A 189,509-nucleotide genomic window follows, 5' to 3' on the forward strand; every position below is an offset into this window, starting at 1 on the left:
GCCCCGAGCACAACCTGGCCGACGTGCTGCTGCGCGACGCGCTGGCGCGGACGCCCGGGGCGACGGCGATCGTGCAGGGCAAGCGGACGCTGCGCTTCTCCGAGCTGGACGCGGGGGCGGCTGAGGTGGCCGCCCGTCTGCGGGCCCTCGGCGTCGCGCGCGGCGACCGCGTCGGGCTGCTGTACCCGAACGAGATCGGCTACCTGGTCGCCCTGCTCGGCGTCCTGCGGGCCGGCGCGGTGGCGGTGCCGTTGAGCGCCCGCTCCGGCCGCGCCGCGCTGACCCACGCGGTCGCCGACGCGGCCCCGCGGCTGTTGCTCGCCCATCCGCAGCTGGACGACCTCGCCCGCGAGCTGCGGGAGGACGCGCTGGTCGTCACCGACGACGGGCTCTGGCTCGACGCGGCCGGGCAGACGCTGCCCGCCCCCGGCGCGGAGGCCGACCGCTCGATGGCCGCCGTCGGCCCCGACGACGTCTGCCTCCAGCCCTACACCTCGGGCTCGACGGGGACCCCGAAGGGCTGCCTGCTCAGCCACCGCGGCCAGGCCTGGAACGCGCGCGCCAGCCGCGAGGCGTGGGGCATCGGGCCGGACGATCGCGGGCTCGCCGCCGCGCCGCTCTACCACGCCAACGCGATGATCTGCGTGGTCGAGCCGTGCCTGCTCGGGGGCGGCACGATCGTCCTGGCGGAGGACCCCGCCCCGTCGGCGATCCCGGCCACGATCGCCCGGAACCACTGCACCTACACGACCGGCGTGCCGGCGACCTACGAGATGTTGCTGCGAGCGAGCGACGGCAGCGGCGCGTCCGCCGCCGACCTCGGCTCGCTGCGGTTCGTCGTCTGCGGCTCGGCCCCGCTGAGCCCTGAGCTGACGGCCCGGATCACCGGCGCGCTCGGCGTGCCCGTCGTCGAGGCCTACGGCCTCACCGAGGGCGGCCCCCAGGTGCTGGTGAACACCCCGGAGGACCCCGGCGTGCCCGGCAGCGCCGGCCGCCCGCTCGGCGGCGGCGAGGTCGCGCTCGCGCCGCTCGACACGCCGGCCGACGCGACCGACCCCGAGGAGGTCCCGATCGGCGAGGTCGGCGAGCTGTGGGTCCGCAACCCCGGCGTCCTGATCGCCTACCACGGCCTGCCGGAGCAGACCGCGGCGAAGCGGACCGCGAGCGGCTGGCTGCGGACCGGCGACCTCGCCCGCCGCGACGCCGACGGCCGCTACTTCATCGCCGGCCGTCGCGACGAGGCGATGAGCGTCGGCGGCGAGACCGTCCACCCGCTCGAGGTCGAGACGCTGCTGCGGCGCGCGCCCGGGGTGCACACCGCGGCCGTCGTCGGCGTTCCCCACCCGATCAAGGGCGAGGTACCGGTCGCGTTCGTCGTCCCGCGCGAGGGCGAGGAGCCGCCGACGCCGGACGCGCTGCGCGACTTCAGCCTCCGCGAGGGCGCCCCCTACGCGCACCCGCGCCGGATCTGGATCGTCGAGGACCTGCCGTTGAGCGGTCCCGGCAAGGTCGACAAGACCACGCTCGCCGCCGAGGCGCAGCGCCGTACCGAAGAGGAGACCGCGTGAGCACAGAGCGCGAGATGACGCTGGAGCTCGACGAGCTGCGACGGATCGTGGAGACCCCGCCGCTGCACGCCTGGCTGGGCATCAAGCTGGTCTCGGCCAGCGCCGGGCAGGTCGCGATCGAGCTGCCGTACCGCCAGGAACTGCTGGCCACGCCCGACCCCGAGGGCGGCTACGTCCACGGCGGGATCCTGGCCACGATGCTCGACCTGGCGGGCGACTTCGCGCTCGCCACGCTCGTCGGCCGCGGGATCCCGACGATCGACCTGCGGGTCGACTACCTGCGGCCGGCGCTGCCGGGCCGGGGCCTGGTGGCGACCGGGACCGTCGTCCGCGCCGGTCGCCGGCTCGGGGTCGCCGACGCGCGGGTCGTGGACGCCGAGGACGGTCGCGAGCTGGCGATCGCCCGCGGCGCCTGGGCGACGGGCTGAGTCACGGTCCGAGGCCCTCCGGGACGACCGGTGCCGTGGGCTCTCGGACGCCGGCCGGGTGCTCGGCGCGCGTCGCTCAGCCGCGGGCCGCGAGCCGGCTCACGAACCGGTCCTGGAAGGTGCGGGCGCTCGACGCGTTGACGCCGTTCTGGAGGATCGCGAACGAGACGTCGCGGCCGCGGGCCGTGCGGCAGTACCCGGCCAGGGCCGAGACGCCGTTGATGGTGCCGGTCTTCGCCTGGCAGCGACCGACGGCGGCGGTGCCGCGCATCCGGCTGGCGAGGGTCCCGCTGCGCCCGGCCTGCGGCAACGCGGCCCGTAGGACCGGCGCGACCGTGGTGTCGGCGTTGAGACGGACCAGCAGCCGGCTCACCTGGGCCGGGGTGACGCGGTTGCGACGGGTCAGGCCCGAGCCGTCGTGGATCTGCGGGCTGGTCCCGAGCAGCGGCTGGAGCGTGCTGCGGAGCACCCGGCTCGCGGCCACGGTCGTGGCCGGCGCGGCGGTCAGGCCCTGGCTCGCGCAGGCGAGGTCGGTCGGCGTGCCGGACCCGAGGTCGGTCCGGACGACCGGCAGCTGGGCGGCGACCCGGCAGGCGGCCTCGGCCCCGTCGCGCGCGACCAGGTCCTTCAGCAGCGTCTCGGCGTAGAAGTTGTCGGAGTGCAGCAGGATGCTCGACGAGAGCTGGGCGAGCGTCGGGCCGGCGGCGTCGACGATCGGGGTCGTGGCGTCCGGCGCGGCGCCGTAGGTGATCGCTCCGCTGACCTTGAGGCCGGCGGACTGGAGCCCGGACCGGAACAGCGAACCGGCGCGGGTCGCCGGCGTGGTCGTGTCGCGGCTGCGGTCGACGGTCAGGGCCCCGAGCCGTCCGCCCATGTCCCCGTCCGCTGCCCGACGGGTGCGGTCGCCGCCGAGCCAGTCGTCGAAGGCGGTCGTGTCGACGACGAGCTGGCCGCCGAGGCGGTCGACATCGAGGGCGGCCGCGGCCTGGCGGGCGATCGAGCCCAGCGAGGCACGGGTCAGCGTCGGATCGCCGCCGCCGACGAGGTAGAGGTCGCCGACCCAGACACGATCGACGGCCTGGCCGGTCGCGACCACGCGGGTCCGCGGGGCCCACGCGGGGCCGAGCCGCTGAAGCGCGGCGCCGACCGTGAAGAGCTTGGTCACCGACGCCGGGATCCGGCGGACGCTGCCTGAGCGATCGAGGAGGACCTTGCCCGTCCGCAGGTCCTGGACGACGACCCCGCCGCGGGCGCCGATCCCGGAGGTCGACGGCATCGCGGCGCCAGCGGAGCCGGCGCCGAGCAGCAGGGGCGCGGAGACGGCCAGGGCCGCGACTGCGGCGAACGACGACGAGAGACGGCGCAACACGCTGTCGCACGCTACCGATCCCGTTCCGGCCGGGCGGCGGTCCGGCCGCTCGGCGCAGGGGAGCCGGGGCGGCGATCCTCGGCCAGGCTGCCCGCCCGCCCGCCCGCCCGCCCGCCCGCCCGCCAGCGGCGGACCACCCGTGCGGTCGCGGTCGGCTCAGTCGTCGGCGCTGTGGACGCCGGTCCGCCAGCGCCCGTCGTCCCCGCTGCGGGCGCGATGCAGCAGGACCCGCCCCACGCCCTTCAACCGGACCCGCCCGATCGTCGTCCAGTCGAGTCCGGCGTCGCCGATCCGCTGGCGGGTCGCGTCGTCGACCAGGACCGTCTCGGGTCGTGCGGTCGCGCAGACCCGGGCGGCGAGGTTGACCGGCGGCCCGAACCAGTCACCGGCCCGCGGGACCGCGTCACCGGTGGCCACGCCGGCCCGGATCCGCGGGAAGTCGTCGTCCTCGGCCACCCGCTCCTGGAGCGCCAGCATCGCGGCGACGACCGGCAGCGGCCGCGGACCGGCCAGCATCACCGCATCGCCGATCGTCTTGACGACGCGAGCCCGGCCGTCGGTGACCTCGGCGGCGAGGGTCCCGAGCCGCGCCGCGACGTCCTGGAGCCGCTGGGCCCCGAGCTGCTCGCCCATCTTGGTGAAGCCGACGACGTCGGCGAACCCGATCGTGATGGGCGTCGCCCCGGCGATCCGGCCGTCGGCGATCTGGCGGCTGTCGAGCTCGACGCTCGCGAGCTGGTCGACCACCGCGCTGCGGACGAGCAGCCCGATCGCGTCGCCGAGGTGGGCGTTGACGGGGCCGGTCGCGTGGGCGATCCGGGCGGCGAGGTCGTACTCGGTGTCGCCGCTGCGGGTCAGGCCCGCGCCGAGCCCGATGATCGCGGCCGCGCCGATCCGGGCCGAGGACTCGCCGAGGGTCTGCGCCAGCTCGACGATCGCGTCGTCGGCGATCCCCGCCCGGGCGAGGCCGTCGATCAGCCCGGCGAGGGCGATGTCGCGTTCCTGCCAGGCGGGCTCGTGGTGCTCGGGGATCGGGACTCCGGCCGACTGCAGGACCCGCTCGAACAGCTCGGGGGCGACGCCGGTCCGGGCGACCAGGTCGTGGGTCGAGAGGGTCGGCGTCCCGCGCAGGATCGCCTCGACGTGCAGCAGCGGCAGCCGCCCCCGGCGGGTGGCGGCCCGGATCTCCTCGATCGGGATGCCCTGCTCCCGCAGCTCGCCGATCAGCGAGATCCGGGCGTGGAGGGCGTCGCCCTGGAGGTCGGCCACCAGGTCGGCGGGGACCGTCGGGAGCGACGGTGGGGTCGGGCCTCCCGTCGGCGCCGGCAGGGCGTCGTCCGCGGGAGGACCGTCGTCCGGCGTCAGGAGCCGGTCTCCAGCGCTCGCACGATCCGGCGGGTGGCGGCGGCGTCGCGGACGGTGATCCGGATGTGGTCGGCGTCGCCGACGGCGCCGCCGGTCTGGACGAGGACGCCGCCGTGCTCGAGCTGCTCGGCGAGCGCTCCGCCGCTGCGGTCGGGGGACCGGGCCCAGAGCGTGCAGCTCTGCGACGCGCTGACGAGCAGCCCGAGCCGTTCGAGCTGCTCCGCGAGCGCCTCGCGCTCCGCCGCGTTGGTCCGCGACCGCCGCTCGATCAGGTTGCCGGTGTTGCGGACGGCGGCGAGCGCGCCGGCGAGCGAGAGGTCGGCGGCCCCGAGGCGGGGCGCCAGCAACCGCAGCAGCTCGAGCGCTTCGGGGTGACCGACGGCGTAGCCGAGGCGGAGCCCGGCGAGGCCCCAGGCCTTGCTGAACGAGCGGACGACCAGCAGCCGCGGGAAGCGGTCGGTCATCCGCAGCGTCGCGTCGACGGGCTCGTCGGTGACGAACTCGCGCAGGGCCTCGTCGAGCACGACGACGACCCGCTCGGGCAGTTGCTGGAGCAGCTCGGCCAGGACCGTCGCCGGCAGCAGCGCGCCGGTCGGGTCGTTGGGGCTCCCCAGGACCATCAGCCGCGTGCGGGGCGTGACCGCCGCCAGCAGCCGTTCCGGGTCGAGCCCGGTGACGGGGACCGGGGTCGCGTGGGCGTCGCGGGCGACCAGCGGGTAGAGCGGGTAGGACGGCCACGGCAGGACGACCTCGTCGCCCTTCGAGAGCAGCTCGTTGGCCGCACGCTGGAGCAGGCCGGAGGCGCCCTCGCCGATCACGATCCGCTCGGCGCCGACGGCGTGGCGGGCGGCGAGTGCGTCGCGCAGCTCGACCTCGCGGCCCTCGGCGTAGCGGTGCATGCCGCGGCGGGCGTGGTAGGTGATCGCGCTGACGATCTCGGCCGGCGGGAGCTCGTGCCAGGTGGTCCGGCTGCAGTCGACGGGCTCGATCCGGGCCAGCTCGCGGGAGCGGCGCTCCTTCGCCTCCTCGCGCAGACCGACGTTGGTCTCCTCGTGGGTCTGGCCCTCGAACTGCCGGTAGTAGTCGAAGAGTCCCATCGCGCTCGCCTACGCCCCGCCCATGGTCGGACGGAGCCCGCCGAGGAAGACGAACCAGACCATGAACACGGGGACGACGATCAGGGTCGTGATCAGGAACAGGCGGCCGAGGATCCCGGTCCGCTGGTCGACGCCGGCCGCGCGGCGGACGAGGATCCAGACCTGGTCGAGCCGCCGCAACAGCATCAGCGCGCCGAACACGAAGCCGATCACGAGCGCCAGCGCGACGATCAACCAGAGGCCGGCGTTGGACGACGCGATCTGCGACGAGATCCACATCGCGGCGACCGGCAGCGGTCCCCAGACCGCGGCCGTCAGCAGCGCCATCGCGACGAGCAGGGCGCCCGCCAGGATCGCGTCGATCGTCCGGCGCGCGGGCGACCCCCGTTTCGGCAGACGGCCGTAACGGACGGGCGCCGTGCCCGGACGGCGACCCAGGAACAGCCCTCCGTTTTCGGTTGGATCGTTGCGCACAGGCTGATCGTACTCCGCGTCAGATCGAGAGACGAGACCGTCCGGTCATCCGTCCGTCATGCCTGACCGTAGAGGGCATCGAAGCGGTCCTTGAAGCGCTCGTTGACGACGTTGCGCTTGACCTTCAGCGTCGGCGTCAGCTCGCCGGTCTCCTGCGTCAGGTCGCGGTCGAGGAGCAGGACCTTCTTGACCTGCTCGACCGGCGCGAGCCGGGCGTTGGCCTGGTCGACCTCGGCCTGGATCAGGGCGACGACGTCCGGGTGCCGCGACAGCTCGGCGAGGTCGGTCGGCAGCCCGCGCGCCTCCGCCCAGGGGACGATCGTCTCGGCGTCGAGCGTGACCAGCACGACCGGGTACGGCCGGCGGTCGCCGTGCATCACCGCCTGGCTGATCCACGGCGAGCGCTTGAGGTCGTTCTCGAGGTTGGCCGGCGTCAGGTTCTTGCCGCCCGCCGTGATGATGATGTCCTTCTTGCGGCCGACGATCGAGATGTAGCCGTCCTCGTCGATCGCGCCGAGGTCGCCGGTGTGGAGCCAGCCGTCCTCGATCGCCCCGAACGAGGCGTCCTCCATCTTGTAGTAGCCCTGGAAGATGTGGCCGCCGCGGAGCAGCAGCTCGCCGTCCTCGGCGATCCGCGCCTCGGCCCCCGGCAGCAGCTGCCCGACGGTCCCGAAGCGGTGGTTCTCGGGGGTGTTGACGGACGAGCCGGTCGACGTCTCGGTCATCCCGTAGCCCTCCATCACCGGAACGCCGCAGCCGTAGAAGAACTCGAGGATCTCCTTGGCGATCGGGGCCGCGCCGGTGACGGCGCGGGTCAGGCGGCCACCGAAGAGGCTGCGGACGTTCTTGAAGAGCGCCTCCTCGGCCGCGTCGAACGGCTCCTGGAGCGCGGCGGGAACCGGCTCGCCGCGCTGCTGGAGCTCGCGGACCTGGACCCCGACCCGGGCGGCGGCCAGCAGCTGCTCCTGCTCCTCCGGGGGCTTGGAGCCGACCGCGAGCGTGTAGATCTTCTCGAACAGCCGCGGGACCGACGGCAGCACCGTCGGGTGGACCTGCATCAGCTCGGGAACGATCTTGGTCGCGTCGCCGCCCCAGTAGGCGATCGTCCCGCCGCCGTCGATCGCGCAGAGCTGGAAGAGCAGCGCGAACGCGTGCGCCAGCGGGAGGAAGAGGTAGAGGACGCCGTCGTCCTCCATCGGCGCGAGGCCGTTGGAGGCCCGGACGATCCAGCGGTAGTTGCCGTGCGAGAGCACGCAGCCCTTCGGCGGGCCGGTCGTGCCCGACGTGTACATGAACACGTACGGGTCCTCGGGCCGGACGGCGGCGGCCCGGTCCCGCAGCTCCTGCGGGTCGCGCTGCGCGGCGTGCTGGTGGAGCTCGTCGAGCGTCACCGCGCCTTCCGCGTCGCCCTCGAGCACGACGATCCACTCGAGCGCGGGCAGCTGGTCGCGGACCGCGACGATCTTGGCGACCTGCTCGGCGTTCTCACAGACGATCCCGCGGGACTCCGAGTTGCCGACGACCCAGGCGCATTCGTCGGGCGCGTTGGTCGGGTAGACCGAGACGTGGACCGCGCCGGTGGCGACGATCCCGAAGTGGGCGATGCTCCAGAGCGGACGGGTGCTGCCGAGCACGGCGACGCGGTCGCCCGGGTCGAGCCCGAGTCCGAGCAGTCCGAGCCCGAAGTCCGCGGAGCGGTCGGCCAGCTCCCGGTAGCTGATGTCCCGCCACTCGCCGGGGCTCTCCTGGTACCGGGCCGCGGCCTTGTCGCCGAAGGCCTCGCCGGCGCGGAAGGCCAGGTCGGCGATCGTGCGGTCGGCAATCGTCGTGGTCGTGGGCATCGGGGCTCGCTCTCAGGTGGTGGGACGGACTCGCGCCACCGACGGCGGCGAGACCCTGAGGCCGATCCTATGCGGCTCGACGCCTGCGGCGGGAGCTTTTCCGACCCGCGGTCAGATCGGGTTCGCCGTGTCGACGAAGCGGTGCGTGACCCCGAACCGCTCGGCGAGCCGCGACCCCAGTGCCTGGACCCCGAGCGTCTCGGTGGCGTGGTGGCCAGCGCAGATCGCGTGGACCCCGAGCTCCGCGGCGAGGCCACGGGTCGGCTCGCGCGGCTCGCCCGTCAGCAGCCCGTCGAGGCCGTCGGCGGCGACGTCGGGGAGCATCCCGGCGGCCGCGCCGGAGACGATCGCCAGCCGCGAGACCGCCGCCGGACCGCCGGGGAAGGTCGCCGGGGCACGGCCGGTGACCTCGGCGATCCGCTCGTGCAGGTGGGTGATCCGCAGCGGTTCGGCGAAGTGGGCGACGACCCCGATCGGCGGGGTCCCGGAACCGGCCCACAGCTCGCTGGTGGCACCGAGGGCGGCGGCGAGCAGGGCGTTGTTGCCGACCTCCGGGTGCCCGTCGAGGGGCAGGTGGTAGCCGGCGAGCGCGATGCCGTGGCCGAGCAGGATCCGCAGTCGGCCGGCCATCGCCGGGTCGAGCGCGCGCGGCGCCCCGTCCCAGAACAGGCCGTGGTGGACGAGGACGAGGTCGGCGCTGTGCTCGACGGCGGCCTCGAGCGTGGCGGCGTCGGCGCTGACCGCCGTGACCACCGTCGTGATCTCGGCGTCGAGCCCGTCCGGCGGGGGGACCTGGAGCCCGTTCGGGCAGTAGTCCCGGAAGCGGGACGGGTCGAGGAGGGCGTCGAGGTCGGTCAGCAGATCGCCGAGGCGGGCCATCGCCGGATCCTGCCAGAGCGTGGCCCGGCCGCGCGGGGCGCGGGACGGGCGGGCGACAGGTGTTCATCCGTCCTCACGTTTCGGGTTCTCCGTGACAGGGGCGAGCGGCGGGACTATGATCGCGTTTTCTCGTCGTCACCCCCACGTCACGTCGAGCCGGCCTGTCCCATGCCGACCTCCGCCCCCCATCGCACGTCCCTGCCGTCGCCTCCGCGTGGGACGCCCGCCGTGGCGGCCGGCTCCCGCCCCGGTGAGCCGACCGACGACGCCGGCGTCCACGACGCCAGCTTCGAGCTGCTCTTCCAGAACCATCGGGACGGCATCTACGTCTACGCCCTGCGGATGCTGCGCGACCATGCGCGCGCCGAGGACGTCGTCCAGGAGGTCTTCGTCAGCGCGATGCGGGCGATGCGCGACGGCCAGCGGCCGCGCCACGTCCGGGCCTGGCTGCACGAGATCGCCCGTCGGGCCTGCATCGATCAGTGGCGGGGGGTCACCCGCCGCGGCGAGGTCAGCTACGACGCTCCCGAGGCGCTCTCGCCCGCCGACTCCGGCCGGCTGACGCTCGGCGAGGACAGCGTGCTGCGCGCAGCGGAGGACCGCGAGTCGTTGGACACGCTGCGGTCGGCCTTCACCGATCTCCCGCCGCTCCAGCACAGCGTGCTCGTGCAACGCGAGCTGGAGGGGCGCTCCCCCGGCGAGATCGCCGAACGGCTGGGGATCAGCCGGACGGCGGTCGAGGGGCAGCTCGCACGCGGACGCCGCCAGCTGACGCGGACCTACCGCGAGCTCCAGAGCGGCGAGCGCTGCGCGGCGACCCAGGAGCTCTCCGCGGCGACCCTCGAGCGGACGCTCGGGATCCGCGAGCGGCAGCGGCTGGCCAGCCACCTGCGGTCGTGCGAGCGCTGCCAGCGGCACGCGCGGGCGCTGGGGCTCGACCCGCGGACGCTCGAGCGCCGGATCTTCACGCAGGCGCTGCTGCTCCTGCCGCTGCCGCTGTTCCGGCGGCTGCCGCTGCCAGAGCCGTCGCTCGCGAGCGAGGCGGCCGGCGGGATGCTGCTCGGCAAGGTCGCGGTCGGTGCGGCGGTGCTGGCGGCCAGCGGGGGCAGCGCACTGGTGGCCAACGACGTGGCGCCGATCGTCGACGGCTCGCACGGCGGGGCGTCGTCGGCGGAGACACGGGTCGTGCCCCCGACGCGCCAGGCCGGCGTCATGGCGTACGTGAACGGGGCTCCCCGGGTGATCGGGTCGACGCTGCGCTTCACGGGCACGACGCCGATGACGATCGTGGTCGGCGAGGACGGGCGCCTGATCGCGGTCGAGCAACGGATCGAGGACGGTTCTGGCGGCCACGGGCGATCGTCATCCCCCGCCGAGGCCGACCACGACGTCCCGGTCGGCGGGGCTCGCCCGAGCGCCCTGCCCGCCCGGCCGGTCGCTCCGCCGGCAGTCGGTGGCGGTCCGGCCGCCGTCGCGCCGTCGCCTTCGACCGATCCCGCGGGCACGCCCAAGCCCGGACCGGGCTCGTCGTCGCCCGCGGCGGGCTCGGGGCCGACCCCGGGACCGAAGCCCGCGGTGACGCCGACCGTGGACGACCCCCAGCCCGGGAAGCCCGGGAGCGGGACGACGACGCCGCCCGGCCCCGGCCCGGGGGAGACCGCCCCGGGGGGTCCGGCGACGACGCCGATCGCGAACGTCGACGATCCGGCGACGGGCACGCCGCCCGTGCCGCCGGTACCGGAGACGGCTCCCGTCCCCGGGACCGGAGCTCCCGCGCCGGCCACCGGGGGCGCTGGCCCGCTCATGACGATGGCCGGTGACACGGCCCGCGAGGGGGCCGACGGCGGGACGGCCGGCGAAGCCGAGACGGCCCCCGCCGAGCAGGCCGGCGGCGTCGACGAGGCGGCGACCGACGCCGCGGGGGGCGACGGGGCGACGGATGGCCGCTGACCGCGACGGGTTGATCGACGTCGCGTCGCACTCCACGATGTACGCGATCGGCGCCTACTTCTGCGACCGCCACCCCGAGCTGGTCGACGACGTGCTGGCCGATGCCGACGCGATCGAGCGCGACGGCCTCCGCAGCTGGTCCGGGGCCGAGGAGCTCCCGATCCAGGACGCCTTCGAGACGTTGGTGACGGGTCTGGCGATCCGCTTCTACACCGCACTGGCGGGCGAGGCGGTCGATATGGCGGCGCTCTCCAGCCCTCCCGGTGGGTCGCATGGGGCCGTCGGGGACGGCTAGTCGCGGCCGCCGGGGGGAGGCGCGGGTCGCGTTTGGCTCCGGCCTGGCATACTTCCGGATCGCAGCGGGGCGTGGCGCAGCCTGGTAGCGCGCGCCGTTCGGGTCGGCGAGGTCCCCGGTTCGAATCCGGGCGCCCCGATTGCTGTGACTGAGGCTCGTCGTTCTTCGGAACGGCGGGCCTCAGCGCTTTTCCGGGCCGGTCTCCCGGCGAGCCCTGGTGGGCGGCGGAGCCGCCCGACCGCCTCAGGGGGCGGTCGTCGTGCCGGCGGAGGAGCTGCCCGCCGGACGCGTGCCGAGCGTGACGCTGGCCGTTCCGGACTTGCCGTCGCGCTGGTAGCTGACGGTCACCTTGGCGCCCGGCTTGTGGGCGTCGACCGCGGTGCCGAGCGCGTCGCTGTTGGTCACGGCGGCGTCGTCGATCGCCGTGATCACGTCGCCGACGCGGAGCCCACCGTCAGCCGCCGGCCCGCCCTGGGTGACCGAGGCGACGGTCGCCCCGGCGGCGCTGGTGGTGCCGCTGCCGCTGGTCGAGCCCGTGGTGGCGACCCCGAGATAGGCGTGGGTGGCGTGGCCGGACGTCCGCAGCTGCTCGACGATCCGGGAGACGGTGTCGGACGGGACGGCGAAGCCGACGCCGACGTTGCCGCCGCTGCCGCCCGACTGGCTCGACGACCCGGTCGCGATCTGGGAGTTGACGCCGATCACGCGTCCGCGGGCATCGATCAGCGGCCCACCGGAGTTGCCGGGGTTGAGGGCGGCGTCGGTCTGGAGCACGCCGTTGATCGCGTACCCGTTGGGCGACTCGATGCTGCGGTTGAGGGCGGAGACGACCCCGGTGGTGAGGGTCAGGTCGAGGCCGTACGGGCTCCCGATCGCGTAGGTCGGGTCGCCGACCTGGACCGCGGCCGAGTCGGCCAGCGGGAGCGCGGTCAGGCGGCTGCCGTCGACCTTCAGCAGCGCGATGTCGGTCGACTGGTCGGTGCCGACGACCTTGGCCGTCTGCGTCTTGCCGTTGGCCCCGAGCTTGACGAGGACCTTGTCGGCGCCGTCGATCACGTGCGCGTTGGTCACGATGTACCCGTCGCTGGAGATCACGAAGCCGCTGCCGGTCGCCGCTCCCGAGGAGCCGTTGCCGGGCAGCTGTCCGGCGGCGGCGCCCGACGACTCGGCGGTGATGAAGGCGACCGAGGGCGCGCTCTGGGCGTAGATCTGGCGGGCCGAGAGCGCCCCGCTGGTGGTGTTGGAGACCGGCTGGCCGCTGGCGATCGACTCGGTCCGGGTGACGGTGTCGCCGCCCCCGCCGATGGCCTCGGTGGCGATCACGGCGCCGCCTGTCCCGCCGACCAGCGCGGCGGTGCACATGACGATCAGGGAACGGTTCGGCGGCTTCATGCTCATTACCCTCGCGGGTCGCGCTGACCGGTCCCCCAACCGGGCCGAAGAACTCCCGCAACGTTGCTGAAGGCGCGCCCCAAGGCAACCGAAGAGGAACCGAAACGCGACGCGCCGGCCCCCGGCCTTGGTCGCCTCCGCAGGCGACGGGCACGGCCGGCCGGCCGCGGCACGGGGCGCGGGGACCCAGCCGCCGGCCGCGGAGTCCCCGCCGGCGTCAGGCCCCGGACCGCCGGCCGCGGAGCCCCCGCCGGCGTCAGGCCCCGGGCGCGGACGCGAGGATGGCCCCGGCGGTCCGCAGCGCGTCGAGCGCCCGGTCCCCGTCGCCGGTCGCGACGTCGACCGCGGCGACGGCGTCGGTCACGACCACCGTCGGGAAGCCCGCCTCCAGGGCGTCGAGCGCCGTCGCCCGGACGCAGTAGTCGGTGGCGAGCCCGCAGACGACGACCCGCTCGACGCCGGCCGCCCGCAGGCGCTCCGCGAGGCCGGTGCGATCGAAGGCGGAGTAGGCGTCCTCGTCGGGATCGTCGCCCTTGTCGACGACGCTGACCCCGGACAGGTCGAGCGCGGGCGAGAGCTCGGCCCCGGCGGTTCCGCCGACGCAGTGCGGGGGCCAGGGGCCGCCGCGGGCGACGAACGAGGCGTGGTCGGCCGGGTGCCAGTCGCGGGAGGCCACGATCGTCGTCCCGGCCGCCCGGGCCGCGTCGAGCAGGCGGCCGATCGGGGGCAGCACCTGGTCGCCACCGGGGACCCCGAGCGCGCCGCCGGGGAGGAAGTCGTGCTGGACGTCGACGACGATCAGCGCGTCGCTCGAGGTCAGCCCGACGGGGTGCGAGAGGCGATCGCGCAGGGCCAGCAGCTGGGCCGAGCGGGTCGGTGGCAGGAGCACGCCGTCGGCGGGCAGCTCGGCGAGCTCGGCGGCGGCGTGGAGTCGGCCGGCGGCGAGGTCGGTGGCCTCGGCGACGACCGCACCGCGACGCATGACCGGCCGCAGCAGCGGGATCCCGGGCACCGCCTCGTGGGCGAGGTGGATCTGGTGGCCGACCCCGTCGGCGTCGCGAACGCGGGTGACCTGGTGGACGCCGGGATCGGTCTCCTTCCCGAGCGACCGCTTCATCACGAACCGCTGCTCGCGGTCGACCTCGTCGTGCTGGGCGCTGAGCTTGTAGACCCCGCCCAGCGGCTCCCCGGAGCGCAGCCGGGTTCCGACGCCGAAGCTGTCGACGGGGACCGCGTCGGCGACCATCCGCCCGATCGAGATCGCGTCGAGATCCCCGGTCAGCATGATCTGGGTGGTCGTCAGCCCGGCCTCGTCGAGCAGTGCCCGCGCGCGACGGGCCTCACTGGCCAGGTCGCCCGAGTCGATCCGGATCCCGTGCAGCGGGACCCCGGTCTGGCGGTGGGCGGCGATCGCCCGCCGGACCCCGCGCTCGGTGTCGTAGGTGTCGACGAGGACCGCGGTGCCCGCAGGATGGTCACGCAGCGCCTCGGCGAAGGCGTCCTGCTCGTGGGCCTCGCCGTGGGCCATCACCGCGTGGTGGGCCATCGTGCCGACCGTCGGGATCCCGTAGCGGGCGCCGGCCGCCGGATAGGCCGTTCCGGCGAAGCCGGCGAGCCAGGCGGAGCGGGCGGTGGTCAGTCCCGCCTCGGGGCCGTCGAGCCGCCGCAGCGAGAAGTCGAAGACCGGTCGGCCCCCCGCGGCCTCGACGATCACGGCGGCGGTGGTGGCGATCCGGGTCGCGTAGTTCAGGGACGACAGCAGGGTCGGCTCGACCAGGGCGGCCTCGACCCGCGGCGCGGTCACCCGCACGATCGGGACCCCGGCCGGGACGCAGGTGCCCTCGGGGATCGCCCAGACGGTGCCGGTGAACCGCAGCGGCTCGAGCCGGTCGAGCAGCGCGGGGGAGAACCGGCCGTCGGCGCGCAGCCAGGCGAGCTCGTCGGGGGTCGCCCGCAATCGCCGGAGCCCCTCGACGATCTCCGCGATCCCCGCGATCATCGCCCACGAGCGGCCGGGCGGCAGCCGTCGGAAGCTGGCCTCGAACGAGACGAGGTGGTCGCGGCCGTGGCGGACGAACGAGTCGGCCATGGTCAGGGTGTAGAGGTCGGTCTCGAGGACGCTCACGAGGGTTCCCGGGTCGGCACGGCTCTGGGCGGCGGGTTGCCTTCCGCTAGGGTACGCGGGAGAAGGGCAGTATCCCCGAAGTTACGTCGCCGTCAGTACGGTCGCCCATCGGCCCGGTGCGTACGCCTTGCGGCGGGAGAGACCTTCGACCCTTGTCCTCTTCGTCAGGTCGGAGCTTTTCACGTGTCACTGTCCTTCGCGACCGCCTCCTCGGCTGCCACCGATGCGGCCACCACCCATCCGGTCTGGATCTGGGTGGCCTTCACGGCGTTCATCGTCGCGATGCTGGTCGTCGACCTCGTCGTCCACTCCAAGAGCGAGGGCACGCCGGAGAGCCCGCACGTCCCGTCGTTCCGGTCGAGCGTGATCTGGAGCATCTTCTGGACGCTCCTGGCGCTGGCCTTCGCGATCGTCCTGCTGCCGTGGATGGGGAGCAAGCACGCCAGCGAGTACCTGACCGGCTACGTGATCGAGCGGAGCCTCTCGCTCGACAACCTGTTCGTCTTCACGATCCTGTTCTCGTTCTTCGCGGTCCCGATCGCGTCGCAGCGGAAGGTCCTCTTCTACGGGATCATCGGCGCGATCGTCCTGCGGGCGATCTTCATCCTCGTCGGTGGCACGCTGCTCGAGACGTTCCACTGGATGATCTACGTCTTCGGCGCCTTCCTGGTCTTCACCGGGATCCGGATGGCGACGCACGACGCCGACGACGTCGACCCGGAGAAGAACCCGGTCCTCAAGCTGCTCCGCAAGTTCGTGCCGCTGTCGGAGGACTACGACGGCGACAAGATCTTCACCCGGGTCAACGGCAAGCGGCTGGCGACGCCGATGTTCGCGGCGCTGGCGATGGTCGCGACCTTCGACGTCATCTTCGCGATCGACTCGATCCCGGCGATCTTCGCGGTCACGCGCGACACGTTCATCGTCTTCGCCGCCAACGCCTTCGCGCTGCTCGGCCTGACGTCGCTGTTCTTCCTGGTGGCGGGGCTGCTCGACCGCTTCCACTACCTGAACTACGGCCTGGCGTTCATCCTCACCTTCGTCGGCGCGAAGATGCTGCTCACCGACCTCTGGCACATGCCGATCTGGCTCTCGCTGGTGGTCATCATCGGGACGCTGCTCGTGGCCGCCTGGGCCTCGAAGCGGTGGCCCAAGCAGGAGGACGACGACGCGTCGTCCTCCGGCACGCCGCCGACGGCGGCCCCGGCGGCCTAGGGCCGGCGCGCCCCGCGCTCACGACCGGTCGATGCCGTCGCCGGTCGCCGAGCGGGCGTGCGCGGCGACGGCTCGGAGGATCTCCGCGGCGGCGATCGCGTGGCCCCGCGCGTTGGCGTGGATCCGGTCGGCGGCGAAGATCGCCGGATCGGCGGCCCGCGGATGGTGGTGGGTGTCGACGTGGACGACGCCCAGCTCGCGGCCGAGCTCGATCGTGAGCGCGTCGAGGGCGTCGAACCGCTCGGCCATGGTCGCGGCCTGGGGCGCGGGCAGCAGGCCGGTTCGCGGCAGGTCGTAGAGGCCGATCGTCACGGTCAGGGCGCCGCTGGCGACGAGCGGGGTCAGCAGCGCACGCAACTCGTCGCGGAGGGCGTCGGCGTCGAAGCGGCGACCGAGCGCGTCGTTCCCGCCGGCGCTGACGACGACCAGGTCGGGCCGGGCGGCCAGGGCGTGCGCCAGCTGCTGCTCGCGGATCTCGCGCGCCCGCAGGTGCGGCTCGCCGAGGTTCACGAGCGGGGTCCGGCGGTCGTCGTCGGGCAGCGCGTCGGCGATCCGGTCGGCGAAGCTGCGGTCGCGGTAGCCGGGCGTGGCCTCCCGCACGCCAGCGGCGACGCTGTCGCCGACGACGGCCAGGCGCCGCCAGGGCGCGTCGGCCAGCAGCGCGCGGGCGGCAGCGGGCGACAGGCAGTCCGGGTCGTGGTCCTCGAGCAGGGTCGTGGTCGTCGTGCTCATCGGTGGCTCCTGGGTTGACTGGGTGGGGTCGGGGTCACGCCGCGCGTCCGACGAGCGGCGTACCGGCCTCGTCGGCGGCGGCGAGCGGGCCGGGGGCGGCGACGGGCGTCGGCGGCAGTACGAGGCCGCGGGCGGCGATCAGGGTGAGGAGGCATGCGGCGGCGCTGAGGCCGTAGATCGGGAGGAACGGCGCCACCTCGCTGGTGTCCCGGCCGTCGAGCAGGGCGGCGAGGACGGCGACGCCGATCGCGCCGCCGACCTGGCGGACCGCGATGTTGAGACCGGTCGCGGTCGCGAATCGCGGTGGTGCGACCGAGAGCGCGGCGGCACTCGAGACGCCGACGCTGATCACGCCGATCGCGGCGCCCGAGAGGGCGCCGACGGGGATCCACCAGGTCAGGAAGTGGGGCGTGGCCGGCAACCAGGCCAGGCCGGCCAGGCCGGCGATCCCGAGCGCGATCGACCCCGAGGCGACCAGGACGCGGGGCGCGAGGCTCGCTCGTCCGGCGAGCATCCCGGCGGCCATCGCCACGACCGCGCCCGGGGTCATGGCGAGACCGGCATCGAGCGCCGAGTAGCCCCACACGCCGGTGAGGAAGAGGACGCCGACCAGCAGCCAGGCGTAGAGCGAGAAGCCGAACAGCAGCGAGACGATGTTCGCGGTCCGGTAGCTCCGGAGCTCCCAGAGGTCGACGGGGATCGCCGGGGCGGGGTGGTGTCGCGAGCGGCGCACGGCGACGACCACCGCGAGCGCGGCGACCGCCAGGCACGCGAGCGTGGGGGCTGCGCTCCAGCCCCAGTCCGCCCCCTCGGTGACCCCGAGCACCAGCAGCCCGACGCCGAAGGCGATCAACCCCGTGCCGAGCGGGTCGGGCAGCGCGGCCGAGCGGCGTCCGTCGTCGGCGGCCCGGCGCGCGAGCACCAGCAGGGCCACGCCCGCCGGCAGGTTGATGCAGAACAGGGCGCGCCAGCCGACCAGGTCGACGAGCACCCCGCCGAGCGCGGGCCCGACGACGGCGGCGAGCGAGGCCGAGGCGCTCCAGACGGCGATCGCCATCGGCCGGCGGGCGGGCGGGGTGTCGGTCAGGACGAACGCGAGCGATGCGGGGATCATCGCGGCGGCGCCGACGCCCTGGACGGCGCGAGCCAGCAGCAGGACGGCGAGGCTCGGCGCGGCGGCGGCCAGCAGCGAGGCGGCGGTGAAGAGCGCGACCCCGGCGGCGAACAGGCGACGGCGACCGACGACGTCCGCGATCCGTCCCGCCGGCACCAGCAGCCCGGCGAACAGGACGGTGTAGAGCGTCACGACCCAGGCGAGGGTGCTGACGTCGCCCGCCAGGTCGCCTTGGAGATCGGGCACCGCGAGGTTGGTGATCGTGACGTCGAGGAACGCGAGGAAGGAGCCGCCGCAGGCGAGCGCGAGGGGCAGGCGGGAGGCGGGAGGGGGGACGGTCATCGGTCCTCCCCGGGGAGCGGTGGGGTGCACATGGCGACGAATATAGATACCAGCCGGATGGTTGTCAAAAAAGAGACCGTCCGGTTGCTAAGGTTGCTCCGTGCTTGGTCGACGCTCCGATGCCGACGCCCGCCGGACCCGCGAGGCGATCCTCGAGCGGGCCGCCGACGTCGCCTCCGTCGAGGGGCTCGAGGGGCTCCGGATCGCCGGGATCGCGGCCGACGTCGGTCTCAGCAAGGGCGGGGTCCTCGGGCACTTCCCGACCAAGCAGGCACTCCAGCTCGCCGCGCTCGAGCACGCGATCGAGATCTTCCGCTCGCGCGTCTGGGACCCGGTCGAGGGCGAGCGGCCCGGACTCCCGCGGCTGACCGCGATCTGCGCGTCGTGGACCGCCTACGCCGCTTCGCCGCCGTTCGCCGGGGGCTGCTTCATCGCCGCGGCGTCGTTCGAGTTCGACGACCGCTCCGGCCCGGTCCACGAGGCGCTCGCGCGGGCCCTGCGCGCCTGGCGTCGGCGTCTCGTCCACGAGGTCGCCGTCGCGATCGAGCAAGGCGACCTCCCGTCCGGCACCGATCCGACCGTCGTCGCCTTCACGCTCGAGGCGCTCGCCGACCACGCCGGCCCGCAGCGCTCCCTGCACGACGACGGCGACGCCCCGGTGATCCTGCTCCGCGCGATGCGGCGGGCGCTCGGGCTGGAGACGGAGCCGGCCGAGGCTCCGCGCTAGGGTCCGCGGATGCCCGACGGCCCGGACCCGCAGCTCGCCAGCCGAGGCATCGTGCTCGTGCGGGCCGACAACCCGGGGCCGAAGACGCTGGAGGGCACCAACACCTGGGTGCTCGAGCACGACGGCGGTGCCTGGGTGGTCGACCCCGGTCCCGCCCTCGACGAGCACCTCGACGCGGTCGCCGCCGTCGTCGCGGCACGGGGTGGGCTGCGCGGGATCGCCCTCACGCATCGCCACGACGACCACGCCGACGGGGTCGCCGGGCTGCTGCGGCGGAGCGGCGCGGTGCCACTGGCCTCGCGCTCGGGCTGGGTGCCCGACGACGCGCCCGCGGGGGTCACGGCGGTCGCGGTCGACGAGGGCGACCGGATCGGGCCGTTCGCGGTCGTCGCGACCCCCGGGCATGCCGCCGACCACGTCGCCTTCCTGGCCGGCGACGCCGCGTTCGTCGGCGACACCGTGCTCGGCCACGGCAGCGTGCTGCTGGTGCCGCATGCCGGGGCGCTGGTCGGCTACCTGGCGGCGCTCGAGGCCCTGCGGGAGCGGCGGCTCGGGCTGCTGCTGCCCGGGCACGGCCCGGTCGTCGAAGACCCAGACGCGAAGCTCGCCGAGTACATCGCGCACCGGCTCGACCGCGAGCGGCGCCTGGTGGCCGCGCTCGACGGTGGCGCCCGGACGGTCGACGAGCTGCTCGACGCGGTCTGGGACGACGCGCCGGGGATCCTGCGGCTGGCGGCGGCGGTCACGCTCCAGGCGCACCTCGACAAGCTCGAGGCCGAGGGTCGGCTGCCCGAGGGCGTCGAACGGCAGCAGTTCGGCGACTTCGACGGGTTGTAGGGCGGCGGGGCGCGGGGCGGCGGCTCGCGGGGCCCGGCCGGGCGGGGGCTTCTCGATGCGTTTGCCACCGCTGCGGTGGCACATCAGTGCTCCTCGGGGCCGGCGGTCGGCGTCCGCCCGCTCAGCGCGCGGCGAGCGTGTCGAGGCCCGCGATCTGGACGGTCACCACCTGGTCGAACGAGCGGTCGAGGTCGACCGGCAGGCCGAAGCCGCCGCCGGTCTCGAGGGTCGCGAAGCCGTGGAGCGCGCTGCGGATCGCGCGGGTCGCGTGGATCAGGTCCTCGTCGCCGAGCGGCCAGTGGCGGAGGACGGCGAAGAGCACCTCGGTCGTGCGGCGCTGGGCCTCGCGAAACTCGTCGTCGGCGTCGGCGGAGGCGCGCTGGGTGGCGGCGTAGGCCCCGGGATGCGCGGTGGCGTAGGCGCGGTAGGCGTGGGCCGCGGCGGTCAGGGCCTCCGGACCGGAGCGCCCGACCGCAGCCGCCATCAGCGCCTCGCCGAGCTCGCGCAGGCCGCGCAGGGCGACCCCGCGGAGGACGCCGTCGAGGCCGGTGACGTGGTTGTAGAGCGACGGGGCTCGGACCCCGAGGGCGGCGCTGATCCGGGCCAGCGTGATCGCACCGAGCCCGTCGGCGTCGGCGATCTCGACCGCGACGGCGACGATCCGCTCGGGGTCGAGGGCGACCCGGGGCGACTTCGGCGGCACCTCAGCAGCCCCGGGCGACGGCGGCGTCGATCGCGGCGCCCGGATCGGGCACGATCGGGCCGTGGCCGGGAGCCAGTCGCTGGGGGCGGAGCGCACCCAGCCGGCGGGCGGACTCGAGCGCGGTCGGCCGGTGCCAGGTCGCCATCGCCGGGAGCGGGAACCGCCAGTAGGGGCGCGCGGAGGTGGCCACGCGGCCCACCGTCGAGAACGCGTCGCCGCAGAGCAGGGTGCCGTCGCGCTCGTCGAGCAAGGCGACCTGACCGGGGGTGTGGCCGGGTGCGGCGACGACCAGCAGCGAGCCGACGTGATCGCCGGGCTCGAGGGTCGTGGTGGGGCGGGTGCGGGCGCCCTTGAGGCCGCCGCGGAGCTTGGTCTGCGGCTCGTCCGGATCGAGCGTGTGGTCCCCGGCCAGCAGGCGGGCGTCGCGGGTCGAGATCAGGACCTCGACACCGGGCGCGGCGGCGACGAGCGCGTCGAGCGAGCCGACGTGGTCTTCGTGGGCGTGGGTCAGCACGATCCGCTTGATCGGCTGGTCGAGCGCGGCGGCCGCGGCCTGCAGCTTGCCGGCGCTGCCGCTCAGCATCGTGTCGACGAGGGTCAGGCCGTCGTCCTCGGGGACCAGGTAAGCGTTGACCAGGCCGAAGCGGGTCACCCGGACGATGCCCGCCGGGGTCGTGTCCGTCGTGTCCTTGCTATTGCTCATAGGGAAGAAACTAATGCCATTAGTTAGATCTGTCAAGCCCGACGCTGGGGACGGGATCCGCAGGCGGCCCGCTAGCCTCCCCGCTCTGGGACCCGCTCCGGGTCTCGTGGCGCGTCCGCGCCGCAATCCGTCCTCGGAACCGCAGGAGTCTTCAATGACCGGTGTCGTCATCGCTTCGACCGCTCGCACCGCGATCGGCAGCTACGGGAAGTCGCTCAAGGATGTGCCGGCCGCCGAGCTGGGTGTGACCGCCGTCAAGGCCGCGATCGAGCGGTCCGGCCTGCAGCCGGAGCAGATCGAGCACGTCGTGTTCGGCAACGTCATCCACTCCAGCACCGACGACATGTACATGGCGCGGGTCGTGGGCATCAACTCCGGGATCCCGCAGGAGACCCCGGCCCTGACCGTCAACCGCCTCTGCGGCTCCGGCGTGCAGTCGATCATCACCGCGACGATGCACATCCAGACCGGTGACGTCGACGTCGCGATCGCCGGCGGCGCCGAGTCGATGTCGCAGGCGCCGTACTGGCTGCCGGGCGCGCGCTGGGGCGCCAAGATGGGGCCCTCGCCGATGGTCGACCCGGTCGTCGGCGGCCTGACCGATCCGTTCCGCAAGATCCACATGGGCGTGACGGCGGAGAACCTGTCCGTCCGCGACACGATCTCGCGCGAGGACCAGGACGCCTTCGCCTTCCGCAGCCACCAGAAGGCCGCCGCCGCCCGCGAGGCCGGCAAGTTCGTCGACGAGATCGCGCCGGTCGTGATCAAGACCCGCAAGGGCGAGGTCGTCTTCGACACCGACGAGCACATCCGTCCCGACATCTCGATCGAGGGCCTGGCCAAGCTCAAGCCCGCCTTCAAGCGCGAGGACGGCACGGTCACCGCCGGCAACGCCTCCGGGCTCAACGACGCCGGCGCCGCCGTCACGCTGCTCAGCGAGGCCAAGGCCGCCGAGCTCGGCACCCCGGTGCTGGCCAAGGTCCTCGGCTACGCCGTCACCGGCGTCGACCCGAACATCATGGGCATCGGCCCCGTCACCGCGATCCGCAAGGTCCTCGACCGGACCGGCGTCGCGCTCGACGACGTCAAGGTGATCGAGCTCAACGAGGCCTTCGCCGCCCAGTCGCTCGCCGTGACCCGCGAGCTCGGCCTGGCCGACGACGACCCGCGCGTCAACCCCAACGGCGGCGCGATCGCGCTCGGCCACCCGATCGGCGCCTCCGGCACCGCGATCACGGTCAAGGCGATCAGCGAGCTGCAGCGGACGGGCGAGCGCTACGCCCTGATCTCGCTCTGCATCGGTGGTGGGCAGGGCATCGCCCTCCTGCTCGAGCGGGCGTAGCCCCGACCGATGTCCCGGTGGTGCGGCCCTGCCCGTTGTGCAGGCCCGCCCACCCCTCGCCCTCCTGCTCGAGCGGGCGTAGCCCCGACCGGTGGCATCCGCGCGCGGGCCGCACGGCCCGCGCGATCGCGTTAGGGTGGCGACCCTGAGGGTTTTCCGCTCCTCCCCTGAAGGTCGAAGGTCTGAGTTCCGTGCTCTTCTCCACCGCAGACGACGTCCATGAGATCCTCGGCCGGCTCATCCAGGAGCTGGCCGTCGACCCCGAGCTGGGTCCGCGCCTCTCCGCGCTGGACACCGTCGTCGAGCTGAACTGCCGGCACCCGGACGCCAAGCTCACGCTCGTCGCGAAGGCGACGGAGGCACCGAGCGTCAGCCTCGGCGAGCCGGTCGAGGGGCAGCCCGCCGCGGAGCTGGTCCTGACGATGGACGCCGACGTCGCTCACGCGCTCTGGCTCGGCCAGCAGAACGTGGCGATCGGGATCGCGCGCGGCGCGATCCAGGCCAAGGGCGACTCGCGCAAGATCATCGATCTGCTCGGGATGTCCGACCAGATCGCCCCGCGCTACACGAGCCTGCTGCGCGCCGTCGGTCGCGAGGACCTCGCGACCACCGAGACCGTCAGCGCCTGAGCGGCGGCCGCCGCGGCGGCCATCGCTCACCGGTCGGCGGCGGGGCCCGAGGGCCGAGACGACGCCGCCGCGACGCCGGCGACCGCCCCGCGGCGGTGACCGGCGGGGCCCCGGGCCGACTCAGCCTGGATCCACCGATCCTCGGGTCGCCTCGCCGCGGATGACCGTCGCGTGGATCGATCCGACACCATCGAAGGGGATCACCCGTCCTCAGGTGTCGGCTCGCCCCACGCTCGGTCCTCCACGCCGACGCTCAACCGACTAGCAGTGGATCCAGGCTCAGTCGGCGTTCGGGTTCCGCTCGACCTCGCCCCGGTGCAGCTCGCCCGCACGGAAGCTGCGCATCTGCCCGTCGGTCCCGGGGATCACCAGCACGGGCCCGTCGGGATCGTCCTCGACGTGCGGGGTGACCGGCTCGAGGGTGTTTCCCGCGCAGGCCGTGAACGCCTCTGCGACGGTCGACCAGGCGACGAGCTTCTCCAGCTGGCGGAGGGTCGGGAACGAGAGCACCGCGGTCTGGGCCGCCGAGGCCTCCAGCAGTCGGAGCGGCGTGTCCCAGCGGCTGTCGACGATCTCCTCGCCGTCGATCGTGACGGGCTCCTCGGGGTCGACCGCGCCGAGGTAGAAGACGGTGTCGAACCGGCGCGGCAGCGGCTCCGGCGTGATCCAGCGGTCGAACGGCACCAGAGCGTCGGGGGAGACCGTCAGACCGGCCTCCTCCCGCAGCTCGCGGGCGGCGGCGCGGCGGTAGCCCGCGTCGTCCGGCCCGTCGTCCGGCTCGACGCGGCCTCCGGGGAAGACCCAGAAGCCGCCCATGAACCGGGCCTTCGTGGTCCGCTGCCCGACCAGGACCTCGAGACCGTCGGGACCGTCCCGGATCGGGACGACGGCGGCCGCCATCAGGGGAACCGCGGGGTGGTCGGGAGTGGCCTTGTCGGGGGAGGACATGCTGGCCGCTACTGCTTGCCGGCGTTGCCGGCGCCGAGCGCGGCGAAGGCGCCGTAGTCGACCTTCCAGACCCCGTCGACCCTGCGCATCGGCATCGGCCCCTGGCGGGTGACGAGCGTGGCGCGGTCGCCCTTGATCGTCACCTTGCCGCTAGCGATCGAGGCGAGCTCGTCCTTCGTCGGGGCGGCGGACGCGTTGCTGCTGGCCTTGAACATCGACTCGCAGGTGGCGTTCTTCTGGCCCGACTGGGACAGCAGCTCCTCGATGCCGACCGTCTGGCTGCAGATCTTCTTCGCGTCGCGCGAGGCGATCGCGTCGCCGAAGGAGCGCATCGCGCTGCGGACCGCGACGGTCTCCGCCTCCGAGGCCGGCTTGCCGCCCTTGGTCAGCTCCTTGAGCTTGTCCATCGGGTTCTCGGCCGGCTTGCCGCTGTCGGCCTTGGTGCTGGGCTTGGCCTCGGTGGTGGTCGGGGTCGTGGCCGTCGTGGTCGGCGTCGTGGCGGTGGTCGTGGTGGGCGCCGTCGTCGTCGCCGGTGTCGTGGGTGCGGTCTGGACCGCGGTGGTCGGGGCCGCGGCCGAGGTCGTCGCCGGCTTGTCGTCACTGCCACAGCCCGCCACGGCCAGACAGGCGGTGGCGGCGAGCAGCAGCGGAATCGAACGGGAACGGGACATTGGACCTTCTGGGTCGGGTGGCAGACGGGCGCCGGCGGCGCCCGCGGATCACCGCAGACTAGTCGAGCACGGGACTTGGGGTTGAACTTGTGTACGTACGCTCACGTCCCGGGCTGAAGAGGCCGACCAGGGCGCCGAGGGCGAGCACCGCGGCGCCGACCGGGACTGCCGCCTGCAGCCCCTCGGTGAACGCCTCGGGGGAGACGTACGACCCCGAGGAGGAGAAGACGGTCGCCAGGATCGCCACGCCGAAGACGCCGCCGGCCTCGCGAATGGTGTTCGTCGCCCCCGACGCCTTGCCCGCGAGTGCGGCCGGGGCCGAGGCCAGCACGGCGCCCGTGACGGGGGCGAAGACCAGGCCCATGCCGGCCCCGGCGAGCAGGAATGGCACGATCATCTCGCCGTAGGGCGTCGTCGGCGTCGAGATCTGGCTGAGCCAGTAGAGGCCGATCGACTGCAACGCCATGCCGCTCACCAGCAGCGGCCGGGCGCCGATCCGGTCGCTCAGGATCCCGGCGATCGGCGCCACGATCACCGGCATGCCCGTCCACGGCAGGGTCCGCAGGCCCGCCTCGAGCGGCCCCATCCCCTGGGCGATCTGGAAGAACTGGCTGAGCAGGAAGATCGCCCCGAACATCCCGAAGAACATCGCGAACGCGAGCAGGTTGGTGGCCGTGAACGGCAGCGACCGGAACAGCGAGAGCGGCAGCATCGGCGCCCGCTGGCGCCGCTCCCAGACCACGAACCCGACGAGCAGGGCGAGGCCGATGGCGATCGAGCCGATCACCGTCGCGCTGTCCCAGCCGAGGATCTGACTGCGGACGATCCCGAACGTCAGGCCGAACAGTCCGCCGCTGACCAGGACCAGGCCACCGCGGTCGATCGGGGTCATGGCGCCGCCCTCGCCGTGGGACTCGCGCAGGCCGCGCCAGGCGATCGGGATCAGGATCAGGCCGACGGGGACGTTGAGCCAGAAGATCCACGACCAGTGCAGGCCCTCGACGACGGCACCGCCGACCGCCGGACCGAGCGCGACGCCGAGCCCGCCGATGCCGCCCCACAGGCCGACGGCGGCTCCGCGCTTGTCGGCCGGGACCGCGTCGGCGAGGATCGCCAGCGACAGCGGGGTGATGATCGCGGCGCCGAGGCCCTGGAGGGCGCGCGCGGCGACCAGCATGTCGACCGACGTCGAGACGGCGGCCAGGGCGCTGGAGGCGGTGAAGATCCCCAGGCCGATCAGGAACATCCGCTTGCGTCCGAAGCGGTCCCCGAGGGCGGCGCCCGTGAGCAGGAAGACCGCGAAGGCCAGGGTGTAGGCGTTGACGGTCCACTCCAGCGACTCGAGCGAGCCGCCGAGGTGGTCCTTGATCGAGGGCAGGGCGACGCCGACGACGAGGTTGTCCAGCGACGTCATGAAGACCGCGACGGCGACGATCATCACGACGCGGAACGGATGGGCGATGGGCGGTGGGGTGGGCATGGTGGCTCTCGGGTGCGGTGGCGGGTGGTGCGGGTGCTGCGGTGCGATGTGGTGCGTGAGCGCTCACTCACTCGTGGTCCGCAGGGAACGGCCGGGTGGCCGTCGGCTGCGGGGTAGAGCGGGCGGCGGTGCTACGGGGCGGGCAGGTCGTCGGCCCAGCAGGTGAGCGAGGTCGCCCACCGCTCGCCGACGGTGTCGAAGTCGAGGGCGGCGGCGACGTTCATCAGCATCCCGTGGGCGAAGAACCGCCGGAGGTCTTCGGAGGGGGCGCCGGTCGCCTGCTCGACGAGCTCGTAGAGGGCACGGAACGACTGCTGCATCGCGGCCCGGATCTCGGGGTGGGTCGGCGAGGCGGCGTGGGCGTGCAGCTGGAGCAGCAGCGTGTCGCGGTCGGCGACGACGTCCCCGTAGGCGAGGGCCATCGCGTCCATCGGGTCGACATCGGTGCCGCGGGCCTGCTCGATCGCGTGCGCGAAGCGGTCGTAGACCACCCGGTTGCAGCGTTCGACCAGGGCGACGGCGAGGTCCTGCTTGGAGGGGAACAGGCGGAAGAGGTAGGCGTGGGAGATGCCGGCCGCCTCGGCGATCGCCGAGGTCGGCGTCGCCTCGAAGCCCCGCGCGGCGAACAGCGGGGCGGCGGCGGCGAGCACCTCGACGCGGCGCTCTTCGGCGGACATGCGGGGAGCCGGCATCGCTGGTGAGTGTGCACTCACTTCCTACGGATGTCAAGCCCGGTCGGCGCCGCCGGACGCCGGCCGGGCGGTGCCGTCACCGCGTCGTCGTCGCCGACCCGGGATCCTGTCCGGCGTGGACGATCTGACCGCGCGCAGCGGGTCGCGCCCCGTTGCCGGGGTGCTCGAGGAGGCTCTCGGGGCCGAATGGCTGCTCGCGCTGCGCGAAGCGGTGCGGGCGTTCGCGCTCTCGCGGCTGGTGGTCTGGGTCGCCGGCCTGGTCGCGATCGCCGTCTTCGGCTGGGCCGAGTCCCGCGGGGCCCGGCTCGACCCGCTCTGGGCCTGCCGGCCGACCGGTACGGCCGGTCTCGACGCCCTGATCGCGCCCGGCTGCCGCTGGGACAGCACCTGGTACCTCGAGATCGCCCAGGGCGGCTACACCCCGACCGATCCCGCACGCTCGGCGTTCTTCCCGCTCTATCCGCTGCTGGTGAGCGTGGTCTCGGCGCCGCTCGGCGGAGCGCTGGTGCCGGCGGCGCTGCTGGTCTCGTGGACCTGTGCGCTGGGCTTCCTGACCGTTCTCCACCGGGTCGTCGCCGCCGCCCGCGACGTCGCGACCGCGACCACCGTGGTCCGGGTGGCGGCCTACGTCCCGCCGGCGATCTTCCTCTCGGCGATCTACACCGAGTCGCTGTTCCTGATCCTCTCGCTGGGCGCGCTGGTCGCCGCCCGCCGCGACCGCTGGGTGATCGCCGGCCTGCTCGGGGCGGTCGCCGCGTCCTGTCGCAGCATCGGCGTGCTGCTCGTGATCCCGCTCGCCGTCGAGTACCTGTGGGGGCGCCGCAGTGGTGGCGATGTCCGTCCGGTCGACCGCTGGTACAGCTTCCGCCACCGGCTGCGATCGGACTTCCTGTGGATCGGCCTGGTCCCGCTCGGCGTGGTGGTCTACGCGGCCTACCTCGGGATCGCGACCGGTGACCCGATGGGGGTCGTGCGGGCGCAGAGCGACTGGGAGCGGACCTTCCTGACGCCAATCGGCGGGCTGATCGCGGGCGCCGGGGTGATCGTCGGCCGGATCGGGGACCTCGCCGGCCTCTGGTACATGGCGCCGCTTGCCCCCGGGCAGGTCCCGGGCCTGGCGCTCGCGCGGGACATCGTCCTGCTGCTGTTCGTCGCGGCCGCGATCGCGACCCTCTGGTGGGCCCGGCGCCGGCTGCCCGTCAGCTGGGTCGCGTGGGGCGTGATCTCGCTCGCCTACCCGCTGTCCGTGCCGTCGATGCAGCAGCCGCTGATGTCGTTGCCGCGGTTCACGATGGCCTGCTTCCCGATCGTGGTGGCGCTCGGCCTCTGGGCCCACCAGGGGCGGCGGATGCGCTGGCTGGCGCCGCTGCTGCTGGTCCTCCAGGCCTGCTGGGCGGTCCTGTTCGTGACCTGGACCTGGGCGCCGTAGGGCGGCGCGCGGCCGGCTCGGCCTGGACCAGGCTCAGGCCGGATCCGCGAGGTCGATCAGCAGCGGCACGTGGTCGGAGGGCTTCTCGCCCTTGCGGTAGTCGCGGGCGATCCCGACCGCGGTGACGCGGGCGGCGGTCTGCTCGTCGAGCAGCGCGTGGTCGATCCGCAGGCCCCAGTTCTTGTGGAAGGCCCCGGCGCGGTAGTCCCACCAGGTGTACTGGCGGGCGCCCGAGGCGTCGAGGGCGCCGTTGAACGCGACGTGCACGTCGACCAGCGGCCCGGCCTCGAGGACCCCGCGGAGGGCGGCCCGCTCCGGCTCGGAGGTGTGGGTGTGGCCGACGAACTGGGCCGGATCCCAGCAGTCCTCGTCGGTCGGGCAGACGTTCATGTCCCCGAGCACGGCGACCGGTCGCCCGGCGGCCGACAGCTCTCGGACGCGGTCGGCCATCGCCCGGAAGAACCGCAGCTTGGCCTCGTAGTCGGGGTGGTCGAGGGCCTTGCCGTTGACCACGTAGACGGAGGCGACGGTGATCCCGCGGACGGTCGTCTCGACCCAGCGGGCCTGCTCCGGATCGTGCTCGCCCGGCAGTCCGGCGACGGTGTGGCGGCTCGCCTCCAACGCGGGGTCACCGTCGTCGGGGTCGGCGTCCTCGATCTTGGTCAGGACCGCGACGCCGTTCCAGCGTCCCGCCGAGTGGTCGTCGATCCGGTAGCCGTAGGAGGCGAGCGCCTCGCGCGGGAGCTGGTCGGGCGCGCACTTCGTCTCCTGCAGGCAGAGCGCGTCGGGCTCCAGCTCCTCCAGCAGCTCCAGCACCCGCGGCAGGCGGGCCCGGAGCGAGGCGACGTTCCACGAGATCAGGCGCACGGCTGCATCCTGCCGTATCGCCGGCCCGCTAGCGGCCGCGCCAGACCGGCCGGCGCTTCTCGCCGAAGGCGGTCACGGCCTCGAGCAGGTCGTCGCTGGCCAGCGAGGCCTCGCGCAGGGCCAGCAGCTCGGCGCCGACGGTCGCGTCCAGCTCGCCCTCGGCGGCCAGCAGCGCGCGCAGCACCTGCTTGTTGCCCCGCACCGACAACGGCGCGTTGGCGGCCAGCTCGGTGGCGAGCGCGACGACCTCGTGCTGGAGGTCGTCGGCGTCGGCGGTGCCGTTGATCAGCCCCCAGGCCAGCGCGGTCGCGGCGTCGATGCTGCTGCCGAGCAGGAACAGCTCGCGCGTGCGGGGCTCGCCGATCGCGTTCAGGAACCGTCGCAGGCCGGTGTGCGGGTAGACCAGGCCGAGCTTGGCCGGCGGCATCGCCAGCTCGATGTGGTCGGCGGCGACCCGCAGGTCGCAGGCCAGGGCGAGCTCGAGTCCGCCGCCGATCGTCGCCCCGGGGAGCGCGGCGACGGTCGGCAGGTCGGTCGCCTCCAGCGCCTCGATCGCAGCAGTGAAGGGGTGCGCGATCAGGCAGGAGGCGTTGCGGACGAACTCGTCCCGGGGCAGCTGGCCGAGGCCACCGAGGTCGTAGCCGGACGAGAACCGGGCGCCGGCGCCGGTCAGGATCAGCGCCCGTACGCCCGACTCCGGGCGGCTCAGCTCGGGGACGGTGGCGGCGATCGCGTCGAGGATCGGGTGGTCGAGCGCGCCCTGCTTCTCCGGGTTGGAGATCGTCAGGCGGACGACCCCGTCGGTGGGGTCGTCACGGAGCAGTTCGCCGGCCATGGGGCGCGGACGATAGCCACCGGCCGTGGCCTTGCGACCAGCGGTAGGACGTTCGGCCACGCGCGCCGGCACCCGCTGCGGGGCCGATGCCGACCCGGCGACGGGGACCGCCAGCGGGCTGATTCGCCCGTCGTCAGCGGGCCGAGCGGGCGCCGTCGCCGTGACGGGCGTTCGGCTCCACCGCGATCGCCGGCAACCCGCACGAGACCGGTTCGAGCACTGGCTCGTCCGGCGGTAGGCTGGCCGGCATGGATCCGGAGGCCGACGACGCAGGACCCGTGGTGCGCATCTACGGGCCCGCGAGTCACGAGACGACGCGGCTGGCGAGCCGGATGCGGCGGCTGTGGCTGCCGATCGCCCGCGGCTGGCGGATGACCCCGCGCGGGATCCGGATGCTCCAGCGGATCGTCGACCCGACCGAGCGCGTGCCGATCCTGCACGGGACCACGGTCGAGCGGGTCACACTGGCCGGCGTGCCCGCCGAGTGGGTGCGGGCCCCGCGGGCCGAGCAGCTTCGCGCGCCGGACCAGCCGATCATCCTCTACCTCCACGGCGGCGGCTACGTCTTCGGGTCGCCGCGGACGCACCGCAACCTCGTCTCGCGGCTCTCCCACGTGACCGGCCTGCCGGCGATCTCGGTCGACTACCGGCTGCCGCCGCAGTGGACGATGCCGGCCCCGATCGAGGACGCGCTGGCCGTCTACCGCGCGCTGCTCGACGACCACGACCCCGCCCGGATCATCGTCGCGGGGGACTCGGCCGGCGGCAACCTCGCCCACGAGCTGCTGCTGCACGTGGTCGAGGCGGGCCTGCCGAGCCCCGCCGGGCTGGTGCTGCTCTCGCCGTGGAGCGACCTGTCGACGTCCGGCGAGTCGCTGCGGGCGAACGCGACCCGTGATCCCTTCATCCCCGAGGCCGGCCTCCGCCGCTGCGCCCGGGTCGCCGCCGGCGACCGTCCGCTCGACGACTGGCGGCTCTCACCCCTGTTCGGGCCCGACGAGCTCCAGCGACAGCTGCCGCCGACGCTGGTCCAGGTCGGGGAGGACGAGGTCCTGCGGGACGACGGCGAGCGGGTCGCGCGGCGGCTGGCCGCACTCGGCGTCCGCGCCGAGCTGGAGCTCTACGAGGGCACGTTGCACGTGGTCCCGGCCTGGGTCGGGACTCCCGAGGCGCGCGACGCGCTCCACCGGATCGCGACCTTCGCCAACAGCGTGCTGCCGAGCACGGCGGTCGCCGAACCGAGCGCCCGGGCCGAGGAGGAGGCTGCGGAGCTCGGCGAGAGAGAGACGGTGCCCGAGGGGGTCGGGACGATCCCCGATGCGACCTTGATCGACGAGGACGCCGGGGATGCGGTGGCCGGCGGGGCCACCCCCGGCGACGAGGGGGCGGCATCGTGATCCTGGCGATCGACCAGGGCACGACCGGCACCACCTGCTGCGTCGTCGACCGCGACGGCGAGCTGATCGGGCGCGGCTACCGCGAGTTCGCGCAGCACTTCCCGCGACCAGGCTGGGTCGAGCACGACGCGGCCGAGATCTGGGCGGTGACCCGTGCCGTGGCGCTCGCCGCCTGCGACGACGCCGGGATCGACCCCGCCGAGCTGATCACGATCGGGATCACCAACCAGCGCGAGACGATCTGCGTCTGGGATCCGGCGACCGGAGAGCCCCTGCACCGGGCGATCGTCTGGCAGGACCGGCGGACGTCGGGGCTCTGCGACCGCCTGCGCGCCGCCGGCCACGAGCCGCTGGTGCGGGAACGGACCGGGCTGGTGCTCGACCCGTACTTCTCGGCGACCAAGATCGCCTGGCTGCTCGAGGACGCCCCCGAGCTGCGCGAGCGCGCCCAGCGGGGGACGGCGGTCTTCGGGACGATCGACTCCTGGCTGCTGTTCCAGCTGACCGGCGAGCACGTGACCGAGCCGTCGAACGCCTCGCGGACGATGCTCTTCGACATCGAGCGGGGGATCTGGGACGAGCAGCTCTGCGAGCTGTTCGGGGTCCCGATCCGGTCGCTGCCCGAGGTCCGACCGTCGATCGGCGGGTTCGGCAACGTCCGTCCCGGCGCGCTCGGCGGCGCGACCTGCCCCGTCGGCGGCGTCGCCGGCGACCAGCAGGCGGCCCTCTACGGCCAGGCCTGCCTCGATCGGGGCGAGGGCAAGAACACCTACGGCACCGGCTCGTTCGTGTTGCTCAATACCGGCGACCAGCGGCCGGGCGTCCACGAGGGGCTGATCGCGACCGTCGCCTGGCAGATCGGGCAGCGCACGGTCTACGCGCTGGAGGCGTCGGTCTTCGCGACCGGGGCGGCGGTCCAGTGGCTGCGGGACGGGCTGCGGATCATCGACAGCGCGGGGGAGACCGAGCCGCTCGCCGCCTCGCTGCGCTCCAACGACGGCGTCTACCTGGTGCCGGCCTTCGCGGGGCTCGGCTCGCCGCACTGGGATCCCTACGCACGCGGCACGATCGTCGGGCTCACGCGCGGGTCGGGTCGCGCCCACTTCGCTCGGGCGACGCTGGAGGCGATCGCCTACCAGACGCTCGACGCCGTCCGGGCGATGGAGACGGCCGCGGGCGAGCCGCTGCGGGTGCTGAAGGCCGACGGCGGGGCGACCGCCAACCGCTGGCTGATGCAGTTCCAGGCCGACATGCTCGGCGTGCCGGTGGTGGTCCCCGCGAACCACGAGACGACCGCGCTCGGCGCCGCCTACCTGGCCGGGGTCGGCGTCGGCCTCTGGAACCAGCGCGACGTCACCCGCAGCTGGCGCGAGGCGGCGCGCTTCGAGCCGACGATGTCCCGCGACCAGGCGGCCACGCTGCACGCGGGCTGGACCGACGCGGTCTCGCGCTCGCTGCGCCAGGTGGTGCCCGACTGACGACCGGACCCGCCCGCCCGCCCGGCCGGGCATCGGACGGACGCCGCCGTCCCCGGTTAGGCTGCAGGTCATGGCGGACGATCTGGTCAAGATCAAGGAGCAGATCTACCTCGACGAGCGGCCGGCGGAGCTGTTCGACCGCTACCACGCGCGGACCCGGGCGAAGGAGCCCGGTCCGGTCTACGACATCGTGCGCGCCGTGACGACCCTGGTCGGGATCGGGCTGTACCGCACGCGGGCCTACGGGACCGAGCGGATCCCGCGCTCGGGCCCGCTGGTGATCGCGCCGAACCACTTCTCCAACTTCGACCACTTCTTCATGGGCCTCGGGACCCGTCGGAAGATCCACTTCATGGCGAAGTCGCAGATGTTCACGTCGCCGATGGACAAGGTCTACGCCAACGGCGGGACCTTCCCCGTCCGCCGTGGGGCCCGCGACGCCGAGGCGTTCAAGACCGTCGACGCGATCCTCGGTCGTGGTGGCTGCATGGCGATGTACTGCGAGGGCGGTCGCTCGCGGACGGGCAAGCTCGCCGAGCATGCGAAGCCGGGCATCGGCCGGATCGCCCTCGAGAGCGGCGCGGTCGTGCTGCCGGTCGCGATCCACGGCAGCTCGCACGTGCGCAACCTCCGCCGCGGGCACTTCCCGCAGGTGACCGTCCTGTTCGGCGAGCCGATCCGGTACCAGCAGCAGGACGCCGCAGCCGTCGTCTCGCGCGAGGACTCGCAGGCGGTCGCCGACGAGATCTTCGGGGAGATCAAGCGGCTCTACGGCGTGATGGAGGACGGCGGCCGCGCGGCTGCGGCCGCCTACCGTCCTCCCGCCGCCGGCTGAGGCCGCGGGCTTGAGGGCGCGGGCTGAGGCGGCGGGCTTGAGGGCCGCCGGCTGAGGGCCGCAGCCCGACACGCCGGTGGGGAGACCGGTCGGGGGCGGCCACCGACCGCCCCTCGGACCGTCAGTGGATCCTCCGCTCGCAGCTGTCGTCGACGACGACGTCGTCGAGGTCGAGCACGACCGTGTCGTTGCCCGGCCCGCAGGTGATCCGGTCGACCTCGTTGTCGACGGCCTCGATCCGGTCGTCGCCTTCGCCGCCGATCAGGACGTCGCGGCCGTTGCTGCCGATCACCGTGTCGTTGCCGGCCCCACCGTCGACGGTGTCGTTGCCGGCGGCCCCGGTCACCCGGTCGTCGCCCTCGTTGCCGTAGAGCAGGTCGTTGCCGTTGCGGCCGTGGACGTCGTCGTTGCCGGGTCCGCCGTGGACCTCGTCGTCGCCGTTCTCGCCGTCGACGTAGTCGTCGCCGCCCTGGCCCCAGATCTTGTCGTTGCCGTCGGCGGTGATGATCGTGTCGACCCCGTCGGTCCCGACGATCGTGTCGTTGCCGGGGCCGCCGGAGAGCACGTTCGAGGCTCGCCCGGAGTCGTGGCCGGCCTCGGGCGGGACCTGCAGGACCGTCTCGCAGCTGCGCAGCGCGTCGCGCTTGGGGGCGGTGTTCTCGACCAGCACGACATCCTTGCCGGGACCGCAGTCGACCCGGTCGGCGTTGTTGTCGGCGGCGCGGATCACGTCGTCCCCGGGCCCGGCCACGATCCGATCGTTGCCGGGTCCGCCGACGATCGCGTCGTTGCCGTTGCCGCCGTCGATCCGGTCGTCGCCGCTGTTGCCGTCGAGCTGGTCGTTGCCGTCGCCGCCGATGATCCGGTTCTTGCCGATGTCGCCGATCACGATGTCGTCGTCCGGGCCGGCGTCGACCCGGTCGTTGCCGGTCCCGGTCAGGATCCGGTCGTTGCCGGCCCCACCCTCGAGGATGTCGTTGGCGTTGCCGCCGTCGAGCTGGTCGTCGCCGTTGCCGCCGACGAGCCGGTCTGTCCCGCGATTGCCGACGATCACGTCGTTGCCGTCGCCGCCGTCGAGCAGCGGGTCGTTGCCGAGCCCGCTCTCGATGATCCGGTCGTCGCCGGGCCCGCCGTTGACGGTGTCGTCGCCGTCGCCGGGATCGACGGCGTCGTTGCCCGGGCCGAGGTCGATCTGGTCGTTGCCCTGCCCGGTCTCCACGAAGTCGTTGCCGTCCCCGGCGACGACCCGGTCACTGCCGTCGCCGCCGAGGATCCGGTCGTTGCCGTTGCCCCCGTCGAGCACGTCCTGGCCGGCGCCGCCGTCGACCCGGTCGTCGCCGTCGCCGCCGAACAGCTCGTCGCGGTCGCGGTTGCCGCGCAGGTCGTCGTTGCCGCCGAGGCCGATCAGGCGGTCCTGCCCGCGGGTGCCCGTGAAGCGGTCGGGGCCCTCGGTGCCGATCCGGATCGCGAGCCCCGGCTGGGCGACGACCGCGGTCGGCGCCCGCTCGCCGAGCCGCACGGCCCGGGTCCGCCGCATGCTGGAGAACGGGACCAGCGAGAGCGAGCGCGAGCCGGCGTCACCGACGAGGACCTGGGTGCCGCCGTCGGTGACGGCAGGCAGTCCGGGGCCCCGGCCGACGCTGATGGTGCGGACCCGGCGCCCGCGAACGACGTCGACGATCGCGATCCGGTTGCCGCCCTTGGCCGCACCGACGACCGTGCGGCGGGCGTCGTCGGGGGCCGAGACCCCGCCGCCGACCCCGGCCGGCAGGCCGATCGTGCTGCGAACGGCGCCGGTCGCCGTGTTGAGCACGGTCAGCGTGCCGCGGCGGCGGCCGCTGCCCGGGGTCGCGACCAGCGCGGTCTCGCCGTCGGGCCGCACGGCGACGCCGCCCGCGGTGCCGAGCCGCAGCCGGCGGATGATCTGGCCCCGTGAGAGGTCGACCACGGCGACGCCCTGCTTGCCGAGCGCGACGATCGCCCGGGTGCCGGCGTCGTCGACGGCGAGCCCGGAGACGCTGGTCTTGGCGTCGAGTCGGATCCGGCTGACGGTCGCGAGGCTGCTGGCGTCGAGCACGGCGAGCGTGCGGCCACTGCCGACGAGGACGCGGGAGGCGGTCGAGGCGACGGCCAGCGCCTGCGGGGTCAGACCCGCGTTCGCGCGCGCGACGATCTGGCCGTTCGACGGGTCGACGGCGACGACCTCGCGCCCGGCGGCCGAGAACAGTCGCGATCCGTCACGGGCGAAGCCGACGGCCCGGGCGCCGCCGGGCAGGCGGACGGTGATCGTCGTGCGCATCGTGCGTAGGTCCCGCAGCTGCAGGCGCGCCGAGCCGTCGGCGACGGCAACGACCCGGGCGTCGGCCGCGGGCGCCGTGGCGAGCAGGGTGCTGGCGAGGGCGATCGTGGCGACGGCCAGCGACCGCAGCGAGGGGAGGGGAGCAGGGGGCCGCATCGCCTGTCGTAACCCGGCGAACGGCCGGTCGTTGCGGTGGGACGGACGAACGTCACGGTGCCGCTGCAAGGTTGCTTTCGCGGCAGAGGTCCCGGTGGAGGCGGAACGAATCCCGGGCCATGCGTCCCACCGTCCCCCTCGCCGGCGTCGCGGTCGTCGGCGTGCTCGTCGTGGCCTCGTCCGCCGGTGCCGTCGCCGGTCGCGACCTCTTGGAGACCGCGGCGAGCAACGAGACGAGCGCGACCGCCCTGCCGATCGTGCTCGGGGCGACCGTCGCCCAGCAGGTCGTGCTCGGCCCGCCGTCGGTGCGGGACGAGGACTGGTTCGTGGCGCGCGGCCGGCCCGGCTCGCTGGTGACCGTCTCGATCGTCCACGCGGGCGACGTCGCCCGTCGCGGCCTGGTCCTGGAGCTGTCGCGGGTGACGAGCACGGCGCCGCGCTGGTGGAAGGTCGGCAGCGGCGGCTCGGCGGTCGCTCGCGCCCGGCTCGGCGTCGACGGCCGACTGGTGCTGCACATCCGCTGCGCCGGCAGCGAGACCGTCGGCCCGTGCGCCACGCTGGGCGCGATCCCCTACCGCCTGCGGGTGGTGGCGGGGCGCCGCGCGGCCCGGCCCGCGGCGTCGGCGATCCGCCCGTCGAGCGCCGCGCCTGCTCCGCCGGCGGCGACCCCGGCCGCTCCGGCCACCACCCCGGTGGCCCCGGCCGCCCCGACCCCCGTGGCCCCGCTGACGCCGCCCGCCTCGGGTGGCATCAGCCTCGGCGGCCCCTGACCGTTCCCCCGACGCATCGTCCGGCGTCGCGGCCTGTCCGCGACGCCGGCCGCGTCTGATCGTCAGGTCCGACCGTCTGCCCGCGGACCGCCCGCGGACAGGCCGGCCGCGCCCGAACCGCCCTCAGCCGGTCATCCCGCCGAACTGCCCGCCGGTCACGTGCAGGGTCTGGCCGTGGACGTAGTTCGCCCACGGCGTGCAGAGCAGGAAGATCCCGCCGGCCGCCTCCTCGACGGTTCCCGGCCGGCCGAGCGGCACCATCATCGGGGCCAGCTCCCGCATCCCGTCGGGGATCCCCAGCTGGACCTGCTGCCCGTCGATCTCGGTCACGTTGGCGGCGTCCTTGCTCGCGGTCAGGCGGGTCTCGATCCAACCGAAGGCGACCGCGTTGACGTTGACCTTGAACTGGCCCCACTCCTTGGCCAGCGTCCGCGTCAGGCCGACGACCGCCGACTTGCCCGCCGAGTAGTTGGCCTGGCCGGCGTTGCCCATCGTGCCGCTGATCGAGCTGACGTTGACGATCTTGCGGAAGACCTCGATGCCCTCCGCGCGTTCCTTCTTGGCCGGCTCGCGCAGGTGCGGGGCGGCGGCACGGATCGTGCGGAAGGGCGCGACGACGTGGATGTCGAGCATCCGCTGGAACCAGTCGTCGCTCATCTTGTGGACGGGTGCGTCGAGCGTGTAGCCGGCGTTGTTGACGAGGATGTCGAGCTGGCCCCAGCTGTCGATCGCGTGCTGGACGAGCTTCTCGGGCGCGCCGTCCTTGGTCAGATCGCCGGCGAACACGGTCGTCTCACCGTCGAGCTCGTCGGCGGTCGCCCGGGCGAGGTCGGCGTCGAGGTCGTTGACGACGACCTTCGCGCCCTGCTCGAGCAGCAGCGCGGCGGTCGCGCGCCCGATCCCGCGCGCCGATCCGGTGACGATCGCCACCTTGCCGTCCAGAACTCCCATGCTGCCTCCTGCGTCGCGGTCGCTGACGGCCACCCTACCCGGCGTGCAGCAGCCGGATCCAGCGACGCGAGTCGGCGGGATCGATCACGTCGTCGATCTCCCAGTGGGCGGCGACGTTGAGGCCCTGGCCGTGCTCGTAGGCGGCAGCGACCGCGGCATCGTAGGCCTGCTGACGCTCGTCCGGGTCCGCGATCGCCTCCAGCTCGCGGCGGAGCCCGAGCCGGACGGCGCCCTCGAGACCCATCGCCCCGAACTCGGAGGTCGGCCAGCCGACGGCGAACAGGGGCGCCTTCATGCTGCCGCCCGCCATCGCCTGGGCGCCGAGGCCGTAGGCCTTGCGGAGCACGATCGTCCCGGTCGGGACGGTCAGGTTGGCGCCGGTCGTGAACAGCTTCGCCGCGCGGCGGACCATCGCCTGCTCCTCGGAGCCCGGTCCGACCATGAAGCCGGGGGTGTCGCAGAGGAACAGGACCGGCAGTCCGTGGGCCTCGCAGAGCTGGAGGAAGGCCGCGGCCTTGTCGGTCGCCTCGGCGTCGATCGCCCCGCCGAGGTGGCCGGGGTCGTTGGCGACCAGCCCGAGCGGTCGGCCCTCGACCCGGACCAGTGCCGTGAGCATGCCGGGCGCGAAGCCACGCCGCAGCTCGAGGACGGAGCCGACGTCGCAGAGCGTCTCGATCACCCCACGCACGTCGTAGATCCGCTTGCGGCGCTCGGGGATCAGGTCGCGCAGGCGCTCCTGGTCGGGGGCGATCCAGCCGTCGGTAGCGCCCTGGAAGTAGCCGAGGTAGCGCTGGGCGGCGGCCACCGCGGCCGCGTCGTCGGCGACCCGCAGGTCGACGACGCCGTTCTCGGCCTGGACGTCGATCGGGCCGATCTGCTCCGGGGTGACGGTGCCGAGGCCACCGCCTTCGATCATCGCCGGGCCGCCCATCCCGATGTTGGCGTCCTCGGTCGCGATCACCACGTCGCAGCAGCCGAGCAGCGCGGCGTTGCCGGCGAAGCAGCGGCCGGACGCGATCCCGATGGTCGGGACGCTGCCGCTGAGCTTGGCGAAGAGGTGGAAGGCCATGCAGTCGAGGCCGGCGACGAGCGGCAGGTCGACGTCGCCGGGGCGCCCGCCGCCGCCTTCGGCGAAGAGCACTACCGGCAGTCGCTGGCGGGCGGCGATCTCGAACAGCCGGTCCTTCTTGAGGTGGCCACGCATGCCCTGCGTGCCGGCCAGGACGGTGTAGTCGTAGCTCATCACCACGCAGCGCCCGCCGCCGTCGGCGCGGCTGCCGTTGACGGTCGCGACGCCGCCGATGATCCCGTCGGCGGGGGTCCGGGCGATCAGGTCCTCGCGGCTGCGGCGGCGCTCCTGGGCGGCGAACACCAGCGGCCCGTACTCGACGAAGCTGCCGGGGTCGACGAGGTCGTCGAGGTTCTCCCGCGCCGTCCGGCGGCCGAGCGCATGGCGCTTGGCGACCGCCTCGGGGCGCGCGGCGTCCTGGCCGAGCGCGTGGCGGGCGAGGACCGCCGCGAGGTCCGGGCGGGCGCCGTCCTGGTCCGGCGCGGTGGGGCCCGACGGAGCGGCGGGGCCCGGGGGGACGGTAGAGCCCGGCGGGACGGTGGGGCCCGACGGAGCGGCGGGGTCCGAGGGAACGGCGGGGGCCGGCGGAGTGGTCGCTGGTGCGGCGGCCGTGGTCCCGAGGCCGTGCTGGCGGCTGCCGTCGGCGGTCGCCTCCGGGGCGGGCGCCGCCTCGCTGCGCAGCACCGCCAGCGGCTGGCCTTCGACGACGCCGTCGCCGGCCTCGACCAGCAGCCGTACGAGGGTCCCGTCGGCCTCCGCCGCGACGACGTGCTCCATCTTCATGACCTCGAGGATCAGCAGCGGATCGCCGGCCGCGACGGTCATCCCTGGTTGTTGCTCGACGGTCGCGACGGCGCCGGTCAGCGGTGAGACGACGAGCACCTCGTCCGCGCCGATCGTGGGGGTGCGGCGGGCGTCCGGGCGGGCCATCGAGCGACCCTATCGGGCGTCGGGCCGGGGCTGGCGGCGACCGCCACGCCCGGCCCGAGGCCAACGCTGCTCAGACGCCCATCAGGCGCCCGATCACGTCCTTCATGATCTCGTCGGTGCCGCCGCCGATCGGTCCGAGCCGGGCGTCCCGGAGGGCCCGCTCGATCCCGTACTCCTTCATGTAGCCGGCACCGCCGTGCAGCTGGAGGCAGCGGTCGGTGATGTCGACCAACGCCCGCTGCGTCATCAGCTTGGTCATCGAGACCTCCTTGATCGCGGGGACCCCGGCGACGTGCTTGCGCAGCGTCTCGTAGGTCAGCGACCGGCAGGCCTCGATCGTCGTGCCCATCTCGGCGAGCGCCCAGCGGGTGCCCTGGAAGTCGGCGATCCGGCGCCCGAACGCCTGCCGCTGCTGCACGAACGCCATCGTCTGCTCGAGGGCGGCCTCCATCCCGGCGACGGCACCGAGCGACATCGACAGCCGCTCCCACTGGAAGTTGGCCATGATCAGCTTGAAGCCGCCGTCCAGCTCCCCGAGCAGGTGGTCCTCGGGAACGAAGACGTCGTCGAACGTGATCAGGGCGGTGTCGGACGCGTGCCAGCCGAGCTTCTCCAGCGGGCTGGCGGTGATCCCGTCGCCGCGGTCGGCCCCCAGCGCGCGCATGTCGTCCTCCGCATCACGGGATTCCCGCCCACCCAGGGGCGGACGCTCGATGACCAGGAACGAGATCCCGCCATGCCCGCCTTCACTGGTGGTCTTGACCGCGGTGACCATGTGCCGGGCGCGGATCCCGCCGGTGATGAAGCACTTCTCGCCGGAGACGACGAAGCCGCCGTCGACCTTGCGGGCGGTGGTCTGGATCCCGGCGACGTCGCTGCCGGTGCCCGGTTCGGTGATCGCCAGCGCGGCGATCCGCTCGCCGCGCAGGACCGGCCCGACCCACCGCTCCTGCTGCTCGGGGGTGCCGAACTTGACGATCGGGGGCGTGGCGATCGTCATCGGGGCTCCGAGCGCGGCGGAGACACCACCGGATCCGCAGCGCGCCAGCTCCTGCTGGAAGACGGCCTCATGGACGTGGCTGCCACCCTGGCCGCCGAGCTCGGTCGGGTAGGCGAGTCCGAGGAAGCCCAGCTCGCCGGCCCGCCGGAAGACCGACGAGGGCACCCACTTGGCGTCCTCCCAGGCCTGGACGTTGGGCGTGATCTCGGTCTCCGCCCAGCGCCGGATCGTGGCCCGCAGCTCCTCGTGCTCGGGCGTGAAGAGGTGGCCCCAACCGGTCCCGCCGTGGCCGAGACTGGCGGGATCGAGTCGGGGGGTGGTCGCCGACACGGGCGCCTACAGCCCGTAGGAGCGGCCGATGTACTCCAGCAGGGTCTCGTCGGTGCCGGCGCCGATCCGGTTCAGACGCAGGTCGCGCCAGGCCCGTTCGATCCCGTACTCCTTCATGTAGCCGGCGCCGCCGTGGATCTGGAGGCACTCGTCGGCGATCTCGCAGGCCATCCGGCTCGTGTAGAGCTTGGCCATCGAGATCTCGCGGACGGGATAGTCGCCCTGCATCACGCGCCAGGCGGTGTTGTAGGTCATCTGGCGGCCGGCTTCGAGCTTCGTCTCCATCTCGGCGAACTTCCAGCGGATCCCCTGGAACTTGCCGATCGGGCGGCCGAAGGCCTGGCGCTCCTTGGCGAACTGGAGGGTCCGCTCGATCAGGCGCTCGGCGGCGGCGACGGCCCCGGCGGCGGCGATCAGGCGCTCGCCCTGGAGCTCCCACATGATGTGGTAGAAGCCCTTGCCCTCCTCGCCGAGCAGGTTCTCGGCGGGCACGCGAACGTCCTGGAACGCCAGCAGCGCGGTGTCGGAGGCGTGCATGCCGAGCTTCTCGAGCCGCTTCTCGCGGACGACGCCGGGCGCGTCCATGTCGACGATCAGCAGGCTGAAGCCGCCGTAGCCGGCGTCCGGGTCGGTCTTGACGACGAGGACGATGTAGTCGGCGCGGTGGCCGTTGGTGATGTAGAGCTTCGAGCCGTTGACGACCCATTCGTCGCCGTCGCGCACGGCCGTCGTCTGGATCCCGGCGACGTCGCTGCCGGCGCCCGGCTCGGTGATGCCGAGGCAGGCGATCTTCTCGCCCTTCAGCGCGGGGACGAGGTACTGGAGCTTCTGCTCGTGGGTGCCCAGCAGCTTGATGACCGGGTTGGCCATGTCGGTGTGGACGGCGACACCCATCACGAGGCCGCCGGAGTGGCTGCGTGACATCTCCTCGGCGAGGACGATCTGGGTCGCGTAGTCGCCGCCCTGCCCGCCGTACTCCTCGGGGTAGTGGAGGCCGAGGAAGCCCAGCTCTCCCATCCGCTTGAAGACCGAGTCGGGGAAGGTCGTCTCCTCCCACTCGTCGGCGTGGGGGGCCAGCTCGCGCTCGACGAACTGCCGGATCGACCCGCGCAGCTCCTCGTGCTCGTCGGTGAAGATCGGGTGCCGAGCGGCGCTGGCGTGATCGGGCTTCGGAACGCTCTCCGTGGACATGCGCCAAAAGTAGCAGGTGGCACGTTCTACTTGTGTCGTTTTCGTGGTTTTCGCTACGGAGGCGTAGGAAGTGTCCGCGGATGGTCGGTGGATGCGAGGCGCCCGGCGGTGGCCGGCGAGACCCGGCTGGCGGCGCGCGGGCTGGCTGGCGGGTGCCTGGCGCGGGTGATCGTCCGAGCTGGACCATGTCGCCCGGGCCTGGGGGAGGATCGGTGTACATCCAATACACACAAGGAGTTTCCGATGTCCCGTTTCCTCTCCCACGACGTCAGGCGCCGCAATCTGCGGCGCCTGATCGCCCCAGTCCTGGCCACCGCGCTGGTCCTCGTCGGCTCCACCGCCTCCGCGTCGGCGGCCGACCGCTACGTCGCGCTCGGCGATTCGTACTCCTCCGGCACCGGTACCCGGGTCTACACCAACACCGCTTGTCAGCGGTCGAACTCCGCCTACCCGGCGCTGGTCGGCGCGCAGCGGCCGAACACGTCGCTGGTGTTCGTCGCCTGCTCCGGGGCGACGACGACCGACGTGATCAACAACCAGGTCAGCTCGTTGACCGCCGAAACGAAGATCGTGACGATCACGATCGGGGGCAACGACGCCGGCTTCGGCAACGTGATCCTCGAGTGCGCCAAGCCGGCCTGGCTGTCGAACTGCGCGGGCAAGGTGACCACGGCCCAGAGCTTCATCCAGAACACGTTGCCGGCCCGCCTGAACGCCGTCTTCACGCAGATCCAGACGCGCTCGCCGACGGCCACGGTGGTCGTCCTGGACTACCCGCGCCTCTTCAACGGCGAGGACTGCAACGCGGCGACGTTCTTCAGCCCCGACGACGAGACCCGCCTGAACGCCACGGCCGATCTGCTGCGGACGACGTTGCAGGCACGGGCGACGGCCTACGGCTTCAGCTTCGGCAACGTGATTCCGGCGTTCATCGGTCACGCCGTCTGCGACTCGCCGGAGTGGATCAACGGCCTGAGCAATCCCACGGGGGAGAGCTACCACCCCAACACGACCGGCCACAGCAGCGGCTACGCGCCGGTCGTGCGCGCGATCGTCGGGTAGGTCGTCGGCTTGGCCGGCCACAGCACGGAGCTGGGGGCCGGCCGATCCCGACCGTGGGAGTGCGTCGACGATCGGCACCTTCCCCGCTGTCCCGGCAGGCGGCAGCAGGGCACCGCGGTTCCGGGTGCGCAAGGATCCGCCGCGAGCAGCGACCGATCGCGGTGCGATCGCGCTGACCCAACGAGGAGGAGTGCCGTGAGCGAGATGCAGACCGATCCGCTGGTGCGGGTGACGATCGAGGACACCGGGGTGGCCACGATCGCTCTGGACGATCCGAAGACGCGCAATGCGCTCTCCGACGGGATGCTCGACGAGCTGCTCGCCGCCTTCGAGCGCTGTCGCGACGACGACGGCGTCCGCTGCGTGGTCCTGACCTCGACCCACGAGACGACGTTCTCCTCGGGGGGCAATCTGGCGGGCTTCGCGGCCGAGGTGCCGCTGCTCCACAAGTACCAGGCGATCGATCGCTTCCCGCGGTTGTTCCGGTTGATCCTGGACCTCGGCAAGCCGACCGTCTGCCGGGCCAACGGCCACGTCCTCGCCGGTGCATTGGGGCTCGCCCTCGCCTGTGACCTGATCGTTGCCGACGAGCGGGCGACGTTCGGGACCCCCGAGATCAACGTCGGGGTCTTCCCGTTCATGATCATGGCGCTCATCTACCGCAACGTCGGGCGCAAGAAGGCGACCGAGCTGCTGTTGCTGGGGGAGCGGATCAGCGCGCAGGAGGCGGAACGGATCGGGATCGTCAACCGGGTGGTGGCCGGGGACGAGCTGGACGCCGCGGTCGACGCCTGGGCGGGCAAGATCGCCCGCTCCTCGCCGCTGCTGATGCGGATGGGCAAGGACGCCATCTCCCGGCAGATGGACCTGTCGCTCGACGACGGCCTCGACTACCTGCGGGGGCAGCTCGCGCTGGCGTTCTCGACCGAGGACATCCAGGAAGGCGTGAAGGCGTTCTTCGAGAAGCGGGACCCGGAGTGGAGCGGGCGCTGAACCGGCGACCGGTCGGGCGCGACGACCGCTCCCGGCCGGTGGGGTGGTGCCCGCTATCGTCGCGGCATGCCGATCCTGGAGTCCGTTGATGCTTGAGCGCCGCATGCTCGTCCCCGCGCTGGTCGGCCTGGGGGTCGGCATCGTCGTCGGGTTGCTGGTCGGGAACGTCCTCATGGGCGTCGTGCTGGGCATCTTCCTCGGGGTGACCTCGGTCATCCGGCGCCGCGTGGCCAACAAGCTGCTGGCCGAGCGGCTGGCCGAGAGCGAGCACGGGGACGGACCCCGGTAGGTCCGGAAGGCAAGCACGATCAGGAGCCCCAGTAGTTGGCCCCGCGGACGATCAGGTGCATGGTGCTGGCCTCGACGCGGCAGAGCGAACGGGCGTAGCGGCCGGACCGTCGTGCCGCGCACAGGCGCAGCATCTCGGTACGGAACCGGTGGTCGATCCAGCGCCGGGTCCGCTCGTTCCGGCTGAGCCGCAGGCCCCGCCCGTAGTTGCGGTAGCCGAAGTCGTGCAGCCGGCACGCGGGGAGGAACGTCGCCGCCCACGGGGGTGGGGTCAGGGTGCAGTCGTCGGTCGTCCAGTCGTACGCGCCGGGGCGTTGCGGAGACGCGCGAAGCGAGGCGAACGCGGCCGTGTCGAGCCGCATGATCCGGTCGGCCTCGGCCCGCAACGACTGCTCGCGGGCGGTTGCGGGCGAGGCGCAGGCGACGAGCAGGCCGACGCTTGCGGCGGCAGCCAGTCCCGGGCGGAGGTGGTGGGGGAAGGGCGGCACGCCGGGCTCCTCGAGGGGTGGGCAGCAGGGGTGGTCGGGAGGTGTTCTGCCCGGTGCTGCTGCGTCGTTGACGCCAACCTAGGTCGGTTCTCGAGGGCTATGCCGATCGGCACGGAATCGGCACGAAGCTGGAGCCCGACCGACACACGGCGCCACAGCTCCGTCGCAGACCCCGTGATGCTCCGCCGCTGACGGTGCTGATCGCTGGGGCGTGATTTCGTCCCGTAGTTGGCACGATTTCGGCACAGTTGGGGGGTAGAGCGGGCACAGGTCGTCGGGGCAGCATGAGCCCATGACCCAGCACCGGCACAGCGACCACCGACAGACGGGGCACCCCCAGGTGGCGTGCGCACGATCGCGAACGGACGTGAGCCGTGAGGCCGGGCGGTTCGCCGACGCCGACCATCTCGCGCTGGTCGGCGAGATCGTCGAGGTCGGCGTCGACAACCTGTGCACGTGGATCCCGCGGTTCACCGATCCGTTGGACGCCGAGATGCTGGCGTCGGACATCTGCGGCCGGTGGCACACGGACACGGCCGGATGGGAGAGCGGCCACGAGCGGCTGGTGGCGACCGCGCTGACCGACGCGCTGGCGGTCCGCGGAGACGGGCCGGCTCTGGCGGGTCTTCGCGCCCTGGCCAGCGGGGGCAGCGATGTCGTTGCCCGGCTGGCCGGCCGGGCGGCCGAGCGGCTTGCTGACCGCGGGCTGGCCGATCCCTCGTGGTGGGCGGCCCGACGCACGACCAGGTCGACGCGAGCCGGGCTGCTGGTGGCGCCGGAGGACCGCAGCACCGAGGTGATCCTGATCGAGTTCGACCGGACAAGAGGGGCTCGGCACTGCATCGTCGCCGTGGTCGCGCACGAACGGGGCGGGGTCGCGACCTTGTTGGACGTGACGCAGGACGCCGACGCACTCGGGCGGCACTGTGCCGACGAGCAGGGCGGCCCGGCGATCGGCCTGCTGCCGCTGGGCCTGGGGGAGGCGCGAACCCGGATCGTCCAGGCGATGCGCCGGGCGGAGACGATCGGTGACCCGATGCGGGCCGAGAGCTACGGGTGGTACCGCGGGTTGGTCCAACGGCGACTCGAGCTGGTCGGTCGCGAGGTCCAGCGCCGGCACGAGTCGGCTCCCGAGCTCCGCTCACAGGGGCGGGCGGCGTGATCGCCGCCGACCAGGCGGGCAACGTGGCCGAGCGCCGGCTCGCGGGCCCGCAGGGGCGCACGCCGATCGGGCGTCCGCCCCTCGTGCGGTCGGCCGGTTCCCGGCGCCGTCTGCTAGAAGCACCGCATGCCCAAGACCGCGTACTGGCACCTCGGCGCCGTTCTATTCCTGATCATCGGGGTCGTCAGCCTGACCTCCGCGGCCACGCTCCCCGGCATTCTCGCGCTGGTGATCGCCGTCGCGCTGTTGTACGCCGGCATCCTCGAGGCCCGCAGGAGCCGCAACGGGGGCTGAGCGACGGCGCGGTTCGCCACCGTCGCTCGCGGTACGGGCGTGGGTCCCGCGCTCAGTCGAGGAAGGCCCCGCCGCGCACCATCTCCATCCGCGTGACGAGACGCGCGGCGCCGCCGGCGTCCGCCGGCAGGTGGGCGTCGAGGAGCGCGTTCACCAGGGTCGAGCGACGGACGGACGCGACGCGGCCGGTTGCCCCGGCAACGACGTCGTCGAGCTCCGCGCGGAGCGGTTCGGGGAGGCGTGCGTTGCGCTCCTCCCACGGGTGCTCGAGGGCTTCGAGGCGGCGGCGGCGGTAGCCACCGATGGCACGAGCGGCAGCTTCGCCGTCGGCCGGCAGGTGGAAGTGGAGGACGGCGGTCACGATCGCGGCGAACGTGACCCGCGGGCCGGTCCGGGCCACCAGCTCGTCAGCCCGGACGGAGAGGTCGCGGTCGAGGATCAGGGCGGTCTGCTTCGGGCGGCCGAGCAGGCGCTCCGGACGCAGGGCCTCGGGGTCCAGGGCTGCCGCCCACGCGGGCAGGTCGGCGTCGGAAGCGGACTCGGAGACGGAGCTGCTTGCCACGACTTCGGGCTCGGCGGCTGGCGACGGGAAGGACGACGGGGCCGGGGCCACGCTCAGCAGGGGGTCGACGATCGCGGCCACCGTGGGCTCCTCGATCGGCTGCGGCGCGGGGGCCGCGGTCGGACGGGCTTCCGTCGTCGTGTCAGCCGTCGGTGCCGGGGCGTCGGTGCTCGCGAGATCGGCTTCCGCGGCCGGGGGCGCCACGGCGACCGGCTTGCGGGTGATCGTGACCACCGACGGGGTCTCGTCGGGCGTCTCGGGCAGGTCGAGCGGGCTGCGCAGACCGCTCGGGGACAGCTTCAAACGGGCCATCAGGCGGCCTCCGCCAGGTTCGAATCGGGTGTCTTGGTTCCGGCTTCCGTCCGCTGGATCTCCTCGGCGAGCTGCCGGAAGGCGGTGGCCCCGCGGCCGTCAGGACGGCGGAGCACCAGCGGGATGCCCTCGGTCGTCGCGTCGTGGAAGCCGGATCGCATCGGGATCTGGGCCTCCAGGAGCGGCGCGTCGAGCGCGGGAAGCGCGTCGTTGAGGGTCTGGAAGGTGTTGCGGCGAGCGTCGACGTTGTTCCGCAGCAGGCCGAGCGTCTGGACGCTGACGCGTCGGCGGCGCAGTGTCTCCAACGTCGAGAGCAGCGTTGCCGCGCCCTTGTAGGCGTTGCGGTCGATCATCGAGATCGGGACCAGGACCTCGGCGGCCGCGACGAACGCGTTGACCGTCAGCAGCCCCAGGTTCGGCGGGCAGTCGATCAGGACGAAGTCGTAGCGACCGATGGTCTCGTTCAGGGCCTCCGCCAGGAACTCCTCGCGGCGCACCTGCGAGACGAGCGTCAGCTCGACGTCCGCCATCCGGCTGTCGCCGGCCAACAGGTCGACACCGGGGGCGGCGTCGGCGATCAGGGCCCCGTCCGCCTCGGCCTCGCCGAGGAAGACGTCCGCGATCGTGCTCGGAGCGTCCTCGGGCGCGAAGCCGAACATCGCGGTCGTATCGAACTGCGGGTCGGCATCGACGACGAGCGTGCGACGACCGGCCTGCCCGAGGGCGACGGCCAGGTTGACGGTCACGGTGCTCTTGCCGGCGCCGCCCTTCTGGTTGGCGACGGCGATCACGCGGGTCATCGGATGGCGTCCTTCTGGTGGCGGGGGCGAGGCGGGTGCGGCAGGACCGGCAGGTCAGGCGCGCGGGGACCGGGCGGGGCTCGGTCCTTCGCTCGCTGGTTCTCCGTCGCGCGCGGAACTCCTTCCTGCCGATCGCGCGGATCTCCGCGCCTTCGACCGCGCGACCGGCGGTCCGGTCGCGCTGCCGCTCGGCCGGCCGAGCGGCCAGTCCCGCTGGCCGCCATCCGCCCGACCGCTCCTCCCTGGACCCGGCCGCCCACCCGAACCAGCCCCCGAGCGTCCGCCACGTCTTCCGGCCGAGACCTCCGACGTCCGCCCGTCGGCGCCACCGTTCGCCAGACCGGGCGGCCGGCCGTGCACCCGGCCCGTCCGCCGAGCGCGCTGCCGTCCCCACGGTTGCCCGAGCGGTCCACGCCCCGGCGGCTCGCACGGACCCGCGGCCGTCCACCCGCCCGGGAGTGCGGGCGACGGGTCGCACGGCTCGTCGTCGCGCCGCCCGGTCGAGCGCCCGCACGCTGCACCGCGCCCGCACCGCACCGTCCGCGCGGGCAGCAGTCCGTCCGGTGGCCCGACCGGCGGCGCCGTCGTCCCCACATCGAGCCGCGCGCACGTCCCCGCCCCGGACCGCGCGCACGAGCCGCCGTCCGTGAGCGCATCGCGCCGCCCGTCGTCGCGCCCGCCCGGGGGACCGGACCCTCGGCGCACCGCCCCTCTGACCGCTCCGACCCGCGGTGGCTCGCGCGGCGGCGCGCCCGACGACGCGCTCGGCGATCCGCTCGCGGTCGCGTCCCGTCGTTCGGTGCCCCGCACGGAGGCTCGCCCGCTGCCTCCGACCTCCGGCCGGACCCGCGGGCGCCGGTTCGGGCGGAGGTCCGCTCACGGTCGCGGCCGGCCGACCGCGCGCCCGGTCCTGGTCCCGACCGTCGCACCGGACCCCGACTCGCGCCCAGCAGCGAGCTTCCGTCCTCGCGATCGTCCATGCTGTGACCCTCGCGCTGGTCCTAGCTGATCGGACGTCGACCCCCGTCCGCCGCCGCTCCCGTCCGGGATGACGTCGCGAGCGGGGCTCGGAGCTCGGTGATCGAGGCCCCGACCAGGGGGCTCGACGGAGCGGAACGGACGCGCGCGAGGACATAGCGGAGGCTGCTTCGCGACCGATCCGATCGCGGTCGGACGACGGCGCCTCGGCGGTCCCGGAACGGACCCGAAAGGCCGCTCGAGCGAGGCCTCGAACCGGAGGCTTCGACAAGGTCGCCCGGAGCGCCGGCCGCAGCCTCGGCAGGCCCCGTCCGGTCCCGAGCGGGGTCGCGTCACGCGGCGATTCCGGTCGTCGTCGCGGCCACCGGAAGGCGGCCATGGGCTCACGGGAACCGTCGTGCCGGAGCGGGGCGTCCGACGTCGGGAACGGCGCTCGCGGCGGTGGGGAGGCGCCGATCGGGCGGCCGCGGACCGCTCCAGGGCGACAGAACCCCGGGCTCACCCGCGATCGCGATGCTCTCGGTGAACGGGCCGATCACCACGGATGTAACGGCGATCAACCTCGTGATCCACCCGACGCTGAGGTAGTCGTCTTCTCCCGGGTTCTGGAAACCTGCCGCGGCCGGGACGGCTCGATGGCAGTCGCTCCGCCCCGTATGGTGGCGGTCGCCAGGCGGACGCCGTCCGCGCGGCACTCTCGGGTCCGCGAACGCGGTCGTCCCGGAGCTGTCGTCGTGGGGCCGGGCCGCCCCGACCCTCACCGTCCAATCCCACCGGAAGCCGCCATGACCGACCCTCGCCTGACCCTGATCGGCGGACCGACCGCCCTGCTCGAGATCGGCCCGTTCCGCCTCCTGACGGACCCGGTCCTCGACCCTCCGGGCGGCCGCTACCGGTTCTTCCCCGGGATGGGCTCGCGCAAGCTGACCGGGCCGGCGTTGGAGGCCGGGGACCTCGGCCGGATCGACGCGGTCCTGCTCAGCCACGAGCACCACGCCGACAACCTCGATGCCGCCGGGCGCGAGCTCCTCCCCCACGCCGGCCGGGTCCTGACCACGGAGACGGGGGCCAAGCGGCTAGGCGGGAACGCCGAGGGCTTCGTGCCCTGGGCCACGACGACCCTGGAGCGCGACGGGCAGACGCTGACCGTGACCGCGACGCCGGCCCGCCACGGTCCGCCGCTGTCGGAGCCGCTGACCGGCCCGGTTGTCGGCTTCGTGATCGAGGGCGAGCCGCTGCACGGCCCCGACGGCCCGGGCGCCATCTACTGGACCGGCGACACGGTCATGTACCGCGGGGTCGAGGAGGTCGGCCGGCGGTTCGACGTCGACGTCGCGCTGATCAACCTCGGCCGGGTGCGGTTCCCGCTGACCGGCCCGGCGCGGTACACGATGGGGGCGTCGGCCGCCGTTCGTGCCGCCGCAGCGCTCCGGCCGCGGCTGCTCGTGCCGCTCCACTTCGAGGGCTGGGCGCACTTCGCGGAGGACGAGGCGACGGCGCGTGCGGGTCTCGCCGCCGCCGACTGCGAGGTCCGCTGGCCGGTCCGCGGTGGCGTCACCGAGCTCGGGCGGGGCGGGGTCGCGGCAGCCGGCGGGGACGGCGACCGCGTTTCGAGCTGAACGGCCCCGAGGCGGGTCCGACGATCATCGGCGCGGGCACGGCTCCTGCGGTCGTGAGCGGTCGCCGGGAGTGAGACCCTCGCAGAAGTAGGAGGTAGCACCTGCTGCGTGCGGTAGGTAGTACGCTCGGCTCCCACCGCGTGGTCGTCCCGGGAGCCCGTTCCGGTCGGCTCCGCCCCGTCCCACGCCCGACCCGTGACCCGCCGATGACCCAGCTTCCGCTCGAAGGCGTCCGCGTCCTCGACCTCTCCCGTCTCCTCCCCGGCCCGTTCGCATCGCTGATGCTCGCCGACTTCGGGGCCGACGTGATCAAGGTCGAGGACACGGGGATGGGCGACTACATCCGCTTCGCCCCGCCCTACGTCGACGGGGTCGAGGACAGCGCCAAGTCGGCGGCGTTCCTCGCCCTCAACCGCAACAAGCGCTCGATCCGGCTGGATCTGAAGCAGGCCGAGGGGCGGGAGGCGCTGCTCCGTCTGGCCGAGTCCGCCGACGTGCTCCTGGAGTCGTTCCGGCCGGGCGTGCTCGATCGGCTCGGGGTCGGGTTCGAGGCGTTGAAGGCCCGCAACCCGCAGCTCGTCTACTGCGCGATCAGCGGCTTCGGGCAGACCGGGCCGCTGAAGGACCGGCCCGGTCACGACATGAACTACCTCGGCCTCAACGGCGTCCTCGCCATGAACGGGGTCCGGGACGGGCCGCCGGTCAACGGCGGCGTCCAGGTCGCCGACATCGGTGGCGGCGCCTTGATGGGCGTGATCGGGATCCTCGCCGCGCTGCGGCACGCCGAGCGCACGGGGGAAGGGCAGTTCATCGACGTCTCGATGACCGACGGTGCCCTCTCGTGGACGGCGATGGACGCGGCGGCCGCGCTCCAGGGGCAGCCGCAGCGGCGCGGTCACACCAACCTGACCGGCATGTACCTCTGCTACCGGCCCTACGCCTGCGCCGACGGCTACATCACGATCGGCGCGCTCGAGCCGAAGTTCTGGCGGGCGTTCTGCGAGGGCGTCGGTCGCGAGGACCTGATCGAGCGCCAGTACGACCCGCCGGGCAGCGAGGCCCACACGCAGGTCGAGGAGATCGCCCGCGGCCGGACCCGGCGCGAGTGGGAGGCCTTCGGCAACGAGCACGACGCCTGCCTCGAGCCGGTCTGGGAGCTGGAGGAGGCGCTGGAGAGCGATCTCGTCCGCGAGCGCGAGATGGTCGTCGAGCTGGAGCAGCCCGGCGCGACCGCTCCGGTCCGCTCGCTGGGCCTGCCGATCAAGCTGTCGGTCACCCCCGGGAACGTGCACCGGCTCCCGGCCCCGGGTCTCGGCGAGCACACCGAGGAGGTGCTGCGGGAGGCCGGCCTCGGCGACGACGAGATCTCCGCCGCGCTGGCCTCCGGCGGGGCGGCGGGGCGGCCGGCATGAGTGCTGCGGCCGGCGGGTCGGGCACGCCGAGCACGGCCGGGCTGCTGCGGATGGCCGAGCTGGCCGAGCGGGCGGACGTCAGCCCGGCGACGGTCAAGCACTACCTCCGGGAGGGCTTGCTCGAGGTCGATCCGAACGCGGAGGAGGGCGCCCGGATCGTCCGGACCTCCCGCAACATGGCCTACTACCCGGCCGAGTTCGTCGAGCGGATCCGGATCATCAAGCGCCTGCAGGAGGAGCGGTTCATGCCGCTGCGGGCGATCCGGGAGGTGCTCGACGGCGGGGTCGAGCGGGCGGGCGAGCTGGTCGTCCGCGGCGACGACATCATCGAGCGCGCGCTCTCGCAGGCCGACAGCGCCGAGACCGTCTCCCGCGAGGAGCTGGTCGAGCGGACGGGCGTCGCCCCGTTGGTGCTCGACAAGCTCGCCGAGCTGGGCGTGATGGGCGACGGCGCGGAGGGCTACGACATCGACGAGGTCCGGATCGTGGAGGCCGTGATGCGCTTCCGGCGGACCGGCTTCGGCGAGGATCTCGGGTTCACCGCCTACGACGTCCTCCGCTACGTCGAGGCGCTCGAGCCGCTGGTGCGGGAGGAGTCCCAGACGTTCCTGCACCGGATGGTCGATCGCAACGTCACGCCCGAGCGGGCCGTAGAGTTGATGCTCGCGGCCACCGATCCGCTCCGCGACCTCGTCGGGGCGATCCACGGCCAGGCGCTGCGGCGCGAGTTGCGTCGCGCTCGCCGCACGCCCTGAGTCGGGCCGGCGGGAACGCCCTCCGCCGGTCTCCGCACAGGGGTCACGGCGGGGCTATGCTGTGAGTGATTGACTCGTCAGTCAACGTCCCGCCTGTGCGAACTGCCGTCGTCCAACTCCGCAGCACCCCTGACGTGGCGGCCAACCTGGCCACCGCCGACCGGCTCGTCCGCGAGGCGACCGCGGCCGGCGCACGGGTCGTGCTGCTGCCCGAGAAGTGGTCGGTGCTCGGTCGTGACCGCGAGGTCGCCGCCGGAGCTGAGCCGCTCGACGGTCCGGCCGTCGCCTGGGCCCGCCGGACCGCTCGCGAGCTCGGGATCGACCTGCTCGCGGGGTCGGTCGCCGTGCGTCGGGCCGACGGCCGCCAGCAGAACACGGCGCTCCACGCGCGCCCCGACGGCGGCCTCGTCGCCTACGGCAAGCTGCACCTGTTCGACGCCGACGTCGCCGGGGTCCGCTATCGCGAGTCCGACCGCGAGATCGCCGGCGACGGGGTCGTCCTCTCGACGCTGGCCGCGGGACCGTCCGGTAGCGAGCCGGCCGTCCAGGTCGGTCTGAGCGTCTGCTACGACCTCCGCTTCCCCGAGCTGTACCGCACGCTCGCCGCGCGCGGAGCCCGGATCCTGACGGTCCCTGCCGCCTTCACGGCCCGCACCACCGAGGCGCACTGGGAGATCCTGCTGCGCGCGCGGGCGATCGAGAACGGCGCCTTCGTGCTCGCGGCCAACCAGTACGGCGAGCATGCGCCCGGCGTCCGCTCCGGCGGCCGGTCGATGATCGTCGACCCGTGGGGGACGGTCCTGGGACAGGCCGACTCCGACGGCGAGGCGGTGATCGTGGCCGACCTCGACCTCGACCGCCAGGACGCCGTCCGCGAGCAGCTGCCGGTCCTCCGGCAACGGCGGGCCTCGGTCGCCGGCGCGCTCGCCGCGCTGCCCGACGGCGACCTCGCCGTCGCGTGGGACCAGGCGACCCCCGAGCTTTCCCCGACCGTCCCCGACCAGGAGCAGGAGTGATGGCTGCACGTTCGACCACCGCCAGCGCCGAGAAGCGGCGGGCGATCCTCGACGCCGCCGTCCACGTGTTCGCGCAGCGTGGCTTCAACCACTGCCGGGTGTCCGACATCGCCGACGAGGCGGGCGTCGCCTACGGCCTCGTCTACCACTACTTCAAGAGCAAGGACGGGATCCTCGACGAGGTCTTCCTGGAGCGCTGGGGCCTGATGCTCGAGGTGATCCAGGCCGCGGACGACGACGACACCCTGACCGCGCGCGAGAAGCTGGCCAAGGTCGCGACCTTCATCGTCGAGAGCTACGGTCGCAGCCCCGAGGTCATGCAGGTGGTGATCGTCGAGGTCACCCGCCAGGCCAACACCTTCGGCCGCCGCCACTGGGCGACGATCCAGGAGGCCCACGCCGGGATCGCCAAGATCGTCGAACGTGCCCAGCAGCGCGGCGAGCTGCGTCCCGACATCCCGCCGCACTTCGCCGGGATCGTCTTCTACGGCGGGATCGAGCAGATCCTGACCGCCTGGATCTTCGACCTGATGCCGTCGACGCCGGAGGACCGCCAGGCGGCGGTCGCGACGCTGGTCGAGACGATCTGCGGCGGGCTCGACGCGCGCTGAGAGCCGATTCCGGACCGTGGAGCTCTGCCTGTAGGGGCCGTGCGACGGACCGCGGATAGGTCCTTCGCGGTCGTCTGGTGTGGGCGAGGACCGAGCAGGGCGGTGGACAGGGCCCGAGTAGTCAGGTTGGTGTCCGACTGCGGGTCCGGGTGCCGCCACGCGATGCGTCAGCGGCCGCACCAGACGTGCCGATCATTCTGAAAGTGGGTTCTGAACGCGACCGTCGGTCGGGAACCCCGGCGGCCGCCCGGTCGCGGAACGCATGCGCCGCCGTACTGCCGGGTAGGATCGTCGTAATGGAGAACGAGCTCGTCAAGCGCCTGGCCTGGTCCGGCCTGGTTGCCGGTCTCGGCGTCCTCGCCAGCATCGTCGCTCAGCGCGGCGCTGCGGTGATATGGCGCCGCGTCTTCGGAGAGGAGCCCCCCGAGTGAGCGATACGCCGAAGGTGAACGCGCAGCCCGGCGACGCGGAGGCGGCCCAGCAGCCGACCCCGGGTCCCGAGCAGCCCGCTCCGCCCACCACCGAAGCTCCAGCCGCCGGGTCGGGCGCGACGCCGCAGGCCGGATTCGCGACCGCTGCCCCCGCCTTCGACGCACCGGTCGGGGACCCGTTCGCCGGGCCTCCGCCGTCCAACCAGGCAGGCGCGTTCGGGGGTGCGATCCCGGAGGATCGTCCCGAGCTGCTCCTGGCCGCCGCCCTCGCGGGTGGCGTCTTCGCCGCGATCGTCTTGCGGACCCTTGTCCGGCGCTGAGGACCGGCGCCGCGAGGCGTCGCTGAAGTCGGTCGTCGAGGGCCTGGCCGAGGTCACCGAGCGGACGCAGCACATCGTCCGCGACGAGATCGAGCTGGCCAAGGCCGAGGTCGCGCAGAAGGTCGGCAGCCTCGGGCGCGGCGCCGTGGTCGCGATCATCGCGGGCATCTTCGTCGCGCTCGGCGGGCTGTTCGCGCTGAACGGCTTCGCCTGGATGCTGGCCTACCTGCTGTTCGACAACCAGCAGATCTTCTGGGGCTTCTTCATCACCGCGTTCCTGCTGTTCCTGCTGGCGGGTCTCGGCGGGTTCCTGGCCTACCGGTTCGTGAAGAAGGGGGCCCCGCCGACGCCGCAGATGGCGATCGACGAGGCCAAGTTGATCCGTGCCAGCGTCGCCTCGACCGGTGGCGGACCGGCGATCCCCAAGGGCCCGGAGCGGACGCTCGGGACCGTCGACACGAGGAAGCCCGAATGAGCAGTGCTGGCCGCACCCCGGAGCAGATCCGGGCCTCGCTGGAGGACCACCGTCGCGAGCTGACGACGTCGATCGACCGGTTGCGCAGCGACGTGACCGAGCTGTCGGACTGGCGCAGCCAGGTCCGTCGCAACCAGAAGGCCGTCGTGATCGCCGTCGGCGTGACCGGCTTCGTGCTCGCCGGCGGCATCGGCGCCTTGACGGGCGCGTTCCGGCGGCGGGCGCGCTGAGGCGTCCGTAGGCGCGGCGCATCTCGGCACGCGAGGGCCTCGGCAGTGCTGGCGCACAGCTCTCGGCCCACGCGTACCGACCTGCTTGGCCTACGAACACCTCAGACGCACCCGCCAGGCGCTTGGCGTCTCGGCACGCGAGGGCCTCGGCAGTGCTCGCGCACGGCTCTGGGCCCACGCGTACCGACCTGCTTGGCCTACGCACACCTCGCACGCACCCACGCGGGCCAGGTGTTCGCTGAGACCGGCCGGCTCAGACCTACTCGGGCAGGATCGAGCGGGAGACGCCGCCGATGCCGAGCAGGCCGGGGCCGACGTGCGAGCCGATCACGGGCCCGATCTCGCTGATGAAGAGCGGCGGGGTGCCGATGATCTCCTCGGCCGCCGCCGCGAGCCGCTCCGCCTCCGACCGGGCCTGGATGTGCTGGATGCACCAGCCGTCCGAGCCCGCCGCCTGCAGCTCGGTCGCCACCGCGACCATCCGGTCGAACGCCTTGCGTGAGGTCCGGACGCGTTCGATCGGGGTGATCTCCCCGTCGAGGGTGAGGATCGGCTTGATCTTGAGCGCCCCGCCGATCCACGCCTGGGCGTTGCCGATCCGGCCGCCCCGCCGCAGGTACTCGAGCGTGTCGACGGCGAAGATGAACGTCCGGTGCATGCTGGCGATCGCGCCGTTGGCGGCCGCGACGGCCGCGTCGAGATCGCCGTCCGGACCGCCCGCAGCGGCGGCGGCGAGGAGCGGGAAGCCCAGCGCTCCGCAGGCCAACCGCGAGTCGATGACCTCGATTCGCTGAGGGCTGTTCTCGGTGGCGATCGCCGCCGCCTGGCGGGCGGTCTCGACCGTGCCGGAGATGCCCCCGGCGAGGTGGATCGACACGATGTCGTGGCCAGCGGCGAGCAGTGGTTCGTAGACGGCGAGGAAGTCGCCGACCGACGGCTGTGACGTCGTCGGCAGGTCGCGCTGGTCGCGGAGGCCGGCGTAGAAGCCGTCGAGGTCGGTGATGTCGGCCTCGCGGACCGCCTCACCGCCGCGCGTCACGTACAGGCTGACCTCGTGGAAGTCGTGCCGCTCGACGATCTCCCGGGGCAGGTAGTGCGTGGTGTCGGTGACGATGGCGACGGACATGGCGTCCCAGCCTATAGCGAGCCGGTCCGCTCTCAGCGTGACGGCAGCAGCACCGCGAGCAGGGCTCGCTCGCCGCCGGCCGACTGGCCGCGGAAGACGGGCGAGAAGCCCAGCGAGACCACGTGCCCGCGGCCGCGCGGCTCGTCGAGCACCAGCGGATGCCCGGAGAGGCCGTTCGCGGCGCTGCGGGGACCCGAGGGGGTGAGGGCGGCGCCGCTGCCCGCCCGGAGCGCCACGATCGCCCCCGCCGGGGCCGACAGACGCGGCTCTCCGGCGACGATCGCCCGGGTCGGCCCGCCGATCGCACGACCGAGCGGATCGCCGCCGGGCACCGCCGCGACCGAGACCGCGTCCGTGCTGGGGGCCGCCGTCGTCCGCACGGCGCTGAGCCCAGTGCCGGTGGCGGCGGTGATCCCGTGGCCGCCGAGCGCCACGAGCGTGCCGCCGGCCTGGACGAAGCGGTCGACGGCGTCGCGGGCCGGCTGGACGAGCCCGCCGCTCGGCAGCGGCCCCGGGCCGAGCACGAGGTGGGTCGTCCCGACCGGGACGCCGGCGGCGAGCTCCGCGGCCGAGACCGTCGCGACAGGGGATCCGGAGGCGGCGAGGGCGGCGCCGAGCCAACCGGACGGCCGCTCACCGGCGGTGAGGGTGGCCGGGGTGCCCGTCAGCGGCGGCGTCGGGTCGGCGACGACGGTCACCCGCGGCGCGGCGAGCGTGGTCGCGCCGGTGTCGGCGACGGGGCCGGGGGCCGTGTGGAGACCGACCCCGAGACGTGCGGCGCGGACGGGCAGGGCGGTGTCGGCGGCCGTCCGGTAATCGCCGTTCGTGCCGCGGGCGACGGGTCGGCCGGCGGCCAGCAGGGTGACCGCCAGCCGTCCGGCCGCGGCGCTGTCGCCGGCGAAGGTCAGCGTCTGGTCGGTACCGGCCCGGACCCGCGCGGTGCGCGGCGAACGGAAGCGCGTGAGCGCCGTCGGCCGGACCGTGCTGCGGGCGATTCCGGCGTCGACCCCGGCCATCCGCGGGAGCGACCAGCTGTCCTCGCCGCGGACGTCGATGCCGGCCTCGTCGGCGTCGCTGCCGAGCAGGGCTCCGGCCCAGCGGCCGAGCGGCTGGTCGGCCGGGACCACGATCGTCCCGGCCGGGAGTCGGGCCGACTGCGTTCGGGTCTGGCCGAGCGGCGAGTAGCGGGAGAAGGTCGTCGCCCGCCGAAGCGCCCGGACCCGGACTCCATCGGCCTGGAGGCGGAGGGCGAGGGCGACGGCGTCGGCCTGGTGGCGGTCGGTCCGGATCGTCCAGGCGAAGGCCGGCTCGCCCGCGGGCCGACGACCGGAGCGGCCCTCGCGGACCGCGGTCGCGAAGCCGCTCGCCCAGCTTCGCACGACGTCGTCGCGACGGCCGGCGATTGCGCGCAGGGTCGCGAGCGAGGCGACCTGGTGCCGGCGCGTCCGCTCCGCCAGCGGCAGGTCCGACCCCTGCTCGAACGTCATGCCGCCGGCACCGAACAACAGGCTCGTGGCCGAGTCGGCGTAGCCGGGGTAGAGCAGGTCGTAGCCGGCGGAGACGCCGTGGGAGACCGCGACGCCGGTCTCGCCGAGAGCCCGACCGACGGCGGGCACGACCAGCCGGTCCGCGACCCGGCGTGCTTGGCTCGGGAGCCCGGCGATCAGCGGCGCCGCGTAGGGCGGGGTGAAGTAGTCGCTGCCGGTCTGCTCGTGGAGGTCGACCGCGACCGCCGGCGGGTAGCGCCGCAGCAGCTCCAGCTTGGCCCGGGTCTCGGGCTGGGTCGCCGCGAACCAGTCGCGGTTGAGGTCGAAGCCGGCGGCGTTGGTGCGGGTGCCGGCGGCGCGGCCGTCGGGGTTCTCGTCCGGGATGACCACGGCAACGGTCCCGTGGAGGGTCCGCCGGGTCGCACAGGAGTCATCGCTCGCCAGCCGCTGGAGCGCACCGAGCAGCGCCGGGGTGCCCGAGGGCTCGTTGGCGTGGACGCTGCCGCCGAGCCAGACGATCGCGGGACCGTCCGCGGCGCGGGAGATCGCCGTCGGTCCGATCGCTCCCGACCGGACCGCGCGGGCGGCGGCGGCGATCGCGGCCAGGCGGCGCGGGGCGAGCGACCGTGGGTCGCCGACGATCGCGTACCGCAGCGGCCGGTCCTCGATCGTCCGACCGGCGACGCCGGTCACGATCCGCGGCGAGGCGGCATCGAGCGCCGCGAGATAGCGGTCGGCGTCCGCCGGCGCGAGCGGGGCGGCGGTCAGCTCACGGCCGAGGACCGTGGTCGCCGTCGGCACCGTGCGGGCACCGGCGACGGCCGGGCAGGCCGAATCGGCCGCGGCGACCGCCGGTGCGACGGCCAGGGCCAGCGCGACCGCGACGGTCGCGCCGACTCCGTGACGCAGGAGCGACACGGCTGCTCCGTCGCCGATGGCCGAGCCCGCGGGCGGGTCTAGCCGAGCCGGTTCTCGGGCTGCAGCAGCTGGTCCTCGGAAGCCGCGGCCGGCTCAGCGGGCGCCGCCGCGGGAGCGTCGGCGTCGTTGGCCCCGGCGTTGGCGCCGACGAGCTGTGCCAGCTCGCCGCTCTCGTACATCTCGAGGATGATGTCGCTGCCGCCGACGAGCTCGCCGTCGACGAACAGCTGCGGGATCGTCGGCCAGTTGGAGACCGCCGAGAGCTCCTGGCGGATCCGCGGATCCGGGAGGATGTCGACGCTGGCGAACGAGGCGTCGAGCGCCTGCATCACGCCGACGGCGCGGGCGGAGAAGCCGCAGGCCGGGGCCTCGGGCGTCCCCTTCATGAAGAGGATGATGTCGTTCTCGGCAATGGCCGCCGAGATCGCGTCGCGGAGCTGGTTGTCGCTCATGGGATTCCTCAGGACGGGGTCTTGGTCTTCAGGCTGAGTGCGTGGATCGATCCGCCGAGCTCGCCGGCGAAGATGTCCATCACCATCCGGTGCTGCTCGATCCGCGAGCGGCCGCTGAAGGCGGCCGAGGTCACGACCGCCTCGAAGTGCACGCCATCCGGGCCGTGGACTTCGGCGATCGCGTCGGGGACTGCGCTCTCGATGCGCTGCTTGATCTCATCGGCGGTGGCCATCTACATCACAGACTAGAGGGTCGCGACCTGGCCCTTCGAGGCCGGGGTCCGGGGTCGCTACACTCGGTGAAGTATTGGACCCGATGGGAAGACCATCGTTGCGGAGGCGACCATGATCACGATCACCGACAAGGCTGCGGAAAAGGTCCGCGAGTTCCTCGACAGCAACCCCCAGGAGGGGGAGGCCGGCCTGCGCGTCGGCGTCCGCGGTGGCGGCTGTTCGGGGTTCCAGTACGTGCTGGCGTTCGACGAACGTCGCGACTCGGACATGACCTTCAACTCGCACGGCATCGCGGTGCTCTGCGATCGCCAGTCGTTCCCCTATGTCACCGGTTCGACGATCGACTACCTCGACGCCATGACCGGCGCCGGCTTCAAGGTCGAGAACCCCAACGTCACGGCCGCCTGCGGCTGCGGCTCGTCCTTCCGCGTGGCGGACGAGGAAGAGGTCTCGGCGGTCTAGTGTCCCGAGGCGGACGTTCGTTGCCGCTTCCCGGCGCTCGCTCGCTCCTGACGGCACCCGCATCGCGGCCCCGTACTCGTCGTACGGGACAGGGATCCGGTCACCGTCAGGACACGACCGTGCCTGCGGGAATCGGTCACCGAGCCTCCGACGCACGACACTAGCCCGAGGCGATCGCTTCCGAGCACCAGCGACCGGACGGCCCCGGGTCCTCGGACCCCGCCGGCCCCGGCGCTTCCGGCTCCCGCCGGCTCAGGCGGTCGGCGCTGGTCGCCGTGGTCGCGCTGCTGCTGGTCGCGGTCGGCCTCGCGATCGGCCGGACGACGGCCCATGACGGGGCCGGAGAGGGCCGCGCCACGCGCGCCGCACCGGTCCCCGGGCCGGCCGCGGAACCCGCCGGGCCGAGGCTGCGCCCGCCGTCGCTGGAGGTCGGTCTGGTCACCACCGACGCCGGCGCCCTGACCCCGCCGGGCGAGCCCGCGATCGCCGGCTTCGACGGCGCCCGCGCGCTGGTCGCCCGGATCGCCCCGCGGCGGGTCCGGATCGACGTCCGCTGGGACCTGCTCCAGCCCGACGCCGGGCAGCCGCTCGACCCCGCCCGCGTGATCGGCGACGGCTGTGGCCGCGAGGCCGCCCCGCCGTGCGCGGGAGCGGTCAGCCTGGCGGGGACCCTGCGGGCGGTCGCGGCGGCCCAGAAGGCGGCGCCCGGCCGCTTCCGGCCGCTGATCAACTTCTGGGGGATGCCGAGCTGGGCCGGGGCGGCCACCGCCGAGGGCTGCCAGGCGGCGAGCGTGCGCGAGGGCGCCCGGCCGCTGGCGGCGGACCGGGAGCCCGCCTACCGGGCGGCGATCGCGGCGGTCTGGAAGGCGGTCCGCGACGCCGGGATCCCGGCCGCCGACTGGACGCCGTGGAACGAGCCCAACGCGCCGTACTTCCTCGGCCCGCAGCGGGCGAGCTGCGATCCCGCCGCGGCCCCGACGGCTCCGGCCGACTACGCGCGACTCGTGACCGCGATGGACGAGGAGCTCGCCGTCCTCCGTCGCGAGCAGCCGACGCCGGCCGGCCAGGTCGCGCCGCAGCTGGTGGTCGGGGAGCTGGCGGCCTGGGCCGCGCCGGCCCCGCGGGCGGTCCCGTCGGACGAGTTCCTGCGGGCGCTTCCGGACGAGGTCCTCTGCCGGGCGGACGTGATCTCGCTGCACGGGTACTTCGAGGCGAAGCCGCGCAGCGGACGAGGGGAGCCGGTCGCGGCCGGCCTGCGCGAGCTCGACCGGCGCCCGTGCCTGAACGACCGCCCGGCCTGGATCACCGAGACCGGGGTCGGGGCGCCGCGGGCGGGCGGACGCCGCGACGACGCGAGGACGACGCTCGCGGCCGAGTGCCGGCTGATGGACCGTCAGCTCGACCACTGGTGGCACGACCCGCGGGTGACGGCGGCCTTCCAGTACTCCGTTCGCGAGGATCCGGCGTTCCCGGTCGGGCTGCTCGACGAGCCGCTCTCGCGGACCTATCCCGTGGCCGCGCTGTGGGAGGCGTGGGGCGGCGATCGGGCCCCCGAATCGCCCCCGCCGGGGCTCCCGACAGCCTGTCGAACGGACGGTCGAGCCGATCGGGCCTCGGCGCCGCCGGGCTGAGAACGCGGTGGTGGAGGGGCATCGGGGGCGCAAGCGTGTCCGAGTTGTTCCCTTTCGCCGTTGGCGGGTAGTCTCTTCGTGATGCGCGTTGCGCTGGTTTCGCCCTATTCGTGGACGTACCCTGGAGGCGTAGCTCGGCACATCGAGGCACTGGCGCGGGAGCTCCACGGGCAAGGGCACGAGGCTCACGTGCTCGCTCCGTTCGACCCGCCGGATCGTCTCGCCGCCCGGATGCACCGGGGTGCCTGGCCCCAGGATCGGACTGCTCCGGAGTGGCTCGTGCCGCTCGGGCGGACGCTCGGCGTCCCGGCCAACGGGGGGATCTCGAACCTCGCCGCCAGCCCGTCGGCGATCAGCCGGCTGCGCGACGCGCTCGACCGCGGCGGCTACGACGTCGTTCACCTGCACGAGCCGCACGCGCCGCTGCTCGCCTGGGACACGCTGCTCAGCTGCCGCAGCGCGCCGCTGGTCGGCACCTTCCACTGCTACTCGACGAACTCGCTGACCAACGGTCTCGGCGTCGGCTTCGGCGCCCGTCGACGGCTCAACGGCCTCGCCGAGCGGATCGCCGTCTCCGATGCGGCCGCCTGGACCGGCCAGCGCTACTTCGGCGGCCGCTACCGCGTGATCCCCAACGGGGTCGAGTTGCCAGCCGGGCCCAGTGCGGTCCGCGAGCCCCGTCCCGTCGGGTCGATGAAGATCGCCTTCGTCGGCCAGGCCGTCGAGCGCAAGGGGCTCCCGATCCTGCTGCGCGCGTTCGATGCCCTGCGCGAGCAGCTTCCGGTCGAGCTGGTCGTGATCGGGCCGGACGAGGAAGAGGTCCGGCGCCTGGCGCTCGACGACCGGCTCCAGGGCGTTCGCGTGCTCGGCCGGGTCGACGACGAGACCAAGCACCGCGAGCTGGCCGCCTGCGACGTGCTCTGCGCGCCGTCGCTCGGCGGCGAGAGCTTCGGGATGGTCCTGACCGAGGCCTTCGCCCAGGGCGTCCCCGTCGTCGCCTCCGACATCGTCGGCTACCGCGACGTGGTCACCGCCGGCCGCGACGGGATCCTGGTGCCCCCGGGCGATGCGCTCGCCCTCGCCCACAGCCTTCGCGACCTGGCCCTGCGCCCCGAGCGGCGCCGGACGATGAGCGAGGCGGCCCGCCGCGCCGCCGGCAGCTACGCCTGGCCACGGGTCGCCCAGCGGGTGCTCGGGGTCTACGAGGACGCGCTGCAGGCGCCGCAGCCGGTCACGCGGGCGGCCCGGATCGCGGTCCGCCACGGCTTCCAGCCCGCGGACGGGCGCGAGCCGGTCCCCGCCCGCCGGATGCCGGCCCCGGACGCGCCGACGGCCGCGCCCTCGCGGGAGGACCGCAAGCGCAAGTACCGCCGGGTGGCCCGCCGCGGTCTCGTCGCCGCCGGCGTGATCGGCACGGTCGGGCTCGGCGCGCTCGCGCTCGACCGGATCGGCCTCGAGAGCATCGGCAACAGCCTCGTCCAGTCCTCGCCGCTGTGGGTCCTGCTCGCGCTCGGCGTGATGGCCGTGTCGATGGGCTTCCGCGCGATCTCCTGGCACGCGATCCTGCAGGCGGCGATCCCCGACGCGCGGATGAGCCGCGGCGACACCTTCCGCGCCACGGCGATCGGCGTGATGATGTCGGCGACGCTGCCGGCCCGCCTCGGCGAGCCGTCGCGTGCGCTGATCATGGCCCGCCGGATCGGCCGCCCCCGCGAGCGATTGCCGGTGGTGCTCGGCACGCTCGTCTCCCAGACGCTGATCAACGTGCTCGCGCTGCTGATCCTCGGCGCCGTGATGGTCAGCTCGATCCGCCTCTTCCGGGGCCACGACAGCGCGCTGGTCACGCTCGCGATCGTGCCCGCGGTGCTGCTGCTGATCGTGCTCTTCGGCCCGGTGCTGCTGCGGATGCGGTGGGGTCGGGGCGATCGGGAAGGACGGCTCCACCGGATCCAGCAGCGGCTGCGCGGGGTCGCCCACGCGCTCCGCGACGGCCTGCGGGTGTTCGCCCGTCCGCGCCACGCGTCGGTCGCGATCAGCTCCCAGCTGATGGCGTGGGCGCTCCAGTGGATCGGCTGCTTCGTGCTGCTGCGGGCGTTCGGGATCGACGAGGGCGTCGGGGCCGCCGCGGCGGTGCTGTTCGCGGTCAACGTGACGGCGGTGCTGCCGCTGACGCCGTCGAACCTCGGTGTCTTCCAGGCCGCCTGCGTGACCGTGCTCGGGGCCGGCTACGGCGTCGGCTACTCCGACGCGATCGGCTACGGGATCGTCCTACAGGCGGTCGAGATCGCCACGGCGCTCGCGCTCGGGATGCCGGCGATGCTGCGCGAGGGCGTGACCTGGCGCGACGTCCGCGTCCGGGCGCTGCACGCGTCGCCGGTCGACCTGCCGCCGCTGCCGAAGAGCATCGCGGTCGGCGTCGAAGCCGAGTCGTAGCCCGGCGGCGACCGCGCGCCGTGATGGTTGCGGCCACCGCTCCGCCCTCGGCTAGCCTTCGCGGCGATGGACGACCCGACTGCTCCGCTGCTCACGCCCGACCCGGTCCGGCCGCTGGAGCTGGCCGACGGCACGGTCCGAACGACGCTCGACCGGGGTGCGGGACCGCCGCTGCTGCTGATCCAGGGGATGAGCGGGACGCACGGCCACTGGGGACCGGCGTTCCTCGACGGCCTGGTGGCGGCCGGACGGCGGGTCCTCAGCGTCAACCACATCGGTGTCGCGGGCTCGACCCGCAGCAGCGGCCCCTACACGATCGCCGACCTCGCGGACGCCCAGGCCGCGGCGCTCGACGCGCTCGGGCTGGCAACGCCGGTCGACGTCTTCGGCGTCTCGATGGGCGGGATGACCGCGCAGGAGCTGGCGCTGCGGCATCCCGACCGGGTCCGCTCGTTGGTCCTCGGCTGCACCACCCCGGGGGGCCCGTCCGGGGTCTGGCCCGACCCGGAGGACATGCGCGGACTGGTCGAGGCCTTCCAGAGCGGCGACGCCGAGCGGGCGCTGCGGGCGGGGTGGGAGATGAACCTCTCCCCGAGCTTCGCTGCCGATCCCGAGCGGTTCGCCGCCTTCACCGAGATCAGCCGGGCGGGCCGGGTCTCGCTGGGCACGATCACCGAGCAGCTGGCCGCGATCGGCCAGCACGCGGCGGCGGACCGGCTGGGGGAGATCGCCGTGCCGACGACCGTCGCCCACGGGACGCTCGACCGGATGCTGCCCTACGCCAACGGCGCGACGATCGCCGACGCGATCCCGGGGGCGACGCTCGAGACCTTCGAGGGCGTCGGCCACCTGTTCTTCTGGGAGGACCCGGCGCGGGCGGTGCGGATCGTGCGGGAGACGGCGGCACGGGCCGACTGAGCGAACGGTACGGAGGGACGGAGGTCGTCCCCGAGTACCGTCGGTCGCCCCGGTGGGCCTGAGACGACCGTCTGCATCAGGGAATCCGTGGTCTGAGACGATCGTCGTCGCCCAGACCCTTACGTGCTGGTTGGACCAGATTTATCCAACATTCGTCCGCCTCCGGGTATGGTGTACGCACGATGAGTGGCCACATGCTACGCCTCCCCGACGGCTCGATCGCCGAGGTCGGGGAGCATGCGCTGACCCGGCTCGAACAGCGGTTCGCGGCGGCGTCGGTCGGGCGTGACGAGGTCCTCGACCGGGTGCAGCGGCTGCTCGACGAGGTCGGGCAGCTCTCCTACGAGCAGCCGGTCTGGCTACGCGGCCGTCACCGCCGCGGGTGCCGCTACGCCTTCCTCGGCGACGACTACCTGCTGATCCTGCGCGGACCAGCGGTGGTCACGGGGATCACCCGCGGGGCGATCTCCGACCAGGCTCGGGCCCGCCGCAACGCGGCAGCGGCGGCGCGTCGCAGCTGGCGCTCGCGGCCGCGGGGCCGTGAGGGCCGCGGCACCGAGCACATCGACGAGTGGTGACGGGGCGGCGGGCGCTCCGCCCGCCACCACGGCGCCGCCCTCCGCTTCGAGCCGGTTCTCAGGCCTCGATCTCGACCTCGGCCGGATCGGCCTCGAGGAAGTCGGCCTCGATCCGGGTCGGATCGCGCTCGGTCCCGACGATGATGTCGTCCGGGGTGCCGTCCTTCATGAAGCGGCCGTTGCGCATCCCGTAGTAGACCGCCTGGGGGTGGTGCAGGACCATCGCCAACGTCGACTGCTCCGGGGTGGGGGAGTAGCCGTCGGTGATGTCGAGGCCGATCTGGGAGATGTCGAGCAGCTCCTTGACCTTCTCGTGCTCGGACTGGTCCGGGATCGCGGCGTAGCCCCACGAGAGCCGGCGGCCCTGCGTCTCCGGGATGCCGTACCAGTTGCGGACCTTCCAGTGCAGCCACTCCGAGAGGCCCTCGGCGGTCTGCACGCCGAGGCCGTGCACGAACAGCTGCTCGGCGTACTCGCCCTCGGCCTCGAGCTTGGCCATCAGCTCGGTGACCTCCTCGCCGACGGTCAGCGCCTGGACCGCGATCACGTCGAGCTCTTCGGGGGCCACGACGGTCCCGTCCTCCTGCTTCACGCCGGGGCGGAAGAAGTCGGAGGTGGCCATCCGGTCGCCCTTCTGCTGGCGCGGGGTGACGAACCGGTTGATCTCGGTCTTGCGGTCCTCCGGATCGAGCAGCACGACGTCGTTGCCGTCGGCGTAGCAGGGGAAGAAGCCGATCAGCGCGCGCGGCCGCAGGTAGTCCTGCTCGGCCCACATCCGCTCGAGCTTGGGCCGGAAGCCCTCCTCCTCGCCGTCGCCCTCGACGAGCGCCCGCCAGGCGTCGCCCTTGATCCCCTTGCCGCCCCAGTGGAGCTTGAAGAGCACGTGGGTGTCGAGGTGGTGGTACAGCTCGTCCATGTCGACGGGCACCTCCTGCACGCCCCAGAAGGGCGGCTCCGGCACCGGGGCGTCGGCCGCGACCGGCGAGCGCACGGAGGCGTCGGTCAGCGGCGGCAGGTTCTCGTCGGCCTTGGCCTGGTTGCGGAGCTTGATCGCGCCGGCCTTGATCTCCTCGAGCATCTCCGGGTGGGCGTTGTCGTCGACCATCCGGTCCATCACGCTCAGACCCTCGAAGGCGTCCTTGCAGTAGAAGACGCCGCCCTCGTAGGCGGTGTCGTCGTCGAGCCCGTTGGGGTGGAGCGCGCGGTAGGAGAAGTTGCGGTTGATCGCCGCGCCGCCGACCAGGACCGGGTACTTGAGGCCCTCGCGGTGCAGCTCCTGGACGGCCAGCGGCATCTGCTTGGAGGTCGAGACGAGCAGCGCCGAGAGGCCGATCGCGGTCGCGTCGTGCTCCTTGGCCGCCTCGAGGATCGTGCCGACCGGGACCTGCTTGCCGAGGTCGATGACGGTGTAGCCGTTGTTGCTCAGGATCGTGTTGACCAGCGACTTGCCGATGTCGTGGACGTCGCCGAAGACGGTCGCCAGGACGACGGTGCCCTTGGTGTAGTCCGCCGTCCGCTCGAGGTAGTTCTCGAGCTGCTTGACGGCCTTCTTCATGACCTCGGCCGACTGCAGCACGAACGGCAGGATCAGCTCGCCGGCGCCGAACTTGTCGCCGACCTCCTTCATCGCCGGCAGCAGCACGTCGTTGAGCACCGGCACCGCGCCGAGCTTCTCGACCGCGCGGTCGATGTCGGCCTCGACGCCGTCCTTCTTGCGCTTGAGGATCCGGAAGTGGAGCGCCTCCTCCGGCTCCATCTCCGCGGTCGGGTCGGCCTTCTCCTCGGCCTCCTGGCCCGGCCCCTTCGCCTCGAAGTGGTTGATGAACAGCTCGAGCGCGTCCTCGCGGCGGTTCCAGACCAGGTCCTCGGCCAGCTGCCGCTCGACGGGGTCGATCTCGCCCATCGGGATGATGTGGGCCGGGTTGACCATCGCCAGGTCGAGGCCGGCCTCGACGCAGTGGTAGAGGAAGACCGAGTTCAGGACCGAGCGCGCGGCCAGGCCGACGCCGAAGCTGACGTTGGAGACGCCGAGCGAGGTCTTGACGCCGGGCAGGCGGCCGCCGATCGCCCGGATCGCCTCGATCGTCTGGACGGCGGAGTCGCGCCACTCCTCGTCACCGGTGGTGAGGGTGAAGGTCAGGAGGTCGAAGATCAGCGCCTCGGGCTCGAGCCCGTGCTCGTCGCAGGCGATCTGCTTGAGCCGCTCGGCGATCTCGAGCTTGCGCTCGACCGTCTTGCCCATCCCGATCTCGTCGATCGTGAGCGCGATCACCATCGCGCCGTGCTCCAGCGCCAGCGGGACCACGACGTCCATCTTGTCGCGGCCGGCCTCGAGGTTGACCGAGTTGACGATCGCGCGGCCCGGGATCTGCTCCAGGGCCGTCTTGATCACGTCGGGCTCGGTCGAGTCGATCTGGATCGGCGCCGGCTGGGTGAGGCTGATCTTCTTGACGACCTGCCGCATCTGCTCGGCCTCGTCGCTGCGCTCGGTCAGCGCGACGCAGACGTCGAGCACGTGGGCGCCGCCCTCGACCTGGCCCTCGGCGATCGTGGTCAGCGAGTCGTAGTCGTCGGCCAGGAGCAGCTCCTTGGCCTTGCGCGAGCCCTGCGAGTTGACGCGCTCGCCGACGATCGTCGGGCGCGGCTCCTGGACGAGGTCGGCCGCCGCGATCATCGACGAGACCTGGATGTTGCGCGTGACCCGGCCCGCGTTGTGGGTGGTCGCGCCGGCGGGCTTGCCGGCGACCCGCTCGGCGATCGCCGAGATGTGCTCCGGGGTCGTGCCGCAGCAGCCGCCGACGATCGCCACGCCGTAGTCGTCGACGAACTCGCCGAGCGCGTCGGCCAGCGGCTGGGGCTTCTCGGGGAAGACCGTCTCGCCGTTGATGCCCTGCTGGGGGATGCCGGCGTTGGGGATGCAGTGGACGGGGACGCGGGCGTTCTCGCCGAGGTAGCGGATCGCGTCGCGCATGTCCTCGGGGCCGGTCGAGCAGTTGAGCCCGATCACGTCGGCCTTGAGCGCCTCGAGCGTGGTGACGACGGACGCGACGTCGGTGCCCAGCAGCATCTTGCCGCCGTTGGGCAGCAGCGAGACCGAGATCTGCAGCGGGACCTTGCGGCCGGTCGCCTTGAACGCCTCGCGGGCGCCGAAGATCGCGGCCTTGACCTCGAGGATGTCCTGCGCGGTCTCGATGATCAGGAGGTCGGCTCCGCCCTGGATCAGGCCGCGGGACTGCTCCTCGAAGACCGTCACCAGCTCCGGGAAGAGGATGTTGCCGAGGGTCGGGTCGTCGGACGACGGCAGGAAGCCGGTCGGGCCGATCGAGCCGGCGACGAAGCGGTCGGGGCCGGCGGCCTTGCGGGCGATCTCGGCGGCGCGGACGTTGATCTCGAGCGTGTGCTCGGCCAGGCCCCACTCCTCCAGCTTCAGGCGCGAGGCCTGGAAGGAGTCGGTCTCGAGCACGGTCGCGCCGGCGTCGAGCATCGTGGTGTGGAGCTCCTCGATGACGTCCGGCCGGTTGAGGACCAGGACCTCGTGCGCGCGACCGGGGAGCTTGTAGTCGTCCTCCAGCGAGAGGTTCTTGTCCTCCAGCAGGGCGCCCATGCTCCCGTCGAAGACCACCACGTGGTCGCGGACGGCTGCCAGGTAATCGCGCTCGGCCATTCGTGAAGGGTAGCAACGCCGAGGGCAACCTTGCCACAGCTGTGTCAAGGTTGGGCGGTGGGGCTCCGGGCGCTAGTTCCCGTGCGACCTGCCGGCACGGCGGATCGCCTCGCGCAGGCGGTCGAACCTCGGGTCATCGGGTTCGAGCATCGAGGCCAGGGTCTCGCGCACCGCATCGAGGTCGACGGCGTCGGCGGCGACCATGGCTTCGATGTCGGCCCAGTCCTTCGTGCGGTCGAACATCGCCTTGAAGGTCGCCAGCTCGATGGGCCCGAGGACCGGGATCTTCGCGTCCGAGAACGGCTTGATCTCGACGTGTCTGGCGGTCTGGTCGTGGACGGGAACGGTGTTGAAGAAGAGGTCGATCGGCGTGGTGTCCCACCACAGTCGGACCTGTCCGTCTCGGATGATCTCCGTCGCGGTCGTCGGGGTCTGGGCGATCTCCGTGGGTAGTGCTTCGAGCGCCCGGGGGCTGTCGGTGTGCGCGACGAAGATGTTCACGTCGAGGTCGCTGGTCCCTCGGGGGTCGTTGGTCCAGTAGGCGAGCGCGATCGCCCCGCCGAACGCGTGCGGGATCCCACGAGCGGCAAGCGCCCGGTGCAGCTCCAGCAGCCGGGAGGCGAGGAGGCCGGGCACGGGTGGCTAGTGGGCCGGGCGGAGGTTGAGCAGGGGCGGGAAGCGGAGGACCGGGTCGTGGCGGGTCGGGAGGGCTTCGGCGAGCTCCATGACCTCCTCCAGCTGTCGTCCGCGTTCGCGGGCTTGCTCGGCCGAGGGGTGAAGCGTCCGCTGCTCGGCCGGGACGGCGGTCAGTCGCCATCCGGCGGCGGCCACGACCCGGGCGAGGGTCGAGGCGGAAGGTTGCTTGCGCCCGTGCTCGTAGGAGGAGAGCGTTGCCTGCGACGTGCCGGCGCGACGTGCGAGCTCGGCTTGCGACAACCCCGCCTGGGTTCGGACCTCCCGAAGGATGTCGGCTCCGCTGGTCATGCCCTTCATCATATCTGTTCGGATATGCCGCGGGGTCGGTTCCGGCCGCCCGCACGGAGGACCACTACTTGAAGAACATTGTCTTTACGCGTCTCGCAATAGAGCAAGGTAGGGTGGTCGAACAGATCGGACGGCTCGAGCGGCCGCCCACGCCGGCCGCCGACCGATCGACGACCCAGCTCCCCCTGTACCCCGGAAGAGAGTCCCCGTGTCCGAGAAGCCTGACGCCGTCATCGGTGAGGTCAACGAGCAGCCCGCGAACGGCTGCCCGGTCGCCCATGGCCGCGCCCCCCACCCGACGCAGGGTGGCGGCAACCGTAGTTGGTGGCCGGAGCGGCTCAACCTGAAGATCCTCGCCAAGAACCCCGCCGTGGCGAACCCGCTCGGCGAGCAGTTCGACTACGCGAAGGCGTTCGAGTCGCTCGACCTGGCTGCGGTCAAGCAGGACCTCGCCGAGCTCCTGACGACCTCGCAGGACTGGTGGCCCGCGGACTTCGGCCACTACGGCGGGTTCATGGTCCGGATGGCCTGGCACAGCGCCGGCACCTACCGGATCAGCGACGGCCGCGGCGGCGCCGGCGCCGGGCAACAGCGGTTCGCCCCGCTCAACAGCTGGCCCGACAACGTCAACCTCGACAAGGCCCGCCGGCTGCTCTGGCCGATCAAGCAGAAGTACGGTCGCAGCCTCTCCTGGGCCGACCTGATGATCCTCGCCGGCAACGTCTCGCTGGAGACGATGGGCTTCGAGACCTTCGGCTTCGCCGGCGGTCGCGAGGACGTCTGGGAGCCCGACGAGGACGTCTACTGGGGCCCGGAGACCGAGTGGCTCGGCGACGAGCGCTACACCGGCGACCGCCAGCTGGAGAACCCGCTGGGCGCGGTCCAGATGGGGCTGATCTACGTCAACCCGGAGGGCCCGAACGGCAACCCGGACCCGCTCGCCTCGGCCCGCGACATCCGCGAGACGTTCGCCCGGATGGCGATGAACGACGAGGAGACCGTCGCGCTGATCGCCGGCGGCCACACCTTCGGCAAGACCCACGGCGCCGCTGACCCCGACAAGTACGTCGGCCCCGAGCCCGAGGCCGCCCCGCTGGAGCAGCAGGGCCTGGGCTGGAAGAACAGCTACGGCAGCGGCAACGCCGGCGACACGATCGGCAGCGGCCTGGAGGTCACCTGGACCTACCACCCGACCCGCTGGGACAACGAGTTCTTCCACATCCTGTTCGCCTACGAGTGGGAGCTGACGAAGTCCCCGGCCGGCGCGCAGCAGTGGCGGCCGATCAACAACGGCGGCGCCGACCTGGTGCCCGAGGCGTTCGGCGACGGCAAGCGCGAGCCGCGGATGCTGACCTCCGACCTGGCGCTGCGCGCCGACCCGGCCTACGAGAAGATCTCGCGCCGGTTCAAGGACGATCAGGACGCGTTCTCCGACGCCTTCGCCCGCGCCTGGTTCAAGCTGACGCACCGCGACATGGGCCCGGTCTCCCGCTACCGCGGCCCCGAGGTCCCGAGCGAGACCCTGCTGTGGCAGGACCCGCTGCCGGAGGCCCCGGCCACGGTCATCGGTGACGCCGACGTCGCCGCGCTGAAGGCGAAGGTCCTCGAGTCCGGCCTGACGACCGCTCAGCTGGTCTCGACCGCCTGGGCCTCGGCCAGCTCGTTCCGTGGCAGCGACAAGCGCGGCGGGGCCAACGGTGCCCGCGTGCGCCTCGCCCCGCAGAAGGACTGGGAGGCCAACGATCCCGAGCAGCTCGCGACGGTCCTGACGGCCCTCGAGGGCATCCAGGCGTCGTTCAACGCCGGCGGCAGCGCGCAGGTCTCGCTGGCCGACCTGATCGTGCTCGCCGGTTCGGCCGCGGTCGAGCGGGCGGCCAAGCAGGGCGGCGTCGACGTCGTCGTGCCGTTCACGGCCGGCCGCGTCGACGCGTCGCAGGAGCAGACCGACGTCGCGTCGTTCGACGCGCTGGAGCCGGTCGCGGACGGGTTCCGCAACTACCTGTCCGGCAAGCAGCGACTGACCGCCGAGTACCTGCTGATCGACCGGGCGAACCTGCTCAACCTGAGCGCGCCGGAGACGACCGTCCTGGTCGGCGGCCTGCGCGTGCTGGGCGCCAACGCCGGCGGCTCGACCGACGGCGTCCTGACCGACCGGCCGGGCACGCTCGCGAACGACTTCTTCGTGAACCTGCTCGACCTCGGCACGGAGTGGTCGGCCGTGGCGGGCAACGAGGGGACGTTCGAGGGCCGCGACCGCGCGACGGGCGAGGTCAAGTGGACCGGCTCCCGCGTCGACCTGGTCTTCGGCTCGAACTCCGAGCTGCACGCGCTGGCCGAGGTCTACGCGGCCGACGACGCGCGCGAGGCCTTTGTGCGCGACTTCGTCGCCGCGTGGGTGAAGGTGATGGACGCAGATCGGTTCGACCTGCGCTGAGCGTTGCCGGCGCGGGGCGGCTCGAGGTCGCCCCGCACCAGCCTTTCGAACGGCCCGCCTCGGCGGGCCGTTCGTCGTTGTGGGGGCGGGCTGGGGCGTTGGTCGTTCCGCGATGCGTCGTCCACCGTCACGGTGGACGACTACCGGGCGGCCTGCCGTCCTCCACCGACCCTGTTCCGCTCGCCAGCGGCACACCGAATCATCCTGTTCGGGCGATGGCAGGTCCAGGGCGACGCGCTAGCTTCACGCGATGATCCGGTCCGGTGTGGCCGAGGTCGACTGCCGAGGGAGCTGACCGTGACCGAGAGTGTGCTCGCTAGTTGGAATGAGGGCCCTGCAAAGCAGGCGATCGTTGATTTCGTGACGTCGGCGACGACGCCGGGGCCGGGGTTCGTCGAGCTGGCGGATCGGGTTGCGACGTTCGACAACGACGGGACGTTGTGGGTGGAGCAGCCGCTGCCGCCGCAGTTCGACTTCGTCTTTCGTCGATGGGGCGAGGAGGTCAAGGCCGACCCGGCGCTTGCGGAGCAGCAGCCGTACAAGGCGATCCTCGCCCGTGACCCGGCCTTCTTCGCCGGGATCGCGGTCCAGGAGCCGGCCGTCGTGGAGTCGCTGCTGGCCGCGTTCACGCGCACATGGGGCGGCTCGACGCCCGATGAGTTCGACGCGCAGGTCCGGGAGTGGCTGACGACGGTCAAGCAGCCCAAGCTCGGGGTGCCGTACATCGAGTTGGTCTACGAGCCGATGCTGGAGCTGCTCGACTACCTCAAGGCGGTCGACTTCCGCGTGTTCGTCTGCTCCGGTGGCGGCCGGGAGTTCATGCGGGTATTCGCGGAGGAGACGTGGGGGATCTACAAGGAGAACGTGATCGGCACCGCCGCCGAGTACACGTATGCCGACGGCAGGATCGTCCGGGCCGAGCATGCGCTGGGCGGCCTCGACGTCGGGCCGGGCAAGCCGGAGCACATCTTTGCCCAGACCGGCCGGCTGCCCGTGTTCGCTGGCGGCAACGCCGACGTGGACATCGAGATGCTTCAGGCCGCGACGTTCTCGGTTCTTGTCGATCACGACGACGAGGAACGCGAGTTCGCGTACACCGCGGGCGCGGAGAGGTCCGTCGAGCAAGCGAAGGCGCTCGGCTGGACGGTCGTGAGCATGAAGAACGACTGGGCCACCGTGTTCAAGACCGGAGCGAGCGCATGAGCGATCTGACAGCGATCGACATTCTGATCGACCCCGACGAGCATGCACTGGAGCGCGCCCGCGCGACCAACGCACGGGTGCTGCAAAGCATGCCCGAGGGGTGGGTGCTTGATGACACCCACATGCCGCACATCACGACCTTGCAGCGCTACGTACGCACCGCCGACCTCGACAAGGTCTACGACGCCGTCGAGAAGACAGTCGGCGAGACCGACCTGGCCTCGCTTGGCTACCAGGGCGTCAAGATCACGCACGCCGACTGGGGCTTTCCCGGCTACGGGCTGACCGCGATCCTCGTCTCGGCCAGCCCCGACGTGCTCGAATTCCAAGCCAAGCTCGTCAACGCCGTCGCACCGTTCGTCGAGCCCAATGGCACCGCGGCGGCGTTCGTCGCCGACCCCGGCGAGACGATCAGCCCGACCATCATCGACTGGGTGCAGGCATACGTGCCCAACCAGATCGGCGACGGCAAGTACCTCCCGCACATCACCGTCGGCGTCGCCAAGTTCGACGACCTCAAGATCATCGAGGCCGAGCCTTTCGAGCCGTTCCCCGTCCACCCCACCAGCGTGTCCGTCTACCACCTCGGCAACAACGGCACCGCCCGAAAGCTCCTCAAGAGCTGGTCGGTGACCAACTAGGGAGACGGCCATGACGGTGACCCAAGACCTTCCCGTTCGGGGCCCCGATCGCTCGCTACGAGCAGAGCGTCGTCGACCGTATCGAGGACTTCAAGGAGCCTAAGCAGGAGTGGCGGCGCCTGTTCTCCGAGGTGCTCGGCACGTTCTTCCTCGTTCTCGTGGCGGCCGTCTCCTAGAGGACCCCGAAACGCCGGAACCCCCGTGCAGGACGGGGGTTCCGGGGTGCTGCGGGTCCGGCCGGGAGGCCGGGGGAGGCGCTACTTGATGAAGAGCATCTCCGAGTACAGCGGCAGCGGCCAGAGGTCGTCGGCGACGATCTTCTCGAGCTTGTCGGCGATCTCGCGGACGGCGTTCATCGCCGGCAGGATCTCGTCGCGGAGGAAGATCGCGTGGTTGAGGTCGGCCAGCTCGCCCTCAGTCCGGTTGAGCCGCTCGAGCTCGAGGATCCGGGTGTAGATCTCCTCGGTCAGCCCGCGCATCTCCGCCGCCGGGGCGTCGAGCCCGACGTCCTGGAGCAGCTTCAGCTGCGCGACCGCAGCCGGCAGGATCAGCGTGCGGGCGATCGTGGCGGCGGTCTCCGCCTCGATGTTGACCTTGACGCCGTACTGCTCGACGAGCACGTCGAAGCGGGCCTCGACCTCACGCGCGGAGAGCACGTCGTACTTCTCGAACAGCGCGATCGACGTCGGCGCGACCAGGGCCGGGAGCGCGTCGGGGGTGGTGCGGTAGTTCAGCAGCCCGCGCTTCTTCGCCTCCACCTGCCAGTCGTCGGAGTAGCCGTCGCCGTCGAAGATGATCCGCTTGTGCTTCGCGTAGACCTCGGCGGTGACCTCGGTCACGGCCGTGGCCAGCTCGGTGCCGGCGGCCAGCTTGGCCTCGAGCATGTCGGAGAGCGCGTCGATCGACTCGGCGGCCATCGTGTTGAGGACCGTGTTGGTCAGGCCGAGCGACTGGCTCGAGCCGAGCGCGCGGAACTCGAACTTGTTGCCGGTGAAGGCGAACGGCGAGGTCCGGTTGCGGTCGCCGCCGTGACGCGGCAGCGGCGGCAGGACCGGCGTGCCCATGCCGAGGAACGATCCCGGCGACGACGGGTCGCCCTCGCCGGCCTCGATCGCCTCGAAGACGGCTTCCAGCTCGCCGCCGAGGAACATCGAGATGATCGCCGGCGGGGCCTCGTTGGCCCCGAGGCGGTGGTCCTGGCCCTCGCCGGCGGCGGTCGCCCGCAGCAGGCCCTGGTGCTCGTCGACGGCGCGGATGACGGCCGAGCAGTAGAACAGGAAGATCAGGTTCGAGTGCGGCGTGTCGCCCGGATCGAGCAGGTTGCCGCCGAGGTCGGTGCTCATCGACCAGTTGTTGTGCTTGCCCGAGCCGTTGACGCCGGCGAACGGCTTCTCGTGCAGCAGGCAGACCAGGCCGTAGTGGGGAGCAGTCTGCTGGAGGACCTGCATCACCAGGTGCTGGTGGTCGGCCGCGACGTTCGACGTCTCGTACAGCGGGGCCAGCTCGTACTGGCCCGGCGCGACCTCGTTGTGACGGGTCTTGACCGGCACGCCGAGCTTCTGGAGCTGGCGCTCGCACTCGAGCATGTAGGCGAGCACGCGCTCCGGGATCGCCCCGAAGTAGTGGTCGTCGAGCTCGTGGCCCTTCGGCGGCTGGGCGCCGAACAGCGTCCGGCCGGTGATCTGGAGGTCGGGACGCTCGTAGTAGTACTGCTCCTCGATGAGGAAGTACTCCTGCTCGGCGCCGATCGTGGTGAAGACGCGCTGCGGGTCGTCGTCACCGAGCAGGCGCAGGGCGCGGACCGCGGAGCGGCTGAGCACGTCCATCGAGCGCAGCAGCGGGATCTTGGTGTCCAGCGCCTCGCCCGTCCACGACGTGAACGCCGTCGGGATGCAGAGCAGGGCGCCGTTCGGGTTCTCGAGGATGAACGCGGGGGAGGTCGGGTCCCAGGCGGTGTAGCCGCGGGCCTCGAAGGTCGCGCGGATGCCGCCCGACGGGAACGAGGACGCGTCCGGCTCGCCCTGGATCAGCTCCTTGCCCGAGAAGTCGGCGATCGCGCCGCCGTCGTCGGTCGGGTTGAAGAACGAGTCGTGCTTCTCGGCGGTCGAGCCGGTCAGCGGCTGGAACCAGTGGGTGTAGTGGCTGGCGCCCTTCTCCAGCGCCCAATCGCGCATCGCCGAGGCGACGGCGTCGGCCAGGCTGACGTCGAGGGCCTCGCCCCGCTCGAGCGTCCGCTGGAGGCGCTTGTACACGTCCTTCGGGAGCCGCTGGCGCTGCACCGCCGGGCTGAAGACGTCCACGCCGAAGATCTGGTTCTGCGGACGGGTGAGGTCGTCGATGCCGAAAGCGACCTCGTCGGCGGTCCACCGCGCGGCGGTGACGTTCCTCTGGCGGGACTGGGTCATGGGCTGCAAAGACTCCTCGGGGTCGGTGACCGGCTCTCACGCGGACACACGCATTCTGACGTGCGCCCGCAAAAGGGCCGGCGGCGAGCGTAGGTCCGCCCGGACGTGGCAGACCTTATCCCGATGTCCAAAGGGGGTGTGGCCTCGCCTGCCGCGGTGGAAGGGGGCCGCCGGGGTGGAGCATCTGCACACCCTCGTTTTTGCCATCGGTCCAGCCGGCTGGAAGCGGTCGCGACGGAAGCTGCAGGAAGTCCGATCTAGGAGGAACACGGATGTCGTCGACCCGACGTAGGTTCAGCAGCGGGCTCGGGCTTGCTGCCATCGCATCACTAGCGCTGCCCACGGCAGCGTTCGCCCAGGACGAGCCGCCGACACTCCAGTCGCTGAGCGAGCAGGTCACCACCAACGGCACCAACATCGATCTCGTCTGGATCATCCTCGCGGCGATCCTGGTCGTCTTCATGCAGGCGGGCTTCCTGCTCCTCGAGCTGGGCTTCTCCCGCTCGAAGAACGTCGGCGCGATCGTGGCCAAGATCTTCGTCAACTTCTCGGTCGCCTCGATCGGCTGGTGGGCGATCGGCTTCGGGCTGGCGTTCGGTGGCGCCGGCACGATCTTCGGCGACTCCGGGTTCTTCTTCCACCCAGGCCAGGTGATCAGCGGCGACGGGTTCTTCGCCACGACCTTCACCGGCGAGGGGCAGAAGGTCAACGGCTCGAGCGCCGCCTTCATGCTCTTCCAGTTCGCCTTCTGCGCGGTCTCGCTGGCGATCGTCTGGGGCACGACGATCGAGCGGATCAAGTTCAGCGCCTACGTGATCTACGGGATCGTCTTCTCGGCCCTGATCTACCCGCTGACCGCGCACTGGATCTTCGGTGGCGGCCTGCTCGCCGAGATCGGCGGCGGCGTCCAGGACTTCGCCGGTTCGACGGCGGTCCACCTCGTCGGCGCGACCGGCGGTCTCGCGGCGCTGCTGCTGCTCGGGCCGCGGCTGGGCAAGTACGACAAGGACGGCAAGCCACGGGCGATCCCGGGCCACTCGATGCCGTTCGTCGGGCTCGCCGCGATCATCCTCTGGGTCGGCTGGTTCGGCTTCAACGCCGGTTCGACGGTCGGCACGGCCGACGGCCGCTTCGCCGAGGTCGCGCTCGTCACGCAGCTCGGTGCTGCCGGCGGCGTCCTCGGCGCCTCGCTGCTCTCCTACCTGCTCGGCAAGAAGCTGGACGTCGGCATGGCCGCCAACGGCGCGATCGCCGGCCTGGTCGCGATCACCGCTCCCTCGGGCTACGTCGAGTTCTGGGCCGCGCCGATCATCGGCGTCATCGGTGGCCTGATCTGCGTCGCCGGCATCTACGCCTTCGACCGCCTCAAGCTGGACGACCCGGTCGGTGCGCTCTCCGCCCACGGCCTGGCCGGCATCTGGGGCACGCTCTCGTGTGGTCTCTTCACCTCGGAGCGGCTGGCGGCCTACAACGGGGTCGGCGAGGCGGGCCTGTTCCAGGGCGGCGGCTTCGAGCAGCTCGGCGTGCAGATGGCGGGCGTCGTCGCGGCCTTCCTCGCGGTCTTCGTCCTCTCCTACATCGTGTTCTTCCTGATCAAGAAGACGATCGGCCTCCGGGTCAGCGAAGAGGAGGAGCGTGCCGGCCTCGACATCTCCGAGCACGGCATGTACGGCTACCCTGAGCAGTTCATCCCCGAGTCGGAGCTGGTGGGTCCCGGAGCCGCGGCGCCGACCCCCTCTCTGCCCGGCCCCATCGCGTCCGCAGGAGTCAGCTCATGAAGATGATCGTCGCCTATCTCCGTCACGAGGCCTTCGAGCCGATCCGCAGCGAGTTGCTGAACCTCGGCTTCCCGAGCCTCTCGGTCAGCGAGGTCAAGGGCTCGGGTCGGCAGAAGGGCATCACCGAGAAGTACCGCGGGGCGGAGCTGACGAACTACCTCCGCCCGAAGCTGAAGATCGAGTGCGTGGTCGACGACGGCGACGTCCAGACGATCGTCGACGCGATCCTCAAGCACGCGCGGACCGGGGCGGTCGGCGACGGCAAGGTCTTCGTGATGCCGGTCGACGAGTCGTACCGGATCCGGACCGGTGAGGCCGGGAGCGAGACGCTCCAGGCCCACAGCGTCGAGGACCTGCCGCCGAGTCGGTAGCGGATGGTGGGAGGCGTCCGTGGACGCCTCCCACCTCGGCACGCGTGGGACTCGGTAGCGCGGGTGCACGGCGCTCGTCCCACGCGTCCCGACCTGCTCGGTCCGCGCCCACCGCGCAGGCACCCGCATGGGTGGCGCGGCGGGTGGCGCGGGCCGGGGCTCAGCGGGCGATGCGGACGGTGAAGGCGCCGCTGTCGGCGCCGCCGTCGGAGGCCTGGACCGGGCCGTCCTCGACGAGGCCACCGGCGACCCGCCAGGTGACCTCGTGGGTCCCGGGCACGATCGGCGTCAGGCGCCAGCGGAAGGTGCGGGAGTCGCCGGCCTTGAGCGGGCCGAGCGCCCAGGTGTTGACGTAGGAGGTCTCACCGCCCGGGGGCGGGGCGTCGAGCGACCAGATCGGCCGGTCCGGGTCGGCGACCTTGCCGGTGCCGTTGTTGGTCGTCGCGATCCGGTGGTCGAGGCCCTTGACGATCACCGCGACGTTGGGGATCGTCCGCGTGTCGTCGTTGCGGACGGTGATCCGGAGCGCGTTCGTCGAGCCGAGGTCCTGGGTCGCGGCGAACGAGCCGGTGGCCGAGACCTTGAATGGCTGGCCCTTGGAGGCGTCGACGACCTGCACGTCGTCGGAGCCCCCGCAGCCGGGGAGCGCGAACGCCACGCCGACGGCGAGCACCAGCGCCGTGAGTGCGGGCCGAGGGGAGTTTCGTAGCGTCGCCGTCATCGCGCGGGCAGGCTAACACAGGCGCCGCTGATACAGCGGCGTCTTCGATCCGGCCGAGAATGACGATCCGACTACTGATCATACGCCGTACGCAGGCGTAACCAGAACTAAACCTACTCCGAGTCCGGTTCGCCGGGGGGCGGAAAAGCCAGTCGTGGACTGGTCGCGCGTGTGGCCGCTGGCACACAGCTGGGCGTTCGCGTAGGCTTGCGCGGTCCGCTTAGTGCCCTTCGTGGCCAACGGAAGTCGAACGTTCATGGCCCGCACCGTCTCCAACCGCATCTTCGATCCCGCCCGGGGAGCCCTGGAGGAGATCGGCGACGTCGTTCTCCTGACAGGCAAGACCATCGTGTCCGCCGTCCGGCCTCCATATTCCTACGGGGACGAGTTCGTCCAGCAGTTCCTCTTCACACTTCGTCTCTGCTGGTTCCCGCTGATGGTCTCGACCGTGGCGATCAGCTTCGGCGCCCCGGGCCTGCAGGCGGCGAACTTCCTGGTCCTGTTCGGAGCGCTGGACCGTCTCGGCGGGTTCTTCGTGCTGGCGTCGATCCGGGAGTTCGCGCCGGTGGTGACCTCGGTGATCCTGGTCGGCGTGGCCGGCACGGCGATCACCGCCGACCTCGGCGCCCGCAAGATCCGGGAGGAGCTCGACGCGCTGCAGGTGCTCGGGATTGACCCGGTCAAGAGCCTCGTCGTCCCGCGCTTCCTCGCGCTGATGATCGTGACCGGGCTGTTCGACGTCTACGCGATCATCTTCGGCATCTTCGGCGGCGTCCTCGCGACGTTGATCAACGGTGCCCCGCTCGGACCGTTCTGGGCGACCTTCTTCAGCAACGCCTCGGTCACCGACCTCTGGGCGTCGTTCCTCAAGTGCACGCTCTTCGGGGCGATCATCGCGGTCGTCTGCTCCTACAAGGGCATGACCGCGAAGGGCGGTGCGGAAGGCGTCGGCAGAGCGGTGAACCAGGCGGTCGTGATCGCCATGCTCGGGGTGTTCGTCTTCAACTACGCCTTCACCCAGACCCTGCTGGCCACCAACCCAGAGATGCTGGTGATCAAGTGATCCTCGTGCGCGTCACGTCAGAGGTGCTCCGATGAGCAGTTGGCTCGAACAGCCGAAGGAGATGCTCGGTGCCGTCGGTGACGCCACCAAGTTCTCGGGCAGGGTGCTGGGGCAGGTCTACTCGCTGCGGGTGCTGCGGTTCTCCGGCGAGGCGCTCCGCCAGGCCGGCGTCCTGATCACGACCTCGGCGCTGGTGATCTGGGGCCTGGTCTTCTTCATCGGGCTCCAGTGCGGCATCGAGGGCGCGTACTTCATCCGCTCGGTCGGCGCCCCGGCCTACGCCGGCGTGTTCACCTCGTGGTGCGACCTGCGCGAGATGGTGCCGACGGTGTTCGGCTACATGATGGCCGCCAAGGTCGGGACCGGCATCGTCGCCGAGCTCGGCTCGATGCGGATCTCGGAGGAGATCGACGCGCTCGAGGTCATGGGCTTCGACTCCGTGCTGTTCCTCTGCGCGACCCGTCTGCTCGCCTCGTGGCTGGTGCTGCCGTTCCTCTACGTCGCCGGCGTCGGCGCGGCCTTCGCGGCCAGCTACCTGGCGGTGGTCAAGCAGGTCGGAGACGTGTCGTCCGGCGGGTACCTGCTGATCTTCTGGATGTTCCAGAATCCGCCGGACCTGATCTACAGCCTGATCAAGGCGATGTCGATGGCCACGGTGATCGTGCTCGTCGGCTGTTATTACGGGTACAACGCCAGCGGTGGACCCGTCGGCGTCGGTACCGCCACGGCCAAGTCGATGGCCGTCAACCTGGTCATGGTGCACCTGATCGCCATGCTCGGGACCCAGGTCTTCTGGGGCGCCAATCCACGCGCACCAATCGGAGGGTAAGGACTCATGTCGAACATGCCACGACGCGGGAACGACGAACCGGGCGAGCACGGCGACGAGCCGCGCGAGCCGCTGTTCGGCGAGCGCGACGACTCGCTCGAACGGGCCTCCGAGCCGCTCACGGCCACGGAGCTCGACCTCCCCGACGACGAGCCGCAGGCCCCGATCCCGGCGAGCCAGCGCTCGCGGGGCGCGACCGAGCAGGCGTCGCCGGCGACCGGCGGTGTCGAGGTCGTCCACGAGCCCGCCGTCCACGATCCGGACGACGAGTACCAGTGGCACACCGGGTCGCACCGCTCGTCGGGCGCCCAGGACGCCGTCGAGTTCATCGAGATGCACAAGGCCTTCGGCCGCAACAAGATCCTCCGGGGCCTCAACATGGGCCTGCCGGAGGGCATGATCTCGATGATCCTCGGGCCGTCCGGCACCGGCAAGTCCGTCTGCATCAAGCACATGGTCGGGCTGCTCTACCCGGACGACGGCGACGTGCTGGTGCACGGCGAGTCCGTCCCGGGGATGCCGCTCGAGCAGCTGCTGGCGATGCGCCGCAAGTTCGGGGTGCTGTTCCAGGACGGCGCGCTGTTCGGCTCGATGGACATCTACGACAACGTCGCGTTCCCGCTCCGTCAGCACACGGACAAGAGCGAAGAGGACGTCAAGGCGATCGTCGACCGCCGGCTCGACGAGGTCGGCCTCGGCGACGCGCACGACAAGTTCCCCAACGAGCTCTCCGGCGGCATGCGCAAGCGCGCCGGCTTCGCCCGGGCGCTCGTGCTGGACCCCTCGATCGTGCTCTTCGACGAGCCGGACTCGGGCCTCGACCCGGTCCGTACCGCGCTGCTCGGCGAGCTGATCAAGGAGATCCACGCCGACACGATGGAGCAGGCGACGGCCCGGCAGCAGGACCACATGCCGGCCTTCACCCTGATCACCCACGACATCATGACCGCGCGGCGCGTGGCCCAGTACATCAACGTGCTGTGGCGTGGTCGGATCGTGGAGGCGGGTCCCGCGGAGGAGCTCTTCAACTCGGAGAACGCCTTCGTCAGCCAGTTCCTGGCCGGGTCCTCGCGCGGCCCGCTGGGCATGAACTAAGCGCGGTTCCCGCACCCCTCGGCTCGAGCGTCCTGCGGTGGCGGGACGCCCGCCGGGGGAAACGCGGGCCGCGGACAGCGGGGCGGCCGAGTCGGCCGCGCCCGACGAGGCCGGCGACGGGCCGGCGGCGACGCACCGTCGTCGTAACATCAAGCGAACCCAGGCCCGCGATCCTGGTCGCGCTCGGCCCGTGTCCGTCCCCTCGTGCTCTCGCTTGCTCTCCAACCGTCCCGGGCCTTCGTCCGCGGCCTACGCGCGTGACGCGGCCATCCCGCACGGCGGGGATCGCGCTCGCGGTGACGGTGCTCGTCGCGCTGGTGGCGGCCTGGGTCCTGCTGGCGGACTCGGACGCGCCACGCCACCGCTACCTGCTGCGTCTGCCTGACGCCGGCCAGCTCGACGTCGGCGATCCGGTCCGGGTCGGCGAGCGGCGGCTCGGCAGCGTCGCCGACCTGCGGCTCGCGGGCGACCGTACGGCGCTGGTCGAGATCGAGCTGGAGGCGGGCCAGGCCCGCCTGCGCCGCGGGACGACCGCGGTGATCCGGAGCGCGCCGCCCGGGGCCGGCAGCCGCCGCCACGTCGCCCTCGCGCTCGGGCCGAACGACGCCGGGCCGCTGGCCGACGGCGCCACCCTCGCCGCCGGGCCGGCTCCGGCGGTGGCCGACGCCGAGACGCTCCTTGCCGACCTCGATCCCGCCGCGCGGCGATCGCTGCGGGAACTGCTGCGGAGCGGAGGCACGGCACTCGACGGGCACGAGCGGGCGGCGGGGGAGAGCCTGGCCGCACTCGACCCGGCGCTGCGGTCGAGCCAGCAGCTGCTGGCCCAGGTGACCCGCGACCAGCCGGCGCTCGAGCGGTTCCTCGGCAGCTCCTCGCAGATCGTCGCCGCGCTGGCCGCCGAGCAGGGGAGCCTGACCAGCCTCGTCGGCAACGCCCGCGCCGCCTCGTCGTCGGTCCTCTCCCAGGAGCGGGCGATCGACGAGACGCTCGCGCAGCTGCCGCGAACGCTCCGTCACGGCACCACCAGCTTCGCCGGCCTGCGGAGCACGCTCGACGACCTCGACCCGCTGGTCGAGGCGGCGACGCCGGCGACCAAGCGGCTGGCGCGGATGCTGCGCCGGGTGCAACCGCTGGCGCGGTCGCCGCTCGCGGCCCGGCTGCGGACCCCGGGAGCGGACAACGACCTCAGCGACCTGCTGGTCGCCGCCCCGGCGCTCGCCGACGCGCTCGCGCCCGCCCTCGAGCACACCGGCACCGCCGCCCGCGACAGCCGGCCGATCGCGGCCTTCCTGCGGCCGTTCACCCCCGACGCGATCGGTGGGCTGCGTGGGCTCGCCGAGGCGACCGCCGGCTACGACGCCAACGGCCACCTGGCGCGGGTCCAGCCGTTGGTCGGTTCGCGGGCGCTGGCCGCCGATCCGGTGCTGGGGCCGTTGGCCCGCAAGCTCGAGGCGACGCTCGGTCCCGCCGGCGACGGGCCGGAGGACGCCGGGCCCGCGCGCTGCCCGGGGACCGCCACCCAGATCCGTCCCGACCGCTCGAACGGCTTCCGCGACCGCGACGGCAAGCTCGACTGCGATCCGAAGGCGCAGGTGCCGGGCCCATGAGCGGCGGCGGAATCCGGCCCACGGCCCGGGTGCGGCGGGCGCTGCTGCGGGCGGCGCTGCCGGCGGCGCTGGCGGCAGTCGTGCTGGGCGGCTGCGGGAGTGGCGGCGACGGGAACGCGCAGGACGACGGCTACCGCGTGCGGGCGATCTTCGACAACGCGTTCGGCGTCACCCGGGGGCAGGAGGTTCGGGTCGACGGGAAGCGGGTCGGGCGGGTCGACGCGGTAGAGGTCACCGACGACCGCCGCGCCGCGGTCGTCCTGCGGATCGACGCTGCCGGTGCCCGCGACTTCCGCCGCGACGCCGAGTGCAGCATCCAGCCGCAGACCGCCGTCGACGCGCGCCACGTCGCCTGTCTGCCGACCCAGCCCCGGAGCGCCGGCCGACCCGTCCCCGCGCGGCTGACGGTCCGGAGCTTCGGCGGTCAGCGCCAGGCGGTGCTGCCGGTCGAGCGGACGAGCCGGCCGATCGACGTCGACCTGCTCGCCGGGACCGCCCGGATGAGCGAGTCCGAGCGGCTGGCCGTGATCGTCGACGAGCTCGGGGTCGGCCTCGCCGGCCGCGGAAGCGACCTCCGGCGGACGATCCGGGCCGCGCTACCCGGACTCCGGGAGACCGACCGGGTGCTGGAGATCATCGACGCCCAGCGGCGGCAGCTCCGGCAGCTCGCCGCCGACGGCGCGCGCGCCCTGGCCCCCGCGGCCCGCGACCGCGAGCGACTCGGTCGGGTCGTCAGCCGGGCGGCGAGCCTCCAGCAGGCGGTCGCCGACGACCGCTCGGCGCTCGACGCCAACCTGGCCCAGCTCCCCGGGAGCCTGAGGGCGCTGCGGCCGACGATGCGCGAGCTCGAACGGACGGCCGCGGAGGGGATCCCGACGGTCCGCGAGCTGCGACGCTCGGCCGGCGACGGCGCCCAGCTGCTCGGCGCGCTGGAGGCGTTCGCGACGAAGGCCAAGGATCCGCTCGTCGACCTCGGGAAGACGGCCGGCCTCGGGCGCGAGGCGCTGGCGGCGGCCCGGCCCACGATCGAGCGGAGCCGGCGACTGGCGGTCGCCGCCGCACCGGTCCTGCGCGATGCCCGAGCGCTCACGACGTCGCTCGACCGCAGCGGCGGCTTCGGCTCCGCGCTCGACGCGATCTTCTTCCTGACCCTCGCCCTCAACGGCTACGACGACAGCGGCCATTACCTGCGGGTCGACACGCTCGTCGACCGCTGCAGCGCCTACGCGGTCGAGCCCGTCGCCGGCTGCTCGGCCAACCACGGCCAGCCGAACGGCCGCGGGGGCTCCTCGTCGGGGAGCCGCCGGACCGGCGAGAGCGCGGAGCAGGCGCTGGTCCGGCGGGTGCTCGGCGGCGCCGATCCGGACCGGCTGCTGGCGGTGGCACGATCCGACGTCCGCTACCGGACGCTGGTGCAGCGGCTCGACCAGCTCGACCGGCAGCGGACTGCCGCGGCCCGCAAGGCGGCCCGCCGAGCGGCGACCGCCGGGACCTCGTCGAGCTCCGCTCGCGGGCAGGACGACCCGATCACGCTCGACGGTGGGCTGCTGCCCGGTGCGCCGTCGGCCGGCGAGGACGGCCGATGACCGGCTCGGACGCGACCCGCAGCGGCCGTGCGCCGCTGCTGCTGGTGCTCGCGGTGGTCGGCGTGCTCCTCGTCGTGGCGGTCGCGCTCCTGCTCGGCGGGGGCGACGACGACGGCCCGCGGACGGCCGCCGAGCGGCCGCCGCGCCCGTTCCCCACGGCGGCGACCGGACAGCCGGTGGCCGGGGCGACGACGCTCGACGCGGGCGCACGGAAGGCGCTGCGGCAGACCGACGAGGAGCTGATCGCGGCGATCGCCGGACGCGGCCGGCAGCTCGATCGGGCGGTCCGCGACCTGGCGACGCTCAGCGAGGATCTCGCGCCGGTGATGGCGACGCTGGCGGCGCCGCGCACCCGCTTGGGTCCCGGGATCACCGCGCTGGCCCGGGCCGTCGGCGAGATCGCCCCTGCGGCCGGGGACGAGACCGGGCTGCTCCGGCACCTCGACGCGACCCTGGCCGCGCTGGCCCCGGTCACGGAGTCGGCGATCGGCGAAGCGCTGCGCGAGGGGGCCCGACTCCAGACCACGGCGACCCGCGACCTGCCGCGTCTGCGCTCCTCGCTCGTCGAGACCCGCGGCCTGCTCGCCGAGCTGCGGCCGGGGCTGCGGGCCCTGCGCGCGGCGGCCCCGACCCTCGAGGACAGCCTCCGCGGGGCGACGACCGTGGCTCAGCGGCTGCCGGACGCCGACCTCCGCCTGCGCGACAGCATCGCCTCGCTGGACCGGCTCGGGGAGGACCCGCTGGTCCGGCGGAGCCTCGACGCCCAGCTCGCCGCGGCGCGGACGCTGCGGCCGATCCTGGCCGAGCAGACCCCCGGGCAGGTGCGCTGCAACAGCTGGACGTTGCTGGCCCGCAACCTCGCCAGCAGCCTGTCGGTGGGCAACGACTACGGGACCTGGGCCCGGGCCCTGCTGGTGGTCGATCCGGCGCAGATCCGGTCGACGAGCCGGCCGTCCGCCCGCCGCAACGTCAACCCGTACCCGAACGCGGCGCAGCCGGGCGCTCGTGGCGACTGCGAGGCCGGCAACGAGCGGTACGCGCCCGGTGGGCGGGTCGGCAACCCCGCCGGCGACCAGGGCACCGACGGTGCCGGCCAGCAGGGACGGGGGCGCTAGCGTGGGACGTCGTCGGCTTCTGGGCTCGGCCGGCCTGCGTTCCGGGGCGCGGAGCGTCGTCGCCACGGCCGCGCTGCTCGTGCTCGCGACGAGTGGGCCGGCGACGGCCGCGACCCCGCTCGAACGGACGCTGGTCGACACCCCGCCCGCGCTGCGGACGTCGGCGGCGGGCGCCGATGCGCTCCAGGGACAGCAGCAGGATGATCTCTCGCGGCTGATCGCGGCCGGCGACGCCCTCGCCGGGGGCCTCGCGCCGCACCGGCGTCAGCTGGCGGGCGCCGTCCGCGGCCTCGACCGCACGACCGCCGCGCTGACCGCCGACCACGGCGCGCTGGCCGAGACGTTGCGGGAGCTGCCGCCGACCCTGCGGCGGGCCGAGGCCGCCTTCGCGGCCCTCGACGCGGCGCTGCCCGGCGTTCGCCGGCTGGCCGACCAGCTGCTGCCCGGGGTCCGCGAGAGCGGGACGGCGATCGACGCGAGCCTGCCCTGGATGCGGGCGGCCCGTGAACTGACCGGGCCCGACGGCCTGCCACGTCTGGTCGACGAGCTGGAGCCGACCGTGCCGCTGCTGACGCGGCTCGCGGCCCAGGGGCGACAGCTGGCGCCGCCGCTCGACGCCGCCGCGATGTGCGTCTACAAGGTGCTCGTCCCGGCCGCCGGCGCGAAGGTCGAGGACGGCAAGCTGACGACCGGCCGCGAGGTCTATAAGAGCCTCGGCTATGCGGCCGTCGGGCTCGCCGGGATCGGGCAGAACCGGGACGCCAACGGGGCCTACGTCCGGTTCGGCACGGGACTCGGCTCCGGGCTGCTCGACCTCGGACCGAACGCGGCCTCCGGACGGCTGCTCTCGACCACCGGCAGCTCGCCGATCGGGGTCCGCCCGGTCCGGCCGAGCGGGCAGCCGCCGCAGCGCGACGATCGGGCCTGCGACGAGCAGCCGGTCCCCGATCCGAACCGGGCGATGTCGGCCCCGGGTGAGGCCTCGGCGGTCGTCGGGCGTGCCCGCAGCGCCGCGGCCCGCGAGCAGGGGCCGACCGCCGAGGGCTCCCCGCGGGGGCTCGGCGCGAGCCGCGACCGGCTCGGGTCCGGGCTCGCCGACCGGCTCAATCCCCTCAGCGGCCGTCCGCCGACCGCGAAGCCCGGGGCGACGGGGGGCCGACGGTGAGCCGTCTCGGAGCCGTCCGTCGCCGGGTGCTCGTGGTCGCCGGCCTGCTCGCCGTGCTGGTCGTCGTGGCGATCGTGGCCGTCGCCGGAACCCGGTCGTCGGCGGGAGGCGACGACGTGGCCGGGACCACCAGCTACGCCGCGCGGTTCGCCAGCGGGGGCCCGGTCGTCCCGGGCGAGGGGCAGCGGGTGACGATCGCCGGGGTCCCGGTCGGCGAGATCACCGACGTCCGCCGCGACCACGGCCAGCTCCGGGTCACGCTGCGGATCGGCGACCGCTACGGGCGGATGCTGCGGAGCGACGCCCGCGCGCTGCTGCGGCCCGCGACCGGCACCGACGATCCGGTCCTCGAGCTCGACCCGGGCGCCCCCGCTGGACGGCCCGTGCCCGCCGGCTGGACGATCCCCGTCGCCCGAACCAGCCCGGCGGCGGACCCCGACGAGCTGCTGGCCGCGCTCGACAGCGACACCCGCGAGGCACTGCGGCTGCTCGTCGCCAGCGGACGCGAGTCGACCACCGACGGGGCACCGCAGATCGCGCGCAGCGCACGGCAGGCGGCCCCCGTCGCCCGCAACCTGCGCCGGATCGGGGCGGCGCTGCGGGGACGGGCCGGCGACACCCGGCGGGCGATCCACTCCCTGCGCCTGGTCACCGAGGAGCTGGCGAGCAAGCGCGGCGACCTGGTGCGGGTGGTCGACGCGACCGACGCGGTGGTCGGCACGATCGCCGGTCGCGATCGTGAGCTGCGGCAGGCGCTGCGGGAGCTGCCGCCGACGCTCCGGACGACCCAGGGCGCACTCGACCGGACCACCCAGCTCGCCGACGAGCTGCCCGCCACGACCGCGGCGCTGGAGCCGGTGGCGCGCGCGCTGACCCCGGCGGCGAAGGCGCTGCAGCCGTTCTTCGCCGACACCGAGCCGGTCCTCCGCGAGCAGCTGCTGCCGCTGACCCGCGAGGCGCCGTCGGCGCTCCGCCGGGTCCGCTCGGCCGCCCGCGCGACCAGCGCGCTGGCGCCCGACGCGACGGCCACGCTGAAGACGTTCGACCGGGCCGCGAACGCGTTGGCCTACGACCCGCCGGGGGCCGACCAGGGCTACCTGTTCTGGGCCCAGTGGCTGGCGCACCTGGCGCCCTGGGCGGTCAACACCCAGGACGCCCACGGCCCGATCCTGCGCGGGCAGGTGCTGATCTCCTGCACCAGCCTCTCGCGGCTGCTGGAGCTGGGCGAGGTGACGCCGGCCGGCTCGCTGCTGTCGGGCGCGTTCGGTGGTCTGGCCGCGTCCGGTCTCTGCCCGAAGGGCGGAGCCCGATGAGCGGCGGGCGCCACGGGAACCGCGGGCGAGAGGCCGCCGGGCGGGCCGGCGGGACCACCGCTGGGCCGGACGCTGGTCGGCGCGGCCTGCGGGCCGCGGTCGCGATCGTCGTTGCGCTGGCGCTCGCCGGGCTGCTGGTGGTGACGCTCGTCCGGCCGTTCGGCGGCGCGGACGGGGCGGCGGCACCGGGCTACCGCCTGCGGGTCAGCTTCCCCGTTGGGACCCCGGTCGTGGCCGACGCGGCGGTCCGGATCTCGGGCGTGCCGGTCGGCCGCGTGCGGCGGGTCGCCAGCGCCCCCGGGAGCGGCCGGAAGACCGTCGAGCTGGTGCTCCAGCGGCGGTTCGCGCCCGTGCCGACCGGAACCCGGGCGGTGCTCCGCAGCAGCTCGCAGCTGGAAGCGCCCCACGTCACGCTCGACGAGGGGCCGGTCGGCGCCCGCCCGTTGCCCGACGGCGGCCAGCTCCCGGCAGGCCGGGTCAGCGAGGCGGTCGACGTCGACCGCCTGCTCGCACGGGTCGATCCCGCCACCCGCCAGGCCGTCGGCCAGGCCCTGCGCCGCTCGGCGAAGGTCCTTCAGGGACACGGAGGCGAGCTGTCGGCGGCGATCGGCGGGCTCGAGCCGTTCGCCCGCGACGGGGCCAGCCTGCTGCGGACGCTCGACGAGCAGCAGGCGGCCGTCGCGGGGCTGGTCCGGAACGGCGGCACGGTCGCCGGGGCCCTGAGCGCGCGGGACGGGGAGCTCTCCGGGCTGCTCGCCGACGCCGACCGGCTGTTCGCGATCGGCGACCGTCGCGGGCAGGACCTCGCCGCCGCGATCCAGGCCCTGCCGGGCTTCGAGCGCGAGGCCCGACGGACGGTCGAGCGGCTGACGGAGCTCTCCGCCGAGGCCGATCCGCTCGTCGCCCAGCTGCGCCCCGCGGCCCGCGAGCTGGCCCCCGCGATCGAGGCGGTGGCGGCCGTCGCCCCCGAGGCCGCACGGCTCGTCGACGCCAGCCGTGCGCTGGTCGCCGCCTCGCGGCGCGGCCTGCCCGCGCTGACCCGGATCGGCGATGCGCTGCGGCCCGCGCTCGGGGCGGTCGAACCGCTCCTGCGCGAGCTGGTCCCGGCCTGGCGCCTGCTCGGTCGCTACCCCGACGAGACCCGCGCCTTCTTCGCCAACGGCGCCGCGGCGCTGCAGGCCTCGGCCCCGGACGCCGACGGCAGACGCCGCCACTACCTGCGGGTCACGACCCCGATCAACCTGGAGAATCTCGCCATCTACGACCGCCGGCTGTCGACCAACCGTCCCGATCCGTACGCGCAGCCCGGCGCGGCCCGTACGCTGGCCGGTGGAATGCCCGTCTTCGAGGACCGCCAGTGCGACCGCGACCCGCTCGCGACCGGGTTCCTGGCCCCGCTGAGCGAGGCGCTCGGGGGACCGCTGGGCGGGGCCGCGAGGGCCTGCCGTCGGCAGCCCGGCTACGTCGCCCCGAACGGGCGTCGCACCGACTTCCCGCAGGTCGAGCGCGACCCGGCTGACGGCACCGGCCCGTCGCCCTCGGGCACGATCGGGACGGCCTCCCCGTGACCTGGCTCGTCGACCGCTGCCTCCGGTACCCGCTGCGGGTGGGGGCGCTCTCGCTGCTGCTGCTGGCGCTCGCGGTGTTCGGGCTGACGCAGCTCGGGACCTCGGCCGCGATCCGGACGCTGACCGGCAGCGGCTCGGCCGCCTACCGAGCCGATCGTGAGGTCGCGACCCGCTTCGGCGACGAGGCGATCCTGATCCTGGTGCCCGAGTCGGCCCGCGACATCGCCCTGACCGACGATCTCGGACGGGTGATCGCGCTCGAGGGCTGCCTCGCCGGCACCGCGCAGGACGAGGCGACGCTGCCCGGCGGAGACGGCGGCGCCTGTGCGCGGCTGCGGAGCCTGAAGCCGGCCAAGGTCGTCTACGGCCCGGGGACCTTCCTCAACGCCGGGATCGGCCAGGTCTCGGACGAGATCCAGCGGCTCGGGCTGCGGGCGCTGACGGAGGCCCAGCAGGCGAAGACGAAGGCGGAGGCGGCCGCGCGCAAGCGCGGGGAGGGCCAGGCGGCGATCGCCCGGGCGGGAGCCGCGGCGGCCGATCGGGTGATGGCCCGCTCGCAGGCCCTGGAACAGGTCGCCGCGAGTCGCGGCATCAGCGTCGCCCGGCCGCCGACCCTGAGCGACACGGCGTTCGTCGAGCGGTTGCTGTTCGACGCCAACGCCGATCGCCCCGGGACGCCGCGGGCGCGCTTCGCGGCGGTCTTCCCGAGCCCCGACGCGGGCCTGATCACCCTCCGTCTGCGGAAGGACCTGTCGGAGGGCGACCGGCGGGAGGCGGTCGAGCTGGTCCAGCAGGCGGTCGACCTGAAGGAGTTCCGGCTGCAGCGCGGCGGGGCCTACGTGGTCAGCGGCTCGCCGGTCCTGGTCGCGGCCGTCGCCGACAAGCTGGCGAGCGCGCTGCTGGCGCTGCTGGCGGTCGGCGTGCTGGTGATGGCCCTGGTCCTGGCCCTGACCTTCCCGGAGCGCCGGCGGCTGCTGCCGCTGGCCCTCGCGCTCGGCACCGTCGCCGTGGTCTTCGGCGGGATCGGGCTGCTCGGGATGTCGATCAACCTCGGGACGATCGCGACGCTGCCGGTCCTGCTCGGGCTCGCGGTCGACTACGGCGTCCAGCTGCACGCGCGGGTCGAGGAGGCCCGCCGAGCGGGGTTCTCCGGGACCACGGCGGTCCGGACCGCCGTCGCGCGCGGGGGCCGGCCGGTGCTGCTGGCCGCTGGCGCGACGCTGGCCGGCTTCATGGCCCTGTTCTTCTCGCCGACGCCGCTCGTCCGCGGCTTCGCGCTGGTCCTGTTCGTCGGCGTGGCGCTGGCGGTCTTCGCCTCGTTCACGCTCGGCCTGGTCCTCCACGCGCGACGCGCGACGGCCCTCGGCGCTCCCGCCGATCCGGCCGCTCCGCCGGCCGCCGCGCTGGCCCCGCCCGGTCGCGGGCTCGGAACCGGCCCGCTGGTCCGCTGGCTGGTCGGCGGTGCCCACCGGCGCCCGGTGCTGGTGCTGACGGTCGGGGTGACGCTGGCGCTGGTCGGGGTCGTGCTCGGCTCGCGGGAGCCGGTCGAGACCGACCTGCAGCGGCTGGTCCCGAGCGACATGCCCGCCCTCCGCGACCTCCAGAAGCTGGAGCGGGCGACCGGGCAGTCGGGCGAGATCCAGGTCCTGTTCCAGGGCAAGGACCTAGCGACCCCGGCGATCCTGCGCTCGATCGACGCCTACCGCGAGCGGGCGCTGAAGGATGCCGGCTACGACGCCGCGCGCGGCTGTCACGACGCGCGCCTCTGCCCCCTCAGCGTCAGCTTCTCGGAGCTGCTGGCGACCCCGCTGACCAAGCTCTCCGACGCCGCCGCCGTCCGCGAGGCACTCGACGGGATGCCGGACTACTTCACCCGCTCGGCGATCACCGACGACCGCGAGGACGTGCTCCTCAGCTTCGGGATCCCGTTGGCGCCGGTCGAGCAGCAACAGCAGGTGATCGAGCGGATGCGCGACGCGCTCGACCCGCCGCCGGGCGTGCAGGCGACGGTCACCGGCCTGCCGGTGCTGGTCGCGGACGCGAGCGGGACGATCTCCTCGCCGTCGCACCGGCTGCTGACCCTGCTGGGCAGCCTGCTGCTGGTCGGCGGGCTGCTGGTGGCGGTGACCCGCTCGTGGCGGCGCGGCCTGGTGCCGGTGCTGCCGGTGGCGTTGGCGGCGGGCTGGTCGGGGATGCTGGTGTGGCTGCTCGGCCTGCCGCTGAATCCGCTCTCGGTCGTGCTCGGGGCGCTAGTGGTGGCGATCGGCACCGAGTTCGGCGTGCTGCTGACCGAGCGGTACCAGCAGGAGCGCGCGGCCGGCCACCCCGACGCGGTCGCGATCGCGCGGACCGCAGCGTCGACCGGTCGGGCCGTCGGCGCCTCGGCGGCGACCACCGTCGCCGGCTTCGCCGTGCTCGCGGTCAGCGACATCCCGCTGCTGCGCCAGTTCGGGCTGATCACCGTCCTCGACCTGGGCGTCGCCGTGCTCGCGGTGGTCACCGTGCTGCCGGCGGTCGCCGCGCTCGCCGCCCGACAGGACCGGCGCCGCGCGCAAGCCGGACCGACGCCGACCATCAACCCGGCGGCGACGATCACGCCGCCGGCCGCGACCGCGACGGGCGGGACCAGATGAGCAGCAACGACCAGCCGCCGGGCTCCGGCGACGGCGGCGATCGCGACGAGCGCAACCACGATCCGCTCGCCTTCGCCCCCGACGAGCGCGACCAGGCCGAGGCGGCGGGCAGCCCCCCGACCCTGGTCGGGCCGCCTGAGCACGCGCCCTACGAGGACGACGCGCGCGGCCGGGCCGCCGCGGTCGCCCAGGCGGTCGGCGGTCGCTGGGTGGCGGTGATCGTGGTGCTCGTCGCCGTGATCGGCGGCGTCTCGCTGTTGACCGTCGGCGGCGGCGGGGAGTCGCGCGGGACGGTCAAGACCGGCAGCCTGCTGCCGCCGTTCGCGGCGCCGCTGGCGACGGCCCCGAAGCTGAAGAACGACGACGTCAACCTCGCGGCGAAGCCCAATCAGGGCCAGGCGGGGAGCGTCGCCGCCTGCTCGATCGTCAACCCCTCGGTGGTGACCTCCTGCGGCCTCCTGCGGCGCGGCCCGCTGGTGCTGGTGATGTTCAGCAGCGGGGTGGGGGAGTGCGTCCGCACGGTCGACGAGATCGATCGCCTGCGGGCGCGGTTCCCCCGGATCCAGACGCTGGCGGTGGCGATCGGCGGCGAGCACGGCTCGACCGCGAAGACCGCCCGCGCGCGCCGCTGGCGGCTGCCGGTGGCCTACGACCGCGACGGGGCGCTCTCGTCGCAGCTGGGCGTGGCGGTCTGCCCGTTCGTGCTGTTCGTCGGCAGCGACGGCCGGATCGTCGAGCCGCTGATCGGGACCCCGGCTCCGGGGGCGCTCGCCCGCGGGATGGCGGCCCTCGCCGCCCCGTCGCCGACGGGTGCCGTCAGCTCGCCGACGCCCGCTCCCGGCCGATAGCCTGCGTTCCGTCGTGGCTCAGCCGAAGAACAAGAAGCGTCGCCGGTCGTCGCAGAAGCGGCGGGCGGACGGTCGCCCCGCCGGGTCGCGTCCGCCAGCCCCATCGGTTCCGAAGGCCGACGCGCCGGGGGCCTCGGCCCGCCGGGCAGGGGCCGGCCCGGTACGGGGCGGGACGCCGTCGCTGAAGTCGCGCCGCGAGGAGGCCCCCAAGCCGATCTGGGCGCCGCTCCCGGTCACCGAGGTCCTGATCCTCGTCGGACTGGTGGTCGCGGCGATCGGGCTCGCCAAGAGCGCGGCGCCGATGGTGATCGGCGGGCTCGTGATCCTCGGGGCGGCGTCGACCGAGCTCGCCGCCCGCGAGCACCTCGCCGGCTACCGCTCCCACAGCGGCATGCTGGGCGGCCTCGCGGCGGTGGTCGTCACCGCCGCGGTCGGCTTCGGGATCGACGCGCTCGGGGCCAGCGTGCCCGTCTGGGCGTTGCTGGCCGTCGCGGTGATCATCTTCCTGCTGGCGTTCAGCGGGGCGCGTCGCGTGTTCCGCCGGCGGACCGGTGGACTGTCGTTCCGGGTCTAGCGGCCTGATGGAACAGGGCCGTCGGGACGTTCGTCGGCCGGGGACGCGCGGGGCCGCCGATCGGGACTGACGGCTTGGGGCAGGCGGGGAGCGTCCCGCCGAGGACCTCGACCAGGAGCCGCCGCTGGCGAGTGGTCAGGCTCCCGACCGGTTTGTTCTCCGAGAGCGGGACCTGACGCAGCAGGCGCAGTGCCCGGGCCTCGCCCCAGCGGTGTTGGGCGACGAGCAGCTCGCCGACCGGCATCGAGGCCGCCTCCGGCGGACAACTCGCGACCACGTCCGCCACCGCTTGGTGGCCGTCGTGGATCGCGCGTTTGAGCGCGGCCCGGGCGAGCCTGACGGCGTTGGCACGTTGGAGTGCCATTCGTCGCTGGTGCTCGCGCGGTGGACTCGCGCTATCGACGTTGACCTGGGCCGCGTGAGGCACGAGGTGCTCCACTCCCTCCGGAGGGTGTTCCGATGAATGTTCGTGACGAGCCGGGCCACCCCCGCGGGCGCCGTCCGGGGGAGGCGGCGATCGGGGGTAGCACCTACCGGCGGTACCGGGTGCAGCTCGTTCCTGAACCTACGAGCGGGCCGCGTGGCGGTCAACGGCAAGTTGGTTCCATGCCCGCACATAGCGGGAAAAACCTGATCAGACTTCGGTAATCGACTCAGAGCCGGCGGGTCGGGACAGCTCGTGTTGAAAGACCGGCCGTTTGGTGCGACGGGCGGTTCTACGACGAACGGCTCAGTCGTGGATCTCGGGGCCGGGCAGGGCGCCGTGCTCGGCCTCGAACTCGCGCTTGACCCGGCCGAAGATCTCCAGCGCCCGGTCGAGGTGCTCGCGGGTGTGGGTCGCCATCACCGACGTCCGCAGCGCGGCGCCGGACGGCGGCACCGCGGGGTGAAGGGCGGTATTGACGAAGATGCCGCCGTCGAACAGCGCCCGCCACAGCAGGACGGCCTTCCAGTCGTCGCCGACGGAGATCGAGACGATCGGGGTCACGACCGACTGGCCGTCGCCGACCGGCTGCGGCTGGACGACGGCGTAGCCGAGCGCCTCGAGGCCGTCGCGGAGGTAGCGGGCGTTGGCGAGGACGGCGTCGAGCAGGGCCGGGCCCTCGTCGGAGCGCACGATCCGCAGCGCGGCCAACGCGGCGCCGACCGCCGCCGGCACGGCGGAGGCGGTGAAGAGGAAGGCGCGGGAGCTGATCCGCAGGTAGTCGATGACCTCGCTCGAGCCGGCGATGAAGCCACCGGCCGACGCCAGCGACTTGGAGAAGGTGCCCATCCGCAGGTCGACGCGGTCCTCGACCCCGAGCAGCTCGCTGGTCCCGGCCCCGCGGGCGCCGAGCACGCCGGCCCCGTGGGCCTCGTCGACCATCAGCCGCGCGCCGTAGCGCTGGCAGAGATCGGCGATCGCCGGCAGCGGGGCGATGTCGCCCTCCATCGAGAAGACGCCGTCGACGACCACGAGGATGCCGCCGCCGTCGGTCTGGGCCCGCTGGAGCTGCTTCTCGAGCTTGTCGAGCTTGTTGTGGCGGAACGGCCGCAGCTTGGCCTTGCTCAGCAGGCAGCCGTCGAGGATCGAGGCGTGGTCGCCGGAGTCGGCGATCACCGTGTCCCCCGGGGCGAGGATCGTCCCGAGCGTGCCGACGTTGGCCTGGTGGCCGGTCGAGAAGACGATCGCCTCCTCGGTGCCCATCCAGTCGGCGATCTCCCGCTCCAGCTCCAGGTGCAGCGGGATCGTGCCGTTGAGCAGGCGCGAGCCGGTCAGGCCGGTGCCGTAGGCGTCGAGCGCGGCGTGGGCGGCGGCGACGACCCGCGGGTCGGAGGTCAGCCCGAGGTAGTTGTTCGAGCCGAGCTGGATCCGCTCGGCGCCCTCCATCGTGACGACGGGCAGCGCGGCGCTCTCCTGCACGTGGAAGTACGGCAGCAGGTTCGCCTGGCGGGCGGCGGCGAGCTGCTCGGCCCGCTCGTGGCCACGGACCTTCGCGAAGACGTCGACGGGGGTCGGAGTGGTGGTCGGGTGCTCGTCCGTGGACATGGGTTCGTTGAATCTACGTCTCCGGGCGGCGAACGTGCGTGAACCCAGGGTTTCGACGGGCCGGGCCCAGGCGGAGGCGGTGTCGTCCGGGCCGGTGGTCGACGGCCTACGCCCGGTAGGGTCGGCGGCGTGACCGTGCAGATCCGCCCCGTGCGTACGCGCGGCGACCTCAACGCCTTCGTCGACCTGCCGTTCCGGCTCTACCGCGACGCCGAGCACTGGCGCTCGCTGCCACGGTTCGCGCTCAAGCGGGAGCTGGACCGCAAGAAGAACCCGTACTTCGAGCACGCCGAGGCCGAGTACTTCCTGGCCGAGCGCGACGGACGGATCGTCGGGCGGATGACGGCCCAGGTCGACCGCAACCTGCACGAGTTCCAGGACAACCGCTGGGGCCAGTTCGGCTGGTTCGAGTGCGAGGACGACCAGGAGGCCTGCGACGCGCTGCTCGACGCCGCCACGGCCTGGGTCAAGCAGCGCGGCTGCGACCGGTTGGTCGGCCCGTTCTCGTTCACCACCAACGACGAGTGCGGCCTGCTGATCAACGGCTTCGAGCGGCCGCCGATCATCCTCACCGGCTGGCACTTCCCGTACTACCGGGCGCTGCTCGAGAACGCCGGCCTGCAGCGGGCGATGGACACCCTGATGTGGGATCTGCACGTCCGCGACCGCGAGCGCGTGCACCCGATGATCTGGAAGATCGCCGACCGGGTCGAGTCCGAGCACGGGATCGTCAGCCGCCACTTCGTCAAGAAGGACATCGAGGCCGAGGTCGGACGGTTCCTCGAGGTCTACAACGCCGCCTGGGAGAAGAACTGGGGCTTCGTCCCGCTCAACGAGAAGGAGGTCCGGCACTACGCGAAGGAGCTGGGGCCGATGCTCGACGAGAACTGGGCGATGGTCTCGGAGATCCCGGAGACCGGCGAGGTCGTCGGTGCCGCGCTCTCGATCCCCGACTACAACCAGGTCCTGGCCAAGGTCCGCAACGGCCGGCTGCTGCCGTTCGGCTGGCTGACGCTGCTGCGCAACCGCAAGAAGATCGACCGCGTCCGGGTCTTCGCGCTCGGGGTCAAGCCGGAGTACCAGCACACCGGCGTCGGGGCCAAGCTCTACGAGATGCACTACCAGTCGGCGATGCGGACCCCGCAGGGCGGCGGCGAGACCGGCTGGATCCTCGAGTCGAACGTCAACATGAACAAGGCGATGTCGAAGATGGGCGGCACGATCGCCCGCCGCTACCGCTTCTACGAGCGGCTGCTGGAGGAGGGCGCCGAGTCGTCGGCCCCGAAGGACTCGAAGTTCACCGGCGACTTCGTCGACGAGAACTCGGTGATGGCGCGCGGCTCGATCGCGAGCTGAGCGGGACGGGCCTCGCCACGTCGCGGCGGCGCTGCCGCCGAGACGTCGGGAGCCCTGGCCGCCGGGCGGCGGGGCACGAGCCGCCGGTGGAGTTGCCGCTGGGTGCCCCGCTATCCTCGGTCGAGGTATGCCTCCGAGTTCTTCCGAGCCCGCGCTCGACCCGCAGGACGAGGCCGCCGTCGAGCTGCTCGACGGTGAGCTGATGACGGCGGTGACGCCGGTCGTCGACGCCACCGTGGTCGTCGAGCCGGCCCGGCGCAGCGTCACGACCGTCGCCGTCCAGGCGACGGCGGTGGCGGCGACCGGCTTCGTGGCCGGCGCGATCGCGACGGTCGTGGTCGCCCGCAAGGCCGGCGTCGTCCGTCGGCGTCGCGGCCTCGGCGGGCTGCCGCCGGTCGTCGACAGCAAGCGCTTCCTCGTCGACGTGCACCAGCTCGGCGGCCGCTGAGCCCCGCGGCGGGGCGCGCGCTGCGATGGTCGAGGTCCGCGCCGAGCTTCGTCCGCCGGGGCCCTACCGGCTGCCCGGCCCCTCGGCCGACGGGCTGGTGCGGCGGCGCGGGGACGTGCTCTTCCGCCTGCTGCGGGTCGACGGGCACGACGTGCTGCTGCGCGCCGCGCAGCGCCCGGACGGGGCCGTCGTCGTCGGCGCCCGGGTCGATCCGGAACGCCCGGCGGTGGTGCGCGCGGCCACGGCAGGACGGCGGTCGTCCGCGCGAGGGCCAGCTGCCCCGTCGCCAGCGTCGGACCCGTCCCACGACGGTCCGGAGGCGGCCGCGCGCGAGGGTCTGCGCCGCTGGCGGTTCGCGCTCGGCTGCGACCTCGATCTGCGGCCGTTCCTCGCCGCGCACCGTGACGACCCGCTGATCGGCGACGCGCTTCGCCGGCGGCCGTGGCTGCGGCCGGCGCGCCGGCCGTCGGTCTTCGAGGCCCTGCTCTGCGCCGTCTGCGAGCAGCTGATCGCGTTCGAGGACGCGGTCGTGATCCAGCGGCGCGTGATCGCCCGCTTCGGGACGCTGCGCCCGCCGGACCGCCCGTCGCACCCGCTGCTGCGCGAGGCCCCGGACGCGGAGGCGGTCGCCGGGCGGCTGGTGCCCGCCGACCTCGAGTCCTGTGGCCTGGCCCCGGCCCGCGCCGCGACGGTCCACCGGGCCGCGCGGGAGCTGGCCAGCGGCCGGATCGACGGCGGGCCGGACGCTGACCACGCGCAGCTGCTGGCCCGGCTCGGGCGGCTTCCGGGGGTCGGCAGCTGGACCCTGGCCCTGGTCGCCACCCAGGCGCTCGGCCGGGTCGACCTGCCGCCCTCGGGGGACCTGGGGCTCGTGAAGGCCCTGGGCCGGATCCGGACCGGAGACCCGCGGGCGCGGGTCTCGGAGGCCGAGGTCGACGCCTGGCTGGCGCCCTACGCCCCGTGGGGGGCGCTGGCGGCGGCCCACCTGCTGTCGACCCGCCCCGACACGCTGCCGACCGCCGCGGCGGCCTGAGCGGCCGCCTGAGCGGTCACTCGCCCCGGTAGCCCGGGAGGTTCTGCGACGGACGAGCGGTGCCGTCCGGGGTCTTGCGGCCCTCGCCACCGGCGCCCTCGCCGGGCAGGAAGTCGGTCGTGACCGCCGTGTCGAGCGGGATCTGCCGCTTCAGCAGCCCGTTCTCGAGCATCCACTGGGCGTAGGTCGCCCACTCGTCGGTGTCGAGCCAGCCCCACGGCTTCTTGCTGTCGGCCGGGAAGAAGGCGTCGAGCGTCTTCTCCGTCGACTCGAGCTGGAGCCCGGGGTCGAGCTCGGGATTCGCGGCCAGCAGCGGCTTGACGCCCTCGGCGGGGTCGCGGCGGACGGCCGAGTAGCCCTGGTCGAGGGTCCGGACCAGGCGGCGGATCGCCGACTCGCGCTTGGTCAGGGTGTCACCGCGGGCGACGAGCACCAGCTCGTCGTACGGCGGCACGCCGAGGTCGTCGACCGGGGCGATCACCGGCTTGCGACCCTTGCGGGCCAGCTCGACGCCCTCGTAGTTCCAGAACCCGCCGAGCGTCGCGTCGACCTTGCCCGAGAGCAGCGCGCCGTTGAGGTTGAAGCCGACGTTGACCTGCTTGACGTCGTCGGGCTGGAGGCCGGCCTTCTTGACGATCGTCTGCAGGTAGGCCGTCTGGTACGGGATCCCGGCGGTGCCGACGGTCTTGCCCTTGAGGTCCTCGGGGCGGTTGATCTTCGCCTTCGGCAGGCTCATCAGCGAGGTCAGCGGGCGGGTCACGATCGCCGCGATCGCGACGATGTTCTGGCCCTGGGCACGGGCGGTGAGGATCTCCGGCGCATAGCTGATCCCGACGTCGACCCGGCCGGCCGCGACCAGCTTGAGGACCGCGGCGGGGTCCTGCGGGGTCCGGATGTCGACCTTCAGGCCGGCCTTGTCGAAGTCCCCGTCGGCCTGCGCCTTGTAGATGCCGACGTGGTCGGCGTTGGGCAGGTAGTCGAGCAGCAGCGAGAGCTGGTCCGCGGGCGGGCGCTCGGCGGTGGTGGCGCTCTCGGTCTTCTCGCCGCAGGCCGTCAGCCCGAGGGCGGCGACGAGGGCGAGTAGGAGCAGGACGGGGCGACGGGCGTTCATGCGGGTCCTCCGGGTCGGCGGTGTGCCCAGGGTGCCAGGACTCGCTGCATCGCGGCGAGCGCTCCGGTCGTCAGGACAGCGAACAGGGCAAGGATGGCAACCGCGGCGAAGGCGCGGTCGGTGTCGAGCGAGAAGCCGGAGCTCTGGATCACGTGGCCGAGGCCGCCGGCTCCCTGCTCGGATCCGGCGTACTCGGCGAAGACGGCGGCGATCCCGGCGATCGCGACCGAGACCTTCGCGCCGGAGAGCGCCGCCGGCAGCGCCGCGGGCAGCTCGACCCAGCGCAGCTGCTGGGGGCGGCTGGCGCCCATCGTGCGCAGCAGGCGGGGCAGGTCGGGATCGACCCGGTCGAGCGCGTCGAGGGTGGCGATCACGATCGGGAAGAAGCAGATGATCGCGACGATCACCAGCTTCGGGGCGAGGTCGAACCCGAGCCAGAAGACCAGGACCGGGGCGAGCACCGGCAGCGGGATCGCCTGCGACCCGACGATCAGCGGCCCGAGCGTGGCCCGGACGACCCGCGAGAGGTGCATCGCGACGGCCAGCAGCAGGCCGATCAGGAGCGCGACGGCGAGGCCGTAGACGATCTCCTGGGCGGTGATCAGGAAGGCCGACCAGAGCAGCTGCCGGTCGTCGACCAGCGAGCGCAGGACGTCGGTCGGAGCGGGCAGCAGCAGCGCGTCGACGTTCGCCAGCCGGACGTAGGCCTGCCAGCCGCCGAGCGCCAGCAGCGGCCCGAGCACGCCGAGCGCGATCCGGACCGGCCTCGAGAGCGGCCCGCGGTCGCGGGCGGTCCGGGGGGACCGGCGGGGAGCGGTCACGCGGCCACCGTGCCGCGTCCGGCTTCGGCGGCGATCGCCGCGTGCAGGGCCTCGCGGACGGCGCGACGGGCGGCGACGATCTGGGGGGCGGTCGGGTCACGGCGACCGCGGACGGCCTCCGGGGCCGCGTCCCCGCCCCGTGCGGGGCCGACGACGATCGTCGCGGCGACCCGCGCCGGTCGCGGGGTCAGGACGACCACGCGGTCGCTCAGGAGGACCGCTTCCTCGACGTCGTGGGTGACGAGCAGGACGCTCCGCGAGCGGGCGTCGAGCAGCTCGGCGAGCCAGCTCTGGAGCTCCTCGCGGGTGATCGCGTCGAGCGCGCCGAACGGCTCGTCGAGGCAGAGCAGGTCGCGCTCGGTGGCCAGTGCCCGCAGGAACGAGACCCGCTGGCGCATCCCGCCGGAGAGCTGGTCGGGCCGGCTGCGGGCGAAGCCGGCCAGGTCGACCCGCTCCAGCAGCTCGTCGGCCTGGGCACGTGCGTCCCGGCGGGAGGCACCGGCCAGCCGCAGGGGCAGGGCGACGTTGTCGCGGGCGTCGAGCCACGGCAGCAGCAGGTCGCGCTGCGGCATCAGCGCGGCGGGACGGACGGCGAGCTCGCCGACGTCCGGATTCTGGAGGCCGCAGACCAGCTCGAGGATCGTCGACTTGCCGCACCCCGAGGGGCCGACCAGGGCCACGACCTCGCGCTCGCCGACGTCGAGGTCGATCGCGTCGACGACGGGCAGCGTGCCGAGCCGGCGGCTGATTCCGCGGGCGCGGAGCGCGACGCCGGAGGTGGGCGCGGCAGCGGCGTCCCGCTCGTCGTCGCGTCGATTCGGGGCAGGCACCGACCGATCAGGCTATCCGACGGGTGTCGGCCTGGTCACCGTCGGCGGGGTGCGGGGCGCTCCGGGGCGGGGCCGGAACCGGTCAGGGCGGCGACGAACCCCTCGAGCTGGTCGGAGGTCCAGCACTCGTGGACGTCGCAGTACGGGGCGTAGCGGCTGATCACCGAGTCGCCGTAGTCCCAGTAGAGCGCGGGCTCGGGGTTGAGCCAGAACGTTCGGCCCGCCTGCTCGGCGATCGCGGCGAACGCGGCCTCGGCCGGGTCGCGGCCGTTGGTGCGGGCGTCGCCGAGCACGATCACCGTCGCGCGGGGGTTGAGGTCGTCCTCGGTCTGCTCCAGGAACTCGCGCCAGACCCGGCCGTAGTCGGTGTAGCCGGTCACGTCGGCGACCCCGGCGTCGCGGCCGATCGCCTGCGAGACCTTCTCGAACTCGCGTTCCTTCTCGAACAGCTCGGTGACCTCGCTGATCCGCTCGACGAAGACGAACGAGCGCATCTTGCGGAACGCGTCGTGGAGCGCGTGCAGGACCGAGAGGAAGAACAGCGAGGCGCTGGTGACGGAGGTGGAGACGTCGCAGAGGACGAAGATCTCCGGGCGCCGGGGCCGGATCGTCCGCTCCTTGACGACCACCGGCACGCCGCCGGTCTGGAGCGAGGCGCGCATCGTCGCCCGCATGTCGACCTGGGTCCTGCGCCGCTGGCCGCGCAGCTCGTGGCCCTGGGTGTTCAGCCGCCGCTTGAGCTGGCGGACGACCCGGTGGATGTCGGCCAGGTTCTGCCCGGCGGCGCTCGGCAGCGCCCGGTCCATCTGGTTGAGCGGACGGGCAGGCGGCAGCTCGCCGAGCCGCTCGATCCGGCGGCGCTCGAGCTCGCGCCGCAGGTGCTGCTCGAACTCGCGGATCCCCTCGCGGGGGAGGCCCTGGCGGCGGGGGTCGTCCTCGGGCGCGTCGGGGTTGGGCTCGGCACGGAGGTCGAGCGCGCGCCGGATCCGCTGGACGTCGACGCCGACGACGCCGGTGTCGTTGACCGCGCCGCCCATGCTGCCGATCGCCAGCGCGGCGAGATCGGTCATCCGTGAGCTGGCGCCGTCCGCGATCGCCTGGGCGATCGCCTCACGGATCGCGTCGAGGTCGAGCTCGGGGGCGTCGCCGGCCTGGTCGCTGCCGTCGGCGCCCTCCTCGGCCCCTTCGCCGCCCTCGCCGGCCTCCGCGGCCAGCCGGGCGGTCTCGGCGTCGGTCGCGCCGTGGCGGACCGCCTCGGCCTCGGCGGCCCGGAAGAAGAAGCGGTCGAAGACGAGGTCGAAGACGTGGCGGTCCTCCGGCGACTTGGCGAGGGTCGCGGCGAGCGTCTCGCGGAAGTCCTCGCGGCGGCCCCAGGGGATCGCGCTGAGGGCGGCCGTCGCGTCGAGCAGCTCGCTGGTGCCGACGGCCATCCCCTCGCCGCGCAGCTCCTCGCAGAAGACGACGAGCTGGCCGGCGAGCCCGCCGGGGACCCCGCCCTCGGGCAGCACGGCGTGGATCGCCGCCTGCCGCAGCTGGCGCGGTCCCGGGCCCGAGGGCATGTTGGGGGCGGTGGGGCTCATCAGTCCTGGCCGATCTTGCGAATCGAGGCCGGCGAGGGCACGACCGAGGCCGCGAACGGCGTCGTCGGAGCCCACGCGGCCACGTCCGTCCTAGTCCCCGGAGGCCGGGGTCGGGGTCGGCAGCCGCAGGCCGACCCGTTCGGCGACGAGGTCGAGGTCGGTGCGGTGCTTGACGATGATCGAGAGCGTGTCGCGGAAGACCTGCTGGTCGAGGTCGGTCGCCCCGAGCAGCAACAGCGCCCGCGCCCAGTCGACCGACTCGGCGATCGACGGCGGCTTCTTCAGGTCGAGCGCGCGGATCTCGGCGATCACCTCGACCAGCCGGCGGCTGATCGTCGCCGACAGCTCCGGCACGTGCGAGCGGACGATCTCCAGCTCGTGCTCCAGTTCCGGGTAGTCGAGCCAGAGGTAGAGGCAGCGGCGCTTGAGGGCCTCGGTCAGCTCGCGGCTGTTGTTCGAGGTCAGCAGCACGATCGGCTGGGTGGTGGCCGAGACCTGGCCGAGCTCGGGGATCGTGATCTGGAAGTCCGACAGCAGCTCGAGCAGCATCGCCTCGAACTCCTGGTCGGTCTTGTCGATCTCGTCGATCAGGAGCACGACCGGACGCTCGCTGGCGATCGCCCGCAGCAGCGGACGCTCGAGCAGGAACTCCTCGCCGAAGACGTCGTCCTGGACGGCGCTCCAGCTGCCGGCGGCGGGATCGGTCGCGTCGACCGGGGCGGCGCTCTGGGCCTGGATCCGCAGCAGCTGCTTGCGGTAGTTCCACTCGTACAGGGCCTTCGCCTCGTCGAGCCCCTCGTAGCACTGGAGCCGGATCAGCTCGCGGTCGAGCGTCTCGGCCAGGGCCTTGGCCAGCTGGGTCTTGCCGACGCCGGCCGGACCCTCGACGAGCACCGGCTTGTCGAGGTGGATCGCGAGGTGCGATACCAGGGCGGTGCGGGAACCGGGCAGGTAGCCGACGGCACGCAGACCGGCGGCTAGATCTTCGACGGTGGCAGGCACATCGAGCACGGTCCGACCCATGATAGGTGTCGCGGTCGGGAGTGCGCCAACCGTCGCGGGGCGGCGGGGCGCTCGCTGGTCGCTGTGGGATGCTGCCGCGGTGCTCGACGGGACGATGCGCCGCCGGTCCGGCGGCTGGTGGCTGCTGGCCGCGCTGGTCGTCGCGGTCGCCTCGCTGCCGTTCGGGCGCGCGTTGGCCTTCGACGCCTCGGCCTGGGTCGTCTGGGGACGCGAGCTCTGGTCGCTCGGGCTCGAGACCAGCGCCGGCCCGTCGTGGAAGCCGTTCCCGGTCCTCTTCACCGCCCCGCTGGCGGTCCTCGGCGACGCGACCGGCGCGGCCTGGCTGGTGGTCGCGCGGGCCGGCGCGCTGCTCGCGGTCGTCGGCGCGGCCCGGCTCGCGGCCCGCGTCGCCGGCCCGTGGGGCGGGCTGGTCGCGGCGGTGGCGGTCGTGCTGTCGCCGTGGTGGCTGCTCAACGCAGCGCTCGGCAACGCCGATCCGCTGCTCGGGGCGCTGGTCGTCTGGGCGCTGCTGGCGGCGGCCGACGACGCCCCGCGGCGGGCGTTCGCGCTCGGCGCGCTCGGGGCGCTCGTGCGGCCGGAGATCTGGCCGTTCCTGGCCGTCTACGCGCTGGTCCTGGTGGCCCGTCGGCGGCTGCCGCTGGTCCCGGTGCTCGTCTCCGGGGCGGTCGTGCTCGCGCTCTGGGTGGTGCCGGACCTGCTGGCCTCGGGGCTCTCCTCGACCCGTGGCGCGACCGGCCCCGCCAGCGCCGGTTCGGCGAGCCTGACCGACCACCCGTTCCTGACCGTCTGGAAGGACCTCGGTGCCCAGGCCCCGTGGATCGCGCTCGCCGCGGCGCTGATCGGCGCGGCGGCGGTCGGGCTCCGGGGGCGTCCCGGCCAGCCGAGCGGCGAGGGACACGGCGGTGCCGCTGGACCGGCGGGCGGGGCCGGAGGGGGCGACCGCCTGGTGGCGGCCGGGGCGGCCGCGGGCGTTGCCCGCAGCGTCGACGCGGACCGGGAGGACCCCGACCCGGGCACCGCGCGGGACCGGCCGGCGGGTGCGTTCGGCGACCGTCTCGCCGCGATCGAGCGGCTCCTCGTCCCGGCCGACCCCCGGACCTGGCTGCTGCTGGCGGCGGTCTACACGCTGCTGGTCGCGGTGATGGCGGAGGCGGGCTTCGCGGGCAACCCGCGCTACCTGGTGCCGGCCCTGACCCTGGTCGCGGCTGCTGCGGGAACGGTCGTCGGGCTCGGGCGGCTGCCGCGACTCGCCGCCCAGGCCCGGATCGCGGTGCCGCTGGTCGCCCTGGTCATGACCGCGGCGCTGGCGGTGGTCGGCGGGAGCGAGCTGCGCGCGCAGGCCCGGATGGCGGGGGAACGCGCCGATGGCCGGCAGCAGCTGCGCGACGCGATCGCCGCCGCCGGCGGTCAGGAGCGGCTGCGGCGCTGCGGACCGGTCCGCTCGGGTCCGGGGCCGCGGACGCTGGTCGCCGAGCTGCTGCACGAGTCGGTGCCGGAGGCGGCCGTCCGTCCCCGGCCGGGCGACGCCGCGGTCCTGGTCGACGCGGCCGGACGCTGGTCGGTCGTCGCCCCGACCTGCCGCTGACGGTTCGGAGCCGCAGCTGCGTCTGATCCTCGGTCGCTGCCGCGGGGCGCGGATCCGTTGTGGGATGCTGGGGCCGTGTCCTCGCTCCCGCTCGCGGTGACCATCCCCGCCTCCGTCGTCGTGACGTTGATGGTGGTGGCGGTCCTGATCGCCATCCTCGGCCATCTCAGTGGTGTCCGTTCGGTCGTCGCCTCCGGCCTGCTGCTGCTGTTCGTCGCGACCTTCGGCATGATCCTCGGCGGCTTCGGGGCCTGGCGCGACACGCCGGGGCCGATCCCGGACCAGATGCGCGACAGCAACCTCCAGATCCCGGAGAACGAGTCGATCGGCGAGGCGCGGGAGAACTACCGCCAGAGCCAGCGCTGAGGCGCGGCGCCGGTCGCGATCAGTCGCGCGGCGGTGCCTCGGGCCGCGGCGCCTCGCGCGGGCGGCCGTCGGGGGCGGGATCGTTCGATCGGGGTGCGACCGGTCCGCGGGGCGCGGGACGCGGAGCGGGCTCGTCGACGGCCGGGGGCACGCCGGCCTCGCGGCGCTCCAGGTCGCTGCCGGGCTGGTCGTACGACCACGAGCGGCTGGCGGGCGCGGCCGGCGGATGGACGACGTCGTGCGGGTCGACGACCGGCCTGTCGTCGGCGGGATCCTCGGGCTCGGGGGCGCGCCTGCGGCCGCGGTCGGCCAGGGCCGCCCGGCGTTGGTCGAGGCCGGTCATCAGCAGCAGGCCGACCGCGAGCAGCGTCGCGAAGATCCCCCAGGAGAGGCCGACCAGGGTGCTCAGCTCCGGGCCGCTGGCACCGCTCGGCCGGTCGAACAGCCGGTAGACGACCAGCAGCCCGGCCCAGCCGGCCCCGGCCGTGACCAGCGTGCCGTCGTCGAAGGGCAGGCTGAAGCGCCGCTCGGTCGCCCGCGCCCAGGTCAGGACCAGGACGGCCAGCGCGATGAGCAGGACGGCGGCCTCGACGAACGAGAAGCCGCGGAAGCCGGAGATCGTCCCCTGCGAGCGCTGCAGGGCACCCTGGGCGCCGCGCGTCACCGTCTCGGTCGAGTACCACGGGGCCTGGAGGCTGACGAGCAGGACGAGCGCGGCCGCGGCCGTCCGCTGCTGGGCGGTGGTCAGGACGCGCCAGCCGTCGCGCACGGCACGGAGGCCGGAGCTGCGGGGGACGGGGTCGGGGTCGGGAGCGGCCATCGGGTCCTCAGGCGATCGGGATGTCCTCGACGTGCGGCGCCCCGCCGCCGGGTGGCGTCCGCGGCGCGGTCCCGGGCTCGAGCTCGAGCCGTTCGACCCACCAGTCGATGATCGCCCGCACGAGCAGCAGCAGCTGGCGGACGAGGTCGTTGAGATGGGACTGGAACTCCTCCGGCAACAGCTCGCGGAGGGAGCGCAGCAGCTGGGCGAGGGCGTGGACCTCGTCGGCGCGCTCGCCGCGGTCCTCGGGAGTCGCCCAGCCCTGGCGGGGCACGCCGCCGGCCTCCTCGGTCGCCCGCGCCTCGGCCGCCTGCTGGTGCAGGCGCTCGGCGGCTTCCTTGGTCGCGCGGATCCGCTCCCGGAGGTCGTCGAGCGGATCGGTCTCGGTGGGGGGCTCTTCGGGGCTCATACGGGGACGTCCGCCGCGTCGGCGACCAGGGTCACGTCGAGGACCCCGTCGCGCAACGCCGCGCCGGAGGGACGATAGTGCGCGATCGCCGCCGGCAACAGCACGGTCCGGCGGTGTCCGGCGACCTCGACGACCAGCTCGTCGCCGGCCCGGCGGAGGCTGACCTGCTCGCGGGTCGCGAGCGGCACGGCGATCCGCAGTCGGGCGCGGTCGCCGTCGATCTCGAGCTGGCGCGCGGTCCCGGTGTAGAGCCGCCCGCCGGCGTCGAGGTCGGCGTAGAGCGCCGCCGCCAGCCGGTCGAGCGCAGCGGTGCCGACGACCTCGCGGTCGAAGTACGGCGCCGACAGGATCGGCAGCGGGGCGAACGCCTGGTGGATCTCCGCCAGGTGCTCCTGCTGGCGCTCCCGCCAGCCGGCGAAGTACGCGCCGACGTCGTCCGGGAAGAGCCGGTTGACGACGATCGCGTCGGTCGCCACGCCGTGCAGCGAGAGCGCGGTGTAGGTCCGCCGGGTCTCGTCGATCACGACCCGGTCGGCGGTCGTCACCAGCCGCATGCTGACGGTCTCGTGGTCGACCAGCAGCTCGCGCATCGCCAGCAGGCTCCGCATCATCCGTCCGACCTCGTCGAGCACCTCGCGGTCGGGCACGGTGATGTCGAGCAGGGCCCGGGCCAGCGGGCGCGCGGCGCCGAGCAGCTCGTCCTGGCGGGGCAGCACGCGATCGAGCCACCAGTGGGCGATGTCGGGGAACGACAGCAGCCGCAGGGTCTCGCCGGTCGGCGCGCAGTCGACGACGATCAGGTCGTGCTCGCCGGCCTCGTGCAGGGCCACCAGCCGCAGCAGGCTGAGCAGCTCCTCGAGTCCCGGGGGGACGGTCAGCTCCTCGGCGGAGACGCGATCGACGCCGCGCGCGATCAGGCTCCGGCTGGCCCACCGCTGGACCGCGCCCCAGTGCCGGGTCAGCTCAGCGCGACCGTCGATCTGGAGGCCCTCGAGCCGCTCGCCGAGTGGTGTGGGGTCGGCCCCGATCGGCTGCCCGAGCACGTCGGCGAGGCTGTGCGCCGGGTCGGTCGAGACGAGCAGCACCCGCTGGCCCTCGGCGGCGATCCTGCGGGCGGTGGCGGCGGCGACCGAGGTCTTGCCGACGCCACCCTTCCCGGTGTACAGGATGATTCGTGCGGCCATCGGGCGCGAGTGTATGCGGCCGGGCGCCCGCCCTCGGGCGAGTGCCGGCCGCTGACCGCCGCGCGGGACGGCCGCGCCGCCGTCGAGCGCGGCGGCCCGGCGGCCCCCGGCGGCCTCCGGCGGTCGCGGTCAGGACGCCGCCGGCACGGCCTTGGTCGCCGGCTCGGCCGGCTCGGCCGGCTCCGCTCCGCGGGCGGGAGCCGGGCGGCGGGCGAGCAGCAGCGCGATCACCACGTTCGCGACCGCGAGCCCGGCGGCGATCTCGAGTCCCCGCTCGAAGCCGGCGGTCTGGGCCACGGTGGCGGTCGCCCCGTCGCCGAGCAGGTTGCCAACGCGTCCGGTGGCGATCGTGGTGATCACGGCCAGGCCGAGTGCCGATCCGACCTGGTAGGACGCCGACAGCAGCCCGGCCGCCGACCCGGCGTCCTGGTCGGTGACGTCGGTCACCGCTCCGATCTGGGTAGGCACGCCGACCAGGGAGATCGCGGCGCCGTAGAGCAGGAAGCCGGGCAGGAAGTCGGTCGCGTAGGCCCCGTCGGCGCTGGCGGTCGAGAGCAGCAGCAGCGACCCGCCGGCGAGCAGCGCGCCGAGCGCGATCACCGGTCGGGTGCCGAAGCGGCCGACCAGGGCCTGGGCGGCCACGGCGCCGAGCACGGCGGTGACGCCCATCGGCACGAACTGGAGGCCGGTCTCGATCGCCGAGGCGCCGCGAGCCTCCTGGAGGAACAGCGCCGAGAGGTAGAACATCCCGATGAAGGCGCTGCCGTTGAGGGCGAGCGCGACGCCGGAGAGCGCCAGCGGCCGCGAACGTGCCAGCCGTGGCGGCACGAGCGGGGCCGCGGCGCGGGTCTCGACGGCGGCGAACGCGAGTAGCAGCGCGGCCCCGCCCACGAGCAGGGCAACGACCTCGGTCGCACCCCAGCCAAGCACGTCGGAGCGGATCACCCCGAGCACGAGCGCCGTCACGCCGAGCGTGGCGAGGACCGCGCCCGCGGCGTCGAACGACCGGTTGCGCGCCGACGCTCGGCTCTCGGTGATCGTCAGCGGGATCGCGATCAGCACCAGCACGGCGATCGGGACGTTGACGAAGAACACCCACTCCCAGCCGAGGCTGTCGATCAGCAGGCCGCCGGCGACGACGCCGGCGGTGCCGCCGAGCCCGGCCAACGCGCCCCAGACGCCCATCGCGATGCCGCGCTCGCGGCCGGGAGCGAAGCTGACGGTGACGATCGAGAGCGCGGCGGGGGAGAGCAGCGCGGCGCCGACGCCCTGGACGGCGCGGGCAGCGATCAGGGCGCCCGAGCTGGGGGCGAACCCGGCGCCGAGCGAGGCGAGGGCGAAGACGGCGAGGCCGACGCTCAGCATCCGGCGACGGCCGAGCAGGTCGGCGGTGCGGCCACCGAGCAGCAGCAGCCCGCCGAACGTGAGCGCGTAGGCGCCGACGACCCACTGCAGGTCGAGCGCAGAGAAGTGCAGGTCGCGCTGGATCGCGGGCAGGGCGACGTTGGCGATCGTGACGTCGAGCACGACCATGAACTGCGCGAGGGCGAGGACGGCGAGGGCGCGCCAGCGGCGCGGGTCGGGAGGGGACACCGGGGGACTCCGTTTCGAACGGGCGAGGACCGTGCTGAAGCAGAACGATTCAAGCCAAGAATGATTTCTGGCGGAGAGCGTACGTCATCGCCGTGAATGATTCAAGACCGAAATCATTTTGGAGATATGCTTCTCTGGTGCTCCCGGACGAACCCTGCGACTACGGGCCCGCGAAGGGTCCGCTGCTGGCCTTGCCTCAGGGCGTGGCGGAGCGACCCGGGCTGCTGCTCTTCAAGCTCTCCCAGCAGCTGCTGGGGCGGATGGCGCCGCACTTCGAGGAACTCGGGATCGACGGCCGCGACTACACGCTGCTCGCGGTCTTGTCCAACGACGCTCCCGACTCGCAGGCGGAGCTGGCGGCGCTCTGCTCGTTGCTGCCCGCCCAGCTGGTGCCGGTGCTCGAGGCGCTGGAGCGCGACGGGCTGGTCGAGCGCCGCCGCGACGAGCGTGACCGGCGTCGGCTGATCGTCCGGATCACGGACGAGGGGCGGGCACGGCTGGCCGAGGCCGACGCTGCCGCCCAGGTGATCGAGCGGGAGTTGCTCGGCAACCTCGGCGAGGAGCTGCAGGCGCAGCTAGCCGCGTCGCTCCGGGCCGGGCTGACGAACGCCGCGGGCTGACCGCGGGGAGCGCGGGCCCCGGGCCGCGGTCAGCCGGCCTAGGGACGTACCCCTAGGCCGTGTCCCTAGGGCTGGCTGACGCCCGCGGCGCCGACCGCCGCACCGGCGTCGACGACGGCCCCCGGATCCGGCGTGAGCGCGCGGCTGCGGCTGGTGGCACGGCCGCGGGCCTTGGGACCGTTGGGCGTGGCCTTCAGCTCCTCGGCGAAGCGGGCCGCGGTCGCGCAGTAGAGGTCGGGCGAGGCCGGCGGCAGGTTGCCGGCGACCGGCTGGCCGGTCGCGAACAGCTGCGCGTCGGCGGTCAGGGTCTTGCAGAGCCCGCGCAGCAGATCGCGCGAGAGCGTGTGGTAGCTGGGGGTCTCGTTGGCGCCGCCCATCGAGTACCGGGCCCAGTTCGGGGTCAGGTACTGCGGCAGCTCGACCCGCAGCTCGCGCTCGGCGCGGACGTAGAGCGCGGCCACCTTGGTGTCACCGGTCAGCGCGACCTCGTGGAGCCCGGAGACGGCCTGGATGAAGGCGTTCATCACCCGTGTCTTGGTGAACGTGTAGAGCAGGATGTGGTCCCCGCCGGGCTGCTTGAGGAGCGCCCCCGACGGCGAGCTGTGGCGGAGCAGCGCGACGGCGCGCAGCGCGGTGTCGCGGTAGACCGGGTCGCCGAGCTTGTTCGACGTCCGGACCAGCGACTGCATCGCCGTGACCTGGGCCATGCCGGAGCCCCACGGCGGGGCACCGCCGCCGAAGTCGAAGAGGTACTGCCAGGCGGGGCCGCCGGCCCGGACCGACTGCAGCCGCAGCGCCTCGTCCTGGATCGCCTTCAGCTGGGCGACCTTGGCGGGGGTGTTGGTGGTCGACAGCGCGTTGGCGTTGCCGAACGTCGCCAGCCACTGGATCTGGAGACCCTCGCCGGCGTAGTACTGCCAGGTCAGCGGGCTGCCGGGGACGAGCGGGCGACCCCCGACCGGCGGGATCGGCTGCTGCGGCGACGTCCACCAGTCGCGGTTGACCTGGAGGGTCAGGAAGACGCTGGGGGCGAGCGAGCCGCTCAGCTGGCGACGCTCGGCGATCTGCTCGGTGTTGCGGATCACCCCGGTCAGCTCGGTCTTCTTCGTGCCCTTCGGGAGGCGCCCGGCGAGGACCTTGGCGTCGGTGTAGATCCCCAGCCAGAGCTGGTAGTCGGCGGCGCTGATCGCCTTGCTCGACTTGAGCTTGCGGACCTCGCCCTCGAGCGTGTACTTCGGCTTCTTGGCGGTCTTCTTCGACGGCTTCCTGGTGCTGCTCACGGCCTTCTTCGACGACGTCCTCGTCGTCTTCTTGGCGGCCTCGGCGGCGCTCGGCGCCAGCGGATTCCCGCTCGGTGACAGGGCCGCCGTGCCGAGCAACGCGAGAACGACGAACAGGGGAAGCAGCGAACGAGGGCGTCGCAAAGCAGGGGTGGGGGAGAACACCCGACCGATGGTAGGCTCGCCGCCCGCGTTCTCGCGCAGGTTCCCGTGCGCCGTCCCGGACGCAGGAGCAGAGAAGAGGATCCATGACCGGTAGCTCCGCACGTCGTCGCCCGAACACCGCTCGCCGTCCGGCCCCCGCGCGGCGCAGCTCGCCGTCCCCGCGCCTGCTGGGCCTGATCGCCGCGGTCGTCCTGATCGTCGTCGCGATCGTCTTCGTCAGCTGCCGAGGATCCGAGTCGGCGGCCGACGTGGTCTCGCGGGCGTTCGGCCAGGGCACGGAGATCAAGACCGCTCAGGTCAAGATCAAGCTCGGGCTGACCGGCAACGCCTCGGGCGGGGCCGGGCCGCTGAACATCGCGCTCGCGGGTCCCTACGAGGCGGGCAAGAACGGCAAGGCGAGCTTCGACTTCGCGCTCGACCTCGGCACCGCCGGCGGCTCGTCCGGCGGCGCGCTCGGGTTGCTCGGCTACAAGGGCAAGACCTACGTGAAGATCGGCGGCCAGCCGTTCATCGTCTCCAACGACGTGGTCAAGGACCTCAAGGACGACAAGGCCGCGAAGGACTCGGGCCTCTCGTTCTCGTCGCTGGGGATCAGCCCGAAGACCTGGCTGAAGGACCCGAAGAAGGTCGGCGACGAGCAGCTCGAGGGCGAGGACGTCCAGCACGTCCGCGCCGGCGTCGACGTCTCGCGGCTCGGGGCCGACCTCCAGAAGCTGCTGACGCGCGCCGACAAGGCGACCGGATCGGCGAAGGAGACGAAGCAGGCGGTCGACGCGGTCAGCGGCCTGAAGAAGGACATCAAGAGCGCGCAGATCGACATCTGGGCGGCCAAGGGCGAGGGCGCGCTGCGGCGGATGAAGCTCGACCTGAAGCTGGCCTCGGGCGGGGTCGTGATCGACTTCGGGCTCAGCCGGATCAACGACGACGTGACGATCGACGCCCCCAAGGGCGCGCTGCCGCTGGACCAGCTGCTGTCGGTGGTCAACCAGGCGCAGGCCGGGGCCGGTGCCGCGAGCGGGTCGAACAACGGCACGAGCGGGTCGGGTGGGACCTCGACGACCACGACGCCGGACGCGACGTCGACCGACGGATCCGCCACCGGCAGCTCGTCGGCCTACGACAGGTGCAAGGCCGAAGCGGGCGACAGCATCACCAAGCTCCAGGCCTGCGCGCCGCTCGCGCCCTGAGCGACGCCGCCGGTCCCGCGCTACTCGCCGAGCTGGCGTAGGAGCGCGGCGACCTCGGTCTCGACGTCCTCCTCGGGCTCGCCCCGCCGCCGACGGCGGGCGTTGCGGGCCTCGATCAGGGCGCGCGCCTCGGCGGCGACCTCGTCGCCGACGCTCATCGTGGTGCTGGGGGAGAGCAGCTCCCGCAGCTCGCGCTCGATGTCCCCGGCCGGCTCCCCGCGGGCGACCCGCCGGCGGCTGCGGGCCTCGAGCATCTGGCGGACGTCGTCCTCGCGCATCTCCGCCGGCTCCTGGGAGGGCGGGAGCAAGGTCCCGCCGCCGATCCCGTCGCGCGGCGAGGCGCTCATGAACAGGGTCGCGATCGCGATCAGGCCCGAGATCCCGACCACGGCGAAGATCACGACGGTGATGGCGGACTCCACACCGGGAGTCTGACCGAGTCGGGCGGCTCATGTGCGAGGAATCCGGACGGCTGCGTGTTCGACCGCACGCGGCCGACCTCCTACCGACGGTCGGGAGCCGGTACGCTGTCAGGTGTCGTTGGTTGACTGACTAGTCAATCTAGCTATCCGGATCGCCGCTCGAGCGGCCCCAAGGAGTCATCCCCATGGTCGATTTCACCCTCACCGACGAGCAGAAGGCCATCCGCGAGATGGCCCACGACTTCGCCGCGAACGTCATGCGCCCGGTCGCGTGGGAGCACGACAAGGAGGGGACCTGGCCGGAGGAGGTCCTCAAGCAGGCGTGGGAGCTCGGGCTCATGAACTCGCACGTCCCCGAGGAGTTCGGCGGCTCCGGCATGGACTACATGGCCGGCGTCCTGATCGAGGAGGAGCTCGGCTGGGGCTGCTCCGGCATCGGCACCTCCGCCGCGGCCAACGGCCTCGCGACGGCGCCGATCATGCTCGGCGGCACCGACGAGCTGAAGAAGTGGTTCTTCAACGACATCACGAGCAACTACAAGCTCGTCTCGTTCTGCCTGACCGAGCCGGGCGCCGGGTCCGACGTCGCCGGGATGCGCACGACCGCGACCAAGGTCGGCGACGAGTACGTCATCAACGGCTCGAAGTGCTTCATCACCAACGGCAGCTACGCCGACTACTTCACGGTCTACGCCAAGACCGACCCCGAGGCCGGCCACCGCGGCATCTCCGCCTTCGTCGTTCCGAAGGACGACACCGTCACGATCGACAAGAAGGAGGACAAGATGGGGCAGCGGGCGTCCAACACCGCGACCATCACCTTCAACGACACGCGCGTGCCGGCCGGCAACCTCCTCGGTGAGGAGAACAAGGGCTTCAAGCTCGCGATGATGACCCTCGACCGCACCCGCCCGGGCGTCGCGGCGATGGCGACCGGGATCGCCCGCGCGGCCTTCGAGGCGGCCGTCGACTACTCCAAGGAGCGCGTCCAGTTCGGCGTGCCGATCGCGATGCACCAGGCGATCCAGTTCATGGTCGCCGACATGGCCACCAAGATCGAGGCCTCGCGCCTGCTGACCTGGCAGAGCGCCGCGCTGCTCGACGCCGGCCTCCGCAACACGCTGGCCAGCTCGCACGCCAAGCGCTTCGCCGCCGACACCGCGATGGAGGTCACCACCGACGCCGTCCAGGTCCACGGCGGCTACGGCTTCATCAAGGAGTACAAGGTCGAGAAGTACATGCGTGACGCCAAGATCATGCAGCTGTACGAAGGCACCGCCCAGATCCAGCGGCTCGTGATCGCCAAGGAGATCCTGCTCGGCCGCAACGTCGAGGCCGCCGCCGTCACCGCCGTCTGAGGAACGCCTGCTCGGGGAGCGCGCCGCGGCGTCGCTCCTCCGCGCGGTCGGGCTCGCTGAGCCCGAATCGCGGGCCCGTACGACCTCGGTCGGCGGGCCCGCTGTCGTTGGTCGGCGTCAGGCCGGCGCGACCTGCGGTAGGAACATCCGCTGATCCTCGCCCGCGGGACTCCCGCGCGAGGTAGGCTGGCCGGCCCATGAAGCTCGGTCGCGGTCCCCTCGTCCTGCCCCTGGCCTGCGTCGTCGCGGGCGGCCTCGCGTTGCCGGCCGCCGCGACCGCCGCCTCGACGACCCGGACCTCGGTCGTCGCCAAGCTCGCCCCCGGGCTTCCGACGAAGAAGAAGCCGAAGTCGATCAAGGTCGACTTCGGGATGATCTGGAAGAACGACGTCAAGGACGGGCGTTCGACCCTCCAGGGGATCGAGATGCTGTTCCCGCGGGGAACGGTCTACAACGGGGCCAAGCACCCGAAGTGCAGCCTCGAGACGCTCAACACCAAGGGGCCCTCCGCCTGCCCCAAGGGCTCGAAGGTCGGCCAGGGCCGCGCGCTGGCCGACGCCGACACCGTCCCGACCCGGGCCGAGATCACCGTCTACAACGGCGGTCCGACGCAGATGTTCTTCTACACCACGATGACCAACCCGGCGGTCGTCCAGACCCCGGTGATCGGCAACATCACCAAGCTCGGCGGCGGCGGACCGTGGGGCTACCGCCTGACGACGACGGTCCCCGGCAAGCTCCAGGTCGTGGCCGGCGTCCCGATCTTCATGACCGACCTCCAGATCCACGTCGGCGGCGGTGACCTGCTGGCGGCGACGAGGACGCCGACGGCGTTCCAGCTCAGCACGACGATGAGCACGCCGGTCGGCTGATCGCGCCGCCGCGGCAGGTCGGCGGCGTTCCGCCGGTGCGCCGCGTGCGATGCTGGGCCCGTGGCTCCGTCACCCCCGACCGACCGCCGCCGTGAGGCGCGTCGCGCCGCCCGCGAGGCGACCCGCGACGCGGTCCTTCCCGGGCCGCAGGACGCGGTCGAGGTCCCGGCGGCGGGCCGTGGCGGCCGACCGGCAGGACCGGGCGATCCGCTCTCCGCGGCGCTGCGCCGGGCCGGACTCGTTCGCCTGCTGGTGCTCCAGCTGCTCGACGGCGAGGAGCCGGCCTACGGCAACCGGCTGATCGAACGGATCCGCGAGCTGTCCGCGGGGTTGGTCACGGTCAACCCGAACACGATGTACCCGCTGCTCCGCACCCTTGAGGAGGAGGGCCTCGCCGTCGGGGAGTGGGAGCACCCGGTCCGTCGCTCGCGGCGCTTCTACCGGATCACCGAGGCGGGGGCCGCCGAGCGCGAGCGGCTGCGGGACGAGGTGCTGCCCGCGCTCGACGAGGTCGCCGCAGCGGTCGCGGCGCTGCGGAGCGAGCTGCTCGGCTGAGCGGGTCGGCCGAGCAGCAGGCCGGCCGCGGCCAGGATCCCGGCTGACCAGCCAGTCGGTCGCACCGATAGGCTCCGTCCCGCCCGATCGGCTGCGGTTCTCAGCGTCGGTCCGGGTGGTCCGCCGCACCCTAGCTCAGGAGCAGTACCGCCACCATGTCGTTCGTCTTCAAGGCCGCCGTCGTCGGCGCCGGAACCATGGGCGGCCAGATCGCCCAGACCATCGCCGCCGCCGGCATCGACGTCGTCCTCAAGGACGTCAAGCAGGAGCTGGTCGACCACGGCATCGCCGAGGCGACGAAGGTCACCGAGCGCCAGGTCGGCAAGCTCGTCAAGAAGGGCAAGCTCGACGAGGACGCCGCGAAGGCCCAGGTCGCCGCGGTGATCGGCCGGATCCACGGCACGCTCAGCTACGACGCGTTCGGCGACGTCGACTTCGTGATCGAGGCCGTCCCCGAGAAGCTCGAGATCAAGCAGGCGGTCTTCGCCGAGCTCGACGCCGTCACCCCGGGCCACGCGGTCCTGGCCTCGAACACGTCGGGCCTGATGATCAGCGACATCGCCGCCGCGACCGTCCGCCCCGAGAAGGTCGTCGGCACCCACTACTTCTTCCCCGCCGCGGTGATGCCGCTGCTGGAGATCGTCGAGGGCGAGCTGACCTCCCCCGAGACGATCGCCACCGCCTACGCGTTCGCCCAGGCGACCAAGAAGCAGCCGATCGTCGTCGGCGAGGTCCCCGGCTTCGTCGTCAACCGGATCCTCGCGGCCGGCATGTCCGAGATCTTCCGCGCCCAGGAGGAGGGCCAGCTCTCGATCCAGAAGATCGACGACGGCCTCAAGGGCAAGGCCCTGCCGATGGGGCCGTTCGTGCTGATGAACTCGCTCGGGCTCGACCCGTCGCTGCACCTCCAGGAGCAGATGGTCGAGGAGTACGACGAGGGCGACACGTCGACCGGGGCGCGCTTCTTCAACCACAAGCGCCAGACCGAGCTGGTCGCCGAGGGCAACCTCGGGCTCAAGACCGGCGACGGCTTCTACAAGGCCGACGGCTCCTCGAACGTCGCGGGCGAGAACGAGCCCGACATCGACGAGATCGCCAACCTGGCGCACCTGGCCCAGGTCCGCGAGGGCATCTACCTGATCGAGGAGGGCATCACCAGCCACCGCGACGTCGACCTCGGGATGGCCGCCGGCACCGGGCTCGATCCGCGCCGCGGGATCCTGCCCCCGCTGCTGAAGGCCGACGTCGACGGGCTCGACGTGATCCTCGAGCGCTTCGACGCCGCCGCCGAGAAGCACGGCGACCGCTTCGAGGCCCCGGTCATCCTGCGGCGGCTGGTCGCCCAGGGCCGGCTCGGCACCAAGACCGGTCAGGGCTTCTACAGCTACCCGCAGTACGACGAGACCCAGCCGGCCGAGAAGGTCAAGCTGGAGACGCGGGGCGACGTCGTGATCGCCTGGCTCGACAACCCGCCGGTCAACTCGATCTCGCCCGAGGTCGTCGCGGACCTCGAGAAGGTCTGGGCGCACGTCGAGGCCCAGGGCACCCGCGCGGTCGTCTTCGCCTCGGCCTCGCCGATGGCGCAGGTCTTCTCGGCCGGAGCCGACATCCGCGAGTTCACGAAGATGGACGAGACCTCCGGTCGCGCCCTGATGGACGCCGCCCACGCGATCTTCCGCAAGTTCGGCGAGAGCTCGATCGTGACGATCGCCGCGGTCAACGCGCTCGCCTTCGGTGGCGGCTCGGAGCTGGCGCTGGCGACCGACATCCGGATCGCGGCCCGCTCGGCGGTCTTCGGGCAGCCCGAGGTCAAGCTCGGCCTGATCCCGGGCTTCGGCGGCACGCAGCGGCTGCGGCGCCTGGTCGGCGACCCGAAGGCGCTGGAGCTGAACCTGGTCGGCGATCCGATCCTGGCCGACGAGGCCTACGCCCACGGGCTCGTGAACCTCGTCGTCGACGACCACGAGCTGCTCGACGTGGCGCTCAACTGGGCGCGCCGCCTGGCCGGTCAGGCCCCGCTCGCCGTCGAGCAGATCAAGAAGGTCAGCACCGTCGCCGACCTCGACGCCGGGATCCAGGCGGAGAAGGACGCCTTCGCCGAGATCTTCGCCAGCGAGGACGCGAGCGAGGGCATCGCCGCCTTCCTCGGCAAGCGCGAGGCGCGCTGGCAGGGCAAGTAGTCGCGTCACCGACTCGCCCGGCGTCGACGCCGGGCGAGTCGGCTCGGGGCCGAGCGTCCGCCGCGGTCCGCGACGAGGCGGAGCGAACGGCCCGCGTCGCCCGGCGGACCCCGCCGCGGCGCTACGGTGGAGCGATGCGCGTCCCGCCTGGTGACGAACCGTTCGGCGGGGCCGACGAGCACGAGCGGCTGGCGCGGATGATCGCCGACGCGGGCTCGGTCGTCGCGCTGACGGGAGCCGGGATCTCGGTGCCGTCGGGGATCCCCGACTTCCGGACGCCGGTGACCGGCATCTGGGCGAACGTCGACCCGATGGAGGTCGCCCACGTCGACGTCTGGCGCACCGATCCGGTCCGCTTCTGGGCCTTCTACGGCGAGCGCTTCGCGGTGCTCGGCGACGTCGAGCCGAACCCCGCCCACGCCGCGCTGGTCGAGTTGGAGCGGCGCGGGGACCTCGACGGCGTCCTGACCCAGAACATCGACCGGCTCCACACCCGTGCGGGGTCGAGCGACGTCGTCGAGCTGCACGGCAGCGTCGCCGGCTGCCACTGCCCCGCCTGCGGGCAACGGGTGACCCTGGACGAGGCCCGGCGGCGGATCGCGGCCACCGTCGACGGCGTGCCCCGCTGCACGGCCTGCGGCGGCGTCCTGAAGCCGGACATCGTGCTCTTCGGCGACATGCTCCCGCTCGCGGCGGTGGCGCAGGCCGAGCATCTGGCCCGCCACGCCGACCTGATGCTCTGCATCGGCAGCTCGCTCGAGGTCTGGCCGGTCTCCGAGCTCCCGGCGACGGTGATCGAGCACGGCGGCCGGCTCGCGGTGCTCACCACCGGGCCGACGCCCTACGACGAGCTCGCGACGGTCCGCCTCCACGGCGACGTCGTCAGCGAGCTGGAGGCGCTGGTCGCGGCGCTGGAGCGGCTCACGGTCTGAGCCTTCGTCGCCGACCGGCCGCGCCGGGCCGCCCTCGCGCGTGTGCGCGAGCGGGCGGCGGGACGCGGAGCCCGGGTCCTCAGCGGGACGGCGGGTGCTCGCCGATCCGGCGCCCGCCGGCCCGGCGAGCGAGCGCGACCGTGAGCGCGTCGAGGACCGTCTGGACGGTCGTGACCTGGTCGTCGTCGAGTCCGCCGCGGACCGCCGCTGCCGCGACCTCGGCGACCGCGTTGCGCGAGTCCCGCAGCTGGACCAGCGCCTCGTCGAGCCGCGGGGCGTCGCGCCACGGCTCGAGCTCGACGATCGCCGCCTCGAGCGCGATTCGCAGCTGGAGCGCGGCCTCGCGGGTCCGCCCGGTGGCCAGGTCCTGGTGCGCGCGGAGGCTCAGGGTCTCGGCGGCCAGCGGTGCGTCTCGCCCGCTCAGCAGCTCGGCCAGCCGCTCCTCGGCCCCGATCCCGTGGCCGGTCCGGCGGACCCGGGCCGGCTTGTCGGCGAGGACCTGGAGCCGGCGCTCGCTGGTCCAGCGGCCGTCGGCACCCTCGGGACCGGTGCCGTAGGCGACGGTGGCCCGGGTCAGGTCGCGGGCGCGTAGCGGCCGCGGGCTCGGCTCCTCGGTGGCGATCGCGTGCAGGTACAGGAGCTGGTCGAGGATCTCGAGGGCCGCCGCGAGCGCGGCCGGCCCGTCGACGTCGGCCAGCCAGCGCTCGGGGTCCGGCACGTCGAGCGGGTCGGCGTCGACGACGGTCAGCCGAGCGGCGGGGATCGGCGTTCCGGCGGCGTCGGCCGAGCGGCCCCGGCGGAACCGTCGGCGCGGGCGTTCGGTGGTGGTGACGACGACGACGGCCAGCGGACGGTTGGCGTGGCCGCGGATCGTCCAGCGGCCGTGGACCAGGTCCAGCTCTCCGGAGACCTCGACCTGGACGATCCGGAAGAGCGGTCCCGGGGCGGACGCGGGCACGCGGTCAGCGGCCACGCGGAGCGGCGCCGGGGGCGACCGAGGACCGGTGTCCGGAGTGGGGATGGGCAGCGTGATCGACGATCCGCTGATCGTACCCGGCCTGCGCCGGAGCCACCGGGGCGCCGGACTACCGCGGGTATCGCCAGTTCCCAGCTGGTTCCGACCGAGGGTTGCAACTCCTCGCCCGGGCATGGGCTAGGGTGCGCCGGACGTGGCCCCGCCGGGGGTCGCGGCCACCATCTCGGGGAGGCCCGTCCGCCATGAGTGACGATCTGTCGAATGCCACCAAGGACCTGCGCGACCGCGTCCGCGGCGCGAGCGAGGAGACCGTCGGGAAGCTCGCGCAGGAGCTGCTGAGCAACCCGTTGGTGACCGGGGCGGTGCAGCGGGCGATGGAGATCCGCGAGCGCGCGACCCAGGCCCAGGAGGCGGCCTTCGGCGCCCTCAACATGCCGACGGCGGCCGACATCGAGCGGCTGACGCGGCGGGTCCGCAACGTCGGGCAGCGCCTGGAGTCGATCGAGGACGCCGTCGATCGCGTCGACGAGCGACTCGTCTCGCTCGGCGGCAAGGGCGACGCGGCGGCGCTCGCCGCGATCGCCAAGCAGCTGGAGCAGGTCGAGGCGTCGCTCCAGCGGCTCACCGACAGCGCCGACGCGGCCGCCGACTCGGCCACGAAGTAGCCCCGCGGGAGCGGGTCGGGTCCGGTGCTCAGCGGGCCGCCAAGGCTCGCCGGGCCTCGCCGTCGGGGCGCCGCGCCGCCGTCAGCGGAACGCGGTGACGGCGACCGCGCCGAGCGTCCGCCACCAGCCGCGACGGTGGTCCTCGTCGTCGTCCGGAGCGGGGAAGGCGAGCACGACGGCCGCCGGGATCCCGAGTCGGGCGCAGGCGGCGAGGAACGGCGCGGTCTGGCGGTCGACGGCGGTCACGCCCGCCGGCGCCTCGGGCAGACGGCCGCCGTCCTGGGGGAGGAGATCGACGCTGAGCACGCCGATCGCGCTCGCGCCCGCCTCGAGCAGGGCTCGGGTCATCGGGCCGTCCGGCTGCAGGCGCGGGGGTGCCGCGAGCGCGCGACTGGTCCCGTCGGCCGGCACGGCGAAGGCGACCGAGCGCAGCTCGTCGGTGCCGACGGCGTCGGGGCCGAACGACGCGGCGGACCCGGCCCGGACCATCTGCCGGATCCCGGCGTCGTGGAGCTCGCGGACGACCGCCGCGACGCTCGGTCCGCCGGTGCCGGTCGACTGGATCGTCAGGCTGACCCCGTCGGCGGCGGTCCCGGAGTAGCCCCACAACCCCCGCTGGTGGTTGCTCATCAGCGGCTTGTCGAGCAGCGACTGGGCGAGCTCGAGGGCGCGGCCGGGATCGCCGACCACGATCGCCCGTTCCGCGACCGGGTTGACGAGCTGGAGGACCGGCGGCAGGCGATGTCGGGTGCTCACGGGACGGCCGAGGATAGACTGGCCGGGTGGACACGGACGGGCCCTCGACACCCCCCGACGACGCCGGGACCCGTCGCTCCGACCGGGTCGAGGCCGTGCGTCGCGCCGTCGACCAGGCGCTGACCGCGACGGCGGGCACCACCCGTACGCGCGCTCAGGAGCTGGCCGACGAGCTGGGGCAGGTCGTGACCCGGGTCCGCGGCGCGCTCGAGGACCTCGGCAGCGCCGGCACGACGCAGGCCGGGGCGCTCGCCGACGAGGTCCAGCAGGCGGTCGGCCGACTCGGCCGGACGCTCGACGCCCGCCCCGCGTCCGCCGACGAGGTCCGCCGCCTGAACGAGCGGATCGAGCTGCTCGAGCAGCGGCTCGAACGGCTCGAGACCGCACCGGCCCGCGGCCAGGAACCGCCCCCGGGCGGCCCCCGCGCACCCGATCCGACGCCGTAGCGGCCCGGCCCTTGACGGCACGGCTCCCGAGCCGGTATGACTTCTTCTAAGAACGAGACTTCAGGCCAGAACGTGGGTGATTCGTCACCCGCGAGGCGCCGCCCCCTGTTGGGACGAGCGCCGAGGGCCGACGGTGCGGGACGCGATGCCCGCGGGCGACGAGGCCGGCAACGACCTCGTCGCCAGATCTCTTCCGACCCGGACGACGATCCGGCGTCGTCCGGTGGGGAGCAGCTCAGCTGCACGCAGGTCGCCGCCCTGGTCGGCGTCTCCGAGAGCACGCTGCGGCGGTGGGCGGAGCTGGACCTGGTGCCCGTCGACGAGCACGGGCGCTGGACGCTGGAGTCGCTCAACCACGCCCGGGTCGTCCAACGGCTGCGGTCGAAGGGCCGGTCGCTGGCGGAGATCGCCGAGGTCGCGGAGCGCAGCGGCCTCGCCCTGAGCTACCTCAACGGCGTCGTCACCCCGGCCACCGAGCACATCGACGCGGAGGAGGTCAGTCGCCGGACCGGGCTGCATCCGGCGCTGGTTCGCCGCGTCGGCGAGGCCCTGGGCTTCAGCGGGCAGTCGCTCGAGCAGCTCAGCGTGCTCGACGTCGAGCTCTTCGAGCACGTCGCGCGGGCCCTCGACGCGGGCTTCCCGCTGGTCGCGATGCTGCAGCTGGCGCGGGTCTACGGCCAGGCACTCGGCCGCGTGGCCGACGCCGAGGTCCGGATGTTCCGGCTCTACGTCCGCGACCCGATGATCCGCGAGCGGTCGAGCTCGTTGGAGGCCGCCGCCAGCGTCGGCGAGCTGGCCAGCCAGGTGCTGCCGCTGGCCGACCCGATCATCCGCCACATGCACCGCCGTTCGCTCCAGTGGTTCATCGAGCAGGACGCGGTCAGCCTGGTCGAGCAGGCGCTCGACGAGGACTCGCTGCTCGGGCTCGGCCGGCTGCGGGTGGCGATCGCGTTCGTCGATCTCGCCGGCTACACCCGCCTGACCGAGGAGCAGGGCGACGAGGAGGCGGTCGAGGCGGTCGAGCGGTTCGTCGACGCGGTCGAGATGTCGTTGCCCGACGACGCGCGGATCCTGAAGACGATCGGCGACGAGGTGATGGTGATCGGCGACGCACCGGCGGCGCTGGTCGAGTGGGCGGTCGGCTTCCAGGTCCTCTACCCCGACGAGCCGCGGGCGCGGATCGGGATCCACGCTGGCGAGGTCCTCTACCGCGACGGCGACTACTTCGGTCGCGAGGTCAACCAGGCGGCGCGGGTGGTCGCACGGGCCGCCGGCGGCGAGGTCCTGGTGACCGATGCGATCGTGGCGGCGGCGGGTCCGCACCTGGCCTTCGACCCGATCGGCGAGGTCCGGTTGAAGGGCTTCAAGGATCCGACGGCGCTCTACGTCGCGCGCCAGTCGGTGCCGGAGTAGCGGCGTGGCCGGCGGGGGAGGGCAGGCGACGACGGTCCTCGAGCGGGTCGCGGCGAGCGGCACGATCGTCCCCGGCGCCCCGATCGTCGTCGGACTGTCGGGCGGCCGTGACTCGCTCTGCCTGCTCGACGTCGTCGTCCGCCTGGCCGGGGCCGACGCGGTGCTCGCCGTCCACGTCCACCATGGCCTCCGTGGTGGCCCGGCCGACCGCGACGCCGAGCGGGCCGGTCAGGCGGCGCTCCGGCTCGGGGCGGCGGTGCGGGGCGTGCGGCTGACCGTCCCGGATCCGGTCCGGGCCCGCGGTGGCTCGCCCGTGGTCTGGGCGAGGGAGGCCCGGCGGGTCGCGCTACGTGCGGCCGCCGACGAGTGGGGGCGGACGAGCGTCGGGTCGGCGTCGTCGGGCCCGGCGGCCGGCGAGGAGACCGCCGGGGGGCTCGTCCCGGTCGCCGTCGCCCACACCGCCAGCGACCAGGCGGAGACCGTCCTGCTGCGGGCGATCTCGTCCCCCGGGACCCGAGCGCTGGCCGGGATCGCCGTCCGCGACGAGCGTCGCGGGGTCGTCCGGCCGTTGCTGGCGGCGGGGGTCACCCGCGCGGAGGCCGGGGCCTGGTGCGCCGTGCAGGGACTGAGCTGGCGCGACGACGGAACCAACCCGACGGGCCCGCGCGGACGGGTCCGGGCGCTGCTGGCGGGGCTCGAGGCGATCGACGGCCGGGCGGTCACGGCGCTCGGACGGACGGCGGCCCGCGCGCGGGAGGACGACGACGCCCTGCGCCAGCAGGCGCGAACGCTGCTCGGCGAGGCCGGCGGGGACCGGCTGCCCCGGGACCTGCTCGCGTCGGCCCCGGCCGCCGTCGGGCGCCGGGCGCTGCGGCTGCTGGCGGAGGCCGCCGTCGGCCGTTCGTGCTCGCGCGTCGAGGCCCGGCTGGAGGAGGTTCTGGCGCTCGAGGTCGGCGCTCGCGGACGGGCCGCGCTCGACCTCGGCGACGGCGTCCGGGTGGTGCTCGTCGGCGGTGCGTTCCGCTGCGAGCCGTCGCCGCTGGGCCGCCCCGACGGCCCCGGTCGCTGACGGGGCCACCCCAGCATGCGCGCGGTCCGTGGCGGTCGCTGACCGTCGGATCTCGCCCTCCGGCCCCTCGGTCAGGCAACCAGCCTGGCTCACCGGATCGGGGGACGACCTGCTTGCTCAGCGAGCACCACGACTCCACGCCCCGACTGGGACAGTCCCTAACATCCTGCCCCGTGCGCGACCCGAACATCGGCGAGATCCTCATCCAGTCCGACGAGCTGCAGGCTCGGATCGCGGACCTGGGGGTCGAGATCAGCAAGGACTACGAGGGCCGGGAGATCCTGCTCGTCTGCGTGTTGAAGGGCGCGGTCCTGTTCATGGCCGACCTGATGCGCCAGCTCTCGGTGCCCTGCGAGGTCGACTTCATGGCCGTCTCCTCGTACGGCTCCGCGACCCGCTCCAGCGGCGTCGTCCGGATCCTCAAGGACCTCGACGGCCCGATCGAGGGCAAGCACGTGCTGATCGTCGAGGACATCATCGACTCCGGCCTGACCCTCCAGTACCTGATGCGGAACCTGCGCTCGCGCAACCCCGCGTCGCTCGAGGTCTGCTCGCTGCTGACCAAGCCGAGCCGCCGCGAGGTCGAGGTCCCGATCCGCTACACCGGCTTCGAGCTGCCCGATCGCTACGCCGTCGGCTACGGCCTCGACCTCGCGCAGCGCTACCGCAACCTGCCCTACGTGGCGGCGTTGACGGAAGCGGCGATCGCCGCCGCGAAGTAGCCCCAGCGCACACCGGGACGTCCGTTGACGGCCGCTGCACGCGGACCTGGACGACCGTCCGAGCGACCGGCACGGCCAGCGGCAGCGCGCCAAACGCCCCCACAACACTGAGGTGGAGTGCGGGTTACAGGCGCGTTGCTACGCTTCATTCCCGACTTCGCACTTCGATCACCGTGACGAAGCCCGAAGCCGGACACTCACATGAGCCGGTTCTTCAAAAGCGCCCTCTTCCCCATCTTGATCGTGCTGCTGCTGGCGTTCTTCGCCATGCAGCTGTTCGACAACCAGAACGAGGAGAAGTACACCTACGGCGAGTTCATCTCCCAGGTAGAGGCCGGGCAGGTGAAGAGCGCCGTGATGAAGACCAAGGACAACGCGGTCGACGTCGAGCTGAAGAACGGCAAGAAGTACGAGGTCGGATACGACCGCGACTTCGGCGGCCAGCTCACCACCTTCCTCGACGGCCAGGCGAAGGACAAGAACCTCTCGACCTTCGACATCAAGTCGTCGAAGACCTCGGGGATCTGGCAGGCGATGATCTACATCGTCCCCTTCATCCTGTTCCTCGGGATCTGGTTCCTGATCATGAACAACGTTCAGGGCGGCGGGTCGAAGGTCATGCAGTTCGGCAAGTCGAAGGCGAAGCGGATGTCGCCCGACACGCCGAAGATCACCTTCCGTGACGTCGCCGGCGCGGACGAGGCGGTCGAGGAACTCCACGAGATCAAGGAGTTCCTCGAGAACCCGAAGAAGTTCCAGGCGCTCGGCGCGCGGATCCCGAAGGGCGTCCTGCTCTTCGGCCCCCCGGGCACCGGCAAGACGCTGCTGGCCCGCGCCGTCGCCGGCGAGGCCGGCGTGCCGTTCTTCTCGATCTCCGGCTCGGACTTCGTCGAGATGTTCGTCGGCGTCGGCGCCAGCCGCGTCCGCGACCTCTTCGAGCAGGCCAAGCAGAACTCGCCCTGCATCATCTTCATGGACGAGATCGACGCCGTCGGCCGCCACCGTGGCGCCGGCATGGGCGGCGGTCACGACGAGCGCGAGCAGACGCTCAACCAGCTCCTGGTGGAGATGGACGGCTTCACGATGACCGACAACATCATCTTGATCGCCGCCACCAACCGGCCCGACATCCTCGACCCGGCGCTGCTGCGCCCGGGCCGCTTCGACCGCCAGATCGTGGTCGACCGCCCGGACCGCAAGGGCCGCGCCCGGATCCTCGACGTGCACACGCGGGGCAAGCCGCTGGCGACCGGGATCGACACCGAGACGCTCGCGGGCCAGACCCCGGGCTTCACCGGCGCCGACCTGGCCAACCTCGTCAACGAGGCCGCGCTGCTCGCCGCCCGCTCGGGCAAGAAGCAGATCACCCAGCACGAGCTCGAAGAGGGCATCATGCGGGTGATCGCGGGTCCGGAGAAGAAGACCCGCGTGATGACCGAGAAGGAACGCGAGATCACCGCGTTCCACGAGATGGGCCACGCGTTCGTCGGGCACTTCCTGGAGCACGCCGACCCGGTCCACAAGATCTCGGTCGTCGGCCGTGGCCAGGCGCTCGGCTACACGATCTCGATGCCGGCCGAGGACACCTTCCTCACCACCCGCCAGCAGCTGCTCGACCAGATGGCGATGACGCTCGGCGGCCGTGCCGCCGAGGAGATCGTCTTCGGCGAGATCACGACCGGCGCGTCGAACGACCTCGAGAAGGTCACCGCCACCGCCAAGCAGATGGTGATGCGGTTCGGCATGAGCGAGCGGCTCGGGCCGCGGGTCTTCGGGCACGACGCCGGGCAGCCGTTCCTCGGCCGCGAGTTCAACTCCGAGCCCGACTACTCGGACGAGATCGCCCGCGAGATCGACGACGAGATCCGCCGGATCGTCGAGGACGCGCACCAGCGCGCCACCGACCTGCTGACGGATCACCGCGACCTGCTCAACCGGGTCTCCGAGATCCTGATCCGTCGCGAGACGATCGAGCGCGACGAGTTCCTCGCCCTGCTCGACGGTCGCGCCGAGGACGACGTCTTCGACGACGAGCCGCCGCCGGCAGCCGGCCTCCCGGCCGCGCCGGACGACGAGGAGCGCAGCAGCGAGCGCAGCGCGCCTCGCCCGCTGCCCCGCCCGGGCCTCGGGACCGCGATGGACGCCGGCAACGGCCCGTCGCGCCCGCGGATCGTCTAGCCGCCACCACAGCGGCAGACGCGGGTCGACGGCGACCCGCAGCAAGCGACGTACGGACGGCGGCCCTCGGGCCGCCGTCGGTCGTTCCGGGCCGGGGCCGATCGGCGTCGCGCCGTCGCTAGGCTCGTGGAGTGCCCGTGCCCTTCGCCGTGATGGGAATCGTCAACGTCACCCCCGACTCGTTCAGCGACGGGGGCGAGTGGTTCGACCGCGATGCGGCGGTCCGCCACGGGCTCGAGCTCGCGGCCGCCGGGGCGACGATCCTCGACGTCGGCGGCGAGTCGACGCGTCCGGGCGCCGACGCCGTCAACGCGGACGAGGAGCTGCGCCGGGTGGTGCCGGTCGTCGAGGGCCTGATGCGGGCGTTGCCGGCGGCCACGGTCTCCGTCGACACGACGAAGGCCACGGTCGCCGCGGCCGCGCTTGCGGCGGGGGCGACCTACGTCAACGACGTCAGCGCCCTGCGCCACGACCCGGAGATGGCCGCGGTCGTCGCCGGGAGCGGCGCCCGCTGCTGCCTGATGCACATGCAGGGCGAGCCCCGGACGATGCAGCACGAGCCCCGCTACGACGACGTCGTCGCCGACGTCGTCGCGTTCCTCGAGCGGGAGCTCGAGCGGGCGGTCGCGGCCGGGATCCCCGCCGACCGGATCGACCTCGACCCGGGGATCGGGTTCGGCAAGACCCTCGAGCACAACCTGGCGCTGCTGCGGCGGCTCGACGAGATCGTGGCGATCGGCCCGCGGGTGGTGGTCGGGACGTCCCGCAAGAGCTTCCTGGGGCGCCTGACGGGCCGTGACGACCCCCGCCAGCGGCTCGCCGGGACGATCGCCACCAACGTGCTCGCGCTGGCGGCCGGGGCCCGCGTCTTCCGCGTCCACGACGTCGGCGCCGTCCACGACGCGCTGGCGGTCGCCGCGCACGTCGTCGGTGGTGCCGAGGGCTGACCGTGGCGGCGGCACGCTGCTAGCGTGGCCCGCCTATGGATGACGATCGCGACGAACGCCCGGACGACGGCGAAGAGCCCCCTCGTGGGGGCGGAGAGCGCGACCACGGCGAGGACGTTCCCGGCCCCGCCGACGACGAACGCCGGCACGACCCGCTGGAGGGCCTCGGCGGCGGTCGCGGCGCGGCCGACGAGGACGACGACGAGGACGAGGACGACGAGGACGACGACGATGCCCTCGACGAGCTCGACGGCGACGACCGCGACGAGGTCACCGTCGAGATCCGCGGCCTCTCGCTCTACACCCACCACGGGGTGACCGCCGCCGAGCGCGAGATCGGCCAGCGGCTGATCGTCGACCTGCGGATGGCGGTCAGCGACTGCGACGCGACCGTCACCGACCGAGTCGAGGACACGATCGACTACGGCGAGGTCTGCCAGCTGATCGCGCTCGTCGCCCAGCAGCGCTCCTACAAGACGCTCGAGCGGCTCTGCGCCGCGATCGCCGACCGGATCGTCGCCGACTACGGCGCCGAGGAGGTCTGGGTCAAGTGCATCAAGCCGGAGCCCCCGATCCCGTTGGCGGTCGAGGAGGTCGCCGTCGAGCTCTGGCGGGCCGGCGACGTGAACTAGGCGGTTGGTCTGAGGTGGTCGTGGACGCGGCGCATCTCGGCCCGCGTGGACCTCGGCAGGGCTGGCGCCCAGCTCTCGATCCACGCGCACCGACCTGCTTGGTCCACGACCACCTCAGACGCAACCGCGGCGCGTCGCTGATTCGAGGCGAATCCGCGTGAGGACGCGGCGGGCCGGCCGGTGCGGTTGCATGTGGGGATGACCACGATCTCCGTGACCGCGTTCGAGCGGGCCACCGCCGTCCGCCCGGCCGGCGACGACCGCTTCGTCGCCGACGTCGACACGGCCTGGTCGGCACCGACCGGTCCGAACGGCGGCTACCTCGCCGCGATCGCCGTCCGGGCGCTGACCGCCGGCGTCGACCCGGCGGGCGAGCGGCGGCTGCGGTCGCTGACCTGCCACTACCTGCGGCCAGCGACGACCGGGCCGATCGAGCTCGAGGTCCGCACGATCCGGGCCGGTCGCCGGATCGCCAGCGCCGCGCTCACCGCCCGCCAGGACGGTCGCGAGGTGCTGACGGCGCTGGCGGCGTTCGCCACCCCCGGCCTGGCTTCCGCCGGCAGCTGGTCGCCGCCGATGCCGGCGGTCTCGCCGGCCCCCGCGGCCGACGCCGGCACGCTCCCGATCGCGGACTACCAGCGCGACGCCGGCCGCTGGATCGAGACCCCGCAGAGCCTCCCGGCGATCGTCCAGCAGCTGCGGATCGCGCCGCAGCTCGGAGCGGCGCCGTTCTCGGGCCGGACCGTGGCACCGGGCCAGCCCGCCGAGACCGGCGGCTGGATGGCGTCGCCCGAGGTCCAGCCGATCGACGCGGCCTACGTCGCCCAGCTCACCGACTTCTGGTGGCCGCCGGCCTTCGAGCTGCTCTCGGCGCCCGCCATCGCGCCGACGATCGACCTCACGATCCACTTCCGGGCCGACCTGCCGCCCGCCGGCCTCGCCCCGGCCCCGGTGCTCGGCCGGTACCGCTCCGCTGCCGCCCAGGACGGGCTGGTGGAGGAGGACGGCCTGCTGTTCCTGCCCGACGGCACCCTGCTCGCCCAGTCGCGCCAGCTGGCGCTGCTGGCCCCGATCGGATGAGCACGGTGGAGCAGCTGGCGCCGGGCGAGCAGCTCGGCTACCTCGGCCTCGGCTCGAACGTCGGCGACCGACGAGCCTGCCTCCAGGCGGCGGTCGATGCGCTGCCCGCCCACGGGGTTCGTGTGTTGCGCTCGTCGGCGACCTACGACACCGATCCGGTCGGGGAGATCCTCGACCAGCCGGCCTTCCTCAACGCCTGCCTGCGGATCGCCACCGCGCTCGAGCCGGAGCAGCTGCTGGCGGCCTGCAAGGCGATCGAGCGGGACCTGGGCCGGACCCTCGACGCCGGCTACGTCCGCCACGGGCCGCGGCCGATCGACATCGACCTGCTGCTGCTCGGGAGCGAGCCGTACGAGTCGGAGCGGCTGACCCTGCCGCACGCCCAGGTCAGCGAGCGTCGGTTCGTGCTCGTGCCGCTGCTCGAGCTCGACCTGGAGCTGACGCTGCCCGGCGGCGACCGGCTGGCCGACCGGCTCGCCGCGCTGCCGCTCGACGAGGGCGTCCGGAGGGCCGGCGACCCGCTGACGACCGCCGGCTAGCGCCGCGCGGCGGCGCGGCGCTTCTTGCCCGAGCGGGCCGTGCGCAGGCCGGTCAGCCACTCGGCGGGGAAGGTGCCCGCCGGGACGTGGCCGTCCATCTCCGGGAAGATCCGCAGCGCCAGCACGCCCGCCGGCCGGTCGGCCAGCGGAGCGCGGAGGTCCTCCAGCGTCATCAGCAGCCGCAGGCTCGCTCCGATCTGGAGGTCGGCGGCGTTGATCTGCGGCCCCCCGAGGGTCCCGTCCTCGAGCCAGCCGTCGATCCGGTCGAGGTGGCCGGGAAGGTCGGCGAGGTCGGCCCGCACGCCGGCGTCGGTCGAGTGGTTCATCCGCCGCTCGATCGCGACCATCGCCGGGGTGATGAAGGGCATCACGAAGCTCGGGACCTGGAGCTGGGCGTGCTCCTGGAAGCTCGGGATCGCCAGCGGGCTGCGGTCGAGGGCGCACCACAGGATCCGCCGCGGGACCGCCTGGAGCAGCTCGTCGCCCCAGCGCTCGGCCTCGAGCACCCGCTCGCGGGCGGCGACGTCGGTCGGCAGCAGCGGCGGCTCCGGGATCAGCTCGTCGAGTCGTCGCAGGATCGCGCGCGAGCCGCTGACGCGCTCGCCGGTCGCGAACCGGATCCCCGGGACCGTCCGCCGCCCGAACAGCAGTCGTTGACCGAGCGCGTGCGTCGGGGGCGGCCACTCGAACCGCGAGTAGGCGAGCCCCTTCAGCTCGAGCGCGCGTTCGACGGTCGCGCACGGATGCGAGCCGTGGACGACGAACAGCGTGGTTCCCATACGCCAGGAGGATAGGGAAGGGCCGGTTCTGCGACCAACGGGGATACTCCCCGGCGATGCTCCTCGTCGTCGACGTCGGCAACACCCAGACGCACTTCGGTGCCTTCCGCGGCGACGAGCTGCTGGAGCACTGGAGGTTCGCGACCGTCCGCGAGTCGACCTCGGACGAGCTGGGGGCCAAGCTCCGCAACCTGCTCGAGCTGCGTGGGCTCCACACCGACGACATGACCGCCTCGATCGTCTCGTCGACGGTGCCGCAGCTCGCCGACGAGTGGCGCGCGATGTCGGTCCGCTACCTCGACCACGAGATGGTCGTGGTGCGGCAGGGGATCAAGACCGGGATGGCGCTGCGCTACGACAACCCGCGGGAGATCGGCGCCGACCGCCTGGTCAACGCGGTCGCCGCCTACGAGCGGTTCGGGGGCGCGTGCGTGGTCGTCGACTTCGGCACCGCGATCACGTACGACCCGGTCTCGGCCGACGGGGAGTACCTCGGCGGGATCATCAGCCCAGGGGTCGAGATCTCGCTCGAGGCCCTGACCTCGCGCGCGGCGGCACTGCCGCGGATCGACCTGATCGCGCCCCGCCAGCTGATCGGCAAGTCGACCGTCGAGGGCATCCGCAGCGGCGTGATCTACGGCTTCGCCGGCGGCGTCGACGCGATCTGCACGCGGCTGATGGCGGAGATGGGCGACGACATCGACCTGATCGCCACCGGCGGCCTGGCCCGGCACATCGTGCCCCACTGCCAGACGATCGACGAGGTCGACGACCTCCTGACGCTGACCGGCCTGCGGCTCCTCCACGAACGCAATCGGTAGCGGTTGGTCTGAGGCGGCCGTGGACGCGGCGCATCTCGGGCCGGCTGACGCTCGGCAGGCCTGGCGGCCAGCTCTCGCCCCATCCGACCCGACCTGCTTGGTCCACGACCGCCTCAGACGCAACCGCCGGTGGGTTGGGGGACGGCCTGGAGCGCTCGGGACGCAACGCGCCTGGTTGGGTGGCGACCCGAGCTGCGCAGCGCCAACCAGGCTGGGAAACGGTCCTCGGTAGCGTGGAGGCATGGCCTCGCATCTCGTCCACACCTGCATCCGCGTTCGCGACATCGGCGCGTCGCTCCGGTTCTACGAGGCGCTCGGGTTCGAGCGCCGCGGGCGACTCAACTTCGAGACGGCCTACAACGTGTACCTCGGCCTCCCGGGCGACCACGACCGGCTCGAGCTGACGGTCAACGAGGACCGGACCGAGCCGTACGACCTCGGCGACGGCTACAACCACATCGCGCTGGTGGTCGACGACCTCGACCAGCTGCTCGCCGACCTCAAGGTCCGTGTCCGGATCGATCCCGAGAAGCCCGCGTTCCACCCCGGCGGGCGCAAGGACCTGCCCCGGATCGCGTTCGTCCAGGATCCCGACGGCTACCGCGTCGAGCTGATCGACAGGCGCTTCCCGACCCCGCAGGACCCGGATCGCGCGAGCGGGGCCTAGGCGCCTCGCAGCTCGCCACGCTGGTCGCTCGGCACGACTGTCGTACAGCTCTCGCTGCCGCGCGGCGACCGACTCGACCGGCCGCACCCGCTCGCACTGCTCCGCACGGCGCTGGTCGCTGGGTACGATTGAGGGATGACGGTTCCCGCCCTCACGGACTCCTGGTCGATCGGTGGCGTTGCGGTCCCCAACCGGGTGACGCTCGCGCCGCTGGCCGGGATCGGGAACTGGGTCGTGCGCCTGCAGGCCAAGCGCTACGGGGCCGGCTACGCGGTCAGCGAGATGGTCTCGTCGTTCGCGATCCACTACCGCAACGAGAAGACCCTCCGCGACCTGCTGACCTTCAAGCCGGAGGAGCAGGACGGCGGCCCGGTCGCGATCCAGCTGTTCGGACAGGACCCGGAGGTCATGAAGTCGGCGGCGGCCTACGTCGCCGAGCACGTCGCCGTCGACGTGATCGACCTCAACATGGGCTGCCCGGTGCCGAAGGTCTGCAAGACCGGCGCCGGCGCCGCGATGCTCAAGGACCCCGACACCGCGGTCGCGGTCGCACGGGCGGCGAAGGAGGGCTCGGGCCTTCCGGTGACCGTCAAGCTGCGCTCGTCGACCAAGAAGGACGGCGAGCACGACGGCTACGCGCTCGCGGCGCGGCTGGTCGAGGAGGCCGGCGTCGACGCGATCGGCTTCCATCCCCGCAGCGCCCAGGTCCACCACAAGGGCTCCCCGGACTACGAGCTGGCCGCGCGCCTGGTCGAGGAGCTGCCGGTCCCGGTCGTGCTCTCGGGCGGACTCCACGACACCGCCCAGACGCTTGCGGCCTACGAGCAGGTCCGCCCGGCGGCGGTGATGCTGGCCCGCGGTGCCCTCGGCAACCCGTGGCTGTTCGCGGATCTGCTGGGCGGCCGCGAGGCGACGCCGCCGACCGCCGAGGAGGTCGTCGCCGAGTTCGGCTGGCTGCTCGACCGGACGATCGAGCACCTGGGGGCGGAGCGGGCCGGGCGCTACCTCCGCAAGCACTACCCGTGGTACGTCGAGCGGCTCGCCGAGGCGGCCGACGCCGAGCATCCCGTGCCGGACAAGCGGCTGCAGGAAGGCTTGCAGCGGACCGACGACATCGAGCAGGCCCGCGCCCTGTTCCGGGCGGCCGTCGCGGCCGCCGTTCCCGCCTGAGCCGGGGGCCACCGGCCCTCGGGCGTCACCGCTAGGACCAGGCTGAGCCGGGCGGCGCGTCTGTCGTACACGGAGGCGGAAGGGCATTTTGGGCGGACACGGCTATACTGCCCGCTCCGCTCAGCGGACGGTCGGGTCGTCCGCTACCCAAGAAACCTCCGTCGGCGTCGCGATCCCCGCCCAGCGTTAGCCGAAGGCGAAAGGTCGTACGTTGCCCAAGGACGTCATCCTCACCCCCGAGGGTCTCGAAAAGCTCAAAGCCGAGCTGGAACAGCTCTCGACCGCGAAGCGTCGCGAGATCGCCGAGCGCATCAAGGACGCACGCGAGTTCGGCGACATCTCGGAGAACTCCGAGTACGACGACGCCAAGAACGAGCAGGCGATGGTCGAGCGCCGGATCCTCGAGATCGAGGAGCAGCTCCGCTCCGCCTCGGTCATCGACGAGAAGCAGCTGACGACCGACCGCGTCCAGATCGGCACCCGCGTGAAGGTCAAGGACGAGAAGGGCAAGCAGAAGGAGTACGCCCTCGTCGGCTCGGCCGAGGCGAACCCGGAGGAGAACAAGCTCTCCAACGAGTCGCCCGTCGGCAAGGCCCTGCTCGGTCAGGTCCGGGGAGCCTCGGTGACGGTGGCGCTGCCCAACGGCCGCACCCGCTCGCTCGAGATCCTGGACATCTCGCGCTAGCCGCGCCGCCACGGCCTCCGCTGCTCCTCGGCGCATGACCAACGACGCCTCCGGCGACACCGGAACCACCACCGACGACGGCACCGACCTGCTCGCCGTCCGTCGGGCCAAGCTCGAGCACCTGCGGGCGGCAGGGATCGAGCCGTTCCCGCACGACTTCGACGGCGTCGAGCCGATCGCGGCCGTGCGCGAGCGCCACGCTGGCCTCGAGGACGGGGCCGAGACCGACGTCCGTCACCGGATCGCGGGGCGCGTCCACGCCCGCCGCGGTCAGGGCAAGATGGCGTTCCTCGACCTCGACGACCGCTCCGGCCGGATCCAGCTGCAGGCGAAGCTGGACGTGCTCGGACCGGAGCTGATGTCGCGGCTGCTCGACGACATCGACCTCGGCGACCTGCTCGGGATCGACGGCACCGCGTTCGTCTCCCGCCGGGGCGAGCTGACCCTGCGGGTCGAGGACATCACCGTGCTCGCCAAGGCCCTGCGCCCGCCGCCGGACAAGCACCACGGGCTCCAGGATCCGGAGATCCGCCAGCGGCGGCGCGAGCTCGACCTGATCGGCAACGAGGAGACCCGCGCCCGCTTCATCACGCGCTCGCGGATCGTCTCCGAGGTCCGTCGGTTCCTCGACGCCGACGGCTTCCTCGAGGTCGAGACCCCGATCCTGCAGCCGCTCTACGGCGGCGCGCTGGCGCGTCCGTTCGTCACGCACCACAACGCGCTCGACCGCGACTTCTACCTGCGGGTCGCGACCGAGCTGTACCTCAAGCGGCTGATCGTCGGCGGGCTCGAGCGCGTCTACGAGCTCGGCAAGGACTTCCGGAACGAGGGGATCAGCCACAAGCACAACCCCGAGTTCACGATGCTCGAGTGGTACGCCGCCTACGGCGACGTCGAGAACGAGGCGAACCGGCTCGAGGCCTGCGTCCAGCACGTGGCCAAGGCGATCGGCTACGAGGGCGAGATCCGCTGGACCGAGCCGTGGAAGCGGCAGACGCTGGCCGGCGCGATCGAGGAGCAGACGGGGATCGACGTCCTCGCCCACCGCTCCAGCGAGGAGCTGTCCGCGCTGATCCGTAACACGGAGGGCGTCGACCTCGAGCCCGACGGCCGGACCTGGCCGCAGCTCGTCGACGACCTGCTCAGCAAGTACGTCGAGCCGGGCCTGCAGCAGCCGACGATGCTCTTCGACTACCCGGTCGAGCTGTCGCCGTTCGCCAAGAAGAAGCGGACCGCGACCGGCGAGGACACCGGCCTGGTCGAGCGCTTCGAGGCCTTCGCCTGCGGCATGGAGATCGCCAACGCGTTCTCCGAGCTCAACGACCCCGACGAGCAGCGTCGCCGGTTCGAGGAGCAGGCGCGTCTGGAGCTCGAGGGCGACGACGAGGCCCAGCCCTACGACCACGCGTTCATCGAGGCGCTGGAGCAGGGGATGCCGCCGACCGGCGGCCTCGGGCTCGGGATCGACCGACTCGTGCTCTGCATGACCGGGAGCAAGACGATCCGCGAGGTCGTCCTGTTCCCCGCAATGCGCGACTAGCCCGTGGCACGCGCCTCGCGGCGCTGGACACCACCCACGGATCCGACGCGGGGCGCGCCCCAGCGTCGGCTCCGCGGTCGGCGCCCAGCATCCACGATCCACGCCCCACGAGCCAGTCGCAGGTTTCAGTAGTCCGCTTGCGTAGACGGTTCCCCGGTCGGGGGGTTGAACCCCGGCGGTGAACGTGGTCTGGTGGGGTATGGCCGTCGCCGCGCTGCACCCGCCCCGAGCCTCCGACCGTCGCTCGGGGGCGCTGGCCGTCCCGGTCGTGACCTTCAGCGGCGGCGCCAGCACCCGCCGCCGCGACCGGGTCGCGACCGAGGAACCGCTCGAGATCCGCGTCGCCGGTCCGGGCGAGGAGCCGGTCGCGGTCGCGGTCACGATGCGCACGCCCGGGCACGACCTCGAGCTGGCTGCGGGCTTCCTCGCCGCCGAGGGGCTGCTCGGCGACGGGATCGCCTCGATCCGGCTCTGCGACGGCGACGGTCCGGCGCTCGACGGGGGCGGCGGAAGCGGCGTCGGCACCGGTACCAACAACGTCGTCCAGGTCCGGCTCCACGGCCCGCTCGATCGCTCGCGGCTTCGCCGCCGGGTCGAGGTGACCTCGTCGTGCGGGGTCTGCGGGCACACCACGCTGGAGGAGCTCGGCCGGCGCTGCCCGGCGTTGCCACCCGGCCCGACGGTCGCTCCCGCGACCCTGCTCGGCCTGCCCGACCGGCTTCGCGAGCAGCAGGGCCTGTTCGACCGGACCGGGGGCCTGCACGCCGCGGCCCTCTTCGACGTCGCGGGGCGGCTGCGGATCCTGCGCGAGGACGTCGGCCGTCACAACGCGCTCGACAAGGTGCTCGGGGTCTGCCGGCTGGAGCACGAGCCGGCGCCGGAGGCGGGCGGGGCCGCGATCGCGATGCTCTCCGGTCGCGCCTCGTTCGAGCTGGTCCAGAAGGCGGCGACCGGCGGGATCCCGATCGTCTGCGCCGTCTCGGCCCCGTCGAGCCTCGCCGTCGACGCCGCCCACGCGCTCGGCGTGACGCTGGTCGGCTTCCTCCGCGGCGACCGCTTCAACGTCTACGCCAACCCCGAGAGGATCACGCTATGACCTCCGCCAAGCGCTGGTCCGTCCGCGGCCGCACCGACCGCGACCACCCGGTCGTTGAGGACGAGGAGGGGCTCGAGATCGGGCCCCCGCAGGACCACGCCGTGGGGATGGGGGCGACGCTCTCGATCGCTCGCGAGGGGCTCCGCCACCTGGGCGTCACGCGGAGCGCGCGGACGCTGCTGAAGATCAACCAGCCCGGCGGCTTCGTCTGCCCGAGCTGTGCCTGGCCGGAACCCGGTGGGGGAACCCACACGCTCGAGTTCTGCGAGAACGGCGCGAAGGCGGTCGCCGAGGAGGCGACCCTGCGGCGGGTCGGCCACGAGTTCTTCGCCCGCCACGACCTCGACGACCTCCGGGCCCGGACGGAGCACTGGCTGGGGCAGCAGGGGCGGCTGACCGAGCCGATGCACCTCGCGCCCGGTGCGGACCACTACGCGCCGATCTCGTGGGAGGACGCCTTCGCGCTGGTCGCCCGCGAGCTGCGGGCCCTCGACTCGCCCGACGAGGCGACCTTCTACACCTCGGGCCGGACCAGCAACGAGGCGGCCTTCGCCTACCAGCTGTTCGTCCGCGCCTTCGGCACCAACAACCTGCCGGACTGCTCGAACATGTGCCACGAGTCGACCAGCGTCGCGCTGGCCGAGACGATCGGGATCGGCAAGGGCAGCGTCTCGATCGACGACCTGGTCGCCGCCGACCTGATCATCGTGGCGGGCCAGAACCCGGGCACCAACCACCCGCGGATGCTGACCACGCTCGAGGAGGCGAAGGAGCGCGGGGCGAAGATCATCACCGTCAACCCGCTGCCCGAGGCGGGGCTGCAGCGGTTCGACAACCCGCAGAAGGCGGCGGGGATGCTCGGGCGCGGGACCCAGCTGACCGACCTCTTCCTGCCCCTGCGGCTGGCCGGCGACCAGGCGCTCTTCCAGGCCTTCGGGCGGCTGCTGCTGGAGGCGGAGGATGCCCGCGGCGCCGACGATCCGCCGGTCCTCGACCAGGCGTTCATCGACGACCACTGCGACGGCTTCGAGGCGCTCCGCGAGCACCTCATGGGCGTCTCGTGGGACGAGCTGCTGACCGCGACCGGCCTGACCCGGGCCGAGATCGACGCTGCGTTCACGATGATCCGCGAGTCGCCGCGGATCATCGTCTGCTGGGCGATGGGGCTGACCCAGCACAAGCACGCGGTGCTCGCGATCCGCGAAGTCGTCAACTTCCTGCTGCTGGGCGGCAACATCGGGCGCACCGGCGCCGGCCTCTGTCCCGTTCGCGGGCACAGCAACGTCCAGGGCGACCGTACGATGGGGATCTGGGAGAAGCCGCCCGCGGCGTTCCTCGACCGGCTCGAGTCGGCGCTCGGGATCGTGCCTCCGCGTGAGCATGGCCTCGACGTCGTCGACAGCATCCGCGCCCTCCGTGACGGCCACCTGAAGGTCTTCTTCGGGATGGGCGGCAACTTCGCCGCGGCGACCCCCGACACCCCGGTCACGGAGGCCGCGCTCGGGCGGGCGCGGCTGACGGTCCAGGTCTCGACCAAGCTCAACCGCTCGCACCTGGTCACCGGTCACGAGGCGCTGATCCTGCCGACGCTCGGGCGGACCGACCGCGACGTCGCGCCCGACGGTCACCACCAGTTCGTGACCGCCGAGGACTCGATGAGCGTGGTCCACGCCTCGCACGGCTTGCTGAGCCCGCCGTCCGACGTGCTGCGCAGCGAGGTCCGGATCGTCTGCGACCTGGCCCGCGCGGTCTTCGGTCCGGCGTCGGCAGAGGGCGAGCAGTCCGAGCACGTCACCGAGCGCGGCCGATCGCGGATGCCCGACGGGCAGGAGGCGCCGGTCGGGGGCGGCCACGGCCTCGGCAGCCCGACCGGAGAGGCCCGCGACCTGCCGTGGGAGGCGATGGCCGCCGACTACGGCCTGATCCGCGACCAGATCGAGGCGGTGGTGCCCGGCTTCGACGCCTTCAACGCGCGGGCGGCGCGCAAGCAGGGGTTCGTCCTGCCGCATCCGCCGCGCGACGAGCGGCGGTTCGAGACGGAGACGGGCAAGGCCCGGCTGACCGTCAACCCGCTCGACACGCTGGTCGTCCCGGAAGGCCACCTGCTGTTGCAGACCCTGCGGTCGCACGATCAGTACAACACGACGATCTACGGGCTCAACGACCGCTACCGGGGAATCAAGGCCGGCCGGCGGGTGGTGCTGGTCCGGCCGGAGGACCTCGACGCGCTCGGGGTGCGCGACCGCGACGTCGTCGATCTGGTCAGCGTCTGGACGGATGGCGTCGAGCGACGGGCCGAGCGGTTCCGGGTCGTCGCCTACCCGACGGCGCGCGGTTGCGCCGCCGCCTACTACCCGGAGACCAATCCGCTGGTCCCGTTGGACAGTACGGCGGACCGCAGCAACACGCCGACCTCGAAGTCGCTGATCGTCCGTCTGGAGCCCAGTTCCTCGCGCATCCGGACGGTTCCGGACGACGTGAGGACGAGAGACGGCGCGCGTTAGTCGTCGACTGCTCCCGTGGACCCCACGGGGTCGGGTGGGCCCACTGGTAGAGTGGGTCACGAGCCACGGAAGGACCCACGGATGTTCGAGCGATTCACAGAACGAGCCAGGCAGGTTGTCGTTCTCGCCCAGGAAGAGGCGCGGACGCTCAAGCACAACTACATCGGGACGGAGCACATCCTTCTCGGTCTGTTGCGTGAGGAGGAGGGGCTCGCCGCGCGCGTGCTCGAATCCCTCGACATCACTGTCGAGCGCGTTCGGGCGCAGGTCGTGCGGATCGTCGGATCGGGTGAGGAAGTCACCTCCGGCCAGATCCCCTTCACCCCCCGCGCGAAGAAGGTCCTCGAGCTTGCGCTGCGCGAAGCGTTGAGCCTGGGCCACAACTACATCGGTACCGAGCACATCCTGCTCGGCCTCGTCCGCGAGAACGAGGGCGTCGCCGCCCGGATCCTCCTGGACTTCGACGCCGACAGCGAGAAGATCCGCAACGAGGTGATCCGGATGCTGTCCGGCCCCGGCGGACGTCGGCAGACCGCCGGCTCCTCGGTCGGTGGCGCTGGCGCCACCGCAGAGGGCTCGCCGCAGAAGCGCTCGTCGAAGGTGCTCGACCAGTTCGGTCGCGACCTGACGAAGCTGGCGGCCGAGGGCAAGCTGGATCCGGTCGTCGGTCGTGCGACCGAGATCGAGCGGATCATGCAGATCCTCTCCCGCCGGACCAAGAACAACCCGGTGCTGATCGGCGAGCCGGGCGTCGGCAAGACCGCCGTCGTCGAGGGCCTCGCCCAGCAGATCTCCTCGGGCGAGGTGCCCGAGCTGCTGCGGGACAAGCAGATCTACACGCTCGACCTGGCCGCCCTGGTCGCCGGGTCGAAGTACCGCGGTGAGTTCGAGGAGCGTCTCAAGAAGGTGATGAAGGAGATCGCCAACCGCGGCGACGTCATCCTCTTCATCGACGAGATCCACAACCTCGTCGGCGCGGGTGCCGCCGAGGGTGCGATCGACGCCGCCTCGATCCTGAAGCCGGCGCTGGCCCGCGGCGAGCTGCAGACGATCGGCGCCACGACGATCGACGAGTACCGCAAGTACCTCGAGCGCGACTCCGCGCTGGAGCGTCGCTTCCAGCAGGTCCGCGTCGAGCAGCCCTCCTCGGAGGAGGCCGTCCAGATCCTGAAGGGTCTGCGCGACCGCTACGAGCAGCACCACAAGGTCGAGATCACCGACGAGGCCCTCGAGGCCGCCGTCGAGCTCGCCGACCGCTACATCGCCGACCGGCAGCTGCCGGACAAGGCGATCGACCTGGTCGACGAGGCGGCTTCGCGCAAGCGGATCCGTTCGATGGCGTCGCCGCCGGTCTTCCAGGAGGTCGAGGAGCAGATCGCCGAGGCCCGCCGCAAGAAGGACGCGGCGATCGAGGCCCAGGAGTACGAGACGGCCGCCTCGCTGCGGGACGAGGAGCGCAAGCTCGTCGCCAAGAAGCGTGAGCTCGTCGAGCAGTGGGAGCAGGGCGAGGGCGAGCAGCCGCGGCTCTCGATCGGTGAGGAGGAGATCGCCGACATCGTCTCGATGTGGACCGGCATCCCCGTCTTCAAGCTGACCGAGGCCGAGACCCGCCGCCTGATGCGGATGGAGGACGAGCTCCACGAGAGCGTGATCGGCCAGGAGCAGGCGGTCAAGGTCGTCGCGAAGGCGATCCGTCGCTCGCGCGCCGGCCTCAAGGATCCGAAGCGCCCGACCGGCTCGTTCATCTTCCTCGGCCCGACGGGCGTGGGAAAGACCGAGCTGGCCAAGTCGCTGGCCAAGTTCCTGTTCGACGACCCCGACGCGATGGTCCGCGTCGACATGTCGGAGTACATGGAGAAGCACGCCGTCTCGCGGCTGGTGGGCTCGCCCCCCGGCTACGTCGGGTACGACGAGGGCGGTCAGCTGACCGAGGCCGTGCGGCGCAAGCCGTACTCGGTCCTGCTGCTGGACGAGATCGAGAAGGCCCACCCGGACGTCTTCAACCTGCTGCTCCAGATCCTGGAGGACGGCCGGTTGACGGACTCCCAGGGGCGGACGGTCGACTTCCGGCACGCGATCGTGATCATGACCTCGAACATCGGCGCGTCCGAGATCGCCAAGTCGACGCCGCTGGGCTTCCAGCTCGGTGACGACGACGAGTCGCTCACGTACGAGGACATGAAGCAGCGTGTCACCGGCGAGCTGAAGAAGGCCTTCAAGCCGGAGTTCCTGAACCGGATCGACGAGCTGATCGTCTTCCACAAGCTGACGAAGCCGCAGATCACCCAGATCGTCGAGCTGATGATCGATCGCGTGCGCAAGTCGCTGCGCGATCGCCAGCTCTCGCTCGAGCTGAGCGACGGCGTCAAGGAGCTGCTGGTCGAGAAGGGCTGGGACCCGGCGATGGGCGCTCGCCCGCTGCGTCGGGCGATCCAGCGCTACATCGAGGATCCGCTCGCGGACTTCGTGCTCGCCAACGAGGTCCCGCCGAACGCGCTGGTGCGGGTCGAGCGGGCTCCGGAGGACGACACCGAGAACGACGTCGTGATGGAGATCGTCGAGCCCGAGGTCCAGGTCCCGGCCGCGGTCGGTGCCGCTCCGGAGGACGAGACGGTCACCGAGGAGGCGACTCCGACGGTGGAGAAGACGCCGAGCGACGCTCCGAGCGAGGGCGCGTGAAGATCTAGAGCCGGTCGGTACGACGGTCGATGAACAGGGCGGGGCCTTCGGGCCCCGCCCTTCGTCGTTCTGGTGACCTCCGTCGCTCCGGGTCGCGTCGCCACGGTGGCGGCGTACGTCGTGCTGCTGGCCTCCGTCGTTCCGGCGCGGGCCACCCGTGGCCGCGCTGCCGCGTGACGGACACGCCGGCCGGCGCTACGCTTGGAGGTGATGCCGCCCGCCCACTCGCCTCGGCGTCCGTTCCGCGCCGCTTGCCGTTCGTGTCGCTCGGTCGCCTCGTGGGCTGAGGAGAACGGCCGATGAGCCCGAAGCCGGGCGAGGACGCGACCCCGCCGGGGGCCTCGTGGGTGCCGGGCGAAGCCGGGGTCCTGCCCCACGGGCTGGCCGACGCCGCTCGGGCCCGGCTCGACGAGGCTCGCGGACACGGTCACGGTGACGGTGACGGTGCTTCCGACGGTGATGGAACCGCCCCGGAGGCGCCGGGGGCCGGAGCCGCGGACCGGTCGCCGGAGGCGTCGAGCGCGGCCGAGTCCGCGGCTGGCCCGGGGCACGCCGGCGCCCCCTCTGGCCCCGGCCCGGCCGATCGGGTTGCGACGCCTGCGCCCGCTCCTGTGGCCGACCCCGCCCTGGCGTCGGTCCTGCCGCGAGGCCTGGCCACCACGGTCGTGACCGCGGGCCTCGCGCCGCCGACCCAGGGCGAGCCGTTCCTCCGGGGGCCGGTCTTCGCCGGGCCGTACCACGCGGCCGGCGCCGTCGAGGACACGCCGCACCTGTACGGGCGGATGAGCAACCCCGGCTTCGATCGCTACGAGGAGGCGCTCGGGACGCTCGACGGCGGCCACAGCGTCGTCTTCGCCTCGGGGATGGCCGCCGCCACGGCGGTCCTCCAATGCCTGCTCGGGCCGGGCGACCTGCTCGTCGCTCCGGACGACGGCTACCCCGGGGTGATGCAGTTCGCGCACGAGCATCTCGCGCTGCGCGGGGTCGGGGTGCGGCTGGTCCCGACCGAGGACGAGGCGATCCGGCAGGCCGCGCCGGGCGCCAGCGTGGTCTGGATCGAGACGCCCGCCAACCCGGGTCTCGAGACGCTCGAGCTGGAGGCGACGATCGCCGCCTGCCGCGAGGGCGGCGCGCGGGTCGTCGTCGACAACACGCTCGCGACCCCGCTCCGGCAGCGGCCGCTCGCGGCGGGAGCCGACGTGGTGGTCTCCTCGGACAGCAAGCACCTGACCGGGCACAGCGACCTGATCCTCGGGCACGTGACCGCGACCGACCGTGAGCTGGTCGAGCAGCTGCGGCGCTGGCGGACCCTCACCGGGTCGATCCCGGGGCCGTTCGAGGTCTGGCTCGCCCACCGGTCGCTGGCGACGCTCGACGTCCGGCTGCAGCGGCAGGAGACGGTGGCCAGCACCGTCGTCGCGGCGCTCCGGGACCGTGGCGACGTCACCGACGTCCGCTACCCGGGCTTCAGCAGCGTGGTCGGGTTCGACCTCGGCGACCGCGGTCGCGCGTCCGCGTTCCTGACGGAGCTCCAGCTGGTCGCGGAGGCGACCAGCTTCGGCGGGCTGCACTCGACGGCCGAGCGCCGCGACCGCTTCGGCGACGGCCAGGTCGGGCCGGGCTACATCCGCTTCAGCGCCGGCCTCGAAACGCCGGAGGACATCGTCGCCGACGTCGTCCGGGCGCTCGACGCGACGACCGCGGCCTGAACGGGGCAGCACGCAGCACGACGGGGGCCGCGCTCCTGGTCGCCGAGCGGCTCAGAACTGCGGCGGGGCGCGTTCCGCAGCAGCGCAGGCGGCGGAGGAGGTCGACCCCGACCACCGTAGAGCAGGAGCGGTGGGGCCCGTCGCGGAGCTTCGGTGCTCGATCGGCACCGGATTGGCACGGCATCCGCTGGGCTGACGCCGCGCCGGGCCATACCCTGGAGAGCCCGATGGCCCGTGCCGCAACCGTTCACATCTGCTCTGCCTGCGCCCACGAGAGCCCCCGCTGGCTCGGGCAGTGCCCCGGCTGCGGGGCCTGGGGCACGATCACCGAGGAACGCGCCAACCGCCCGACCGGTGGCCGCGGCGGCACCAAGGCGGTCGGCGGTGCCGCCGGCGCCCGCGCCCGTGGCGGCGTTCCGGCGGGTACGCCGACCCGGCTCCGCGACGTCACGGCCCCACGGGTCCCGCGGCTGCGGACCGGCCTCGGCGAGGTCGACCGCGTGCTCGGCGGCGGGCTCGTCCCGGGCTCGCTGGTGCTGCTCGGCGGCTCGCCCGGGATCGGCAAGTCGACGCTGCTGAACACCGTGCTCGGGCACCTCCAGGGTGCCGGTCACTCGACCCTCTACGTCTCGGGCGAGGAGTCGGCGGCCCAGGTCCGGTTGCGGGCGGAGCGGCTCGCCGAGCCGCCGGAGGCGGTACCGGTGGCCGTGGGAGCCGGTGGCGACCCGGCCGGGCCCGGCACCACGGCCCCCGCGCCGCGCGGGCTCAGCGCGGCGCTCGACGTCCCGATCCTGGCCGAGACGGACCTGGCGACGGTGATCGCGACGATCGAGGCCGAGCGGCCCGACGTCTGCGTGATCGACTCGGTCCAGACGATGCACGATCCGGACCTGACCGGTGCGCCGGGCTCGGTCAGTCAGGTCCGCGAGGTTGCCGGGCGGCTGATGGAGGTGGCCAAGCGGCTCGACGTCGCGACGGTGCTGGTCGGCCACGTGACGAAGGAGGGCGCGCTCGCCGGCCCGCGGGTGCTGGAGCACCTGGTCGACTGCGTGCTCCAGTTCGAGGGCGAGCGCGAGCGCACCTACCGGACCCTGCGGGCGAGCAAGAACCGCTTCGGCTCGACCAACGAGGCGGGCGTCTTCGAGATGCGCGGCGTCGGCCTGGTCGAGGTCCTCGACCCCTCGGCGCGGTTCGTGGGGGAGGCGACCCGGGCGGCGGGCTCGGTCGTGCTGTGCGCGATGGAGGGCACCCGGCCGCTGCTGGTCGAGGTCCAGGCGCTGGTCTCGCCGAGCGAGCTGGTGCCGCCGCGACGCGTCAGCAACGGGATCGACCGCAACCGGCTGGCGCTGGTCCTGGCGGTGCTCAGCCGCCACGCGGGGCTCTCGACGAGCACCCACGACGTCTTCGTCAACGTCGTCGGCGGGGTCCGGGCGGACGAGCCGGGGGCCGACCTGGCGGTCGCGCTGGCGGTCGCCTCAGCGGCCCGGGGGATCGTTCCGGGGGTCGGCGACGGTGACGAGCAGGCCGATCTGCCGGTGGCCTGCTTCGGCGAGATCGGCCTGACCGGCGAGCTTCGCGGGGTCGCCCATGCGGACCGTCGGCTGGCCGAGGCACGCAAGTTCGGCCTTGGTACGGTCGTCCAGCCTGAGCGTCAGAACACCCTCCGAGAGGCCCTCAGAGTAGCCCTTCCGCGGAAGGGCTGACACGCTCGTCCGACGATCGTGTAGATAAGTGGGGTTCGCATCGGTTGAGGCTTGCTACAATCGTTGCGATGGCCCAGCGTCCCGGCGAAGAGTTCCAAGAGCTCGAAGGACGTCAGGAACCGCGGCTGGTGAAGGCGCTCGAAATGATTGCGCCGGGAACCGCTCTCCGTGAGGGGATCGACTCGATCCTCAACGCGCACACCGGTGGCCTGTTGGCGATCGGGGAGCCAGAGGAGATCACCCACCTCTGCTCGGGCGGGATTCGCCTCGACATCGACTACACCCCGGCATTGCTGTACCAGCTGGCCAAGATGGACGGTGCGATCACACTCAACGCCAACGCGACCAAGATCGCGATGGCCAACGTCCAGCTCGTGCCGGACCCCACCATCCTGACCCAGGAGACGGGTACCCGGCACCGCACGGCCGAGCGCGTCAGCAAGCAGACCGCTGCGCTCGTGATCGCGATCTCGCAGCGGCGCGAGGTCGTCTCGCTCTACGTCGACGGCGGTCGCTACCAGCTGGACCAGATCCCGGTCGTGCTCGCGAAGGCCAACCAGGCGCTCGCGACGCTCGACAAGTACCGGGCCCGGCTCGACCAGGTCGCCACGCGGCTGTCGGCGCTGGAGTTCGAGGGTGGTGCCTCGCTGCACGACGTCCTGACGGTGCTGCAGCGGGCCGAGCTGGTCTCGCGGATGGCGGTCGAGATCGAGCGCTACATCGTCGAGCTGGGGACCGATGGTCGCCTGATCGAGATGCAGCTCGAGGAGACGACCGTCGGCACCGCGGGCGAGAAGGCCGCGCTGGTGCGCGACTACTCGACCGACCCCAGCGAGGAGGCGGTCGCGGCCACGCTCGACCTGCTCCCGCGCCTCCCGCACCCTGACCTTCTCGATTTCGGTCGCCTGGCCGAGTTGCTCGGCTTCAACCGGAAACTCAACACGCTGGACTACCCGGTCAGCCCTCGTGGGCACCGGGTACTGGGGCGCATTCCGCGCCTCCCCAAGCTCGTCGTGCAGCAGATCATCGATCGTTTCGGTGGCCTGGACGAGCTCCTCGTCGGAACCGATGCCGAGTTGGAATCGGTACCGGGTGTCGGCGAGATCCGGGCGAAGGACATCCGCGAGGGCCTTCGCCGTCTGCAGGAGATCAACCTCGTCGATCGGTACCTCCAGACATGACGCCGGTTGTGCGCCGTAGCTGCTGGTCCGGTCTTCCCGCGCGTGACGCGGGCCATCCCAGGAGGGAATATGCCTGACACCATTGACGACGATCTGTTCGAAATCCCCGCGGGGGAGTGCGACTTCCAGGTCGGCGACCACGTGGTCTACCCGCATCACGGAGCGGGGGTCGTCAAGTCCCGGGCGCCTCGCGACGTTCTCGGCGAGCAGCGTGAGTACCTCAAGATCCGGATCCTGCACAACGACATGACCGTGCATGTTCCGTGCGAGCAGGCGGCCACGGTCGGGCTCCGACGGGTCATCGACGAGGAGACCGTGCGCAAGGTCCTCGGCGTGCTCGAGGGTCCGTGCACGGAGATGCCGAAGAACTGGAACCGGCGCTTCAAGCACAACCGCGAGAAGATCAAGACCGGCGACATCTACGAGCTGGCCGAGGTCGTTCGCAACCTCGCCACGCGCGAGAACGAGAAGGGCCTCTCGACCGGCGAGAAGCAGATGTTCACGCGCGCCAAGAAGGTTCTGGCGTCGGAGCTGATGTACGCGCTGGAGAAGAGCGAGGATGAGGCCGAGGAGTACCTCGACGGCATCCTGGCTCCGCAGCCCGGCGCGACGCCGGTCGCCGTCAGCGATGACGACGATGACGACGACGAGTCCGTCGAGGAGACGGACGCGGAACTCGCGCTGCAGGACTGATCGCGGTTCCGTCGATCAGCACCGACGACTCCCGGTAGCGCGATGGCGGTTGCGATCGTCGTCGCCGCCGGACGCGGCGAGCGCCTGGGCCACGACCGGCCCAAGGCGCTCGTGCCGCTTCTGGGGCGACCACTGCTGGCCTGGTCGCTCGAGGTGCTGGCGGCGACCCGTCCGCTGCGGCGGATCGTGGTCGTGCTGCCGGCCGGTGAGGAACTGCCCGCCGACCCCGAGGAGTGGGGCCTGCCGGCCGGCAGCTGGGATGGCCCCGACCCGACCGACGGCCCGCGGGTCGTCGCCGTCGCCGGGGGCGACGAGCGCTCGCACTCCGTTCGCGCCGGCCTCGCGGCCTGCGGGGACGGTCCGCCGCAGGAGCCGGTGCTCGTCCACGACGGTGCGCGTCCGTTGGTCAGCGAGGAGCTGGTGCGGGCCTGCCTGCTCGGGGTGGCCGCCGGCGCCGACGCCGCGATCGCGGCCGCGCCGATGACCGACACCGTCAAGGAGGCGGTCCCGGCCGACGACGGCTCGGGGCCGAACGCGCTCCCGCGGGTGGCCCGGACCCTCGACCGCTCCCGGCTGTGGGCGGTCCAGACGCCGCAGGTCTTCCGCCGCGACGCGCTCCAGGGCGCGCTGGCGGAGCCGGACGAGGTGCTCGCTGCGGCGACCGACGACGCCTCGCTGGTCGAGGCGGCCGGTGGTGACGTGCGGCTGGTGCCCGCCCCGCGCAGCAATCTGAAGATCACGGTGCCCGAGGACCTCGACCTCGCGGAGCTGCTGCTGGCCGCTCTGCGAAAGAATGACGTCTCGTGTTGACCGATTACCACGTCCACCTGCGCCCGGATGCCCATCCGTCGACGCCGGAGGAGTACTTCACGGCGGCCAACGCCGAGCGGTACCGCGCCGCGGCCGGCGAGCGCGGGATCACCCAGCTCGGGGTCAGTGAGCACATCCACCGCTTCTCGCAGGCGCTCGACGTCTGGCAGCACCCGTTCTGGCGCTTCTCGGCCGTCGACGACCTCGACGAGTACTGCGCGTTCGTGCGCGAGCAGACCGACCTCAAGCTCGGGATCGAGGCCGACTTCATCGCCGGCCGCGAGGACCGGATGGCGGAGCTGCTCGACGCCCGCGACTGGGACTACGTGATCGGCTCGGTCCACTTCATCGCCGACCGCGGGGTCGACGCCGAGTACTCCGAGACCGGCTCGAACTGGGACGTCTGGAAGACGACCGACAACGCCGACGAGGTCTGGAAGCGCTACTTCGCGACGCTCGCGGAGTGCGCCCGCAGCGGCCTCTACGACGTCCTCGCCCACCCGGACCTGGTCAAGGTCTGGGGCGGCGCACGGCCGATGCCGGAGCGCGATCTGCGCTTCTACTACGAGCCCGCGATCGAGGCGATCGCCGAGTCCGGGATCGTCGTCGAGGTCTCGACCGCCGGGCTGCGCAAGCCCGCCGGTGAGATCTACCCCGCCCAGGGGTTCCTCGAGATGGTCGCCGACGCCGGCAACCCGATCGCGCTCTCGAGCGACGCCCACGGCCCCGACCACCTCGGATACGGCTACGCCGAGGCGCTCGAGCTGCTGCACGAGGTCGGGATCACCGAGCTGACGACGTTCGACCGCCGGCAGCGGCAGAGCGTGCCGATCGAGGCCGCCGACCGCGAGGCCGCCCACCGCCACGGCGACGCGCCGCCGGTGACGATCGACCCGGCCACCGGCCGGCCCGGCGGATGAGCCTTCCCGACGTCCGCACCGGCCTCGGCTGGGACAGCCACCGGCTGGTCCGCACCCACCCGCCCCGGCCGCTGATCCTCGGCGGCGTGCGGATCGAGAGCGAGATCGGGCTCGACGGACACAGCGACGCCGACGTCCTGACCCACGCGGTGATCGACGCCCTGCTCGGGGCCGCCGGCCTCGGCGACATCGGTGACCACTTCCCCGACACCGACGAGCGCTGGAAGGGTGCGGACTCGATCGCCCTGCTGGCCCACGTCGTCGGGCTGGTCGTCGCCGACGGCGGCTGGACGATCACCTCCGTCGACGCGACCGTCGTGCTCGAACGCCCGAAGCTCGGGCCGCACAAGCGCGCGATGGCGGACCGGCTGGCGGCGACGCTGGCGATCGAGGCCGACCGGGTCAACGTGAAGGCGACCACGGCCGAGCGGCTCGACGCCGTCGGCCGCGGCGAGGGGGCGATCGCCCAGGCCGTCGCCACGATCGTGCGGTCGCGCTGAGCACCGCCAACCGATCGGTGGGGCGGCGCGACGCCCCTCGCCAGTACGATGTCGCGCTCATGGGCGCTCTGGCACGCAGGCCCGTGATCACCGTCGCCGGGGTCGTCCTGATCCTCGGTCTGCTCTCGCTGATCCTCCCGTCGACCCCGACGTACGATCCGTGGGCGTGGATCATCTGGGGTCGCGAGGTGGTGCACGGCGACCTCAACACCCTCGAAGGGCCGTCCTGGAAGCCGCTGCCGGTCGTCGTGACCTCGCTTGCGGCGCCGTTCGGTGAGATCGCGCCCTCGATCTGGGTCCTGACCGCCCGCGTCGGCGCCCTGAGCGCGGTGGTGCTGGCGTTCGTCGTCGCCCGTCGCCTCGGCGGGCTCGCCGCCGGCCTGCTGGCCGGTGCCTCGCTGGCGCTCGCCCCGTGGTGGGTCTGGCACGGCTGGCTGGCCAACAGCGAGGGCCTGCTGATGGCGCTGGTGCTCGGGGCGATCGCCGCCGAGCTGGCGCAGCGGCGCCGGATCGCCCTCGCCTGCGCGATCGGGGCCGGGCTGCTCCGTCCCGAGGCGTGGCCGTTCCTGCTGCTCTACGCCGCCTGGCTGGCCTGGAAGGCCGACTGGCGCGGGCGGGCCGCGATCCTCGCCGCGCTGGCGATCCTGCCCCCGGCCTGGCTGCTGCCGGAGAAGTGGGGCTCGGGCGACTACTGGCGTGCGGCCTCGCGGGCGCAGAACCCCGACCCCGGCGCCGCCTCGCTGACGAACCACCCGTGGTGGACGATCGTCAAGGACTTCGTCGGGATGCTGCCGACGGCGACCTGGGCGGTCGTCGTCGCGGCGGTCGTCGCGCTGCTCGTGACCGTCGCCGGACGCCGCTCGGCGTCCGGCCCCGTGCCGTCGCCGGACGCTCCGACGGCTTCGGCTGACGTCTCGCCGGCGGCGACCACGGCTCCCGACCCGTCGGCGGCCGGCGCCTCGGTGGCGTCTGGCACGGCGGCGGCCGCGGCGAACCCGGCCGCGGCGACGCCCAGGCCGCTGCTCGCGATCCTCGCGATCGCGGCCTTCGGCGTCGCCTGGCTGGTGGTCGTGATCCTGATGACCGAGCGCGGCTTCTCGGGCAACGAGCGCTACCTGATCCCGCCGGTGGCGCTGATCATCGTGGCGGCCGCGGCCGGCTTCGGACAGCTGCTTCAGCGGATCCCGGCTCCGGGCCGGGCGGTGCTGCTGGCCGCTGCCGCCGTCGCGATCGGCGTCGGTGGGGTCCAGCACGTCCCCGAGCAGATGCGCCGGGTCCTCTACGAGTCGCGGATGGTCGACGATCTGCCCCACGCGATCGCCGAGGCCGGGGGCGCCGCTCGGCTGCGGGCCTGCGCGCCGGCCGCGACCCACAAGTTCATGGTGCCCCAGGCGGCGTGGTACCTCCGCGTCCACGCCAACCAGGTCAGCATGACCCCCGAGGGCCCCTACGTCACCGTCCTGCGCACCCGCCTCGTGAAGGGCGGCTCGCTGACTCCGACCGTCCGCCAGATCCCCGGCCTGCAGACGCTGGCCGAGACGCCCTACTGGCAGATCGTCGCCCGTTGCCGTCCCGACGCGAAGACCACCCGATGAGCACCACGCCGACCACCAGCGCCGCGCCGTCCCCCGTTCGCGACCGGGCGGCCGCGGCGCTGGCCTGGATCACCGGACCCGGAGCCCCGCTCGCCGTCGGCCTCCTGCTGCTCTGGTCGATCTTCCTCCGCACGCGCAACCTCAGCGCCCCGTTCTGGATCGACGAGGGGATCAGCGTCGGGGTCGCCAACTACCCCTTCCTCGACATCCCGGGGGCGCTGCGCCTCGACGGCAACCCGCCCGTCTACTACCTGCTGCTGCACGGCTGGCTGCGGCTGTTCGGCGACAGCGAGACGGCAGCCCACGCGCTCTCGGCGACCTTCGCCGTCGCCACGGTGCCGGTCTCGTACCTGCTGGCCAAGCGGCCGTTCGGCCGTCCGGCGGCGGTCGCCGCGGCGGCGGTCGCGGCGACGCTTCCTTACCTGACGTACTTCGGGCAGGAGACCCGGATGTACGCGATGGTCGCGTTCCTCTCGCTGCTGGTCGCCGGCTTCCACCTGCGGGCCTTCGCGGTCGACGGGCGACGGTTCCAGATCGCGCTCGCGGTGGTGCTGGCGGTCCTGCTCTACACGCACACCTGGGGCGTCTTCCTCGTCGGCGGCAGCGTGCTCGCCGTGGGGATGCGGGCGCTGCTCCAGGGCGATCGCGCGGGCCGTTGGCGGGTCGTCCGGATCGGCTTCCTGATCCACCTGGCGGCCGCGATCGCCTGGCTGCCGTGGCTGCCGACGCTGGCCCGTCAAGCCCAGGACACCGGCGCGCCGTGGTCGGTCCGGCCGACCTTCGAGATGATGATCGTCGGGCTCGGCTCGCTCGCGGTCTCGCAGATCGCGGCGGCGATCCTGTTCACCGCGCTGGTCTTCGGCGGGGCGACGATCGCGGCCGCGGCCCGCGGGCGGGTCCAGGTCCCGGGCGTCCCCGCGCCGGACGAGGCCCGGGTGCTGCGCGACGATGTCGCCGTGCTCGCGGTGATGCTCGTCGCGACGTTGCTGTTCGCGTGGATCGGATCGCTGGTCAGCCCGGCCTGGGCCAACCGCTACATGGGCGTGCTGGTCGGCCCGGTGATCCTGCTCAGCGGCCTGCTGCTGACCCGGGCCGGGCGGCCGGGCCTGCTGGTGCTCGTGATCCTCGTCGTCGCCTGGGGGGTCAGCACCCAGGGCGGTCGCCTGCACAGCAAGGGCACGTCCCAGGCCATGGTCGAGGCGGTCGGCCCGGAGCTGCGCCCGGGCGACCTCGTGATCAGCGTCCAGCCGGAGCAGCTGCCGGTGATCGCGTACGGCCTGCGACGCCGCGGCGAGGCCGAAGGCCTGCGGTTCGCGACGGCGATCGGACGCCAGCAGGACGTCCGGCTGCTGGACTGGCGTCGGGTGCTCGATCGCTTCCAGGCGGCGACCCCGTGGGTGGTCGCCGACCGCCTAATCGAAGAACAACGTCCCGGCTCTCGCATCTTGCTGGTCCTTCCCGTAATCTCCAGTGGCAACTGGCAAGCCCCCTGGACCCGCCTGGTCGCGGACCGAACCCGCGCTTGGCGCGCCCTCATGCAGGCCGACACACGGCTCGAGATGGTGGGCCGCCGACCGGTCACCGGTCCTGGTCGGGGCGTTTTCGGCGTACTCTTCACCGTTCGGCCGTAACCGTCCGAGCGCGTATGGGTACGAGTTCCCTGACCTTCCCCGGCTGACCGCACCCTGACTGTAGGAGTCCCGATGCACGGCACCCCCTCGCCCACGACACCTCCCACCGAGCCTGAAGGCCGCACGCTGGTCATCGGTGGTGGCCCGGCCGGCCTCACCGCCGGCTACCTGCTGGCCAAGCGCGACGCCGAGGTGACGGTCTTCGAGGCCGCCGACCAGGTCGGCGGAATCGCGATGACGGTCGTGCGCGACGGGTACCGGTTCGACCTCGGCGGGCACCGCTTCTTCACCAAGGTCCGCGAGGTCGAGGACCTCTGGTACGAGATCATGGGCGACGAGTTCCTCCGCCGCCCGCGGATGTCGCGGATCTTCTGGAACGGCAAGTTCCTCGACTACCCGCTCAACGGGATGGACGTCATCAAGAAGCTCGGCCCCGTCGAGCTGACGCGTGCCGGCTTCTCGTACCTCTGGGCCGTCGCCAAGAAGCCGTTCCGTCGCAAGCCGGAGACGTCGCTCGAGGAGTGGGTCTCCAACCGCTTCGGCAAGCGGCTGTACGAGCACTTCTTCAAGACCTACACCGAGAAGGTCTGGGGCCGGCCCGCCAGCGAGATGACCGCCGACTGGGCCGCCCAGCGGATCAAGGGCCTCTCGTTCGTGACGGCGGCCAAGGACGCCTTCTTCCCCTCCAAGAACGGCGACATCAAGACGCTGATCACGGAGTTCGACTACCCCCGCTACGGGCCGGGGCAGATGTGGGAGAAGATGACCAACGCGATCGAGGAGCGCGGTGGGTCGATCGAGATGGAGAGCCCGATCGAGCGGATGAAGCTCGAGGGCAACCGCATCACCGAGATCACGGTCAACGGCGAGACGCTGACCGACTTCGGCAACGTCGTCTCCTCGCTGCCGCTGCGCAACCTGATGCGGATGACCGAGGGCGCGCCGGCCGAGGTCGTCGCCGCGGCCGAGGCGCTCCGGTACCGCGACTTCCTGACGGTGTCGCTGATCCTCGACGGCGAGGATCCGTTCCCGGACAACTGGATCTACATCCACGAGCCCGGCGTGATCGTCGGCCGGATCCAGAACTTCCGCTCGTGGAGCCCCTGGATGGTCCCGGACGAGACCAAGGGCTGCGTGGGGATGGAGTACTTCTGCTTCGAGGGCGACGACCTCTGGACGTCGAGCGACGAGGACCTGGTCGCGCTGGCGACCAAGGAGCTCCAGGAGATCGGGCTGTCGAAGCCCGGCCAGGTCGTCAAGGGCTACGTGGTCCGCGTCCCGAAGGCCTACCCCGACTACGTCGACGGCTACGCCGAGAACGTCCAGATCATCAAGCGCTGGGTCGCCTCGGTCGAGAACCTGCAGCAGGTCGGCCGTAACGGGCTGCACCGCTACAACAACTCCGACCACTCGATGCTCACGTCGATGCGCGCGGTCGACAACCTCTACGGCGAGGACCACGACCTCTGGGAGGTCAACGCCGAGGACGAGTACCTCGAAGAGGGCGAGACCAAGCAGAGCCCGTACCCGTACCAGGCGGGCAAGACCCCGTCGGGCGAGATCGGGAGCCACGACGACGTCGCGATCACCACCAGCGCCGAGGTCTCGGACAAGTAGCGCTCCGCTGCCTGTCGGCGCGAGGCGCCGAAGCTGGACGACGGCCGCCCGAGGGGCGGCCGTCGTGCGTTCAGGGGCTACGGCGCCGCCGAGGCGGGAACCGCGCCCGGGCGACCAGCGTGGAGAGGGCGTGACGCTGCGGTCTCGTCGAGATCATCATCCGGCTCCTTGTCGTGAGGGCTCCACGGCACGACGGATCGACCCTCACGGGTTCCGGGATCCGGTGAGTGGAGCGAAGCGGGGACGAGGCTTGCACGACGGTGGGGGCCCACCCGGACGCCCGCCACCGGGGCCCCGAGCCTGGCGGCGACGGCACGGCCGGGTTGGCGCTCCGCGATCGCCGCCCCGGTTGGGGCCCGCGCCGGGTACGCTCATGCGTCGTGCGTACGATCCACCTCCACGACACCGCCAGCGGCAAGCTGCTCGAGCTGCGGCCACGGGTACCGGGGCAGGTCGGCATCTATGCCTGTGGACCGACGGTCTACAACCGGATCCACGTCGGCAACGCGCGACCGTTCGTGGTCTACGCGCTGCTCAAGCGCTTCCTCGAGTTCGAGGGCTACGACGTCACGCTGGTCAGCAACCTGACCGACGTCAACGACAAGATCTACGCCGCGGCGGTCCGTCAGGGGATCTCGTCGACCGTGCTGGCCGAGGAGATGGGCGGCCTGTACCGGGCCGACACCGATCGCCTCGAGCTCGGGCGCCCCGACGTCGAGCCTCTGGCGACGACGTCGATGCCCGGGATCATCGCCCTGATCGACGACCTCGTCGGGCGGGACGCGGCGTACGAGGTCGAGGGCGACGTCTACTTCCGGGTCCGCAGGGACCCCGGCTACGGCAGCCTCTCGCACCGCGACGTCGACCAGATGGACCAGGGCGAGGGCGACGACCTCGTCGGCACGGGCCGCAAGCAGGACCCGCTCGACTTCGCCCTCTGGAAGGCGACCAAGCCCGGCGAGGACACGGCCTGGGACAGCCCCTGGGGCCGCGGCCGTCCCGGCTGGCACATCGAGTGCTCGGCGATGGCGGAGGAGACGCTCGGCGTCGGCTTCGAGATCCACGGCGGTGGCAGCGACCTCGTCTTCCCGCACCACGAGAACGAGGCCGCGCAGACCCGCTGCGCCCGCGACCACGAGCTCGCCCAGATCTGGATGCACAACGGGATGCTCCAGCTGCGCGGCGAGAAGATGGCCAAGTCGGTCGGCAACGTGACGCCGCTGCACCAGGCGCTCGACGAGGTCGGACGCGACGCGCTGGTCCTGCTGTTCTGCTCGGCGCACTACCGCCAGCCGCTCGCGTACTCGGACGAGACGCTCGAGCAGGCCCAGGCTGGTATCCGACGTCTGCGGGAAGCTGGGCGCACGTTGACCCCTGGGGCATCGCCCGCAGATCTCGCGCCGGAGCGCGATGCGTTCCTGGACGCCCTCTCCGACGACTTCAACACGGCCCAGGCCCTCGGGCATCTGTGGACCTGGGTCCGCGAGGCGAACCGGCGCGGTGGCGTCGGCGACCAGCACCTGCGGGAGATGCTCGGCATCCTCGCGCTGGAGCACCTGCTGGACGCCGACACCGGCGATGGGCCGGACGAACAGGCGCTCGCGCTGCTGGCCGAGCGCCAGGCCGCGCGGGCCGCCAAGGACTGGGCAAGAGCCGACGAGCTGCGCGACGCGCTGGCCGCGGCCGGATGGGTCGTCCGCGACGGCCCGCAGGGCGCAGACCTCATACGAGTGGAGAACTGATGGCACCGAAGCCGAAAGGTGGCGGCGGCGGAGCCGGCCGTCCGCGTCGGGATCGACCGAGCGGGGGAGGAGCGTCGTCGAGCAGTGGACGTGGTCGTCCGGGCGGTCGTGACGAGCAGGGCGGGACGAGCCGCGACGCGCGTCGCGCTGCGGATCTGACCGGCGGCAAGTCGGCGCGCGACGCGCGCCGGGCCGAGGGCGGACGCAAGGGCAACAAGCCGCGCGATCCCAGCAAGCCGGACCCCCGCGGCGAGGGCTACTGGGGCGACCAGCGCGGCCCGGAGTACTGGAAGGCCCGCAAGGCGGCCGCCAAGGCCGGCAAGCCGTTCGGTCCGCACGACGGCAAGGACGCTCGGGGCGATCGTCCCGGGGGAGCCCCGGGTGGCCGCCGCTCGGGTCCGCCGGGTGGCGCACGCTCGGAGCAACGGCGTCCCAGCGGCCCGCGTGGCGACCGTGACCAGGTCGGCGACGACCGTCCGCGTCGCTCGGCCGCTCCGCCGCTGCCGCCCGACTTCCGCAACGAGGGGCAGCTGCTCTACGGCCGCAACGCGGTCCACGAGGCGCTGCGCGCCGATCGCCGCGAGATCCGTGGCGTCTGGGCGACCCCGGCGACGGTCCAGGCCGAGGAGTGGCTGGAGGACGTCGAGGTCGTGACGGTCGACAGCGACGCGCTGACGGCGCTCGCGGGCAGCGCCGACCACCAGGGCGTGGTCGCCGCTGCCGACCCCTACCCGTACGTCGAGCTGGAGGAGCTGCTGTCGCAGCCGAACCCGCTGATCATCGCGCTCGACGAGGTCCAGGACCCGCAGAACCTGGGCGCGATAGCGCGGACCGCGGAGTGCGTCGGCGCGACCGGGATGATCATCTGCCGCCACCGCGCGGCCGAGGTCACGCCGTCCGCGGCGAAGGCCTCTGCCGGGGCCGTCGAGCACCTGCCGATCGCTCAGGTCCGGAACCTCGCCGACGCGCTGACGGCCGCCAAGGACGTCGACTGCTGGGTCTACGGGGCCGCTGGTGACGAGGACGACGCCGTCGCCTACGACAAGCCGGACTACACCGGTGGCGTGGTGCTCGTGATGGGTGCCGAGGGCACCGGTCTGCGGACCCGGGTTACGGACACCTGCGACGCGCTCGTCGCGTTGCCGCTGCGCGGAAGGATCGACAGCCTCAACGTGGGCGCGGCAAGTGCCGTGTTGCTGTACGCGATCTTGCAGCAGCGAGATCGACTTGACACTGGTTCATAACTTCTGTCACAGTCCTCCTCGTCGTGACCGTCGACCTCAGGTCTAGACCGGGCCCTAGGGTGGTCGGCACGACGAGTAGCAGGACAACTTTTTTCTCATAGCGCCGTGGGAGGCGCGCGTTACGAGGCTGTTCAGTTCGCGTGGAGGCGAACGGAAAGGCATCTCGTGGCACAACTCAAGACTGCCCCTAACGCTCAACGTCAGGTTGAGGATGGGTTCCTTATCGCCCGCTCGAAGCGCGGCGACGGAGAAGCGACCAACAGACTGATTGCGCGGTACCACGGCTTCGTTCGGATGAAGGCCAGTTCCTTCTTCCTGAACGGGGGCGACCGCGACGATCTGATCCAGTACGGCCTGATGGGGCTGTACGAGGCGATCCGTGATTTCCGGACCGACCGCGAATCGAGCTTCCGCAACTTCGCGGAGCTGTGCATCACCCGCCGGATGATCACGGCGATCAAGGCCGACAACCGCCACAAGGCGAAGCTGCTCAACGACGCCGTGTCGCTGTCGGCTCCGCCGCCGGGCGCGGCCGAGGGCGAGAGCACGATGCACGACGTGATCGCCGGTCCCCAGAAGCACGACCCAGCCCGTCTGGCCGTCGACCGCGACGAGCTGCGCGCGCTCGTCTCGTCGGTCCCGGAGCTGCTCAGCGACCTCGAGTCGCGGGTCCTCGCCCTGTACCTGCGAGGCCGCACCTACGAGGAGATCGCCGAGAAGCTGGGGTCCGACACCAAGCGGGTCGACAACGCGCTCCAGCGGGTCAAGCGCAAGGTCGGTGACTTCCTGCGCGAGCGGGAGCGCGTGCCGCTGCGCGTGGTGGCGTAGACCCTCCGCCGGTCCGTAGGATCTGGCGCGATGCCGCTCATCGTGTTGCTGACCTCCGTCCCTGCCCGCCTGACGGGCCACGTGCCACTGGCCGTCTCGGTGGTGGGGATCGTCGTCATCGCGGTGGTCGCGGCGATCGTGCTGCTCGCGCTGACCGGGTGGGTCGCCGGGCGCCGTCGCGCCCGCGCCTCCCACGACCAGATGCTGGCGCGCCTGCGTCAGGCGAACTCCGCGCTCGCCGAGGCCCACGCCTCCGACGAGGGCTGGGACCGCGCGGCGCTGGAGTCCGCCGCCCGCGATGCCGCTCGTGCCCGCGGCATCGCCGACCCCACGGCGGTCGAGCTGGTGCTCGTCTCCGTCGACGATCAGCCCGGTGTCGACGACGACCGGGCGACCTTCACGGTCGTCGACGGAGACCAGCGGATCGAGCTGGTGCTCGGCCGCACCGGTGGCGTCTGGGGGCCGATCGCCCCCGACGCGCGCTGAGCGCCGCTCACTCCGCGGGGCGGCCGATCAGGTCGTCGGCGATCTCGCCGGTCTGGACCGCCCAGAGCGCGGCGTAGCGCCCGCCGAGGGCCAGCAGCTGCTCGTGGGTCCCGGCCTCGGCCACGACCCCGGCGTGCATCACGTGGATCCGGTCGGCGTGCCGGATCGTCGACAGCCGGTGGGCGATCACGATCGTCGTCCGCTCGTGGCTGACGCGGAGCAATGAGCGCTGGATCGCCGCCTCGGTCTCGTTGTCGACGGCGCTGGTGGCCTCGTCGAGGACCAGGATCGGCGGATTCCGGACGAGCGCGCGGGCGATCGTGAGCCGCTGCCGCTGGCCGCCGGAGAGCTTGATGCCGCGCTCGCCGACGGGCGTGTCGTACCCCTGCGGCAGGTCCTGGACGAAGCCGTCCGCCTCGGCCAGGACGGCGGCCCGCTGGAGCTGCTCGTCGCTGGCGTCGGGCGCGCCGTAGCGGAGGTTGTCGGCGACGCTGCCGTCGAACAGGAAGGTGTCCTGGCCGACGTACCCGATCGCGCCCCGGAGGCTGGCGAAGGACAGCTCCTCGGCGGGGACCCCACCGACGCTCAGCTGGCCGCCGTCCGGGTCGTAGAGCCGCAGCAGCAGCTTCACGACCGTCGACTTGCCGGCTCCGGTCGCGCCGACGATCGCGTGGGTCTCCCCGGCCGGGACGTCGAGCTGGAGACCACGGAGCACGGGGCGCCGCTCGGGCGCTGCGGCGGGGACCGGTGCGTCGTCGGGATGGGCGGCGTTGGCGTCGTCGGCCGCGTCGGGATCGCTGGTCCGGTAGCCGAACTCGACCTCGTCGAAGCGCACCGCGAGTCCGGTTCGGCCGGCTTGCTCGGGGAGCTGGCGGGTGCCACCGGCGACCGCCACGGGGGTGTCGAGGAGGTCGAGGATCCGGCGGATCGAGGCGACCCCGCGCTGGTACAGGTCGAGCGTCTCGCCGAGCTCGGTCAGCGGCCACAGCAGCCGCTGGGTCATGAACACCAGCACCGAGTAGAGGCCGATCTCGAGGCTGCCGTCGAGCGCCGCGCGGCCGCCGAGGACCAGGGTCAGGATGAAGCCGACCAGGATCGCCATCCGGATCAGCGGCACGAACGCGGCGCTCAACGCGATCGCCTGGCGATTGGCCTGGGCGTAGTCGGCCGACGCGACGGAGACTCGGGCGGCCTCGCGCTCCTCGGCGCCGAACGCCTTGATCGTGGCGATCCCGCCGAGGTTGCCCCCGATCAGCCCGCCGAGCCGACCAGCCCGCTCGCGGACGGCGACGTAGCGCGGTCCGAGCCGGCGCTGGAAGAGCAGCGAGCCGCCGATGATCACCGGGATCGGCAGGAAGGCGACGAGCGCCAGCATCGGCGAGATCACGACGAAGACCGCGCCGACCGCGATCACGTTGGTGGCGGTCAGGATGATCTTGCTCGCGCCGACGTCGAGGAACCGCTCGAGCTGGTTGACGTCGTCGTTGAGGACGGTCAGCAGTCGGCCGGAGGCGCGATCCTCGAACCAGGCCAGGTCCAGCTCCTGGACGTGGCGGTAGGTGTCGAGGCGCAGCTCGTGTTGGAGGTCCTGCGAGAGCCCGCGCCAGAGGCGGTCGGCGATGTACTGGCTCGAGGATTCGAGGACCCACGCGATCACGGTGATCCCGGCGAGCACGAGCAGTTGGTCGCCCCGGTCCTCGACGCCGAAGATCTGGGCGACGAAGCTGTCGTCGGTCCGGACCACGACGTCGATCGCGACGCCGATCAGCAGCTCCGGCGCGATGTCGAAGAGCTTGTTGAGGATCGTCGAGATCGTCGCCGCGATGATCCGGGGACGGAAACGGCCCGCGCGGCGCCAGAGACGGCGCAGCGGGTGCAGGTCCGCGTCGGTCGGACGGGCGGCGAGGACCCCGGGGGCTGGGTGGTCGGCGGCCATTAGGGCAGGCTACGACAGGACCCCTCCGGGCTACTGCGCGCCTGCCTCCGGGCCCGGGCCCGGGGAAGGAGGCAGAGCCGAGGGGGAGCCGTCAGCGGAGCCAGGCGACGGACCTGAGCGGCGGAAGGCCCCGGCGACGGTCCACGCTCGCGTCCCGTGTCCACCTCGAGCGCGTACCGGGGGCGATCGGAGCCGGAGGTCGGAGCAGGCCGATCCCCACCTCCGACGAGGCCACGAGTCCTTCGGGGAACGACCGGACGGTAGTTCGGGCGCTCCGGAGAGCCGACGACCGGATTCGAACCGGTGACCTTCCGCTTACAAGGCGAGTGCTCTACCAACTGAGCTACGTCGGCCGGGGCCCCGCACAGTACCGCGCGCGGGCCGCTGAGGCCGTCGTGGGCCGTGCCGCGGGGAACGCTCCGCGGTCCGCCCGATCGGCCCGGATCCGGCGCCCCGCCTGTAACCGCGGGGCCGCACCGGGGTCACTACAAGTGCGATGCCGCCCGAATCAGCACCCCCGACCGACCAGCAGCGACAGGACGCGCCGTCCCCGCTGCCGGTGGCCGTCACCAAGCCGGGCGAACGACCGGACCTGAGCCGCGACCAGCGCCTCGCCCTCCACCAGCGGGTCGACAAGGGCGTCAATCCGCTCGTCTACTGGGTCGTCCGCGCGTTCTTCCAGCCGTTCTTCCACGTCTACTTCCGGATGACGCGGATCGGTCGCGAGCACGTTCCGGCCAGCGGCCCGGTGATCTTCGCCGCCAATCACCGCAGCTTCCTCGATCCGTTCGTGATCGGCGCGATGAGCCGCCGGCCGCTCTACTTCGTGGCCAAGAAGGAGCTCTTCCGCAAGCCGCTCCAGCGGTGGTTCCTCAACAGCCTCGGGGCGTTCCCGATCGACCGTGGCGGTGCCGACGGCGACGCGATGGGCACCGCCCGCGCCGTGCTCGAGCGTGGCGACTGCGTCGTGATCTTCCCCGAGGGCACGCGGACCCGGCCCGGCGGGATCGGCAGCCCGAAGCGTGGCGTCGGTCGACTGGCGCTGGAGACCGGCGCCCCGGTCGTGCCGATCGCCGTCCACGGCACCACCCACATCCGGACCCGCTGGCGGATCCGCCCGCACAAGGTGATCGTGCGGGCCGGGCGCCCGTTGACCTTCCCGCACATCGAGGAGCCGACCGCGGACCTCGCTCGCGCGGTGACCGCGCGGATCTGGCCCTGCGTCGAGCTGCAGTGGAACTCGCTCGGCGGGCACATGACCGAGCGCGGGATCGGCGTCGACCCGGCGCTGCTGCGTCCGGAGCTGGCCCCGCCGGGCGGCCTCCAGATCGCCGCGGCCCCGGCGCCCGATGCCGAGCAGCTGCTGGAGACCCACGACCAGGAGAGCCGATCCGCGCACGGCTAGGGGGAGTCTGGCGGCCGGCCACCTGGACGCTAAGGTGAGCGGCGTGGACAAGGCGGAGCTCGACGACCGGTTCTCGGAGCTCTACCGGGCCCACCTGCGGGACGTCTACTCCTTCGCCTACTACCGGGTCGGCAACCACCACGACGCGGAGGACCTCACCGAGCAGACGTTCTTGCAGGCCTACCGGCACTTCGAGCGAGCGTTGAACGAGTCCGACGGACGGCCGCTGCGGCCGTGGCTGATCCGGATCGCGCACAACCTCGCCGCGAACCTCTTCCGTGACCGCTCCCGGCGGCCGCAGACCTCGATCGACGACGACGACTCGACGACGGTCCTGCGGGCGACCCACACCACCGAGGACCTGGTGGAGGAGCGCGACGAGCTGGGGCGCATCCTCGCTGCCGTGCAGGACCTGCCCGACGACCGCCGCGAGGCACTGATCATGCGTTTCGCCCTGGGAATGGACAACCGCGAGATCGCGAGGGCGATGGGCCGCTCCGACGGGGCGACCAAGGTCCTCCTGCACCGGGCGATCAAGCAGCTCGAGGGGCTCGTCGAGAAGACGCCGACGCCGGGGATCACGCGATGAGCCAGACCGACGACAAGATCGACATCGAACGGCTCCTGCGCGAGGCGATGGCGCCGATCGAGCCGCCGGAGCGGCTCGGGGCGCGGGTCGAGACGACGCTCCGCAACCTCACCGAGCTGGCCGCCGACGAGCTCGAGTCGTGGGAGCTGGCGGCGATGCGCGACCCGCGCAACTGGATCCGCCCGGCGGTCGCGGTCGCGGTCGGCGGAACCGCCGGCACCGGTCTCGCGCTGCTGGGTTGGCGCCAGCGCAGCCGCCAGCGACGCAAGCACGCGGGTATCACCCTCGACCGCGCGGCCGAGGACGTGGCCGACGCGGTTCGACGGGGCGTCGAGCGGCTCAGCAAGCGCTGAGTCCCCGGTCGGCTTGGGTCGGCGGGTTGCCTGGTAGCTTTCCGCTCGAATGACCACTTGCTATCGCCACCCGGCGCGTGAGACCGGCGTGGCGTGCTCCCACTGCGGCCGGCCGATCTGTCCCGACTGCATGACGGCCACCCCGGTCGGCATGCGGTGCCCTGAATGCGCCAAGCAGCGCACCAAGGTCCACACGATGGGCTCGATCGGGGGCGCGGCGGCCGCCAGGGTGACCCAGACGATCATCGCCGTCTGCGTCGTCGTCTTCCTGCTGGAAGGCAACTTCGGGATCACCGGCGGGTCGGGCAGCAGCTGGGTCTACCAGCACGGTGCGCTGTGGGGCCCGGCCGTCTACTTCAACGACGAGTACTGGCGCCTCGTCACCAGCGGCTTCCTGCACACGGGGCTGCTGCACGTCGCCTTCAACATGTACATCCTGTACATCCTCGGTACGGAGATCGAGCAGCGGATCGGGAGCGCCCGGTTCGGGCTGCTGTACTTCACGGCCCTGCTCGGCGGGGCGTTCGGGGCCCTGCTCCAGACGACCACGACGCCGACGGTCGGTGCTTCGGGCGCGGTCTTCGGGCTGATGGGGTACCTCGTCGTCGAGATGCGCCGTCAGGGGATCAACCCGTTCCAGAGCCAGATCGGGATGCTGCTGGTGCTGAACGTGGTGATCTCGTTCCTGCCCGGGACGGGGATCAGCTTCGGTGGGCACCTCGGCGGACTGCTGTTCGGCGTGCTCGTCGCGGTCGCCCTGCACGAGGGCGACCGGCGTGGACCGCGCTGGCTCGGCCCGGCGCTCTGCGGCGGCCTCTGCGTCGTCGCGGTGGTCGGCTCGATCGTCACGGTCGGACAGCTCGGGACCACGGTCGGGTTCTAGCCGCCGGGCCGGCGTCGCCCGTCACCGACGCGCTGGCGTCGTTCCGCTGGGGGTCAGGAGGCGCGAGTAGAGGGCGTCGATCCGCTCCGCCAGCCGTTCGGGCCCGAACCGGGCCCGGGCGTTCTGCGCGGCGGCGGCCCCGAGCTGAGCGCGGCGGGCGGGATCGTCGCGCAGCTCCGCCAACACCCGCGAGAGGGTGGCGGGGTCGCCCGGCGGGACGAGCACGCCGAGGCGTCCGCCGTCGAGCAGCTCGCGGGGGCCGCTGTGGTCGGCGGCGACCACGCAGCATCCGGCGGCGGCCGCTTCGAGGACGGCGCTGGGCAGCGGATCGGGTTGCGTCGACGGCACGGCGACGAGGTCGGCCGCCGCGTAGACCAGGCCGACCCGGTCGACGAACCCCGGCAGCCGGACGCGCTCGTCCACGCCCAGGCCTGCGGCTCGCTCGTGCAGGGCCCGGGTCATCTGCGGCGTGTGCCGCCAGGCCGAGCCGGCGAGCAGCACGGCGACGCGAGGATCGTCCCGCAGCGGCGGTTCGGCGAGCGCATCGATCAGGATCTCCTGGCCCTTCCACGAGGAGAGCCGTCCGAGCAGCGCGACGACGAACGCGCCGGGCGCGAGGTCGAGCTGCTTGCGGGCGGCCGCGCGGGTGATCGGGTCGGGGGCGAGGGGGAGGCCGTCGGGCACGACCGTCGTCCGCGAGCCGCGGGGACTGCGGTTGGCCCGCGGCGCGCCGTCGAACTGGCCGCGGACGGCCTCGCTCACGCACGGGAGCGCATCGGCGGTCAACAACATCCTGCGGTAGGTCGGCCACCACCGCTCGTGGCCGCTGTAGAGCTCGCGCACGTGCCAGACGTGGGGGATCCGCGCGATCCGTGCGGCGGCGGCGCCGCCGAGCGTGACCGAGCTGTTGGTGTGGACGAGCGCGACGTCGCGGTGCCGGGCGAGGTGACCGAGTCCGCCGGCGTCCGACGCCCAGGCCGCGGCGACGCGGGCGAGTCCCGCAGGCGACAGCAGGTCCCGACGCAGCACCGAGAGCGGCCGGACGAGGACCTCCGCGCCGGCGTTGTGGAGGTCGTCGACCAGGGGACCGTCGTGGGCGAGCACCACGATCGCCCGGAAGCGCTCTGGGGCGAGTCCGCTGACCATCGCGGCGAGCTGGCGGTCGGCACCGTAGTGGCCCGCCGAGCTGTGGAGGTAGAGGATCGAGCGCGGCGCGCCCGGTACCGGGTGGCGTTGGGACGTCACGTGCTCCACTATCCCTCTTTATGGCGAACCTGATCGGTGGAGAACGACTCGACTCGTGGCTGGAGGGCCGTCCGTGGACGCACGTCGACGACGGTCTCGAGCGCGAGTGGACCTTCAAGGACTTCGCGGCGGCGCTCGACTTCGTCAATGCGGTCGGCGGTTTGGCCGAGGCGCAGGGGCATCACCCGGACATCGCGCTGCACGACTGGAACCACGTGCGGCTGCGGTTGTCGACCCATAGCGCGGCGGGGATCACCGAACACGATCTGGAGCTGGCCGAGCGGGTCGACGAGCTGCAGGAGCAGTAGTTCGCGTCAGAATGGCCATAGTGGGGCACTGCGCTAGGCGAAGTGAGTGCATATGCGCCAACTTCGCAGAAACGGTGCTTCCGAGGTCAAGTTCGATAGCCCAATCGGCGATTATGTTGTTGTCCGAGCCGATCCTGGTGCGGCTGGACGGGACAACATGGCCCGGTGCCCGGGACGGCGCCGTGCCAACATACGGGAAGGGCGATTCGTCGCCCTGACCACCACACACACGCACGGACGACCCCGTTGAGCTTGCTCTTCGGGGTCGTTTGTTTGTACCGCATACCGCGGGGCTCGTGGGGCGAGCTCGCATTCGCGACCGCCCCGTGGCGTAGCGCCCGGGTGACGCCCGGGCGAGCTACCGGCGGCGCGAGGCCGCCGGTCCTCGCTCGCTCAGCGGCGCCAGTCGAGGAAGCCCTCGCCGCTCTTGCGGCCGAGCTTGCCCTCGGCGACCAGGTCGCTCACGGCCTGGGGGACGTCGGCGCCGATGACCTCGCCGATCGCCTTCGAGACGTCGAGCCCGACGAAGTCGAGCAGGGCGAACGGGCCCATCGGCTGACCGGCACCGAGCTGCATGCAGGTGTCGATGTCCTTGGCGGAGAGCCCCGTCTCCTCCTTCAGCTTCACGGCCTCGAAGAGGAACGGGAAGAGCAGCTTGTTGACCACGAAGCCGGGCAGGTCCGGCATCTCGATCGCGGTCTTCTCCCAAGCGGTCGCCAGGTCGCGCGAGCGCTGCTTGGTGTCTTCGCTGGCCGCCGACGGGAAGATCAGCTCGATCAGCTCCATCTTCGTGACGGGGTTGAAGACGTGGAGGCCGACGAACCGCTCGCTGATGCCCGAGGCCTCGGCGAGCTTCTCGACCGAGAGCGAGGAGGTCGTGGTGGCGAGGATCGCGTTGGGCGCGGCCACGGCGACGAGCTGGCCGAAGACGGCCGACTTCGTCTCGTGGTCCTCCGAGACGGCCTCGATGATGTAGGTGGCCTCGCTGAAGTCGGCGATGTCGGTCGTCACCGTGACGCCGGAGACGTCGACCTCGAGCTTGCCGCCCTGCTTGTCGATCGACGCCTGCGCGCGGGCGGCGCTGGCCTCGGAGCGGGCCCACAGGAAGACCTTGGGGGATGTACGGGCGGCGGTGACCGCGATCCCGCAGGCAATGGTGCCGGATCCGGCGACGGCGACTGTCTCAGACATGTGGTTCCAGGTTCGCTGACGGAAGAATGGGGGAAAAGTGGCAGCCTACTGGGAGTCGGAAGCGACGCGTTGCGCCACTCCCACTGCCCGTGGAGGCCACCTTGGCGGGTCCCCGCCGCCTACGGCGGGAGCCCTCCAGGAGCGCCGACGATCCCCTGCGTCGGCGTCCGTCTTGATGATGCCGTGACTCAGCCGTCGGCGCCGAGCCGGAACCCGTTCGCGGCGGGGACCAGCGTCAACGGCGACGCCGGGAGCTCGTGGGGCAGCTCGGCGTCGTTGAAGACCGTCGGAGCGAGGTCGTTCGGGCCGTCGGGATGGAACAGGGCCGCCAGCAGCTGGGCCTGGCCGCGGCCGGCGCCGAGCTCGGTCTGGCCCCCGGAGTAGACGCCGATGCCGCGGGCGGCACAGGCCTCGTAGACGGCCGAGAGCTCGCGCAGGCAGCCGACGCGCGACGGCTTGACGTTGACGATGACCGGGGTGAACGGCAGCTGATCGAGGTCGGCGGCGCTCTGGAGCGGGACGTCCCAGGTCAGGCGAGCGGCGTGCTCGCGAAGCACCGGCTCGGTCTCCGGGGTCACGCCCGGATCCTCGAAGAGGGCGTCGGGCAGGCCCTCCAGGAGCAGCCGGTAGGTCGCGGCGTCGACCGGGGTGTCGACCGTGGTGCCGTGGTACCAGCCCTTGAGGTCGACGGTCGCGACGGCGTCGTCGCCGGCGAGCGCGGCGACGGCATCGGCGTCCCAGGCGGTGCCGAGATCGAGCTTCATGCGGAGGCCGGGCGAGCGCTTCCGCAGGTCGGCGATCACCGTCGGGTCGGGCGGGTCGCCGACGGCGCGGCTGGAGACGAACGTCATCGGCGCGACCGGTCGGGCGGCCAACTCGGCCAGCGAGCGGCCGGCCTGCCGGAGGGCGAGGTCGAGGGCGGCCGACTCGAAGGCCCAGCGCCGGTAGCGCTCGTAGACCTCGTGCTCGGGCGGGGAGGGGAACAGGCTGACCTCGTCGAGGCGCTTCGCGAGGCTGGCGAGCGTCCAGCCGCCCCGCAGGTCGACGAGGCCGTCCCAGGCCTGGAAGAGCGGGTGGGCGTCGGCGTCGTAGGTGACGTCCTCGCCGACGCCGTCATGGCCGGCGCCGGAGAGGCGGACGAGGGTCGAACGGCGCAGGAAGGCGGCCGTCTGGCGCTCGAGTGGCTCACGGCCGACCGCGTCGATCTGGACCGGCAGGTCCTGGACGACCGACCACAGCGCCGGCCCGGCGACGGGAGGGGCAACGGAGATGGTCATGGTGCCTCGCGGGGATCGGGGAGGGTCACCGGGCCATCGTCGCTGCTGGTCCGGTCGGACACCAGCGCTGGTGTCCGGCTCCCGGGCGCGGCGAGGGCGCTCGGGTGGGCCAGGGCCCACCCGAGCGCGGGGTCACTTCGGCAGGGCCGTCGACGGCAGTCCGGGCATGCCGGGCTGGGCCGGGGTCCCGCGGACCTCGCCGCTGCGCCCGAGCTCGGTCAGGCGGATGATCTCGCTCTCACCGATCCGGCGCGCGGGATGGTCGGCGGGCAGGTCCGCGATCAGCCGGGCGACGCGGTTGCGGATCTGCTGCGCGAAGTGCGGCGTCGCGGCGCCGGTCAGCTCGCGGATGTCGTCGATCGTGACCGCGGCACCGAGGTTGCGGTGGTCGGGGCGTTCGGCTTCGCTCATGGGGTCTTCTTCGTCTCGGACTTCGGGGGAGGGGTGGGCGCCGACGTGGTGCCCGTGGTCCGGGTGCCGGTCGTCGTGGTCCCGGTCTTCGGCGCGGGCGTCGCGCCGGTCGTCGTTGCGGGGTTCGGGGCCGTCGTCGCGCCGCGGACGGGGACGATCTCCATCAGCGCGTCGAGCTGCGACTGGACCGCGACGTCGATCGCGCCGACGTCACCGGTCAGCCAGCCGCGGTTGTACACGCCGCGAGCAGGGTCGTTCTGGTAGCCGGGCTGGACGTCGAGCAGGTACTGGCGGACGGGCTCGGGCAGCTTGCTGGCGCTGTCGAGCAGCAGCAGCGGGCCGTGCAGGCCGGTCGCCGACAGCGGCGCGAGGGTGATCGCGGGCAGCGGGTCGCCCGCCCGCGCGAAGGTGAAGCCGTGGCCGGGCTCGTTGACGTTCCAGCCGAACGCGCCGTCGCTGAAGCGGGCGAAGGCGATCGCGTTCTTGACCGGGTCGGGGTCGCCGATCCGGCGGACGGTCCCGTAGCGGCGCAGCTGCTTGGCGACCGCGGGGGAGATCGCGCTGTCGGGGCCGAGCACGTAGAGCTTGGCGCCGGGGTGGGTCCGCAGCTGGCGGGCGGTCGCCGGCGGGATCGCGTCCTTGGTGACGAAGGCGACCGGGTCGCCGGTCTTGGCCAGCCACGAGGCGGCGGGGACCGCGAACGCCGGCTGGTCGCCGCTGACGACGACCACCCGGTTGCTCGAGCGGCTGCGGGCGGCGGCACCGAAGCGGTCGATCGCCAGCGCGAGCTCGTAGGAGTCGGCGCCGCCGACGTCGGAGGTGCGGAGGCCGGAGGGACGGCCGACGTTGCCGATCCGGATCGCCTGGGCGCCCCCGGCGACGTCGCTGCCGACGGGGCGGAGCGCGGTCAGCGCCTCGGTCGTGGCCGCGGGCAGCTCGTTGCCGTCGCTGAACAGGATCGGGGCGCCGATCGGCGTCGCCATCAGCGAGGTCGCCGCGAGCGCCGTCCGCCAGTCGTTGCGGTCGACCAGCGTGACCACGCGGGCCTGGGTCTCGGCCGCGCCGCCCGAGTAGATGGCGCGCGCGATCCCGGCCGCAGCGTCGTCCGGGTCGTTGGTCGCGGTGCGGGTGGTGTTGCGCGTGGCGACGACCGGAAAGCCGAGGTTGGCAGCGGCCTTCGACTCGCCCTTGGGCGCGACGAACGGCGACGGTGGCTTGTCGCCGTCGCCGCCGCAACCGGTGAGGGCAACGGCCCCGGTCACCAGCGCAGCCAGCAGGACCGGGGCGCGGCGAGGACAGACCCGTTCCGTGCGCATCGGGCTGAACGCTACCCGCACGGCCCGCGGCCCGCGCCCCTCCCGCTCGCGTGCTGCTCTCCGCGGTGCGCCGATTCCCGCACGTTGCAGGATCAGGTGCAGGGCTGGGTGACACATTGCGCTGGCCCTGATACTGTGCCGCAAGCCGAATCGCCGGGGTCGTTCCCGGTGAGCGGGGGAACCACATGTTCCTTGGGGCTAATTCACCGGTCTTCCGGTGGAAGCGCTGGCTCTTTCTGCGCTAGCCCGTCAGCTAACCCCGTAGGCCGACGAAAGAGAACAGTTACGTGCGCTTCACTACTCGAGCTATGGCCTTGTCCGCGGTGCTTGCCGTCGGAATCGCCGGCACCGCGTCTGCAGCAACCCCTCGGACCGGTGGTCTGACGCCGGTCGAGCCGGCCGCTACGGCCCCCGCTGACCCCGCCGCTGCGGCTCCCGCCGCCGCTGGCGCCGTCGCGATCCCCGCCGGCATGCAGACCACCGCCGGCGTCCGCGCCAAGCGGTACAAGGGCAAGACCGTCGACGGGCGCACCGCCTACTTCGCTCGGGTCCCGCTGCAGGCCCCGGCCGCCGTTCAGACGGCCGTGATCGCTGCGAACAAGATCGTCGGCAAGCCGTACAAGTGGGGCGGCGGACACGCCCGGGTCGAGGACTCCGGCTACGACTGCTCCGGCACCATCAGCTACGCGCTGATCGGGGCCAACCTCCTCAAGACGCCGCTCTCCTCGTACGAGTTCGACGGCGAGTGGGCTGCCGCCGAGTCCGGCGTCGGCCAGTGGATCTCGGTCTACGGCAACCAGGGTCACGCCTACGCCGTGATCGCCGGTCTCCGCCTCGACACGTCGGCCGCCGCCGACACGAGCCGCCTCAAGGGCCCGCAGTGGCGCCCGAACAACCGCAAGGACGCGGCGTCGTTCGACGTCGTGCACCCGGCCGGGCTCTAACCCGCCTGTAGGGACCAACTCCGGCTCGACCCGTTCGCGGGTCGGGGACGGGGTTTCCGGCCGATTCGCTCGGTCGGGGAGGACGAGAGGGCACCGCATCGCGGTGCCCTTCGTCGTTGACGGTTGCTTGAGCCTGGATCGGTAGGCTGTGCGGGCAGTTCCCCGCACACGCCACAAGGAGGACCACATGGGTCTCGGCGGCCGCATGTCCAACACCATCAAGGCCAAGTTGTCCCGCGTTCTGGACAAGGCTGAAGACCCGGGCGAGACGCTCGACTACAGCTACCAGAAGCAGCTGGAGAACCTGCAGAACGTCAAGAAGGGCATCGCGGACATCGTTACCGCGAAGAAGCGCCTGCAGCTGCAGTCCGACAAGCAGCAGCAGGCCGTCGTCAAGCTCGACACCCAGGCCCGCCAGGCGCTCGCCGCCGGCAACGAAGAGCTGGCCCGCACGGCGCTCGAGCGCAAGACGCTGATCCAGAACGAGCTCCAGGGCCAGGACGCCCAGATCGCCGAGTTGGAGAATCAGCAGGAGACGCTGATCGCCAACGAGCAGAAGCTGCGGGTGAAGATCGAGCAGTTCCGGACCAAGAAGGAGGTCATCAAGGCGCAGTACAGCGCCGCTGAGGCCCAGGTCCGGATCTCCGAGGCCGCCAGCGGCGTCGGCGAGTCGATGGCCGAGGTCGGCATGGCGATGCAGCGCGCCACCGACAAGACCGAGAACATGCGCGCCCGTGCGGACGCGGTCGCGGAACTCGAGGCAGCCGGCACGCTCGGCGACATCGGTGAGCTCGGGAGCGGCAAGGACGACATCGACCGCCAGCTCGAGGCGCTGACCAGCGGCTCGCAGGTCGACTCCGAGCTGGAGCGGATGAAGGCCGAGCTCAGCGGCGGCACGCCGGCCGCGCAGATCGATCAGGGGTCGCCGGAGAAGGCCCAGGAGCCGGGCGCGTGATCGTCCGGATCTTCAACGACAAGCAGTATCGGCTCGACGACGCCGAACACCCCGCGCTGAACGAGATCGACGACGCGATCGTGACCGCGGTCGACGCGGGGGACGAGGCGGCCTACCGCGAGCGGTTCGCGCAGCTGCTGGCCTTCGTGCGCGAGCGCGGGGTGCCACTCGGCGACGACGAGCTGACCAGCAGCGACGTCCTGATCCCGGCCGACGACTTCAGCTTCGAGGAAGCCGGCCGCGAGTTCACGGGCGAGGGACTGGTTCCCGACCGCACCGAGGCCTGAGGTCCGGGACGCCTGAGCGTCCCGAATCGGGTACGTGGCGTGCCGGGGTCCCCGCGTCGAGCGGGGGCCCCGGGCCTGCGGACCACGTTGCCGCCGACCCGGCGGCTCGGACCGGTCTACCCGTGCCCGCGGTCCTTCGGGGGCTCAGCCGCCGAGCGGAGCGCCCCAGAGCGGGTACCAGCGGTCCATCTCGGGCTCGAGCGGCATCATCGGGGAGAGCACCGCGCGGAGCTGCAGCTCACGCTCGCGGTCGCGCTCCTTGGCCGCACCCGGAAGCGGGACGAACGGGTACCAGGTGCCGCGCTTGGCGAGGTAGACCAGGTGCAGCAGCCGTGAGGTCGGCTCCTCGCGCATCGCGAACACGGCGCAGAGCACGCGGTCGGCGTAGCCGCCGGCCTGGAGCGACTCCATCACCGAGTTGACGCCGATCACCTGATCGTCGACGTCGGAGTCCTTGAGGACCATCCAGCGGTAGCCGTAGGCGTCGTCGCGGCGCTCGATCGTGGTGCCGGTCTCCTCGCCGGTGCTCCGCAGCAGCTGCTCGACGTCGTCGGCGATCTGCGTGAAGTCGCCGGTCGCCAGTGGCTGGAAGACGATCGCCGCCTCGCCGGTGGTGACGATGTCGTGGGCCGTCTGGAGGTCGATCGCCGCGGTCGTCAGCGCGAACAGCCGGTCCGGACGGACCTGCTTGACGGTTTGCGTGCGACCGAAGAGCGTGTTCAGGAAGCCCATGGACACCGCCTTTCGTGAGATGAGATGTGCGTGGATCGCGGATGGGGAGGGGCGACGGTCGAGCCGACGCAGTGGCCCGCCACGGGTCGGATCGACCGGTGGCGCTCCCCGCCGCGAGGCGCGTGCAGCTCGCTCACGAGGTCTGGCCGGACTGGAGCTGCGCTTCGATCTGCTGGAGCGCGGCGATCCGCTTCTCGGTCGGCGGGTGCGTCGCGAAGAGCTGGCTCATCGCGCTCTTGGCCCGCGGCGGCAGGATGTAGAAGGCCTGGACGGCGCCGACCTCGCGCAGATCCTTCTCGGGGGTACGAGCGATCCCGTCGCTGATCCGGACCAGGGCCGCCGCCAGCGCGCTCGGGCGCCCGGTGACGACCGCCGCGCCGCGGTCGGCCGCGTACTCGCGGTAGCGGGAGAGGGCCCGCAGGAGCATGAAGCTGATCGCGTAGACGGCGGCCGAGACGGCGAGCACGACCAGCAGGCCGGGGCCGCTGTCGCGGTTGTCGCGGCTGCCGCCGCCGAACCAGATCGCGTTCTGCATGATCATCGCCGCCAGCGAGGCGAAGAAGCTCGCCAGCGTCATCACCAGCACGTCGCGGTGGGCGACGTGCGCGAGCTCGTGGGCGAGCACGCCTTCGAGCTCGGCCGGAGGCAGCAGCTCGAGCAGCCCGGTCGTGACGCAGACCGTCGAGTTCTTCTGGGAGCGGCCGACCGCGAAGGCGTTGGGCATCTGGTCGTCGGCGATCGCGACCTTCGGCTTGGGCAGGTCGGCCTGGAGGCAGAGCCGGTCGACCAGCGCGTGGAGCTCCGGCGCCTGCTCCGGGGTCACCTCGTGGGCGTGCATCGAGCGCAGCGCGAGCTTGTCGGCGGCGAACAGCTGGATCACCAGCATCACCACGCAGATCGTGATGACGAGCCCGGCCTGGCCCTTCAACGCGGCGGTCAGGACCCCGGCGAAGATCACGTACAGGAGGCCGAGCGCGAAGAGCGTCCCGACCATTCGGGCCTGAAGGCCGGTGTCCTTGCCGAACGATGCGCCTCGAGCCATGGCCCCATGGTCTCACACCGGCGCCGCCGACCCGGAGAGATCCCCCGGTCTTACTGAGGATTTACCTGGTCGCGGGTGGGCCTTGAGCGGGTCCGCCGCGTTCGCGGGTCGCGGCTGGCGGGGCCGGGGCGTCGGTCGGGGAGCGGGCCGTCGGGCGCGTTGCCCGCGCGGACCCGCAAACGCCGTTGCACCGCTTGGCGCCGGCGAACGGAGGACGTACGTTGCGTGCTGGTCGCGGCTCCGCTGGCGGCCGACGTCGTCCGTTCCGGACGGACCGACGCTCCGGCCGACGGTCGACCACGCTTCCGAGACCGCACCGGTTCCTCCTCTTGCCTTCCGTGCCCCACTTCATCCTTCGCCTCCGCTCGTTGCCGACCGCCGGGCTCGCCCTGCTGCTGATCGTCGTGGTCGCGGCCGTCGCCGGGCTCGCCGGTGGTCCACCGTCGGCGGACGCTGCGTCTCAGCAGAAGCTCGATCAGCTCCGCAACAAGATCGGGACGGCGAAGGGCAAGATCGATCGGCGCCGCAGCCGCGAGCGCGTGCTGACCGCCGACATCCAGGGCCTCAACACCCGGATCAGCGGTCTCCAGGGCAAGATCGACGGCTTCCAGCGCCAGCAGGACGGGGTCCAGTCCGACCTCGATCGCAGCCAGGCGATCCTGACCAAGACCCAGGGCGACCTGCGGTCGGAGCGCCAGCGGCTCGTGCGGCTCCGTGCCCGTCTCGGCAAGGCCCGCAAGGTCCTGTCCGCGCGGCTCGTCGAGCTGTACCAGGCCGACAAGCCCGACCTGGTCTCGGTCGTCGTCAACAGCAAGGGCTTCGCCGACCTGCTGGAGCGCGGTGAGTTCCTCTCGCGGATCGGCCGCCAGGACCAGCAGGTCATCCGCACGGTCCGCGAGGCGAAGGGCGAGGCCGTCGCGACCGAGGCCCGCCTGAGCGGTCTCGAGCGCACCCAGCGCGGCGCGACGGCGCGGATCCAGGCCCGCCGCGACGAGATCGTCCAGGTCAAGGGCCGGCTCGTCGGCGCCCGCGCCAGCATCGACGACGTCCGGGCGAAGCGGAAGAAGCTGCTGTCCGGCGTCTCGAGCGAGCGCAAGGAGCTCGAAGGGCACCTCAAGGGCCTCGAGCGCGAGGAGTCCAAGATCCAGGGCCAGCTCTCCGGGATGCCCAGCGGCGGCGGGGTCAAGCATGGCAGCGGCGCGCTCGACTGGCCGGCCAACGGCCAGTTCACCTCGCCCTTCGGCTTCCGCTGGGGTCGCCTCCACGGGGGCATCGACATCGCGGTGCCGGTCGGCACGCCGGTCCACGCGGCGGCCTCCGGGACGGTCGCGATCGCCGGCTGGGTCGGCGGCTACGGCAACTACATCTGCATCAACCACGGGGGCGGACTGTCCACGTGCTACGGCCATAACTCGCGGCTCGGCGTGAGCGTCGGCCAGCGGGTCAGCAAGGGCCAGGTCATCGCTGCCAGCGGCAACACCGGCAACAGCACCGGTCCGCACATCCACTTCGAGACCCGGGTCGGCGGCGTCCAGCGCGACCCGATGGGCTACCTCTAGGAGTCGCGTGGCGGGCCCGGTGGCCCGCCCGGGCCTCCGGGTCACCGGCACCGCTCGGGACCGCCGCGGCCACAGGCCGGTGGCGACGGTAGCCTGTGCCGCGTGCAGCCTGAGATCGATCTCCTGGGTCTTCCCCTCAAGACGTTCGGGCTCTGCTTCGCCCTCGCGTTCCTGGCGGCGGGGGCCCTGCTGACGCGTCGCTTCCGTGAGCTGCAGTGGCCGGCCGAACAGGCGACGGAGGCCTTGCTCGCGGCGCTGCTCGGCGGCCTCGTCGGCGCCCGGCTCTACTGGCTGGTCGACAACTGGGACGAGTCCAAGGGCGATCTGCTGGGCTCGTTGACCGGTGGCGCGGGGCTGACGTGGTACGGCGGCGCGCTCGGCGGCGCGCTCGCGGTGCTGGCCTGGGCGGCCTGGCGGCGCCGACTGAACCTGTCGCTGCTCGACGCCGCGGCACCGGCACTCGCGCTCGGCTACGCGATCGGCCGCGTCGGCTGCCAGGTCTCCGGGGACGGCGACTACGGCAAGCCCTCCGACCTGCCGTGGGCGATGGCCTACCCGAACGGGGTCGTGCCCACGGACGACGTGGTCCAGCCGACGCCGATCTACGAGTCGCTGATCATGGGCCTCGCCGCGCTGGTCCTGTGGCAGCTCCGCGACCGCCTGCCGCCGGCCGGGCTGTTCGCGCTCTACCTGGTCTTCGCCGGGGCCGAGCGGTTCGTGATCGAGTTCTGGCGGCACAACCCGACCTCGTCGCTGGGGCTGACCCAGGCCCAGGTCACGAGCCTGGTGATGATCCTGATCGGGGGCGCGCTGCTGACCTGGCTCCTGCGCCGCCCGACGCCGCCCGCGACGCGCACCGCCTGAGCCGTGCTCGTCCCGCGTCGTTACGACATCCGTTGAGGCCCTCGGACCCCGCTTGGGGTGCGCCTTCCACGCGTCGACTGGAACACCGTGGACCTTGACCGCGTGTGGCGTTCGATGGTGCCCGGGGCCGGCCTCGGTGCGATGCCGGTGGTCGCGGTGCTCGTGGTCGTCGGCGGCGCGGCAGGCGTGCTCCAGGGCACCGGCGTCGTCTCGCTGCCGGGAACCCGCAGTGGGGCTGAGATCGTCGTCCACGCGCCAGGGGCGAGCGGCACCTCGCTGATCGCCCAGGCAGGCGACGGAGCGGGGCTCACGCCGCTGGTCGTCGGAGACCCGGGCGGGTCCGAGGCCGGAGACACCGCCGACGGCGCGCCGGGCCCCCGCTCCAGCGTCCGAGCGAGTCGGGCGGGCTCCGGCTCGGCGGGCGGTGGACGGGAAGCCGCGCGGGTCGGCAGCACCAGCGCTTCCGGGGCGAACGCCCCCGGCAACGGCTCCGCCGACGGCGAGGCCACGACCGGCGGGGGAGGGGCGTCCGGCGGCGGAGGCTCCTCGAGCCGACGGCCCAGTCCGAGCAACTACCCCGGCCCGAGCGGCGGGGGCGGCGGGCGGCCGGTCACGACCGCTCCGAGCACGCCGACGCCGACGACCGCGCCGACAGCGCCCGCCAGCTCCGGAACGACCACCCCCACCCCGACGGCTCCGACGACCCCGGCGGCCCGCCCGGCCACAGTCGGCGACACCGTCCAAGGGGTCACCGACGCGGTCGGCAGCGGGGTCAAGTCGGCGACCGACGGGCTCTCCGAGGGACTCGGGGGGCGGGACACGACCGTCGGTGGCGTCGTCGGTGGCGTCGGCGACGTGCTCGACAACACCGTTCGCGGCGTCGGGAACCTGGTCGGCGGCCTGCTCGGCGGGAAGCCCGGCAAGGCCCCCTGAGCCGGGACACCGGCACGGTGCCGGTGGAAGGCGGACGCCACGGGCGATCCGGGACGCCGTTCGCGCCCGGCCGCTGGCATCATCCCGCGCCCATGGTCGCGGATCCTCTCGCCGTCTATCCCCTCGGCAGCGCGCTCGACGAGCGCGGCGGCCTGCTGCTCGGCGGCTGCTCCGCCGCGGACCTGGCCCGCGAGCACGGGACGCCGGCCTACGTCGTGGTCGAGGAGGACCTACGCCAGCAGGCCCGGGCCTACCGTCAGGCGTTCGACCGCCGCGCGCCCGGTGCCCACGTCTCGTTCGCCTCCAAGGCCTGTCCCTGCACGGCGGTCCTGCGGACGATCGAGCAGGAGGGGCTTGGCTGCGACGTGGCCTCCGGCGGCGAGCTGGCGCTCGCCCTGAACGCCGGCTTCACCCCCGACCGGATCCACCTGCACGGCAACGCGAAGTCCGAGGCCGAGCTGGCCGCGGCGGTCGAGCACGGGATCCGCCACGTGGTGATCGACAACGGCGACGACGTCGAGCGCCTGGCCCGGATCGCGGCCGAGCGGGGGCGGGTGCAGCCGGTCACGATCCGCGTGACCCCCGACGTCCGTGGCGAGACCCACGACGGGATCTCGACCGGGCAGGCCGACTCGAAGTTCGGGCTCGGGATCGAGGAGACCCGCGCGACGATCGACCGGATCCGTCAGCTGCCGTCGCTCCGCCTCGACGGCCTGCACTTCCACATCGGCTCGCAGCTGCTGGAGCTGGACGTCTTCCGGCGCGCCGTCGCGGCGATCGCACCGCTGGCCGACGGGCTCGACGAGGTCAACCTCGGCGGCGGGCTCGGCGTCGCCTACACCGCCGACCAGGTCGCGCAGCTGCCGTCGGTCGAGGACTACGTGCGGGTCAAGGTCGACGCGGTTCGCGAGCTGATCGGCGACCGGGTCCGGATCTCCGACGAGCCGGGGCGCTCGCTCGTGGGCCGTGCCGGGGTCACGCTCTACACCGTCCAGACGGTCAAGCGCAACGTCTCGACCTGGGTCGGCGTCGACGGCGGGATGGCCGACAACCTGCGGCCGATGCTCTACGGCGCCCGCTACGAGGTCCAGCACGTCGACCAGCGGTTCGCGGGGCCGGACGAGGCCCGGAGCGGGTGCACGGTGACGGGCAAGCACTGCGAGTCGAGCGACGTGCTGGTCGCCGACGCGCGGCTCGAGCGGCCGCGGCCGGGCGACGTGCTCGTGACCCCGGTCACCGGGGCCTACGGCTACGCGATGGCCAACACCTACAACGGCGTCCCGCGGCCGCCGGTCGTGTTCGTCGGCGGCGGTCGCTCGCGGGTCGTCGTGCGGCGCGAGCGGATCGACGAGCTCTGGAGCCGGGACGTGCCCGCCGAGGCCTAGGCGGGCGATCCCACGATCCCCACGGGCCGACCGCCGAGCGGATGCCGCGCGAGCGGGTGGCTCAGGCGCTGAACCGCGCGAGGAAGCTCGCGACGTCGTCGACGATCTCGTCGGCGTCGACGAGATCCTCGTCGTGGTGCGAGGCGCGGACCGCGACCACCCGCATGCCGGCCGCTCGTCCGGCCGCGATCCCGGCCGGGGCGTCCTCGAGCACCACGCAGTCGGCGGGCGCGACCCCGAGTCGCTCCGCCCCGAGCAGGTACGGATCCGGGTCCGGCTTCACGCGCAGCGTCAGCTCCGCGGTGACCAGCACCCGCGGGATCGGGAGCCGGCACGCGCCCAGCCGGGCGAGCGCCAGCGGCCGAGTGCACGAGGTCACGACGGCGATCGGCGGCAGCTGCTCCTGGACGAGTGTTCCATCGGCTGCACCGGTCGCCGCGGCCGCGATCACGGCCCGCGCCTCCGGGGCGATCTCGGTGGCCGAGACGGCGGCACGGAGGAGCGCCAGGGCGCCGGGCAGCGGGACGACACCGTCGAGGTCCTCGATCTCGCGTCGCTCCAGCTCTTGCGCCTCCGCCAGGGCATCCAGGTGCGGTGCGAGCTGCGCGACCACCTGACGGGCGGGGATCCCGTGGGGGTGCTCGCCCGGCCTGGGTGGGGTCACCGCGCGGTCGCGCATCCAGCCGTGCCAGACCCGCAGGACGGCGTCGGTGGAGTCGACCAGGGTGCCGTCGAGATCGGAGAGGATCGCGCGCATCTCCCCGAGCCTACGGGGCGTGCGATGATCCGCCTCCCATGACGCCGGATGCCCCAGCCCCGTTCCGCGTAGGCCTGCTCGGCCACGGCACCGTCGGCTCGGCGGTTGCCGAGCTGCTTCCCGAGCGTGCCGATGCGATCGCCCACGTGACCGGCCTGCGGCCGGAGCTCTCGGGGGTGCTGACCCGGAGTCGCGGCGACTTCGACGAGATCCTCGCCGGCAGCGACCTGATCGTCGAGGTGATGGGCGGGATCGAGCCCGCCCGCGACTACGTCACCCGGGCGATGCGGGCCGGCAAGCACGTCGTCACCGCCAACAAGCAGCTGCTGGCCGAGCACGGCGAGGAGCTGTGGGGGATCGCTCGCGAGTCGGGCGTCCAGCTGCGGTTCGAGGCCGCCGTCGCCGGCGTGGTGCCGGTCATCCGCGTGCTCCAGGAGTCGCTGACCGGTCAGCACATCGAGCGCCTGCACGGGATCGTCAACGGCACGACGAACTACATCCTGACCCAGATGTCGGCGACCGGCGCGTCCTACGCCGAGGCCCTGGCCGACGCCCAGCGGCTCGGCTACGCCGAGTCCGACCCGACCGACGACGTCACCGGCAAGGACGCCGCGGCCAAGATGGCGATCCTCGCGCGCCTGGCCTTCGACACCCCGGTCCACCTCTCGGACGTGTCGTACGAGGGCATCGAGCACCTGACCGGCGAGGACATCGCCTACGCCCGTGACCTCGGCCTCTCGCTGCGCCTGATCGGCACGGCCGAGCGGCTCGACGGCAAGCTCGCCGTCCGCGTCCACCCGGCGTTCCTCTACGCCGGCCATCCGCTTTCGTCGGTCGACGGCTCGTTCAACGCGGTCACGATCGAGTCGCCGGCGATCACCGAGATCACCCTCTCCGGCCCCGGCGCCGGTGGTCCCCAGACGGCGACCGCGGTGATCGGCGACGTGATCAGCGCGATGATCCCGCCGGCCCAGACGCCGCCGACGCAGAACAAGCTCGGCTTCGTCGACGACGTCGTCTCCAGCTTCTACCTGCACGTCGAGGTCGACGACAAGCCGGGCGTGCTGGCGCAGATCGCCCAGGTCCTCGGCCTCCAGGGCGTCTCGGTCAAGAGCGTGATCCAGAAGGGCGTCGGCAGCGGCAACGGCGCCCGGCTGGTGCTGGTCGTCCACCCGGTGCTCGAGTCGAACTTCTACGGCGCGGTCCAGCTGATCGCCTCCAAGGACTTCGTGACGGCTCCGCCGCGGGCGATCCGCGTGATCGACGAGGAGTTCGCGTCGTGAACAGCCACCCGACCTCGCCCGACGCCCTGACTCCGCCGAGCGGGGGCGACGCGGCCCGTGCCGGCCACCGCCTGACCGGCTCCGACTCGATCCGCCGGATGGGCCTGATCGAGCGCTACATGGACCGGTTGCCGTTCTCGCCCGGTGACCCGATCATCAGCCTCAACGAGGGCTCGACCCCGCTGATCCACGCGCCGCGCCTGAGCGAGCGGGTCGGGGCCGAGGTCCACCTCAAGTACGAGGGCCTCAACCCGACCGGGTCGTTCAAGGACCGGGGGATGACCTGCGCGGTCTCCGCCGCCGTCCGCGAAGGTGCCGAAGCGGTCATCTGCGCCTCGACCGGCAACACCGCCGCCGCGCTGGCCGCCTACGCCGCGCGCGCCGGGATCCGCGGGGTCGTGCTCGTGCCCGACGGCAAGATCGCCGCCGGCAAGCTCGCCCAGGCGCTGATGCACGGCGCCCAGGTGATCGCCCTGCGCGGCAACTTCGACGAGGCGCTGCGTCTGGTCCGCGAGATCGCCGACTCGCACCCGATCGCGCTCGTCAACTCGGTCAACGACTTCCGGATCGAGGGCCAGAAGTGCGCCGCCTTCGAGGTCATGGAGGACCTCGACGGGCAGCTCGACGCGCTCTGCATCCCGGTCGGCAACGCCGGCAACATCACCGCCTACTGGAAGGGCTTCCGCGAGCTCGCCGACGAGGACCCGTCGATCAAGCTGCCGCGGATGCTCGGCTTCCAGGCCCGCGGCGCCAACCCGCTCGTCCGCGGCGAGATGGTCGAGCACCCCGAGACCGTCGCCTCGGCGATCCGGATCGGCAACCCGGCCCGCTGGGAGGAGGCGATGGGGGCGATGACCGGCTCCGGCGGCAGCGTTGCCGACGTCACCGACGAGGAGATCCTCGACGCCTACCGCTACCTCGCTCGCGAGGAGGGCGTCTTCTGCGAGCCCGCCTCGGCGACCTCGGTCGCGGGGCTGCTCAAGCACGGCGCCGGCGACGCGCGGCGGATCGTCTGCGTGCTGACCGGCCACGGCCTCAAGGACCCGCAGACGGCGCTCGACGAGTCGTCGCCGGTGGTCCCCTGCGAGCCGACGCTGAAGGCGCTGGAGAAGATCCTGCTGGGCTGAGGGCCCGCGGTCGGGCCGGTTCGGTCCCGACCCCGCTCGCCGGCTGTGCGGCCGACGAGCGACCGGGTCGCGGGGGAGTCCCGCGACCTCAGGACCTCAAGCCGGCGCGTTGCCGGCCGCAGGCGCCGCAGCGGTGCCGCGAGCCTGCTCGACCAGTCGCGTGCCGGTGGTCGTCGGCTCGACCCGGATCCGCGGCAGCAGGAACGGATCGTCGCTGCGGCGGGCCCGTCCCGGATCGACGGTCGTCGCGGCCACGTAGCCCGCCTGGCGGGCGGCGGAGCGGACGGTCGCGTCGTTGCGGCCCGCCGGGTAGCAGAGGAAGCGGGTCTCGACCCCGAGCCGCTTGCGGAGCAACCGCCGCGAGCCGGCCAGCTCCCGCTCGAGGCCGGCCGCGTCGAGCGTGGTCAGGTCGAGGTGGTCGGTGGTGTGGGAATCGATCTCCCAGCCCTGCTTCAGCAGCCGCTTGGCGCCCCAGACCGGCAGGCCGCCCTTGCCGAGGTGGTTGACGGCCAGGTTGAGGACGCCCGGCCAGCCCACCTGCTTCATGACCGGGGCGACGTTCAGCGCGTGGGTGATGTCCCCGTCGTCGAAGCTGAGCACGACCGGGCGACGGGGCAGCCGGCCGCCCTCGTGCCAGGCGGCCCAGACCTCGCTCATCGTGACCGCCGTGAAGCCGGCGGCGCGGAGCGCGTCGACCTGCTGCCGGAACCGCTCCGGGGCGACCCAGAGATCGGGATAGGCGGTCCCGGCGGGCGCGTTCGCGACCAGGTGGTACATCAGGATCGGGACCGGCGCCCGCTGCGCGGCAGCCCCCTCGAGCGGCCAGCCGGCGACCTCGCGCTCGCGGCTCGTGGCCGCGTCCGCGGTCGTCCGGGCACCGCCGTCGCGGGGCGTCTCCCGCTTGGCGGTGGTGGTCCCGGTTGCGGTCGTCGTCGCCGGGTGATCGCCGTCGCGCGTGGCCAGCAGCACCAGCGCCGCGACCAGCACCACCGCGAGGACGGCGATCACGGGCAGCAGCGACGGTGCGCGACGTCGGGGCGAGGCCATCCGCGGAGGCTGCCACACCGGTGCCCGTGGCGGTCTGGTGCTCGGCTCGGCGAGCTGCGGGCGGCGGCCGACGAGCGGTCTCCGGGACGACGTCGGACGGGCGGTGCCGGCGACCGTCGGCGGGCCGCTGCCGCGTCGTGGTGGTTGCCCGCGTCCTCCGTCCTCAGGGGCGCCGACGTCTCCATCCGACGTGTGCGCAGGGGTCGGCGACGGTCCCCCGAGGTCCAGTAAGGTCGCCTGCGCATGGGTCGAACCGTCAGCGTCTCCGTTCCTGCCTCCAGTGCGAATCTCGGTCCGGGCTTCGACTGCATGGCCGCCGCCATCGGGCTCTGGCTGCACGTCGAGGTCGAGGAGACCGGGACGTTCGCGGTCGAGCACGATCTGCCGCTGCCGACCGACCGCGAGAACGCGATCGTGCAGGCCTTCGAGCGGCTGCGCCCGGCCGACGGCCTGACCTTCCGGATCCGGACCGAGATCCCGCTCGCCGGCGGTCTCGGCTCGAGCGCGACCGCGATCGTCGCCGGCCTCGCCGCGGCCGCGGCCCTCGACGGCGGCAGCACCACTCCCGAGGCCCTGCTCCCGCTCGCGGTCGACATCGAGGGCCACCCGGACAACGTCTCGGCCGCGCTCTTCGGCGGCTTCGTCCTGACCGACGGCACCTGGACGGTCCGGATCGATCCGCCCGCCGGCCTCGAGGCCGTCTTCGTCGTGCCCGACGAGGCGGTCCGGACGGCGGCCGCCCGCGCGGTGCTCCCGCCGCACGTGCCGCTGGAGGACGCGACCGCGAACGTCGCCTGGGGCGCGTCGCTGGCCGTCGGTCTCGAGCGCGGTGACCTCGAGATCGTCGCCCACAGCCTGCAGGACGTCCTCCACCAGCCGCACCGCGCGGCGCTCTACCCGCGTTCGTCGGAGCTGGTCGACGACGCCACCAGCCTCGGTGCGATCGGCGCGACGGTCTCCGGGGCTGGGCCGACGGTGATGCTCTGGGTGCGGTCGGAGGACGCGGCGTCGGTGGTCGACGTCGCGACCGAGCGGTCCGCCGGCTGGGGACGAGTGCTGCACGCCCCGTTCGTGGCCGAGGGCGCGCGCGTCGTCGCCGCCGTCAGCGGCGACTGAGCGCGCCGCAAGCGGTCGCCGCCGGCGTGGCCCGGCTCAGGCCTGGGCGGCCTTGGCCATCCGGACCAGCTTGCGGCGAGCGGCGTCCTCGCCGATCCGGCCGCTGACCTCGGCGGCCAGCGCGAGGTAGTCGGCGCCGAGGGCGGGGCGGTGGTCGAGGATCGAGACCCCGCGCTCGGCCGACTCGGCGTAGGCGATCGACTGGCGGATCACGCTGTCGAGGACCTTGTCGGGGTGCGCCTCCCGCAGCTGCTCGACCGCCTCACGCGAGTGGACGGTCCGCAGGTCGGCCTTGGTCACGACCGTCCCGAGCCAGACGAGATCGGGGTTGAGGCCGTCGCGGGCGAGCTCGATCACCTGGAGCGCCTGCTCGACCCCCTGAAGCGCGAAGTACTGCGCCTCGCAGGCGATCAGCGCGTGGCTGGCGGCGACCAGCGCGTTGACGGTCAGCAGGCCGAGGTTCGGCGGGCAGTCGAGCAGGATCACGTCGACGTGGCCGTCCTGGTCGCGCAGGACCTTGCGCAGCGACAGCTCGCGTCCGATCCGGCCCGCGAGGCTCAGCTCCGCCTCGGCGAGCAGCAGGTTGGCGGGGACGATCCCCTCGTGGGTGGCGTCGGCGAGCGTGGCGTGGCCGGAGAGGACGTCGGCGACCGTTGGCTGGGCGTCGGGGGGAACGTCGAAGTAGTCCGACAGGTTCCCCTGGGGATCGAGATCGACCGCGAGGACCGAGAGCCCGGCCCGCCGAAAGGCGTCGGCGAGCGTGCGGACGGTCGTCGTCTTGCCGGTGCCGCCCTTCTGGGACAGCACAGCGATCCGGTGGGCCATGCGCCGGAGTTTAGGGACGGGGGCCGGCGACACCCGAATCAGACACGGAGCGGACTCCGGAGGGGGCCCGGAGGAGGAGCCCGTGGTTCGGCGGCGAAGCGGGCGATGTGATGCGCCGCCAGCCGATCTCCGAAGCCGACCTGGAACGACACCTGCTCCGGGTCTCGGTCTCCTCGCTGCACGCCGAGCGACTCTGCTGCGACCGCTGCAAGCGGACACCACTGGTGGGAGAGGTCGTCTACCGCTACCCCAAGCAGCGCACGTTCTGCGCGCTCTGCCGGGTCGCGCGCAAGGACGAGCCGATCGCCTCGATCCCCGTCCGTCACGGCGAGGAGATCCGCGCCACCCGGATGCAGCCGCGGGTCGGGCGCGACGCCGCGTAGACCGCTCGCCGTCGTCGCGGGCGACGGGGCGGAGGAGGAGCGGGTTCGCGGGCTACACTGGAGCGGTGGACCCGGTTAGCGCCTCGATCGTCATCCAGCGCCCGCGGGCGGAGGTGTTCGCCTATCTGGCGGACATCGCCAACCATCGCGGGTTCCTCGACCACAGCCTGGTCGACTGGCACCTCACCCGCGAGGACTCGATCGGCCTCGGCGCCGGCGCCCGCGTCCGCGCCAAGCTGCGCTTCAACCGCTTCTCCTACTTCGACGTGACCTTCACCGAGGTCGAGGAGCCGCACCGGATCGCCTTCGTCGGCCGCGGCGGCAAGTACGACCGCACGCTCGTCCACGGCGAGATCAGGGTCAAGCAGGAGAGCGCCGGTACGGTCCGCGTCGAGTGGACGGTCGAGACCGAGCCGAAGCTCCCGTCCGATCGCCTGATGGAGTTCGTCGCCGGGCAGACCGGGGTGGCGCGGCGGGGTCTGCACAAGGGACTGCAGCGTCTGCGCGCGATCCTGGAGGAGGGCGCCGAGTCCTCCGGCCGGGTCACGATCGCCGGTGGTGCACGCAAGCCGGCCTCCGGATTCCGGCTCGATCCGCGGCTCGCGGAGGCCCCCGTCGAGACGGGGCCGGTGCGCGCACACGCGGGTTCGCGGTCGCTCGACTAAACTCCCGCGCCATGCGTCAGCGGCTCATCCCTCTGCTTGCGGTCGCTCTGGCGACCACTGCCCTCACCGCCTGTGGTACGAAGGAAGACGTGGTCACCCACGCCGAGACCGAGGCGGTCTTCGTGGACGTTGGTCCAAAGGGTGGTCCATACCTGAAGTATCAGGTCCAGATCTCCCGTCAGCTCAACCCCGGCGACTTCGAGAACCCCGCGGCGCGGGGCAACCCCGAGAAGGTCGACCCGGAGGACTCCGAGTACGTCCGCGGGTTGACGGCCAGCCAGGTCGCGCTCAAGACGAACCCGACCCGGCAGATCGACGACGAGGTCTTCTTCGGCGTCTTCATCGCGGCCTACAACGAGAACTCCAAGCCGCTGCAGTCGGCGGCGTTGAACGGCTTCGAGATCCACGACAGCCAGTACGTCGAGGGTGCGCCGAACGCGGAGGAGCACGTCTTCAAGCCGGTCACCCCGACCGACCCGACGAACCCGCCGAACCCGTTCCTCTACACGCAGGCGATGCTCGCGGCCGGCACGTCCAACGCGCTCGGCGTGCTGCCCCTGCCGGACAGCCCGGCCGGGACGAGCACGACCCAGGCCGAGCTGCTGCTGTTCAAGATCCCGCAGTCGTCGCTGGAGAACCGTCCGCTGAGGCTGAACATCGAGGGTCCGACCGGCGGACACGCCGCCGTCGACCTCGACGTCTGATCGGGTCCGGCGCCGCCTAGGTGTAAGGGCTAGGGAGGTTGTTCCGGTCTAGGTGCCGGGTCCCGGAGGGACCCGGCAGGCCGGAGGCCTGCCGTTCAACGAGGCA

The 189,509-nt window shown here is 73.0% G+C and carries 173 protein-coding genes, 2 tRNA genes and 1 riboswitch (1 of these 176 running past the window's edge); of the genes, 113 read left to right on the top strand and 62 right to left on the bottom strand.

Going from position 1 to position 189,509, the window contains the following annotated elements; genetic code table 11:
* Both ACVUH9_RS07035 and ACVUH9_RS07040 read left to right on the top strand, forming a co-directional pair.
* Positions 1-1,568, top strand: the 3' portion of a protein-coding gene (locus tag ACVUH9_RS07035) for a class I adenylate-forming enzyme family protein (protein ID WP_475755306.1). Its footprint begins 28 nt before the window's first position; the window shows 1,568 of its 1,596 coding nt (coding positions 29-1,596); its start codon lies off the left edge, out of view; it ends in the stop codon at positions 1,566-1,568.
* Positions 1,565-1,996 carry a PaaI family thioesterase gene (locus ACVUH9_RS07040; protein ID WP_475755308.1) on the top strand — a complete coding sequence of 144 codons (432 nt, stop codon included), beginning with the start codon at positions 1,565-1,567 and terminating at the stop codon, positions 1,994-1,996. Before ACVUH9_RS07035 ends, ACVUH9_RS07040 begins: the two co-directional genes overlap by 4 nt.
* 76 nt (positions 1,997-2,072) lie before the next feature.
* On the opposite strand, the gene ACVUH9_RS07045 is transcribed toward ACVUH9_RS07040, so the two are convergent.
* From ACVUH9_RS07045 to ACVUH9_RS07070, 6 genes are all read right to left on the bottom strand, one after another.
* Complete coding sequence (locus tag ACVUH9_RS07045) at positions 2,073-3,365, bottom strand: D-alanyl-D-alanine carboxypeptidase/D-alanyl-D-alanine-endopeptidase (protein WP_475755310.1); 1,293 nt, start codon at positions 3,363-3,365, stop codon at positions 2,073-2,075.
* 156 nt (positions 3,366-3,521) lie between these two features.
* Entirely contained in the window at positions 3,522-4,634 is a 1,113-nt protein-coding gene (locus ACVUH9_RS07050) for an adenylate/guanylate cyclase domain-containing protein (RefSeq protein ID WP_475755312.1), read from the bottom strand.
* A gap of 92 nt (positions 4,635-4,726) precedes the next feature.
* Positions 4,727-5,827, bottom strand: a complete 1,101-nt coding sequence (locus ACVUH9_RS07055) for a pyridoxal phosphate-dependent aminotransferase (protein WP_475755314.1) — start codon at positions 5,825-5,827, stop codon at positions 4,727-4,729.
* A 9-nt stretch (positions 5,828-5,836) separates the two neighbouring features.
* Entirely contained in the window at positions 5,837-6,301 is a 465-nt protein-coding gene (locus ACVUH9_RS07060; protein ID WP_475755316.1) for a hypothetical protein, read from the bottom strand.
* Between the two features lie 56 nt (positions 6,302-6,357).
* The gene (locus ACVUH9_RS07065) at positions 6,358-8,142 is read right to left on the bottom strand and encodes an AMP-dependent synthetase/ligase (protein WP_475755318.1); all 1,785 of its coding nucleotides are present in this window, start codon (positions 8,140-8,142) and stop codon (positions 6,358-6,360) included.
* A gap of 111 nt (positions 8,143-8,253) precedes the next feature.
* On the bottom strand, positions 8,254-9,021 hold the full coding sequence (locus tag ACVUH9_RS07070) for a Nif3-like dinuclear metal center hexameric protein (protein ID WP_475755320.1): 768 nt from the start codon (positions 9,019-9,021) through the stop codon (positions 8,254-8,256).
* A 228-nt stretch (positions 9,022-9,249) separates the two neighbouring features.
* Here ACVUH9_RS07070 and ACVUH9_RS07075 point away from each other — a divergent pair, with 228 nt between their 5' ends.
* The 3 genes from ACVUH9_RS07075 (at position 9,250) to ACVUH9_RS07085 (ending at position 11,405) form a co-directional block, all read left to right on the top strand.
* Positions 9,250-10,971, top strand: a complete 1,722-nt coding sequence (locus ACVUH9_RS07075) for a sigma-70 family RNA polymerase sigma factor (protein ID WP_475755322.1) — start codon at positions 9,250-9,252, stop codon at positions 10,969-10,971.
* A complete protein-coding gene (locus ACVUH9_RS07080; RefSeq protein ID WP_475755324.1) occupies positions 10,961-11,266 on the top strand; it encodes a hypothetical protein in 306 nt (101 codons plus the stop codon). The genes ACVUH9_RS07075 and ACVUH9_RS07080 overlap by 11 nt, the downstream gene beginning before the upstream one ends.
* 65 nt (positions 11,267-11,331) lie before the next feature.
* Positions 11,332-11,405 (top strand) — tRNA-Pro (locus tag ACVUH9_RS07085).
* A gap of 104 nt (positions 11,406-11,509) precedes the next feature.
* Here the strand turns inward: ACVUH9_RS07085 and ACVUH9_RS07090 are convergent.
* Complete coding sequence (locus ACVUH9_RS07090) at positions 11,510-12,658, bottom strand: S1C family serine protease (protein WP_475755326.1); 1,149 nt, start codon at positions 12,656-12,658, stop codon at positions 11,510-11,512.
* Positions 12,659-12,914: 256 nt separating this feature from the next.
* Positions 12,915-14,783 carry a nicotinate phosphoribosyltransferase gene (locus ACVUH9_RS07095; RefSeq protein WP_475755328.1) on the bottom strand — a complete coding sequence of 623 codons (1,869 nt, stop codon included), beginning with the start codon at positions 14,781-14,783 and terminating at the stop codon, positions 12,915-12,917.
* Positions 14,784-14,966: 183 nt separating this feature from the next.
* Here ACVUH9_RS07095 and ACVUH9_RS07100 point away from each other — a divergent pair, with 183 nt between their 5' ends.
* On the top strand, positions 14,967-15,998 hold the full coding sequence (locus tag ACVUH9_RS07100) for a TerC family protein (RefSeq protein WP_475755330.1): 1,032 nt from the start codon (positions 14,967-14,969) through the stop codon (positions 15,996-15,998).
* A gap of 18 nt (positions 15,999-16,016) precedes the next feature.
* Here the strand turns inward: ACVUH9_RS07100 and ACVUH9_RS07105 are convergent, their stop codons facing one another.
* Positions 16,017-16,730, bottom strand: a complete 714-nt coding sequence (locus tag ACVUH9_RS07105) for an SGNH/GDSL hydrolase family protein (RefSeq protein WP_475755332.1) — start codon at positions 16,728-16,730, stop codon at positions 16,017-16,019.
* 34 nt (positions 16,731-16,764) lie between these two features.
* A complete protein-coding gene (locus tag ACVUH9_RS07110) occupies positions 16,765-18,186 on the bottom strand; it encodes an MFS transporter (RefSeq protein WP_475755334.1) in 1,422 nt (473 codons plus the stop codon).
* Positions 18,187-18,286: 100 nt separating this feature from the next.
* Between ACVUH9_RS07110 and ACVUH9_RS07115 the strand changes: the two genes are divergently transcribed.
* Positions 18,287-18,913, top strand: a complete 627-nt coding sequence (locus ACVUH9_RS07115; protein WP_475755336.1) for a TetR/AcrR family transcriptional regulator — start codon at positions 18,287-18,289, stop codon at positions 18,911-18,913.
* 9 nt (positions 18,914-18,922) lie between these two features.
* On the top strand, positions 18,923-19,750 hold the full coding sequence (locus ACVUH9_RS07120; protein ID WP_475755338.1) for an MBL fold metallo-hydrolase: 828 nt from the start codon (positions 18,923-18,925) through the stop codon (positions 19,748-19,750).
* Positions 19,751-19,871: 121 nt separating this feature from the next.
* Here the strand turns inward: ACVUH9_RS07120 and ACVUH9_RS07125 are convergent, their stop codons facing one another.
* Positions 19,872-20,453 carry a TetR/AcrR family transcriptional regulator gene (locus tag ACVUH9_RS07125; protein ID WP_475755340.1) on the bottom strand — a complete coding sequence of 194 codons (582 nt, stop codon included), beginning with the start codon at positions 20,451-20,453 and terminating at the stop codon, positions 19,872-19,874.
* 1 nt (position 20,454) lies between these two features.
* Positions 20,455-21,156, bottom strand: a complete 702-nt coding sequence (locus tag ACVUH9_RS07130; protein WP_475755341.1) for an MBL fold metallo-hydrolase — start codon at positions 21,154-21,156, stop codon at positions 20,455-20,457.
* A gap of 154 nt (positions 21,157-21,310) precedes the next feature.
* On the opposite strand from ACVUH9_RS07130, the gene bktB reads away from it, so the two are divergent.
* The gene (bktB, locus tag ACVUH9_RS07135; protein WP_475755343.1) at positions 21,311-22,498 is read left to right on the top strand and encodes a beta-ketothiolase BktB; all 1,188 of its coding nucleotides are present in this window, start codon (positions 21,311-21,313) and stop codon (positions 22,496-22,498) included.
* 191 nt (positions 22,499-22,689) lie between these two features.
* Complete coding sequence (locus ACVUH9_RS07140) at positions 22,690-23,127, top strand: hypothetical protein (RefSeq protein WP_475755345.1); 438 nt, start codon at positions 22,690-22,692, stop codon at positions 23,125-23,127.
* Between the two features lie 279 nt (positions 23,128-23,406).
* Here ACVUH9_RS07140 and ACVUH9_RS07145 read toward each other — a convergent pair whose 3' ends face one another.
* The 4 genes from ACVUH9_RS07145 to ACVUH9_RS07160 form a co-directional block, all read right to left on the bottom strand.
* Complete coding sequence (locus tag ACVUH9_RS07145; protein WP_475755347.1) at positions 23,407-24,075, bottom strand: NUDIX hydrolase; 669 nt, start codon at positions 24,073-24,075, stop codon at positions 23,407-23,409.
* An 8-nt stretch (positions 24,076-24,083) separates the two neighbouring features.
* A complete protein-coding gene (locus ACVUH9_RS07150) occupies positions 24,084-24,746 on the bottom strand; it encodes a hypothetical protein (RefSeq protein ID WP_475755349.1) in 663 nt (220 codons plus the stop codon).
* 58 nt (positions 24,747-24,804) lie between these two features.
* The gene (locus ACVUH9_RS07155) at positions 24,805-26,226 is read right to left on the bottom strand and encodes a DHA2 family efflux MFS transporter permease subunit (RefSeq protein WP_475755351.1); all 1,422 of its coding nucleotides are present in this window, start codon (positions 26,224-26,226) and stop codon (positions 24,805-24,807) included.
* 131 nt (positions 26,227-26,357) lie between these two features.
* A complete protein-coding gene (locus ACVUH9_RS07160; protein WP_475755352.1) occupies positions 26,358-26,918 on the bottom strand; it encodes a TetR/AcrR family transcriptional regulator in 561 nt (186 codons plus the stop codon).
* Positions 26,919-27,033: 115 nt separating this feature from the next.
* On the opposite strand from ACVUH9_RS07160, the gene ACVUH9_RS07165 reads away from it, so the two are divergent.
* Positions 27,034-28,347, top strand: a complete 1,314-nt coding sequence (locus tag ACVUH9_RS07165; RefSeq protein ID WP_475755354.1) for a mannosyltransferase family protein — start codon at positions 27,034-27,036, stop codon at positions 28,345-28,347.
* A 33-nt stretch (positions 28,348-28,380) separates the two neighbouring features.
* Here the strand turns inward: ACVUH9_RS07165 and ACVUH9_RS07170 are convergent, their stop codons facing one another.
* Positions 28,381-29,214 carry an exodeoxyribonuclease III gene (locus tag ACVUH9_RS07170; protein WP_475755356.1) on the bottom strand — a complete coding sequence of 278 codons (834 nt, stop codon included), beginning with the start codon at positions 29,212-29,214 and terminating at the stop codon, positions 28,381-28,383.
* Positions 29,215-29,242: 28 nt separating this feature from the next.
* Positions 29,243-30,049: an enoyl-CoA hydratase/isomerase family protein gene (locus ACVUH9_RS07175; protein WP_475755358.1), complete on the bottom strand. Its 807-nt coding sequence runs from the start codon at positions 30,047-30,049 to the stop codon at positions 29,243-29,245.
* A 248-nt stretch (positions 30,050-30,297) separates the two neighbouring features.
* Here ACVUH9_RS07175 and ACVUH9_RS07180 point away from each other — a divergent pair, with 248 nt between their 5' ends.
* The 3 genes from ACVUH9_RS07180 to ACVUH9_RS07190 all read left to right on the top strand — a co-directional run bounded on the left by ACVUH9_RS07180 (position 30,298) and on the right by ACVUH9_RS07190 (position 33,759).
* Positions 30,298-31,446, top strand: a complete 1,149-nt coding sequence (locus ACVUH9_RS07180) for an alpha/beta hydrolase (RefSeq protein WP_475755360.1) — start codon at positions 30,298-30,300, stop codon at positions 31,444-31,446.
* The gene (gene glpK / locus ACVUH9_RS07185) at positions 31,443-32,924 is read left to right on the top strand and encodes a glycerol kinase GlpK (protein WP_475755362.1); all 1,482 of its coding nucleotides are present in this window, start codon (positions 31,443-31,445) and stop codon (positions 32,922-32,924) included. Before ACVUH9_RS07180 ends, glpK begins: the two co-directional genes overlap by 4 nt.
* Positions 32,925-32,994: 70 nt before the next feature.
* Positions 32,995-33,759 carry a lysophospholipid acyltransferase family protein gene (locus ACVUH9_RS07190; RefSeq protein WP_475755364.1) on the top strand — a complete coding sequence of 255 codons (765 nt, stop codon included), beginning with the start codon at positions 32,995-32,997 and terminating at the stop codon, positions 33,757-33,759.
* Positions 33,760-33,880: 121 nt separating this feature from the next.
* Here ACVUH9_RS07190 and ACVUH9_RS07195 read toward each other — a convergent pair whose 3' ends face one another.
* The gene (locus ACVUH9_RS07195) at positions 33,881-36,214 is read right to left on the bottom strand and encodes a hypothetical protein (protein ID WP_475755366.1); all 2,334 of its coding nucleotides are present in this window, start codon (positions 36,212-36,214) and stop codon (positions 33,881-33,883) included.
* Between the two features lie 119 nt (positions 36,215-36,333).
* Between ACVUH9_RS07195 and ACVUH9_RS07200 the strand changes: the two genes are divergently transcribed.
* A complete protein-coding gene (locus tag ACVUH9_RS07200; RefSeq protein ID WP_475755368.1) occupies positions 36,334-36,984 on the top strand; it encodes a hypothetical protein in 651 nt (216 codons plus the stop codon).
* A gap of 123 nt (positions 36,985-37,107) precedes the next feature.
* Here the strand turns inward: ACVUH9_RS07200 and ACVUH9_RS07205 are convergent, their stop codons facing one another.
* From ACVUH9_RS07205 to ACVUH9_RS07220, 4 genes are all read right to left on the bottom strand, one after another.
* Positions 37,108-37,935 carry an SDR family NAD(P)-dependent oxidoreductase gene (locus tag ACVUH9_RS07205; protein ID WP_475755370.1) on the bottom strand — a complete coding sequence of 276 codons (828 nt, stop codon included), beginning with the start codon at positions 37,933-37,935 and terminating at the stop codon, positions 37,108-37,110.
* Between the two features lie 34 nt (positions 37,936-37,969).
* Positions 37,970-39,934 carry a carboxyl transferase domain-containing protein gene (locus ACVUH9_RS07210; protein ID WP_475755372.1) on the bottom strand — a complete coding sequence of 655 codons (1,965 nt, stop codon included), beginning with the start codon at positions 39,932-39,934 and terminating at the stop codon, positions 37,970-37,972.
* Between the two features lie 70 nt (positions 39,935-40,004).
* On the bottom strand, positions 40,005-41,264 hold the full coding sequence (locus ACVUH9_RS07215) for an acyl-CoA dehydrogenase family protein (protein WP_475755374.1): 1,260 nt from the start codon (positions 41,262-41,264) through the stop codon (positions 40,005-40,007).
* Between the two features lie 6 nt (positions 41,265-41,270).
* Positions 41,271-42,455, bottom strand: a complete 1,185-nt coding sequence (locus tag ACVUH9_RS07220; RefSeq protein WP_475755375.1) for an acyl-CoA dehydrogenase family protein — start codon at positions 42,453-42,455, stop codon at positions 41,271-41,273.
* 243 nt (positions 42,456-42,698) lie between these two features.
* Here ACVUH9_RS07220 and ACVUH9_RS07225 point away from each other — a divergent pair, with 243 nt between their 5' ends.
* From ACVUH9_RS07225 to ACVUH9_RS07235, 3 genes are all read left to right on the top strand, one after another.
* Complete coding sequence (locus tag ACVUH9_RS07225) at positions 42,699-43,517, top strand: SGNH/GDSL hydrolase family protein (RefSeq protein WP_475755376.1); 819 nt, start codon at positions 42,699-42,701, stop codon at positions 43,515-43,517.
* Positions 43,518-43,721: 204 nt separating this feature from the next.
* On the top strand, positions 43,722-44,510 hold the full coding sequence (locus ACVUH9_RS07230; RefSeq protein ID WP_475755639.1) for an enoyl-CoA hydratase/isomerase family protein: 789 nt from the start codon (positions 43,722-43,724) through the stop codon (positions 44,508-44,510).
* Positions 44,511-44,598: 88 nt separating this feature from the next.
* On the top strand, positions 44,599-44,799 hold the full coding sequence (locus ACVUH9_RS07235; RefSeq protein WP_475755378.1) for a hypothetical protein: 201 nt from the start codon (positions 44,599-44,601) through the stop codon (positions 44,797-44,799).
* A gap of 19 nt (positions 44,800-44,818) precedes the next feature.
* On the opposite strand, the gene ACVUH9_RS07240 is transcribed toward ACVUH9_RS07235, so the two are convergent.
* Positions 44,819-45,286 (bottom strand): phospholipase A2, encoded by a 468-nt coding sequence (locus ACVUH9_RS07240; protein WP_475755380.1) that lies wholly within the window; start codon positions 45,284-45,286, stop codon positions 44,819-44,821.
* Between the two features lie 367 nt (positions 45,287-45,653).
* Between ACVUH9_RS07240 and ACVUH9_RS07245 the strand changes: the two genes are divergently transcribed.
* Together ACVUH9_RS07245 and ACVUH9_RS07250 are read left to right on the top strand one after the other, a co-directional pair.
* A complete protein-coding gene (locus ACVUH9_RS07245) occupies positions 45,654-46,448 on the top strand; it encodes a hypothetical protein (RefSeq protein WP_475755382.1) in 795 nt (264 codons plus the stop codon).
* A 126-nt stretch (positions 46,449-46,574) separates the two neighbouring features.
* Entirely contained in the window at positions 46,575-46,742 is a 168-nt protein-coding gene (locus ACVUH9_RS07250; RefSeq protein WP_475755384.1) for a hypothetical protein, read from the top strand.
* A gap of 52 nt (positions 46,743-46,794) precedes the next feature.
* Here ACVUH9_RS07250 and ACVUH9_RS07255 read toward each other — a convergent pair whose 3' ends face one another.
* Together ACVUH9_RS07255 and ACVUH9_RS07260 are read right to left on the bottom strand one after the other, a co-directional pair.
* The gene (locus ACVUH9_RS07255) at positions 46,795-47,616 is read right to left on the bottom strand and encodes a hypothetical protein (RefSeq protein WP_475755386.1); all 822 of its coding nucleotides are present in this window, start codon (positions 47,614-47,616) and stop codon (positions 46,795-46,797) included.
* Positions 47,616-48,416 (bottom strand): ParA family protein, encoded by an 801-nt coding sequence (locus ACVUH9_RS07260; RefSeq protein ID WP_475755388.1) that lies wholly within the window; start codon positions 48,414-48,416, stop codon positions 47,616-47,618. Before ACVUH9_RS07260 ends, ACVUH9_RS07255 begins: the two co-directional genes overlap by 1 nt.
* A gap of 1,763 nt (positions 48,417-50,179) precedes the next feature.
* On the opposite strand from ACVUH9_RS07260, the gene ACVUH9_RS07265 reads away from it, so the two are divergent.
* The 9 genes from ACVUH9_RS07265 to ACVUH9_RS07305 all read left to right on the top strand — a co-directional run bounded on the left by ACVUH9_RS07265 (position 50,180) and on the right by ACVUH9_RS07305 (position 56,263).
* Positions 50,180-51,013 (top strand): MBL fold metallo-hydrolase, encoded by an 834-nt coding sequence (locus ACVUH9_RS07265; protein WP_475755390.1) that lies wholly within the window; start codon positions 50,180-50,182, stop codon positions 51,011-51,013.
* 206 nt (positions 51,014-51,219) lie between these two features.
* Positions 51,220-52,425, top strand: coding sequence for a CaiB/BaiF CoA transferase family protein (locus ACVUH9_RS07270; RefSeq protein WP_475755392.1), 1,206 nt, complete (start codon positions 51,220-51,222; stop codon positions 52,423-52,425).
* A complete protein-coding gene (locus ACVUH9_RS07275) occupies positions 52,422-53,180 on the top strand; it encodes a MerR family transcriptional regulator (protein ID WP_475755394.1) in 759 nt (252 codons plus the stop codon). Before ACVUH9_RS07270 ends, ACVUH9_RS07275 begins: the two co-directional genes overlap by 4 nt.
* A gap of 95 nt (positions 53,181-53,275) precedes the next feature.
* The gene (locus ACVUH9_RS07280) at positions 53,276-54,196 is read left to right on the top strand and encodes a carbon-nitrogen hydrolase family protein (protein WP_475755396.1); all 921 of its coding nucleotides are present in this window, start codon (positions 53,276-53,278) and stop codon (positions 54,194-54,196) included.
* Entirely contained in the window at positions 54,196-54,807 is a 612-nt protein-coding gene (locus ACVUH9_RS07285; protein ID WP_475755398.1) for a TetR/AcrR family transcriptional regulator, read from the top strand. The genes ACVUH9_RS07280 and ACVUH9_RS07285 overlap by 1 nt, the downstream gene beginning before the upstream one ends.
* 296 nt (positions 54,808-55,103) lie before the next feature.
* A complete protein-coding gene (locus ACVUH9_RS07290) occupies positions 55,104-55,238 on the top strand; it encodes a hypothetical protein (RefSeq protein ID WP_475755400.1) in 135 nt (44 codons plus the stop codon).
* The gene (locus ACVUH9_RS07295; protein ID WP_475755402.1) at positions 55,235-55,558 is read left to right on the top strand and encodes a hypothetical protein; all 324 of its coding nucleotides are present in this window, start codon (positions 55,235-55,237) and stop codon (positions 55,556-55,558) included. Before ACVUH9_RS07290 ends, ACVUH9_RS07295 begins: the two co-directional genes overlap by 4 nt.
* Positions 55,545-56,033, top strand: a complete 489-nt coding sequence (locus ACVUH9_RS07300) for a phage holin family protein (RefSeq protein ID WP_475755404.1) — start codon at positions 55,545-55,547, stop codon at positions 56,031-56,033. Before ACVUH9_RS07295 ends, ACVUH9_RS07300 begins: the two co-directional genes overlap by 14 nt.
* Positions 56,030-56,263 (top strand): DUF3618 domain-containing protein, encoded by a 234-nt coding sequence (locus ACVUH9_RS07305; RefSeq protein ID WP_475755406.1) that lies wholly within the window; start codon positions 56,030-56,032, stop codon positions 56,261-56,263. The genes ACVUH9_RS07300 and ACVUH9_RS07305 overlap by 4 nt, the downstream gene beginning before the upstream one ends.
* 259 nt (positions 56,264-56,522) lie before the next feature.
* Here the strand turns inward: ACVUH9_RS07305 and ACVUH9_RS07310 are convergent, their stop codons facing one another.
* The 4 genes from ACVUH9_RS07310 to ACVUH9_RS07325 are packed head-to-tail and all read right to left on the bottom strand — an operon-like array spanning position 56,523 to position 60,479.
* Positions 56,523-57,389, bottom strand: coding sequence for a DegV family protein (locus tag ACVUH9_RS07310; protein ID WP_475755408.1), 867 nt, complete (start codon positions 57,387-57,389; stop codon positions 56,523-56,525).
* Between the two features lie 32 nt (positions 57,390-57,421).
* Positions 57,422-59,794 carry a M14 family zinc carboxypeptidase gene (locus ACVUH9_RS07315; protein WP_475755410.1) on the bottom strand — a complete coding sequence of 791 codons (2,373 nt, stop codon included), beginning with the start codon at positions 59,792-59,794 and terminating at the stop codon, positions 57,422-57,424.
* A gap of 38 nt (positions 59,795-59,832) precedes the next feature.
* Positions 59,833-60,246, bottom strand: coding sequence for a Grx4 family monothiol glutaredoxin (gene grxD / locus ACVUH9_RS07320; RefSeq protein ID WP_475755412.1), 414 nt, complete (start codon positions 60,244-60,246; stop codon positions 59,833-59,835).
* Between the two features lie 8 nt (positions 60,247-60,254).
* Entirely contained in the window at positions 60,255-60,479 is a 225-nt protein-coding gene (locus ACVUH9_RS07325) for a BolA/IbaG family iron-sulfur metabolism protein (RefSeq protein ID WP_475755414.1), read from the bottom strand.
* Between the two features lie 112 nt (positions 60,480-60,591).
* Between ACVUH9_RS07325 and ACVUH9_RS07330 the strand changes: the two genes are divergently transcribed.
* From ACVUH9_RS07330 to ACVUH9_RS07350, 5 genes are all read left to right on the top strand, one after another.
* Complete coding sequence (locus ACVUH9_RS07330; RefSeq protein ID WP_475755415.1) at positions 60,592-60,942, top strand: HesB/IscA family protein; 351 nt, start codon at positions 60,592-60,594, stop codon at positions 60,940-60,942.
* 275 nt (positions 60,943-61,217) lie between these two features.
* Entirely contained in the window at positions 61,218-62,573 is a 1,356-nt protein-coding gene (locus ACVUH9_RS07335; protein WP_475755417.1) for a hypothetical protein, read from the top strand.
* An 81-nt stretch (positions 62,574-62,654) separates the two neighbouring features.
* Positions 62,655-65,006, top strand: a complete 2,352-nt coding sequence (locus ACVUH9_RS07340; RefSeq protein ID WP_475755419.1) for a flippase-like domain-containing protein — start codon at positions 62,655-62,657, stop codon at positions 65,004-65,006.
* A 66-nt stretch (positions 65,007-65,072) separates the two neighbouring features.
* Entirely contained in the window at positions 65,073-65,924 is an 852-nt protein-coding gene (locus ACVUH9_RS07345) for an alpha/beta fold hydrolase (RefSeq protein WP_475755421.1), read from the top strand.
* 182 nt (positions 65,925-66,106) lie between these two features.
* Positions 66,107-66,502, top strand: a complete 396-nt coding sequence (locus ACVUH9_RS07350; protein ID WP_475755423.1) for a hypothetical protein — start codon at positions 66,107-66,109, stop codon at positions 66,500-66,502.
* Between the two features lie 58 nt (positions 66,503-66,560).
* Here ACVUH9_RS07350 and ACVUH9_RS07355 read toward each other — a convergent pair whose 3' ends face one another.
* The 3 genes from ACVUH9_RS07355 to ACVUH9_RS07365 all read right to left on the bottom strand — a co-directional run bounded on the left by ACVUH9_RS07355 (position 66,561) and on the right by ACVUH9_RS07365 (position 71,150).
* The gene (locus tag ACVUH9_RS07355; protein ID WP_475755424.1) at positions 66,561-70,166 is read right to left on the bottom strand and encodes a methionine synthase; all 3,606 of its coding nucleotides are present in this window, start codon (positions 70,164-70,166) and stop codon (positions 66,561-66,563) included.
* Positions 70,167-70,238: 72 nt separating this feature from the next.
* Positions 70,239-70,802, bottom strand: a complete 564-nt coding sequence (locus ACVUH9_RS07360) for a hypothetical protein (RefSeq protein ID WP_475755426.1) — start codon at positions 70,800-70,802, stop codon at positions 70,239-70,241.
* A gap of 6 nt (positions 70,803-70,808) precedes the next feature.
* Positions 70,809-71,150: a helix-turn-helix domain-containing protein gene (locus ACVUH9_RS07365; protein WP_475755428.1), complete on the bottom strand. Its 342-nt coding sequence runs from the start codon at positions 71,148-71,150 to the stop codon at positions 70,809-70,811.
* A 208-nt stretch (positions 71,151-71,358) separates the two neighbouring features.
* Here ACVUH9_RS07365 and katG point away from each other — a divergent pair, with 208 nt between their 5' ends.
* From katG to ACVUH9_RS07380, 3 genes are all read left to right on the top strand, one after another.
* The gene (katG, locus tag ACVUH9_RS07370; RefSeq protein WP_475755430.1) at positions 71,359-73,584 is read left to right on the top strand and encodes a catalase/peroxidase HPI; all 2,226 of its coding nucleotides are present in this window, start codon (positions 71,359-71,361) and stop codon (positions 73,582-73,584) included.
* Between the two features lie 297 nt (positions 73,585-73,881).
* Entirely contained in the window at positions 73,882-74,787 is a 906-nt protein-coding gene (locus tag ACVUH9_RS07375; RefSeq protein WP_475755432.1) for an HAD family hydrolase, read from the top strand.
* Positions 74,784-75,428, top strand: a complete 645-nt coding sequence (locus ACVUH9_RS07380; RefSeq protein ID WP_475755434.1) for a hypothetical protein — start codon at positions 74,784-74,786, stop codon at positions 75,426-75,428. Before ACVUH9_RS07375 ends, ACVUH9_RS07380 begins: the two co-directional genes overlap by 4 nt.
* Before the next feature lie 257 nt (positions 75,429-75,685).
* Here ACVUH9_RS07380 and ACVUH9_RS07385 read toward each other — a convergent pair whose 3' ends face one another.
* Entirely contained in the window at positions 75,686-77,833 is a 2,148-nt protein-coding gene (locus ACVUH9_RS07385) for a glutamine synthetase III family protein (RefSeq protein ID WP_475755436.1), read from the bottom strand.
* A gap of 272 nt (positions 77,834-78,105) precedes the next feature.
* On the opposite strand from ACVUH9_RS07385, the gene ACVUH9_RS07390 reads away from it, so the two are divergent.
* Complete coding sequence (locus tag ACVUH9_RS07390; RefSeq protein WP_475755438.1) at positions 78,106-79,611, top strand: ammonium transporter; 1,506 nt, start codon at positions 78,106-78,108, stop codon at positions 79,609-79,611.
* Positions 79,608-79,982, top strand: a complete 375-nt coding sequence (locus ACVUH9_RS07395; protein ID WP_475755440.1) for a P-II family nitrogen regulator — start codon at positions 79,608-79,610, stop codon at positions 79,980-79,982. The genes ACVUH9_RS07390 and ACVUH9_RS07395 overlap by 4 nt, the downstream gene beginning before the upstream one ends.
* Before the next feature lie 160 nt (positions 79,983-80,142).
* On the opposite strand, the gene ACVUH9_RS07400 is transcribed toward ACVUH9_RS07395, so the two are convergent.
* A complete protein-coding gene (locus ACVUH9_RS07400; RefSeq protein ID WP_475755442.1) occupies positions 80,143-80,703 on the bottom strand; it encodes a hypothetical protein in 561 nt (186 codons plus the stop codon).
* A 256-nt stretch (positions 80,704-80,959) separates the two neighbouring features.
* Here ACVUH9_RS07400 and ACVUH9_RS07405 point away from each other — a divergent pair, with 256 nt between their 5' ends.
* The 12 genes from ACVUH9_RS07405 to ACVUH9_RS07460 all read left to right on the top strand — a co-directional run bounded on the left by ACVUH9_RS07405 (position 80,960) and on the right by ACVUH9_RS07460 (position 96,099).
* Entirely contained in the window at positions 80,960-81,766 is an 807-nt protein-coding gene (locus tag ACVUH9_RS07405; RefSeq protein WP_475755444.1) for an MlaE family ABC transporter permease, read from the top strand.
* A gap of 31 nt (positions 81,767-81,797) precedes the next feature.
* Complete coding sequence (locus ACVUH9_RS07410; protein WP_475755446.1) at positions 81,798-82,595, top strand: ABC transporter permease; 798 nt, start codon at positions 81,798-81,800, stop codon at positions 82,593-82,595.
* Positions 82,596-82,601: 6 nt separating this feature from the next.
* Positions 82,602-83,690, top strand: coding sequence for an ABC transporter ATP-binding protein (locus ACVUH9_RS07415; RefSeq protein WP_475755448.1), 1,089 nt, complete (start codon positions 82,602-82,604; stop codon positions 83,688-83,690).
* Between the two features lie 257 nt (positions 83,691-83,947).
* Positions 83,948-85,297 carry an MlaD family protein gene (locus tag ACVUH9_RS07420; RefSeq protein WP_475755450.1) on the top strand — a complete coding sequence of 450 codons (1,350 nt, stop codon included), beginning with the start codon at positions 83,948-83,950 and terminating at the stop codon, positions 85,295-85,297.
* The gene (locus ACVUH9_RS07425; protein ID WP_475755452.1) at positions 85,294-86,883 is read left to right on the top strand and encodes an MlaD family protein; all 1,590 of its coding nucleotides are present in this window, start codon (positions 85,294-85,296) and stop codon (positions 86,881-86,883) included. The genes ACVUH9_RS07420 and ACVUH9_RS07425 overlap by 4 nt, the downstream gene beginning before the upstream one ends.
* Entirely contained in the window at positions 86,880-87,998 is a 1,119-nt protein-coding gene (locus tag ACVUH9_RS07430) for an Mce/MlaD family protein (protein WP_475755454.1), read from the top strand. Before ACVUH9_RS07425 ends, ACVUH9_RS07430 begins: the two co-directional genes overlap by 4 nt.
* Before the next feature lies 1 nt (position 87,999).
* Positions 88,000-89,163, top strand: a complete 1,164-nt coding sequence (locus tag ACVUH9_RS07435) for a hypothetical protein (RefSeq protein ID WP_475755456.1) — start codon at positions 88,000-88,002, stop codon at positions 89,161-89,163.
* The gene (locus ACVUH9_RS07440) at positions 89,160-90,476 is read left to right on the top strand and encodes an MlaD family protein (protein WP_475755458.1); all 1,317 of its coding nucleotides are present in this window, start codon (positions 89,160-89,162) and stop codon (positions 90,474-90,476) included. The genes ACVUH9_RS07435 and ACVUH9_RS07440 overlap by 4 nt, the downstream gene beginning before the upstream one ends.
* Positions 90,473-92,044, top strand: coding sequence for an MlaD family protein (locus ACVUH9_RS07445; protein WP_475755460.1), 1,572 nt, complete (start codon positions 90,473-90,475; stop codon positions 92,042-92,044). The genes ACVUH9_RS07440 and ACVUH9_RS07445 overlap by 4 nt, the downstream gene beginning before the upstream one ends.
* Positions 92,041-94,677 carry an efflux RND transporter permease subunit gene (locus tag ACVUH9_RS07450; protein ID WP_475755461.1) on the top strand — a complete coding sequence of 879 codons (2,637 nt, stop codon included), beginning with the start codon at positions 92,041-92,043 and terminating at the stop codon, positions 94,675-94,677. Before ACVUH9_RS07445 ends, ACVUH9_RS07450 begins: the two co-directional genes overlap by 4 nt.
* Complete coding sequence (locus tag ACVUH9_RS07455; RefSeq protein ID WP_475755463.1) at positions 94,674-95,525, top strand: TlpA family protein disulfide reductase; 852 nt, start codon at positions 94,674-94,676, stop codon at positions 95,523-95,525. Before ACVUH9_RS07450 ends, ACVUH9_RS07455 begins: the two co-directional genes overlap by 4 nt.
* 13 nt (positions 95,526-95,538) lie before the next feature.
* Complete coding sequence (locus ACVUH9_RS07460; RefSeq protein WP_475755465.1) at positions 95,539-96,099, top strand: hypothetical protein; 561 nt, start codon at positions 95,539-95,541, stop codon at positions 96,097-96,099.
* 730 nt (positions 96,100-96,829) lie between these two features.
* On the opposite strand, the gene ACVUH9_RS07465 is transcribed toward ACVUH9_RS07460, so the two are convergent.
* Positions 96,830-98,128, bottom strand: coding sequence for an aminotransferase class I/II-fold pyridoxal phosphate-dependent enzyme (locus tag ACVUH9_RS07465; RefSeq protein WP_475755467.1), 1,299 nt, complete (start codon positions 98,126-98,128; stop codon positions 96,830-96,832).
* Between the two features lie 129 nt (positions 98,129-98,257).
* Between ACVUH9_RS07465 and ACVUH9_RS07470 the strand changes: the two genes are divergently transcribed.
* The 3 genes from ACVUH9_RS07470 (at position 98,258) to ACVUH9_RS07480 (ending at position 100,965) form a co-directional block, all read left to right on the top strand.
* Positions 98,258-99,484, top strand: a complete 1,227-nt coding sequence (locus ACVUH9_RS07470; RefSeq protein WP_475755469.1) for a hypothetical protein — start codon at positions 98,258-98,260, stop codon at positions 99,482-99,484.
* A gap of 127 nt (positions 99,485-99,611) precedes the next feature.
* Complete coding sequence (locus tag ACVUH9_RS07475; protein WP_475755471.1) at positions 99,612-99,932, top strand: hypothetical protein; 321 nt, start codon at positions 99,612-99,614, stop codon at positions 99,930-99,932.
* A 25-nt stretch (positions 99,933-99,957) separates the two neighbouring features.
* Positions 99,958-100,965 carry a DNA-3-methyladenine glycosylase family protein gene (locus ACVUH9_RS07480; RefSeq protein ID WP_475755473.1) on the top strand — a complete coding sequence of 336 codons (1,008 nt, stop codon included), beginning with the start codon at positions 99,958-99,960 and terminating at the stop codon, positions 100,963-100,965.
* 16 nt (positions 100,966-100,981) lie between these two features.
* Here ACVUH9_RS07480 and ACVUH9_RS07485 read toward each other — a convergent pair whose 3' ends face one another.
* The 5 genes from ACVUH9_RS07485 to ACVUH9_RS07505 form a co-directional block, all read right to left on the bottom strand.
* Positions 100,982-102,076 (bottom strand): ABC transporter substrate-binding protein, encoded by a 1,095-nt coding sequence (locus ACVUH9_RS07485; protein ID WP_475755475.1) that lies wholly within the window; start codon positions 102,074-102,076, stop codon positions 100,982-100,984.
* Complete coding sequence (locus ACVUH9_RS07490) at positions 102,073-102,897, bottom strand: ABC transporter permease (RefSeq protein ID WP_475755477.1); 825 nt, start codon at positions 102,895-102,897, stop codon at positions 102,073-102,075. Before ACVUH9_RS07490 ends, ACVUH9_RS07485 begins: the two co-directional genes overlap by 4 nt.
* Positions 102,894-103,727 carry an ABC transporter ATP-binding protein gene (locus ACVUH9_RS07495; RefSeq protein ID WP_475755478.1) on the bottom strand — a complete coding sequence of 278 codons (834 nt, stop codon included), beginning with the start codon at positions 103,725-103,727 and terminating at the stop codon, positions 102,894-102,896. The genes ACVUH9_RS07490 and ACVUH9_RS07495 overlap by 4 nt, the downstream gene beginning before the upstream one ends.
* A 35-nt stretch (positions 103,728-103,762) precedes the next feature.
* Positions 103,763-105,307, bottom strand: a complete 1,545-nt coding sequence (locus tag ACVUH9_RS07500) for a VWA domain-containing protein (RefSeq protein WP_475755480.1) — start codon at positions 105,305-105,307, stop codon at positions 103,763-103,765.
* A gap of 90 nt (positions 105,308-105,397) precedes the next feature.
* The gene (locus ACVUH9_RS07505) at positions 105,398-106,330 is read right to left on the bottom strand and encodes an AAA family ATPase (RefSeq protein ID WP_475755482.1); all 933 of its coding nucleotides are present in this window, start codon (positions 106,328-106,330) and stop codon (positions 105,398-105,400) included.
* Between ACVUH9_RS07505 and ACVUH9_RS07510 the strand changes: the two genes are divergently transcribed.
* Positions 106,329-107,915 (top strand): hypothetical protein, encoded by a 1,587-nt coding sequence (locus ACVUH9_RS07510; RefSeq protein WP_475755484.1) that lies wholly within the window; start codon positions 106,329-106,331, stop codon positions 107,913-107,915. The two genes, ACVUH9_RS07505 and ACVUH9_RS07510, sit on opposite strands and share 2 nt — an antisense overlap.
* A 75-nt stretch (positions 107,916-107,990) precedes the next feature.
* Positions 107,991-108,281, top strand: coding sequence for a hypothetical protein (locus tag ACVUH9_RS07515; RefSeq protein WP_475755486.1), 291 nt, complete (start codon positions 107,991-107,993; stop codon positions 108,279-108,281).
* Between the two features lie 19 nt (positions 108,282-108,300).
* Here ACVUH9_RS07515 and ACVUH9_RS07520 read toward each other — a convergent pair whose 3' ends face one another.
* From ACVUH9_RS07520 to ACVUH9_RS07535, 4 genes are all read right to left on the bottom strand, one after another.
* Positions 108,301-109,101 (bottom strand): hypothetical protein, encoded by an 801-nt coding sequence (locus ACVUH9_RS07520; RefSeq protein ID WP_475755488.1) that lies wholly within the window; start codon positions 109,099-109,101, stop codon positions 108,301-108,303.
* Between the two features lie 7 nt (positions 109,102-109,108).
* Positions 109,109-109,510 carry a hypothetical protein gene (locus ACVUH9_RS07525; protein WP_475755490.1) on the bottom strand — a complete coding sequence of 134 codons (402 nt, stop codon included), beginning with the start codon at positions 109,508-109,510 and terminating at the stop codon, positions 109,109-109,111.
* The gene (locus ACVUH9_RS07530; protein ID WP_475755491.1) at positions 109,507-110,694 is read right to left on the bottom strand and encodes an ArsA family ATPase; all 1,188 of its coding nucleotides are present in this window, start codon (positions 110,692-110,694) and stop codon (positions 109,507-109,509) included. Before ACVUH9_RS07530 ends, ACVUH9_RS07525 begins: the two co-directional genes overlap by 4 nt.
* A gap of 129 nt (positions 110,695-110,823) precedes the next feature.
* Positions 110,824-112,287 carry an MFS transporter gene (locus ACVUH9_RS07535; RefSeq protein ID WP_475755493.1) on the bottom strand — a complete coding sequence of 488 codons (1,464 nt, stop codon included), beginning with the start codon at positions 112,285-112,287 and terminating at the stop codon, positions 110,824-110,826.
* 137 nt (positions 112,288-112,424) lie between these two features.
* Here ACVUH9_RS07535 and ACVUH9_RS07540 point away from each other — a divergent pair, with 137 nt between their 5' ends.
* Positions 112,425-112,907: a MarR family winged helix-turn-helix transcriptional regulator gene (locus ACVUH9_RS07540; RefSeq protein ID WP_475755495.1), complete on the top strand. Its 483-nt coding sequence runs from the start codon at positions 112,425-112,427 to the stop codon at positions 112,905-112,907.
* Positions 112,908-112,972: 65 nt separating this feature from the next.
* Here the strand turns inward: ACVUH9_RS07540 and ACVUH9_RS07545 are convergent, their stop codons facing one another.
* Positions 112,973-114,187, bottom strand: a complete 1,215-nt coding sequence (locus ACVUH9_RS07545; protein ID WP_475755497.1) for a D-glucuronyl C5-epimerase family protein — start codon at positions 114,185-114,187, stop codon at positions 112,973-112,975.
* Between the two features lie 248 nt (positions 114,188-114,435).
* On the opposite strand from ACVUH9_RS07545, the gene ACVUH9_RS07550 reads away from it, so the two are divergent.
* Positions 114,436-115,539 carry a hypothetical protein gene (locus ACVUH9_RS07550; RefSeq protein WP_475755499.1) on the top strand — a complete coding sequence of 368 codons (1,104 nt, stop codon included), beginning with the start codon at positions 114,436-114,438 and terminating at the stop codon, positions 115,537-115,539.
* A gap of 20 nt (positions 115,540-115,559) precedes the next feature.
* Here ACVUH9_RS07550 and ACVUH9_RS07555 read toward each other — a convergent pair whose 3' ends face one another.
* On the bottom strand, positions 115,560-115,961 hold the full coding sequence (locus ACVUH9_RS07555; RefSeq protein ID WP_475755500.1) for a hypothetical protein: 402 nt from the start codon (positions 115,959-115,961) through the stop codon (positions 115,560-115,562).
* A gap of 185 nt (positions 115,962-116,146) precedes the next feature.
* Here ACVUH9_RS07555 and ACVUH9_RS07560 point away from each other — a divergent pair, with 185 nt between their 5' ends.
* The 5 genes from ACVUH9_RS07560 to ACVUH9_RS07580 all read left to right on the top strand — a co-directional run bounded on the left by ACVUH9_RS07560 (position 116,147) and on the right by ACVUH9_RS07580 (position 121,858).
* On the top strand, positions 116,147-117,319 hold the full coding sequence (locus ACVUH9_RS07560) for an acyl-CoA dehydrogenase family protein (RefSeq protein WP_475755502.1): 1,173 nt from the start codon (positions 116,147-116,149) through the stop codon (positions 117,317-117,319).
* 197 nt (positions 117,320-117,516) lie between these two features.
* Entirely contained in the window at positions 117,517-118,191 is a 675-nt protein-coding gene (locus ACVUH9_RS07565) for a hypothetical protein (protein WP_475755504.1), read from the top strand.
* Positions 118,192-118,251: 60 nt separating this feature from the next.
* Positions 118,252-118,746, top strand: coding sequence for a PadR family transcriptional regulator (locus tag ACVUH9_RS07570; RefSeq protein ID WP_475755506.1), 495 nt, complete (start codon positions 118,252-118,254; stop codon positions 118,744-118,746).
* 155 nt (positions 118,747-118,901) lie between these two features.
* Complete coding sequence (locus tag ACVUH9_RS07575; protein WP_475755508.1) at positions 118,902-120,926, top strand: 3-hydroxyacyl-CoA dehydrogenase/enoyl-CoA hydratase family protein; 2,025 nt, start codon at positions 118,902-118,904, stop codon at positions 120,924-120,926.
* 134 nt (positions 120,927-121,060) lie between these two features.
* A complete protein-coding gene (locus tag ACVUH9_RS07580; protein ID WP_475755510.1) occupies positions 121,061-121,858 on the top strand; it encodes an SIR2 family NAD-dependent protein deacylase in 798 nt (265 codons plus the stop codon).
* 79 nt (positions 121,859-121,937) lie between these two features.
* Here the strand turns inward: ACVUH9_RS07580 and ACVUH9_RS07585 are convergent, their stop codons facing one another.
* Positions 121,938-122,816: a hypothetical protein gene (locus ACVUH9_RS07585; protein WP_475755512.1), complete on the bottom strand. Its 879-nt coding sequence runs from the start codon at positions 122,814-122,816 to the stop codon at positions 121,938-121,940.
* Between the two features lie 260 nt (positions 122,817-123,076).
* On the opposite strand from ACVUH9_RS07585, the gene ACVUH9_RS07590 reads away from it, so the two are divergent.
* Complete coding sequence (locus tag ACVUH9_RS07590; protein ID WP_475755514.1) at positions 123,077-123,499, top strand: hypothetical protein; 423 nt, start codon at positions 123,077-123,079, stop codon at positions 123,497-123,499.
* An 81-nt stretch (positions 123,500-123,580) separates the two neighbouring features.
* Here the strand turns inward: ACVUH9_RS07590 and ACVUH9_RS07595 are convergent, their stop codons facing one another.
* Positions 123,581-124,255 (bottom strand): phosphorylase family protein, encoded by a 675-nt coding sequence (locus ACVUH9_RS07595; protein ID WP_475755516.1) that lies wholly within the window; start codon positions 124,253-124,255, stop codon positions 123,581-123,583.
* A 26-nt stretch (positions 124,256-124,281) separates the two neighbouring features.
* On the opposite strand from ACVUH9_RS07595, the gene ACVUH9_RS07600 reads away from it, so the two are divergent.
* The 9 genes from ACVUH9_RS07600 (at position 124,282) to folK (ending at position 133,281) form a co-directional block, all read left to right on the top strand.
* Positions 124,282-124,701, top strand: coding sequence for a hypothetical protein (locus ACVUH9_RS07600; protein WP_475755518.1), 420 nt, complete (start codon positions 124,282-124,284; stop codon positions 124,699-124,701).
* A 186-nt stretch (positions 124,702-124,887) separates the two neighbouring features.
* The gene (locus tag ACVUH9_RS07605) at positions 124,888-126,114 is read left to right on the top strand and encodes an adenylate/guanylate cyclase domain-containing protein (RefSeq protein ID WP_475755641.1); all 1,227 of its coding nucleotides are present in this window, start codon (positions 124,888-124,890) and stop codon (positions 126,112-126,114) included.
* Between the two features lie 4 nt (positions 126,115-126,118).
* Entirely contained in the window at positions 126,119-127,183 is a 1,065-nt protein-coding gene (locus ACVUH9_RS07610) for a tRNA lysidine(34) synthetase (protein WP_475755520.1), read from the top strand.
* 173 nt (positions 127,184-127,356) lie between these two features.
* A complete protein-coding gene (gene hpt, locus ACVUH9_RS07615; protein WP_475755522.1) occupies positions 127,357-127,905 on the top strand; it encodes a hypoxanthine phosphoribosyltransferase in 549 nt (182 codons plus the stop codon).
* Positions 127,906-128,106: 201 nt separating this feature from the next.
* On the top strand, positions 128,107-130,083 hold the full coding sequence (gene ftsH / locus ACVUH9_RS07620) for an ATP-dependent zinc metalloprotease FtsH (RefSeq protein ID WP_475755524.1): 1,977 nt from the start codon (positions 128,107-128,109) through the stop codon (positions 130,081-130,083).
* A 131-nt stretch (positions 130,084-130,214) separates the two neighbouring features.
* A complete protein-coding gene (gene folP, locus ACVUH9_RS07625) occupies positions 130,215-131,030 on the top strand; it encodes a dihydropteroate synthase (protein WP_475755526.1) in 816 nt (271 codons plus the stop codon).
* A 35-nt stretch (positions 131,031-131,065) separates the two neighbouring features.
* Positions 131,066-131,662, top strand: coding sequence for a dihydroneopterin aldolase (gene folB / locus ACVUH9_RS07630; protein ID WP_475755528.1), 597 nt, complete (start codon positions 131,066-131,068; stop codon positions 131,660-131,662).
* Positions 131,663-131,860: 198 nt separating this feature from the next.
* Positions 131,861-132,742, top strand: coding sequence for an acyl-CoA thioesterase (locus ACVUH9_RS07635; protein ID WP_475755530.1), 882 nt, complete (start codon positions 131,861-131,863; stop codon positions 132,740-132,742).
* The gene (gene folK / locus ACVUH9_RS07640; protein ID WP_475755532.1) at positions 132,739-133,281 is read left to right on the top strand and encodes a 2-amino-4-hydroxy-6-hydroxymethyldihydropteridine diphosphokinase; all 543 of its coding nucleotides are present in this window, start codon (positions 132,739-132,741) and stop codon (positions 133,279-133,281) included. The genes ACVUH9_RS07635 and folK overlap by 4 nt, the downstream gene beginning before the upstream one ends.
* On the opposite strand, the gene ACVUH9_RS07645 is transcribed toward folK, so the two are convergent.
* On the bottom strand, positions 133,278-134,060 hold the full coding sequence (locus tag ACVUH9_RS07645) for a glutathione S-transferase family protein (protein WP_475755534.1): 783 nt from the start codon (positions 134,058-134,060) through the stop codon (positions 133,278-133,280). The genes folK and ACVUH9_RS07645 overlap by 4 nt on opposite strands.
* Before the next feature lie 56 nt (positions 134,061-134,116).
* Here ACVUH9_RS07645 and ACVUH9_RS07650 point away from each other — a divergent pair, with 56 nt between their 5' ends.
* The 22 genes from ACVUH9_RS07650 to ACVUH9_RS07755 all read left to right on the top strand — a co-directional run bounded on the left by ACVUH9_RS07650 (position 134,117) and on the right by ACVUH9_RS07755 (position 161,881).
* A complete protein-coding gene (locus ACVUH9_RS07650; protein WP_475755536.1) occupies positions 134,117-134,881 on the top strand; it encodes a type III pantothenate kinase in 765 nt (254 codons plus the stop codon).
* A 241-nt stretch (positions 134,882-135,122) separates the two neighbouring features.
* Positions 135,123-135,548 (top strand): VOC family protein, encoded by a 426-nt coding sequence (locus ACVUH9_RS07655; protein WP_475755538.1) that lies wholly within the window; start codon positions 135,123-135,125, stop codon positions 135,546-135,548.
* 135 nt (positions 135,549-135,683) lie between these two features.
* Entirely contained in the window at positions 135,684-136,718 is a 1,035-nt protein-coding gene (locus ACVUH9_RS07660) for a tRNA dihydrouridine synthase (RefSeq protein WP_475755540.1), read from the top strand.
* 211 nt (positions 136,719-136,929) lie between these two features.
* Positions 136,930-137,403: a transcription elongation factor GreA gene (gene greA, locus ACVUH9_RS07665; protein WP_475755542.1), complete on the top strand. Its 474-nt coding sequence runs from the start codon at positions 136,930-136,932 to the stop codon at positions 137,401-137,403.
* Positions 137,404-137,437: 34 nt separating this feature from the next.
* Entirely contained in the window at positions 137,438-138,943 is a 1,506-nt protein-coding gene (lysS, locus tag ACVUH9_RS07670; RefSeq protein ID WP_475755544.1) for a lysine--tRNA ligase, read from the top strand.
* A 199-nt stretch (positions 138,944-139,142) separates the two neighbouring features.
* Complete coding sequence (locus tag ACVUH9_RS07675; protein WP_475755546.1) at positions 139,143-140,039, top strand: formate dehydrogenase accessory sulfurtransferase FdhD; 897 nt, start codon at positions 139,143-139,145, stop codon at positions 140,037-140,039.
* A 107-nt stretch (positions 140,040-140,146) separates the two neighbouring features.
* On the top strand, positions 140,147-142,543 hold the full coding sequence (locus tag ACVUH9_RS07680) for an FdhF/YdeP family oxidoreductase (RefSeq protein ID WP_475755643.1): 2,397 nt from the start codon (positions 140,147-140,149) through the stop codon (positions 142,541-142,543).
* Positions 142,544-142,624: 81 nt separating this feature from the next.
* Positions 142,625-145,222: an ATP-dependent Clp protease ATP-binding subunit gene (locus tag ACVUH9_RS07685; protein ID WP_475755548.1), complete on the top strand. Its 2,598-nt coding sequence runs from the start codon at positions 142,625-142,627 to the stop codon at positions 145,220-145,222.
* A 299-nt stretch (positions 145,223-145,521) separates the two neighbouring features.
* Complete coding sequence (locus ACVUH9_RS07690; protein ID WP_475755550.1) at positions 145,522-146,931, top strand: PLP-dependent transferase; 1,410 nt, start codon at positions 145,522-145,524, stop codon at positions 146,929-146,931.
* Positions 146,932-147,158: 227 nt separating this feature from the next.
* Positions 147,159-148,634: a DNA repair protein RadA gene (gene radA / locus ACVUH9_RS07695; protein WP_475755552.1), complete on the top strand. Its 1,476-nt coding sequence runs from the start codon at positions 147,159-147,161 to the stop codon at positions 148,632-148,634.
* 68 nt (positions 148,635-148,702) lie between these two features.
* The gene (gene disA / locus ACVUH9_RS07700; protein WP_475755554.1) at positions 148,703-149,815 is read left to right on the top strand and encodes a DNA integrity scanning diadenylate cyclase DisA; all 1,113 of its coding nucleotides are present in this window, start codon (positions 148,703-148,705) and stop codon (positions 149,813-149,815) included.
* 69 nt (positions 149,816-149,884) lie between these two features.
* A complete protein-coding gene (locus tag ACVUH9_RS07705; RefSeq protein ID WP_475755556.1) occupies positions 149,885-150,508 on the top strand; it encodes a CarD family transcriptional regulator in 624 nt (207 codons plus the stop codon).
* 42 nt (positions 150,509-150,550) lie between these two features.
* On the top strand, positions 150,551-151,318 hold the full coding sequence (gene ispD, locus ACVUH9_RS07710; RefSeq protein WP_475755558.1) for a 2-C-methyl-D-erythritol 4-phosphate cytidylyltransferase: 768 nt from the start codon (positions 150,551-150,553) through the stop codon (positions 151,316-151,318).
* Complete coding sequence (locus ACVUH9_RS07715; RefSeq protein WP_475755560.1) at positions 151,312-152,238, top strand: histidinol-phosphatase; 927 nt, start codon at positions 151,312-151,314, stop codon at positions 152,236-152,238. The genes ispD and ACVUH9_RS07715 overlap by 7 nt, the downstream gene beginning before the upstream one ends.
* On the top strand, positions 152,235-152,738 hold the full coding sequence (gene ispF / locus ACVUH9_RS07720; RefSeq protein ID WP_475755562.1) for a 2-C-methyl-D-erythritol 2,4-cyclodiphosphate synthase: 504 nt from the start codon (positions 152,235-152,237) through the stop codon (positions 152,736-152,738). The genes ACVUH9_RS07715 and ispF overlap by 4 nt, the downstream gene beginning before the upstream one ends.
* Before the next feature lie 59 nt (positions 152,739-152,797).
* Positions 152,798-154,333, top strand: a complete 1,536-nt coding sequence (locus tag ACVUH9_RS07725; RefSeq protein WP_475755564.1) for a hypothetical protein — start codon at positions 152,798-152,800, stop codon at positions 154,331-154,333.
* A complete protein-coding gene (locus ACVUH9_RS07730) occupies positions 154,330-155,964 on the top strand; it encodes a glycosyltransferase family 39 protein (protein ID WP_475755566.1) in 1,635 nt (544 codons plus the stop codon). The genes ACVUH9_RS07725 and ACVUH9_RS07730 overlap by 4 nt, the downstream gene beginning before the upstream one ends.
* 72 nt (positions 155,965-156,036) lie before the next feature.
* Positions 156,037-157,581, top strand: coding sequence for an NAD(P)/FAD-dependent oxidoreductase (locus ACVUH9_RS07735; RefSeq protein WP_475755568.1), 1,545 nt, complete (start codon positions 156,037-156,039; stop codon positions 157,579-157,581).
* 380 nt (positions 157,582-157,961) lie between these two features.
* Complete coding sequence (gene cysS, locus ACVUH9_RS07740) at positions 157,962-159,323, top strand: cysteine--tRNA ligase (protein ID WP_475755570.1); 1,362 nt, start codon at positions 157,962-157,964, stop codon at positions 159,321-159,323.
* The gene (rlmB, locus tag ACVUH9_RS07745; RefSeq protein WP_475755572.1) at positions 159,323-160,567 is read left to right on the top strand and encodes a 23S rRNA (guanosine(2251)-2'-O)-methyltransferase RlmB; all 1,245 of its coding nucleotides are present in this window, start codon (positions 159,323-159,325) and stop codon (positions 160,565-160,567) included. Before cysS ends, rlmB begins: the two co-directional genes overlap by 1 nt.
* A 165-nt stretch (positions 160,568-160,732) precedes the next feature.
* A complete protein-coding gene (sigH, locus tag ACVUH9_RS07750) occupies positions 160,733-161,395 on the top strand; it encodes an RNA polymerase sporulation sigma factor SigH (protein WP_475755645.1) in 663 nt (220 codons plus the stop codon).
* A gap of 30 nt (positions 161,396-161,425) precedes the next feature.
* Entirely contained in the window at positions 161,426-161,881 is a 456-nt protein-coding gene (locus tag ACVUH9_RS07755; RefSeq protein ID WP_475755574.1) for a hypothetical protein, read from the top strand.
* A 7-nt stretch (positions 161,882-161,888) separates the two neighbouring features.
* On the opposite strand, the gene ACVUH9_RS07760 is transcribed toward ACVUH9_RS07755, so the two are convergent.
* Positions 161,889-163,817, bottom strand: a complete 1,929-nt coding sequence (locus tag ACVUH9_RS07760; RefSeq protein WP_475755576.1) for an ABC transporter ATP-binding protein — start codon at positions 163,815-163,817, stop codon at positions 161,889-161,891.
* A 280-nt stretch (positions 163,818-164,097) separates the two neighbouring features.
* Positions 164,098-164,170: transfer RNA gene (locus ACVUH9_RS07765), tRNA-Thr, on the bottom strand.
* Between the two features lie 143 nt (positions 164,171-164,313).
* On the opposite strand from ACVUH9_RS07765, the gene ACVUH9_RS07770 reads away from it, so the two are divergent.
* From ACVUH9_RS07770 to ACVUH9_RS07785, 4 genes are all read left to right on the top strand, one after another.
* Positions 164,314-165,222 (top strand): lysophospholipid acyltransferase family protein, encoded by a 909-nt coding sequence (locus ACVUH9_RS07770; RefSeq protein ID WP_475755578.1) that lies wholly within the window; start codon positions 164,314-164,316, stop codon positions 165,220-165,222.
* 43 nt (positions 165,223-165,265) lie between these two features.
* The gene (locus ACVUH9_RS07775; protein WP_475755580.1) at positions 165,266-165,811 is read left to right on the top strand and encodes an RNA polymerase sigma factor; all 546 of its coding nucleotides are present in this window, start codon (positions 165,266-165,268) and stop codon (positions 165,809-165,811) included.
* The gene (locus tag ACVUH9_RS07780; protein ID WP_475755582.1) at positions 165,808-166,164 is read left to right on the top strand and encodes a hypothetical protein; all 357 of its coding nucleotides are present in this window, start codon (positions 165,808-165,810) and stop codon (positions 166,162-166,164) included. Before ACVUH9_RS07775 ends, ACVUH9_RS07780 begins: the two co-directional genes overlap by 4 nt.
* 151 nt (positions 166,165-166,315) lie before the next feature.
* Entirely contained in the window at positions 166,316-167,047 is a 732-nt protein-coding gene (locus ACVUH9_RS07785; RefSeq protein WP_475755584.1) for a rhomboid family intramembrane serine protease, read from the top strand.
* Positions 167,048-167,068: 21 nt separating this feature from the next.
* Here the strand turns inward: ACVUH9_RS07785 and ACVUH9_RS07790 are convergent, their stop codons facing one another.
* On the bottom strand, positions 167,069-168,292 hold the full coding sequence (locus tag ACVUH9_RS07790; protein ID WP_475755586.1) for a glycosyltransferase family 4 protein: 1,224 nt from the start codon (positions 168,290-168,292) through the stop codon (positions 167,069-167,071).
* 20 nt (positions 168,293-168,312) lie between these two features.
* Here ACVUH9_RS07790 and ACVUH9_RS07795 point away from each other — a divergent pair, with 20 nt between their 5' ends.
* Positions 168,313-168,600 (top strand): 4a-hydroxytetrahydrobiopterin dehydratase, encoded by a 288-nt coding sequence (locus ACVUH9_RS07795; RefSeq protein WP_475755588.1) that lies wholly within the window; start codon positions 168,313-168,315, stop codon positions 168,598-168,600.
* Between the two features lie 393 nt (positions 168,601-168,993).
* Here ACVUH9_RS07795 and ACVUH9_RS07800 read toward each other — a convergent pair whose 3' ends face one another.
* From ACVUH9_RS07800 to ACVUH9_RS07815, 4 genes are all read right to left on the bottom strand, one after another.
* Complete coding sequence (locus ACVUH9_RS07800; RefSeq protein WP_475755590.1) at positions 168,994-169,791, bottom strand: 3-hydroxyacyl-CoA dehydrogenase family protein; 798 nt, start codon at positions 169,789-169,791, stop codon at positions 168,994-168,996.
* Between the two features lie 188 nt (positions 169,792-169,979).
* Entirely contained in the window at positions 169,980-171,068 is a 1,089-nt protein-coding gene (locus ACVUH9_RS07805; protein WP_475755592.1) for a hypothetical protein, read from the bottom strand.
* A 132-nt stretch (positions 171,069-171,200) separates the two neighbouring features.
* Positions 171,201-171,479, bottom strand: a complete 279-nt coding sequence (locus tag ACVUH9_RS07810; protein ID WP_475755594.1) for a hypothetical protein — start codon at positions 171,477-171,479, stop codon at positions 171,201-171,203.
* Positions 171,476-172,795: a cell wall-binding repeat-containing protein gene (locus ACVUH9_RS07815; RefSeq protein WP_475755596.1), complete on the bottom strand. Its 1,320-nt coding sequence runs from the start codon at positions 172,793-172,795 to the stop codon at positions 171,476-171,478. The genes ACVUH9_RS07810 and ACVUH9_RS07815 overlap by 4 nt, the downstream gene beginning before the upstream one ends.
* 133 nt (positions 172,796-172,928) lie before the next feature.
* Positions 172,929-173,078, top strand: a riboswitch (cyclic di-AMP (ydaO/yuaA leader).
* 187 nt (positions 173,079-173,265) lie between these two features.
* Between ACVUH9_RS07815 and ACVUH9_RS07820 the strand changes: the two genes are divergently transcribed.
* The 3 genes from ACVUH9_RS07820 to pspAA all read left to right on the top strand — a co-directional run bounded on the left by ACVUH9_RS07820 (position 173,266) and on the right by pspAA (position 174,981).
* Positions 173,266-173,739 (top strand): peptidoglycan endopeptidase, encoded by a 474-nt coding sequence (locus ACVUH9_RS07820; RefSeq protein ID WP_475755598.1) that lies wholly within the window; start codon positions 173,266-173,268, stop codon positions 173,737-173,739.
* Positions 173,740-173,926: 187 nt separating this feature from the next.
* On the top strand, positions 173,927-174,694 hold the full coding sequence (locus ACVUH9_RS07825; protein WP_475755600.1) for a PspA/IM30 family protein: 768 nt from the start codon (positions 173,927-173,929) through the stop codon (positions 174,692-174,694).
* Positions 174,691-174,981, top strand: coding sequence for a PspA-associated protein PspAA (gene pspAA / locus ACVUH9_RS07830; protein ID WP_475755602.1), 291 nt, complete (start codon positions 174,691-174,693; stop codon positions 174,979-174,981). The genes ACVUH9_RS07825 and pspAA overlap by 4 nt, the downstream gene beginning before the upstream one ends.
* Before the next feature lie 144 nt (positions 174,982-175,125).
* On the opposite strand, the gene pspAB is transcribed toward pspAA, so the two are convergent.
* The gene (pspAB, locus tag ACVUH9_RS07835; protein WP_475755604.1) at positions 175,126-175,713 is read right to left on the bottom strand and encodes a PspA-associated protein PspAB; all 588 of its coding nucleotides are present in this window, start codon (positions 175,711-175,713) and stop codon (positions 175,126-175,128) included.
* A gap of 133 nt (positions 175,714-175,846) precedes the next feature.
* Positions 175,847-176,755 carry a zinc metalloprotease HtpX gene (gene htpX, locus ACVUH9_RS07840; protein ID WP_475755606.1) on the bottom strand — a complete coding sequence of 303 codons (909 nt, stop codon included), beginning with the start codon at positions 176,753-176,755 and terminating at the stop codon, positions 175,847-175,849.
* A gap of 338 nt (positions 176,756-177,093) precedes the next feature.
* Here htpX and ACVUH9_RS07845 point away from each other — a divergent pair, with 338 nt between their 5' ends.
* The 4 genes from ACVUH9_RS07845 (at position 177,094) to lysA (ending at position 181,496) form a co-directional block, all read left to right on the top strand.
* Positions 177,094-178,314, top strand: coding sequence for a murein hydrolase activator EnvC family protein (locus tag ACVUH9_RS07845; protein ID WP_475755607.1), 1,221 nt, complete (start codon positions 177,094-177,096; stop codon positions 178,312-178,314).
* Positions 178,315-178,416: 102 nt separating this feature from the next.
* The gene (locus ACVUH9_RS07850; protein ID WP_475755609.1) at positions 178,417-179,178 is read left to right on the top strand and encodes a prolipoprotein diacylglyceryl transferase; all 762 of its coding nucleotides are present in this window, start codon (positions 178,417-178,419) and stop codon (positions 179,176-179,178) included.
* Positions 179,179-179,280: 102 nt separating this feature from the next.
* Complete coding sequence (locus tag ACVUH9_RS07855) at positions 179,281-180,111, top strand: hypothetical protein (protein ID WP_475755611.1); 831 nt, start codon at positions 179,281-179,283, stop codon at positions 180,109-180,111.
* A gap of 92 nt (positions 180,112-180,203) precedes the next feature.
* Complete coding sequence (gene lysA / locus ACVUH9_RS07860) at positions 180,204-181,496, top strand: diaminopimelate decarboxylase (protein WP_475755613.1); 1,293 nt, start codon at positions 180,204-180,206, stop codon at positions 181,494-181,496.
* A gap of 61 nt (positions 181,497-181,557) precedes the next feature.
* Here the strand turns inward: lysA and ACVUH9_RS07865 are convergent, their stop codons facing one another.
* A complete protein-coding gene (locus ACVUH9_RS07865; protein ID WP_475755614.1) occupies positions 181,558-182,253 on the bottom strand; it encodes an HAD-IA family hydrolase in 696 nt (231 codons plus the stop codon).
* Positions 182,254-182,291: 38 nt separating this feature from the next.
* Here ACVUH9_RS07865 and ACVUH9_RS07870 point away from each other — a divergent pair, with 38 nt between their 5' ends.
* Together ACVUH9_RS07870 and thrC are read left to right on the top strand one after the other, a co-directional pair.
* Positions 182,292-183,536: a homoserine dehydrogenase gene (locus ACVUH9_RS07870; protein ID WP_475755616.1), complete on the top strand. Its 1,245-nt coding sequence runs from the start codon at positions 182,292-182,294 to the stop codon at positions 183,534-183,536.
* A 98-nt stretch (positions 183,537-183,634) separates the two neighbouring features.
* Positions 183,635-184,663, top strand: a complete 1,029-nt coding sequence (gene thrC, locus ACVUH9_RS07875) for a threonine synthase (protein WP_475755647.1) — start codon at positions 183,635-183,637, stop codon at positions 184,661-184,663.
* 96 nt (positions 184,664-184,759) lie between these two features.
* Here the strand turns inward: thrC and ACVUH9_RS07880 are convergent, their stop codons facing one another.
* The gene (locus ACVUH9_RS07880) at positions 184,760-185,710 is read right to left on the bottom strand and encodes a polysaccharide deacetylase family protein (RefSeq protein ID WP_475755618.1); all 951 of its coding nucleotides are present in this window, start codon (positions 185,708-185,710) and stop codon (positions 184,760-184,762) included.
* A gap of 243 nt (positions 185,711-185,953) precedes the next feature.
* On the opposite strand from ACVUH9_RS07880, the gene thrB reads away from it, so the two are divergent.
* The gene (gene thrB, locus ACVUH9_RS07885; protein WP_475755621.1) at positions 185,954-186,826 is read left to right on the top strand and encodes a homoserine kinase; all 873 of its coding nucleotides are present in this window, start codon (positions 185,954-185,956) and stop codon (positions 186,824-186,826) included.
* Positions 186,827-186,862: 36 nt separating this feature from the next.
* Here thrB and ACVUH9_RS07890 read toward each other — a convergent pair whose 3' ends face one another.
* The gene (locus tag ACVUH9_RS07890; protein ID WP_475755622.1) at positions 186,863-187,651 is read right to left on the bottom strand and encodes a ParA family protein; all 789 of its coding nucleotides are present in this window, start codon (positions 187,649-187,651) and stop codon (positions 186,863-186,865) included.
* A 110-nt stretch (positions 187,652-187,761) separates the two neighbouring features.
* Here ACVUH9_RS07890 and ACVUH9_RS07895 point away from each other — a divergent pair, with 110 nt between their 5' ends.
* The 3 genes from ACVUH9_RS07895 to ACVUH9_RS07905 all read left to right on the top strand — a co-directional run bounded on the left by ACVUH9_RS07895 (position 187,762) and on the right by ACVUH9_RS07905 (position 189,403).
* The gene (locus tag ACVUH9_RS07895) at positions 187,762-188,034 is read left to right on the top strand and encodes a hypothetical protein (RefSeq protein WP_475755624.1); all 273 of its coding nucleotides are present in this window, start codon (positions 187,762-187,764) and stop codon (positions 188,032-188,034) included.
* A 65-nt stretch (positions 188,035-188,099) separates the two neighbouring features.
* Complete coding sequence (locus tag ACVUH9_RS07900; RefSeq protein ID WP_475755625.1) at positions 188,100-188,699, top strand: SRPBCC family protein; 600 nt, start codon at positions 188,100-188,102, stop codon at positions 188,697-188,699.
* An 89-nt stretch (positions 188,700-188,788) separates the two neighbouring features.
* Positions 188,789-189,403, top strand: coding sequence for a hypothetical protein (locus tag ACVUH9_RS07905; RefSeq protein WP_475755627.1), 615 nt, complete (start codon positions 188,789-188,791; stop codon positions 189,401-189,403).
* Positions 189,404-189,509 lie beyond the last annotated feature (106 nt).

It is taken from the genome of Patulibacter ginsengiterrae (assembly GCF_056269115.1).

Excerpts from the sequence above, each read along its gene's own strand:
- ACVUH9_RS07770 (WP_475755578.1), top strand. The coding sequence starts at position 164,314 with ATGCCGCCCGAATCAGCACCCCCGACCGACCAGCAGCGACAGGACGCG.
- ACVUH9_RS07575 (WP_475755508.1), top strand. The coding sequence starts at position 118,902 with ATGTCGTTCGTCTTCAAGGCCGCCGTCGTCGGCGCCGGAACCATGGGC.
- ACVUH9_RS07225 (WP_475755376.1), top strand. The coding sequence starts at position 42,699 with ATGTCCCGTTTCCTCTCCCACGACGTCAGGCGCCGCAATCTGCGGCGC.
- ACVUH9_RS07780 (WP_475755582.1), top strand. The coding sequence starts at position 165,808 with ATGAGCCAGACCGACGACAAGATCGACATCGAACGGCTCCTGCGCGAG.
- ACVUH9_RS07270 (WP_475755392.1), top strand. The coding sequence starts at position 51,220 with ATGACCCAGCTTCCGCTCGAAGGCGTCCGCGTCCTCGACCTCTCCCGT.
- ACVUH9_RS07190 (WP_475755364.1), top strand. The coding sequence starts at position 32,995 with ATGGCGGACGATCTGGTCAAGATCAAGGAGCAGATCTACCTCGACGAG.
- ispD (WP_475755558.1), top strand. The coding sequence starts at position 150,551 with ATGGCGGTTGCGATCGTCGTCGCCGCCGGACGCGGCGAGCGCCTGGGC.
- ACVUH9_RS07785 (WP_475755584.1), top strand. The coding sequence starts at position 166,316 with ATGCGGTGCCCTGAATGCGCCAAGCAGCGCACCAAGGTCCACACGATG.
- htpX (WP_475755606.1), bottom strand. The coding sequence starts at position 176,755 with ATGGCTCGAGGCGCATCGTTCGGCAAGGACACCGGCCTTCAGGCCCGA.
- ACVUH9_RS07455 (WP_475755463.1), top strand. The coding sequence starts at position 94,674 with ATGAGCAGCAACGACCAGCCGCCGGGCTCCGGCGACGGCGGCGATCGC.
- grxD (WP_475755412.1), bottom strand. The coding sequence starts at position 60,246 with ATGAGCGACAACCAGCTCCGCGACGCGATCTCGGCGGCCATTGCCGAG.
- folK (WP_475755532.1), top strand. The coding sequence starts at position 132,739 with ATGAGCACGGTGGAGCAGCTGGCGCCGGGCGAGCAGCTCGGCTACCTC.
- ACVUH9_RS07155 (WP_475755351.1), bottom strand. The coding sequence starts at position 26,226 with ATGCCCACCCCACCGCCCATCGCCCATCCGTTCCGCGTCGTGATGATC.
- ACVUH9_RS07390 (WP_475755438.1), top strand. The coding sequence starts at position 78,106 with ATGTCGTCGACCCGACGTAGGTTCAGCAGCGGGCTCGGGCTTGCTGCC.
- ACVUH9_RS07200 (WP_475755368.1), top strand. The coding sequence starts at position 36,334 with ATGCGTCCCACCGTCCCCCTCGCCGGCGTCGCGGTCGTCGGCGTGCTC.
- ACVUH9_RS07520 (WP_475755488.1), bottom strand. The coding sequence starts at position 109,101 with ATGGCCGCTCCCGACCCCGACCCCGTCCCCCGCAGCTCCGGCCTCCGT.
- ACVUH9_RS07650 (WP_475755536.1), top strand. The coding sequence starts at position 134,117 with ATGCTCCTCGTCGTCGACGTCGGCAACACCCAGACGCACTTCGGTGCC.
- ACVUH9_RS07285 (WP_475755398.1), top strand. The coding sequence starts at position 54,196 with ATGGCTGCACGTTCGACCACCGCCAGCGCCGAGAAGCGGCGGGCGATC.
- ACVUH9_RS07800 (WP_475755590.1), bottom strand. The coding sequence starts at position 169,791 with ATGTCTGAGACAGTCGCCGTCGCCGGATCCGGCACCATTGCCTGCGGG.
- ACVUH9_RS07725 (WP_475755564.1), top strand. The coding sequence starts at position 152,798 with ATGGGCGCTCTGGCACGCAGGCCCGTGATCACCGTCGCCGGGGTCGTC.
- ACVUH9_RS07180 (WP_475755360.1), top strand. The coding sequence starts at position 30,298 with ATGGATCCGGAGGCCGACGACGCAGGACCCGTGGTGCGCATCTACGGG.
- lysS (WP_475755544.1), top strand. The coding sequence starts at position 137,438 with ATGACCAACGACGCCTCCGGCGACACCGGAACCACCACCGACGACGGC.
- ACVUH9_RS07560 (WP_475755502.1), top strand. The coding sequence starts at position 116,147 with ATGGTCGATTTCACCCTCACCGACGAGCAGAAGGCCATCCGCGAGATG.
- ACVUH9_RS07380 (WP_475755434.1), top strand. The coding sequence starts at position 74,784 with ATGAGCGATCTGACAGCGATCGACATTCTGATCGACCCCGACGAGCAT.
- ACVUH9_RS07685 (WP_475755548.1), top strand. The coding sequence starts at position 142,625 with ATGTTCGAGCGATTCACAGAACGAGCCAGGCAGGTTGTCGTTCTCGCC.
- ACVUH9_RS07810 (WP_475755594.1), bottom strand. The coding sequence starts at position 171,479 with ATGAGCGAAGCCGAACGCCCCGACCACCGCAACCTCGGTGCCGCGGTC.
- ACVUH9_RS07195 (WP_475755366.1), bottom strand. The coding sequence starts at position 36,214 with ATGCGGCCCCCTGCTCCCCTCCCCTCGCTGCGGTCGCTGGCCGTCGCC.
- ACVUH9_RS07090 (WP_475755326.1), bottom strand. The coding sequence starts at position 12,658 with ATGAAGCCGCCGAACCGTTCCCTGATCGTCATGTGCACCGCCGCGCTG.
- ACVUH9_RS07120 (WP_475755338.1), top strand. The coding sequence starts at position 18,923 with ATGCCCGACGGCCCGGACCCGCAGCTCGCCAGCCGAGGCATCGTGCTC.
- radA (WP_475755552.1), top strand. The coding sequence starts at position 147,159 with ATGGCCCGTGCCGCAACCGTTCACATCTGCTCTGCCTGCGCCCACGAG.
- ACVUH9_RS07825 (WP_475755600.1), top strand. The coding sequence starts at position 173,927 with ATGGGTCTCGGCGGCCGCATGTCCAACACCATCAAGGCCAAGTTGTCC.
- ACVUH9_RS07325 (WP_475755414.1), bottom strand. The coding sequence starts at position 60,479 with ATGGCCACCGCCGATGAGATCAAGCAGCGCATCGAGAGCGCAGTCCCC.
- ACVUH9_RS07260 (WP_475755388.1), bottom strand. The coding sequence starts at position 48,416 with ATGACCCGCGTGATCGCCGTCGCCAACCAGAAGGGCGGCGCCGGCAAG.
- ACVUH9_RS07425 (WP_475755452.1), top strand. The coding sequence starts at position 85,294 with ATGAGCGGCGGCGGAATCCGGCCCACGGCCCGGGTGCGGCGGGCGCTG.
- ACVUH9_RS07340 (WP_475755419.1), top strand. The coding sequence starts at position 62,655 with ATGCGCGTTGCGCTGGTTTCGCCCTATTCGTGGACGTACCCTGGAGGC.
- ACVUH9_RS07345 (WP_475755421.1), top strand. The coding sequence starts at position 65,073 with ATGGACGACCCGACTGCTCCGCTGCTCACGCCCGACCCGGTCCGGCCG.
- ACVUH9_RS07220 (WP_475755375.1), bottom strand. The coding sequence starts at position 42,455 with ATGTCCACGGAGAGCGTTCCGAAGCCCGATCACGCCAGCGCCGCTCGG.
- ACVUH9_RS07410 (WP_475755446.1), top strand. The coding sequence starts at position 81,798 with ATGAGCAGTTGGCTCGAACAGCCGAAGGAGATGCTCGGTGCCGTCGGT.
- bktB (WP_475755343.1), top strand. The coding sequence starts at position 21,311 with ATGACCGGTGTCGTCATCGCTTCGACCGCTCGCACCGCGATCGGCAGC.
- ACVUH9_RS07105 (WP_475755332.1), bottom strand. The coding sequence starts at position 16,730 with ATGAGCACGACGACCACGACCCTGCTCGAGGACCACGACCCGGACTGC.
- ACVUH9_RS07330 (WP_475755415.1), top strand. The coding sequence starts at position 60,592 with ATGATCACGATCACCGACAAGGCTGCGGAAAAGGTCCGCGAGTTCCTC.
- ACVUH9_RS07250 (WP_475755384.1), top strand. The coding sequence starts at position 46,575 with ATGCCCAAGACCGCGTACTGGCACCTCGGCGCCGTTCTATTCCTGATC.
- ACVUH9_RS07350 (WP_475755423.1), top strand. The coding sequence starts at position 66,107 with ATGAGTGGCCACATGCTACGCCTCCCCGACGGCTCGATCGCCGAGGTC.
- ACVUH9_RS07465 (WP_475755467.1), bottom strand. The coding sequence starts at position 98,128 with ATGTCCACGGACGAGCACCCGACCACCACTCCGACCCCCGTCGACGTC.
- ACVUH9_RS07160 (WP_475755352.1), bottom strand. The coding sequence starts at position 26,918 with ATGCCGGCTCCCCGCATGTCCGCCGAAGAGCGCCGCGTCGAGGTGCTC.
- ACVUH9_RS07580 (WP_475755510.1), top strand. The coding sequence starts at position 121,061 with ATGCGCGTCCCGCCTGGTGACGAACCGTTCGGCGGGGCCGACGAGCAC.
- ACVUH9_RS07070 (WP_475755320.1), bottom strand. The coding sequence starts at position 9,021 with ATGGCCCGCCTCGGCGATCTGCTGACCGACCTCGACGCCCTCCTCGAC.
- ACVUH9_RS07445 (WP_475755460.1), top strand. The coding sequence starts at position 90,473 with ATGAGCGGCGGGCGCCACGGGAACCGCGGGCGAGAGGCCGCCGGGCGG.
- ACVUH9_RS07055 (WP_475755314.1), bottom strand. The coding sequence starts at position 5,827 with ATGGGACTCTTCGACTACTACCGGCAGTTCGAGGGCCAGACCCACGAG.
- ACVUH9_RS07275 (WP_475755394.1), top strand. The coding sequence starts at position 52,422 with ATGAGTGCTGCGGCCGGCGGGTCGGGCACGCCGAGCACGGCCGGGCTG.
- ACVUH9_RS07660 (WP_475755540.1), top strand. The coding sequence starts at position 135,684 with ATGACGGTTCCCGCCCTCACGGACTCCTGGTCGATCGGTGGCGTTGCG.
- ACVUH9_RS07265 (WP_475755390.1), top strand. The coding sequence starts at position 50,180 with ATGACCGACCCTCGCCTGACCCTGATCGGCGGACCGACCGCCCTGCTC.
- ACVUH9_RS07205 (WP_475755370.1), bottom strand. The coding sequence starts at position 37,935 with ATGGGAGTTCTGGACGGCAAGGTGGCGATCGTCACCGGATCGGCGCGC.
- ACVUH9_RS07645 (WP_475755534.1), bottom strand. The coding sequence starts at position 134,060 with ATGGGAACCACGCTGTTCGTCGTCCACGGCTCGCATCCGTGCGCGACC.
- ACVUH9_RS07590 (WP_475755514.1), top strand. The coding sequence starts at position 123,077 with ATGAGTGACGATCTGTCGAATGCCACCAAGGACCTGCGCGACCGCGTC.
- ACVUH9_RS07310 (WP_475755408.1), bottom strand. The coding sequence starts at position 57,389 with ATGTCCGTCGCCATCGTCACCGACACCACGCACTACCTGCCCCGGGAG.
- folB (WP_475755528.1), top strand. The coding sequence starts at position 131,066 with ATGGATGACGATCGCGACGAACGCCCGGACGACGGCGAAGAGCCCCCT.
- ACVUH9_RS07870 (WP_475755616.1), top strand. The coding sequence starts at position 182,292 with ATGACGCCGGATGCCCCAGCCCCGTTCCGCGTAGGCCTGCTCGGCCAC.
- ACVUH9_RS07895 (WP_475755624.1), top strand. The coding sequence starts at position 187,762 with ATGCGCCGCCAGCCGATCTCCGAAGCCGACCTGGAACGACACCTGCTC.
- ACVUH9_RS07735 (WP_475755568.1), top strand. The coding sequence starts at position 156,037 with ATGCACGGCACCCCCTCGCCCACGACACCTCCCACCGAGCCTGAAGGC.
- ACVUH9_RS07690 (WP_475755550.1), top strand. The coding sequence starts at position 145,522 with ATGAGCCCGAAGCCGGGCGAGGACGCGACCCCGCCGGGGGCCTCGTGG.
- ACVUH9_RS07820 (WP_475755598.1), top strand. The coding sequence starts at position 173,266 with ATGCAGACCACCGCCGGCGTCCGCGCCAAGCGGTACAAGGGCAAGACC.
- ACVUH9_RS07795 (WP_475755588.1), top strand. The coding sequence starts at position 168,313 with ATGGCGAACCTGATCGGTGGAGAACGACTCGACTCGTGGCTGGAGGGC.
- ACVUH9_RS07395 (WP_475755440.1), top strand. The coding sequence starts at position 79,608 with ATGAAGATGATCGTCGCCTATCTCCGTCACGAGGCCTTCGAGCCGATC.
- ACVUH9_RS07255 (WP_475755386.1), bottom strand. The coding sequence starts at position 47,616 with ATGGCCCGTTTGAAGCTGTCCCCGAGCGGTCTGCGCAGCCCGCTCGAC.
- thrB (WP_475755621.1), top strand. The coding sequence starts at position 185,954 with ATGGGTCGAACCGTCAGCGTCTCCGTTCCTGCCTCCAGTGCGAATCTC.
- ACVUH9_RS07480 (WP_475755473.1), top strand. The coding sequence starts at position 99,958 with ATGGTCGAGGTCCGCGCCGAGCTTCGTCCGCCGGGGCCCTACCGGCTG.
- lysA (WP_475755613.1), top strand. The coding sequence starts at position 180,204 with ATGGTCGCGGATCCTCTCGCCGTCTATCCCCTCGGCAGCGCGCTCGAC.
- ACVUH9_RS07235 (WP_475755378.1), top strand. The coding sequence starts at position 44,599 with ATGCTTGAGCGCCGCATGCTCGTCCCCGCGCTGGTCGGCCTGGGGGTC.
- ACVUH9_RS07355 (WP_475755424.1), bottom strand. The coding sequence starts at position 70,166 with ATGGCCGAGCGCGATTACCTGGCAGCCGTCCGCGACCACGTGGTGGTC.
- ACVUH9_RS07145 (WP_475755347.1), bottom strand. The coding sequence starts at position 24,075 with ATGTCCTCCCCCGACAAGGCCACTCCCGACCACCCCGCGGTTCCCCTG.
- ACVUH9_RS07505 (WP_475755482.1), bottom strand. The coding sequence starts at position 106,330 with ATGGGTCGGACCGTGCTCGATGTGCCTGCCACCGTCGAAGATCTAGCC.
- ACVUH9_RS07890 (WP_475755622.1), bottom strand. The coding sequence starts at position 187,651 with ATGGCCCACCGGATCGCTGTGCTGTCCCAGAAGGGCGGCACCGGCAAG.
- ACVUH9_RS07565 (WP_475755504.1), top strand. The coding sequence starts at position 117,517 with ATGAAGCTCGGTCGCGGTCCCCTCGTCCTGCCCCTGGCCTGCGTCGTC.
- ACVUH9_RS07230 (WP_475755639.1), top strand. The coding sequence starts at position 43,722 with ATGCAGACCGATCCGCTGGTGCGGGTGACGATCGAGGACACCGGGGTG.
- ACVUH9_RS07130 (WP_475755341.1), bottom strand. The coding sequence starts at position 21,156 with ATGAGCAATAGCAAGGACACGACGGACACGACCCCGGCGGGCATCGTC.
- ACVUH9_RS07430 (WP_475755454.1), top strand. The coding sequence starts at position 86,880 with ATGACCGGCTCGGACGCGACCCGCAGCGGCCGTGCGCCGCTGCTGCTG.
- ACVUH9_RS07815 (WP_475755596.1), bottom strand. The coding sequence starts at position 172,795 with ATGCGCACGGAACGGGTCTGTCCTCGCCGCGCCCCGGTCCTGCTGGCT.
- ACVUH9_RS07110 (WP_475755334.1), bottom strand. The coding sequence starts at position 18,186 with ATGACCGTCCCCCCTCCCGCCTCCCGCCTGCCCCTCGCGCTCGCCTGC.
- ACVUH9_RS07415 (WP_475755448.1), top strand. The coding sequence starts at position 82,602 with ATGTCGAACATGCCACGACGCGGGAACGACGAACCGGGCGAGCACGGC.
- ispF (WP_475755562.1), top strand. The coding sequence starts at position 152,235 with ATGAGCCTTCCCGACGTCCGCACCGGCCTCGGCTGGGACAGCCACCGG.
- ACVUH9_RS07680 (WP_475755643.1), top strand. The coding sequence starts at position 140,147 with ATGGGGGCGACGCTCTCGATCGCTCGCGAGGGGCTCCGCCACCTGGGC.
- ACVUH9_RS07210 (WP_475755372.1), bottom strand. The coding sequence starts at position 39,934 with ATGGCCCGCCCGGACGCCCGCCGCACCCCCACGATCGGCGCGGACGAG.
- ACVUH9_RS07400 (WP_475755442.1), bottom strand. The coding sequence starts at position 80,703 with ATGACGGCGACGCTACGAAACTCCCCTCGGCCCGCACTCACGGCGCTG.
- ACVUH9_RS07405 (WP_475755444.1), top strand. The coding sequence starts at position 80,960 with ATGGCCCGCACCGTCTCCAACCGCATCTTCGATCCCGCCCGGGGAGCC.
- ACVUH9_RS07760 (WP_475755576.1), bottom strand. The coding sequence starts at position 163,817 with ATGGCCGCCGACCACCCAGCCCCCGGGGTCCTCGCCGCCCGTCCGACC.
- disA (WP_475755554.1), top strand. The coding sequence starts at position 148,703 with ATGGCCCAGCGTCCCGGCGAAGAGTTCCAAGAGCTCGAAGGACGTCAG.
- ftsH (WP_475755524.1), top strand. The coding sequence starts at position 128,107 with ATGAGCCGGTTCTTCAAAAGCGCCCTCTTCCCCATCTTGATCGTGCTG.
- ACVUH9_RS07705 (WP_475755556.1), top strand. The coding sequence starts at position 149,885 with ATGCCTGACACCATTGACGACGATCTGTTCGAAATCCCCGCGGGGGAG.
- ACVUH9_RS07550 (WP_475755499.1), top strand. The coding sequence starts at position 114,436 with ATGACCGGTAGCTCCGCACGTCGTCGCCCGAACACCGCTCGCCGTCCG.
- ACVUH9_RS07730 (WP_475755566.1), top strand. The coding sequence starts at position 154,330 with ATGAGCACCACGCCGACCACCAGCGCCGCGCCGTCCCCCGTTCGCGAC.
- ACVUH9_RS07755 (WP_475755574.1), top strand. The coding sequence starts at position 161,426 with ATGCCGCTCATCGTGTTGCTGACCTCCGTCCCTGCCCGCCTGACGGGC.
- thrC (WP_475755647.1), top strand. The coding sequence starts at position 183,635 with ATGGGCCTGATCGAGCGCTACATGGACCGGTTGCCGTTCTCGCCCGGT.
- pspAB (WP_475755604.1), bottom strand. The coding sequence starts at position 175,713 with ATGGGCTTCCTGAACACGCTCTTCGGTCGCACGCAAACCGTCAAGCAG.
- ACVUH9_RS07675 (WP_475755546.1), top strand. The coding sequence starts at position 139,143 with ATGGCCGTCGCCGCGCTGCACCCGCCCCGAGCCTCCGACCGTCGCTCG.
- ACVUH9_RS07065 (WP_475755318.1), bottom strand. The coding sequence starts at position 8,142 with ATGCCCACGACCACGACGATTGCCGACCGCACGATCGCCGACCTGGCC.
- ACVUH9_RS07290 (WP_475755400.1), top strand. The coding sequence starts at position 55,104 with ATGGAGAACGAGCTCGTCAAGCGCCTGGCCTGGTCCGGCCTGGTTGCC.
- ACVUH9_RS07385 (WP_475755436.1), bottom strand. The coding sequence starts at position 77,833 with ATGACCCAGTCCCGCCAGAGGAACGTCACCGCCGCGCGGTGGACCGCC.
- ACVUH9_RS07150 (WP_475755349.1), bottom strand. The coding sequence starts at position 24,746 with ATGTCCCGTTCCCGTTCGATTCCGCTGCTGCTCGCCGCCACCGCCTGT.
- ACVUH9_RS07475 (WP_475755471.1), top strand. The coding sequence starts at position 99,612 with ATGCCTCCGAGTTCTTCCGAGCCCGCGCTCGACCCGCAGGACGAGGCC.
- rlmB (WP_475755572.1), top strand. The coding sequence starts at position 159,323 with ATGGCACCGAAGCCGAAAGGTGGCGGCGGCGGAGCCGGCCGTCCGCGT.
- ACVUH9_RS07485 (WP_475755475.1), bottom strand. The coding sequence starts at position 102,076 with ATGAACGCCCGTCGCCCCGTCCTGCTCCTACTCGCCCTCGTCGCCGCC.
- ACVUH9_RS07880 (WP_475755618.1), bottom strand. The coding sequence starts at position 185,710 with ATGGCCTCGCCCCGACGTCGCGCACCGTCGCTGCTGCCCGTGATCGCC.
- ACVUH9_RS07510 (WP_475755484.1), top strand. The coding sequence starts at position 106,329 with ATGATAGGTGTCGCGGTCGGGAGTGCGCCAACCGTCGCGGGGCGGCGG.
- ACVUH9_RS07655 (WP_475755538.1), top strand. The coding sequence starts at position 135,123 with ATGGCCTCGCATCTCGTCCACACCTGCATCCGCGTTCGCGACATCGGC.
- ACVUH9_RS07530 (WP_475755491.1), bottom strand. The coding sequence starts at position 110,694 with ATGGCCGCACGAATCATCCTGTACACCGGGAAGGGTGGCGTCGGCAAG.
- ACVUH9_RS07080 (WP_475755324.1), top strand. The coding sequence starts at position 10,961 with ATGGCCGCTGACCGCGACGGGTTGATCGACGTCGCGTCGCACTCCACG.
- ACVUH9_RS07365 (WP_475755428.1), bottom strand. The coding sequence starts at position 71,150 with ATGACCAGCGGAGCCGACATCCTTCGGGAGGTCCGAACCCAGGCGGGG.
- ACVUH9_RS07305 (WP_475755406.1), top strand. The coding sequence starts at position 56,030 with ATGAGCAGTGCTGGCCGCACCCCGGAGCAGATCCGGGCCTCGCTGGAG.
- ACVUH9_RS07805 (WP_475755592.1), bottom strand. The coding sequence starts at position 171,068 with ATGACCATCTCCGTTGCCCCTCCCGTCGCCGGGCCGGCGCTGTGGTCG.
- ACVUH9_RS07500 (WP_475755480.1), bottom strand. The coding sequence starts at position 105,307 with ATGAGCCCCACCGCCCCCAACATGCCCTCGGGCCCGGGACCGCGCCAG.
- ACVUH9_RS07865 (WP_475755614.1), bottom strand. The coding sequence starts at position 182,253 with ATGCGCGCGATCCTCTCCGATCTCGACGGCACCCTGGTCGACTCCACC.
- ACVUH9_RS07175 (WP_475755358.1), bottom strand. The coding sequence starts at position 30,049 with ATGGCCGGCGAACTGCTCCGTGACGACCCCACCGACGGGGTCGTCCGC.
- ACVUH9_RS07635 (WP_475755530.1), top strand. The coding sequence starts at position 131,861 with ATGACCACGATCTCCGTGACCGCGTTCGAGCGGGCCACCGCCGTCCGC.
- ACVUH9_RS07525 (WP_475755490.1), bottom strand. The coding sequence starts at position 109,510 with ATGAGCCCCGAAGAGCCCCCCACCGAGACCGATCCGCTCGACGACCTC.